Below are 230,686 nucleotides of genomic sequence, written 5' to 3'. Positions count from 1 at the left end.
CTACTGCAATTGTAAGAGGCTCTTTTGAATTCCAAGGCCAAAAATGTAGCGCAGCTTCTAGAGTATACCTTCCTAAATCTATCGCTAACGAAGTACTAGAAAACGTTAAGGCTGATTTAAAATCGATTAACAAACCTGGTTCTCCTGAAGACATGTCTAATTTTGTGACCGCTGTTATTCACGAAGGTTCATTTGATAAATTAGCGAAGTATATTGACCAAGCTAAGAAAGATGACAACGCAGAAGTTATTGCTGGTGGTAATTACGACAAGTCTAAAGGGTACTTCATTGAGCCTACTGTTATCGTAACTACAGATCCTAAATACACTACTATGGAAACGGAATTATTCGGACCTGTAGTAACCATATATGTATATGAGGATGAAAACTGGGCTGAAACATTAAAATTAGTAGACAGCACCTCTGAATATGCACTTACCGGAGCTGTATTAGCTACAGATCGTTATGTTATAGAAGAAGCAACCAAAGCATTACAAAATTGCGCAGGTAACTTTTATATTAATGACAAACCAACTGGTGCTGTTGTAGGACAACAACCATTTGGTGGTGCAAGAGCTTCTGGTACCAATGATAAAGCGGGATCTGCTCAAAATTTATTACGCTGGGTATCTCCTAGACTAATTAAAGAAACATTTGTTACTCCTGTAGATTACAGATATCCGTTTTTAGGATAATAATATAGTAAACAGTATTAAATCCCGAAGAAAGCATTCTTCGGGATTTTTTTTACACCAAACCTAACAGAACAAACAAACGCTGGGAGCGTCCAATAAGATTTTCAAAATAGTGGCTGTAAAAAACCTTATTTTTACAAATAATAAACTCGAAACCAACCCTTTAAACAAAAAACAGATGACACTTAAATTAGCAACACTACTCGGAGTATTTTTTATGACAACATTTTCTCACGCGCAGAAAGCATCCAAAATACAGAACCTTGAAAGTCCAATAGAAAATTTAACACAAACTACCATCCATGATGTGTTAATTGGAAATCAAAAACAAGTGATTCAATTGGCAGAAGCATTTTCAGAAGCACAATATGCTTGGAGACCTATGGATGGAGTGAATTCTGTTAGCGAAGCACTTTTACACGTCGCTGGCGGAAATTACTTTTTAGCCTCAAAAATGGGCTTTGCTCCACCAGAAGATGTAGATGTAATGGGCTTAACTAAAATTACAGGAAAAGAAAATATTATAGCTGCACTAAAAAAATCTAATGAATTTGTTCTTGCCTCTATTTTGATGGTTAAAAATGACAATCTAAAGGATGAAGTAGATTTTGGATTCGCAAAAATGAGCACCTTAGCAGGCCTTCTTGCCATCATGGAACACAATGGGGAACATAAAGGACAGTTGATTGCTTACGCTAGATCTAACAATGTTACACCACCTTGGAGCTTAAACTAAAACACTATACATTCAAAATACCTAGCCGCTAACACCAAATGTTAGCGGCTATTTTTATATAAATACATAGACTCAATTTGACAATGAACTATTAAAAAAGTGGTAAAAACCTGAAAATCAGCTAAAATAATTGACATTCCACATACTAACTATGTAAATTTAACGTTAATTAATTGTAAACAAACAGTGTAAATAGTACCTTTACACTTCTTAAAACGGCGGATTATGAAAGATAGAAGTTCAAAAAATCAAAAAAAATCAAAAACATTTACGTTTGAAAGTATTGCAGAATACGTGAAAAATTATGCTAAAACTTGCAGACAATCATATCTAAGTCTATTAAGTATTTAGCACTACTACACCAATGCTAAATAAAAAAGCTCGATTTATATGTATATAAATCGAGCTTTTTTTATCCTCTGTATTTTAAAGGAAGATAGACCACCTTTTTTGTTTCAAAGAATTCATAATCATAGAAATCAGACAAATCAAAGAGCTCTACTGTTTTATATCCCTGCAATTCTTCAGAAAGATCTCCTCCTTTTAAATATAAGATTCCGTTTTTGCGTTCATGCAAAGATTCTTTCTTTATTTTTCCTTTTGTCCAGTGCACAAAGGTAGGCATAGCGGCTACTGCCCTACTCACTATAAAGTCAAACTTTCCTTTAACGTTCTCTACACGGTCATTTATAGTAGTTACATTCTTGATACCTAATCCAGCAACAACCTCGTCTACTACTTTAATTTTTTTTCCTATAGCATCTACAAGCGTAAAATGCGTTTCTGGAAATAAAATAGCTAAAGGTACTCCAGGAAAACCGCCACCAGTACCCACATCAATTACTGATGATCCCGGTAGAAACTGATGTACTTTAGCAATACCCAAAGAATGTAAAACGTGTCTTAAATACAATTCATCAATATCTTTCCTAGAAACCACATTAATCTTCATATTCCAATCCTTATACAGGTCTGCTAGCAAAACAAACTGTCTTTTCTGATCCTCAGTTAAATCTGGAAAGTGATTAACTAATATATTAACATCCATAAAAAAGTAATTTTAATGCAAAAATAACACTTTAAAAATCATAATTATTTCATTTTTAAGAAGGTATTTTGAATTACCAAAAATGAATTAACTTATCTTTGTTAAAAACAATATCATGACTAAAGAAACCGTTCGATTTTCCAGAAAGGATTCTACCCAATTCTTTAAAACATTAAACAAGAGGGTAAACGACTACTTCAAAGAGAATAAAATAAAAAAAACAGGAGATTGGAGACTACACTTAAAAACAGCTGTAATGTTCGCTTTATTTTTAGCACCCTATTTTCTAATACTTACTTTAAACCTACCTAACTGGGCTAACTTATTACTTACCATTCTTATCGGAATAGGTATGGCAGGTGTTGGTATGAATGTAATGCATGATGGAAATCATGGTTCTTACTCTAACAAAAAATGGGTAAATAAATTAATGGGAGGTAGCATTTACATTCTTGCAGGTAACGTATTTAACTGGCAAGTACAACACAATGTATTGCACCATACGTATACCAATATTCATGAACACGATGAAGATTTAGAAGCCGGAAGAATTCTTAGATTCTCAAAGCATGCGGAATGGAGAAAACACCATAAATTTCAGCATTTCTATTCTGTATTTTTATACGGATTATTAACGTTTAACTGGGCCATTACTACAGATTTTCAACAAATGTACCGCTACACGAAACGTAAGCTGTCTTACGGTGAACTACCAAACCCTTTTGTAAATTGGAGCAAACTGGTTATCACAAAAATTATATACCTAACAATATGGATTGTTCTTCCGATGCTTATTTTAAGCATTGCTTGGTGGAAAATACTAATAGGCTTTTTTATCATGCACTATGTGGCTGGTGTAATCTTAAGTGTAACCTTTCAATTAGCGCATGTTGTTGAAGATGCTGACACTCCATTACCAGATGAAAATGGCAATATGAAAAACACGTGGGCGATTCACCAACTGTTCACTACTGTTAACTTTGGAACTAAAAACAGAATTGTGAACTGGTTCACAGGAGGACTAAACCACCAAGTTGAACATCATATTTTTCCTAATATTAGTCATGTTCATTACACAAAAATTGCTAAAATTGTTAAAGAGACTGCAAATGAGTTTAATTTGCCTTACAACGAATACAAGACGACGAGAAAAGCTATAATTTCGCACTTTAGTCATTTAAAAGAACTAGGCAAAAAGCCTTCGATTCAGTATTAGAAAATTATATAAAATGAGTAACCATTTATCTGAAAGAGTTAACAACTTAGCAATATCAGCCACTTTAGAAATGGCTGCAAAAGCAAGAGAACTTAAAGCCGCGGGAAAAGACATTATTGGTCTTAGTTTGGGAGAACCAGATTTTAACACCCCTGATTACATTAAGGATGCAGCTATACAAGCTGTAAACGATAATTACAATTCTTACTCTCCAGTAGATGGATATGTAGATTTGAAAGAGGCTGTTATTACGAAGTTTAAAAGAGATAACAACCTTACCTATACACTACCACAAATTGTAGTTTCTACAGGTGCTAAGCAATCTTTATATAATGTTGCTCAAGCTTGTTTAAACAAAGGTGATGAAGTAATATTACCTTGCCCTTACTGGGTGAGCTATAGTGATATCGTAAAATTAGCAGACGGTGTACCAGTAGAAGTTTCTACGTCTATAGACACAGACTTTAAAATGACGCCAGAGCAATTGGAAGCGGCAATTACACCAAAAACAAAAATGTTATGGTATAGTTCTCCTTGTAACCCAACAGGTTCTATATACAGTAAAGAAGAATTAAGAGCCTTGGCAGATGTGTTACAAAAACACCCTCAAATTGTTGTGGTAAGTGATGAAATTTACGAACACATCAACTACGGAGTTACTGCTCATGCTTCAATGGCCGAGTTTCCTGATATGTTTGACCGTACCGTGACTGTTAATGGTGTAGCTAAAGCTTTTGCCATGACAGGATGGAGAATTGGTTATATTGGCGCTCCTGCATATATCGCAAGAGCTTGTAACAAACTTCAAGGACAAGTTACTAGCGGCGCTAACTGTATTGCACAAAGAGCAGTCATTACCGCATTGCTTGAGCCTGTTAGCCGTATTCAATATATGGTAGACAAGTTTAAAGAACGTAGAAAATTAATCTTAAGCTTATTACAAGATATTCCTGGATTTAAATGCAACGAACCAGAAGGGGCATTTTATGTTTTCCCTGATGTAACTGCATATTTCGGAAAAACTTTGAACGGAGTAAAAATCAATAATTCATCTGACTTCTCTATGTACTTATTAGAAGCTGCAAATGTTGCTACGGTAGCAGGTGATGCTTTCGGAAACAATAATTGCATTCGTATCTCTTACGCCGCAAGTGAAGCACAAATTACAGAAGCACTAGCTAGAATTAAAAAAGCCGTGTCTTAATAAAACCCTTTATTTATTGTTAAAGCGCCTCAATGAAAATTGAGGCGCTTTTTTTATGATCTTTTATACCAAATTAATATAGACCGCAATAAGCAGTGGCATTACAGCTTGGTTCGCAAGTTAAACATCGAATGTATTGAAGTAGCCTTACTAGTAGCGCTTTATATTTTTTTCCAGAAATATGGCGTAAAGAGAATTAAAACAGTGAAGAGTTCTAGACGCCCTAATAGCATTAAAAATCCACACCACCATTTTCCTAAGTTAGGCAAATCATTAAAGTTACTTAACGGATTTAAGCTCCCTAAACCAGGACCTACATTTCCTAATGATGACGCAGCACCACCAACGGCAGATTCAAAATCTAAGCCTAGCGCTCCCAATACTAAAGAGCCAATGATAAACATTAGCATATACAGCACAAAGAATGCAATGATATTATATACAATATGCTCGCGTACCGTTTTATTATTATAACGCACAGGAATCACAGCATTACTATGTAGCGTACGTTTAAATTCTAAAAGTCCGTTTTTAATAATTAACAAATGGCGCATCACTTTTATACCTCCAGAGGTAGAACCTGCACATCCTCCAAGAAAGAATAAACCAAAATAAAAGATGGTTAAGAAGTGTGTCCAATTTGTAAAATCTGCTGTGACAAAACCAGTAGTAGTTATTACCGATAATACCTGAAATAAAGAATGCCTAAAAGCACTTTCTGCCTCCCCCCATATCATTGGATGATATTCTGAAAGAGAAACATTCGCTTTAAAGTACACCACTAAAGCAGAGATAATGGTAAAACCTACTACGAATATGGTATAAAATTTAAATTCTTCATCAAACAAAATCTTCTGTACTTTTCCTTTAAAAGCATAGTAACTTAATACAAAGTTACTCCCCGCAAGGAACATAAATAAAATAATGATATACTGAATCAAAGGCTGATCGTTCCAATACGCTGTACTCAAGTTCTTTGTAGAAAAACCACCTGTAGATAAGGTTGCTAAAGAATGATTAATCGCATCAAAAAATGACATCCCTGCTAGTTTCAATAAGATTGTTTCTGCCACGGTATACCCAAAATAGATTAACCATAACCTTTTTGCTGTATCTGTAATACGCGGATGCAATTTATCACTACTTGGCCCTGGAGCTTCCGCTGCAAACAATTGCATTCCACCAATTCCTAAAAGGGGTAAAATTGCAATAGCTAAAACGATAATCCCCATTCCCCCAATCCAATGAGTAAGACTCCTCCAAAAAAGAATACCTTCTGGCAAAGCTTCTATATCATCAAGAATGGAAGCTCCAGTAGTCGTATACCCTGAGATAGTTTCAAAAAAAGCATTCGTAAAATCAGGAATAGCACCAGAAAACAAATACGGCAATACTCCTGAGAGCGACATGACTAACCAACCACCCGTGACAATTATATACCCCTCTTTTTTCTTTACTTCTTTTTTATGACCACGGGTTAGAAACATAGACAACGTTCCAATGATCATGGTAACGATTGCCGCTAGAGTGATATCTAACGTAGCCCCATCATCATAAATACCGCTAAAAACTGCAGCAATAATCATAAACCCTCCATTACAAAGTAATAGAAGCCCCATTAGATGAAAAATAATCCTGTAGTTAAGTCCCATTAAAGAAACATTTTTTCAATTTTAGGAATAGAACTTGGCAAACAACATACCACTACCCTATCTCCTTGTTGAATTTTAAAATCTCCTAAAGCAATAATTCCTTCTCCATTTTTTATCACACCACCAATAGTAGCTTCTCTAGGGAAGTCTAATTCTTTAATAATTCTACCATTTACAAGAGATTCTGGTTTAACTATAAATTCTAAAATTTCTGCGTTTAGATTATTCAGACGGGTAAGCGCTACTACTTCTCCTTTTCTAATATGTCTAAATATATTATTAGCAGCAAGTAATTTTTTATTAATCAAAGTATCAATACCGATAGAATGAGATAATTGAAAATAATCCATATTTTCAACTAAAGCAATCGTCTTTTTTATGTTTTTTGATTTCGCCACCAAACAAGACATAATATTCGTTTCAGAGTTGCCCGTTACAGCAATAAAAGCATCCATAGACTCCAAACTTTCTTCTTCCAAAAGTTCCACATTACGTCCGTCTCCATTAATTATCAATGCATCTGGTAATTCATCTGCGAGATCAAAAGCTTTATCTTTATTTTTCTCGATAAGCTTTACATTAAACTTTTTACTACAAAGATCCCTTGCTGTTTTATAACCCACTTTACTACCACCAAGAATCATTACATTCTTTATGTCACGCTTAACCATTCCCGTAAGCTTATAAAGCTCATCTACACCATCTTTACAGGTAATAAAATAGACTTGATCGCCTTCTTTAAACACCGTATCACCACGAGGTATTAATGTGTACTGAGTACCTGTACGCTGTAAGGCGATCGGCATAAAATGGAGTTCTGGAAATATTTGAGCAGCCTCTTTTACAGACTTGCCTACAAATGGAGCTGCTTTTGGCAGCGAAACGCCTACCATAATTAAAGCGCCATTCTCAAACTCATAGGTGTCGTTGAATGCTGACTTATTTAATAATAACTGAATCTCTTGTGCTGCAAGTTCTTCAGGAGAGATTAATTCGTCTATTCCTAACTTCTTAAAATCGACAACATCTCTAAATTTTTTAAATTCTGTATTAGATATTCTAGCAATGGTTCTTTTACACCCCATTTGCTTGGCCATTAAACACAAGGTAATATTTGTGGTTTCCGAGGAAGTAACACCAATCACCAAATCCGATCTTCCTACTTGCGCATCTTGCAATACAGAAATAGAAGTAGCATCCCCTTTTAGCACACGGATATCTAGATGCGTATCTGCATAAGACAAACTTTCTTTTACAGAATCTATTAGAGTTATATCTTGAGATTCGTAGGATAATAATTTTGCTAAATGAAATCCTACTTCACCAGCCCCTGCAATAATAATTTTCATGAATTAAAAAAGTTATTTTCCATTAATTTGGCCCAAGTCCTGGCTACGGTTGGATTTATCTGTCTTGGAATATACTACAAAAGCAATATTACTCTTATAGCCCATGTTTTGAAAAGTTCGCAAAATTCGAAGTACAAAATTACATAATTTTATTTTGTTGGAATTAAAAATATCTAAGTAAAAAACTGAATAACACCTAGTTTATTGTACAATTTAGCTATGATAAAGCAAATTCGAAATTGTATCTTTGCAAGAAAATTGCAGCCATGAGTAAAAAAGTTACTCCTTATAAAGATTCTGATTTAGGTAAAAAAGAACAAGTCACCCAAATGTTCGATACGATCTCTACCAATTATGATGGTTTAAATAGAGTAATATCTTTTGGAATAGATATAAAATGGCGAAAAAGGGTTGTTGCCATTCTTAAAAAAAAGAATCCTTATTCTATCTTAGATATCGCTACAGGCACAGGAGATTTAGCCATTAACCTTGTAGAGACTGGCGCTACCAAAATAGTAGGTTTAGATATTTCCCCTGGCATGTTAGCAGTGGGAAAAAAGAAAGTCACACAAAAACATTTAGACAAAACAATTGAAATGATTGTTGGTGATAGTGAGAACTTACCTTTTGAAGCAAATACATTTGATGCCATCACTGTTGCTTTTGGTGTACGAAATTTTGAAAATTTAGAGGTGGGCCTTGCAGAAATATATCGTGTACTTAAAAAAGGGGGCACTTTGGCCATTTTAGAAACATCTGTACCAACAAAAACTCCGTTCAAACAAGGCTATAATTTCTATACAAAACAAATCATGCCTAAGATTGGAAAACTATTCTCAAAAGATAATTCTGCCTACGAATATTTATCGGAATCTGCCGCAGTTTTCCCTTATGGCAAAAAGTTCAACAATATTTTGCAGAAAATTGGGTTTATAGATATAGAGGACAAACCCCAAACACTTGGGGTAGCATCTATATATGTAGCTACAAAGTAAGGTATGAAAAATATTTTTTTTCTGTTTTTAGGTTTATTTATATGCCTAACAACGCAAGCTCAGTTTAATGAAAGACCTGTACTAAATCTTCAAAATGAGGATAAAGCACTCTTGAATTGGGGCTATTTTTTAGGATTCAACTCATTAGATTTTAAATTTGATTACATTGACGTTCCTGAAGATGGCGACAATCTAGTTTCTACAAGTACAGGATTTAACGTTGGTCTTATTAGTGAATTACGTTTAAATCAATTTTTTGACCTTAGATTTGAACCCGGATTATTTTATACCCAAAGAACTATTGGTTTTAGGGGTTTTACTACAGAAAATGAAGCCTTAAGAGATGTAAAATCTACCTATATAAGTTTTCCTATTTTACTTAAAGCAAGTACAAAACGAATAGGAAACTGGAAACCTTTTGTCATTGGCGGTGTTTCTTACTCTTTAAATTTAGGAAGTAATGAAGATAGCTTAGATGATAATAGTACCGGTACTTTTAGAATGACCAAAAACAATTACAATTGGGAAGTAGGTTTTGGAATAGATTTCTACACCGAATATTTTAAATTCTCTCCGTCTATTCGTGGTGTTTTTGCTATGAATAATGAATTAATTCCTGATAACGACCCAGATAGCCCATGGACTGGAAATCTTTCCGGGTTAAGAACAAGAGGAATTTTCGTGAATTTTACGTTTGAATAAAAAAAGCGTTACGCTCTCCTTATTTCATTTAATAAAATAGCAGTCGCCGTTGCTACATTTAAACTCTCTGCGGTTTGATCGCCAAATTGTGGTATGCTAATTTTTTTTGTAATAAAGGCTGCTATCTCAGATGAAATTCCATTTGCTTCATTCCCCATCACAAGTATCCCTTTTGAAGAAATAGCTGAATTGTATACCTTTTCACCCTCCATAAAGGCTCCATAAATAGGCAATTCTGAAGCTTGTAAAAACTCACTTAAATTCAAATACGTAATATTCACTCGCGTTATAGAACCCATAGTTGCCTGAATGACTTTTGGATTATAACAATCTACAGTGGTAGTAGTACATACTAAATTTTTAATTCCAAACCAATCACACAACCTTATGATGGTCCCTAAATTACCAGGGTCCTGAACCGTATCTACCGCAACTATCCAATCATTGAGATGAATAGTACCTACTTTTGCCATTTTAAAAACCCCTAGATATCCATTGGGGGTATTCAAGGAACTTATTTTCTTTAGGTCTGCCGACGAGATTAATTCTGAAACCTCCTCATGATCAGTAACAAAATCCTCATCTGTACTCAACACTTTATAGACTTCAAAAGAAGATTTCAAAAGCTCCTGAATCGTTTTTAAACCTTCTACGACAAACAATTGGTGCTGAATTCTATTTTTTTTAAGCTGAAGACTTTTTATAAGTTTTATTTGGCTTTTACCAACCATACAAATAACGTATTTTTGATTTTCTTAGAATCTGAATTAAGTTTGAAAAATAACAGTACAAAAATAGTCTTATTATTTTTAGGTTTAATCATCGTGTCTTGTAATGCGTTAAAAAGAGTAGAAGACGATGAGCTTTTACTGATAGATAACACGATTTTGGCAGATGGTGATAAAATTAAAGACGAGAATGTTAAAAGCCTTGTTATTCAAAAACCTAACAGTTCTTTGGCAGGTTATCCTTTGCGCTTAAACTTGTACAACTTAGCCAAACAAAATCCGGATTCTTCTTACCAAGCTTGGCTTCATAAAAAAGACAAGCGAGAAGAAAGATTGCGCAAACTTATTTCACAAAAACAATTAGATAGCCTTGGCGAATCTTTCATCGTTAAAGGATACAGCGAGTGGTTTAAAAAAATAGGAGAAGCTCCTGTTATTATAGACACTGCAAAGACTTCTAAATCTCTAAAAAGAATAAAAGCTTATTACGGGAATAGAGGTTATTTCAATGCCACTGGAAATTTCACTATAGACAGTACCAAAAGAAAGAAAAAAGCAGGCATAACTTATGATTTACAACTAGGTAAGCCCTTTATGATCGACTCTACATATAGCGTCATTGCATCACCAGCCATTGATTCTATCTACCAACTTAACACAACAACTACTGCTGTAAAAGACAAAGAACAATTTGACCTTTCTAACTTTACGGAAGAAAGAGAACGATTAACAGAATTGTTTAGAAACCAAGGTGTATACAATTTTCAAGAAAGTTCTATTAGCTATGACATCATTACAGATACCATAGCAGCTAAAGATGATCAAGAAATGATTGTTGCTTTGAATATTGATAATTTAAAGACAAGAGGAGATTCTACTAAAACAGCCTATAAGGTTTTTAAATTTAGCAAAGTGAACATTTTTGCCGACCACCTTTTTGCTAACAATCCGGAAGAATTAGACTCTGTAAATTTCAAAGGTTTCACCATCTACTATAAGGATAAGCTTAATTACAAACCAAAAGCCCTTACGGATGCTATTTTCATGGAAAAAGATAGCGTTTACAGAGATATAAATAGGTTACGTACCTACCGGCAAATTAACAACCTGAACAATTTTAAGTACCCTAATATTGAAATAATAGCCGATAGCGCCAACGCATCCTTAACTTCAAACATTTATTTAACAGCGCGTGATAAATATTCCTTGAGTTTTGACACGGATGTAAGTAGATCTAACATTCAGTTCTTTGGTCTATCATTTACTCCTGCTTTAAATATTAGAAACATATTTAAAGGTACTGAGAATCTAAGTATTTCCGCGACCGCAAATATTGGTGCATCTAGCGATCCAAATGTCTTAGACAAGTCCTTTTTTAACGTACAAGACTTTGGGGGTGATATTGCTTTAGATTTTCCACGAATCTGGTTCCCATTTATCGATACTAAAAAAATCATACCTTATTATATGCTCCCCAAAACCAGAATCTCTATAGGAACTAGTTTTCAGCAGAATATTGGTTTAGATAAGCAAACATTAAATAGCGTTTTAGGATATAGCTGGTCACCAAACACCCAACTTAAGCACAACATTGAACTCCTTAATATTCAATATGTAAAAAACGTAAATATTGACCGGTATTTTTATGTATACCAAAGCTCTTTTTCTAGATTAAATACTATTGCAGATCAAGACATCTACGAAACAGATGCAAATTTATCGCAGAACTATGAGCCTGTTGGAGAAGATGGAGATTTTAGACTGACAATCCCGCAAGGAACTACAGGTTTTACTAAAGCTATTTTAGACGGTGAAGTGAGCTCATCTAGTGATGATTTTGAAGAAGTACGTAGTATTGAAGAAAGACGCGAACGTTTAACACAAAACAACTTAATCTTTGCTACTAATTATACCTTTTCTAAAAATAATCAAACGAGTTTAACAGACAATAGCTTTCATCAATTTAAATTTAAAATAGAAGGCGCTGGTAATTTATTATCACTTGCCGCTACTGGTATTCCTTTTAACGAAGATGAAGATGGTAATAAACTTGTATTTAGCGTTCCTTACTCACAATATTTAAAAACAGAATTTGACTATATCAAGCACTGGGATTTATCCGAATCTAAAGTATTGGCTTTTAGAAGTTTTATGGGGATTGCTATTCCTTACGGCAACTCTAATAGCATTCCGTTTTCTCGTAGTTATTTTGCTGGAGGATCTTACGACAACAGAGCGTGGAGTCCATACTCTTTAGGTCCGGGAAGAACCGATAATTTAAATGATTTTAATGAAGCAAACCTTAAACTCGCTTTTAATCTAGAATATCGTTTCCCGATAGCTGGAAATATTAAAGGAGGACTTTTTGCCGATGCAGGAAATATCTGGAATGTTTTTGACAATGTAGAAAATACCGATGCTACCTTTAACGGCATTAGCTCTTTGCAAGACATCGCATTAGGAACCGGTTTTGGAATAAGATATGATTTCACCTACTTTGTTTTTAGAGTAGATTTAGGATTTAAAACCTATAGTCCTGCTGAAGAAATGTCTAAAAGATGGTTTAGAGACTATAATTTTGCCAACTCCGTGTTACAAATCGGTATTAATTATCCTTTTTAAAATACGTGTATAACAACTAAAACGTTATCGCTAACGAATAAGCGTATCGGTAAGTTGTTTGAAATTAAAAACACTACACTCTCTTAAATAATTTATTACTTTTGTTATTCAATATTTCAATTACTAATTCAAGAAAATAATAATTATGGCTCATAATATTAAACCAGGAGTTGCAACTGGAGACCAAGTACAAGAAATTTTCAACTACGCAAAAGAAAAAGGATTTGCTTTACCAGCAGTAAATGTTATTGGTTCGGATACTATTAATGCGGTTCTTGAAACAGCAGCAAGTTTAAACGCACCCGTAATCATTCAATTTTCAAATGGAGGTGCACAGTTTAATGCAGGAAAAGGTCTATCTAACGATGGTCAAAAGGCAGCTATACAAGGTGCAATTGCAGGAGCTAAACACATTCACCAATTAGCAGAAGCTTATGGTGCAAGTGTTATTTTACATACAGACCACTGTGCTAAGAAATTATTACCTTGGATTGATGGCCTTTTAGATGCTAGTGAGCAACATTATAAAGAAACAGGAAAATCTCTTTTTAGCTCTCATATGATCGATTTATCTGAAGAACCTCTTGAAGAGAATATTGCAATCTGTAAAGAATACCTTGCTAGAATGGCAAAAATGGATATGACTTTAGAGATTGAATTAGGGATTACAGGTGGTGAAGAAGATGGTGTAGATAACTCTGATGTAGATGATTCTAAATTATACACACAACCAGAAGAAGTTGCTTATGCTTATGAGGAACTATCTAAGGTAAGTCCAAGATTTACTATTGCAGCAGCCTTTGGTAATGTTCATGGTGTTTATAAGCCAGGAAACGTAAAGTTAACTCCGAAAATTTTGAAAAACTCTCAGGAGTTCATCACCAAAAAATACAATGTAGAAGAAAATCATATTGATTTTGTTTTCCATGGTGGATCTGGATCTACCGTAGAAGAAATTAGAGAAGGTATTAGTTACGGAGTTATCAAAATGAATATTGATACTGATTTACAATATGCTTTCCTAGAAGGTATTCGTGATTACATCCAAGACAAAAAAGAGTTCTTACAAGCACAAATAGGAAATCCTAATGGAGCTGACGAGCCTAACAAGAAATTTTACGATCCAAGAGTATGGTTACGTGAAGGCGAAAAAACATTTGTTGAGCGTTTGAAAAAAGCATTTGCTGATTTAAACAACGTAAATACACTGTAATTTCACAGCCTAACTAACTCAAAAAATATCCGTTTAACTAAATATTCAATGTATGTCGTCTTGGTTTAAAAGAAAAGAAAAAGGAATACAAACCGCAACGGAGCAAAAAAAAGACACCCCAAAAGGGTTGTGGTACAAATCACCTACAGGTAAAATAGTGGAAGCTGATGAATTAGCTAAAAACTTTTACGTAAGTCCTGAAGATGATTACCATGTAAGGATAGGAAGTAAAGAATATTTTGAAATTCTATTTGATGACAATAAATTCAAAGAATTAGATATTAAGCTAACTTCTAAAGATCCTTTAAAGTTTGAAGACACTAAAAAATATGCGGACCGTTTAAAAGCTGCTCAAGCTAAAACAGGTTTACATGATGCTGTACGAACTGCAATAGGTAAGTCTTACGGAAAAGACATGGTCGTTTCTTGTATGGATTTTGCTTTTATCGGAGGTTCTATGGGTAGTGTTGTTGGTGAAAAAATTGCTCGTGGTATTGATTATGCTATCAAAAAGAAAGTACCATTCGTAATGATTTCAAAATCTGGTGGTGCACGTATGATGGAAGCAGCCCTTTCTTTAATGCAATTGGCAAAAACATCTGCAAAATTAGCACAGTTAGCAGAAGCTGGTTTACCTTACATTTCGTTATGTACAGACCCAACTACTGGAGGAACTACTGCTTCTTATGCTATGCTTGGTGATATTAATATTTCTGAGCCAGGGGCTTTAATTGGTTTTGCAGGTCCTAGAGTTGTTAAAGAAGCTACAGGAAAAGAATTACCTGAAGGGTTCCAAACGGCAGAATTTGTAATGGAACATGGCTTTTTAGATTTTATCGTGCATAGAAAAAACTTAAAAAAGAAGATTAATTTATACATTGATTTAATAGAAAACAATCCTGTACGTGTAGAAGCAGCTAAATCTGCTTAAAAATTGTTTTTACATGATCTATATCTAGCAATAAATAGAAGCTTTAAATTTTCTGTTTTCTAGAATATGATTATCATAAAATAGTTATATATTTGCACGCTGATTGAAAATCAATCATATACATAAAAATCATTAAATAATATTGGAATGTATTTAACAAAAGAAGTAAAGGCTGACATTTTTAAAAAACACGGTGGTGAAGAAAAAAACACTGGTTCTGCTGAAGGGCAAATCGCATTGTTTACACACCGTATCAATCACTTAACTGAGCATTTGAAGAAAAATCGTAAAGATTTCAACACAGAGCGTTCATTAGTAAAATTGGTAGGTAAAAGAAGAAGCTTACTTGATTACTTAATTAAGAAAGATATTGTAAGATATCGTGAAATAATTAAAGAATTAGGTATTAGAAAATAATTTTCGAAAGGGGAAAGCTTAGCTCTCCCCTTTTTTTATACACTACATTACTTTTTAGTGTATTTTTACAAAAAGTCCTTAGATTTACGTTTGAGGCAGCAGACAAAAAGCTTGCATATAGTTTTTCATTGGTCCTATTAACTACAACAGCACAACAACTGTCCGTCTTGAATAAAGACAAAAAGATCAAAGTTTAACTAACTTGCATAGACAAGTTGCAAATCAATTTTATGATTCCAAAAGTATTTAGAGAGGTTATAGACCTTGGGGACGGTAGAGAAATTTCTATCGAAACCGGAAAATTAGCAAAACAGGCACATGGTTCTGTTGTTGTTCAATCAGGAAACTGTATGTTATTATGTACAGTAGTTTCCAATTACAAACAAAGCGATGTGGACTTTCTTCCACTTACTGTAGATTACAGAGAAAAATTTGCTGCTGCAGGTCGTTACCCAGGTGGTTTCTTTAAAAGAGAAGCAAGACCTAGTGATGGTGAGGTATTAACCATGCGTTTAGTAGACCGTGTTTTACGCCCATTATTCCCAAAAGATTATCATGCAGAAACTCAAGTTATGATTCAGTTAATGTCTCATGATGATGAAGTTATGCCTGAAGCTATGGCTGGTTTAGCTGCTTCTGCTGCTATCCAATTATCAGATTTCCCATTTGAATGCGCTATCTCTGAAGCAAGAGTTGGTCGTATTAATGGCGAATTCGTTATCAACCCTACAAGAGCACAATTAGAAGAATCTGACTTAGAGATGATGATTGGTGCTTCTGCAGATTCTGTAATGATGGTTGAAGGTGAGATGGATGAAATTTCTGAAGAAGAAATGGCTGACGCTATCAAATTTGCTCACGAAGCTATTAAAGTACAAATTGCTGCACAGTTGCGTTTAGCTGAAGCTTTTGGTAAAAAAGAAGTTCGTGAATACACAACTGCCGAAGTAAATGAAGATTTACAAAAAAGAATACACGATTTAGCTTACGACAAATGTTACGCTATTGCTAAAAAAGGAACTTCCAAAGCAGAACGTACTGCTGCATTTGCAGAAGTAAAAGAAGAGGTAAAAGCTTCTTTTACAGAAGAAGAGATGGAAGAATTTGGCCATCTTGTTAGCGGATACTACAGCAAAGCTGAAAAAGAAGCCGTTCGAGAATTAACATTAAGCGAAGGCTTACGTTTAGATGGTCGTAAGACTGATGAAATTAGACCAATCTGGTGTGAGGTAGATTACTTACCATCTACACACGGTTCTTCTATTTTTACGCGTGGAGAAACACAAGCATTAGCAACTGTAACTTTAGGTACTTCTAGAGATGCTAACAAAATAGATATGCCCTCTTATGAAGGCGAAGAAAATTTCTATTTACATTATAACTTCCCTCCTTTTTGTACAGGTGAAGCTAGACCACTAAGAGGAACTTCTAGAAGAGAAGTTGGTCATGGTAACTTAGCGCAACGTGGTTTAAAAGGAATGATTCCTGCAGATTGTCCTTATACAGTACGTGTAGTTTCTGAAGTATTAGAATCTAACGGTTCTTCTTCTATGGCAACTGTTTGTGCTGGTACAATGGCTTTAATGGATGCTGGTGTTAAAATGAAGCGTCCTGTTTCTGGTATTGCCATGGGATTAATTTCTGACGGTGACCGTTATGCTGTATTGTCTGATATATTAGGTGATGAAGATCACTTAGGAGATATGGACTTTAAAGTAACTGGTACTTCTGAAGGAATTACTGCTTGCCAAATGGATATTAAAATAAAAGGATTATCATACGAGATTTTAGTGAATGCACTAAAACAAGCACGTGAAGGTCGTTTACATATTTTAGGTAAAATTACAGATACTATTTCTGCTCCAGCTGAAGATGTTAAATCTCACGCTCCAAAAATGGTAACTAGACGTATTCCTAACGAATTCATTGGTGCTTTAATTGGTCCTGGTGGAAAAGTTATTCAAGAAATGCAAAAGGAAACTGGAACAACTATAGTTATCAACGAAGATCCTGTTACAGAAGAAGGTATTGTTGAGATCTTAGGTGTAGGACAAGAAGGTATTGATGCTGTTTTAGCTAAAATAGATGCTATCTTATTTAAGCCTGAACTTGGTAAATCTTACGAAGTAAAAGTAATTAAAATGTTAGATTTTGGCGCTGTTGTAGAATATGCTGCTGCTCCAGGAAATGAAGTTTTATTACATGTATCTGAACTAGCTTGGGAACGTACAGAAAATGTTTCTGATGTTGTTAATATGGGTGATGTTTTTGAAGTGAAGTACTTTGGTATAGATCCTAAAACTCGTAAAGAGAAAGTATCTCGTAAGGCTTTATTACCAAAACCTGAAGGTTATGTTGCTAGACCACCAAGAGATGACAAACGTTCTGGTGGACGTGATAACAGAGGTAGAGACAATCGTGGACGCGATGATAGAAAACCAAGAGAAGATAAAAAAGAAGATTAATTCTTTTTAACCTTTATAATTACAAAACCTCATAGCCTTAAAAGCTATGAGGTTTTTTTATAATCGCTATTTATTAAAGTTATTGAATAGACGACGCATTAATCCCATTACTAAAGTGTGCTCTTTCGCCTGTAGCCGTCCAAAAGTTATACGTACTTTCTGAGCTAGGACCTTGCTTAAAAAAGTCTTCTAGAGAGGTTACAATCGCCTCTTTTTTAGTATCCTCTATAGCATTTTCTGGACTGATAATTACCGTTAGTGCAGTAAATTCTTTTTGAGCAACTTCATAGGAAGGTATCCTCTTACCATTTGCCGCTATTAATTCTTGTGCTGTATATGTTTTAATCTCATCTGCTGTAAATTCTCCCGCACCATTTCCTGCAACCGGATTAATAGCTACTTGAATAGCCGCTAACTCACTTTCAGGAATTAATCCCATCACATATAATTCTACATTACTATAAGGAATACTATTACCACCATTAGCAAAAGTTCCAAAAGATGTTCTTCCTGCAACAGTTCCTTTATACGTATTGCTTCCTAAATCTTCAAGCGTATCAAAACCGCCTAACTGACCACCAGTACTCGCATAACCCCAATGACCACCAACCGTAGTCCCTATAAAACCTTTGTTGGCCCATAAATGAGCAATTTCATGCAAGAAAGGTCCAGATTGAACAAATTCTGTTCTAGGCATAAAAACAACCCCGTTTAACCTGCCATCAGACCCAAAACTAGACGTAGCATCAAATACACTGCCTCCTAGTCCTTGAATACTATTTTTAGCAGGAGTAGTAATACCATACGCGGTACCTTCTGGCTTTAGAGTTTCTACCGCTAGAATAACAATTAAATCATAATCATCATTAAAATGATTATAAATCTCTTTAGTAATATCCCGAACATCGCCTTCTTCATTAATATATTTCTGATAGTCTACCGCCGGAAGCGTATAATTTACAAATGCTTTGCTAGCATCAACAATAAGATTATCTGTTAAAAAAATAGCCTCAGTATCATCTACATCATCATCCTCAGTAGTGGTGTCACCACCATCTGCCTCTACTTCCTCTTGCACTATCGGTTCCTCCATTGTAGTGTTTTCATCACTACTGCATGAATAATTAAAAAACGTAACAAACAAAATAGCAAATAGCGATTTAAACGAAAAATTTAAGGATTTCATACGATATAAAATTTATGATTATTATAGGGCTAAATTTTAACAATCCTAGCACCATACCACAACGAAAAGTAAAGACCTTTATTTCTTTATAATAGAATTACCTTAGAAATAGTAGCATCTCCTAATTTGATTTCATAGGCTTTTTCTATATTGCACTAATTTCATAACCATACCAATGCACCACCACTCGTTTAAAATACTAATAAACAGTATACTGCGCCATCTATTTTTGTTCTTTATAGTAGGGCTCAACCTCCTTAAAGCACAGGCTCAAAAAGAAAGAGCTGAACACAAACAGGTAGAAATTTTATTAGAAAAATCTAAAAAATTAGCTCAAACAGCCTTAGACAGTTCTTTCTTTTATGCTGAAAAAGCAATTCAAACGTCTAAATTAATTAACAATGATACTTTACTAGCAAAAGCTAACATACAGAAAAGTAGCCTCCATATTTTCAAAAAAGAGTTCGATAAATCAGATGCTCTTTTACAAGAAAACTTAGAGAAAGAACTACCTAGACACCTAAAAGGCTTAACACTTCACAACCTTGGCACTATACAGTATTACAAACAAGATTTTAAAAAAGCGTTAACCCTTTATTTACAAGCTGCAAAAATTTTGGAGCAAACAGAAAACAACCAACAATTAGTAAGTACCTACTCTAATATTGGAGCGATAAATGCTTCTTTAAAAAATTACAAAAATGCCCAGCTCTATTTAGAAAGAGCATTAGCACTTAGCGATTTTAACGAGGTAATAAAGCTTCAAATCCTGGTGAACCTGTCCAACATTTATTTCAGTCAAAAACTTTTTGAAAAATATACCTCATCTATTTTTCTAGCAGAGGAAATTGCATTGAAGCAAGATTCTAAGAACACTCTTTCTACCATCTATACTAATTTAGCAATGTACTATACCGATGAAGGTTCTGATTTTGACCTTGCGGCTACGTATGGCAAAAAAGCTATCGCCTTAAGAAAAGAACTTAGTACTACGAATACACTTAACATTACTTATAATAATGTTGGACATGCATATCTTAAAAAAAAGGAATATCACAAAGCCATTAGCTATCTAGATAGCGCAAGCATTGGAGCACAAGGAATTGTAAAATCGTACATCTATAACAACCTTAAAGAATCTTACGTAGGTTTAGCGGATTATAAAACAGCATTGTATTATGCCGATTTAAAAGATGCCATCAAAGATTCTATCACCAACGAACAACAGAAGGAAAGCGTTGCTGAACTGACGGAAAAATATGAATCTGAAAAAAAAGAACAACGAATTAGTATACTAAACACTGAAAACAAATTACAAGCCCTTACTATTCAACAGCAGAATTATCTGCTTCTAGGTATAGCTATTTTTGCTTTACTTATTATTGTTTTAGGGTATTTTGGATTTAAGAATTATAAAATACAGCAACAATTAGATAAAGTATTACTACAGCAACGCTTAAGGAAAACACAATTAAATCCGCATTTCTTATTTAATGCGCTACAAAGCATACAAAACTTTATACATCAAAATAACAAAGAAAAATCTAGCGCATACCTTACAAGTTATGCTAAATTGATCCGATTCGTTTTAGAAAAATCTGATGAGGACTTTAGTTCGGTTGAAGATGACGCCACAGCTTTAGAATTTTACTTAAATTTACAGCTCTTAAACTATGATAACAAATTTGCATACACGATAAGCATTGATGATTCTGTCACCGAAGATTTTGATGTACTTCCTACATTAATTACCCAACCCTTTGTAGAGAACGCTATCCTACACGGATTGAAAGACAGTGTAAACGGGCGCATCAATGTAACCTATTTTAAAAAGAATGACACCTTATCGGTAACCATTACCGACAATGGAAAAGGTTTTGAAATAAAAAAGGAAGATGCCAAACGATTGCATAAATCTATGAGTATGGAAATTATTCAAGAGCAAATAAGAAGCCTAAATAAAACTTCTAAAAATTTTAAAGGAGTTGTAGCTATTGATAGTTCTTCTAAAGGAACAAAAGTTACTTTAAGCTTTACTACCACTTAAATACAGTATATTTGAACTCCTATGAGCGCTATCTCTTGTTTTATTGTAGAAGATGACCCACAAGCATTTGCCTATGCGTCATCTATTATGAAAAGCTACAAAAATATAGCGCTAATTGGCCATTCTGATAGTATCCAAGAAGCTTCTATTTTAATAAAAAAATTGAAACCTGATTTTATACTATTAGATGTATTTCTTACCGATGGTAATGCTTTTGAATTTCTTAGATTGTTTGATGCTATAAATTTCAAAATTATATTTACCACCTCCTTTGCTAAATATGCCATAGAAGCATTTAAATTTAGTGCTATAGACTACCTCTTAAAACCTTATGAAGAAAAAGATTTAATTTTAGCGGTAGATAAAGTAATTACAGACATCCGTAAAACTAATTACCAATCGCAACTAACTACCCTACTCCACAATTTTTCTCATAATGACCAATCAAAAAAATTAGTATTAAAAAATACAGATGCTATCCATGTTATCACCATAGAAGATATCTTGTTTGCTAAATCTGATAATAATTACACCTCCTTCCTTCTTAGAAACGGAAAAAGTATTCTAGTTTCTAGGCCTCTTAAATCATTTGACGAAAAACTTAGCCATTACAATTTTTTTCGAGTACATCAGAGCTTTTTAATTAACCTAACGTGCATAACCTCTTTTGACAAACGCAATGAAGAAGTTATTCTAGAGGAAAATCATGCTATTCCTGTAGCTCAAAGTAAAAAGAAGAGCTTGCTTAGTTATATTGATAAACTTTTTTAAAAGGTGTTTTCAGCAATACAATCTACCGCATCAAAACAAATTCTCACTGATTAAGGGGTATTACTAAATAACCGCCCTCAAATTCTCATTGTCTAAAATAGTTTTCGCTATTAGGTCTAATTTTAAATTTTAGAAATAGTGATTCCATTTTACACTTCAACGTACATCAGTATAAAAAATAAACATAACTAACGTAAACCTATTGAGAACTAGAGCTGTTAGTTATAAAAAAACACGAACATTAAACGCTAATCACAAACAAAATGAAAAAATCATTAAGAAGCTTAACGCTATTACTTTTTTGCGCACTCCTTAACTCTTGTTATGTAGTTAAAAAATCTGACGACTTTTTCGGCATTGAAACATCTACGCGCAACACCTTATACCTTATTGATGTTTCTGGTAGTATGGAAGGAATAGATGAAGGCTCTGTAAAAGATCAGGTTATGAGAGAAGTTGGTGACACGGCAGGCAGTCAAGTCTCTAGAGCTATTGGCGGAAAAATAGGAAGTATTTTAGGGTCTCAAGTTTCTAAAGAAGCTACCAAATTAGGCGCTGTGAAACGCAAATTGATACCTGCTATAAAGGGACTTCCTGATGGCAAAAAATTTGTCGTTTTTTCTTTTAACAATGGGGTAACCAAGCAAGCTACATCTTTTAGAATAGCAGACAACGCCACTAGAACCTCATCTAATATATTTGTAAAGAATTTAAAAGCCAATGGAGGTACAAATACGCTTGAAGGGCTTTTAGAAGCCTTATCAACTTACGAGGTAGAAGAAATTGTATTAATGAGTGATGGTTTGCCTAATAGTGGTCCAGAAGCCGTACTTGATGAAATACGTAAAGTAAATACTAATAACATTATCATTCACACCATTGCGTTTGGAGATGATGCCGATTTAGATTTTATGAGAACCTTAGCTCAAGAAAACAACGGAACATTCATTACCTCTAAAATATAATGTAGCCAACACTAGCACTGCATGAAATTGTAGAACCCTGATTCAAAAGCAACAGTCCATTACACCATGTATTGGACTGTTGCTTTTTAGAAGACTTCGCATGTTTAACCTTTAAACTGCCAATTAAGTATTGGTAAAGATCTTTTAGAATTTTTATTCCAAAGGCCTAATTGCAATCCTCTAAAATTAGTAGCAGAATTAAAAATACCAATCTGCAAGCCACTACCCTTCTCGGAAATAAAATTAGCCGCACTAATTTGTAATCCGTTAAATGTATTGGTTGAATTTCCAAAAAGTGTCCCTACCAAAATTCCATTACCATGGTAGACTTCATTACCCCCATACGCAATCATTAATCCATTTCCTCTTTCAATAGTATTCGTAATTCCAGCAAGTGCTATTCCATTATGCTTTCTACTGTAATGCATAAAAATGGTGGTAGAAATTCCGTTTACATCTATAGCTTCAAATGAACCCGTAGCTATATTAAGACCATTAATAAGCTGTGAAGCATTACCTTTTAAATTATCAAAATATGCCGCATTGGAGCTAGACAGAGGGCTTTTAGGAGACATAAAATAGATAAAGGATAATGGAAAAGCTTCTATCCTTACCCCATAGGTTCTAATCAATGAGGTATCAGATGTAAAATCTCTTGGAATAAACCCAATTGATGCTCCTACAATATCCACATTAGCATCATGCGTGGTCCACAAGGGAGCTCTAAACTTTCTGGGTTGCGCCAAACCCAAAAAAGAAACAAAAACTGCACAAATAAGCAATAGTACTTTCATACGTTCACTCCTTTTTTATAAACGCACTAATATATACCAATATTTGTCAACTTTGAGGTAAGGAATTACAATCCTTTACTACTAACTAAATGTATAATTTTAAAGAATTCAACCTAAAAAAACAGTGTTTTAACCAAAAAACGTAAAATAAGAGCTATTGTTTGTAACATTTTTTATTTTTCAACGTATAATCTAATGCAGCTAATGCATAACAATATAATATTAGAAAGGAATATTTAGATGAGACAGCTAAAGATTACAAAACAGGTAACCAACAGGGAGACCGCTTCGTTAGACAAATATTTACAAGAAATTGGTAAGGTAGATTTAATTACCGCCGATGAGGAAGTAGAATTGGCACAACGAATTAAAAAAGGTGATCAAGTAGCTTTGGAAAAATTAACCAAAGCAAACTTAAGGTTCGTGGTATCTGTTGCAAAACAATATCAAAACCAAGGGCTTACGCTTCCAGATTTAATTAACGAAGGAAATCTTGGTCTAATTAAAGCTGCACAACGTTTTGATGAAACACGTGGTTTCAAATTTATCTCTTACGCTGTATGGTGGATTCGTCAATCTATCTTACAAGCATTAGCAGAACAGTCTCGTATTGTTCGTTTACCTTTAAACAAGATTGGATCTATAAACAAGATTAATAAGACCTTTGCATTTTTAGAGCAAGCGCATGAGCGCCAACCTTCACCAGAAGAAATTGCAAAAGAATTAGATATGACTGTTGAGGATGTAAAGCAATCATTGAAAAACTCTGGTCGTCACGTCTCTATGGACGCCCCTTTAATTGATGGAGAAGATTCTAACCTTTACGATGTATTGCGTAGTGGGGAGTCTCCTAATCCTGATAGAGAATTATTGCATGAATCTTTACGTACGGAAATAGAAAGAGCCTTAGAAACCTTAACGCCAAGAGAAGCAGATGTTATTCGTTTGTATTTTGGACTTGCAGGTCAGCATTCTATGACACTTGAAGAAATTGGTGAAACTTTTGATCTTACCAGAGAACGTGTGCGTCAAATTAAAGAAAAAGCGATTCGTAGATTAAAGCATACGTCTAGAAGTAAAATATTAAAAACATATCTTGGATAATACTCCGAGCACAAATTGCCGTAAAACTTTTCCTAAATTGGAAATTTGGTACAAAAATTGTAATTTGTGAACTATAACAACAGTTATCATGACTGTTCGTTTTTTGATTGATGAATAAACTCCGGCTGATTACCGGAGTTTTTAATTTTAATACGTTTTCACTTAACTGATATTCAATTTTTTAATGCAACCAGAAAACAAGCAAGAACAACCCAACAATCCACTTCATGGTGTAAAGCTTAAAGATATACTTGAGTTTTTAGTAGAAAAATATGGCTGGAAAGAAATGTCTTTACAAATAAATATTAATTGTTTTAAAAGCAATCAAACCATAAAATCTAGTTTAAACTTCTTACGAAAAACACCTTGGGCTAGAGAAAAAGTAGAACACCTATATTTAAAATCAATTAAAAAATAATGCCATTACATATTGTTTTATTTGAACCAGAAATTCCTAATAACACAGGAAATATCGGCCGCCTTAGTTTAGCCTCTGGGAGTCATTTACACCTCGTAAAACCTTTTGGTTTTGAACTTAGTGATAAACGCGTAAAAAGAGCAGGATTAGATTATTGGCAGCACATTTCTTTGACTATTTACGAGAGCATTGAAGACTTTTATTCAAAGAATTCTGACAAAGAATTTGCCTATTTCTCCAGTCACGGAACCAAAACCCATTGGGACATCAACTTTAAAGACAATTTATTTCTAATTTTCGGAAAAGAATCTAAGGGCTTACCAGAACAAGTAACCGCACAGAATACCAATAGTTTATACAAAATACCTTTACACAGTGATCATATTAGAAGTCTTAATTTAGCAAATGCCGTAAGCATTGTTGTCTATGAAGGTCTTAGGCAACTTAGCCTGTAGATTGTTACAATTGCAAAACCTATTAACTCATATCGTTTATAAACAGGATTGACTTTATAGTTCCCCACCAAATTCACTATTTTTGTAGAAACAGAAAAGGACAGATTTCAAATGGGAAATATAATGATTGCACCCTCACTTTTGGCGGCAGATTTTGGAAACTTACAGCGCGATGTAGAAATGATAAACAATAGCAACGCAGATTGGCATCATATAGATGTTATGGATGGTGTTTTTGTTCCTAATATCTCTTACGGAATGCCTGTGGTAAAAGCTATTGCAAAATACGCAACAAAACCACTTGATGTGCATTTGATGATTGTAGACCCTGACCGTTATATTAAAACATTTGCAGCGCTAGGCGCCACCAACCTCTCTGTACACTATGAAGCTTGTACGCATTTGCACCGCACATTACAAGCTATTAAAGCAGAAGGCATGAAAGCCGGAGTAGCTTTAAACCCACACACCAATATTATGCTCCTTGAAGATACCATCAAAGATATTGATGTTGTCTGTATGATGAGCGTAAACCCTGGCTTTGGAGGACAATCTTTCATTGAGAACACCTATGACAAAATTAGAGCTTTGAAGGCTTTAATTGAGCGTAAAGGTGCCAGTACACTTATAGAAATTGATGGCGGTGTTACGGCAACAAATGCAAAAGCGTTGAAAGATGCCGGAGCAGATGTACTCGTTGCAGGGAGCTTTGTTTTTAATAGCGAAAACCCTGTTGAAACTATTCAAGAACTTAAAGATATTGCTGGATAATGAAAAAATTTGATGTTGTTATTGTTGGTGGAGGCCCTATAGGAATAGCCTGTGGATTAGAAGCTAAAAAAAGAGGTCTTAGCTATTTAATTATTGAGAAAGGCCCAATTGTAAACTCGCTCTTTCACTACCCTAGCAATATGCAATTTTTCTCTTCGTCAGAAAAATTAGAAATAGACGAAATTCCATTTATCAGTAAAGAACCAAAACCAAAAAGAGATGAAGCCTTAGAATATTACCGTAGAATTGTAACGAGCAATCACCTTAATATTCATCTTTTTGAAAAAGTCCAAAGTGTGATCAAATCTGATTCTACTTTTGAAATCACCACGAATAAAAAAAGCTACACTGCTACAAACGTTGTTATTGCCACAGGATTTTATGATTTACCGAATACCCTAAATATTCCTGGGGAAGATTTGGAAAAAGTAAAACACTATTATGACAATCCCCATTACTATGCACAACAAAAAGTTGCCGTAATTGGCGCTAGTAACTCCGCCATAGATGCAGCTTTAGAATGCTACCGAAAAGGGGCTGAAGTAACGTTAGTCATTAGAGGTTCTGAAGTTGGTCAGCGTGTAAAGTACTGGGTGCGTCCTGATATCATAAATAGAATTGAAGAAGGCAGTATAAAAGTATTCTACAACGCTACGCTAAAAGAAATAAAACATACGGAGTTAGTCATTGACACCCCTGAGGGAGCTACTACTATTGAAAACGATTTTGTTCTAGCACTTACCGGTTACAAGCCTAATTTTGAATTTCTTGAACAGCTTGGTGTTTCATTATCCAATGATGAAAAAAGGTTGCCAAATTATGATCAAGAAACTATGGAAACCAATGTTCCTAATTTATTCTTAGCTGGCGTAATTTGCGGTGGTATGGAAACCCATAAATGGTTCATAGAAAACTCTAGAATTCATGCAAAAATGATTATGGATACTATCTTAAAAAAACAAGAGCCCACTAACTAGTTGCGAATCACGGAATTCAGGGAGCAGCGTCTTAAAGAAAGGTAGTAATTTTATAGTCTATAAAAGTCGAAAATTTCATTTCGGTTTTTAATAGTAATTTTTAAATATGCATTTACAGAATTTCAGTTATACCCAAAAGACTTATCTATTATTTATCTATGTATACTTTTTATTTTCTGCGATAGGTTTATCTCAAGGAAAAGAGAAAGACAGCTCTAATATAGCTCCGATGGTATACTTCGGATGGTCACAAAGAACAACTCCTAAATCTCTTGAGCCTTACTACAAGGAATTAAAAACAGCCGAATATGGTGTACAACGGTTTTCTATTATAGACCAATTATTAGAATATCATATCCGAAAAACAAATACCGATTCTGTTGTACATTACGCTAACCTATATTTGAAGGAAGTAAACAACTGGAGCCAAACAGAAAAAATTAAAAAAAGATACTCTTCAAAAGCCAACTATTATTTAGGGAAAGGAAACCTAATGAATGGGCTATATGACAACGCAATAAAATGGTTTTTAGAAGGTCTTAAGGAGGCTGAAGAAACTAATTTTACAGAATTCAAATACAAACATAAACTTGGACTCTCTAAAAGTTACATCTCTCAAGGCAATACAGATAAAGCAATTGACATTTTAGAAAAATCGCTTTCAGAATTTGCTCCTGAACACCCTTCTCTAAAAACACAAAATTATATTTTACTAGGAAAAGCCTATCGTTTTAATGAAAATTATGAGCAAGCTAACATGTATTATAATGAAGCGGTAAAATTATCTAAATCCTTAGATGACGAAGAAGTATTACTTACGATTCGTTTAGAAATCGCAAAACTAAAAGAAGCTCAAGGCGATTTTGATGGGGCTTTTCCGGAATATGAGAAAACAAGAAATGAAGCCAAAGAAAAAGGTTTTGATGCTATTTACTTTGAAGGTTCTCTATTAGTAGCAAGACTGTATTACAAACAAGGCTTTTATGACATAGCAGTATTGGGTTTATCTACAGCATATATTAACGCTATAGATAGTGACAATCTACAATTTCAAAGAGAGTCTTTAATTCTACAATCACGCAGCTTTCAACAACAAGGAGATTTTGAAAATGCCTATGCTTCGATGACACAACTTTTTAGGGTGATCAACGAAATCAATACAAAACAACAACAAGCTATCATCAAGGAACTTGAGGTCCAATATGAAACCTTAGAAAAAGAAAAGGAAATAAATAGTCTAGAGGAAGACAAGCTTTTAAAAGAGGCGCAATTAAGCAGACAGAAAACTATTAAGAATGCTTTTCTAATTGGTTTCTTAATTATTTTAATTCCTATTATAGCCTTACTATTTGTATACTACCAGAAATTACAAACCCAAAGTGAGCTTTCCAAAAAACAAGAAGAAATAAATACTCAGAAGGTAAAATCCTTGATCCAGGAACAAGAATTAAATCTAATAAAAGCGTCTATTGAAGGGCAAGATGAAGAGCGCAAACGTATTGCGCAAGAACTACATGACAGTATCGGCGGCAACCTTGCTGGAATAAAGCTACAGCTCTCTAGTCTAGCTAAAGGTTCTGAAGCTTTAAAAACGATTAATAATCAAATAGATGAAACGTATCAATTAGTGCGAGACATATCTCACACACTAATTCCTAAAAAATTTCAACAAAACGCGTTTACAGATTTGGTCCAACAATTTGCAAATTCAATTTCTAAGACCAATGCTGTTCAAGTAGCTTTTTATCCTCATCCCAAAGAAACTATTAATAACATTGATGAAAAAATACAGGTAGAGTTATTTAAAATTCTTCAAGAATTAATGACCAACACCCTAAAGCATGCGAAAGCAAAAAATGTAGATATTCATTTAAATCTTATAGGAGACGAACTATCTTTACTCTTTGAGGATAATGGAATAGGATTTAATACGTTAGAAAAAGAAACTGGTATTGGTTTAAAGAACATTACAAGTAGAATTCAAAAACTAAAAGGAACCTTGCATATTGATTCTTCTGAAAATAGAGGAACTGTTATCGCCATAGAAATTCCTGATTTAAAAAAAACAGTACATGAACTATAATCTTATAATTGCCGACGATCATAAAATGTTCATTGATGGCCTTATCAGTATTCTTAATGATGCTCCAGAATTTTCTGTGATTCTTACTGCAAAAAACGGTGCACAAGTTGAAAAATATTTGAGTATAAACGGTGCTGATAATATTCATCTATTAATTACAGATTTAACGATGCCAGAAATGGATGGAATTGAGTTAAACAAGATCGTTAAAAGCAAATACCCTTCTTTAAAAACGCTTGTAGTAAGTATGCATATTGATGGGATGATGATAGACAAACTCATCAAAAATAATGTAGATGGCTATGTTCCTAAAAATGCAGAAAAAGAGGAATTACTAACTGCAATACGCAGTATTATTAAAGGCGATAAATATTTCTCTCCAGAAATAAAGAAAGCCTATACCGATGCGATGTTCGAAAATAAAAAAATGGAAGAAATTTCATTGACGGATCGTGAGAAAGAAGTACTGAAACTTATTGCCGAAGAAAATACTACTCAAGAAATTGCCGATAAATTATTTCTAAGCAAGCATACGATAGAAAGTTATCGAAAGAACTTAATCTCCAAATTAAACGTAAAAAACCTAGCTGGTTTAACCAAGCATGCTTTAAAAATGGGACTTTTAGATGCATAACATCTAATTAAATAACAGCAGCTCTTAAGCCAATAATCTAGCCATCCCTGAAAACAGGGGGTGCCAATTTCACTTTTTTAAGTGTAAAAAAGATTGTGCAATCGCTTGACCTTTGTATTGAACAAACAACAATACAATTATGAAGCATTCTATTATTTTAATCGCACTTACTACTTTATTTATCTCTTGCTCTAACGATAAGAAAACTACAGAAACGTCAAAGCAAGCGTCTATTATCAAATCAGATTTACTGTTAACTAACAGCGCCGTAAAACCATTCTCAGGTCAGAATAATACAGATACCCTTACCATTTTAATAAACGGAAAATCCCTTTTACAAAGTACCGCTACTATAAAAGTAACCAATGACAAAGGTGAAGAATTACTTTGCGATACACTTGCTACTACACGCTTATTAAATCCAGAATACAGAACAGCAAACTCCGCTTTAAAAGATGCTCAAATTAGAGAAACGGTTTCTAATCTATTTACCACAGATGAGTATCTAAAATATTTTAAGCAGAAAGAAATAGCTAGCAATCAAATTAAGTAAATAACTTCTTATTTATTCATCATGATAATTTACGGTACCCGCTCTGCCCATTTACATTCCGTTCAAAAGACAACGCCTATTTGTCCTAATTGCGAAGAAAAAGGATCTTTACTCATCAGTGTATATAGAAAGCACGCACACATTTTTTGGATTCCGATTTTCCCATTAGGAAAGTCTGGAGCTTCGCATTGCAAAAATTGCAAGCAGGCCTTACGTTCTAGTGAGATGCCAGAGCATTTAAAACACGAATATCAAAAAATAAAAAAGGAAGTAAAAGGTCCCATTTGGCAATTCTCTGGAATGTTTATAGCACTTTTCGTTCTAGTTTTTGCTGGCTTTGCTAGTCAGAATACTAAGAAATTAGAACAAGAATATCTAAACCAACCCATGGCAGGAGACATTTACGAATATAGAGTTGCTAACAAGCAATTTTCTACCATGAAGGTCATAGAAGTAGATACAGATAGCGTCTTTATTGCTTTAAACGATTTTGAAATCAGCAAAGCTTCACGCATTTATAAAATAGATAAACCTGAGAATTACCCAGATGTAGTCTATGGCTTTTCTAAACAAGAAATTACCGCCATGTATTCTAGCGGTAAAATCTTTGATATAAATAGAGAGTAACCACTTCTACTTTAAGATGTCTAATAATGTGGCTGGTATGCTGTCTAAAGCCGTTGAGTCTGTTTTTATGGCAGCCGGAACAATACCTTGTAAAGAATCTATAGGCACCGGAAGCTGTGATAATATTTTTAAGGAATCTTGAATTCTAAGATTCTGTAAGTACAAAGTATCTGCTTTTGCAAATTCAAAAGCCTCTTTAGCATTCATTTCTAAATATGGCGGACAAGGAAAATGATCAAAATCATACTTAAAATTAGTAAGTATAGGCCTTTTCCAAGTACTCAAATCTCTAAAGACAGAAGCTACCATTGGCAAAGCAGTATTGGAACCAGACCCCATTCTGGTTGTTGAAAATTGCACTCGCTTATCATAAGTACCAACCCAAGCACCTATAACAAGTTCTGGCGATGCACCTATAAACCAGCCATCACCATTATTTTGTGTAGTTCCCGTTTTTCCAATTAAGTTATACGGAATACCGTAGCCCGTTAAGCGCAAACCTGTACCGTGTTGCACTACCCCTTCCATCATTTTTTGAAGTTGTTTTACATGTGTATAGCCTGCTACGCGCTCTTGATACATTGGTTTAGCTTCATATATAACAACACCTTCTTCATTAATTATTCGTTCTATAGCATACGGTTTAATTCTGTTACCTCCGTTAGAAATACTTGCATAAGCAGTAACCATTTCTAAAAGACTAATGTCTGCGGTACCCAATACAATAGAAGGCACTTCTGGAAGTATCGTTTCAATACCCATCTTTTTAGCCTGCTCAATAACACGGTTAACCCCTGCTTTTAGCTGTATGTTTACAGAAACGGTATTTACAGAATTTGCCAATGCTCCATGCATACTATAACTACCTCCATAGCCTCCAGAAGCGTTTCTAGGCTGCCAATCTTCATATTCAGCGTAGGTTACCAAATTATTGTTATAGTAGCTACAAACATCCTGGCCTGACTCTAGAGCTGCTAAATAAGTAATAGGTTTAAACGTAGAACCAACTTGGCGCGGAGTACGGATATTATCCGTCTGACTAAAACCATAGTCAATACCACCAACATAGCCCATAATTCTACCTGAAGTACTACTCATAACGAATAAACTCGCATGCAATCTGTTGATACTTTTCGCTATAGAATCTTCTAGAGACATCATCTTCCCTTCGTAGCCTTTACCTACTTCCCAATAGTTTCGTTTTTTCTTTTTAGTGATAAAAGATGAGATTTCTTCTTCGCTCTTCCCTTCTGCTTTTAATCTTTTTACTTCTTTAGTTTCAGCTGTAATTTGTTGAAGTAAGGCTTCCTTACCTCCTTCTATAGTGGCAGCGTCCCAATATTGATCCATCAATTTTTGCAAGCTTTCAATTTGACGGTTCAATGCTTTTTCTGCATATTCCTGAATGCTTGTATTTAGAGTCGTATAAACACTTAAACCATCTGCCTCCAGATCATAAATATGGCCATCTTCTGCAGGATTTTCTGCGGCCCACGCAGCAAATTCTTCCGCTACGACATCTTTAAAATAAGAAGAGAAAGAAGATGTTTTTTTAGGCAATTGATAATCTAAAACCAAGGGCTTTTTAGCAGCTTCTTTTTCTGCCTCAGTGATATAGCCATATTTTGCCATTTGGCTTAACACAACATTTCTACGATTGGTTGCTCTTTCAGGGTTTATTCTAGGATTGTAGTAAGATGGTGCTTTTAATACCCCCACTAAAGTAGCACATTCCTCTAAACTAAGTTTCTCCGGAGGTTTATTAAAAAAACGATACGCCGCTTTTTCAATTCCATATATATTCTCTCCAAAAGAAACGGTATTAAAATACAGTAATAATATTTCATCTTTACTGTAAATGCTTTCCAAGCGTCTAGCAATAAATAGCTCTCTAATTTTATTAATAGGGGTAGAAAGAAAAAACTGCTTTTGTCTCCCGAATATATTTTTAGCTACCTGCTGCGTAACCGTACTCCCACCACCTGCATTCTGCCCAAGTACTATTGACTTTACAAACACACGACCATAACTTTTATAATCTATCCCGCCATGCGTGTAAAAACGACTATCTTCTGTTGCAACCAAAGCTTCTTTTAAATGCTTAGAAATTTGAGTGCTATCTGCGTTAGATCTATTTTGAAGAAAGTAGTATCCTATGGGTTCATTATTGGAAGCATAAATTGTAGACGTCACTGGATTTTCTAATTGCCTCAGATACTCCTTCGTTGGTAATTTGCCGAAGGCTCCAAAATATACTAAAAGCAAGAATACCAATCCGAATAGAAAGCCTAGTCCTATTAGATAAAAAAAACTTTTAAAAGGATGTTTACGCGCAAACTTGAATACTGTTTTAGCTTTAGTAACTATTGTGTTTTTCAAGGTTGTAATTTTTTCCATAAGCCTTATTAGCTGCCACACTAAAAAAATTGAGCGCGCAAAATTAACTATTTTTAGATACCAACAAACAAATAGTATAAAATACTATTATTCATATGCTTAGGGCATTTAAAATAATGATGGAATTTACAAAAATTGTCTTAACAAAAGTTCTTTACCTAAAAAAAACCATTGTTTAAGCAACAATGGTTTTAGTGAATAACAAATTAAAAAACGTACGCTGATTATAAGTAGAATTTACTCCACTTAAAACTACCATCAAGATAGAATACCTATCTAAGCTAATTCTTCAAACTTCCGCTGAAGAGTATTAAGGTTTTTATTAAAAAAATTATAGGCGTACTAAGAAGTTAGAAACAATAAACAGGTTAAGCAACTTGCTTCGCCTTTTCGTCTACTGTAAGGAACTCATTGATCAGTGATTTCCATTTCTCAATTCTTTTAACCTCAAAATCTTCTGAATAGTTAAGCGTTTCATCATAAAAATTAAGTTCAAAAGGCTGACCCGATTTCAACGTTATTTTCAAATCCAGTTTTTCTAAATGCGAATCTTTTTTATTTTTTACTTTAAAAAATTTTCTTTGCTCTAAGATCATACAATCTTTTATAGAAGAAATGGCTACAACACGCTCATAAATTTCATTTTCTGAGAATTTTAAGAACACTATTTTTTGTTCTTTTTCATCAATTCCAATATAGGAATTTCCCCAAAGTTCACTTTGAGAGATTGTTAATTTATTTTTTGTGCTTAATGCTTTTGCTGCTTCTTTAACTTTTTTAGAGGCAGACTTTCCTGACATGTTAAATAAAAAGAAGGGTATAAAAATTATGCCTACTAAAACGAGACATATGGTCATAAATGAAGTATCCATACTATTTTTTGTTTTTAAAATGATGATAGAAAAGAGCTCTTAAACCATTGTATATGTTCTTCAATACAGTTTAATTTAATGCCCTCATAAAATACCAGCAACAACTCTCGTGGTGCTAGTCCGTAAAAATCATTTAAAAACTAAGGAAAGGAATGAAAATGATAAGCAATCTGATGCGTATCAAAATTAAGATCTATAAAACCGCCAGAAGAAATATATAATAAAGCGATTTGATTTTTGCAAATACATAAATTCTCTAATGGATTTAAAGAAGAGCCAATATGTAAATTTACCGTGCTATCTGGATTGGAAGAAGTCGTATTTTCCCAAAGAACATTTAGTGCATCTACATTGATCGTAAACCTATCTTGCACGGCAGTTTGATCAAGAATAACAGCCACATCTAAATTGTCATGCTTCGCCTCGTTTTCAACAGCCGCATAAGACCCTTGAAAACTGCTACATAACAGTAGAAATAATAAACTTCTAAACCACAACATCTTGCTCATCTAAAAAGATAAATTTAATGTATTTACAAGAGTACAAAGGTACATTAATATTTCATCCACAATATTTTTTATAATTCCTTTAACGCAACAATTATTCATCTAATTTTACGCGATTTTTTAAAAAAGATATTATTTTAATTCCTATATTAAATGAATGAACTTATAGTGTGTTTAGGTTTTTTTATTGCAGCCTATTCTGTTATTGCTAATGATGTTATACAAACATTAGGCACTTTTATTTCATCAAATAGCAAAACCAAATGGTGGTACCTATGGGCTTTTGCCGGTACCATTTTAACACTAACCTTATTTTTTGGTTGGTATTTTAATAATGGTGATGTTTCCTATGGTCGTCTATCACAAATACCACTGCCTAATCCGCTACCATGGTGGTATCTTCTAGCTCCTTTAAGTTTATTAATTATTACACGCTTTGGAATTCCGGTAAGTACTACTTTCATGATTTTAAGTGTATTTTCCTCTGGACAACTCATAGAAAAAATGATTCTCAAATCTATTTTCGGATATGTCTTAGCTTTTGTAGCGGCATTGGTACTCTACCTAATTATTGCTAAGAAATTTGAATCTAAAGCTGCTATCCGGTTGATGGATAAAAAGAAGCAGAAACCTTATTGGCTAGTTGCGCAATGGTTTTCTACCGGTTTCTTATGGTCACAATGGTTAATTCAAGACTTTGCAAATATTTTTGTCTTCTTACCTCGCCAATTGACTATTTCCGAATTAGGGATAGCCCTTATTGTTATTTTAAGCATCATGGCCTACATCTTTAATGTAAAAGGAGGAAACATACAAAAGATTGTAAATCAGAAATCAAACACGCAGCACATCCGTTCTGCAACAATTATTGATGCTTGCTACGGTGTATTACTTTACCTATTTACTATTTTAAATGATGTTCCTATGAGTACCACTTGGACTTTCGTAGGTATTTTGGCAGGTAGAGAAATTGCGATAAAATATCTTTTAGAGAAAAAACAACTTAAAACAACGTATACCCTTATTATTAAAGATTTAGCAAAAGTAAATATAGGGCTTATGATAAGTATTTTAATTGCGTATTTAATTCAGTTTTTAAAAGCATAATTTAGGTCTTTTCAAGAATTCTAATCGAGTGTGTTTCCGTGAAATGGACAATAGCTCCAGTTCCCTTTCATTGCAGCATTATCAACAGGACAGTTTTTTGGAGGCAGTAAAGTAGTTAGCGGTAGCGCATACTCAAATTCTTTATTAGAGTGATAAATCATAAACTCACCTTCTTTGTATTCATCTACCAACAGCTTACCGTTTTCATCTTTATTTTCAAAAAAGTAAAAACGCATACCCGCTCCAAATTGTCCCATCATGTTTTCAAACATTGGCTTCATAGTTTCTGAAATTGAGCGCACCGAGATATCCAATTGATTTTCTGGGATTGGTTGTTGTGGTTCACCTTCGTTTATTTTTACAGTTATTGAATTTCTTATCGTTTCTTCTGAAGCAAAGGTTAGAGAGCCATCAAGATGTATATCTACATCTAATGCACAAACAAAAATATAATCATCGAGTGTCTCTAAAATAAGATGTACCATATCCTCAGGTATTGCTGGATTATCTGCCAAAGCAATTCTCCAATAACTTCTAGGAAGCCAAAAAGATAAGGTCATGTTTTCACCATCCTTTTTCCAAATTTGAATTTCCCGAATGTATTCCGTAAGCGGCACTTTATGCTCTTCTTGTCCTATTGCAGGCGCTGAGAACACTAAAATTAAGAGTAAGATTGCATATTGAATTTTCATCATTATTAACTATTATTTTATTGGTATTTACCGTTTTTAAACTTCAATACTTGATCCTGATTTGTAATCTTTTCGTCTTCTACGCAATCACCGTTTGAAGCTTCTTTTCTAGTTGTTGTTTTCACAATGCTTTTAACTAATATATCAAAATAGCCATTTGTTTTTGTCTCCTTAAGGATTAACACTTTTTCAACGCCACTTAGGTCTGCTTCGCATTCTGAATCCACTTCCCCACCATAGTACATCATTTCAAAATTTTTCAAAACCTGTTTTAGGGTATTATTTTCATCAAAATATAACGAAATTGTTTCATGACTATACGGATTTGGGTGTGAGTTATTGTAATAATAAACGCGAATACCGAATGCCCTAGTGTTTTCTGAAAGAAGATAAGGAGCCGTATCAATCTTTAATTCCGCCAATTTTACCGCGTCAGAATACCACTCGTTCGTTAATGAGCTTTCAAAAAACCTAGATTTTATTTTCCCTGTATCTGTTTCTATAATTAAAATGTGACTATTGAGCTCAAAATAATCTTCCTTTTCTTGGACAATTTCTGGAATAACAACAATAGTTTCCTCCGGATTATCAGGCTTTACCTTAGCTACAATTAGAGCTGTTTTACATTCAGACAAGCCTAAATCTAGCTGACTTAATATCGTCTTTAAATGTGGTATTTCTTGAGAAGTAAGCATTACAGAATAAGATAAAGTGATCAGTATAATTAGCCGTTTTAAAAAACTTTTAAAAAAATACACCCCTTTATTCATATACTATTTTGTGTTTTCATTTTAAAAAAATTCAAGATACAGATATTTATCTTATCATAAAAAAATGGACTAGGGATGAACTGCGTTGATCCCTTAAAGCTCCGCTTTGAAAATAAAAAGTCTCACAAAATATACGCAAGCAAGCATTAAAACCATATTCAACATTTTCACGAATAAGAGATGAACTGCGTTGATCCCTTAAAGCTCCGCTTTGAAAATAAAAAGTCTCACAAAATATACGGAAGCAAGCGTTAAAACCATATTCAACGTTTTCACGAATACCGGATGAACTGCATTGACCCCTCAAAGCTCCGCTTTATAAATAAAAAGTCTCACAAAATATACACAAGTAAGCATTAAAACCATATTCAACATTTTCACGAATACCGGATGAACTGCGTTGATCCCTTAAAGCTCCGCTTTGAAAATAAAAAGTCTCACAAAATATACGCAAGTAAGCATTAAAACCATATTCAACATTTTCACGAACTGCGTTGATCCCTCAAAGCTCCGCTTTGAAAATAAAAAGTCTCACAAAATATACGCAAGCAAGCATTAAAACCATATTCAACATTTTCACGAATACCGGATGAACTGCGTTGATCCCTCAAAGCTCCGCTTTGAAAATAAAAAGTCTCACAAAATATACGCAAGCAAGCATTAAAACCATATTCAACATTTTCACGAATAAGGGATGAACTGCGTTGATCCCTTAAAGCTCCGCTTTGAAAATAAAAAGTCTCACAAAATATACGCAAGCAAGCATTAAAACTATATTCAACATTTTCACGAATAAGGGATGAACTGCGTTGATCCCTCAAAGCTCCGCTTTGAAAATAAAAAGTCTCACAAAATATACGCAAGCAAGCTTGTATATTTTGTGAGACTTTTTATTTATTCGTGACCGCGAAGGGATTCGAACCCCCAACCCTCAGAGCCGAAATCTGATATTCTATCCAGTTGAACTACGCAGCCATTATTATTTTCTTTAAAAATTCTCTACCACTTCCGGTTTTGAAATACCTTTCTCTTTGTATAGCCTCTTCCCTTGTTTCAACTACCTCAAAATAAACTAGTCTCCAAGGAATAAATCCTTTGGTTGATTTAGTTTTTCCTGAATTATGTTCTTTAATTCGCTTATCTAAATCTACAGTATGCCCCTTATACCATCTTTGATCTTTCTCACTTTCTAAAACATAAACATAGTACTTCACACCTATACTTGATATTCCCTGCCTACCGGCAGGCAGGTATCCAGTTGAACTACGCAGCCATTATTTTCTTAGGCTAATTTCTTTTTTACAATCATAGAAATAGTTTTGCCGTCTGCTTGACCTGCAAGCTCTTTAGAAACCATTCCCATAACTTTACCCATATCTTTCATACCTGCTGCTCCAGTAGCTTCAATAGTCTGTACAACAACTTTCTCTATCTCTTCTTCTGATAACTGCTCTGGCAAAAATTTTTCTATTATAGCTACTTGCTCTAATTCTGGAGCTGCCAAGTCTTCTCTACCTTGCTCTATAAAAATAGCGGCGCTATCTTTACGTTGCTTTACAAGCTTCTGAACTAGCTGAATTTCTGCATCTTCTGAAATAGCTTCTCCTGAACCATTTTCTGTTTGCATTAGTAACAACGCCGATTTTATTGCTCTTAACGATTCCAAAGCTACTTTATCTTTAGCTTTCATCGCTGTTTTCATCTCGGTCATTACCTGGTCTTGTAAGCTCATAATATTCTATTTTAGCGGGACGAAGATAAAAAAATAAACCCAAAAATAGCTCGTATTTTTGGGTTTATAATCAGGTTAAAACATTCTTTAATCTACATTGTCATGTAAGAAAGAATTGTTTGTTCTTATTTGAATATCATCATTGCTATCCTCACTTAATGATGTTCTAGAAATCTTGTTCTCTCTATTTACTTCATTTAAATGAACGCCTTGACGTTTGTATGCGGGATGCTTTTCTATTTCATCAATATGCTTCGCATTGTTGTTCTGAAACTTGTAGTTAAAATCTTTTAGCTTACGTTTTCTTTCTTCAGATCTGCTTCTTAAAAGCTCCTCTAAAGGCATATCCATAGGATCTACGTCTGCGACTTCTTCTACTTGCTTTGTTTCTTTCTCCACCGTCTTTTGCTCAAAACGCAATTCTTCTTCCAGAACCTTTGGAGCTACTTTTTCTGCTTTAGACTTAGCGTCATTAAGCTTCCCTTCTAACTCCATATAATCATCAAGACTATAGCGTTTTTCACCTTGCTTATTGTACTCTACTACAGGAATAACTTCGATAGGATCTTTTACTTCCATATCTTTTACTTCGTCATCCAAAGAAAATAATACTACATTTTCTTTTTTGTCTTCTTTAATTTTTTCTGCCTCAGGGCCATCAAAACTAAAAATAAACTGATCATCTTCTATTTTTGCTGAAGAAACAGTAATAGGATCAATAACTTCAAAATTATCAATCTTAGCCTTAGAATCTACGATAATAAAATCATCACCTACATTATCAGCAATCACTTCATCATAAAAGACATTAAAGTTTTTAATATAGCTAGATGTCGGAATCAAATCCATCTCTGGCTTATCTTCTTCTAAAACATGCTTTACAATTTTAGGCTCTTCTTTTACTACCTTTTTTTCTTCCTCTTCTTCGACCAACTGAAAGACTACATTCTCTGAACCCATTAATACTTGCTCTGCCTTTTGGCTATCCTCAAGGGTATGGATTATTTTTTTAGATTCTGTATTTACAATAGTATCCTGCTGGTCAATATTAAAACCCGTAGCGATCACGGTTACAGCAATTGCTTCCCCCAGTGTTTCGTCTTCACCAACACCCATAATGATGTTTGCACTATGACCCGCTTCTGTTTGGATATGATCGTTGATCTCTCCTATTTCATCAATTGTAATTTCTTTAGTTCCAGAAACAATTAACAACAATACATTCTTTGCTCCAGATATTTTATTATCATTCAACAATGGAGAATCTAAAGCACTCATAATTGCTTCATTAGCTCTATTGGAACCTGATGAAGTTGAAGACCCCATGATTGCCGTACCACTATTTGAAAGTACTGTTTTAGCATCACGTAAATCAATATTCTGTGTGTAGTGGTGTGTTATAACCTCTGCAATACCTCTTGCTGCTGTAGCTAACACTTCATCGGCCTTAGAGAAACCAGCTTTGAAACCTAAATTTCCATAAACTTCTCTTAGTTTATTATTATTAATAACGATTAGAGAATCTACATTGTTACGTAACTTTTCAATCCCTGCTTGCGCTTGTTTGGTTCTCATCTGACCTTCAAACTGAAAAGGAATTGTAACAATACCAACCGTAAGGATATCCAGTTCCTTAGCTTGTTTTGCTATCATTGGTGCCGCACCTGTTCCAGTACCACCGCCCATTCCTGCAGTAATGAAAACCATTTTAGTGTTGGTACCCAACATATTCTTTATTTCTTCCATACTCTCAATAGCAGATTGCTCTCCCACTTCTGGGTTTGCACCAGCACCAAGACCTTCAGTTAAGGAAACCCCTAATTGAATTTTGTTGGGTACTGTACTATTATCAAGTGCTTGGGAATCTGTATTACAGATAATGAAATCAACACCATTAATTCCCGCCATATACATGTGGTTAATTGCGTTGCTCCCACCGCCACCTACCCCGATGACTTTTATTACATTACTCTGATTTTTGGGCAAATCAAAGGAAATACTTCCAAATTCGTTACTGTTACTCATACGTTCTGTATTACTGGTTATACTGTGTTCTTCGTGCTTTTTTATTCTGCGTTGTCCAAAAAGTCTTTTAACTTATCTGACCATTTGTCAAATATAGATTTCCGATCTCTTTGAATTTCCGGTTTTACTACTGCAGTTTCTGCTTCAGTAGTATCATCATTCATTTCATTTTCTGGCAATTGATTTTGCAGTTCTTCCTCCTCAGCCTCAATTGCTTCATTCTTAGCTTTTGTTTTCAATGCATTCATTAAAAGCCCTACTGCTGTTGCATATAACGGACTCGCAATTTCCTCATCAGAATCGCCAGCTAAGTGTTCGTTTGGATAACCAATTCTGGTATCCATACCTGTAATATATTCTACCAATTGCTTTAAGTGCTTTAACTGGCTGCCACCACCCGTTAATACAATACCTGCAATTAATTTTTTCTTTTGTTCGTCATGACCATAATTCTTGATCTCAACATACACTTGCTCTACAATTTCCACCACTCTTGCATGGATAATTTTAGACAAATTCTTAAGTGTTATTTCTTTAGGCTCTCTTCCTCGTAATCCTGGAATAGAGACAATTTCATTTTCTTTATTTTCCCCTGGCCATGCAGATCCAAACTTAATCTTAAGTAATTCTGCTTGCTTTTCAATGATGGAGCACCCTTCTTTGATATCTTCCGTGATAACATTACCACCAAATGGGATTACCGCTGTATGGCGGATAATACCATCTTTGAAAATAGCCAAATCTGTAGTACCACCTCCTATATCAATTAAAGCTACACCTGCTTCTTTTTCTTCTTGACTCAGTACGGCATTAGCAGACGCCAATGGCTCTAATGTGATGCTACCCAAATCTAAACCTGCACTCTTAATACAGCGCCCCACATTTTTAATAGAAGACACTTGCCCTACCACCACATGAAAATTAGCTTCTAAACGAGCACCATACATTCCCATAGGTTCTTTAATCTCTGCCTGGCCATCAATTTTATATTCTTGTGGTAAAACATGAATAATCTCCTCACCAGGAAGCATGATTAATTTATATACTTGATTACATAACTTATCTACATCATCCTCATTAATAACCTGTTCAGAATCATCTCTTGTAATGTAATCACTGTGTTGCAAACTACGAATGTGTTGCCCTGCGATACCTACTACTACAGAACCAATCTTTAATCCTGAATTAGATTCCGCTTGTTCTACAGCTTGTTGAATAGATTGTATGGTTTGTGTGATGTTATTTACAACACCTCTGTGTACTCCAAGACTTTTAGATTTTCCAATGCCTAAAATTTCAATCTTCCCATACTCATTTTCCTTACCGATTATGGCAACTATTTTGGTAGTCCCAATATCTAAACCAACTGAATATTTACCTTGTTCCATATCTTAAATTTTGGTACACACTACCTGATTATTATACTCTAAGCTTACCAAACTATAATTGGTAAGCGAATTATCTTTTTTACCCTTTTTATAAAAAGCTCTAAACTTGTTAAATTTTTGATCTAACGCCTCTGCTTTTCCAAGGTTTACTACAAAACTTTCTGTTCTAAATTTCAACTGATATTTTTGGTTTCTTAACACCTGAATACCAATTACATTTTTGCGCAAAAAATCATCTCCATTCACATAGTTCAGTATAAAATGTACTTCTGCTAAACTATCTTCAGTGATATTTCCTGTTATGACAGGAACCCTTGCGGAATGATTTCTAGACAGCGGCATACGCTTTCCTTCATCATCTAGATAATATATTGTACTACTTTCCACACGACCAATGGGGTTACGTTGAGCGATTTTCGTCGTCAACTTACCATTTACCGTGAGGTATACTTGTGCATTTTTAACCATTTCATTGGCCTCAATGGCCTTTTCCATGTTATTCAAAACTAAATTTTCTTTGGGTACCATATCAAACCCTTGGAAACTTTGTATTAACAATTTATTAACCATGCCCGTAGTCACGTATAAATTATTCTCATCAGTGAACATAACATCCAGTTCTGAAATAGGTTTTTTGTTATGTCTACTATTAGAAAACGCAAAGAGCCCCATCACTGTAAGTAACAATACCAACACTTTTACAATGTTCCAATTAACCTTCATTTACTATAGCTTTTTGAATTTTCACAACTTCCAAACCTATATCACCTGCACCCATCACTATTAAAACTTCTGGCGCTTGTTTTTGTATTTCCGAAATCAACTCTGATTTCTGAACTAATTTCTTATGTTGACTAGTTATTTTACGCAACAACCATTCCGATGTAATGCCCTCAATTGGCTTTTCTCTGGCCGGATAAATATCCAACAATAAAACGTTAGCAAATTTCGATAAACTTTCTGCAAAATCCTCAGCAAAATCCTTTGTTCTTGAAAATAAATGCGGTTGAAAAACAGCCAATACTTTTTTACCTGGATGCATTTCCGAAACCGCCTCAAAAACAGCGTTTATCTCTGTAGGATGATGCGCATAATCATCAATAAATACAAAGTCATCATTCTTAATTCGATATGAAAAACGACGTTGCACTCCCTTAAAACTTTCCAATGCAGGAAATAAATTCTCTGGCTTCACATTGGCTTCTAAAGCCATCCCTAATGCCACTACTGCATTTAATAAATTATGCCTTCCTGGTTTTTTAAAACGTATGCCTTTGTATAAAACTGTAGGCGTTTGTAACTCAAAAACATAAGCTCCATTAACTATTTCGACATTTTTCGCACAATAATCAGCAGCATCCTCTATGCCATAAGTAATACCTTCCATAGGTAAGCCGTTTCTAACGAACAATTTACCACCTACTTTAATTCGTGCAGCAAACTCTCTAAAAGACTTCTGTAATTCTTCACCTGTGCCATAGATATCTAAATGATCTGCATCCATTGATGTTATACAAGCAATGTTTGGTGATAAACGCAAAAAAGACCTATCAAACTCATCTGCCTCTACTACGGAATATTCTGAACCTTGAAAATAAAAATTACTTCCAAAATCTTCCGATATCCCTCCTAAAAAAGCCGTCATAGGAACATGAGCTTCTTTTAGTATGTGTGCCAATATGCTGGAAGTCGTTGTCTTGCCATGCGTACCTGCTACTGCAAAACAAAAAGTTTCATTTGTCACTAAACCCAAAACTTCTGAACGCTTCTTTACTGTAAATTTTTGATCAAAAAAATAATTCAACTCTGAATGCTCTTTAGGAACCGCCGGGGTATACACAATTAGACAAGTTTCCTTATCTAAAAAGTTAGGAGCAATCAACGCCACATCATCGTCATAATGAATAGCCATACCCGTCTCTTCTAACTCTAGCGTAAGCGGTGAAGGCGTTTTATCATACCCGCCCACATTCTTACCTAAATACACAAAATACCTAGCTAAGGCCGACATTCCTATGCCGCCAATACCTAAAAAATATACGCTATGTATCTGATTCATGTTCATAATCACTACCTAAGTCTCCCTAAGCCTTTATTTTTTTAATAATTTTTCTATTTCATCTACAATATCACTTGTAGCATTTGGCATTGCCATTTTCTTGCTATTAACACTCAATTCTTGTTGTTTCTCTTCGTCTTTAAAAAGCACTGAAAAAACACTTTCAAAATGTGATGCTAAATCGCTTTCTTTCACCATTAATGCCGCATCTTTTTGCACTAATGCCATGGCATTTTTGGTTTGATGATCTTCCGCAACGTTTGGCGAAGGAATGTAGATTACTGGTTTTCCAACAATACATAATTCTGACACCGAACCTGCCCCTGCTCTACTAATTACAAAATTAGCTGCCGCATACGCAAAATCCATTCTATTTAAAAAATCAAATACTTTAACACTATCTGATTGGTATTTTTTATACTCTTCGTAATATAGCTTCCCACATTGCCACACCACTTGAATGCCTAAAGTTTTGAAAAAGTCTAATTCTTTTTCAATAAGTTGGTTTATTCTACTTGCCCCTAAACTACCTCCTAAAACTACTAAGGTTGGTTTTGACGCATCTAACTCAAAAAATGCTAAGGCTTCTTGCTGCGTTGCCGCCATAGTCACCAAATCTTCACGTACAGGGTTTCCTGTTTTTACAATTTTATCTGCTGGAAAAAATTTCTCCATGCCATCATACGCTACACAAATTTTCTTAGATTTCTCTGCTAATAATTTATTCGTAATTCCTGCAAAAGAATTCTGTTCTTGTAGCACACATGGCACCCCTTTTCCTGAGGCTCTTTTTAAAAGCGGACCACTAGCAAAGCCACCGGTACCAATTACCACATCTGGATTAAACCTGTTTACAATTCCGCCAGCTTTCACCAAACTACTGATGAGCTTAAAAGGAAACATCAAATTTTTGAAAGTCAGTTTTCTCTGCAATCCTGAAATCCACAGTCCTTCTATCTTATACCCTGCATTGGGTACCTTCTCCATCTCCATTCTATCTTTTGCACCCACAAACAAAAACTCAGCAGTAGGATACCTACGCTTTAGTTCATTTGCGATTGCCACTGCCGGATAAATATGTCCGCCAGTACCACCTCCAGATAATATAAATTTATAATTGTCCACTTAACACTTCTAAAGGGTTTGTATCATCTATTTCTGCTCCACTAGACTCTTCACTTGTTTCTTTATTACTGGCACTCAATATAATACCAATTGCCAAGCAAGTCATCCAGGTAGAGGTTCCTCCACTACTAATAAGCGGCAATGTTTGTCCTGTTACAGGAAATAATTCTACAGCAACCGCCATATTTATAAATGCCTGAAAAACAATAGGTAAACCAACACCAACGACTAATAATTTCCCGAAAATGGTATTATTACCATTTGCAACCACAACAATTCTAAATAGTAACAACAGATAGAAGAAAACTAAAATTAGTCCACCTACTAAACCGTACTCCTCAACAATGATGGCGAAAATAAAATCTGAAGAACTTTGGGGCAGAAAATTCTTCTGAATACTTTTGCCTGCACCTTTCCCTATTACCCCGCCTGTAGCGATGGCAATTTTCGCTTTTTCAATTTGATAATCCGCATCACTATCTTCGTCATTGGCAAAATTTTCAATCCTATTTTGCCATGTATTTACACGATTAGGAAATAAATCTGGAGCTGCCTTTGCCACCAAGATAAAAAGGGTCAACACTAAAATACCACTACCTATAATTCCTAATAAATATTTAACAGGATATCCTCCCAGAAAGCAAAGTACCATAACCATGAAAAAGATAATGGCTGCTGTTGAGAAATTCGCGGGTAAAATTAGAATCAAGACCAAAAAAACAGGTATCCACAACGGCAAAATACTCTCCTTAAAAGTGATGGCTTTATCCTTTATTTTCGTTAAATAACGTGCTACATAAGCCATTAAAACTACGGCTGCTAAGTTTGAAGTTTGAAATGTAAACCCAACCAAAGGCAAGCGAATCCATCTACTTGCATTAGCCCCACCAATTGTGGTGCCCTGCGCCAACGTATATGCTAATAATAATAACACAATAGGCATTGCTATTAAAGATAGTCCCTTGAAAAAATGCGTCGGAATTTTATGTACGCCATAAATAATACCGAAACCTAAAGCCAACAACAACCCATGTTTAAACAAAAAGCTCAGCGTAGTTCCTGTCCCATTTCCAACAACGTATACCAGATTACTGCTTGCGCTGTAAACTGGTAAAAAAGAAAACAAGGCAAGTAAGGCCACTATAGCCCAAATTGCTTTATCTCCGCTTATTTTGTTGAAAAATTCCATTTTTATTATAAGTTTTTTACTGCTGCTTTAAATTGATTTCCGCGATCTTCATAATTATCAAAAAGATCAAAACTAGCACATGCTGGCGATAATAAAACAGTATCACCACGTTCTGCCATTTTATAAGCCACCTTTACAGTTTCTGCCATATCATATGTTTCTACCACAAGATCTACAACATTGCCAAAAGCCTCTATTATTTTTGTATTGTCTTTACCCAAACAGATAATTGCTTTTACTTTCTCACGCACCAAAGGCATTAACGATTTGTAATCATTTCCTTTATCTACACCACCAACAATCCAAACTGTTGGAGTCCTCATACTATCTAATGCATAATAGGTAGCATTTACATTAGTAGCTTTAGAATCATTCACGTATTCTACATGATGAATTTTTAACACCTTTTCTAAACGGTGTTCTGCACCTTGAAAATTGGCTACACTGTTACGAATAGTTTCTTTTCTAATACCAATAAGTTTTGACGCTGTAGAAGCTGCCATTGTGTTTTTAAGATTGTGTTTTCCTTCTAAGGATAAAGAATCTGCTTTCATTTTCAGTGTGTCGTTGTTAGTTGTAATCGTTATATCGTTCTTTGTACTAAATGCGCCTTCTTCTATCATGTTCTCTATTGAATAGGGCATTAATTTTGCTTTAACAGGGTGCTTTTCCAACCAATCTGTCAAGTCTTTATCATCTGCATCATAAATGAAATAATCATCTGCTGTCTGGTTTTCTGCAATTCTAAATTTTGATGCGATATAGTTTTCGTACTTATACTCATACCGATCTAAATGATCTGGCGAAATATTGGTTAGAATAGCTATATGCGGTTTAAAATCTACAATACCATCTAATTGAAAACTACTGATCTCTAATACATAATATTCAAAATCATTCTCTGCTACCATTTTAGCATAGCTATCTCCAATGTTCCCTGCCATACCTACATGAAAACCTTCATTCTTTAAAATATGATTGGTTAACATGGTCGTGGTGGTCTTTCCGTTACTACCTGTAATCCCTATAATTTTTGCATCGGTATACTTTGACGCAAATTCTATTTCTGAGATTACTGGAATTTCCTTTTCCTTCAATTTCTGAATCAAGGCTATTTTATCTGGAATACCAGGACTTTTCATGACCACATCTGCATTCAGAATTTTTTCTTCTGTATGCATTTGGTCTTCCCATTCAATATCAAAATGCTCAAGAACTTTTCTATACTTATCTTTAATTGCTCCTTTATCAGAAACAAAAACTTCATATCCTTTCTTCTTCCCCAAAATGGCGGTTCCCACACCACTTTCTCCTCCACCAAGAATTACCAATCGCTGCATCTTATCGCACTTTTAAAGTTACCACGGTGATTACAGCTAGTAAAATTCCAACAATCCAGAAGCGCGTCACAATTTTACTCTCGTGATAGCCTTTCTTTTGATAATGGTGGTGCAATGGAGCCATTAGAAAAACACGCTTTCCCTCTCCAAATTTCTTCTTGGTATATTTAAAATATCCCACTTGTAACATTACAGAAATAGATTCTGCAAAGAAAATCCCACATAAAACAGGAATCAATAATTCTTTACGGATGATGATCGCAATAACTGCAATTACTCCACCTATAGTTAAACTACCCGTATCTCCCATAAAAACCTGAGCAGGGAAAGCATTATACCATAAAAAACCTACTAAGGCTCCTACAAATGCCGCTACGAAAACCACAAGTTCTCCCGCCCTAGGGATAAACATAATATCCAGATAATTGGAGAATATAATATTCCCAGAAATCCAGGTAAAAATACCGAGGGTGAGGACAATTATTGCCGAGGATCCAGCCGCTAGACCATCGATGCCATCTGTTAGATTTGCTCCGTTAGATACGGCAGTAACAATAATGATAACCACCGGAATAAAGATCAACCACGCATACTCTTTTGCTCCGTCACCCATCCAACCAATGAATGAAGTGTAGTCTAATTCATTGTTTTTAAAGAAAGGCACTGTAGTTCTTACTGATTTTACTTCCGCACCAGCAACTTTCTCTAACGTATAAGAGGTGGTAATCACACTCTGACTGCGTTCTTTCATCGTTACTTCAGGATGAAAGTATAGCGTAGTCCCTACAATTAAGCCTAACACAACTTGTCCTAATATTTTAAACCTTCCTTTTAAACCTTCTTTATCCTTTTTAAATATTTTGATATAATCATCTACAAAACCAATGATTCCCATCCAAATGGTGGTCACAATCAAAAGTATTACGTAGATATTATCAAGCTTAGCAAATAACAATACAGGAATTAAAGTAGCTAAAATGATAATTAGACCACCCATTGTTGGTGTACCTGCTTTCTGTTTCTGTCCGTCAAGACCTAAATCACGAACAGTTTCTCCTATTTGCTTTTTCTGAAGAAAAAGAATTATTTTCTTACCATATACCGTAGCAATCAAAAGCGATGTTAATACCGCTAATGCTGCCCTAAAAGTGATAAACTGAAACAGTCCAGCACCTGGGATTTGATAATTATCTTCTAAAAATTCAAACAAATAGTATAACATACTTTACTTCGTGTCTTAATGGTTTTCAATTACTGTGATCGTAATTGTAGTTGTTTTATTTATTTAAGTCCTTTAATAAACTTTGAACGGTTTCGTAGTCATCAAAATGAGCTCTTACCCCATTAATCTCTTGATACGTTTCATGGCCTTTTCCTGCGATTAAAATAATATCGTTGGAATTCGCCAATTGACAAGCTGTTTTTATTGCCTGCGCTCTATTTTCAATAGTTAGTGTTTTTCTAACATTTTGAGCTTCAACTCCCGCTTCAATTTCTTTAAGTATTTCTTCCGGATTCTCTGTTCTAGGATTATCAGAAGTAAATATGACGGTGGTACTCATATCTGATGCGATATGCCCCATAACCGGACGCTTGGTTTTATCTCTATCGCCACCACATCCTACAACAGTGATGACATTTTCATTTCCTGTTCTCAATGAATTAATGGTATCCAGTACATTCTTAAGTGCATCTGGCGTATGTGCATAATCTACAATTGCCGTAATTCTTTCTTTAGAGATAAAATATTGAAATCTGCCATCCACATTTTCCAACTCACTTAAAAGTCTTAATATCTCTAATTTCTCCAAACCTAATAATTGTGCCGTACCATAGATTGCCAACATATTATAGGCATTAAAATCACCTATTAATTTTGACCACACCTCATTACCATCAATCTTTAAAAGTTGTCCATTAAATTGATTTTCTAGAATTTGAGCTTTATAATCTGCATACGTTTTTAAAGCATATGTATACTTTCTTGCCTTTGTGTTTTGCAACATTACTAAGCCATTCTTATCATCAATATTAGTCAGCACAAAAGCTTTCTTAGACAGCTTATCAAAAAGTGATTTCTTGGTATCCCTGTATTCTGCAAAGGTTTTATGATAATCTAAATGATCATGAGAGAGGTTTGTAAAAATCGCTCCTTCAAAAACTAAACCTTCTGTTCTTTTTTGATGTATACCATGAGAACTTACCTCCATAAAACAAAACTCCACTCCTACATCATTCATCAGTTTTAAATGATGATTTATCGTTAAAGCATCAGGTGTTGTATGACTAGTTTTATACATAGTATCATCTACCATGATTTTAATCGTAGAAATAAGTCCCACTTTAAAACCTGCTTTCTTAAATAATTGATACAGCAAACTACTAATGGTTGTTTTTCCATTTGTTCCCGTAACTCCTACAAGCTTTAAATTTTTAGATGGATTATCATAAAAATTAGAAGCCATGATAGCCAAAGCCTTATTGCCATTATCTACTGCCACGTAAGTAACACCTTCTTCAAGAACTTCAGGCATAAGCTCACAAACGATGGTTTTAGCTCCTAATGAAATAGCCTTATCAATATACTTATGACCATCTGTGATTGTACCTTTTATCGCGATAAAAACATCATCAGCGGATACTATGCGCGAATCAAAGCAAATAGAATTTACCATAACCGAGGTAGAACCGCTAACCGCAGTAATACTCACCCCAAATAATATGTCTTTAAGTGATTTCATGATAATTCTAATACAATTACTCCTGCAGCGCTAATATTCACACCTTTTGCAGATTGTTTTTTTACTTTACCGTATCCTGTAACCTTAACTTGTAAACCTAAATTTTCTAAAATTGCAATAGCATCCATACCACTCATCCCTTCTACATTAGGAACCTTACTATGTTTCTTCGATGCTTCTGCATAATATTGTTCGTATTTTTTCTCCAAACCAGGATCATTAATCTCCAAACCATCAAGCTCATCTACTAAAGGCGAGGTTGCATATATTTTTTGTGCGATAGATTTAAATACAGGCCCTGAAACGTCTGCCCCATAATATCCTACACTTTTGTCTGGTTCATGAATCACCACGATACACGAATACTTTGGTTCATCTGCTGGGAAATACCCAGAAAATGTTGAAATGTATTTTAACTTATTTGGATCTTTAGATACATAATCTTTCTGCGCTGTACCTGTCTTACCCGCCATAGAAAAGTTTGGCGAATACAAACTATGCCCTGTACCATACTTCTTTTCTACCACGTTTTTCAACATCTCCTTAACCTTATCTATCGTTTCTTGCGAACAGATAGATGGATTTATCACTTCTTTATCAAACTTAAAAATGGTTTTATCCCATTCTTTCACTTCTTTTAAAAGGCGTGGCTTAACCATTTCCCCATTATTAGCTATAGCATTATAAAAGGTAAGTGTCTGCAAAGGCGTAAGCGAAACTTCATACCCATGAGACATCCATGCTAAAGAAATACCAGACCAACCTTTATCACCTGGATACCGAATTACAGGAGCGCCTTCTCCTTTAATAGGAAGATCAAGTTTCCTATTCAATCCCATATTCATTAAACGGTTTACATACTTCTCTGGGTTATCTTTATAGTTGTTGTAAATAATTTTAGCAAATGCTGTATTTGACGAAATTTCAAAAGCTCTAGCAGCCGATATTTTTCCGTAGCCTCCCCATTTAGAATCTCTAACCGTTTTATTATATACTTTAAATAATCCTTTTTCAGTATCTATAATTGTGCTCGTATCTATCACCTTATCTTCTAAAGCTACCACCATTGACATTAACTTAAAAGTAGAACCTGGTTCATGAGATTCTCCAATGGCATAATTCAATCGCTCGTAATACTTATCACCTTCTGTTTTTCCAAGGTTTGAAATTGCTTTAATTTCACCAGTCTTGGTTTCCATTACAATAACACAGCCATGGTCTGCCTTGTACTTTTCTAATTGCGCCAACAGTGCATGATGTGCAATATCTTGTATATTAACATCTATAGTAGAATACACATCATAGCCGTCTTTAGGCTCCACGATGTTATCCATACCTATAGGTTTCCATTGGTTTTTTGCAATTTTTTGCTTTAAACGACTCCCTTTTATTCCGCTTAAGTATTCCGTAAAAGCACCTTCTAAACCTACACGAGTAGCATAACCATTTTCATCAAAACGTTCATACCCCACACTACGCTCCGCTATTTTTCCTAATGGATGTTCCCGAACCGTATTTTGCTCTACCACGATACCACCACGATTAGGACCTTTCTCAAATAATGGAAACTTCTTTACCTGAACGTAGTCTGAGTAGTCTAAATTTCTAACTACCAAGGCATACCTATTCTTATTTGCTTTGGCATTACGAAAAATCTGCTCATAATGCGATGCAGGTTTCCCTAACAATTTTGATAAGGATTGACATAAAGGTTTAAGATTTTCTTTAAAATCTTTATCTTTTACGGTCACCGCATCAAATCGAATATTAAAACGAGAAACAGAAGTAGCTAATAAACTACCATCTGCAGAATATAGATTACCACGGTTTGGGGTGATTGTAAAAACCTTTTCTGTACGATCTTCGGCTAATTGACGGTACTTATCCCCATCAACCAACTGAATACTAAAAAGCTTTACAACTACCGCAACAGCGAATAGCACCAGAAATACTGCTACTATATATAGTCTCGTTAATATTTTTTTTTCTGTAACCGCCATTATTCAGCCGATTTAACTCTTATTTTATGTGGTGGCGTTTCTGAAGGAAACAAACCATCATTACTTACTGTTTTTAATATTTCCGATTCGAGCTTTAATTTCTGAACATCGGTCTGCCCATCTATAAACTCACTTCGCAATTCTTTCACCTCTTCGTTCAACGCTGCAATCTGATGCACTTTACTATCCGCACCATGGGAACTTGCAATCATTACTGCCGCTAAAAAAGAAGTGAAAATGATAAAAATCCAATTTTTTGGAGCGTCGCCACTCACTAAAAATTTTCCTTTTAAGATATCTAACAAGCCTTTTCGCATGATTACTTTTTGCTTTTTGCTTTTTCGGCAATTCTTAATTTTGCACTACGCGCTCTATTATTACTTGCAATTTCTTTTTTAGAAGGAACCACCAATCCACCTACTTTTTTAAGCGGAAGAGTCATATTCCCATAAAAATCTTTATCTGGCTCTCCTTCAAATTTTCCTGATCTAAAAAAGTTCTTTACCAACCTATCTTCCAACGAGTGATAACTAATAACACTTAAGCGACCTTCCTCATTTAATAACTCTGGCACTTGCATTAAAAATTCTTTAATCACCTCAATCTCTTGATTCACTTCAATACGTATAGCTTGATAAATCTGAGCTAAAATTTTATGTTCTACCCGTGCAGGCAAAAATTGCTTTAAACCAGATTTTAATTGATCTGTGGTTTTAATTGGCTCCGCTTCTCTATTGGCAATAATTGCCGTAGCTATAGCATTAGCATTTCTTAAATCACCATATTGAAATAACACCCTACGCAATTCATCATAATCATAAGCATTCACTACATCATAAGCAGAAACTGTATTTCGCTTACTCATGCGCATATCTAAATCGGCATCAAAACGAGTAGAAAATCCGCGCTCCGCAACATCAAACTGATGAGATGAAACACCAAAATCACCCAAAATCCCATCCACCTTACGCACTCCGTAAAACTTTAAAAACTGACCAATGAATCTAAAATTCTCATGAATCAAAACAAAACGCTCATCATCAATAGCATTTTTAAGCGCATCTTCATCTTGATCAAAGGCGTATAATTTTCCTTTCGCCCCTAAGCGACTCAAAATTTCTTTTGAATGACCACCGCCACCAAAAGTAACATCCACATAAATGCCGTCACTTTTAATATTTAGTCCATCTATAGACTCCGTTAATAATACTGGATTATGATAATTCATCTTCGTCTCCTCCCATTACTTCTTCTGCCAATGCCGCAAAGTCTAGAGTAGTATCCTCCAACACTTTTTCGTAGCTATCTTTATCCCAAATTTCAATAATATTAATAGCCGAACTTAAGACTACTTCTTTAGCAATATTTGCAACATCAATTAAATTCTTAGGAATTAATAATCTTCCTGTTGCATCAATCTCTATTACCTTTACACCTGCAGAAAAACGACGGATAAAATCATTGTTCTTTTTGACAAAACGATTTTTCTTATTCATTTTCTCCATTAAGAGATTCCACTCTTTCATTGGATATAATTCTAAACAAGGTTGAAAGACTGATCGCTTGATAACAAAACCATCTGTTAACACTGGAGACATCTGATTTTTAAGCGCAACAGGCAGCATTACCCGACCTTTCGCGTCCGCTTTACAATCATATGTACCAATGAAATTGATCACTTTTTTATCCTTGTTTCAAATTATAACTCAAATATATTGATTTTATTACCACAATTTACCACTATTTACCACATTGTTAATAAATTCTGATATATTAGAGGTCTGAAAACTTCCAAAAAAGGCCAAAAACGGACTTTAGAATTTTCAAAAACAACAATTACAAGGCTCAAAATTGTCTTGACAAATGACATTAAAACAAGTATAGACGTATTATTAGGAAATGTCTATATTTGCCGTTACAGAATACAACCTACATTAATGAAAGAAGAGTTAATCACGGAAGGCAAATACAAGTACGTTGAAGTAGGCGAAGGCACTCCAATAATCGTTTTACATGGATTAATGGGGGGATTAAGTAATTTTGAGGGAGTCATGAATTATTTCCCCAATAAAGGATATAAGATTCTTGTTCCTGAATTACCTATTTATGACAAACCCCTTTTAAAAACTACCGTAAAAAGTTTTGCAAAATTTGTTGATGATTTTATAAAGCACAAAGACTTAAAAGACGTTATCCTTCTAGGTAATTCTTTAGGCGGTCATATAGGATTATTACATACTAAATTATTCCCTAAAAACGTAAAAGCACTAATAATTACCGGGAGCTCTGGATTGTACGAAAGTGCCATGGGAGACGGATATCCACGTAGAGGCGATTACGAATTTATAAAGAAAAAAGCGCAAGATGTTTTTTACGATCCTGCGGTTGCAACCCCTGAAATTGTCGATGAAGTTTTTGCTACAGTTAATGACCGTATAAAATTGGTTAAAACTTTGGCTATTGCAAAAAGTGCCATACGTCATAACATGGCTAAAGATTTACCTAAAATGAGTACACCAACATGTATTATTTGGGGTAAAAACGACAACGTTACTCCACCAGATGTTGCTGTAGATTTTCATAAATTATTACCAGATTCAGATTTATTTTGGATAGATAAATGTGGCCATGCAGCAATGATGGAACACCCTGATGAATTTAATACGATATTAGAAGCCTGGCTTAAAGCCCGTAAGCTCTAATACAAAAAAACAATCCATGAAAGTAAAGTCAGCCGAGTTTGTAATGAGCAATTCTAATGTAACGAATTGTCCTAAAGAGCCTATTCCAGAATATGCTTTTATAGGGAGATCTAACGTAGGAAAGTCCTCATTAATTAATATGCTAACCGATAAAAAGAGTTTAGCAAAAACCTCAGGAAGACCAGGAAAAACACAATTAATTAATCATTTCAAGATTAATGACAGTTGGTATTTGGTAGATTTACCCGGTTACGGCTACGCTAGAGTTTCTAAAAGAGACAAAAAAACCTTTCAAAGATATATCACTGATTACTTCTTAGAGAGAAAGCAATTGGTTTCTGCTTTTGTCCTTGTAGATATACGTCACGAACCACAAAAAGTAGATTTAGAATTTCTAGAGTGGATGGGCGAAAACCAAATTCCGTTTTCTATCATTTTCACCAAGGCCGATAAATTGAAGCCAAACGTAATTGAAAAAAATGTTCAAACGTACATTGATCATTTATTAGAAAGTTTGTGGGTAGAAGCACCTAAATACTTTATTACTTCTGCCTCAAAAAATATTGGGCAAGACGAAGTCCTAGACTACATTGATCTTATGAATGAAAATTTCGAAAAAGATAATTGGGCAGATTTTATCTAATTCGTATTAATTTAAAGTAGCTAAAACTTCACTCATTAAACTTTCAACGTTTTCTAGAGAATTCATTTTATCCGTTGTTATTACCACCTCAAAATCTTCATGGGTTTCTGCAAGTACAATTGGAAACGTATACTTAGCATCGAATTTAGAACTGTACATTTTCAAAAATTCATCCTTATGAAGAAATTCCATTGGAGTAGTTGATTGCGCTCTAAATTTCCTCCAAATCTTATTCTCTGTGAAAATACCAAAAGTGATATCACACAAACTACATTCATAGGTACTTGGACTAAAAATTTTATGCGCCGTATCTAATACAGCATTGTGTGTTCCTGAATTTGCATTATAAATAAAAATCAACTTTTCTACATTTACCTTTTCCATACCGCTACATCATCTTATCTTTAGCCTAGCTTAAACACTTTATCATGAAAAACACTAGACTAGTTATTCTATCGCTACTTCTACTCTTTATTACAGGCTGTAAGTCTCCAAAAAATACTGTTGCTTACAGCTCCGACACATTAAAATTAATTCCGCTATCCAATAATGCCTTTCAACATATTACCTACCTCAATACTAATGATTACGGAAAAGTTGCCTGCAACGGACTTGTTGTCATACACAATAATGAAGCCATAATTTTTGACACCCCAACTTCTAATGCTGTAAGTACCGAATTAATACGTTGGATTACTGAAATTAAAAAAAGTAGTATCAAGGCCGTAGTGGTAAATCATTTTCATGAAGATTGCCTAGGTGGCCTAACTGCCTTTCACGACATAGACATTCCTTCTTATGGGAACACGCAAACATTAGCCTTATCAAAAGAGAAAAACCTTGTAACTCCGAACTATGGTTTTGATTCCGAAATAACATTAAAAGTTGGGGAATTAGAAGTAATGAACCGCCATTTTGGCGAGGCACACACCGCTGATAATATCGTGAGCTACATACCTAGTGAAGCATTACTTTTTGGCGGTTGCATGGTTAAAAGTTTGAATGCAACTAAAGGATATACTGGCGATGCCAACCTGGAGGAATGGAGCAATACAATCCAAAAGATTAAAGAGGAGTATCCGGATTTAAAACTAGTAATTCCTGGTCACGGCGATGCCGGTGGCCAGGAATTATTAGATTATACTATTGAACTGTTTAAATAAACTTATTTTTTCAGCTCTAATTTTTCTGCAAAATAATCGCAAAAATCTTTCATGGTAGCCGTCATTTTTTCGTCTTGAGTAGCTTTCATAAAAGTATCGGATAAAGACACTAAAGTTTGATGAAAAAATGTTTTCATTTCATCTACAGGCATATCCTTGGTCCATAAATCTATTTTTAACGATTCTTGGTTTTTACTATCCCAAACAGATAACAACATTGCTTTTGCTTCTTCATTATCTATGCCGCCATCTTCAGCAGACCAATTAAGTTCTTCCGGCACTCTGTTTTCGTCTAAACCTACACGTAATGTTATTTCTGAGGTATGTAATTTTGCCATTATTTTCTAGGTTTGTAATTTGATTTATTAAAAATTTCTTCTGTAGGGATTGTCAACAACTGCTGCACAGTGACATCATTATTTTTCATGAAAGCCCGTACAATTTGCCAACCTACATATTGCCCAATTCTTCCAGGAGATTCATTATCTAGCTCTAATTGAAATTTAGAAAATGGAGCAGGATCTATAAATCTTGGCTGCAATTGCTTTTCGGTACTATACAAAAGTTCTCGCTCCACAAAATAGCGCCAGATCTGTTCTTCATTAGCTTCTGCCCATTCTAACTGTTCTTGCGTATACCCTATACGTTGCGCCTCTGATTTAAAAGGTATTAATTTATCTTTTAAATAAAGTTCTTTACCATAATAAACGAGCTGATCTAAAAAAGTTCTTCCTTTTTGACGAGGCATTACTGCAGCACTAAATTCTGAAGCTACATCACTTACAATGTATTGCTTATCTAATCCTGCAGAAATATAATTCTGAAATCCTTTATAAAATTTATGATCCTTGCCTAAATAATTATCCAACCCAATTAGCAATAAGGTATCTGCCAAAATAACGCGACTCCCATAACTAACATCGGATGTTAAAGTAACCACTCTTGGAGTTGGAAACTTTGGAAAGTAATATTTTATATGCTGAAACAAACGCGTTAACTCCTCTGTTTCCGTATCAAATTTAGGAAATACCTTCTCTACCTCTGTATTCAATTCTATTTGAATAGTATCCTGCAATTTTAACAACCAAACGCTGTCTGTGTATTGCTGTGGAAATAAATATGGGTACTTAGCCTTGGTTACATTTAAGTTTTCAATGGTTGTTTTTGCAAACTCCTGATCAAAGCGGTCTACTTGAACATCAACCTTTATTTTATCAATCTCTTGAGCTACCTTATCTTCTTCCTCACAATTGTAAAAAAAGAAAGACGAAAATAGTAAAAGAGCAAAAATTAACTTCTTCATATAAAGTAATTTCTATTAAGTTTTATTTATTAGTACTTAGGTTTTATTTTTACGAAGCAAAGTTAATTGTTTTCAACTTAAAAAAATAGCCCAATGCAAACGGAAAAAGTAATAAATCACATCGTAGACTGGTTAAAAGATTATGCAACAAAAGCTAATATGAAAGGATTTGTCATTGGCATATCTGGCGGAATAGATTCTGCTATCACTTCTACATTATGTGCAAGAACAGGATTAGATTTACTTTGCTTAGAAATGCCTATTCACCAAGCAGAAAACCAAGTAGGCCGAGCAGAAAGACATATCGCATGGCTACAAGAGAATTTTAGTAATGTAAAAAGACAAGAAGTAAACCTCACTCCTGTATTTGATAGTTTAGTAGCTGCAATGCCAAGAGTAGAAAACGAAGAAGAACGTTTTATGTCTTTAGCAAACACGCGCGCTAGATTGCGAATGACCAGCTTATATTATTTTGCAGCCCTTGAATCTTATTTGGTAGCTGGCACCGGAAATAAGGTGGAAGACTTCGGTGTAGGATTTTACACCAAGTATGGAGATGGCGGGGTAGACTTAAGTCCGATTGCCGATTTATTAAAAACTGAAGTTTGGGAAATTGCTAAAGCTTTAGGTGTTAATGAAGAAATTATCAATGCCGCTCCTACTGACGGACTCTGGGGAGATGACCGTACCGATGAAGACCAAATTGGAGCTTCATATCCTGAATTAGAATGGGCCATGGAAATGGTGGATAAGGGCAAAACAGTGGATGATTTTTCAGGACGACAAAAAGAGGTGTTTAGCATTTACAAAAGGTTTAATACTGCTAATAGACATAAAATGGTTCCTATCCCCGTTTGTGAGATTCCTAAGACACTAAAATAACCACTCACCTTAAAATCAAGTGAATAAAACGAAAAAATAAGGTGGTTTCATAAAAAAAAATGAAATTTACACTAGAAATCAGATAAATAAACTTTACATTGCATGTCAGAAATTATTGGCTTTTAGGTGTAATAAGTTGAAAATCAATAAAAAAAAAGGAACATGATTAAAGTATTAATTGCTGATAACCATCCAGTTGTAAGAGCAGGTATCAAGTTTGTTTTAGATACAGCATCAGATTTTGAGGTTATTGCAGATGTCGCAACGACAACCGAATTGTTTGAAAAATTAGAGACAATAAGCCCAGATGTAGTGATGCTAGAGATGGACATACCTGAGATTAACGGTATTGCTACTTTAAGAAAAGTTAAGGCTGAGTATCCTGATGTTAAAGTTCTTATCTACAGTGGCCAATCTGAAGATGTGTACGCATTAAGTACTATCAGAGCTGGTGCTTATGGTTATTTATCTAAGACCGCTGATTTAGACTATATTATTTCTGCTGTAAGAAAAGTAAGTAAAGGTGATATGTTCATTACTAATGAACTTGCACAAAGACTTGCCTTTGATGAAGGCACAAAAAAGCCAAGAAGATTTTTCAGAAAACTATCTACTAGAGAAGTTGAAGTTTTAAAAATGTTGGCTAGTGGTAAACGTAACAAAGACGTTGCTATTGGTTTAAACTTAAATGAAAAAACAGTAAGTACTTACAAAGCACGTTTAATGCGTAAGCTTAACGTTGATAACTTAGTAGACTTATTACAACAAGCAAAAGCCTTAGAATTATATTAATTCTAAGCCATTATATAGTAAAAAAGCCTAGCAATGCTAGGCTTTTTTATTTTAACCATTTTTCTTTTAAGACAACACTCTATTTAATTTCTTATTCAAGAGCGTATTCAAATGAATGTAATTCATAATCTCTTCAAGAATTTCTCTATGATCATTTTCAGCCTTTGTGGTTTCACTCTGCAAGGCATTAATTCTACGCTTAATTAAAAAGCAGCGCAAGGTTAGTATCGTTTCATTCGTTAATTGCGCTATAGATACTTCTTTTTCCTTTGGATAAATCTCTTTACGTGCCCAATCATGCAAGACATACTTTTCTTCTTCCATTAGAATAGAAGATATCTCAGACACCATTTCCTGATCTAGTGGTGCTATAAATGTATTGATACTAAATTTCTCATTCTCATTGAGCTCCTGAATTAACTTCCCGTAGATATTTTTGAACTTCTCATTACTCAACTCTATCTCATCATCCTGTAGGTCTAGAAATATTTTCTCGTAAACTTTTGCTTCAATTTTTTCTGGCTCAAGTTCTAAATCTCCTTTTTCATTTTCTTTTAAAATAAGATCTTCAAACTCTTGTGGAGAGTTTCCATACAACAACAATATTTCAATGATTTTTCGCTCTAATTCAAATTGGACATCCACCTTTTGCCCAACTTCTTCGTTTTTAACTACATTAAAAACTTGCTCTTTCTGCTCAACTTTCGCCTTCTTTTGCGTGTCAGAAACATCTTTTTTATCAATTTGAGCTAACGTATTAAAAAGTACCGCTTCAGAGATGTTCATAATCTGAGCACACTCTTGAATATATATTTCTTTTTGAATACGATCCGGAATTTTTGAGATGCTATGCACAATGTCACGTACTGTATCTGCTCTCTTCACAGGATCACTCTCTGCATCTTTCACTAACAAAGAAGCCTTGAATTGTATAAAGTCTTTGGAATTAGTATTTAGATACTCAAGAACCTCCTCTAGACTATTATTTTTCGCAAAACTGTCGGGATCCTCACCTTCTGGAAAAGAACAAACCTTTACATTCATTCCCTGCTCTAGAATTAAATCAATTCCTCGTAAGGAGGCTCGTAGCCCAGCTGCATCACCATCAAATAAAACAGTAATATTTTTAGTTAACCTATTAATTAATCGAATTTGCTCTGGAGTTAATGCGGTTCCACTAGACGCTACCACATTTTCTATTCCGCGTTGGTGAAACTGAATAACATCTGTATAGCCTTCTACCAAATAACAATTATCTTCTTTTGCGATAGCTTGTTTTGCGTGGTAAATACCATACAACACCTTGCTCTTATGGTAAATATCACTCTCTGGAGAGTTTAAGTATTTTGCTGCTTTCTTATCATTTGTTAAAATACGTCCGCCAAAACCTAATACACGACCACTTAAGGATTGAATAGGAAACATGACACGCGCTTTAAAACGGTCAAATTTTCGAGAATTAGCAGGATTAGCCGCATCTTCTTTTACTATGGTTAGCCCGGTGTCTGATAAATACTTTATTTGATACCCTTTTTCTAATGCTGCATTGGTAAAGGAGTCCCAATTATCTAAACAATACCCTAAGGCAAATTTCTTAATGGTCTCATCTGTAAAACCACGCTCTTTAAAATAAGAAAGACCTATCGCCTTTCCTAATTCTGTATTCCAAAGTATATCCGTAAAGTACTTCTGCGCGTATTCTGAAACCAGGTACATGCTCTCTCTTTCATTAGCCTGCTCCTTCTGCTCATTACTTTGCTCTGTTTCTTCTATCTCTATATTATACTTTTTAGCTAAGTGTTTAATCGCCTCCGGATAGGTAAAATGTTCATGCTCCATTAAAAAGGCAACGACATTACCTCCTTTACCGCTACTAAAATCTTTCCATATTTGTTTTACAGGACTTACCATAAAACTAGGAGACCTCTCATCTGTAAACGGACTCAACCCTTTAAAGTTAGACCCAGATTTTTTGAGCTGCACATAATCGCCAATAACCTCCTCTAAACGAGCAGTTTCATACACTTTATCGATCGTAGATTTTGATATCAAACTCTTCTATTTTGTTTAAATTAAGATTCCTTTAGAACCCTCAAATATAACTATAAATATGATCCTATCACGGTTTACAGGGGTGTCAATTTTACTACAAAAAGGGTTTTACACACTTCATAATTACCGCAATTTTGTATCAGAAATAATAACAAATAAATAATTAATCTTTTTAAAACTAAACATTATGATCTGGGGAATTACACTCGTATTATTAAGCATCATTGCAGTACCATCTTTAATCTTATCAAAAAAACCAAACGCCAAAGAGTTATTAGAAAAAATTGAACCTTACCAAGCATGGATCGGAATGGTATTTTGTTTCTGGGGAATTTGGGGAATTATAAGTGCTGTATTAAACATTGGATGGCTGACAGTAGCACCAATATGGTGGATTACGTTCTTGGCTGGAAATATAGTTTCTGCTGCACTAGGATTTATGTTAGGATTTGGATTGATCAACAAGTACGTCCTTTCTAAAAACGAAAATGCAAAAGAGAAAGCAGATGCTATACGTGCGAAAATTGCACCGAAACAAGGAAAATTAGGCGTACTAGGTCTTATCGTAGGTGCTTGGATGATTGTTGCCTCTTTTCTTTTCGCTGTCTAAAAACACCATAAATTGCTGTAAATAAAAGCACTATGAAAAAATATATTATTCAAACCTTTATTTTACTATTCACTATGACTGCAATGGCTCAAACTGCTCCACCAAGTATAAGTGTTAACGGAACCACGACACATACCATTAAGCCAACATTTAATGCTAAAATGATTCTTAGCTTAAATAACGTGTATTACGATGCCCCTGGGATGACTTTTCCAGAATTAAAAGAAAGCTACTTCGCTGCTTTAAAAAAGCAAGGTATTGACCTTAAAGCATTGAAAGAAGATAAGTTTGCTTATGAACTCTTACGCTACGAAAAAGAAGGTACATACTTTGAATTTGAAACCAATTCTATAGAAACGCTTGAAAAATTTATTTCTATAAAAGCATTTGGGGTATCACAATCTGATTCTAGCTTTGAGTACACCTTAACAGATGATGAAATTGCAACTTATGCAAAGGCAGCTTATGACAATGCGAAAGCAAAGGCAGAGGCTATTGCAAAGAAAATAGATCGTAAAGTGGGTAAAGCAATATATATCCACGATAGTTCTTCCAATAAAATGTCAGAATCACTTTATTATGGCTCTGATTTCTCAAAAAGAGACTACCAAATATCGGTTTCTTTTGAATTGCTATAAACCTTTAGTTGGTTGTTTGTAGAGAAGACCTTGCGTACTATTACCGGTATTGTTTTTAGGAAACTTGCGCAAGGTTCTTCTTATTTTAAATAAATAGAATGCTATTTTTTACCTTTGAGTTAAAACTAAAGCATGATTCTATTTTTTGGAACAAGAACAGGAAAAACAATTCAAAGAGAATTAAAAACAAGCTCTTGTACCTTCTGCCAACAGAGAAACACACTATACTTTTCTGAAAGCAGCACTTATTTTCATCTATTTTGGATAAAACTTTTTAAGATAGCAACCACAAAAACAATAGCTTGCTCGCACTGCAAAAAAGTGTATTACGAAAATGAATTCTCATCAGAAATGCAGCAAGAAATTAATTCAAATTAAAAAGCCAAGACTTAGTCTTGGCTTTTTTGTTTTAATCCAAATCAAACCGAAGTCCTAAAGAAATATTATGCTGATCTACCAGTGCATCTTTAAAAATAGGGTTTAAATCATACTTTACATATAACTGCGTATTTCCAAAACCTGCATACGCACTTAGTCCATAAATTAAATTACTGGTATTATAATCTCTTTTTAATTTATCTTTTACATTCTCCCCATCAACTTCATATTTCAATTTTTGGCGTGTCCCCAAATTAAAACCTCCATATCCTCCAATACCAAAACGGAATTTCTTGTACACATCATATCTAATCGTTTTATCCGTTTTTGTCAATTTAGACGGACCAAATTCAAAATGAATAGGGAATACCAAATTATCCATACGTAGTTTTGCCTTATCTAATTCGTATTGAAAATCTTCCAGTGTTGTTTGCCCATCATTAACCACAAAATATTGATTATTCTTAGCTTTTAACCCATTAAATTGGAAAGAAAATCCATAATTAAATCGCATAAAATTGCTATTCTTAAACACACGCGTTCTCCACTGCCAACCCATCTCAAAAAAACGACTACCGCCTATTTTATAAGGAGAATCTTCTAAAGATTGATCCTCAATAATAGCATTATTTAGACCTACAGCGATAACAAAATCTGAATAGGTACGTCTATCATATTTTAAATCTAACTTTTTCTTATCCGTATCTATGTTGATGCCGAACAACCGGTCTTCACCTTCATCTTTTGAACCCCAATTAATTTCCACCATAGAACCACTGGTTCCCAAGGAGTCTAAAGCTAATACTTGACCGCCATTACGTTCTAGTAATGCAATTTCATGGTCTATAATACTTAGTCTATTTTCAATATTTAAAGCACGTTTCTTTGCTGCTGCTTCTTTTAAGACTTGCGCCTCAACTTCTGTAATCTCTTTAGCATCTAGCTGCTTCATAATCGAAGCAATTTCTACCTTAAGAGCATGTTTTTCTTGTATTGGTATTTCAGATTTTAACTGATTTAAAGTAACAACTTTACTCTTGTAATCTTCTTGCCCCAATACGCTTTGTGCCAAAAGACCAAAGTATAATATTGCGATATATAGTATAGTGATTTTCATGTGATGATTATTTTTTGATTAGTAATTAATGAACAAACTCCGCCCTGCTCCTTTTCTAAATACAGCTGATATCAGAAAAGAAAAAATGGTATTCTAAATTAGTATTGATTTTAGTTATTCCGATCTGCGACTGCAGTTCTCACTTTAAAAAAGCCCTCTTTTAAGGTATCAAACAAATGATCTCTAAAGGATGTATCCAATTCATTTTCAGCCTCATCCAATAATACCATAGCATCTACCTTATTTGATGTTGACTTGAAAATTTTGTCTGCTAATATTTCACGTTCCGCTTTTCGCAACAGTGCCTCTATCTCTGCATCAGAAACCACTGTATTATTAGACTCTAGCGCATCTACCTGAGCTACTAGATCTTTTATTTTTGAATTGATGATTTCGTCTTTATTAAAAACATTTTGATGAACCGTAGCTATAACTTTATCTTCTCTCTGTACCATTTCTGTAATTTCAGGATTAGACGTAGCCACAGTGTTTTTTGAATTATACACTTCATTTTCCAATACCTTTGCTTCCTTTTTATCTTCTAAAACAATTGTATTTAATGAATTGTCTTTGCTTTTATTCGCTACAGGCGGTAAAACAAATTGCTCTATTGGAGCTTCCAATTCTTTACTTTTCTCATTATTTTCATTTGCAATAGTTGTTTCAGGAAGAACTATAGTATTTTCTGCTCCTATATAAAAGACAAAAGACGCAATTAACAACCCAATAAGGCACGCTGCAATAGCATACCATGCAAAACCTTTTGATTTTTTTACTGGAGAAGATACTATCTGTCCAGAAATTTTATCCCAAGCGTTTGCAGATGGCATAATCGTACGCTCATCTAGTTTTTCTTTTATATGTTCTTCAAATTTAATTGGTGCCATAACTTACTATTTTTTGTTCCTTCATTTGCTCTTGGAGCGTTCTTCTTGCTTTAAATAATTGCGATTTTGAGGTGCTTTCAGAAATATTCAGCATATCGGCAATTTCGCTGTGCTTATAACCTTCTACTGCATAAAGCATAAAAACCATTTTATATCCTTCAGGAAGCTTATCTATCAACAATTGTATTTGTTCTGCATCTACTTCTGAGGAGAAAGAAATTTGAGATGCTGAATTCCGTTCAAAAACATCATCATCAAACACTACAAATTGTTTTTTGCGTAAATAGGTTATTGATTCTCTAATCATGATTCTACGAATCCACCCCTCAAAACTACCTTCAAATTTAAAGGTGTCTAAATACTTAAACACTTTTACAAAACCTGTTACCATAACGTCTTCAGCAAAGGCCGTATCTTTTATATATTGCCGACAAACACTAAGCATTTTAGGCGCATTCTTTTCATAAATATGCTTCTGAGCTTGTGCATTACCTGCTACCGCTTTTTTGATCAGAAGTTTTTCGTTTGTATAAAAAGAAATAATCTTCAACGTATTATAGTTTTAGTTTCTATAAAGATAGACGAGACCACTTTTAAAAAGGTTGTCTACGATCTAAAAAAAAATGAAAAAAAATTACAACCTACTGATTTTTAGATAAATAAAAATATTATATTTTTCTATCTACTACATAATTCACCATGAGCTGCAGTGAATTTTTATAATCAGAATCTGGATAAGTCTCTAGTATTGCTAATGCTTGATCTTTAAACTCCAGCATTTTTGTTATCGCATAATCAAGTCCTCCGTTATCTTTTACAAAATTGATAACCTCTTTTACGCGTTTTTTATCTTTGTTGTGGTTTTTTATGGAATTGATAACCCACCTCTTCTCCTTTTTAGAGCAGTTATTGAGCACATATATTAAAGGAAGTGTCATCTTCTGCTCTTTAATATCAATACCCGTAGGTTTACCAATAGCGGCATCACCATAATCAAACAAATCATCTTTTATTTGAAACGCCATTCCGCAGTACTCCCCAAACTTTCTAAAAACTTCTACCTCTTCAGAATCGGGTTTTACAGAACAGGCCCCCAAACTACAACATGCTGCAATTAAGGTCGCAGTTTTTTGGCGGATAATTTCATAATACACTGCTTCGGTAATATCTAAACGCCTTGCTTTCTCTATTTGAAGTAATTCCCCTTCGCTCATTTCTCGAACCGCTACGGAGATAATTTTAAGCAAATCAAAATCGCCGTTATCTATAGACAGCAATAAGCCTTTTGACAAAAGATAATCACCAACCAAAACGGCTATCTTATTCTTCCAAAGTGCATTGATCGAGAAAAAGCCGCGACGTTTATTACTTTCATCTACTACATCATCATGCACTAAAGTAGCGGTATGGATTAGCTCAATAACTGAAGCTCCCCGATACGTCCGTTCATTTACTTCACCATTGTTAATTAGTTTAGAAGTAAGAAAAACGAACATGGGTCGCATTTGTTTTCCTTTTCTATTTACAATGTAGTGGGTAATTCTATTTAGAAGAGCAACCTTAGAGGTCATAGATTCATAGAACTTCTTTTCAAAAAGTTCCATTTCCGTAATGATGGGTTCTTTTATTTGGTCAACAACTTTCACAAATAGTACTCCTGTAGTTATGCTTACATTTAGTTCTTTGTAAAATTAGCTAAAAAATACAAGTAGGCTAATCCAGACAGGGTTAATTTAAATAGAAATTGGCAGAAAATAAAATTTACAGCAATACCCCTGATTTCAGGGGTGAGACTTTCACCATCACTAGGGGTCACCAAACTGCTACTATACGCTATATTTGCCCAAGGAAATAATAATTAAACATTTTAAAATGAAGAAAAAATTTATTGTATCGTTAGCTATTTTATTAGTTGGAGGTTTAAGTGCTACACAAGCTCAGAAATTAAAAAAATTCGGTAGCTCTGTTGAGAAAAAAGTGGGGCCAAAAACGATTAAAGTTCCTTATACCGATGTCATTTCGTATTTAGGATATGCTGAATCTGGCAATGAAGATGAAGTTAAAGACAACAAGAAGTTTTATTACATCTACGTATGGGTTCCTTTAGCAGCTCCAGAATTGGGAGTACGTATGGTTTCACCTACAGATGGAAAAACTAAAGGTGCTACAGCATCTAAAGAGTATACTGAGAATGCTAGCTCTAAAGATTTTTTTGATACCTATATCACCTTAGAGCGTTCTGATATTGTTTCAAGTGACGGACTTACGGATAGCAGTGCAAAAGCAGCTAACTGGGTTACTTTAGCTAGTAATGATGATAGTTCTGAGATGCCTAAGCAACCAAGCGGAAGCAGCTACAACTCTCTTTTAAGATATAAGAGTGAAATAAGCAACCCTACAAAGGCAATTACTGCTGGATTGTACAGAGTTGGATTTACAACCTACAAAACAGGTGAAGTAAAAGGTACGTTTATGGCTGAAGTTGCTGCTCCAATTAAATTACCAGGAGTAGTTATGGCTAAAACAATTGAAGAATTAAATGCTAAGATTGCAGCAGAATAATTTAAATAGTTTAGTGTTAAATAGTAAAAAGGGGTTGTTTTTAAACAACCCCTTTTTTTTTATGCTTTATTTGCTAATTGACCGCAAGCGGCATCAATATCTTTTCCGCGAGACCTACGCACCGTAACAGCTATATTATGCTGCTCTAAGGTATTCACATACATATCTATAGCGGCATTTGAGGCTTGCTGAAACTCCCCATCATCTATGGGATTATATTCTATTAAATTTACTTTAGACGGAGCGAACTTGCAAAAGTCTACTAAGGCATCGACATCTTTCTGACTGTCATTAATTCCTTTCCAAATTACATACTCATAAGTAATTCTACTTTTTGTTTTTGCATACCAATATTGCAAGGACTGTCTTAAATCTGTTAATGTAAAATTAGCATTAAAAGGCATAATAGAAGTTCTAATCTCATCTATAGCCGAATGCAAAGAGACTGCTAGTTTAAATTTAACCTCATCATCTGCCATTTTACGAATCATCTTAGGCACACCCGACGTAGAAACTACAATACGTTTTGGAGACATCCCCAATCCTTCCGGAGACGTAATCTTGTCTATGGCCTTTAAAACGTTGTTATAGTTCATTAGAGGCTCTCCCATACCCATAAAAACAATATTACTCAGTGGGCGGTTAAAGTACAACCTACTTTCATTGTCTATCGCTACAACCTGATCATAAATTTCATCAGGGTTCAGGTTTCGCATGCGTTTTAAGCGTGCCGTAGCACAGAACTTGCAATCTAAACTACAACCAACCTGGCTAGATACACAAGCGGTACTTCTAGTTTTTGTAGGAATTAATACAGATTCTACAATTAAATCATCATGCAAACGTACCGCATTTTTTATGGTACCGTCATTACTTCGCTGCATGACATCTACCTTAATGTGGTTGATTACAAAATTATTTTCTAGCATGTCTCTAGTTTCCTTAGAAACATTAGTCATTGCTTCAAAAGAGTGTGCCCCTTTTTGCCAAAGCCATTCATACACTTGATTTCCTCTAAAGGCTTTATCACCATTTGCAACAAAGAATTCTCGTAATTGTTCTTTGGTTAAGGCACGTATGTCTTTCTTTTTGATTGTATCCACGTATTAAAGATAGGTATTTTTAAAAATTGTATTTAAAAATAAATCCCGCCAAGACTAATAAGCTCAAGCGGGATTCATTTAACAAATAAAGGATCGTTATATGATTAACATTGCATCGCCATAAGAATAGAATTTGTATCCTTCTAAAATAGCTTCTTTATATGCTTTTTTCATTAAATCATGGCCCATGAAAGCAGATACCATCATCAATAAGGTAGATTTTGGTAAATGAAAATTAGTTACCATACAGTTTGCTATACTAAAATCATAAGGAGGGAAAATAAATTTATTGGTCCAACCTTCAAAAGTATTTAGCGTATGTTGCGAAGAAACTCCACTTTCCAAACCTCTCATTACCGTAGTACCTATGGCACAAATACGTTTTTTATTCTTCTTAGCGCTATTCACTATTTCCGTAGTTTTCTCGTCAATAATCAATTCTTCGCTATCCATTTTGTGCTTAGATAAATCTTCAACCTCCACTGGGTTAAAAGTACCTAAACCAACATGTAATGTTAATTCTGCAAAATCTACACCTTTAATCTCTAAACGCTTTAATAAATGTTTAGAAAAGTGTAAGCCCGCTGTTGGTGCTGCTACCGCTCCTTCATGCTTTGCATAAATAGTTTGGTAACGCTCCGCATCTTCTGCTTCTGTTTCTCTCTTTATATATTTTGGTAAAGGCGTATCTCCAAGCTCTTTAAGTTTTCTTCTAAAATCTGTGTAAGAACCGTCATATAAAAAACGAAGGGTTCTTCCTCTAGAGGTTGTATTATCAATAACTTCTGCTACTAACGTATCATCATCCCCAAAATACAATTTATTACCAATACGAATTTTACGTGCAGGATCTACTAAAACATCCCAAAGACGTTGTTCCTCGTTTAATTCTCTTAATAAAAACACTTCAATACGCGCACCCGTCTTTTCTTTGTTTCCGTATAGTCTCGCAGGAAAAACTTTGGTGTTATTTAATACCATGACATCACCTTCATCGAAGTAATCTATCATATCCTTGAACATTTTATGTTCAATTTTACCTGTTTCTCTATGAATTACCATCAACTTGGATTCGTCTCTATTTTCTGCAGGGTATTCTGCTAATAGCTCCTCTGGTAATTCAAAATTAAATCCGGATAATTTCATGTATCAATTTTTTGTTATTGTTAATGCGGCTGCAAAGATACAATCCTGAATAGGGCGTTGTCAAGTAAAACACCGTTTATATTTTGAAATATTGATTATTAAAGTCTATCTACTAGTGATTTAGTAGTAAATACATTAAAAACCTACGAACTAAGAACTCCAAAAAAGAATTATTGCTCCTGCACACCTATTCCCAAAGTGGCCATATCTCTCCAGAAATCAGGAAAAGATTTAGACACAACTTCTGCGTTATTAATAAAAATAGTTGTCTTTAACGCTAAAGGCGCGAAGGCCATAGCCATTCTATGATCATTATAGGTATCAATAGCAACATCTGCATGTATCGCTGTTGTTGCTTTTAACGTTAAGGTTTTATCGGTCACCGTTATAGCCGCTCCTAATTTAGAAAGCTCTACATCTAAGGCTTCTAACCTATCAGTTTCCTTAATCTTTAAGGTATGTAAGCCTGTTAAGTAACAAGACATCTGTAATCCAAAACACGTCACCGCTATCGTTTGTGCAATATCTGGCGCATTTGCCAAATCCCACTCTAAATTTTCAACGGTAGGTTTTGCTATTTTTTTAAGTATAATACTATTCTCTTGATAAACTGTCTCTACTCCAAAAGAGGTGTAGATTTCAGAAAGAACACTATCTCCTTGAAGGCTGTTTTCTTTATATGAAGACAAGGATATTTGTGACCCTATTTCTGAAAGTGCCACAATACTATAAAAGTATGATGCAGAGCTCCAATCCGATTCTACAACTAAGGTTTGCGTCTTTACCTCTTTCTTAGGAAACACTTTAATACTATTTCCTTCAAAAGAATTTTCTATCTTCAATTGTGTTAATAAAGCAAGTGTCATTTTTATATAAGGCACTGAAGTAATCTTACCAACCAACGCTAACTCCAAACCATTTTCTAATTTGGCTGCATTGAGCAACAAAGCTGAAATATACTGACTACTTATATCTGCGGGAAGCGATACTTTCTGATCAGAAAGTTTTTTTCCTTTTATCTTAAGTGGTGGATAGCCCACATTTTTTTCATATGTAATCTCGGCCCCTAAAGCATTCAATGCATCTACCAAAACGCCAATTGGACGTTCAGTCATTCGTTGCGAACCGGTCAAAACAACCTCTTTACCTTCTTGAGAAGCAAAATAAGCTGTTAAAAAACGCATTGCTGTTCCTGCATGATGAATATCTACTACTCCTGAAGCAATTTTTAAACCTTTTGCCATAACCTGTGCATCATCAGAGTTTGAGATATTGTCAATCTCTAAATTAGGATATAGTGCTTGCAATAGCAACATACGGTTAGACTCACTCTTTGAGCCTGTAACCTTTATGGCTTCTTTTATTAAATTACTTTGCGGAAGGGTAAGATGTAGTTTCAATATACAGTAGTATTTTTAGGATTTTCTACTCAAAAAATTAAGCCGTAAAGATACTACTATTCGAGCTTTTTATTGTTATGATGTCTGTCGTGATCACGTTTTGTTTTCAAATCTAACTTTTTATCAAAAGCTTGTTGCAAATCTATCCCAGTTTGGTTTGCTAAACATAACACAACGAAGACTACATCTGCTAATTCTTCTCCAAGATCTTTATTTTTATCAGATTCTTTTTCACTCTGTTCTCCATATCTACGAGCAATAATACGAGCAACCTCACCAACTTCTTCCGTTAATTGCGCCATATTGGTAAGTTCATTAAAATAACGAACTCCGTGTTCTTTAATCCAAGTATCTACCGCTTTTTGCGCATCTGAAATATTCATGATCTATTGTTTTATTCTTTATTTTTTGTATCTATAGAAATAGTAACCGGACCATCATTTACAAGTGCCACTTTCATGTCTGCCCCAAAAACACCTGTTCCTACTTTTTTCCCTAAATCTTCTTCTAATTTTTCAATAAATTGCTCGTAAAGCGGGATAGCAACTTCTGGTCTTGCTGCTTTTATATACGATGGCCGATTCCCCTTTTTAGTTGCAGCATGCAGTGTAAACTGACTCACAACAATAACATCACCTTTAGTGTCTAAAAGTGATTTATTCATAACCTCATCTTCATCATTAAAAATACGCAGATTGGTGATTTTTCTGGAAAGCCACTCTATATCTTCTAAACTATCTGCATCTTCTATCCCTAGCAGGATAAGCAAACCTGCATTAATCTCAGCAATTATTGCTCCCTCAACGGCAACACTCGCATTGGCTACTCTTTGCAAAACTACTCTCACTTTTTCTCTCCGTAAATATCTGTTCTATAATTCTCTTCTTCCCCATTTACCATCTGCACATAACTGCGATACCTACTCCATGCCACTTCATCATTATCTAACGCTTCTTTTATAGCACACTTAGGCTCTTCAATATGCAAACAATTATTAAATTTACAATGTTGTTTTAAAGCAAAAAACTCGGGGAAATAATTTCCTATTTCTTCCTTTTCCATATCTACAATTCCGAAACCTTTTATTCCCGGCGTATCTATAATTCTAGCATCAAAATCTAAATCATACATTTCTGCAAACGTAGTGGTATGTTGCCCTTGTGCATGTTGTACCGATATCTTTTTTGTTTTCAAGTCTAGTTTAGGTTCTAACGCATTTACCAATGTAGATTTCCCCACTCCAGAATGTCCTGAAAACATACTGGTTTTACCCACCATTAACTCTTTTACTTTGTCTATATTCTTTCCTGTAGTAGAAGAAATACCAATACACGTGTACCCTATACTTCTGTACAATGCCGCTAAGTATTTTATTTCATCGGTTTCCTCCTCATTATACGTATCTATTTTATTAAATAATAAGATAGTTGGAATATGATAGGCTTCTGCCGTTACCAAAAAACGATCCATAAAACTTGTAGATGTTGGCGGATTATTTAAGGTGATCATTAAGAATACTTGATCTAAATTGGCCGCAATAATATGGGTCTGTTTTGATAGATTTACAGACTTACGAATAATATAATTCCTACGATCTGCAATAGCATTTATAATACCGATGGTTTCATCACCAATAGTTTCTACCTCAAAAGTTACATGATCTCCAACAGAAACTGGATTGGTACTTTTAATGCCTTTAATTCTAAATTTTCCTTTAATTCTGCATTCGTAAAAGCTACCCTCTGCGGTTTTTACAGTGTACCAACTACCAGTAGATTTATATACGACTCCTTGCATTTACTTCTTTTTCGATTGCGATATACAAAATAACAACTTTTATGCGTAACTAAGTACAAGAAACGAAGTTGGTTTTCCTATTACACAAGAGTATCGATAAAATCACAAAAAATAACTTATTCAATAATTCTTACTCTACCACCTGCAAATGTATTTTTATTTACATATTCTGGGTTACCATAAACAGTTACATCTCCACCAGCTTTAATTTTAATATCTACTTTTTTTGAAGCATAAACATCTGCTTCTCCTGCTGCGGTAATTTTCACTGTTGCCGTCTCTGCCCTTAGCTCTTTACCTTCAAATATTCCTCCAGTATTCAAAACTATTTGCTGATTTTTTGCCATTCCAGATGCATCCACAATACCCCCCGTAACTGCCCGCACTATAAGGACATCTACATCTAAACCAACTTTTATTAATGCTCCTTCTTGCGTTTTAAGCTCAATGGTATTCTGTTCTATGGTAGCATTTGATGTAATTCTAGCACCTTCATTCCCATCTATCAAACTTAAATCTGTATAATATACCTCAACAAAAGTATCTTCCCCATGAAATTTTTTATCCAACTCCATTCTAATTTTAAGTACCCCATTATTGTTTACCAATTTTATATCATCAACATTTTTTCCTTTGATAAGCACTTTATTTTCTTCAGATTTAATCAAGTTTACCTCAATAAGATCAAAAACCTTAACCTCATGAAAATCGCCCATATCTCTATCTAAAGTTCGTTGTGATAAGGCACTAAGGGTTACTAAGAAGAATGCTGCAAGTATTAAATTTTTCATATCGTGATTATTTTAATTTTTATAAAGACACCTCGATTTTAAGAATGTTACACTTTTAAAAATAAAAAACCCGCTTTAAAAAAGCGGGTTTACTTATGAATATTATTTTACTCCTTAAGAGTTTATAACTTTCTCTTGGTGATTTATTGATTCTTGGTGAATTGCTTTAAACATTTTTAAAACAAACTCCTCACTTAATCCTTTAGATTCTCCTTCTAAGATCATTGCTCCCAAAATTTGATTCCATCTGTTTGATTGAAGAACTGCAACATTTTTTTGCTTTTTTAAGGCTCCAATACCATCAGAAATTTTCATTCTCTTTCCTAACATTTCAATAAGCTGTGTATCTACCACATCTATCTGAGCTCTTAAGTTACTCAAATCGCTATTGTATTCTGCTTCAGGATCAGACTCTTTTCTAATTTTCAAATCACGCATGATTTGCACTAGTTTCTCTGGCGTTACTTGTTGCGCAGCATCACTCCAAGCATTTTCAGGATCAAAATGCGTTTCAATCATTAGACCATCAAAGTTCAGATCTAATGCTGTTTGACATACATCAAAAATCATTTCTCTATTTCCAGTAATATGCGATGGATCGTTTATTAAAGGTAAATCTGGAAATCTATTTTGAAACTCAATAGCTAATTGCCATTCTGGAATGTTTCTGTATTTTGTTTTTTCGTAAGTAGAGAATCCTCTATGAATAGCGCCTAAGTTTTTAACACCAGCAGTCTTTAATCTTTCAATACCACCTAACCAAAGTGCTAAATCTGGGTTTACTGGGTTTTTAACCAATACAATCTTATCCGTTTCCCCTAAAGCATCGGCAATTTCTTGCATGATAAACGGGCTTACGGTAGAACGTGCACCAATCCATAATAAATCTACATCATGTTCTAAAGCTAATTTTACATGCGCTGCATTTGCAACTTCTGTACAGGTTTTCATTCCTGTTTCTGCTTTAACTTTTTGCAACCACTTTAAACCTAAAGCTCCTACACCCTCAAACATTCCTGGGCGAGTTCTAGGTTTCCAAATACCAGCGCGGTAGTAATTTACATCAGTATCTTTTAATTGATGTGCAATTTTAAGTACTTGCTCTTCCGTTTCCGCACTACATGGCCCTGCTATTACTAGAGGATGATCTAGTTTCATATCATCCAACCATGTTCTCATTTGTTTTGAATTCTCCATCTCTTTGTTATTCTATTTTTTATTAAGTGGTATTCCGTTTAAAATCTCTTTTATTCTATTGGTACTATTCATTTCATTATAGATACCTTCAAAATCATCATCTAAAAGCATTTGCTTAAACTCTTTTAGATTTTCTATATACTCTTCTAATGTCTCTACAACATTAGCTTTGTTATGCTTAAAAATTGGTGTCCACATGGCTGGTGAACTTTTTGCTAATCGCACCGTACTTTCAAATCCACTCCCTGCCATATCAAAAATATCGCGCTCATTCTTTTCTTTTGCTATGACAGTTTTACCCAACATAAAAGAACTGATGTGCGACAAATGCGACACATAGGCAATATGCTTATCATGTGCTTCCGGATTCATATACCGAATACGCATGCCCAATTGCTGAAAAATTGCCAATGCTTTTTCTTGCAATTTGAAAGCTGTTTTTTCTACCTCACAAATAATATTTGTTTTACCACGGTACAAATTATTAATTGCTGCTGCTGGACCTGAAAACTCTGTTCCGGCAATAGGATGACATGCTAAAAAATTTCTTCTTTTAGGATGTGAAACCACGGCATTACAAATTAACGATTTTGTAGAGCCTGCATCCAACACAACTGCATCATCATTTACGACATCCAACACTTTAGGAAGCTCCAAAACCATAACATCTACAGGTACTGAGACGATTACGATATCCGCTATTGACAAATCATTATAAGTGGCTTTTTTATCAATAAGTTCAATTGCTAAAGCTTCTTCTATATGTTTTTCATTGATATCAATACCATAAATCACCGCATCAGGATTAGTAGCTTTTATATCCTTAGCCATTGACCCTCCAATTAATCCGATACCTACAACAAATACGTTCATTTTATTTTGATCACTTTTTACGTTGTTCTCTTCTAAAAGCGACTAATCGCTTCTTTAATTTTATCTTCTTTTACACAAAGCGAAAACCGAATATATCCCGCTCCATTGCTTCCGAAAATAGTTCCTGGAGTAATAAATATATTTTTCTTATAAAGTATATCATCAATAAACTCTTCTGCGGAAACTGCACCTTCAGGCAATTTTGCCCAAATAAACATTCCCACAGCATTTTTATCATAGGTACAACCCAGCTTATCCGCTAATTGCAACATAAGCTCCTTACGTTTTTCGTAGACTTTATTTAAGCCATCAAACCACTCTTGGCTGCTTTTTAGGGCCGCGATAGCTCCTTTTTGTATGCCGTAAAACATGCCAGAATCCATATTGCTCTTTACTTTTAAAACCGCACTAATATGCGCCTCATTTCCTGAAACCATTCCTACGCGCCACCCGGCCATATTAAATGTTTTACTTAACGAGTTCAATTCTAAAGCCACCTCTTTTGCTCCTTCAATACTTAAAATACTATCAGGCGTATCATTTAGTACAAAACTGTAGGGATTATCATTCACTAAAAGAATATCGTTACGTTTTGCAAAAGCAACCAAGGCTTTAAACTGCTCCTTATTTGCCGATGCTCCTGTTGGCATATGAGGATAGGACACCCACATGAGCTTCACTTTAGATAAATCTTGCTGCTCTAGCGCTGCTATATTTGGAAACCAATTAGATGCTGCCGTTAAATCATAATATTTAGGCGCTGCACCTACCAATTTGGTAACTGAAGTATAGGTCGGATATCCAGGATTAGGAATTAAAGCCTCATCTCCAGGATTTAAAAAAGCCAAACTAATATGCATAATCCCTTCCTTAGAGCCCATTAAGGGCAATACCTCTGTTGATGGATTTAGGGCTACACTATAATATTTTTTATAAAAATTAACAATAGCGTCCCGAAACTCTGGAAGCCCTTGATAACTTTGATATTGATGTGCACCATCTTCTGTAACGGCAGCTTGAACTGCTTTTATTACTTCTTCTGAAGGTGCCAAATCTGGACTACCAATACCCATGTTGATAATTGGTTTTCCTTCGGCCATTAATCCACGAACTTCTCTAAGTTTTTTCGAGAAGTAGTATTCTTCTACGGTATTCAGCCGATCTGCGGTTGTGATCATACTCTAGCGTTTTTGTATTCTCCTAATATTTTAAATTCTTCCGTCATAATCTCTAAAAGCGATTTTGCTTTTGAGAAGTCTTGATAGGCATCAAAAGTAATATCCACAAAAAATGCATATTTCCAAGGTCGTTCTATTACGGGCAACGATTGAATTTTAGTTAAATTTAAATTGCAATCACTCATTACATTCAATAATGCGGCTAAACTACCACGTTTATGATCTGCAATAAAGCGTATAGAGGCTTTGTTAATTTCCTCTGGTGGCAATTCTTTATTTTCCTTATTGATAATTAAAAAACGAGTTGAATTATTGGTGATGGTCTGAATCTCATTTGCAATAATTTCTAAACCATACAATTCAGCCGCTGCTTTAGGAGCAATTGCCGCAATATTAATTAGTTGTTTCTCTTGAATCTGCTGTGCGGTCTCTGCGGTATCAACAGCTTCTACAAGCTTAATGTGCGGATATGATTTTAAAAAATCTTTACACTGCAACAAAGCCATTGGATGTGAATGCACTTCATTAATATCTTCAATTTTCTGACCTGGTAAGACCATTAAATTATGGTGAATATTTAAAAAATGCTCTCCAATAACATGTAAGTTATTATGATGAATTAATGCGTAATTTGGAATGATAGATCCTGCTATAGAATTTTCTATAGCCATTACCGCCTTATCTGCTCTTCCTGATAGTGTTTGACAAACCAGTTCATCAAAAGACATACATTCTACCAATTCAATATGCTCCCCAAAATAATCTTTAGCCACTTGATGGTGGTTAGATCCTTTTACTCCTTGTATGGCTATTTTTAACTTCATACCTAAACTCCTAATTATTTATACCTTACAATACGCATTGCCTGCTCAAAAAAAATCAAAAAAAAAGCCCCGTTATATACGGGACTTTTTTGAAAATATATTTTGAAATATACTACAACAGTCCCGCACCTCTCTTAAAAAAGAAGTAAAAAAAGAAACCGTTCCAGAAATATTGCTTTGTCATAATTGTAATAAACTTTGGCTAAAGTAATACTTATATTCAAAAATCAAAATATAGTCCGATCTTTTTTTTAATCTTTTATTTTTTAAAACAATAAGTACCGATACTGTGAGATTATGAACCTTTTGTTGTGAATAATTGATTCTTAGAAAAATATTAGAACAAAAAAAAGACTTCAATGAAGAAGTCTTTTTTGAAATATAAATGATCCGTTGTTTATTTTTTATTGAAGTGATATTCGTACTCCTCTATTCCATTTTCATCCTCAAACACCTCATTAATCACCAATTGACTTGAAGTTAGCTCTATGAAACCATTAAATATTAATTCACCATCTTCACTTTCATAAGTCTCTGTTTCGCCATCTTCATAAGTTGAAGTATAAACAAATTCTACTAAAGTAAGTTCGCTTTTTTCTTCATTGTAAGCCCAATTACCTTTTGATACATCAAAAGAAGAAAAATTCTCTTCAACATTACTACAAGAAGCTCTTGATGCTTCCCAATCTAAACCGCTTTCGATAGTATTCTGTCTTAAAACAAAAGTACCGTCATTTTTTAAGTTCATCGTAATATCATTAACTGTCCAACAATATGACAATTCTATTTCTGTATTTTCTCCATTATCACATGCTAGAGTTGTTGTACCCTCATCATAACACTTTGCTTCACCTGTTAAATACGTTTCTCCATTCTCAACCTGTTTCGTATAATCCCAGTCAGCAACAAGGTTTACATTACCTCCCCATGCTTCTACAGTAACACAAACATCTTCCGGCAAACTAATATTTCCTTGAGCATCATACAGACAAATTACGTAACAAAAAGTACCTGCAGCAACTGACGATTCAAAATCCACGTTTATCGTATTACCCTCCTCTTTACGAGTAGGTGTCATTTCTTTAGTAAAAATAGTTTTCCTTTTGTTCTGTGTAAGCTTATTATCATAGTTATTCATTGCACTTAATGGCACATCTAAATAAGTATCTGCCATTCCGTTTTCATCCTTTAGCTGAATATATGCTCCTGCAAACTCTGCAGACGCATCAAAAACAATATCAAAACCATTTTTTTGAAATGCCGTTTGCGTCGAAAAATCTAAACTAAACGCTAAATCGCCTGTTGGAGTAATACTCCCGGTTTTAGATGTTGCTCCTTCTACGATAAGTCCGCCTGAAGCTTCATTGATATCTATTTGAACTTCTTCTGTCGCATTTACTCCATCAGGATCTATTTCTGCTGATAGCTTTGCATCATCGTCTTTAGAACACGAAAATATTCCTGCGGCTAAAAAGCACATAACTAGTAAATTTGATTTTCTCATAATTTAAAATTGGTTAATTATTTGGTAGGTTTAGCGATTATTAATCACCTTATCAATTTTAAACGACCTGAATTTTAAATTATTGTAGAAAATATACTTACAGATTTCTGAACAACAATATCTTAACCTATTGGTGGTGGTGAAGATTCTAGAACTTCATGGATTACCTGATCTAAGGTTTCTTGCACATTAGGATTCGTGCAATTAATGAGCATTGCAATAACAACATTCTGCTCTGGATACACGAAAAAGTTAGAATATCCTCCAACGCCATTACCTATGTGACCATAATAAGATCTGCCCTTAGCATCCTGACTTACTTGCCACCCTAAACCATAATACGTTGGCGCATCATCAAGCAACTCACTGGTTATAAATTGCATCAGAGTAGTTTCATCCAACACCTTTTTATCTAAATAAGCTTGACCCAACTTGGCAATATCTGTCGCCGTTGCTAAATACCCACCGCCTGCTAACTTATAATAATTATTAACGGCTACTGCAGGTCTAAAACCTATAGCGCGCTTGGAATAAAAAGTGGTGAGCGCTAATTTATTAGCTTTTATATGATCTACTCCTGAACGATCTGCAGGAAAAACACTATTAAGCCCAAGAGGCTGCACTACCTTTTTAGACACATAATCTTCAAAAGGTATTCCACTAGCTTCTTGCATAGCCAATGAAATTAATACCCAGTCATAACTATTGTAGTGATATCCTGTTCCTGGCCTAAAAAGCAAATCTGCATCTTTAAACACCGCAATACTTTCTTTTATGCTATACGGCTTATTTAAGGCATATTCCTTACCTAAATACCCTCTAATACCCGCCGTATGGCTAGCGAGCTGGCGGATGGTAAAATCCCACTTCTTTTTGGGAAAATAAGGTACATACGTATAAAACGAAGTATCTAAATCTATAAGACCTTCTGCCACCATATGCGCAAGAGCTGTTGCCGCAATAGGTTTAGAAACACTGGCTATTCTAAAAACGGATGTTTCTGGATGTATTGGAGTCTGATTTTCAAGATCTGCGAATCCGTATCCTTTTTGAAAGTAAGGAGCTCCATTCTTTAAAACCGAAATGGCAATCCCCGGAATTTTATGAGCAGTAACTAAATGAGACAGCAGCGCATCTGCTTTAACCAAGCCTTGTAATTGAACATCATCGCCAATAACACGCTTAAAAGCGAAAAAATCTTTAAAATAAGATAAGAACGGCTTTTTCAATTTTAATCTTTATAAATGAGTTTTCCTTTATACGGCTGTTCAACCGCTACCGTTGATGGCTGACCATAACTGATAAGATCTCCTGTACCTAGCAAACTGCCTGTTAGTGATTCTTGCGGATTGACCAACATATCATTAGAACCTCTATGCGATACATTCACTTTATTAGCCATAAGATTTTCTGCATGCAATCTAGAATCTCCTGCTGCAAAAACTACATTTAGATTGGCGGTAAGCCCAGAAACTTTAAAAAATGCAATACCATTAGAAATAATATTAACGCTAGTATTATTTACTTCAATATCAAATTCACCATCTGTAGTATCTGCTTCAGGGTTTCCAAAACTTTCAGATAATAAGGATAGGGAAGGGTACTCCAACACGCCATCACTCTTAATTAAAAATCCTGTACTACTTCTTATCTCCTTGATGTTAGGCGAAAACACATAAACCGTGGTCAATCCAAAGTCACGTACCAGATTGCAGCCATTATCATTATAGGCTACCAATCTATCTTCAATGACCTCAACACGAATATCATTACGTAAATTTTCACCAGTCTCTAAAACAACCTTTTGTTCATCGGCCTGTTTGATTACTAATTTTACGCCTTCAAAAATGGTTATTTGAGAAAAGTCTTCTAAAAGCAATTCTTCTTGAATAAGATCACCAGATTTCTGAAAACAATCTGATGCATTTTCACTATTGCACCCTAATAAGAATGAGAATATCAAAAATAGTATACTGTACTTTTTCATTATTTTATTTTCTATAATCTAATACCTATACCAAATTCTACCGCTTCTGCCTTTGCTCCGTGAGATTTTAAACTTAACACGCCATATATATTATCTCCAAAATAGCGTTTTAATCCCATTCTATTATACATCCTGCCCTCAAAATCGAAAGGGTAATATACATAATAGCCTAACTGACTGATGACCGACATTTTATTGATAAACAGCTCGTGACCAATGAAAACACCTACACGCTTGTAATCATCATCAGCATTGACATTATTTTCAGGAAATGCAATAGACTGGTATTTAATAAGTTCTTTTAAAAATTTAGAAAAATAAACATCTCCCCCTACTTGAATAGCACTTAAATCTGAAACGCGCTTATCTGCATACCCTGAGAAAATATAAAATGGATATTGACCAGAATTAATAACATCACTCTCATTAATTCCCGTTCTAAAGGCTAAATTAAGTTTTACAGGCTCTACGATTCTTTGCTTTTCATGTGTTAAATAGTCGTTTTCTAACCCACCATCTAAATCATACGTTACACCGGCATTTAACGCAAATGTATTGGTAGACGTATTTGGTGCTTTTACATTTGCATTAGAATAATGCATTACAGAAATCCCTGCCTTAAAACCTACCCCTTTTACAATATTCTCTTTGTGAAAATTCAGCATCAGGTAAGTAGAACTCAATATTTGAGAGCCAAAGGCATTATTTCTAAAGTTAGTTTCTTTATCATAAGGATTGGTCATATAGGCTAAACCTTGCCCTATTCTCAATTGTAGATATCGATTCAGAAAATAGAAATTGTAGTGGGCATATGCCGCATAACTCTTTCCTAAAGTTTCATTATTATAATCTTGATAAATGAAAGAATACCCCAAATCTGGATAATTATAACGCTGTTGCCAGTATTCTTCCCCATAGGTTTTACGATTTAAACTTAAAATCACTCCACCGGGATGCGAGTCTATAAGATGCGTAATATCTGGATTATGGCGTAAAATTGTACCATAAAACTGACTAGCATCTAGCGTATATCTTTTATTCTCCTGAGCATCTTGAGCGTAACACGTTAAGGCTAAAAAAATAAAGTAAACAGAAAATTTTAATTTCATTGGTTGGTATAATGGGCTCAAATGTAAGAATTCACTTTAAACCCGTAGCTAACATACAGCGTATAATTAAAAAACTTCTTTTGCTATCGCTTTTATATTATTAGATTTCCCCATAGAATAATAATGCAAAACAGGAATTCCTGCTGCTTTTAATTCTTTAGATTGTTGAATAGCCCACTCTACTCCTACTTGCCTTACTGCGGCATTATTCTTACATGCTTCTACTGCTTCTACTAAATCATGAGGCAGGTCTAAACTAAATATTTGGGGCAATAATTGCAAATGACGTTTTACTGCTATAGGCTTGATCCCTGGAATAATAGGTACATTAATTCCAATTTCTCTAGCCGCTTCAACAAATTGAAAATATTTCTGATTATCAAAAAACATTTGTGTCACTACATAATCTGCACCAGCATCTACTTTTTGTTTTAATCTAATTAAATCAGATTTAAAGGATGGAGCCTCTAAATGTTTCTCTGGATATCCTGCCACACCAATACAAAAATCAGACTTATCTTCTCCTTGAACATCATCGTGAAGGTATCTTCCTTGATTTAAGTTCTGGATCTGAGTCACCAATTCTGAAGCAAAGCAATTTCCGTCTTCAGTAGGCTTAAAATACTTCTCTTCTTTCATCGCATCTCCACGTAAGGCCATCACATTATCAATCCCTAAGTAATGACAATCAATCAGCATATACTCCGTTTCTGCTTTTGTAAAACCACCACAAATTACATGAGGAATAGTATCTACATCAAACTTATGTTTTATAGACGCACAGATCCCAACAGTACCTGGTCGCATACGTGTAATTTTCTTATCGTAAAGTCCCGCTTTATCTACATAAACGTATTCTTCTCTTGAAGTGGTAACATCAATAAACGGAGGATTAAACTCCATCAATGGCTCAATATTAGCATACAACTCTTGAATACTGTTCCCTTTTACTGGTGGAACAATCTCGAACGAAAATAAGGTATTTCCGTTGGCATTTTTTATGTGGTCTGTTACTTTCATTTCCGTATTCTAATTACAATCCTATTCTTATTTTGGGCGTTTTAACAGGCTATCTGCTTTATCTTTTCTTGCATTTTCAAGCAAAAAAAGGATACCGCTTCTATCCTTAACGCAGCTTATCACAAGCTTAACAACTTTTCTTTTACTGCAGCATACTCTTCTTCATATTCCCAATAGATCCAACGGCCATCTACATAATCTGTCAAGATATATTTCTCGCTCAACGATTTTATTCTTTCTACAGCAACTAACTTTTTAGTAAAACCTTGAACTGAACAATGCTCTTCAATTTCTTTGTTATTTTCATCATATCCATGACTAATCATAAAACTACCCAAGCTAAGTTCTATAATTTTTTTCATACTAATCATCTGCAATATTTGTTGCCAACCAGCGTGTAGCTTCTTCTAAAGAAATTCCTTTTCTATTTGCAAAATCTGCTACCTGATCTTCTTTTATTTTCCCTAGTCCAAAATAGCGCGCCTCAGGGTTTGCAAAATAATATCCGCTAACGCTTGATGCTGGCCACATCGCCAAACTCTCCGTTAAGATCACTCCTATTTTCTCCTCTACACCTAACAATTCCCAAATGGTTAATTTCTCCAAATGATCAGGACAAGCAGGATACCCAGGTGCAGGACGTATTCCTTTATAGGTTTCGTTAATCAAATCTTCATTACTTAAATGCTCATCTGCCGAATACCCCCAGTGCTTTATTCGCACTTCTTTATGCAGGTATTCTGCATAAGCCTCTGCCAAACGATCTGCAAGTGCTTTTACTAAAATAGAATTATAATCATCTAAATTATCTTTATAAGCATCTGCCATTTCATCAGCACCAAAACCAGTACTGACACAAAAGCAACCTATATAATCTTGTTTCCCTGAAGTTTTAGGAGCTATAAAATCTGCTAAAGCATAGTCAGCCACTCCTTCACGCCTTTTTAATTGCTGACGAAGGGTTCTAAAAGTATACTTTTTACCTCCTGCTTCAAGCTCAATATCATCATCACTGATGGCATTTGCAGGAAATAAACCAAAAATACCTTTTGCAGTAAGCCTCTTTTCCGAGAATATCTTTTTCAACATCTTCTGAGCATCAGCATAAAGCTCTACGGCTTGCTCACCTACCACATCATCCGTTAAAATATCAGGAAATTTACCATGCAACTCCCACCCTCTAAAAAAGGGAGACCAATCTATAAATTCTTCTAACTTCTCTAGATCAACGTCCTCAAAAACCTGAATACCTAATTGATTTGGTTTTACTATTTTAGACTCTTCCCAGGCTATTTGAAATTTATTTTCACGTGCTTCCGCAATGGTTTTATATTCTTTCTTTTTTGTTCTACTTAAAAACTTGTCTCTAAAAGATTCATAATCAAGTTTAATATTTTTCTTATAATTTAAGGCAGTATCCTTTTGCAACAAATCGCCCACAACTGTTACCGCCCTAGAGGCATCATTTACGTGAACCACTGCTTGACTATACTGGGTATCTATTTTTACAGCAGTATGCGCTTTACTTGTTGTAGCCCCACCAATTAATAATGGCACTTTAAAGTTCTGGCGCTCCATCTCTTTTGCTAAAAACACCATCTCATCTAATGACGGTGTTATCAACCCACTTAAACCAATAATGTCTACATCATGTTCTATCGCGGCATTAATAATTTTTTCTGGCGGAACCATTACTCCAAGATCTACAATCTCATAATTATTACACGCTAGCACCACACTCACAATATTTTTTCCAATATCATGAACATCTCCTTTTACGGTTGCCATTAATATTTTCCCCGCCCCTTTATCGTCTCCTTCTTGCGGATTTAGCAACTTCTCTTCTTCAATATACGGCAACAAATACGCTACTGCTTTTTTCATTACTCGGGCAGATTTTACCACTTGTGGTAAAAACATTTTTCCGCTACCAAATAAATCTCCAACAACATTCATACCCGTCATTAGGTTACCCTCAATAACTTCAATAGGTTTATGCGCTGCTACACGAGCTTCTTCAATATCTTCAAGAATGTATTGATCAATACCTTTTACTAAGGCACGGGTGATTCTATTTTGCAAAGGCTCTTCTCTCCAAGATAAATCTATCTTACTTTCTTTAGCCGTACCTACTACTGTTTCTGCAAAATCTAAAAGCCGTTCTGTAGCATCCTCTCTTTTATTAAGAATAACATCTTCTACACGTTCTAATAAATCTTTAGGAATATCATCATAAACACCCAATAAACTAGGGTTTACAATTCCCATATTCATCCCAGCCTGAATGGCGTGGTATAAGAACACAGAGTGCATGGCTTCACGAACTGGGTCATTACCTCTAAAACTAAAAGACACATTACTCACCCCACCGCTTACGCTACAATGAGGCAGATTTTCTCGCACCCATTTTGTAGCCTTTATAAAATCAATAGCATTAAGCTTATGCTCATCCATTCCTGTAGCTACAGGAAATATATTTAAATCAAAAATGATATCTTCAGGCGCGAAATTTACTTCATTCACCAGAATATCATAAGAGCGTTTTGAAATTTCTAATCTTCGTTCATAATTATCTGCTTGGCCCGTTTCATCAAAAGCCATAACGATAACTGCAGCACCGTACCGCTTAATTAATTTTGCATGATGTTTAAACTGCTCTTCACCTTCCTTAAGGCTAATAGAGTTCACCACGCATTTACCTTGCACTACTTGCAAACCAGCCTCAATAATCTCCCATTTAGAACTATCAATCATGATAGGTACTCTAGAAATATCTGGTTCTGCAATCACTAAATTCAAAAACTTAACCATGGCCTCTTTACCATCGATAAGTCCATCATCCATATTAATATCAATGATCTGCGCCCCACCATCTACCTGATCACGAGCTACGCTTAAAGCCTCCTCAAATTTTTCTTCCTTTATTAAGCGAAGGAATTTTTTTGATCCTGCTACGTTTGTACGCTCACCAACATTTACAAAGTTTGTATTTTCCGAAAGCACTAAAGGCTCCAGACCTGAAAGTTTCAGATACCGCTTTGGTTGTCGGTTGTTAGTTGATGGTTGTTTGCTCTCTTCTATCATAATTACAACCCTTTGTACTATTTTATAAACCTGATTAGAAGCTTTTTACAGCTAAGAATCTGATTCATTATTATTTTAAAATTATCTTCTTCTATATATTCTTGATCCAGCGCTAAAACACCATAACCAATTATTGCCCAGCAACGATTCTAGGTTTTATATCTTTCACTACATTGGCTATAGCAGAAATATGTTCTGGCGTGGTACCACAACAACCACCTACTATATTTACTAAGTTCTTTTCTACGTACTCTTTTATTTGCGCAGCCATTTCGGCTGGTGTTTCATCATATTCTCCAAAAGCATTAGGCAAACCTGCATTGGGATGTGCAGATACTGCAAAACCTGTTTTAGCAGATAATACTTCTAAATGAGGTACAAGCTGACTTGCTCCTAAAGCACAGTTAAACCCTACGGATAAAATTGGAATATGCGATATGGAGATCAAAAAAGCCTCTGCTGTTTGTCCTGACAAAGTTCTTCCAGATGCATCTGTAATAGTGCCACTCACCATGATTGGAATATCAATACCGCGCTCATCTTTTACTTCTTCAATAGCAAACAATGCTGCTTTTGCATTTAGCGTATCAAAAATGGTTTCTACCATTAATAAATCAGAACCACCATCAATTAAGGCTTCTACCTGCTGTTTGTACGCAATTCTTAATTCATCAAATGACACCGCTCTATATCCGGGATCATTTACATCTGGAGACATGCTTGCCGTTTTATTCGTAGGTCCAATACTACCTACTACAAAGCGGGGTTTATGCGGCTCTTTTGCCGTAAATTCATCGGCTACCTGCTTTGCAATCTTGGCCGATTCATAATTTAGCTCATAGACCAAGTCTTCCATAAAATAATCTGCCATGGCTATTGTTGTACTGGAAAAGGTATTTGTTTCAACAATATCTGCTCCGGCAGCAAAATATTTACGGTGCACATCTGCGATTGCTTTTGGCTGTGTTAAGGACAACAAATCATTGTTACCCTGTAAGGGATGCTCCCAGTCCTTAAAACGTTCTCCTCTAAAATCTTCTTCGGTAAACTTATGGCGTTGAAGCATCGTTCCCATAGCACCATCCAGCACCAAAATACGCTCCTTAAGTATGTCTTTTATATTCTTCATTTTTCAAATCTCTATACTATAAAAAAATGCGTTCAAGCGATATAACTATACTGCACACACCAGCACCACTTTTTATTACCTGCTAAGGCTAAAAATAGGATATCGCCAAATCACTTGCTTTTTCTGCAAATGAAACGCTCTAATCATAAATTATCAAGTAAAGTAAAAACTAAGACGAAATGTTTCGCTTTTGTTATCTATTTCAAAACGAGTAGGGTCTTGAATAGAACTTAGCACCTTCTTTTTAGGTAAAACTACTTAAAAGGGTTGCCAAGGCTTCATCGGGTCTAGTCCCTCCACCTTTCTTGATAACTATTTTCAATGTTGCAATGAACTTCAAACAATGACTGCAAAGAAACGTTACCGCCAAATTAAAACCAAATTATATGGTAAAATAAAAGCCTTCTAACTAGAACAGTAAGAAGGCTTTTGTATTTTTAAATCGCTTAAATTTTTACGATATACTCTGTACGACTTCTTTCTTTGCAACTTTCTTAGATCCATCAAAACCTTCTACACCACCTACGGTAGTATATTTCATTACATAACGTTTTCCAGGGTTGATAATCTGGTATGCAAACTGACACATAACAGCGGCCTCATGAAAACCAGAAAGTATCAATTTCAATTTCCCCTCGTAGGTATTAACATCGCCAATAGCAAAAACTCCTGGTATATTGGTTTGGTAATCTTTTGCGTTATTTACTTTAATCGCATTTTTTTCTATCTCTAGACCCCAATCTCCGATTGGTCCTAATTTTGGAGACAAACCAAATAATGGAATAAAGTTATCTACAGGTAAAATTGTTTCTCCTTTTTCAGCATCATTATGCTTAATAGTTACCGCTTCTACGTTACCATCACCGGCAATACCAATAACCTCAGCCTCTGTAAATAATTTAATTTTACCAAGCTTGGCTAATTCAGATGCTTTCTCTACAGAATCTAAAGCTCCTCTAAATTCATTTCTTCTATGCACTAAAGAAACTTCTGATGCAACATCTGCTAAGAAAATTGCCCAATCTAAAGCAGAATCTCCACCTCCAGCAATAACTACTTTTTTGTCACGATACACTTCAGGATCTTTAATAAAGTAATTTACCCCTTTATCTTCAAAGTCGATAATATTTGGAATTAAAGGCTTTCTTGGCTCAAAAGAACCCAAACCACCTGCAATAACAACTACCGGTGCCTGGTGCTGTGTACCTTTATTTGTCGTAACAATAAAAGAACCATCTTCTTGCTTATCTAATGTTTCAGCACGTTCTCCTAACGTATAACCCGCTTCAAAAGGCTTAATTTGTTCCATCAAATTATCTACCAGGGTTCCTGCTAAAATTTCTGGAAAAGCAGGAATATCGTAAATAGGTTTCTTTGGGTATATTTCTGAACACTGACCACCTGTTTGTGGTAATGCATCAATTAAATGGCATTTTAACTTTAATAATCCTGCTTCAAAAACGGTAAACAATCCTGTAGGTCCTGCTCCAATAATTAAAATATCTGTTTTTATCATCTCTCTACTAATTCAAAAAATTCTTGTGTTGAAATACGCTTAAAATACTACTGCAAATTTACGACAGTAAAATAAATTAATGGTGCACTTCGCTTACTTGTTTATACGACTCTATTGCACTTGAAAGTGCTTTTCTATGATTAACAACCTCACCAATTATTATAATTGCTGGATTTGCTAATTGTTGCTTATCTACTTCTGATTGAATAGTCGAAATAGTTCCTATTCCTATCTTTTCATCTTCTCTTGTACCATTCTGGATGATAGCGATTGGCGTATCTGCTTTCCCTTCTTCCTCAAACAAAGCTACTATTGCTGGCAATTTTGACATTCCCATTAATATAACCACAGTAGCGTTTGATTTTGCTGCTAAAGCTACATCTGAAGAGAGCTTATGTTCTTTGGTAGTACCTGTAATGACCCAAAAACTTTCTGCAGCTCCTCTTTTAGTCACAGGTATATTTTGAGATGCAGGTACCGCTACAGATGAAGATATCCCCGGAACCATAGCCACATTTAACCCATGGGTTGCTGCATATTCCATTTCTTCTGCACCACGACCAAAAATAAAAGGATCACCACCTTTTAAGCGAACTACATGTTGCGATTGTCCACGCTGTACAATAAGTTCATTAATTTGTTCTTGCTGATAGGCATAACACCCCTTACGCTTACCTACAAAAATGAGCTCTGCATGTTCCGCATACCCTAATAATTCAGGATTTACCAAAGCATCATACAAAACAACATCTGCTGCCTGCAGTGCTTTTATAGCTTTTAGCGTAATTAAGTCTGGATCACCAGGACCCGCACCAATTACCGTAAGCAAACCTAAGTTGCTAGCATTCGTATGTTTTGTATTCTCACTCATGATTAGTTTGCTTTTGCTAATTCAGCATTTCTAAAGTCTTGAACTTTTCCTAAAAATACTTTCGTATCATTTAAGTAGTTCTTAGCAAATACTTCTGTAGGTTCGTTTTTATTAATTTGAAGAATAAATTCTTCAAAACCTTTATCTAAAGCAATTCTACCATTCGCAACGAATTTTTCATCAAAATCTTTAATGATGCCCGCATGTGTATTTGTTTTCTGATTTTCTGAGGTAAGAATAGCTTTTGCTGTATTTACCATAGAAGAATAGGAGTGATAAATACTAGCTGCCCACTTACCTTCATTAAAAGTAGTTTCTGCAGTTTGTATTTTCTCTTCACTCTCAAACAATAATGTAGCGATCAAATCAATCACAACACCAGCACACTCACCTACTCCAATAGCTTGAATATATTCTTCAGAGTTACCCCAATCTATAAAATCATCAGGTGTTAAATTCTCAACATCTGTTAAGTCTTTCAAAAAATCATAGAAGTACATTTGCTCTTTTTCTGCATAATACTCCGGAAATGATAATCCATTACCATTAGCATCAAAATCATTTAAGATTAAACGCAACGCTTCTGGACCTCTTTTACTTGGTATTTTCACTACCTTATCTGCAAATCTACCTTCCCCATTACCCATATTACCACCTCCTAAAAGCACTTGTAATGCTGGAGCTACTAATTTTGATTTGGTACGCACAGACATTCCTTGAAAACCAATATTTGCCATATTGTGTTGCCCACATGCATTCATACACCCACTAATTTTAATCACCACATCTGGGTTATTAATATAATCTGGGTATTCTTCTTTCATAATACGCTCTAACTCTTCTGCAATACCTGTACTACTTGCAATCCCTAAATTACAGGTATCTGTTCCAGGACAAGCGGTAATATCTATAGCTCTGTTATAACCCGCTTCTGTAAAGCCTAATTTTTTTAATTCGGAATAAAAGAAAGGTACTAGCTCTTCTTTTACGTAAGGAATTACAATATTTTGACGCAAGCTTAGACGAATTTCGTCTGCTGCATATTTTTCTACTAAATCTGCCAAGGCACGAGCTTCTTTAAGGTAAAAATCTCCTAATAAAACTTTTACACCTATAGCTACATAACCTTCTTGTTTTTGAGGAATTATGTTGGTTGATTTCCAAGCATCAAAAGTAGCCTGATCTTCTATAACCACATTAGGAACAGCAACTTGTGCTATTTGCGGCTTTGGATATGCCTCTGCATCAATAGGAAAAGATTTCATTGGAACTGCAATTTGCTCTTCCTCCAATAAGGCTTTAAAACCATCTAAGCCTAAATCTTTTAATAAGAATTTTAACCGTGCTTTTGCTCTACTCTTACGCTCTCCGTATCTATCAAAAACACGAACAACACCTTCCATTAAAGGAATAATTTTATCAGACGGTAAAAAATCATATAACAACTCTGCATGACGTGGTTGCGATCCTAAACCACCACCTAACATCACTTTAAACCCTTTTACACCAGCTTCAATTTTAGCAATAAAACCTAAATCGTGCATGTATGAAAGACCCGTATCTGCATCACTAGAAGAAAAAGACACTTTAAACTTACGTCCTAATTCCTGACTTATAGGATTTCTTAAAAAATACTGAAACAACGCATGTGCATAAGGAGAAACATCAAAAGGCTCTTCTACATCTATACCTGCTGTTTCACTTGCCGTTACATTACGTACAGTGTTACCACAAGCTTCACGCAATGTAATGTCTGATTTTTCAAGTTCTGCCCATAACTCTGGAGTTCTATTCAAATCTACATAGTGAATTTGAATATCTTGACGTGTAGTAATGTGCAAACGACCTCTAGAATACTCTTCAGAAACATCAGAAATTGTTCTTAGTTGCTCCGAAGAAACTTTACCGTAAGGCAATTTTATACGAATCATTTGTACGCCTTCTTGACGCTGACCGTAAACACCACGTGCTAAACGAAGACTACGAAATTTTTCTTCGTCTAGTTTACCATTGTGGAACATATCAATTTTGTTAGCCAAATCGATAATATCTTTTTCTACAACTGGATTTTCTATTTCTGTTCTAAAACTTTGCATATATCTTCCCCTCCTAACCTCCCCAAGGGGAAGGAATTCTTACTCGGTTAAAATAAGAATATTGTTATTAATTTGTTCTACCTACTTGCTTGCACCTAGTGGCTAATAAGATTTATTGAATAAACCCAGCCCCTACCGTACTATTTGTTTTTGTATCAATAATAATAAATGAACCATTTGTTCTATGATCTTTAAAAGCATCAAAGAAAATAGGCTTATTTAATTTAAACGTCACCTTAGCAATATCATTCATTCCTAAACCTTCTACATTCTCCTCTATTCCAGAGTAATCCGGGTTTATTTTATGGTGAATTTGATCAACCTTAGCCAATACTTTATTGACACCATGTTGAATCACATATTTACTACCTGTTTTTAATGGGTCTGAATCCATCCAAGAAATATTAGCGGTAAACTGTTTGTCAATTTGCGGTAAATCGCCCACCTTAACAATCATATCTCCACGACTTACATTTATCTCATCTTCTAAAGTGATGGTTACCGATGAACGTCTTGAAGCTGTCTGATACTTCTTATCGTAGAAATAAATTTCTTTTATTTTTGATGTTGTTTGAGATGGTAAAGCCACAACCTCATCACCTACACTCAATTCACCTCCGTATACTTTACCCGCAAATCCTCTAAAATCATGAAAATCTTCCGTTTTAGGGCGGATTACGTATTGTACTGGAAAACGCGGTGTTCCCGCATTGAAAATATCTTTTCTATCTAATTCTTCTAAGTGCTCTAATAATGTCTGACCTGTGTACCAAGGTGTATGTTCAGACTTATTTACTACGTTATCCCCTTTTAAAGCACTCACAGGAATAAAGGTAATTTTCTGGTCTTGGTAATCTCTCTTCGCCATTAATTCAGAAAAATCTGCCTTAATCTCATTGTATCTGTCCTCAGAGAAATCAACCAAATCCATCTTATTCACCGCTACAATAACATCTTTTACACGAAGTAAGTTATTGATGAAAAAATGGCGATTTGTTTGTTCAATAACTCCTTTACGCGCATCTATTAAAATAATAGCTGCTTGTGATGTAGAAGCTCCTGTAACCATGTTTCTAGTATACTCAACATGACCCGGAGTATCTGCTATAATGTAACTTTTCTTTGCTGTTGAAAAATAGATATGCGCAACATCAATGGTAATTCCTTGCTCACGCTCTGCTACCAATCCGTCTGTTGCTAAAGAAAAATCTAAATAATCATATCCTTTTTGCTTACTTGTTTTTTCGATAGCCTCTAACTTATCACTAGTAAGAGATTTTGTATCGTATAGTATTCTACCAATTAAGGTACTCTTACCATCATCTACACTACCTGCTGTTGCTATTTTTAGTACTTCCATCCTATTCTGACCTCCCCACTGAGAAGGACTTTTTTTAAAAAAATTTGTATATTCTATGATCTCTAACATTTCCCCTTAGGGGATTAAGGGGACTCTAGAAGTATCCTTGCTGTTTTCTTTTCTCCATTGCTGCTTCAGAACGCTTATCATCAATACGCGCTCCTCGCTCGGATATCGTAGAATCTCTAATCTCACTTACCACCTTATCAATGGTAACAGCATCTGAAAGAACTGCCGCTGTACAAGACATATCTCCAACCGTACGGAAACGCACTAAGCGCTCTTCTACGATTTCATCTTGATCACGGAAAACAATATCATCTTCTGCAGACCATATCATACCGTCTCTAACAAAAGTTTTACGTTTATGCGCAAAATATATAGACGGAATTTCTATTTCTTCTTTTTGGATGTAAGACCATACATCTAATTCTGTCCAATTAGAAATAGGAAAACAACGTACGTTTTGACCTAATTCAATTTGTCCATTTAACATATCAAACAATTCAGGGCGTTGGCTTTTTTCATCCCACTGACCAAAATCATCACGAACAGAAAAAATACGCTCTTTAGCTCTAGCTTTCTCTTCATCTCTACGTGCACCACCGATACAAGCATCAAATTTAAATTCTTCGATAGCATCTAATAAGGTGGTTGTTTGTAAAGAGTTTCTACTAGCATACCTACCCGATTCTTCCTTTACTTTACCTTCATCAATAGAATCTTGAACATTACGTACAATTAACTCTACCCCAAGCTCTTTAGCTAACCTATCTCTAAATTCTATGGTTTCCGGAAAGTTATGCCCCGTATCAATATGCATTAGTGGAAAAGGTATTTTTGCTGGCCAGAATGCTTTCTGCGCCAAACGAACTAAGGTTATAGAATCTTTACCTCCAGAGAATAATAATACTGGCTTTTCAAATTGAGCAGCCACCTCTCTAATGATGTAAATTGCTTCGTTTTCTAATGGATTTATATCTGATGTATCTTTCATGTTACTTTTTAAGTGTCAAGGTTATTTCTGAAATGCCAAACAACCCTATTTACTACTAATTTTATGATGCTTACTTAGGCCTTCTTTTAAGTATGCAAGCCACACTCACGGTTTTCTAACACCTTGGTTGGATCAAAATATTTATGCTCGTTTGGTAATTTATATTCTTCTAAATATGCGTCTAACTGCTCATCTGACCAATGGTAAAAAGGACTCACCTTTAAAACACCGTCTTTACTCACACTAAAAATATCTAAAGAATTACGCAAAGCTGTTTGTCCTTTTCTAAGGTTTGTAAACCAAACCTCTGGTTTGTGTTCTGCCATTGCTCTACCAAATGGCTCCAATTTAACCTGCTCTGTAAAGACTGCATGGTTCGGATCTTCAATACCTGGTATTCCCATAACTGCATCTCTATGTGATGATGTTTGTTTAGGAACATATAATTTTACATTTAGCTGTAATGATTTTATTAAATCTTCTGCATGCTTGTAGGTATTTGGAGTATTGTACCCCGTATCACACCAAATAACTTTAATAGTGTTATCTACAGCAGTGACTGCATGTAAAATATTAACCTCATAAGGTCTAAAATTGGTAGTCACTACGGCATTAGAATTCTGTTCCAATGCAAATGCTATAATTTCTGCTGGACTTGCCGATGCAAAATCGGTATTCCATTTTTGTATATCGTTTTCTGTAAAAGCCATTGTCTTTCTTTTTTATCTACCCCAATTAATGCTGTTCCAAATTCTCTCGTGAAAGAAATACAACAACATTTTAGTAAACAATTCAACTACACCTATAGATAAAGCTAATTTTAATTCCCCGGTTACTAACCAAGAAATAATCATAGTATCTATAGTACCAATTATTCTCCAGCTTATAGACTTAATAATACTGCGTAATGGTTTCTCAGATTTTTTATCTGTTGTGAAATCCTCTTTACTTGTTTTCTTATCTAAAATCAATTGATCTGCAATCATGTGATTAATGTTTCTATTACCCTATCGATTTAATAGAGTAAGCAAAAATAAAAATATTTTGCAAAGTAAGTCGCCAAAAGATTACTAAAATTACTATTACCCTATAGTTTTAGTGGATTTATAAAAAAAGAAGAAGTTTATTATCAATTTGACAACAAAAAAGCGGAAGCGTTAAAATTAAGCTATCAAATCTGCTAGACTGGTATTTCTATATATTTCGAGATTACTATCTCTCACCTGAAGCATTAATTTATGCACACCGCATGCAGCTTCATCAGGACAATCATCACATTTTTCATAGAAATTAAGACTTACACAAGGCACCATAGAGATTGGACCTTCCAATACCCGCATCACAGAAGCCATCTGAATTTCTGCAGGGTCTTTTATTAAATAATACCCACCACCTTTACCTTTTTTACTTCCTAAAAAGCCTGTTTTTCGTAAGGATAATAAAATGGTTTCTAAAAACTTTTGAGAGATGTTTTCAGCGTTTGCTATTTCAGAAATTTGCACTGGTTTCTTATCTTCCTGTTGTGCCAAGAAGGTAAGTGCTTTTAATCCGTATTTCGTCTTTTTTGATAGCATGGCTGCTAAGATAATTAAAATTTAGATATCGAAATATCTAGGTACATGCTTTACAAGTAAACCAATAGACAAATAGGCATATCTTAAATTTTATGGTTTCACTGAATTAAAACCGCCTTTCACTGATTGGCCTACTAAAAACCTAATTTAAGTCCTTACTTAGTAGTAAGAACCCAATGAAAACAAACACAATGAAACAGCAACAAAATTTTACACCGCTTTTAAAAGTAAGCTTATTAGCTCTATTGTTAGCTTTTACCGCTTGTAGTTCTGATGACATTAACACCTCTGAAGATACAAGTGAGGAAGAAACAACAGATGAAAGCACTATTGACACCAATTCTTATATCCTAGTGGCAGACACCAATAGTCAAGGTGCCTATATCATAAACCATGATGGAGATCAATTATTTAGCTGGAAATTTGACAGAGATCTAGGTAATGATGTGAACTTATTAGACGACGGTAGCTTAGTTGTTTGCCTTAAAGCAGACAATGCAGGTATAACGCTAGGTGGTTATGGTGGCATTATGAGAAAAATAAACGTTGATCAATCTATTGACTGGGAAGTTTCCTATAGTTCTGGTGATGATTACATGGCGCATCACGATGTGGAATACTTATCAAATGGAAATATTATTTTTCCAGTCTGGGAAAAAGTAACGGCTGATGAAGCTGCGGAACTAGGTTTTTCTGAGAATTATGATATTTTTCCCGAAGCCATTATAGAAATGAACCCACTAACCGAAGAGATTGTTTGGGAATGGCATGTTACAGATCATGTGATTCAAAACCACGATGCTTCAAAAGAAAATTTTGGCGTTGTAGTAGAACATCCAAATAAAGTAGATATCAATTACAACAGTTCTCAAACCAATGGAGACTTGATGCATTTTAATGGGTTAACTTTAGATGAAACGAATGATGTTCTTTACATAACCGTAAATAATTATAGTGAAGTGTGGGTGCTAGACCACAGCACAACTACGGAAGAAGCGAGTACAAGTACGGGTGGAAATTATAATCTAGGCGGAGATTTGGTATACCGGTACGGAAATCCGCTTGCCTATGACAATGTTGGCGAGGTTACCTTGAACAATGTACATTACCCAAATTTACTGATTACTGGAAATATGATTGTCTTTGCCAATGATATTTACGACAATCAGTCTGAAGTTGTTGAATACAAATTAAACCCACCATACGAACTTAATGCAGGAGAAGACAATGAACCAGAAGTAGTATGGAGTTTTACGGATCCTGAATTATACACTGCAGGCTTGGGTAGTGGAGTCCGGATGAGCAATGGAAACACCCTAATCGCCGAAGGCAGAGATGGTACCCTATGGGAAGTAAGTGCTAGTGGCGAGGTTCTATGGCAAAATACAGATTACAATACCACCTGGAGAGCATATGCTTTTACAGTCGATGCTCCGGCGATACTAGCCTTAGGTTTATAAGAAATACAGACTCTTATTTAACAAAAAAGCCTCCATAGTTTCTACTATTGAGGCTTTTTTACTTAGAACGTTCTGCTACGATTCTAAGGCTTGTTTTATATCGGAAATAATATCATCTATATGTTCCAAACCAACAGATACCCGAACGGTTCCATCCGTAATATTTACGGCTTCACGCTCTGTCGTTGTTAGCTTGCTGTGGGTTGTAGATGCAGGATGGGTCACAATACTTCTAGAATCTCCCAAGTTTGCAGAGAGCGATAATAATTTTATCGCATCAAAAAACTTTCGCCCAGCTTCTATTCCTCCATTCACTTCAAAAGCAACAATAGTACCCCCAGCTTTCATCTGCTTTTTAGCCACCTCATACATAGGGTGCGATTTTAAAAAGGGATATTTCACCCAATTTACTTTCGGGTGATCTTCGAGAAACGTTGCTAACTTTAAAGCATTCTCACAATGACGATCTACCCGAACCGCTAAAGTTTCTAAACTTTTAGAAATTACCCAAGCGTTAAAAGGAGAAAGCGCAGGACCCGTAATGCGCGAAAATCGATAGACCTTATCAATTAATTCTGCACTTCCTACGGTAATTCCTGCCAGAACACGTCCTTGACCATCCATTAATTTTGTCCCCGAATGAATTACCAAATCCGCACCAAATTTAATAGGCTGTTGTAAGTAAGGCGTTGCAAAGCAGTTATCGATAATTAATAGTACCTTATGTTTTTTTGCAATTTTGCCCAACTTTTCTAAGTCCAATACATCTACTCCCGGGTTGGTGGGAGATTCTGCATAGATAAATTTTGTTGTTGGTTTTATTAATTTATCAATACCCTCTAAATCATCAATTTCAAAATAATCTGAGCTAATATTCCATTTGGGTAAAAAGTTCATAAATAAACTATGCGTAGAACCAAAAATATTCCGTGCAGAAACCACATGATCTCCACTATCTAAAAGAGAGGCAAAAGTAGAAAACACTGCAGCCATACCAGATGCAAAAGCGAAGCCAGCTTCGGCTCCTTCCATTTTACAAACCTTTTCTATAAATTCATTAGTATTTGGGTTAGAATACCTAGAATAGATATTACGTTCTTTCTCTTCACTAAAAGAAGCGCGCATATCTTCAGCATCTTCAAATACAAAGCTTGAGGTTACATACATGGGCGTAGAATGTTCCAGAAATTGTGAGCGTTCTGTTTGCGTTCTTATCGCCTCTGTTTCGAATTTGTTTTTCATTTTTTATTTTTAAAAATCTTGTCAAAAAATTGCTTAAAAGTTAAATCATCTTCATCCATTTTATTCAGATCTATAAATCTAAAGTAAGAAGTATCCGAACTTTGAATAATAATTAGTGTATCGTTATTTCTTTTTTTTATAATTTGATATCCTTGTGTAATATCTCCAAGACAAAATGCTTTATCAAATTTAATTTTAGACGCATTTGAACTATCATTAAAAGGTTTAATATTCCCGGATACTATGATACTGTCATTTAATCTTACCATTCCCTTGTGAAGGGTAATTTTCTGAACAGTAATATTAAATTCATCTGAACTATTAACAAGATTTCCTCTTTCAGGTCTTGATACTTCAAAAAAAATAGCGCTAAAAAAAAGTGCAAATGTTAAAATTATAATAGTAACAACCCCCTTTTTTTTCACAATCTGGAATAATTATTTGATAACTAAATTATATTCATGTCAATTCTTTTCTATAATCCTTAATATATCACCAAAAACGCCACGAGCAGTAACTGCTGCTCCCGCTCCTGCTCCCTGAATCACTAACGGATTTTCACCATAAGACTCCGTATATATTTCTATAATAGAATCTGAGCCTTTTACTTGTCCTAATGCACTTTCTTTAGGTACCGAAACTAATTTTACTTCTAAATTCCCTTTCTCTTTTTGCAAATCTCCAGACAAATCACCTACATAGCGCAATACATGATTTGGCTTTTGTTCTTTTTTAATCTTTTCAAAAATAGCATCAAGCGTACTTAACTGATTTTTAAATTCGGCTACCGTTACAGTATGCAAAGAATCTGGAATTAAATTCTGAATACTAATATCTGCAAATTCATTACTCAGATCCAATTCTCTAGCTAGTATTAAAAGTTTTCTTCCCACATCATTCCCAGAAAGATCTTCACGAGCATCTGGCTCCGTAAATCCTTTTTCCATCGCTTCTTTTAAAATCGATGAAAATGGCCTATCTACCTCTGAAAAAGTATTGAAGATATAACTCAACGACCCTGAAAATACTCCTTTAATACGCGTAATATTCTCCCCCGACAAATGCAATAACTTAATAGTATCTATTAATGGAAGTCCCGCTCCCACATTAGTCTCATACAAATACTGCTTCTGACTTTTTACGAGTTCTGTTCTTAAATTTTGATAAAAATCAAAACTCAAGGTGTTGGCGATCTTATTAGAAGACACTAAATCAAACCCATTTTCTATCAATTCTAAGTATGATGTTACAAAGGTTTTACTTGCCGTATTATCTACCGCTATTAAATTCTCTAAATGATGTGCTTTTGCAAAATCGAAAATTGTAGTTAGATCAAATGGCTCACCATTTTTATCTAAATCAGCATTCCAGTTTTCCGAAATTCCGCTTTTATTTAACAACACTTTTTTAGAGTTCGCCACTGCAAAAACATTTAATTGAATCCCTTTACGTTCTTCTATGCTTTGAGCCGATTTTAAAATTTGATCTATCAGTGTTCCTCCAACATTTCCATGACCAAATATAGCAAGATTCACTTTTTTACTAATTCCGAAAACTTGACCGTGCATTACGTTCAACGCTTTGTAAAGGTCTTTACGCCGTACAACTAAACTGACATTTTTACCCGTTACTGTATTATTAAATAACAAGGGAACAATCTGGTTTTTTATCAGCTCATTAAAAGGCTTATGAAAAGAACTCAAATCCTGACCTACAATAGAAATCACAGAAACATCGGTAGTTACGGTAATCATGTTCACATCTTTGGTTTGAAAATCTGAGCTAAATTCATCAATTAAAACCTCTTTCGCTTTTTCTGCTTTATCAGCATCTACCACAAAACCAAGACCACGTTCTGATGACCCCTGCGATATGATATTCACACTAATATTATTTGCTCCTAATGTTTTAAAAACTCGTGCATCTACTCCGACTTTACCTAATAAACCACGCCCCTCAAAATTTACCAAGGCCACATTTTCAATTACTGAAAGCGATTTTATCCCCTCTTTACTTGTCTTTGCACTAATTAGCGTTCCTTCATTATCTCCATTAAATGTATTTAATATCCGCAATGGAATATTTTTTTCTATTAAAGGGATAATCGTTTTTGCATGTAAGATGGTCGCCCCAAAATTTGCCAATTCATTTGCTTCCCCGTAAGACAACTCCGCAATACGTTTTGCATCTGCTACATAATCAGGGTTAGCCGTATAAATCCCATCTACATGCGTATAATTCTGCAATTCTGCCGCATCTAAGAAATTAGCAATTAGCGCTGCCGAATAATTACTTCCGTTTCGTCCTAAGGTTGTGGTCTCCCCTGCTTTGTTTGATGCTATAAAACCAGTCATTACTGGAACCACACTAGTATCTAATTTAGAGATAACCTCTAAAACATGCTCTTTAGACAATGCCTCATATACCTGAGCATCACCAAAATTGCTATCTGTTTTTATTAGTTCTCGGGAATCTATGAATTTAGCTTTTACGCCATTCGCATTTAATAATTGCGTAGTCACTTTCCCAGAAATCAATTCTCCAAAAGACAATACTTGATCTTTGATTTTTGCACTATAATCGCCTAATAAAGAAACCCCTTCAAAAAGCTTTTCTAAATCTGTAAATTCTGAAGACAAATTAACGTTAAAATCTGATTGTTGATACGCTTTAAAAGCATCAAAATCTTTAGCATACTCTTTGCCTTTACTTGCCTTTTTAAGAATAGTTTCTAGCTGATCTGTGGCTTTACCGCGTGCAGACAATACTACTCCAATATTTTCTCCCTGTTTTACTTTCGTAGTTACAATTTCTAAAACCCGATGTAAACCATCACCATTAGCCAACGATTTCCCTCCGAATTTTAATATTTTGATACGCTTACTCTTTCCATTCTGATCAAAAATGCCTTTTAATAACTGTTCCATTTGCTGAAATTCAATTAAAAAAGCATCGTGGCCATGCAGCGACCTTATCTCCCCGTAGGTAACATTGCTATTAACTTGCGCCAATTGCTTAAAGGTATCTTTATTCTCTTGGGCCGTAAAAAACAGATCAGAATCAACCCCTATAATATGAATATGGGTTGCGCTTTTTTCTATAGTTGAAAAAGCATCTTTAGCATCTCTTGTAATATCAATTGTTTTTAATAACTGATTCATCAGCTTATAGGCTGACAATTGGAAACGCTCTTGCAATTTTGCGCCATGATGTGTTAACCAACTCTCTACATTAAAGACATGTAATTCTTCATTTGTGCTACGTTTAAAACGCTCTTTAAATGATTCTGGAGTTCTATAGCACAACATCGCATGCATACGCGCATCATGTACAGGTTGACTAGAATTCAACAAAAACTGCTCTTGAATCTGACAATTCGCAATTAACCAGTCTGTAGATTTCCAATCGGACGCTACAGGGATTAAATTTTCGGTCAAATTAGGTTCCAAAGCAACCATTTCCCAAGCAATACCACCTCCCATTGAGCCACCTATAAGTGCAAAAAGCTTGTTTACTTGCAGTTCTTTTAATCCTATTAAAAATATTTTTGCGATGTCTTGCGCCACAAAATCTTTGTAATTCTCTACCACAAAACCGTCATGCCCATTACCGGGTACATTAAAAGCTAAAATGGTATATTTTTGAGTATCAATACATTTTCCATCTCCAATCAATGCAGACCACCAACCCTGCTCTCCAGCAACATCTGAACTGCCTGTTAAGGCATGATTTACCACTATAATTGGTGCTGTGTGCAACGCAGGCCCAAAAACTTGATAAGACAATTTAATATCCTGAGTTGATCCGCCGTGATTAGTATACTTGGGTATTGTTAAATGCTGTAGCATAATTTATTTTTATTTCAATCTTTTTGCTTTACCAAAGGTTAAGCTTACTTACAATGAGGCAAAAGCCTGAATTAAATCTGCCTTTAAATCCTCTATATCTTCCAATCCCACAGACAGGCGTATCAAATCTTGTGGCACCCCAGCAGCTTCTTGTTGTTCTGCTGTTAATTGTTGATGGGTAGTACTCGCTGGATGAATAATTAATGATTTTGTATCACCAATATTTGCTAATAGCGAGAAGATTTTAGTAGCATCGGTTACTTTTTGAGCCGCTTCAAATCCACCTTTTATACCGAAGGTCACTAAACCGCTTTGCCCTTTTGGCAAATACTCTTTAGCCAAATCATAATAGGCACTACTCTTTAATCCAGGATAGTTTACCCAAGCAACCTCATCTCTACCCTCCAACCATGTTGCTAGCTCTAATGCATTTGCACTGTGTTGCTTGATCCGCACAGGTAAGGTCTCTAATCCTTGAATAATCTGAAATGCATTAAACGGACTCAAAGCACTACCAAAATCACGTAAACCTTCTAAAATTAGCTTAAACGTAAATGCTGCTGCTCCCAAAGCTTCGCTATACACCAATCCATGATACCCCGCAGAAGGCTCCGTGAATTCAGGAAATTTCCCATTGGTCCAATCAAAAGTACCGGCATCTATAATAGCACCTCCTAATGATGTTCCTTGACCGCCAATGTACTTTGTTAGCGAATGAATAACAAGGTTTGCTCCATGTTCAATTGGGTTTAACAATACAGGTGAAGCCACGGTATTATCTACAATAAATGGCACTTGTGCTGCATTTGCATAGGTCGCAATTGCTTTTAAATCCAAAACATCTAATTTAGGATTCCCTAAAGATTCTACGAAAATAGCTCTGGTATTATCTTGAACAGCCTTCTCAAAGTTTTCTGGATGAGCAGCATCAACAAAAGTGGTGGTAATGCCTAATCTAGGTAAGGTTACATTCAATAAATTAAACGTACCTCCATATAAACTACTAGAAGCAACAATATGATCTCCTGCTTTTAATAAAGTTAACAAACCTGTAGCAATTGCTGCAGTACCAGAAGCGAAAACAACAGCACCTACACCACCTTCAACAGCCGCCAAACGATCTTGTAAAATTTGATTTGTTGGGTTATTTAAACGGGTGTAAATAAACCCTAATTCTCCTAATGAGAATAATTTTGCAGCATGGTCCGTATCTCTAAAAACATATGATGATGTTTGATAGATGGGCACTGCTCTTGTTCCTCCTGTTTGCGTAGTGTCATGCCCTGCATGTAAAGCGTTTGTTGCTAATTTTTGAGTACTCATGATTTTTTTGTTTTTTAAATTAATACTAAAATAAAAAGCCAAACTCTAACATCAGACCTATAGGGTCGCGTTAGATAAAAATCAAAAAGTTATTAAGAAGAAATATTCAATTGCTAGAGATAGCAATTAATTTTTTCGTTATCTGCCGCCAATGCATGATGCAATTTTTGGTAGAATTTAGCACCTTCATTGCTCTTAAAAAGAACAAAGGGTTGCTAAGGTTTCAAAGGGTCTATTCCCTCCACCTTTCTTGATAACTATTCAATACGTGTTTGAACTTGTGCGGTGCAAATATAACATCGGAAGTTTTTAAAATCCTAATTATTCACCAATAATTATAAAAAGATACTTTTTTGTTAAGATTTTGGCGGTCTACTCTAATTATTTAAACCAGACCGCTAAAACCATTAAATATTTATATACCGAATGCAGTTTTCACTTGCTCTTGAGCATCTAACTTCTCCCAAGTAAACAATTCTACTTCTTTCTCTACTTTACCATTGTAAGGAGATTCAAAAGTTTTTGTTACTGTTATTGGTTCTTTACCCATATGACCGTAAGCTGCTGTTTCCAAATAAATAGGATTACGCAATTTTAAACGCTCTTCTATGGCAAACGGACGCATATCAAATAACTCAGCTACTTTTCTTGCAATCTGCCCATCGTTTAAATTTACCTTAGCAGTACCATACGTATCTACATAGATAGAGGTTGGCTCTACTACTCCAATAGCATAACTCACTTGTACTAAAATCTCGTCTGCAACTCCTGCTGCCACCAAATTTTTAGCGGCATGTCGCGCAGCATAGGCTGCACTTCTATCTACTTTACTAGGATCTTTACCACTAAATGCACCCCCACCGTGAGCACCTTTACCCCCGTACGTATCTACAATAATCTTACGACCTGTTAACCCCGTATCTCCATGAGGACCACCGATAACAAATTTCCCTGTTGGGTTAATATGGTAGGTAATAGCATCATCAAATAATGTCTGAATATGAATTGGTAATTGCTCCTTTACCTTCGGAATTAAGATAGAAATGATATCCGATTTAATTTTCGCCAACATTTTCTCATCATCAGCATCAAAAGCATCATGCTGAGTAGAAACTACAATAGTATCTATACGTTGAGGTACATTTTCATCACTATACTCTATAGTTACTTGCGCCTTAGCATCTGGTCTTAAATAAGAAATTTCTTTACCTTCTCTTCTTAAATCTGCTAAGATCTGTAATATTTTATGCGAAATATCTAAAGCCAAAGGCATGTAGTTTTCCGTTTCTTTAGTAGCGTAGCCAAACATCATTCCTTGATCTCCTGCACCTTGCTCTTCTTTAGAACCGCGATCTACCCCTTGACTAATATCTTTAGACTGCTCATGTATTAAAGAAATAACACCACACGAATCTCCGCTAAACTGATATTCTCCTTTAGTATATCCAATTTTATTAATAACATCTCTTGCTATTTGTTGAACATCTAAATAGGTATCACTCTTAACTTCACCTGCCAATACTACTTGACCTGTAGTTACTAATGTCTCACAAGCTACTTTGCTTTCTGGATCAAAAGCCAAAAAATTATCTAAAAGCGCATCACTTATTTGGTCTGCTACTTTATCTGGGTGTCCTTCACTAACAGATTCTGATGTGAATAAATAAGCCATAAATGGTTTTATTTTCTAGAATAGACTTGACAGAAAGGTTAAAAGAAGTTTATGAACCGAAAAAGGAATTTCGGTCATAACTGCTTTAGCATTTTTCTTGTGCTAAATATAATTTAGCAGCTGAGGTTGCAATCAGTCAAATCCGTCCTCAATTAATAATGGCACAAAAGTAAAATAAAAGATGGAGTCTGAAAAATGGTTTAACAACAATTTGCAGATTTATAAATCATATTTAATTTTAAACATTACATATCGTGGTTGCACCACATACGATGAGGTTCTATAAAAAAGCTCATTAAAACTATCTTGATTGAGTTCTGTATTGTTCAACAAATTAGTCACTTCTACACTATACTCCCACTTACTATCTTCTTTTTGATAAGATAAACTGGTATCTAAATTACCATACTCATTATCAATAGTATTTGCTTTATCTCTATAATGGTAGTAATCTAAATCTGCTAGAAAAATAAAACTTTTTAGAAAAGCCGCATCAACTTTAAGAAATGGAGTGTCTGTATAATACGTAGAAGAATTTCCTCCATTATCGTAATTATTAAGGGCATAGTTATAACCCACCTCTACATTTGGGGCATCTCTAAAGCTTGTGGCTAAGGATGCTCTATAGCTTTGTGTTAAAGACTCTGACGTACTAGGGCTACCGTTAACAATATTATTTAAATTAGAATAAGAAAGCGATCCTCTGGAACTCACTTTTATCTTACCAAATGTTCTTTGAAAATTAGCAGATCCGGACAACACTTCATCTTCTAAATTAGAATTGATGGTTGAACTTACTTGATTAATGCCAACGATAGCACTATTATTTTTAAAAGCATCTACACGTTTACTATAATTAACAGTAGCGAAAATGTTTTGCATGTTAAACATGCTAAAGCTGAAAAAATTAAGTGATAAATTATGAAACAAAGCACTTTCTAAATCACGATTTCCTTGATACATGGAATTGTAATTACTAAAAATATAGGCTCTAGAAAATTTATCAATATCTGAAAACTGTCTGTTAACCGTATAATTAAACCGAATACTCTCTGACTGCTTTAATTGAAGGTTTACAAAAAGATCTGGAACAACGTTGAATAAATCATCTGTAACCGATGTAGCTAATTGTGTGTTTTTCGCCGTATAATCATGAACTTTAAATCCTGGATTAAATGTAAATTTCCCGACGATTAATTTATAATGAAATCCTACAAAAATATCAGAAAACTTATATTCCACATCATTAACCAAATCGTCCTCTGTAAACGCTAAGGTTGACTCGTTATCCAAAATTTGAAAAATATTTGAATTGAATTTCTGACTACTTTGCGTGGTTCCTAACGTAAAGTTAATATTACTTTTTGCCCCTGTAATAAAATAGTAATCGGTTTTAAAATCAAACTTATTCGTTTTTATTTTTCGATCTTGATTGATGTTATAATTCGCTTGGTCTTCGTTCAAAGGAAGAATACTTTCAAAAGGTTGTATTTCTCTGATTGCATTATAAAACGGATCCTCATTTTGGATTAAATACTGAGCTTCAACAGCCAATATATTTTTTTCATCTATCGTGTAATACACATTAGCGTTTTGATTAAGGCTAGAAGGAGTTTGCTGTTTGTTTTCAAAAATTTGATCTGTAACATCTGCTACAGACAATATTCCTACATCTTCATTCTCATCAGAAAATTTTGCAAGAACATCATATTCCACCTGTACATTTGTATTTGGCTTGTAAGCGGCACTTAGCTTTAATAACCCTAAATTAGATGTTTGTTCTGTACCTGTTGTAGTTACTTCTTGCTGATTGCTACTAATATATGTTCGCGTAGCCACCGTCTGTAAGTCTGTATTCGCATAAGAATAAATGGCGAATCCGCTTAAATCTAGTTTTTCTGTTGGAGCATAACTAAAATTAACCGCTCCAAATCTTGTTTCTATTTCTTTAGCACGGTTGTTTTGAAGCTGAGACAATCCCAAACCACCATCACCAACGTTAAAACTAGTGCCTGTATTTCCTGTTCTACTTCTAAAACCACCTGTGAAATTTCTGTAGTCTCTAGAGGTAAATGGCAATTGCCCAATATTATTAAGATCTGTTAAGATATTGATACTGTATTTAGGACTGTAAAAAAATAGTTTAGGATGCGCCAGATACCTACTATCTAACCCTAAACCAGCCGTAATTTCTCCAAACCAAAACTTTTCTTTTCCTGATTTCAATTTAATATTTAAAGCTACATTGTCCTGATTATTTGTTACGCCTTTTAATTGCGACACCTCACTATAATTTCTAAGCACTTCTATTTTATCCAAAGCATTTGCAGGAATGTTTTTTGCTGCTAGTTTAGAATCTCCATCAAAGAAATCTTTTCCATCGACCATCACTTTAGTAACGGTCTTTCCTTCTACTTCTATTTCGCCATCGTCATTTATTTCTACTCCCGGCAGCTTACTTAGTACATCTTCTAATTTCTTTTCCGTTCCCGTTACAAAAGAGTCTGTATTATACACAATGGTATCTCCTTTCACTACCACAGGCATCTCATAAACTACTTCAACCTCATCTAAGCTCTGTGCCTGTTCTGCCAATATTATATCGCGTTGTAGGTCTTCTTCTAGGGTTTTAATCAATAGTTCTTTAGGTTGAAAACCGATATAGCTGAATTTTAAGCTATAAGTACTGTTTTGGTTCACGCTAACCTTATATTTTCCATTAGGATCTGTAATTCCGAAACCATCTAAACTTTTTGTCTCTTGATTTACAGCCACTACATTTGCCATATCTAAGGGGCTTCCTAGTGAATCTTTTAAGACTCCCGTAATGGTGATTTTCTGAGCACTAGCAACATTCACCAAAGCAATTAAGCCAATAAGCACCAGTACCTGCTTTTTTATAAATAGATTTCTCATTAGTTTCTTCCTCGATTTGAGTTACCACCTGGACCTCTATTACCACCCCTAAAGCGTTCTGACATTTCTTCCATCTTAGCCAAAAGTGTTTCATTATATTCTTGTTGCGATATAACCTTTCCTTTTGTAGGTGCTTTTATCTCTACCTTTTCATCTGCATTTAAAACAATCTTAGTACAAAGCAATACGGTATTCCCTGCATTAACTTCTAATATTAAACCCGGTAAGCCCCAGTATTCTCCTGGTCCTTGACTTACAGGAATTTCAGGAGTAAACCAAGCTGTAATTTCAATTTCTTTTACCGCTTCTGTCTCTTTAAAAATACGCGTCTTATTTTGTGTAGTATCCTTTTTGGTGGCATTCTCTTTTCTTCTTTCCTGATCTCTTTTTCTTCTTAAAGTTTCGAAATCTGTAGAATCAATCGCTTGTATAGCCGTTGCCTTATAGCACATATAATTGCCAATTTTTTTTGTTTCAGAACCCATCGTCCAATTTAATTGCTTCAGGTCATCTTTGATTAAGAATACTTTACCAAACATTTCTGATTCTTTAGCATAATCTTGGTCTTTAATATTCTTATATAATTTACCTCCAGAAAAATCTCCAAATCTAAATCTACCTCTTCCTCCATTATCTCTTCCTGGAGTTTCTAGCTTTTCTTCTTCCTCATAAATTGCAGCAGTTTTATCAAACGTCAGTATAAATGTTTTTTCAGACTGTTCTTTCATGCGCGCCATGAATCTTTTCTTTTGTTCTTCAGAAATTTCACGCCCCCCAAAATTAAAGTCGGCCACAGATGTTTTAGAATGATAGATTGCCTTTCCTTGAAAGTCTTGAGCCTGTGTACTAGAAAAATGAAGAAGACAGGTAACGATAAATAGTAGAATTTTTTTCATGATCGTATTAGGTTATTGTCCTTCTGTGACTAAAAAAAATAGAAAAGGTTTAAAACTAAGGTGATAAATAAATTTTATTGTATTATTTCTAATAGATCATAGCCTCAAAAAACATTCATGCATTTCAGCAACTATTTTTTCTACTACCCAAGAATCGTTGTATATTGTGTGCCCCTTTGGGAAAGTACAAAGTGAGGTATTAAAGCTATTTTAAAATCAAAAGTGCCACGAGCATGCACTAGAATTTTAAATAGTAAGGATCCAACGCTTATAAATAAAACCATTAAGAAGACGAATTATGCATGTTGCAATTGCAGGAAATATTGGCGCAGGAAAAACAACCTTAACCAAATTACTTTCAAAACATTTTAACTGGGAACCACATTTTGAAGATGTTGTAGACAACCCCTATCTGGATGATTTTTACAATCAAATGGAGCGTTGGAGTTTTAATCTTCAAATTTATTTTTTAAATAGTAGGTTTCGCCAGATTTTAGAAATAAGAGAAACGGGGAAAAACATCATTCAAGATCGTACCATATACGAAGATGCTTATATTTTTGCACCAAACCTTCATGCGATGGGTTTGATGACGAACAGAGATTTTAGCAATTACTCTAGCCTATTTGAGCTAATGGAAAAATTAGTTCAACCGCCAGATTTATTAATCTACTTACGTAGTTCTATTCCCAATTTAGTAAGTCAGATTCACAAACGTGGACGCGATTATGAAAATACGATTTCCATAGACTATTTAAGCAGACTTAATGAACGTTATGAAGCATGGAGTCAGAGCTATGAAAAAGGAAAACTCTTAATTATTGATGTTGACCATTTAGACTTTGTAGATAATCCTGAGGATTTAGGCACTATCATAAATAGAATTGATGCAGAGATAAATGGCTTGTTTTAAGCGTCTATCTAACATTTACAAATGGGGTTCGTATCTTATATGAATCCCATTTTTTTTGCGTGCGCCACTGCTTGGTCGCTATTTTCTACAAATAAAACAGGTGTTGTTTTATAATTATCAAATAGGCTTTTTACCCGTATCATTCTCTTTTTATGATTTACACTTCTTAGGTAGATGGCCAAAATTCTGTCTGGAAATTGTTCTGCTATTTCCTTATAAATATCTGCATCACGCTCGCCACTATCTCCAATTAAAATTATGGGCAACGCTGGGTACGTTTTTAAAATACCAAGAATCTCTATTTGCTTTTGTGGTTTGTGCCCGTCTCTTTTCCTTTTAAAGAAAGAATTGAAACTACGAAGTAAAATAGGTCCTTTAGGGAAATCATTCTGCTTTAGAAACAGTTCTAAATAACGGTATAAATTCCAAGGACTATGACTCACATAAAATATTGGATTAGAATTCTCTCCTGATGTTCCCCGATGTAATTGGTTATAAAAATCTGGAGCACCAGTAAGCGGTAAACGATTTTTTACAGTTTTAAAAACAGTATTAAACAATACGCGCCATTTTAATGTAGAGACTACGCCCGTATGCAAAATAGTATCATCAATATCTGTAATCACCCCAAAAACAGCCTTCTTAGATGGGATTAGAATTTTACCAGGAAATCTATTTTCATGGGTAATCTTTCGTTTAATATTTGGATTTGAGTAAGAGACTTCAAAGTTCACCCAGTCTTCTTCGTTGGCTAATTTCTGCAAATCATGAACAGCCGTTTCCATTTTAAAATATCCATGATTATCGGTTGATGTTTGCAAAACTTGGCCGTTTGGCAAAGTAATATCTATGTTGGTATGCTTTACTTCATCTGTTTCTAACCGTTTCCAGGTATTCAACATCAAATTAAACCAGCCTTTATCATCTAAGTTAATGGACTCATCTTCAAGCGCTCTCCCCCTTAAATAGAAATGAGAATTGGTGCCGTAAGCATCAAATGTAATTATTTGTAAAGGATCTTTCTTAAATAACATCACACTAAAATAATACAAAAAAACCTGCTAATATTAGTTATTAGCAGGTTTAAAAATAAAAAAAATAAATCTATTTTCTAAGGGTCACTTTTTCTATCTCAACTTCTATTTGAGAATCATCAGATTTAACGCTAGTCTCCTTAAAAGCTTCTACCTGCACTCCTACTTCTTCTGGCGTTCCACTAAATATCTTTTCATCTGTTTTAGACACTCCATTTACTATAGTGGTGTAAGTAACATTCGCTTCTGCCACGTCTGTATTATTTGTATTTACCTCTATATTTATTTCTTCTTGAACTCTAGAAATGCCTTCTTCTGCATGGCCACCTAATATTGGAGCTATCACTAAACCTATCAAACAAGTAAGTTTAATTAGGATATTCATAGAAGGACCAGAAGTATCTTTAAATGGATCACCAACAGTATCTCCAGTAACAGCCGCCTTATGCGCCTCACTACCTTTAAATGTCATTTCTCCGTTAATCTCTACACCTGCTTCAAAAGATTTTTTAGCATTATCCCAAGCACCACCGGCATTATTCTGGAAAATTGCCCATAGCACACCAGAAACAGTAACACCTGCCATATAGCCTCCAAGCATTTCTGCTATCGCTAAATTATTCATCCCAAAGATCATTGGAATAAAAGCTATTGCTAATGGAAAACCAATAGTTAACAACCCTGGCAGCATCATTTCTTTTAAAGATGCTTTTGTAGAAATAGCTACACATTTATCATATTCCGGCTTTCCTGTGCCCTCCATAATTCCAGGTATATCTCTAAACTGCCTACGTACTTCTTGTACCATTTCCATGGCCGCTTTACCTACCGCATTCATCGCTAAGGCAGAAAAAACTACAGGCACCATACCTCCAACAAATAACATGGCTAAAACTGGTGCTTTAAAAATATTAATACCGTCTATACCCGTAAACGTAACATAGGCCGCAAAAAGTGCTAATGATGTTAAAGCCGCAGAAGCAATTGCAAATCCTTTACCGGTTGCTGCTGTTGTATTCCCTACGGAATCTAAAATATCTGTGCGCTCTCTTACGATTGGTTCTTGCTCACTCATCTCTGCAATACCTCCTGCATTATCAGCTATTGGACCAAAGGCATCAATAGCTAATTGCATTGCTGTAGTTGCCATCATCGCAGAAGCTGCTAAGGATACCCCGTAAAAACCAGCAAAAGCATAAGATGCCCAAATAGCCCCTGCGAATAATAATACGGAAGGAAATGTAGAAATCATACCCGTAGCTAAACCCGCAATAATATTTGTACCTGCTCCTGTACTTGACTGCTGTACAATTTTTAATATTGGTTTTTTACCTAGACCTGTATAATATTCTGTAACCGAAGAAATCACAGCGCCTACCACCAAGCCAACTAACGTAGCATAAAACACACGCATGGATGAAATGTCCTGCAAGCCCTCACCAAAAAATTCCATTTTCATGGTTTCTGGTAACATCCAAGTAACCAAGCCAAAACAAGAAACTGCCACCAAAACTATAGATGTCCAGTTTCCAATATTTAAAGCCCCCATAACTTGAGACTCTTTAGCATCATCATTTTTAATCTTCACTAACATGGTACCTATAATCGAAATGATAATACCTACACCTGCAATTGCCATCGGTAATAAAATGGGACCGATACCTCCAAAGCCATCTTGAATAGCTCCGCCCATATCTTTAATCACATAGTTACCCAAAACCATTGCAGCTAATACGGTAGCTACATAAGAACCAAACAAATCTGCTCCCATACCTGCAACATCACCTACATTATCTCCAACGTTATCTGCTATAGTTGCAGGATTACGAGGATCATCTTCTGGGATACCTGCTTCTACTTTACCTACTAAATCTGCTCCTACATCTGCCGCTTTCGTATAAATACCACCACCTACACGTGCAAAGAGTGCAATAGATTCTGCACCCAATGAAAAACCTGCTAAGGTTTCTAAAACGATAGTCATATCCATCGTATTGGTCCAAACACCTCCCATAAAATAGTGGAAAAAGAAAATAAAGAATGCGGTTAAACCTAATACAGCTAAGCCAGCAACCCCAAGCCCCATTACAGTACCACCTCCAAAAGAGATTTTCAAAGCATTAGGCAAACTAGTTCTTGCGGCTTGCGTTGTTCTTACATTTGTTTTAGTCGCTATTTTCATTCCTATATTCCCTGCAAAAGCAGAAAAAATAGCACCAAAAATAAACGCAATAACAATTAACCAATGTGTGGTTGGCACTATAAAAGAGACAATAGCCAGCAACACACTAACGACTACTACGAAAATTGCTAAAAGCTTATATTCCGCATTTAGAAATGCAAGTGCACCTTCATAGATGTGATCTGAAATTTCTTTCATTTTTCCATCTCCCGCATCTTGCTTTAGTACCCATGATTTCTTAATAACCATGTAAAGTAAACCTAAAAGTGCCATCACTATAGGCATATAGATAATCATTGATTTCATAAATTAGTCCGTTAATTATTAATTATTTCTCAAAAAAACGCATAAAATTTAAACATAACAAAAAAAGTCATGCTTTTTAATAGCATGACTTTTTTTTATTCTGACAATTTCAAAATTATATGGTGAAAGTGCGTTTCTTTTTATGGTCACTTTCTTCGTAACGCTGTACACATTGCTCGTAAATTTCAAGAGCTTCCTTAGCATCTCCCCATCCACCAACATCTACTTTTTTCTTTTCTAAATCTTTATAAACTCTGAAGAAATGTTCTATCTCTTTTAATCTATGTGGATTAAGATCACTGATATCATGATTACTACTCCATATAGGATCTGAAACAGGAACACAGATAATTTTTTCATCTGGCCCTTTTTCATCTGTCATATGGAAAACACCAATAGGTCTAACTTCCATAACCACCATTGGATAAGTTGGCTGATGTCCTAAAACTAATACATCTAATGGATCACTATCTAAAGCAAGTGTTTCTGGAATAAATCCATAATCACCAGGATACATCATCGATGAAAAAAGCATTCTATCAAATCTAATTTTGTGTAATGTAAAGTCGTACTCGTATTTATTTCTACTTCCTTTTGGAATTTCGATTAGAACATCGAAAGTTATTTCTAATTTTTCGCTCATAATAATACTGTAATTTGTACACAAAGATACTTGAATAATTTATTTTACCTCTGTAAATGGTTTAAATATCTAAGGATTTAACAAGCAATTTCAAGTATAATCTTACGAAAACGGTGTAGTAAATTTAACAGTTTCCTATTAAAAATTAAATCCAAATGACCCCGTAACACTAAATGGTCTTGCTTCGGGACTCTCTAAATAATTTCCTCTAAAATTAAAATCAATTCTTAAAATCTTAAATATATTCCCTACTCCAAACGAATATTCCCAGTAAATAGTATCATTTGGTGCTTGCAAAGGAATATTTGTAGGACTATTTAATAAGATGTTCTCATTAGAAAGATCTCCCCAGACACCTCTTAACCCAACAATCTCCCTAAGATTCCATTTTTTTAATATGGGAATTCTAGAAAATAAGCGGCCATTAAAGTTCTGTTCTAAATGAACAGAGGCATACGTATCTGTGACAAACTCATAAAAATCTAAATTAGGAAACGTACCATAGATAGAAAATAAGGTTTGGTTTCCAGGAATGACATTTAATAAGCCCAGAGGCACATCACCAAAAGTTTTACCTAACTCTACTGTACTTAACAATCTACCAAACCCTCCAATTTGCCAAGGCTGCGTATATGAAAATTGAATTTTCTCGTAATCAAAATCGCTTTCTAAAAAGTCTTTTACCCCTTTGGTATACGTTAAAAATAAGGTACTATAATTGTCATTGATATTTCTGCGCTCTACGCCGTACCCAATGGTTCTTTTACCTGGCGTATATATTAAGGTCGTATTAAAGTCAAATTGTTTTAACTCCGAAGAAATTCCTGCAGGAGCCTCTGGATCCAAATAATCTAAGCTAAATGCATCTGGTAATGCCGAGCTTAACGTACGCAAGGAGCCACCCACTCTAAATATAAAATTATGCAAGGGTTCTGCCTCTACCTGAAACGTAGATAAGTTAATATTGGTCAAACGGTCATTAGAGCCCACAGAAAACAAGGACGATGACGCCGCACTTCTACCCAAAACGTCTGTGGTGGCCGTAAGACTTAAGCCCAACTGCTCAATATCTCTCCGGTTACCTCCTGATATTATTAAACGTGATTTTTTATCTAATAAAAACTTCCCAGAAATACCATGTTTAAATTTATGATCATCAAAACCATATGCAGTATATGCCTCTATTCGCCAAGGATCATTTTGCCCAAAATATGTCCTTGCACCTGCCCTCACACGAATACCTTCCGCATCATTAAATCCGAATGTACTGTAGACATCACCGATATCTAAATTCCATTTATCAATCTCCACATATCCAGAACCTAAGATACTGGCTATATTGTAAAAACTCTTAAATTTCGGAACCGTCTTAAGGGTATCTAACAACTTATAAACACCCGCTTCATCTTTATTGAGCGCTTCTAACCTATTATTTTGCCAAAAGGTCGTATCTCGCTCTACAATTCCAGAATTAAATTGATTGGATAAATTTTTATAAAACTTAGGGTCTTTGTATTGATCAAAAACGTAATTATTATAGACGGTAGTACGCTTGCCGTAGACCCCTTTGGACTCCTCTTTTTTACTCAAGCTAAAATCACTCAGCATGTAATCTCTTTTCAAAAGAAAAACAGAATCATTCACCACTTCAAAATCTTGTTCTATATAAATCTCTTTGACCCAGTTTATATTTGCACTTTTAGTAACCTCAAGATTTATTTTTTTGATGGCGTAGGTAGAATCATTCACCCAGAAGTTACCTTTAAAAGTAAGCTCGTTTTTTCGTCTTGGGTAATAAATAATATTATAGCACCATTTATTATCAATAAAACTACTATCTGCTAAAACGTAATTGTAGACATCTACCCCGGTCTTAGAGAGCGGACTCGTAAAACTCTTGTCAAAAAATTTCAAGTAATTATTATAAATATCGTAATCGGAATACAGATCCTCTACAAAAGCCGTCAATGCCTGATTGTTACTGAAACCTGAGTTTTTTGTTCCTAGCAATTCTTCTTTCTCTTCTCCTTTTAAATTATCACCATACACCTTAGAAAAGGTTTCGTTCAAAAAGATAGGTAAATAAGTTTTCCCGGTAATTCTTGAGGTGTCAAGATCTTGAAAAACAAATTCTAAGCCTTTAAAAATTTTACTTTTAATAAGAGCACTATCAATTGTATTTAAATCAAACTCTACTTTTTCGTACTTATCGTAATTGTATTGCTTGTAATGCTTTACTCCATTACTACGTTTACGTTCCCAAATTTTACGTAGTATATCTATAGCTGGATTGTTCTTTTTAGATTGTTTTCCAAAATAAACCACCACTTCTTTTAATTGCTCACCACCTTCAGCCAATACCACTTTCATTTGGTAAGTAACTTTACTATCTAAAGTGATATCTTTGGTTTCATATCCTACAAAAGACACCTGAAGAGTCTCATAGGTATTATCAGATTCCATATAAAAAACACCGTCATCATTGGTGATGGTACCCTCTGAAGATCCTTTGAAAATTATATTTGCAAAAGCTACAGGGATCCCTGCCTCATCTATAACCACACCACTAACTTTTGTTTGTGATAGTAGTGAAAATGAATATAGCGTGAATAAGAATAAAAGTATTTTTTTCATTGAAAGATGGGGTTCTACAATTACACTAGCTTTTATTTTAAAAAACCAAAAAAGCTTTACCGACCAGGTTAGTCAGTAAAGCTACTTTAATCTTACAAAAGGTATTTTATTTATATAATACTTTCTTAACTGAATTTATTACATCTTTATAATCAGGCAACCATTCCGCCAATAAAACAGGAGAATAAGGTGCTGGCGTATCCGCCGTATTTATTTTTTCAATTGGAGCATCTAAAAAGTCAAATGCATTAGATTGAATATGGTAGATAATTTCTGATGCAACATTACCATAAGGCCATGCTTCTTCAAGAATTACCACTCTATTTGTTTTCTTTACAGATTTAAGAATTGCTTCATAATCTAAAGGCTTAACCGTACGTAAGTCAATAATCTCACAACTAATACCTTCTTTTTGTAGCTCGTCTGCAGCTTTGTAAGCTTCTTTGATAATTTTACCAAAAGAGATAATAGTAACATCTGTACCTTCTCTTTTAATATCTGCAACACCTAAAGGAATTAAATATTCTCCTTCTGGCACTTCAGCCTTATCACCATACATTTGTTCAGATTCCATAAAAATAACGGGATCGTTATCGCGTATAGCAGCTTTTAATAATCCTTTAGCATCAGCTGGGTTCGAAGGAACCACCACTTTTAAACCAGGACAATTTGCAAACCAGCTTTCAAAAGCTTGAGAGTGCGTTGCTCCTAATTGACCCGCAGAACCTGTAGGACCTCTAAAAACGATAGGACAATTAAACTGCCCACCAGACATTTGACGAATTTTTGCAGCATTGTTTATGATCTGATCAATCCCTACCAAAGCAAAGTTGAACGTCATGAACTCTATAATAGGTCTATTCCCATTCATAGCAGAACCAACTCCAATTCCTGCAAAACCAAGCTCAGATATAGGTGTATCAATTACACGGTCTGCACCAAATTCATCAAGCATTCCTTTTGAGGCTTTGTAAGCTCCGTTATATTCAGCGACTTCCTCACCCATTAAATAGATAGATTCATCTCTTCTCATTTCTTCGGACATTGCCTCACAAATAGCTTCTCTAAATTGTATTGTTTTCATTAAAACGGCGTTTCTTTATAATTGTATTCCCAAAAGGATAGCAAAAATAGGAAAATATATGTCATAATAAACGTTGTATTTCGCAAAAAAAGTTATAAAATTTACTATGCATGCATAGTAAATTTGAAAAATATTGGCTATCTTAGCAGTCTTTAGAAACATAAAATTCCATAAATAATGAAAATATTAGTTTGTATAAGTAATGTTCCAGACACTACGTCTAAAATAAACTTTACGGATAATGATACAAAGTTTGACACTGCTGGTGTTCAATTTGTTATTAACCCTAATGATGAATTTGGCCTAACTAGAGCCATGTGGTTTAAAGAAAAACAAAGTGCAACAGTACATATCGCTACCGTAGGTGAAGCAAGTGTAGAACCAACCATGCGTAAAGCTCTTGCTATTGGCGCAGATGAAGCTATCCGTGTAAATGCGATACCTACAGACGGTTTTTTTGTAGCACAACAACTAGCGAATATTGCTAAAGAAGGTGCTTATGATTTAATAATTGCGGGAAGAGAATCTATTGATTATAATGGAGGTATGGTTCCTGGAATCATGGCCAGCCTTTTAGATATCAACTTTGTGAACACGTGCATTAGTTTAGATGTTGATGGAACAAGTGCTACGGCATTACGTGAAATTGACGGAGGAAAAGAAAAAATAGCAACAAGTTTACCTTTAATTATTGGAGGTCAAAAAGGTCTTGTAGAAGAGAGCGATTTAAGAATTCCTAATATGAGAGGAATCATGATGGCGCGTCAGAAAAAATTAACAGTAGTAGAACCTATTGATGCATTAAACGCCACTCAAGACACAAAATTCACGAAGCCTGCTGCTAAAGGAGCTGTAAAGTTAGCTTCTTCTGTAGATGAATTGGTTACCTTATTGCATAACGAAGCAAAAGTAATCTAACCCATAATTCTCTTTTAAGTCTAAACTAGTCTCCCTTTTCTAGGGAATAAAAAAATAATATTATTATGTCAGTATTAGTATATACAGAATCTGAAAACGGAAAGTTTAAGAAAAATGCTTTTGAAGTTGCCTCTTATGCTGCCGAAGTTGCAAAACAAATGGGAACTACTGCTACAGCAGTTTCCTTCAACGCTACTGAAAATGAAAGCTTAGGTACCTATGGTATCTCAAAAGTATTAAACATTAGCAATGACACTCTAAAAACATTCAACGCAAAAGCATATGCAAGCAGCATTCACCAGGCCGTTGAAAAAGAAGGCGCTAAAGTTATTATTTTAAGCTCAAGCACAGATACTAAATATTTAGCTCCTTTATTAGCTGGATACTTAAAAGCAGGTTACGTTCCTAATGTCGTAGCTGCTCCAGAAAGCACTTCGCCATTTACCGTAAAAAGAACGGCTTTTAGTAACAAGGGATTCGCTTTTTCTGAAATAAGCACCGACGTTAAAATTATAGGCGTTTCTAACAACTCTTTTGGTATCCATGAAAATGGTACTACAGCAGCTGTAGAAGCTTTTGATGCTGCTGTTAGTGATGCTGATTTTGCTACAAAATCTGTAGAAATTGATAAAGTTGTTGGTAAAGCAACAATAGCAGACGCAGACATCGTAGTTTCTGCAGGTAGAGGAATGAAAGGTCCAGAAAACTGGGGAATGATAGAAGAGTTAGCAGAGGTACTTGGTGCAGCTACCGCTTGTTCTAAACCTGTATCTGATTTAGGATGGAGACCTCATGGAGAGCATGTGGGTCAAACTGGTAAACCGGTAGCGAGTAATTTATACATTGCTATTGGTATTTCTGGAGCTATACAGCATTTAGCAGGGGTAAGCTCTTCTAAAGTAAAAGTGGTGATTAATTCTGATCCAGAAGCACCATTTTTCAAAGCAGCAGATTACGGTATTGTAGGTGATGCTTTTGAAGTTGTACCTCAGTTAATCGAAAAATTAAAAGAATTTAAAGCTCAAAACGCTTAATTTTTGTTAAATTGTGCCTCTTAAAAGGGCTGTTTAAATATATAGGTCTTGCCTTTTATTTAAACAGCCCTTAGCGTTTACTTAATATTTATGAGCTTAGTTAGATTAAAAATAAAGGGGATATCTTATAGTCAGACGCAAAATGGTGCGTATGCCCTAATATTGAATGAAGTTGAAGGCGACCGAAAGTTGCCTATTGTAATTGGTGCTTTTGAAGCTCAATCCATAGCTATTGCCTTAGAAAAAGAAATAAAACCTCCTAGACCCTTAACACACGATCTTTTCAAAAACTTTGCAGATCGGTTTGATATAGTGGTAAAACAAGTGATCATACATAAACTTGTAGACGGTGTATTCTATTCTAGTATTATCTGTGAGCGCGACAAAATTGAAGAAATAATTGATGCTAGAACTAGTGATGCCATTGCACTGGCCCTACGTTTCAATGCTCCAATTTTTACTTATAAAACCATTTTAGACAAAGCAGGTATCTTTTTAAAATTCTCAAGTAAGGATAAAGAAGACGAAACCGCTGATGACAGTATCATGGTCAATGAAATTTTACAAGAAGGCGAAACTGTAGAGATTACAGGATCTGCCTCTGATGGCTATTCTGAGCTTTCTATTGAAGAGCTCTACAAAGAATTAGAAAATGCAGTCACCAGTGAAAACTATGAAAAAGCTGCCAAATTAAGGGATGAAATTTCCAAACGCCAATAATTACTTTATTTTAATTTTATTTTGATGAAAAAAAGCCTTTGGTTAACGCTAATTATATTACTATTAGCCCTCCCTATATTTGCCCAAGAAATTACCCCATTAGATACTATAACATCATCTATAGACACGAGCACTATAAATGATATTACTCCTACCGTATTAAACAACCCTAGCATACGCCCAAATGAAGGGTTTACCCTGAATAGCCTTTTTAGAGGTCTATTAGGGATGGTCTCTTTAATCTTAGTTTCTTTCCTATTCAGTGCAAACAGAAAAGCAATTAATTGGAAAACAGTTGGGATTGGTTTAGGCCTGCAGGTAATCATCGCTATTGGTGTTTTAAAAGTGCCATTTATTCAATACATTTTTGATAAGATTGGTAAACTTTTTGTAAAAGTTTTAGAATTTACCACGGCTGGTAGTAAATTTTTATTCGAAGGCCTTGTTGTTGATATGGATACCTTCGGATTCATATTTGCTTTTCAAGTACTACCTACCATTATCTTCTTTTCTGCTTTAACATCTGTGCTATTTTATTTGGGCATCATCCAGAAAGTAGTAAAGGTTTTAGCTTGGATGTTAACCAAAACCTTAGGTATTTCAGGAGCAGAAAGTTTAAGTGTTGCCGGAAACATATTTTTAGGACAAACAGAAGCTCCCTTATTGATTAAGGCCTATTTAGAGAAAATGAATAAGTCCGAAATCTTATTAGTTATGATTGGTGGTATGGCAACCGTTGCCGGCGCTGTTTTAGCGGCATATATAGGATTCTTAGGTGGAGATGATGAAATACTTCGCTTACAATTTGCAAAGCACCTTTTAGCAGCCTCTGTAATGGCAGCTCCTGGAGCAATTGTAATTTCTAAAATACTATATCCACAAACCGAAGCTGTAAATACCGATGTACATGTATCTACTGAAAAGATTGGATCCAACTTTTTAGATGCTATTGCTAATGGAACTACAGAAGGTTTAAAGCTTGCTGTTAACGTAGGAGCGATGCTTCTGGTTTTCGTTGCTTTTATTGCCATGATAAATTGGGTATTTGGAGAGCTTGGAGATTTCACTCATTTAAATGGTTGGATTGCAGCAAACTCTTCATACGAAAAGCTATCGCTTGAATCTATCTTAGGGACCATTTTCGCCCCATTAATGTGGCTTATTGGGATTGCTAAAGAAGATGTTATGCTCATGGGGCAACTGCTAGGAATAAAATTAGCCGCAAGTGAATTTATTGGATACATACAACTTGCCGATTTGAAAGATGCTACAAATGGCATTCATTTCACCTATAACAAATCTGTAATTATGGCTACTTATATGCTTTGTGGATTTGCCAATTTTGCATCTATTGGAATTCAAATTGGCGGTATTGGGTCTTTAGCTCCAGGACAACGTAAAACACTTTCTGAGTTTGGACTTAAAGCAGTTCTAGGAGGATCTTTAGCTTCTTTACTTTCTGCAACTATTGCAGGGATGATTCTAGGATAATTCATTATCAAAACCGATAAATCCTAAAAAAACACACGAAGCCATGAATTCTATTTATTTTTAAAATAGAATCACATTCCGTTTGATTTCTTATTTTTGATTTCAGATAAGCTTTCACAGCAATAACATAAGTTACCGTACTATTATGAAACAATATCACGATTTATTAAACCATGTATTAGAAACAGGAAATCAAAAAGGCGACCGTACAGGTACGGGAACTAAGAGTGTTTTTGGATATCAAATGCGTTTTGATCTAAGTGAAGGTTTTCCTATGGTAACCACCAAAAAACTACATTTAAAATCAATAATCTATGAATTGCTTTGGTTCTTAAAAGGGGATACCAATATTGATTATTTAAAAGAAAATGGCGTACGTATTTGGAATGAATGGGCTGATGAAAAAGGCGATTTAGGTCCTGTTTATGGACACCAATGGCGTAATTGGAATAGCGAAGAAATTGATCAAATAAAGGAGGTAGTTGAAACACTAAAAAACAATCCAAACAGTAGAAGAATGCTTATCTCTGCATGGAACCCAAGTGTATTACCAGATACTACCAAATCCTTCTCTGAAAATGTTGCCAACGGAAAAGCCGCTTTACCACCATGCCATGCGTTCTTCCAGTTTTATGTTGCTGATGGTAAATTATCATGTCAATTATACCAACGTAGTGCAGATATATTTTTAGGCGTTCCTTTCAATATCGCCTCTTATGCTTTATTTACCATGATGATGGCACAAGCCTGCGGTTATGAGGCAGGAGATTTCATACACACTTTTGGTGATGCTCATATCTATAATAACCATATGGATCAGGTTGCGCTGCAATTAAGTAGGGATCCGAAACCATTACCAAAAATGGTTCTAAATCCAGCAGTGAAGAATATCTTTGATTTTAAATTTGAAGACTTTACCTTAGTAGATTATAATCCGCACCCACACATCAAAGGCGTGGTTGCTATATAACTACACCATGAAAAAAATCTATGCATTCCTTCTATTATTCCTATCTCTTCAATACGCAGCAATAGCACAACAAGAAATAAGTATCGAAGAAGTTAAAGAGGACGGCGCAATTCAGGAAATTCCCTTTATCGTTTTAGATCAAGCCCCCATCTACCCAGGTTGCGAAAGTGAAGACATTGCAGATAAAACAGCTTGTTTTCAGCAAAAATTATACGATCATATTAGCGCAAACTTCAGGTATCCCGAGGAAGCTAAAAAAGAAAACATTCAAGGGCGTGTTTTTTGTAGATTCTTAATCGATGAAACAGGAAAAATAACGAACATAACTGTTAGAGGATCTCACGAGTTATTGGAAAAGGAGGCTAGAAGAATAACGGATTTAATCCCTAATATGCTAGCACCTGCTCAACATGGAGGCAAAATTGTTAGAACTCCATACTCTCTTCCATTAACCTTTAAACTCTAATATGAAGACCAATTTCTTACGCGTAGCCATAGCACTTATCTCTTTCAATGCTCTATCACAAACTACAGATTATAACCCTTTTTTAGAAAACAACTTTGCAAACTTTAAGAATTGCAATGCGCCAACAAGTAGTGCTGCGGAAGAATGTTTTAGAAAAGTTTTGATGACAAACTTTGACGCTTCATTTAGCTACCAAGAAGAAAAGACAGAAACTAATACTAACGGAAGATCTGTTTATTTTAATTTTAAAGTAGATTCCATTGGCGAAATACATAAGGTTGATTTCTATGACTCTGATGATGAAAAAATCCGAGAGCCTTTAGAAAGCTCCATAGCGCAATTACCAAGAATGTTACCCCCTACAGAAGATGGCATTGAAGGCAACACCACCTTTATTTTAGAATTAAAAATTATTCCTGAGGAAAGAGCACTATTTAAAGTTGTAGATATTAAAACTAGATTTGAAAAGCCAAAAACCAAGGAAAAAGAAAACGCAGAAACCTTTGAATTTAACGTCATAGATAAAGTACCTGTATTTCCTGGTTGCGAAATAGAAATTGAGCAACAGCGAAAACAATGCTTTCAGCAAAGAATGATGAAACACATCATGCGAAATTTTAGGTATCCAGAATTTGCACAAGAAAAAGGAATACAAGGAAGAGTATCCGTTTTATTTGTTATAGACAAAGAAGGCAATATAACAGGTATAAAAACCAGAGGTTCCCATCCTATAATGGAGTTAGAAGCAAGGAGAATTATCTCTAAACTACCTCAAATGGAGCCCGGAGAACAAGGTGGAAAACCTGTTAAGGTTCCCTTCTCTCTCCCTATTACATTTAGACTCGAATAGCATACAAAAAAGGCCGAAACAAATTTGTTTCGGCCTTTTTGTATAAAATAAAATAAGATAATTACAATTCTAAAACAGCATTCTCTGCTCCAGCAAAATCATTCCATTGGTACCGGTCTGCATCTGCGTCATTTACATAAGTATCATCAATAAGGTACCTAAATTCATAAGATGCTTCCTTCGGTAAATCCATAGTACCTTTAAAAGTACCATTCTTTAATTTTCTTAAAGTTCCTTTTTTTGGATTCCAATTATTGAAATCTCCTACTACATAAACCTTAGAAGCCTCTTCTGCTGGCACTGTAAAAGTTACTTTACATACCGGCTTACTTTTTAAATACTGTTTTGTGATAGCCATAGCGTTTTCATTTAAGTTCTATACAAAGCAAATCAATATATAATTGATAAACAATAAGTTAACGACGATTTATCAAATTGGTAAATTTACATTTACAAAAAATTAGAATTCTCAATTAAATGTAGGAATTTTTTGTATTTACAAAGTCTTTACATCTGTTTTTTTATGACATTTATAACTTTAGAAACATTTTTCAGGGTATTATAAAAATGAAAACTAAGTCGTATACCCTCTCCACGTTGTGAACAGATAATATCATTATTAAGTAATGCATCAAATAATTTCTGATTGCCTTTAATATTAAAGATAGTGCTATGATTTCCTCTAGACACTACAATATCCTCTAATAGATTTAATTTAGTAAACTCTTGGAATGCAAATTCACTCAGCGCTTTATTTGTTTCCTCAATCGTTTTCATACCTACCCTAGACAAAAAATCAAGTGAACATTTTAAACTTCCAAAACTTAAAGTGTCCAAATGCCCTGGTTCAAAATGCTTAATAAAATCAATATGTTCAAATCCATCTACATCTCCATCAGCCGAATTAAATCCTGCACTTTTTAATTTAAAAATACTTTTCACATGGTCTTTGAAAAGCATAAATCCGTTTCCACTACCAGCTAACAACCATTTATAAGCGCTTGCTCCCAATACATCAATAGCGGAATTATCAAAATCAAAATCTTCCGTACCACAGAATTGAGTTCCATCGGCAATAATTAATAATTCTGGAAATTCTACTTTAAGTTTAGCAAGAAAATCCAAATCGATCTTAATCCCGTTTACCCATTGCACAATACTAATTGCTAAAACGGTAATATTCTCTGATTTAATTTTTTCTACAATTTTTTCTTCTAAATTTTCTTGAAGTATAGCTACGTAGTGCACATCAAAACCACGGCTCATAAACGGCCATTTAAGAGACGGGTAATCATCATCCAATAACAATACCTTATTTGAAGTATCTAAGCCTTCTAAAAGCATATTCATTCCTAATGAGAAATTCTGAACCAAAGCTACATTCTCATTTTTACAGTTGAAAAAAGTCCCCACAGTGGCTCTAACCTGTGCTATTAACTTTGCAGCTTTAAGTTTAAAATTACTACCTCCAATTAAATAGTCTAAATCATGTTCTTGCCGCCAATCTAAAAGGCCGTCATACATAATTCCGTATGCAGCAGTATTCACATAAATAGATTGGTCTAAAATTGGAAACTCTTTAATTATCTTTTGCATGATGATCTCTTGAAATAGGATTATATTATCTTTGTTAGTAAAGATACTAATTGAGATGTTTTCAAAAGCTAAAAAAGATTCGGAAATAAATTTGGAACAGCATGAACTACTAGAACATGCACAAGTACGTATTAAGCAAAAGAAGCGCCTTTACGCGCATTTTATTATCTTTTTAGTAGGAAGTGTTTTTTTGGTATTAATCAATAAAATTCTAAAATACGGCGATACCTATAACTGGTTTATTTGGGCTATTACCTTTTGGGCCTTTCTATTTATAATGCATCTTATCAATGTATTTGTCACCCAAAAATTTATGGGTGTAGATTGGGAGCGCAGTCAACGAGAAAAATTAGTAAAAAAACAAAAACTTAGGATTTCAGAATTACAGAAAGAAATAGAAACAGATTTCCCTATTTCTCAAATTAATAAAAAAAAAGAAGATTGAAAACAGTTACACTCATAGCTGCTGCAGCTGAAAATAATGCCTTAGGAAAAGATAACGACTTACTATGGCATCTTCCTGATGATTTTAAAAGATTTAAAGCGCTTACTACTGGTCATCCTATAGTAATGGGAAGAAAAACATTTGAGAGCTTCCCTAAACCACTACCCCATAGAACTCACATTATCATCACCAGAGATAAAAATTACACTACTACATTTGAAAACTGCCAGATTGTACACTCGTTAGATGCTGCTTTAACTGTTGCTAGTGAAATTGATGAAAATATTTTTATTATAGGAGGAGGAGAAATATATGCTTTAGGACTTGAGAAAGCAACACATATAGAACTTACTAGAGTTCACGCCACTTTTGAAGCCGATGCATTTTTTCCGGATTTTGATAAGAATAACTGGGAATTGACCAAGGAAGTGCATCATGCTAAAGATGATAAGCACAAGTATAATTTTACCTACTTGACCTACCAATCAAAAATCTAAATACGCCACAGAAACTTCATATGCTGTTAAGAAATAATTTAACTCTTCAGCACTTTTGTTACTATAAAACTGATGACTTGATTTCTGCTTGTTGGCAGCCATCTTATGCTGCTCTAGAATACTCTTAGTCTGTTTTGCAACCGCCTCACCAGAATCTATAATAGCTACTTTATCTGTTACAATTTCTTTAATTAATGGAATTAAATAAGGATAATGCGTACATCCTAAAACTAAATAATCTATTCCTTTTGCCATCATAGGATTTAAGTATTGTTCCAAAAGATTTTTAACCTCAGAACTTTCTATTTTACCTGCTTCAATTAAAGGTACCAAACCTTCCCCTTCTTGTTCTATAATGGTTATGCCTTCAGAATATTTTTTTGAGGTGGTATTAAACAGTGCACTTGTTAGTGTACCCTTTGTTGCTAACACGCCAATGGTCTTAGAAATGCTATTTAAAGCTGCTGGTTTAATCGCTGGCTCTATTCCTATAAAAGGAACATCATAAGTCTCTCTAAGGTAGGCTATAGCATTTGTGGTGGCTGTATTACACGCTACAACAATTAGTTTACACCCCTGACCTAGAAGAAATTCTGTATTCTTAATACTCAGCTGTAAAATATCATCAGCAGACTTCTCCCCATAAGGGGCGTTAGCACTATCTGCTAAATATATCGTATGCTCATTTGGCAATAATTTGTGTATTTCCTTCCATATAGAAGTACCACCAACTCCAGAATCAAAAATACCTATAGGCTGTAAACTCATAAGACAAATAAAGAATAGAGATTAAAGTTACATTAAAAACCTATTTAAAGAAAACTAGATACCTTCTAAAAATAAAAAAGCCCACATAAAGTGGGCTTTTTGAGTATGTTAAATTCCTGTATTAGAAACCTAATTCCTTTTTTACTAATGCTAATAAATCTGTTCCTTTAGCAACGATAACACCGCTACCTTGAGAAGAATCTAAAACATAGTTTACACCTTGTGCAGCGGCAACTTTTTCAATAGCTGCTTTAGCTTTATCTGAAATAGGACCTAATAAAGCAACTTGCTTATTTTGTAATTCCTGACTAGCTTTTTGTTGTGCACTCTGGATATTTTTTTGAGCTTCTTGTAACTCTAATGTTCTTTTCTGATTTTCTTCATCTGACTTACTTGGAGCCTCACTTTCGTACTGCTTAAATTTACTTTGAAGTGAAGTCATTGAACTTTGAATATCAGCACCGTAAGTTTGCTCTAATTTCTTTAGCTCAGCTTCAGCAGCTTTCATCTCTGGCATTGCAGACATTAACTCTGTTACGTTAATATGAGCCATTTTATTTTGTGCGTTTACAAAACTTGTAGCTGTTACAAATAAGACTACTGCTACTACTATTCCTTTTAAATGTTTCATGATTTTCAAATTACTTATTTTGAGTGTTAAATTAATGGTTTATTCCCGTACGGGCACTTTTTGAGTTTAAAATTATTTAATTATTTTCTTTTTCTTCTGCTTCCTGAGCTGCCTTTTTCTTTGCCTCGCGCTCTTCTAACAATTTCTTACGTCTTGCTTCATACGCTTTCTTGCGTTCTTCACGTAATTTTAACTGCTCTTCTCTTTTATCTGACGCTAACTTTTCTCTGGTCTCTTGCGCATCCAACGCTTGCTCTTTTCGCTCTTTTAAGGCATCGCTCATTTCTCGCTCTACAGGCTCTTCATCACGCTTGTTCATTTTCTCACGAGCAGCACTTACTTTACGTGTTCTAGAAATTGCTTTTAATACTAAATCACTGATATCTAATCGCTTCTCCGCATACAACATAACAACATCAGCAGATTTATCAAAAATCATATCATAATTCTTACTCTGACCAATTTTCTGTACTTCCGTAAATACTTGATCTTGTATTGGCTGTATTAAACGTTGTTTGGATAAAAACAAATCTCCTCCTGGCCCAAATCGATCTTGTTGGTAATCGAACATTTCTTTTTCTAGAAGACTAATCTCTTCTTCTCGCTCCTCAATAAGTTCTGCTGTTAACAACACCTTTTCTGCCATCAAATCTTTCTTCATTTGATCTACAGCGCTTTTCTCTTGTTCTATTTCTAGCTTCCATTTCTGAACCTTTGTATCGAGCTGATCGTTTGCCTCTCTATACTCCTCAACGTTTTCTAAAATATACTCCATATCTATATATGCTATTCTCACTCCACGGGTTTGAGAGAAGCCATTGATAGCTAATAGAATTGTACTGATAACTAAAAGAACCTTTGTTTTCATTTCGTTTACATTTACTATAATAGAAAATATCGTGCCAAAATAATTAAATTATTTAAGAATGTTATTAGATTCTACCATTTAACTGCAAAAAACAGTCTTTATCTCACCAATAACAAAAAAAACACGTACTACTATCAAAATTAATACTATTATTAATTAGGTTGATGGTAATACGTGTTTTTAATTATACAATTTTTTAAAACTGCTGACCAATAATAAAGTGAGTCTGCCAACCACTAGGCCCTACAGAACCAGGATTTAAATCGGTATCAAAACCGTATCCAAAGTCAATACCTAACAAACCAAAAGCAGGCATAAATATACGTAAACCAGCACCTACTGATCTTTTAATTTCAAAAGGATTAAATTCTTTAAAGCTCGTAAAAGCATTACCTCCTTCTGCGAACACAAGGCCATATATAGAAGCAGATGGCTTAAGCGTTAAAGGATACCTTAATTCCATAGAGAACTTGTTATAGATAAGCCCCCCAGCTTGATCTGTTTGACCTGTAAATTCATTGGTTACATAAGGCGTTATTGATTGGTTCTCATACCCCCTAAGCTGAACATTTTCACGACCATCTAGGGTAAAGTTCCCCATACCGTCTCCCCCTACAAAGAAACGTTCGAAAGGCACATCGCCCACTTTACTGTTGTAGTTTCCTAGGAAACCAAACTCAGCGTTTGTTCTTAATACTAAAGATTTATTACTTACATTACCAATTAAGGTAGTATACCAATCTCCTTTGAAATTTACTTTATAAAACTCTAACCACTTGAAACGTTCACGTTCAATACGCTCTATCTCCTCTGTCCTAGTAGCATCAGATTCAGTACTTGCATAAACCGCAGCTTCATCTTCATTTAATTGATTATAATCTTTCCCGTTTAATAAAGACCATGGCGGTGTGAACTTTGCTTTAATTTCAAAGTTAGATCCTGATGTTGGGAAAATTGGGTTTGTTCCCGCTGATCTCCTAGAAATTCCTAAGGTATACGCTAAAGAATTAACTTTACCATCGCCAAAATTGAAAAGTCCTAAATTATAATCTTGGAAATTATACAATTGATATCCTACCGAATGTGATATGGTAAAGAAATCATCTGGCCATTGCACACGTTTTGCAATCCCTAAAGTAATACCCGTAATAGAGAATTGTTGATCTTTGTCTACATCAAAACTTCCACTATTATTATAAGACGCTCTAAACTGTTGTGTTCTTGATAAAGACATGTTAAAACCAACTGGCTTTCTACCTCCTAGCCAAGGCTCAGAAAAGTTTAAGCTGTATACTCTATACGTCTGACTTGCTTGCAAACGTAAGGCAAATGTTTGACCATCTCCCATAGGCACCGGCTTGTAAGACTCTCCGTTAAACAAGTTTTTTATAGAGAAGTTACTAAAAGACAATCCTAAAGTACCGATGAAACCACCACCACCATAACCACCTTGCAACTCTATCTGACTTGAACCAGATTCTACCAAACTATAATTTAAATCTACCGTACCTGAGTTAGGATCTGGGTTTAAAACATCTGGTTTTACATTTTCTGCATCAAAATATCCTAATGCACCAAGCTCACGGATACTTCTAATAATATCTGCTTTATTATATTTCTGACCTGGTCTTGTACGTAATTCACGATACACTACATGATCATTTGTTTTATCGTTACCATCTATAGTAACATGGTTAAGGAATGTTTCCTTACCTTCTATAATTCTAATTTCAAAATTAATAGTATCATTTGCTGCAGACATCTCTACAGGATTAATACTAGAAAACATATAGCCATTGTTTTGATATAAGCTTGTAATATCATTTGGATCTGGCTTGGTATTATCAGCAATTCTTTCCTTAAGTAATACCCCATTATAGGTATCTCCTTTTTTAATCCCTAAAACAGAGCTCAACTGTCTATCTGTATATACTGTATTTCCAACGAAATCTATTTCCCCAAAATAATACTTATCTCCTTCTTCTACCTTAATAGTAATATCAATAAGATCATCTCCATTTTTAGAAACAGAATCAGAGATAATACGGGCATCTCTATACCCTTTCTCCGCGTACGTCTCTACCAACTTTACCAAATCTGCATCGTATTCCTCAGGAATATACTTAGACCTTTTTAGGGTTAAAATATTTTTTAATGATTTTTCTTTGGTCTTCTTTAGCGCCTTCTTAAGTCTTTTATCAGATAATTTTTCGTTGCCTTCAAAATTAATATTGCTGATTTTTACTTTTGTTCCCTTCTTTATATTGATCACCATGCTCTGCGCATTAGCCTCAGAAGTATCTACTGCAGTAGCAATAGCCACTTTAGTATTTAAAAACCCTTTTTTCTTGTATTTGTTCTGAAGGTAGTTTTTAGTGTTTGAGATTAGGTTCTCTGTAATTTTCTTACCTTTTTTAAGGTCGGTATCTTTTAAGATGTCATCTATTTTTCCTTTTTTAACACCATAAATAGTAACATTAGATAGTGTAGGTCTTTCTAGAATACTTAATTCTAGAAAAATACTTTCTCCTTCTATTCTTGTAATGTAAAAACTTATATCACTAAAAAGTTCTAAGTTCCATAACTTGTTAATGATAGCACTAATTTCTTCTCCAGGAACGGTGATAGGCTGACCATCTCTTAAACCCGTATAGGTTTTTACCGTTTGCTCATTATAACTCTGGAGCCCCGTTACTTCTAAACCTCCTAAAATGTACTTTTTACCTTCCTCGTAAGTAGATGCTTCTTGGGCGGTAGAAATTAGTGCGGTTAGAAATAAAATAAAAGTAAATGCTAATTGGGGAGAGGTGATCTTTTTTACACCTCTAGATAAGTTGTTCGCTAGTTTTTCCAAATCTTCGTTCTCTATTTTGGTAATTTAAAATTGCTTCAACCAAATGTTGCTCTGTAAAATCGGGCCATAAAACATTCGTAAAATATAGTTCGGCATATGCAATTTGCCAAAGTAAAAAATTACTGATCCTATGTTCTCCACTTGTACGTATTAGCAGGTCTACATCTGGTAAATCATGCGTGTAAAGATGGTTATTAATAATGGTTTCGTCAATGTTTTCTGAGGAAATTATATTATTTTTAACTTTGCTACTTATCTCTTGTATAGCGTTTTTGAGTTCTTCTCTAGCACCATAACTTAATGCTAAAGTTAAAGTCATACCTGTATTATTGCCAGTTTTTTTAATTACTTCTAACAATTCTTTATGTGCTCTTTTAGGTAAAGAAGCTATATTTCCTATGGTATTAAGCTTAATACCATTATCCATAAAGGTAGGCAGTTCTTTTCGTAGTGATGACACTAAGAGCCTCATTAAAGTATCAATTTCAAATTTTGGCCTTTTCCAATTTTCGGTTGAAAATGTATAAAGTGTTAGGTAAGGAATTTTCATTTTAACACAAGACTCCACAACATTACGTACTGTTTTTACGCCATTTTCATGCCCAAAAACTCTCATTTTGCCATGTTGTTTCGCCCATCTTCCATTACCATCCATAATAATGGCTAGATGATTAGGTACTTTTGTTTTATCAATATTCTCTAGTGTGTTCATATCTATCAATCAAAACAATCAGAGCAAGGTTTTCTTTTAAAGGTATATGTTAAGGTCAACCCAGAGAAAACATACCAATCGTTACTAAAAATATTTCCAAATTCTACATCTAACGAATCTAGATTATCATCTTCAGGATTACTAAAATCTAAGTTATCCGTAAACGTGTATCTCGCACCAATTTCTCCTCCTAAGATAAGCACTTGGCTAATTCTATATTTAAATCCTATGGTCATTGGTATAGCAAAAGCACCATCCCTTTGATCATCATAATTTATAACCTGGTTAGCATCTATATAATTATAATCATACCTAAAGTAGGTAATCCCTGTATATAAATACGGTGTAAATGCAGGTCCTAACCGGTGTAAATTGTACTCCACAAAATTAAGCTCTAATCCCGCAGAAAATTCCAATATACTATTATCAACTACATACCCTCTTTGTTGCCTAGAGGTCATACTTGATTTAGTATCGTCTGCCGTAAACTCTCCATACAAGACACTTGCACGCCATGCATATCGTTTACTCTTATTCCATTTAAAAATACCTCCAAAAGCCGGACCAGATGGTAATATATAATTTGTACGTCCTACATCTCCTATATTATTCAATCCACCAGCCATTACTCCAACCTCGAACGTTTGTCCTTTCATTTCAAAAAAAGAAAAGACAACAATTAGCACCAAAAATGTCCTCATGTATTTTAAAAGTTTGCAAATATAACAATTCCAACAGTTTATAAAACTGAAATTATTAGATTGATGTTCTCTAAATGATAAACAACAATTCGCACTATTTATTGTTTTAAAACCAATCAATTACGCTTATCCTCACCCCATAATAATTTATTACGTAGGGTTTTCAAAAAGCTTTCAGAAGTATATTCTATCATTTTAATTGTGATCGCTGATTTTTTGATTCTAATTTCTCTGCCATTTTCTACCGTAGCAATCCTAGAATCTAAAGACACCAAATGATTTTCTTCTCTTCCCGAAACCTTTAATCTAATTTCCGTATCATCAGAAATTACCAATGGCCTAGCATTTAAATTATGAGGTGCAATAGGTGTTAATATTAATGATTTTGCAGTAGGAGCTATCACCGGACCTCCACAACTCAAGGAATACCCAGTAGACCCTGTAGGTGTAGCTACAATAAGCCCATCTGCCCAATAAGATGTCAAATATTCCCCATTTAAATGCGTCTCTACCGTAATCATAGATGTGGTATCTTTTCTACTTACCGTCACCTCATTTAATGCAAAATTTAAATTTTCAAATTCTGGTAACTGAGGTTCCGTATGCACTTCTACCAAGCTTCTTTCTACGATAGTATAGTCTCCAGAAACAAATTCTTTCACCACTTTACGTACATCCTCTTTCTTAAAAGTGGACAAAAACCCTAAACGCCCCGTATTAACCCCCACTATAGGAATATTCAAATCTCGGACATAGGTTATTGCGCGCAGTATAGTACCATCTCCTCCAAAACTTACGAACATATCAAAAGAATTATCCAAACCACTTTCCGCAGTAAACACCTCAAATTCTTTTACTGTTCTAGATTTTTCTAATAACTGATAGAATTCCTTTTCAAAATAAATTTCGGCAGGAATGGTGCTCAATTCATCCAATAACTCAACTACATAATCAAGTGCATTATCTGAATAAGTTTGTCCGTAAATGGCAACTTTCATAAAAATTATACGTTTAAATATTTAGTCAAATAATCAGATCGTTCTTTTAAATCTTCTAAGAATTGATCATCATTGTTACCATATAATATGCTGTAATTATACCTTCTAAAGGTCTGTATAATATCGTTTAAATTAGAACTTCCAATCTTAATAGTCACCTGAATAACATCATTCTTAGAATCGGTTATAAAGCCTCCAATTAACTTTGCATTATTACTTTCTACGATCTGGGCAATCTCACTAAAAGAATAATCTTTAATGCCTTTAGCTACCACCAAAATACCACCAGGTTCCGTAAAAAATGGTGTATCTATGAAAACACTAACAATATCCGTTAGCAAATAATACCCAATTACTTGAGAGTTCTCATCCAAAACAGGAAGAATATTAGCTTCATTTCTAGCAAAAGATTCCAGAACATCTAACCAAGAAGTTTCTTTCGTCACAAAAACAGATTCTAGGCTATACTTGTAATCTTCTATTTTAGTAGAAATATTAAAAAGCTCCATATCATTCTCTGCCAAAACTCCTAAGAATTTTTTTTGAGCAACAATAGCCACATGAGAATGCGTTGTGTCTTTGAAAAATTTCACGACATCTTTCATGGATCCTTCCAATGCAAATATGGGAAGTGTTGTTATTATATGTGATTGTATATTCATATTCCTTATAATTACTGCAAATTACTAATTAAATATGGCAAAAAGCATGCCTTATTTGTATTTTTGTTTTCAAGAAATTGGAACCAATGACAAAATTAAGTGTTAATATAAATAAAATTGCAACGTTAAGAAATGCAAGAGGTGGCAATGTGCCAAATTTACTCACTGTTGCCAAAGACATTGAAGAATTCGGGGCTCAGGGAATTACTATTCATCCAAGACCAGACGAAAGGCATATTAGATATGCCGATGCTCGTGATTTAAAAAATATTGTGACTACAGAATACAATATTGAAGGCAATCCTAATCAGAAATTTATAGAGTTAGTTTTAGCAATAAAACCCACACAAGTAACACTGGTTCCTGATGCTGAAGATGCGATCACCTCTAATGCCGGATGGGACACTATAAAGCACCAAGACTTTTTAAAAGAGGTGATCCAAACGTTCAAAAGTAACAATATTAGAACCTCCATATTTGTTGACCCTATAAGTACCATTATAGAACATGCAGCAAAAACAGGTACAGACCGTATTGAATTATACACCGAAAGCTATGCACATAATTACAGCCTAGCAACAACTGCTGAAGAAAAGGAAGCAGCCATTGCCCCCTTTACAAAAGCCGCACTCACCGCGAACACTTTAGGCCTTGGCATAAATGCAGGTCATGATTTAAGCTTGGACAATATACGTTACTTTAAAGAAAACGTTCCTAACTTATTAGAAGTATCTATTGGTCATGCCTTAATTTGCGAAGCTTTATATCTTGGACTAGATAATGTGATTAACATGTATTTACACAAATTAAAATAATGCAGATATTACACTCTCAAATACTAGGCAGCGGCAAGCCCTTAATTATCCTTCATGGATTTTTAGGCATGTCTGACAATTGGAAAACTCTAGGCAACCAGTATTCAGAAAATGGTTTTGAAGTACACCTTGTTGATCAAAGAAATCATGGAAAAAGCTTTCAATCGGACAGGTTTAATTATGATGTATTAGCGGAAGATTTACTGCATTATATGGCACATCATATGATTGACACAACAATCTTACTAGGCCATTCCATGGGTGGCAAAACAGCCATGCTTTTTGCTTGCACCTATCCTGAGAAAGTAGAAAAATTACTTATTGCAGATATAGCTCCAAAATATTATCCACCACATCACCAAGAAATTATCAACGCGTTAAATGCAATAGACTTAGAAACCTTAAGCTCTAGAACTGACGCAGACACTGCATTAAAAAAACACATCAGAGATTTTGGGACACGACAATTTCTATTAAAGAATTTGTATTGGAGAGAAAAAGGAAAATTAGATTTCAGGTTTAACCTGAAGGTATTAAGTGAGCGCATGGAAGAAGTAGGTGAAAACATTAACAACACCGATAGCTACGCTGGTCCTTCCCTATTTTTACGAGGAGACAGATCTGAATACATTGCCCTTGAAGATTATCCCGAAATAAAAAGGCATTTTCCTGAAGCACAAGTAGCAGAAATAAAAAACGCAGGGCACTGGCTACATGCCGAAAACCCAAAGCAGTTTTATGAACTTTCATTCGCTTTTATGAAAAATTAAAAACAGGTACACTTTTAATTATTTTAAATAATAACTTAAAACAATATCATTTTATATTCCTAACTTTAATATACTTAGTACCAAGTACATTTTTAAATTCAAAATCTAACTCTTATGAAATTTATACTCCGAATATTATTAAGCGCACTGGCGGTAGTTATTTTATCTTATGTATTACCGCATGTAAATGTTGACAGCTTTTTTACGGCAATTATAGTAGCTGTTGTTTTAAGCTTATTAAATTTCATCGTGAAACCAATTTTAGTCATCCTTACCTTACCGGTCACCATCATTACACTAGGCTTATTCCTCTTGATTATCAATGCAATCATAATCTTATTAGCAAGCAATTTAATTAGTGGTTTTACAGTAGATGGCGTTTTATGGGCGATACTATTTAGTTTATGCTTATCATTTTTACAATCTATATTATTCTCCTTATTAAATGATGACAAGCAATAAGAAGTTATACTTTTGAAATTCAGCAACTTAAAAAGTTGGCAGAATTGACAAAATGTAGTACTTTTGCACACCATTTTATTGAAGTAAAATTAGATATAGAGTATGAATATCACTAAAGAACAGATTGACGAATTAAATGCTGTTGTAAAGGTTGCCGTTACAAAAGATGATTACCAAGACAAGGTAGAAAGTATTCTTAAAGACTACAGGAAACAAGCAAATATTCCTGGATTCAGAAAAGGACAAGTACCTATGGGTCTTATCAAGAAACAATACGGAAAAGCCGTATTAGTTGATGAAGTAAACAAATTATTACAAGACAACCTTAATAAGTATCTTACTGAGGAAAAGTTAGATGTTCTTGGTAATCCATTACCAAAACAACGTGATAATTTCAATTGGGATGCTGAAGATTTTGAATTCGAATTCGAATTAGGTTTAGCACCTAGTTTTGAAGTAGATTTAAAATCTAAGAAAGCAATCACAGAATACAAAATAGTTGCGGATGATAAAATGATCAACGAACAAGTTGAGCGTATTCAGAAGCAATATGGCACACTTACTAGCAAAGCTGAAGTAAGTAAAAAAGACGAAGTTGTTGGTGTTTTCAAAAATGAAGAAGAAGAAGAAGAAATTGAAAACAAAGCTACCTTAGAAATAAGTACGCTTAAAAGCAAAAAAGCAACAGACGCTTTAGTAGGAAGCAAAGTTGGTGATGTTATCACAATCAACACTAAAGGTTTGTTTAGTGAAGATCAAGAATTAGCTTCTGCTTTAGGAATCCAAGCAGAGAAAGCAGAAAAACTTGCTATCGATGTAACATTCACTATTGAAGAAATTAACGAAAGAGAACCTGCAAAATTAGATCAAGATTTATTTGACAAACTTTTTGGCAAAGATGTTGTTTCTTCAGAAGAAGAGCTTAAAGCAAAAATCAAAGAAGATTCTGAGCAGCAGTTTGCACAACAAGCAGATCAAAAATTACTGAATGATATCACTGAAAATTTCATTGATACTACAAAGTTTGACTTGCCTACAGATTTCTTGAAAAAATGGATCAAATTAACGGGTGAAAAAGTTTTAACAGATGAAGAAGCTACTGAAGAGTTTGAAAAATCTGAAAAAGGCTTGCGCTACCAATTAATTGAAGGTAAGATCATTACAGAAAATAAACTTCAAGTTCAGTTTGATGAATTAAAAGAATTCTCTAAAGGTTTTATTAAATCTCAAATGGCACAATTTGGCCAAATGAATCCTGCTGAAGAAGAATTAGAAAACATCGCAGGTAGAGTTTTATCTAACCAAGATGAAGTGAAGCGTTTGTCTGAGCAGTTAATGAGTCAAAAATTATTAACGCTTTACAAAGAAAAAGCAAATCTAAAAACTAAAGAGGTTACTTACGAAAACTTTGTCAAGGAAGTTTACGGGTAGTTTTTGAAAGATAAAATAAGTATCTTTACGGTGTTGGAAACTTGTTTTCAACACCTTTTTTTTATTTAAAAACACATCTAGATATCTATGGATTACGGAAAAGAATTCAAGAACTATGCTATAAAAGACCAAGGTATTAGTAGCATGTATTACGATAAAATCATGAGTAGCATGTACCCTACAAACATGACTCCTAACATTATAGAAGAACGTCAACTAAATGCAATTGCTATGGACGTATTTTCAAGATTAATGATGGACAGGATCATATTTTTAGGTACTGGAATAAATGATCAAGTAGCAAACATTGTTCAAGCACAATTATTATTCTTAGAAAGTGCTGATGCATCAAAAGACATTCAGATTTATATTAACTCTCCAGGAGGTAGCGTATATGCTGGTTTAGGTATTTACGATACAATGCAATATATAAAGCCTGATGTAGCTACAATTTGCACAGGAATGGCAGCATCAATGGGTGCAGTACTTCTATGTGCTGGTGAAAAAGGAAAACGTAGTGGATTAACCCACTCTCGTGTAATGATTCACCAACCAATGGGTGGCGCTCAAGGACAAGCTAGCGATATTGAAATTACTGCTAGAGAAATTTTAAAGCTTAAAGATGAATTATACGAAATCATCGCTAAGCACTCTAATCACGATTTAGAAAAAGTTCGTGATGATAGTGATCGTGACTATTGGATGAAAGCTGATGAAGCTAAAACCTATGGAATGATTGATGAGATTCTTGTAAGAGAAACAAAGTAATTTCGACAAAATATAAACTACTAAAAACAGTAGTAACATAAAAAAGTAAACTAAAACGACCTTTTTAAACGTTTTAGTTTACTAATGGTATTAAAATTATGGCAAAAGAAAGTTTAGAATGCTCTTTTTGTGGAAGAAAAAAACCAGAGACGAATTTATTAATCGCTGGTTTAGACGCCCACATATGTGACAGATGTATTGAGCAAGCTCATGGCATTGTTGCAGAAGAGTCCAAACAAACTAAAAATGAAGATTTATCTTCAGAATTAGTATTAAAAAAGCCTCTTGAAATAAAAGACTTTTTAGACACATTTATTATTGGACAGGAACGCACCAAGAAAGTTATGTCCGTTGCTGTTTACAATCACTATAAACGACTTTTACAACCTTCTTCAAAAGAAGATGATGTAGAAATCCAGAAGAGTAACATTATCATGGTGGGCCAGACAGGAACTGGTAAAACATTAATGGCTAAGACAATTGCCAAAATGCTTAATGTTCCTTTGGCTATTGTGGATGCAACCGTCCTTACAGAAGCTGGTTATGTTGGTGAAGATGTTGAAAGTATCTTAACGAGACTTTTACAAGCTGCTGATTATAACTTAGAAAAAGCAGAGCGCGGTATTGTATTTATAGATGAAATTGATAAAATTGCTCGTAAAAGCGACAACCCATCTATCACAAGAGATGTTTCTGGCGAAGGAGTACAACAAGGCTTGCTAAAATTATTGGAAGGAACTGTTGTTAACGTCCCACCAAAAGGAGGCCGTAAGCATCCAGATCAAAAATTTATAGAGGTCAACACTGAAAACATTCTTTTCATTGCTGGTGGTGCTTTTGATGGTATTGAGCGCGCAATTAACAAGCGTTTAAACATGCAATCTATTGGCTATAGTGCTTCTAAAAATGAAGACAGACCAGATGAAAACAATATTTTACAATATATTATCCCTAGAGATTTAAAAGAGTTTGGTTTAATCCCTGAAATCATTGGTAGACTTCCGGTATTAACCCACATGAATCCTCTTGACACAAAAACTTTAAGAGCTATCTTAACAGAACCTAAGAACGCCATTATAAAACAATATGAAAAGTTGTTTAAAATGGATGACGTTACACTTACGGTTACTGATGATGCCTTAAACTATATTGTAGAGAAAGCCATTGAATACAAACTTGGCGCACGTGGCTTGCGTTCTTTATGCGAAGCTATTTTTACAGATGCAATGTTTGAATTACCTAGTAGTGATGAAAAACAACTAAAAGTGTCTAAATCGTACGCAGAGAAAAAACTATCGTTTGATACGATCAAAAAATTAAAAGCAGTTTCTTAATCTTGAAACTGCTTTTTTATAACTTTATCAAGCAACTCTAAACAGACTTGCTTGATAATTTTTTCGTCTGAATACAGTTCATGTCCAAAACCTGAAGCTTCAATAACGGAAATATCTAAATTATCTCCCCATTCTTTTTCTGGCCTATATTGATCATTGGCTCCAAATACTAATTTGAACGGAAAATTAGGTTTCATTTTTTCAAAACGCACTCTTGTTGGAGAAATAGCATGTAAGGATTTTACAGGCAACCCTTGTAACCCCGCCTTATATACAATTGTACCACCGGTACTAAAAGCCAAATAATGACTTGGAATTGTTTCTCTTTTTAACAAATGAGCTACAGCTGTTTCTATACCACCATTTACAAACTCATGATGTAAAGATTCTTGATTTTCAACCACCAAATTTATATTTGCCAGTTCTTGACAATCATAGAAGACAATATCAAAATGCTGCTGCAGGTATCCTAAATAAGACGTAATCCACTGTCCTTTCTTGGTGCCCCACATATCAGAGACTATTACTAATCTTTCTGCCATAATTATAGTTAATTTTTATTGATTGGTTAGTTATTACAATAAATGTTACCCTAAAACGGAAGAAAAACTATTTTATTGGTTCATACCTAATAATTCCTCAACATAATCTCTTTTATTAGACAACCTAGGAATCTTGTGCTGCCCTCCCAATTTATCTTTCAATTTTAACCAATCATAAAACAAATTTTCCCGAGCCACATGTACCTTAGGCATTTTCAAGGTAATATTATTATAGCGCTTTGCTTCATAATCTGAGTTAAGAGACTTTAAAGCATTATCTAAGATTTCTGTAAAATAAGCGACCTCTTTTGGCGGTTTTCTAAATTCTATAATCCACTCATGCCCCCCTTTCTCTGTACCTGCCATAAAAATAGGCCCAGCAGTATAATCCTTTATTTCCGAATCTGTCTTCATACACGTATTACGCAGCGCTTCCTCCGCATTTTCTATAATTAACTCCTCACCAAACACATTAATATGGTGTTTTGTTCTCCCTGTAACTTTAATGCGGTACGGACTAATGGACGTGAACTTTATAGTATCTCCTATTTTGTAACGCCACAAACCAGCATTGGTGGTTATAATTATAGCGTAATTCTTGTTCTTTTGCACTTCCCAAAGCGGTACAATTTTTTGCTCCTCATCGTAATACGTATCCATGGCAATAAACTCATAAAAGATACCATAGTCTAACATTAATAAGAGCTCATCAGAATTGTTTCGATCTTGTATTGCAAAGAACCCTTCAGAAGCATTATATATTTCGTAATAATTGAAACTTTTGCGAGGTAATAGTTTTTTATATTGCTCCTTGTATGGATTAAAACTAACTCCGCCATGAAAGTAGACTTCTAAATTCTCCCAAACTTGAAAAAGGTGATCCTTACCCGTATCTTCTATCACATTATTAAGCAATACAAGCATCCATGAAGGCACTCCCGCAAGAGAGGTAACATTCTCTTGCGTACTTTCTTTGATAATAGCCTTTAACTTAGACTCCCATTCACTCATTAAAGAAACCTTATTACTAGGTGTACTACTGAGTTCTGCCCAGAAAGGCATATTATCTATTAATATGGCAGACAAGTCTCCAAAGAACGTCCCATTATCCTCGTAAAGCTCTTTACTACCTCCTAAGCGCAAACTTTTACCCGTAAACAATTGAGAATTTTCATTATTATTCAAATACAGACAAAGCAAATCTTTACCCGATTTATAATGGCAATCTTCTAAAGCTTCTGTACTTACCGGAATAAATTTACTTTTAGCATTGGTAGTACCACTGCTCTTTGCAAACCATTTAATTCCTGTAGGCCAAAAAATATTCTGCTCCCCTCTGCGTGTACGCTCAATATCAGGTTCCATTTCCTCATAAGAAGTTACAGGCACTCTGCTTGCAAAAGTCCTATAACTTAATATAGAACCAAATTCATGCTTCCTCCCTATTTCCGTATCTTTTGCAAAAGATAACAGCTGCATCAACACTTCTTGCTGCACTTCTTCCGGGTATTTTAAAAAAAGTTCTATCTGATGATAGCGCTTTTTCAATAGCCAAGAAGCAATAGAATTAAATAATGGTATTGACATTTTAGGTATCTTTAAGCCTTAATTAGTTTCATTAATTTGAGTTTAACAATTTAAGAAATCGTTTTAAACTTTAAGGTTTTCGATTAAAAATTTACAGAGAAATATTTTATGCAGTACCAAGGTGTTTTACAAAAAATGCAAACAGAAATAGGACAGCCTATTCAATATTATATGCTATTTGAGAATGATTTTCTAAATGTCAATCAAATCTTAAACAAAGAAATTACGATCAGCTTTATAAAATACCAGTGTTTAAACTGCAAACTTGACAAGCCCATTTATCGTCAAGGGTTTTGCAAGAGTTGTTTTTTTGATATTCCTTCTGCGGGAGATTGGATTATGCGTCCAGAATTAAGTACAGCACATTTAGACCAAGAAGACAGAGATCTTGCCTACGAAAAGAAAGTACAATTACAACCTCATATTGTCTATTTAGCCAACTCTAGCAACGTTAAAGTAGGTGTAACAAGAAAATCTCAAGTTCCTACGCGTTGGATTGACCAAGGCGCTCATGAAGCCATTGAAATTGTAGAAGTACCCAACCGCTATTTAGCCGGAATAACCGAGGTTGCTTTAAAAAATTATGTTGGCGATAAAACCAACTGGAGAACCATGCTTAAGAATGAAATAGCAGATGAGGATCTTATTGAATGGCGGAACAAGCTCAAGCAATACATCCCAGAGGAGGCCTTACCGTATTTTATAACATCTAACACAGAAACTCATTTAAATTTCCCGGTTTCTCAATATCCTAAAAAAGTAAAAAGCCTTAACCTCAGCAAAACTCCAACCTTCACTGGAACTTTGATTGGGATTAAAGGCCAATACTTAATATTTTCAGACGACACTGTTTTTAATGTCCGCAGTAACGAAGGACTTTATGTCTCACTAACGATTAATTAGTAGTATCCTTTTTCTTTTTATTTAAAAATCCACCCAAAACTGATTTTGCAGCATCTTTAACTGCCGTATTTTTTGTAGCCGCTGCTGTAGAATCAGTTTTGGTTGTTGTAGTCGTAGTTGTTTCCTTTTTATTAGATAAGATTCCGCCTAAAACATCTTTCACTTGCGTTTTTGTATCTACTGCTGTAGCTGACGAATCTTTCTTAGCTTGGTTTCCAGACAACAGACCACCAATTAAATCTGTAGCCTTATCTTTTCCTTTTGCTATAAGCTTTTGCTTCTCTATCTCGATTAACTTAGACGTTAAATCTTTCACTCCCGAAGTCAAATCGGTTGTTACCGTAGGGCTTGTGTAATTACCTCCAATAGAAGCCGTAACAGGCACCGTTAAATTATCCAAAGATTTGTCATCAATCTTAGCAATTAAACTTGTTATATCTTTTCCTAAATATTTTGACGGCACATTAAGCACAGCCGCATAATTCATTTTTTGATCAAATGTATGGCTTCCATTAACCGTCACGGCAATGTCCTGATAATTTACTGTAAAAGGTTTCACTGTTACCGTTCCATTATCAAAAGACAACGCAGTTTTTAATCCTTTTAAATCTAATTTATCTAAAGATAAAAAGCTAAGCTTGCTATTTAAAGCTGACAATACTTTGGTTTGATTTGGATCTACTTCAGTACCAAATATCTCCGCTAAAAGATTTCCCGAAATCGTTGCTAAATTTGGCGTAAAGTCATTGTTCAACATTCCAGATATAGAGATATCGGAATTTAATTTACCCTGGATAGCATTCGCTACTGGCGCAAGTACTTTAAACAATTCTAATGCTTTAAAAGTTTCGCTAATATTAAAACTATCCATTCCTAGTTTCATAGCAAACGTTGGTGTTTCATTCTTAGTAGAAACCTCACCATTGAAGGCTAATTTTCCATTAAAAATTGAAGACGTCATATTTTGCAGAGTTGCTTTTTCATCTTTAATTATCATAGTACCTGATACATCCTTTAAGGTAAGATTATCATACAATACTGTTCCTGCTGAAGCATTAATAGTAGCATCTAAAAAAGATGGTATTTTTATTTGCTCTGTACCCGCAGTAGTTGTTGTGGTAGTTTTAGCTACTTCTTCAGCCTCCGCGACCGATTCTTCTACCATAAAATCATCTACCGCAAAGGTGTTTGATTTTAAATTAAAATTACCCTCTACATTTTCATCATTAAACATGAAACCCAAAAGGTTATTTATAGTACCTGTAGCACTAAAATCTGTCTTACCTGTAACACCACTTAACTCATTTAAAGAAACCGTTTTAGGGTTGAAAGTTACTGCCGTAGAGGTGATTTTTACAGGATTTTTAAGCTCTTCTGAATTGTATACGAAATTTTTTAAACTAAGATTCCCATTGATATTCGTATTCTCATACTTTTCATTTTCAATAGATGCCATATCAAAAGCTGCATTTACATCTGCCGCTAATAAGCCTTCTAATTTTAAATCTACAGGCACCGGGTACGCCTTAGCGATATTCGCTAAATTCATTTTACCATCTATATGAGACTTTACCTTGGTATTCCCCATTAAGTCTTTAATATTAGCCACCATATTAAACTTATCCTCATCAATCATAAAAGATAGTTTTCTAATATCTACATACGTATCATCAACAATTCCAGTCTCGTTCGTAATTTCCGTATCTATAAAAACATTACGCACCGCTTTAGGTAAGTCTGGATATTTAAATGAAGCGTTATCAGAATTAATATCAATCTTAAATTTTGGAATATGAGTATCATCAACAATACCATTAAATCTTCCTGCGATACTAAAGTTTCCGGTAGTTTTTACATTTTCTATGTTCTTAGAATACTCTTCAGGAATAACTGCTAAAAAGTTTTTAAAGTCAGACGAAGGTGTTTTAAAGCTAATATCAATCTCTTGACTATCATCATTCAACTTTATAAAACCATCAAAAACTAATGCAAGTTGGTTTATTAAAGCTTCATTCTTTAAAAAACTATACGTGCTTGTCGCTAAATCTACCCCAATAAGCGCATCTAATTTTATAGGATTTTTATTCAAGTAATTTGTACTATCCATTTCAAAAGACACCAACCCACTTGTTTTAGTATCTAATTCTGATTTCTCTAAAGACAAATCTCCAGTTCCAGAATGATTCATATCTACAAGTTCAAATCGCATTCCTGTCGCTTTGTCTAGATATTTTATCCTAGCATTATTAATTGCGTAAGAATCCATGGAAAAAGTAAAATTGCTAGAAGCTTCAGATTCCTCTGCTGCCGGAGCATTAGCATCTTCTACTGCAATATCATAATTGGCAACACCTTCTTCATTTACTAAGATATTTACCAAAGCACCATCTATAGTTAAACTAGAAATTGCAATGGCCTCATCGGCTCCTTTAAACAATTCTTTAATAGACATATTCAAAGCCACTTCTTTTGAAGAGAATAAGGTATCACCAACAAAAGGGGCCTTATTGACCAAGGAAATATTGTTCATGGTAAGCTTAGCATTCGGAAAGGAAGTAAATAGCGTTAAATCTGCATCCTCAAAATCAAAGGTAGCCGTGATGCTATTATTTACTTTATTTTTTATGATTTCAGCTATTTTACCTTTTAGAAAAAAGGGCGCTGCGATTAGTATTATTACAAATAGCAATAAAACAATACCTACAATTTTTAATATTTTCTTTTTCATCTACTAAGCCTCTTATAAGATTTGTATTCGTTTAAATTTTCACGTTTTAAACCGAAGGTTAAAATTAGCAGTAAATCACCACCTTAATTAATTGAATTACTAATTGTTATAACTCAATCCGCCACGTATTATTTTAATAATCGAAAACTATTTCTTCACCAACCTTTAGCTTGAATCGTTTTCTACATAGATATACGCAAAAATACAGGAAAGGAGTATCTAGAAATGCTATAATTATCTTAAAAATAAAGCCACTAATTACAAGCCCTTTAAAGAGGCTCCATGGCAAAACTTTGAAAATACATAACAAACCTACGACCACAAAGGTGTCTATAAATTGAGATAAGAATGTTGAAAAATTATTACGGAGCCACAAATGCTTTCCTTTAGTTACGTTTTTCCAGAAATGATAAATAGCTACATCTATATATTGCGCCAGCAGATAGGCTATCATGGAAGCTAAAACCGCAATGGGCGACAAAGCAAACACATGATTAAAAGTATCATCCTGCACAGGAGAACCTTCAATAGCAGGAACGTAATTGGCCAATAAAACAATTCCCATAGAAAAGAACGAAGCAAAAATACCTGCAGTAACTACTTGGTTCGCTTTTTTCCTTCCATACATTTCTGAGATAAGATCTGTAATTAAAAAAGTAATAGGGTACGGCAAAATACCTACAGAAACCTCAAATAAACTTGCGCCAAAAATTGTTACATCTCCAAAAGGTTTCCAATAGAAAAACTTTTGAAAGATAAGATTAGACACCACCAGAGAGGTAATAAACAATGCTGCTAAAAATAAATATAGTTTAAAAGCGAACCTTTTATCTGCTGTAGTCATTTAAATAATCTACTCTTATTTTATACTTAACACAAAAGGCACCCTAGCTTGCACCCCTTCTTGACCCATTGCCGCTTTCACTTCTTTTAAGATCGAATACGCTTCTAAACCAAGTTCTTCACGAATAAAATCTTGCTTAATTTTAGAGCTAGCCCCACCATAATCTTCCATGAAACGCTCAAAGCCAGACTTATATTTTGGAAATATTTTTATGCCATAGCTAGCAACATCAGCCAATTCTGCTGCGCCTTTAATAGCGTCATCTAAACTTCCTAATTCATCTACCAAACCAAGATTCTTGGCATCAACGCCACTCCAAACTCTACCTTGCGCCATACTATCTGCTTCTGCCACGGTAATTTTTCTTCCTTCCGCCACACGTTCTAAGAACGTACTATAAGTGCCTTCTACACTTTCTTGCATCATATTTCTAAATCTATCTGTCATAGGCTCAAACAAAGAGTAATCTACTGAGTTTTTATTAGTCCCTACTTGTTCTGCATTTATCCCTATATTTTCAGCTAATTCTGTCGCATTAGGAATGGTACCAAAGACCCCAATTGACCCTGTTATAGTCGTAGGCTCTGCAAAAATCTTATCTGCACCTACCGCAATATAATATCCTCCTGAAGCCGCTACATCTCCCATAGAAACTACCACAGGCTTAATTGCTTTAGTAAGTTCTATTTCTCTCCAAATAATATCGGAAGTTAAGGCACTACCTCCTGGAGAGTTTACCCGAAGTACAATTGCTTTAACAGCATCGTCTTCTCTTGCTTTTTTAAGTGATGAATTAATGATTCCTTGACCTATGATATCTGGCCCACCTTCTCCGTACAAAATCTCACCTTGCGCATAAATTACAGCAATTTTATCATCACCTTTATACAACTTGGTTTTATTTGCCGTATCAATATAATCTTCAAGAGAAACATAATTAATATCTTCTTCTATCGCTATTCTTGCCGCATTTTTAAGCTTATGCTCATATTGATCAAAAAACAATACGTCATCTATTAAACCAGATTCTTTTGCCAATTGTGGCATTCTACCTCCTAAAGTATCCGCGATAACATTTAAATTCTCCGAAGACATATTTCTGCTTACTGCAATTTCATCTACCATGGAACCCCAAAGAGAATTAAGCAATTCTTTTATTTGAGTTCTGTTGGCTTCACTCATTTCATTAGTCAAATAAGGCTCTACAGCACTCTTATATTTTCCATGCCGAATAACCTCCATTTTAATTCCTGTTTTCTCTTGCAAGTCTTTATAAAAAAGAACTTCTGAAGAAAGCCCCTTAAAATCTAATGATCCTACTTCATTTAAAAACAAACTATCTGCGACAGATGCTAAATAAAAATCTTTCTGCACATATATATCGGCATAGGCGTATATAAATTTACCCGAAGTTTTAAAATCTTCTAAAGCGTAACGAATGGCTTGTGTTTGCGACAATCCTGCAATTATAAAGTTATTATTAATACTAATCCCTTTAATTTTACTATCATTTTTAGCAACTTTAATCGCATGTATGATTTCATTTAAACCCTGCGCTTGCTGAAACAAACCTGCAAAAGGATCTGATTCATCACGACCTACATAATCTTGCACTGGATTTTGTATTTGAATTTCTAAAACGGAGTTACTTTTAATAGTTTTTTCACCATCTTCGCTACCTAGAAGTGCTGCAAAAATTAAAAACATTCCAAATAAAACACCAAACGCAATTAAGCACCCTATAATGGCTGCTAAAAGATTTCTTAAAAATTTCATTAAAATTTCGTTATAAATTCCCCACAAAGATAACTAATGTTAAATTGTTTTATTTATTTTGTTCCGCTATTATGAACAACCCCAAAATAATATATTTATCGTTAGGTAGTAATCTTGGCAACAAGCTCTACAACCTGCAAAGCGCAATTTTCAAGATTTCTGAAGATATTAGCGCGGTTGCTGCTATTTCCAATGTGTACGAGAGTCCGTCTTGGGGCTTTGAGTCCGAAGATTTCTATAATTGTTGCATTGCCTTACAATCCAACATGCTACCAGAGCTTATGCTCCAGAAAATACATGCGATTGAAAAAAGCTTAGGTCGCGTTAGAAACACCACAGAAGGTTATGCTGCACGAAGTATTGATATAGACATACTTTATTATGACTATGACATCATCAACTCTAACACCCTAACATTACCACACCCAGCATTACAGGATAGAAAGTTTGTTTTAAAACCGTTAAGTGATATTGCTCCGCAATTTTACCATCCTATATTTAATAAAGATACGCGCAACATGATACAGATGTGCCGTGATAAAAGTACGGTTACGAAAACTAATTTAAAGCTATATAAAACGCGTGAATTACTTTTCTCTAAACTAAACTTTATTGCCATTGAAGGTAACATTGGAGCTGGAAAGACAACATTAGCAAGTAAAATATCGGACGATTTTAATGCCAAGTTAATTTTAGAACGCTTTGCTGACAACCCTTTTCTTCCTAAGTTTTATGAAGATCAAGCGCGTTATGCCTTCCCGTTAGAAATGTCTTTTCTAGCAGAGCGATACCAACAGTTTACAGATGACACTTCACAATTTGATCTTTTTAAGAGTTTTATGGTGAGTGATTATGATATCTTTAAATCGTTGATTTTTGCCAAAGTAACCCTACAGGAAGAAGAGTTTAAACTGTACCGAAAAGTTTTTAATTTCATGCATAAAGAAGTTAAAAAACCAGGGTTATACGTTTACTTATATCAAAATACAGAACGCCTTTTAGAAAACATCAAGAAAAGAGATCGCGATTACGAACAAAATATCCCTTCTGATTATTTAGAAAAAATTAATCGTGGGTACTTAGATTTCATTAAAAGTGCTCCCGATCACAATACTTTAATTATTGATATTAGCGAATTGGATTTCGTTCAGAAAGAAAAGGATTACAATTTTATTGTAGACCAAATAATTGAATACAGCGTAGGAGTAAATAATTAAGACAATATTCACATTTTATTTGCATAGTTAGAATGGTTTTAGTTAATTGCATCTATTAAAACTGCAATTAAGCACCGTTTAATTGCTGGTTTTAGAACTAACTAACTCAAACTATACAAAAAACCCTAACTGAAAAGTTAGGGTTTTTTATATCTCTAATTTGGAAAGCTAATTACACTTTTAACTTCGCCCATAAATCCCAAATTACCACACCTACACTTACGGAAATATTTAAAGAATGTTTTGTACCATATTGGGGAATTTCAATAACTGCATCGCTACTAGAAACCACTTCTTGGGAAACCCCTTTTACTTCATTCCCAAAAATTAAGGCATATTTTTGGTCTTTAGACACTTGAAAATCATTTAAAAAAACAGCATTCTCTGCCTGTTCAATAGCTAAAGTGGTTACTTTATCTTTCTTTAAAGACTTAATCACCTCCATGGTATTTTCTGCGTACTCCCAAACCACACTATCTGTTGCTCCCAAGGCTGTTTTATGAATATCTTTATGAGGCGGCCGGGCTGTGATACCACATAGGTATATCTTTTCTATTAAAAATGCATCGGCCGTTCTGAAAACAGAACCTATATTATTTAAACTTCTAATATTATCTAGAACAATAATCAATGGAGTTTTCTCGGCTTCTTTAAATCCATCTACATCTAAACGCTCTAGTTCACTATTCTTTAATTTTCGCATGTTTCTTAAATCAAAAACTTATTTCAAAATATCAACAATAATGTATATTCCCTAAAGAAAATAGTACATTCGTTTTTCATTATTTTGATGCAAAAATAGGTTAATTATATAGCTTTTGGCAAAGACAGAAAAAAAGAAGGTAACTCCTTTAATGAATCAATACAACACCATCAAGAAGAAATATCCTGATGCCTTGTTATTGTTTCGTGTAGGTGATTTTTATGAAACGTTTGGAGATGACGCTATCAAAGCTTCACAAATATTAGGGATAACACTTACCCATAGAAATAATGGCGGTGAAAAAACAGAATTGGCAGGGTTCCCGCATCATTCTGTAAATACCTATTTACCTAAATTAGTAAAAGCAGGACATCGCGTGGCAATCTGCGATCAACTTGAAGACCCTAAACAAACAAAAACCATTGTCAAGCGTGGCGTTACAGAATTAGTAACTCCCGGAGTAGCTTTTAATGATGATATTTTAAATGCAAAAAGCAATAATTTTCTTGCGGCCATACATTTTGGAAGAAAAGGCATAGGCGTTGCATTTTTAGACATCTCTACTGGAGAATTTTTAACTTCTGAAGGTACAGAAGACCAAGTAGATAAACTATTGCAAAACTTTGCCCCCAATGAAATTCTAGTCTCCAAGTCTCATAAAAAAGAATTTATAGACACGTTTGGAAAGCAATTTCATACTTTTTTTATGGAAGATTGGGTTTTTCAAGATGACTATGCTTTGGAAACACTCACCAATCATTTTAAGACAAAAAGCTTAAAAGGTTTTGGCGTTGACCATTTAAATCTTGGTATTACGGCTGCAGGAGTAGCCCTGCATTACCTTACAGAAACTCAGCATAGGCAATTGCAACACATTAGTAAATTAGAGCGTATTGCAGAAGAAGAGTACATTTGGATGGACCGCTTTACCATTCGTAACCTAGAATTATACCACGCCAACAATAGTAATGCGATTACGCTACTTGATATCATAGATAAAACAATTTCTCCTATGGGAGGGAGAATGCTAAAACGTTGGCTAGCCCTACCGCTAAAAAATATTGAAAAAATTAAAAGAAGACATGAAGTTGTTTCTTATTTAAAAAGCAATGAAACCATACACACCAAACTTCAAAACCATATAAAGCAAATTGGAGATTTAGAGCGGTTAATTTCTAAAGTCGCTACCGGTAAAATTAATCCTAAAGAAGTCATCCAATTAAAAAATTCTCTTGAAGCAATTGTACCCATCAAGCAACTGTGCGTGCAGAGTAAAAATGAGGCCGTAAAATTTATTGGAGACCAATTGCATGCTTGCGATTTGTTGCGTTCTAAAATTAAGGAGATGATTCATGAAGAAGCTCCTGTAAATATGCTCAAAGGCATTACCATAGCCAAAGGTTATTCTGAAGAATTAGACGAATTAAGAGGCTTGGCCTTTTCCGGCAAAGATTACCTCAACAAAATGCTGGAGCGAGAAACAGAACGTACTGGTATTAGTTCTTTAAAAATAGCCTCAAATAATGTATTTGGATATTATATTGAAGTACGTAATACACATAAAGATAAGGTTCCTGAAGAGTGGATTAGAAAACAAACACTCGTAAATGCAGAGCGGTATATTACAGAAGAATTAAAAGAATATGAGGGCAAAATTTTAGGCGCCGAAGAACGAATTCTGACTTTAGAACAAGAACTATTCGCGCAACTTATTATGTGGATGCAAGAATATATTTCTCCAGTACAGAATAATGCTTTTCAAATAGCGCAATTAGATTGTCTTTGTGGCTTCACCCAATTAGCCAAAGAAAACAACTATACCTTACCAATTATAAATGATACGACAGAAATTGAAATTATCAATGGCAGGCACCCTGTTATTGAAAAGCAACTTCCGTTAGGCGAAATTTATATTGCCAATGACGTTATTTTAAATAGGGACGAGCAACAGATTATTATGATTACTGGTCCTAACATGAGTGGTAAATCTGCCATTTTAAGGCAAACAGCACTTATTGTACTTCTAGCTCAAATGGGAAGCTTTGTTCCTGCAGAACAAGCCAAAATTGGCTTTGTAGATAAAATATTTACACGCGTTGGTGCTAGCGACAACATCTCTATGGGAGAATCTACTTTTATGGTAGAAATGAACGAAACCGCCTCTATCCTAAACAACCTCTCTGAACGTAGTTTAGTACTTTTGGATGAAATTGGTAGAGGTACGAGTACCTATGATGGTATTTCTATCGCTTGGGCAATCTCTGAATACTTACACGAACACCCTGCGCGAGCAAAAACTCTATTCGCTACCCATTACCATGAAATTAATGAAATGGCCACCACCTTTGAGCGTATTAAGAATTACAATGTTTCTGTAAAGGAACTTAAAGACAATGTTCTTTTTCTACGCAAACTTACACCAGGTGGCAGTGAACATAGTTTTGGAATACATGTAGCAAAGATGGCCGGAATGCCACAACAGGTAATTACTAAAGCCAATAAGATTCTAAAAAAACTAGAAAAATCGCATTCTAGTGAAGAACTCACCGGAAAATTAAAAGATGCCCAAGAAGAAATGCAATTAAGTTTCTTCAATTTAGATGATCCATTGCTTCAACAAGTCAAAGAAGAAATTACTCATTTAGACATAAATACGCTTACTCCAGTAGAAGCTTTGATGAAATTGAATGAAATTAAACGTCTTTTAACCAAAAAAGAAAATGCTTAAGCTAAAATTAAAAAAAGCTAAATAGCTGTATTTTAATGCATAGCAAACGAACAAAAGCAGTTAATTATTTTTTTTAATTCTTTTCTGCTTTTTTTCTTTGGTTTTTATAGAATTATATTAAATTTGCATCCGCATTTGGAACGAATGTGAAGTTCTTTAAAATAAAACATCAACTGCGAAAGTAGCTCAGGGGTAGAGCATCACCTTGCCAAGGTGGAGGTCGAGGGTTCGAATCCCTTTTTTCGCTCTGTATTAAACAGTATATTTGTATACGTTTAAACAATGATCCTAGCCGTAGTGGCAAATAGGCTCGAGTGGTGGAATTGGTAGACACGTTGGACTTAAAATCCAATGGACATTAGTCCGTGCGGGTTCAAGTCCCGCCTCGAGTACAAGAACCCTTGTTAATCTTTATGATTTTCAAGGGTTTTTTATTTCACACCAACTTTAATTGACAAAGTGTGTAGCCATAAAGAGCAGGTAGTTGAGCACACTTAACAATTTTATCTGTCTGCTACGACTAAAAAATCCCTAAGTATAACCCATAACCTTTATTTTTGTAATTTATAGCTGTACAATACACCCATTAAATTCTATGCAAAATCATAAAATAACTCAGAAGGTAAAAATACTCCCTATCGTAATTTTCTTCCTTATTGGCTTACGCCATCTACAAGGACAACAATCTTTAGAAGCACAGCCTTTTTCTGATTCTACAGAAACTACATGGCAGTCTTTCAAATATGATTTAGGCAGTGTTTTTGGAGGCGTAGGCTATTCTTACACCAGACCCTTACATTGGCAAGGCAAACAATGGGCTACTCTTGGAGCTATCACTGCAGGAACAGGAATACTTTATATTTTTGATGAAGAAACTTCTAATTTTTCGATACGCCAAAAAGAAGGAATTCCTGAATTTATAAGAGACTACGGAAGCGAATTTGGGAGTCCACAATACAACTACATGTTTACCGGAGGAGTCTACTTAACAGGCTTAGTCACCAAAAACGAAAAATTAAGACGTACTGGAGTTCTCTTGATCGCGTCCGCTACTTCCGCCGGACTACTGCAGCAATTAACCAAATCTCTTGTAGGTAGAGCACGTCCTGTAAGCGGAAAAACAAAAGATACTTTTGATCCTTTTAATCCTAGTAGAAATTTTCATTCTTTTCCTTCCGGTCATACCATGTTAGCTTTTACCAACGCCTACGCTATTGCAAAGCAATTTAAAAATCCGTGGACAAAAGCAGGTATTTATACCGTAGGACTCATCCCTGGTGTTTCTAGAATGTGGGACGGCCAGCATTGGTTAACTGATGTAGCACTAGGAGTAGCCATCAGTATCTTCACTGTAGAATCTATAGATAGATATCTTGATGGACGATACGATGAAAAGTATAATAACCAGTCTAAGAAAGTAAGTTGGAATTTAGACTTAGGACCCGGTAAAATTGGAATTGTTGGTCGGTTTTAATCCCATAAATTATATTACCCTAAAAATTACTAGTTATCCTATTTTATGCTAGAAGAGCTTGTTAAAATTGATCAAGACATTTTTTTATATTTAAACGGACTTGGCAAACCTACCTGGGACGGATTATGGATATACCTATCTAGAACATTAAGCTTTGTTACTATTCCTATTTACCTATTCATGCTATATTACACCTATAGAAGCTTTGGACTCATAAAAACCATCTATATTGTAATTACAGTAGTAGCACTACTGTTAAGCACAGAACAACTATCCATTATCGTAAAAAACAGCGTAACCAGATTAAGACCTTGTCATGACGAAGACATTAGTCTTCTCATGCGAAATGTAAGAAATCATTGTGGCGGTAAATTTGGGTATTTTTCTGCCCATGCAGCTAACTCTTCAGCCTTAGCGGGATTCTTTAGTTTACTTTTTTACAAAAAAAATAAATTGATACTTTTAGGATTAACATCTTGGGCACTCCTTGTCAGTTATAGTCGCATTTATCTAGGAGTACACTACCCTTTAGATATCATTACTGGATTAACTGTTGGCACAACATTGAGTTTCCTATACATTTTTCTACTCAAAAAACTACCTATTTTCAAGAGCTCATTTTTTATTTAAGACATTATTACCTTGCAATAAAGTAAAGAATGCGATGCAGGTTGGTGTAATAGTTTACGTGAATTTTACATTTGACAAATACTTCTAAAAAAACTACTGAGAATTTTATTTTAAGTTTATTTTGGCTACCTTATCTGAATAACTATTTCTTACTAGTATAAATTACCATTCAATAGCTTCTATAACCTTCATAAACACTAATTATTGAGCACCAACATCAGTTAAAAAAGAAAAAGCAACAGATACTTTTCCGTATTCATTTGCTTCCCTTACCACCTATTGAAACACCTAATCACTTTAAATAATAAATAGTTGAAAAAGGATTCTATTCTGCAAATCCTAAACTCCATACTTAACAAATTAAACATGAAAATTGTAATCCTATCCGCAAATCAAAATCTGTATTCTACGAAAAGACTCATTGAAGCAGGTGAAAAAAAGGGACATGAAATGGTTGTCGTTAACCATACTAAATGCGACTTAGTCATTGAAAAAAAAAGACCTTGTATTGTTTACAAAGGAGAAGAAATTACTGATGTAGATGGCGTAATTCCTAGAATTGGAGCTTCTGTAACTTTTTATGGTACAGCTGTTGTTAGGCAATTTGAAATGATGAAAGTCTTTACCGCTACGGAATCTCAGGCATTGGTACGATCTAGAGATAAATTAAGAAGCTTACAAATTTTATCTAGAGCAGGATTGGGCTTACCCAAAACCGTTTTTAGTAATTACTCTAAAGACGTTAGCGGTGTAATTGATAAAGTAGGTGGCGCACCCCTGGTAATAAAACTATTAGAAGGTACTCAAGGTTTAGGTGTTGTTCTAGCAGATAATCGAAATTCTGCTGAATCTATTTTAGAAGCCTTTAATGGGCTACAAGCACGAGTTATCGTTCAAGAGTTCATCAAAGAAGCAAAAGGCGCAGATATTAGAGCTTTTGTTGTTGACGGGGTTGTTGTGGGCGCTATGAAAAGACAAGGTAAAGAAGGTGAATTTAGATCTAACTTACACCGTGGAGGTACAGCCAATATTATAGAATTAACAGATGAAGAAGAAAATGCAGCTCTTAAAGCCGCTAAATGTTTAGGCTTAGGTATTGCAGGTGTAGATATGCTACAGTCTTCTCGTGGCCCATTAATATTAGAAGTAAATTCTTCTCCCGGATTAGAAGGTATTGAAATTGCTACTGGAAAGAATATTGCAGGACATATTATAAAATACGTTGAAAGAAATGCCGAATAAAAAAATTAGAGTTCTAGGCCAACTTATCTTACCTGGTGAAACACATCAATTATCGCTAAATATAGCAAAACTACATACAGGCTCTACTATAGAAGTACCTGTTATAGTTTCAAGAGCTAAAGAAAGTGGCCCAACACTATTACTAACCGGCGGTATTCACGGTAATGAAATCAACGGTGTTGAAATTGTTCGAAAAATTATATCAGAAAAATATCATATTCCCACAGCTGGCATGACTATTTGCATCCCTGTGGTGAATGTTTTTGGATTTCTAAGCCAAACCAGAGAATTTCCTGATGGTAGAGATTTGAATCGTGTTTTCCCTGGAAGTTTACGTGGATCACTTGCCAGCAGGTTTGCGTACCATATCGTAAAGGAGATTGTTCCACATATTGATTACTGTATCGATTTTCATACGGGAGGCGATAGTCGTTTTAACGCACCGCAAATCAGAATTGGAAAAAATGATGCAGAAAGCCTAGAGCTAGCTAAAATATTTGGCACTAGATTTATCATTACCTCAGCCAAAAGAGAAAAATCTTTTAGAGAGACCTTAAATAAGTTGAACAAAAAAGTACTCTTATTTGAAGGAGGAAAATCTTTAAACATCAATAACGAAGTTTCAAAGATTGGCCTAACAGGCACCCTTAAAGTCATGCAGCAACTAGGTATTCGCAATTTTCAAAAAGAAATAGCCACTCTAAAACCGCTGAAAGAAACTACCTATTTGGTGAGCGACTCTGCATGGATAAGAGCAAAATTCTCCGGCCTTTTTCACCCAACAATACAACTAGGGCAGTTTGTAAATGTTGGAGATAATTTAGGAAGCCTGTCTGATCCGTTTGGTTATTTTGAGAAAAAACAAAAAGCAACTTTTGCGGGTCACATCATTTGTGTTAATCAATCACCTATCGTTAACCAAGGAGATGCTATTGTACATATTACCAAAAATGAAGCCCCTATAACTTAACTTTTGCAAAACTTAGGTAAATACAAAAAAGGCTCAAGAAAATTATTCTTGAGCCTTTTGTATTTACAATTCTAAAGCTTCTTAAACAACAAGCTTTCCGTTAAGACGCTTATCTATCTTACGCTTAATTACCGTTAAACGCTTCATAACGTCCATTAACTCTGTATCTTTACTTTCCTTGTATATTTCGTTAAGTGCCAATATCAAGGTTTTTGCTTCTCTTGAAGCCTCTACTCTATCGCTAGTTGTCATACCTGACATTTTTCGCCCTTCAAATTCTAATGCTTTTTCTAATACATCCATAGCTACATTTTTTAAATCTACCTTGTCTATAAATTCATTTTGTTCAAATACAACGATAATTTAAGACCCTTTATTATAAAATTCAAACATATTTTAGTTCCACAATTAATGCAAATAAATAAGTTCAAAAGTATAAAATCTTATAAACAAATCTACAAAATACCTAATTATACCAAACCATGAAATTTGCAATTAGTAATATTTTAACCCTATTTGAATATAAGAAGATCTTATCAATCTAATATAAGTTAATTAAATATAACTAAAAAAACTATTGCTTGAGATTTTTTATTACCCATTCTAGCTCTGGATCTTCATTCTTAGCTCTATTTTCTTTATTGGGAACAATACGCACGTCTGGCTTTATACCATACCCTATTTCTTGATTTTCAAAGGGAGATTGTATGTGTAACATTCCAAAACTTACCGTTACTTTTGAATTTGGCAATTGAATAAACTTACTAATTCCCGCAACTGTTCCGTTATAATGCCCGCCTGTCTCTTCGCCCACAAATGTAGCCCTACCCGAACCTTTTAAGGCCGTTGAAAGAATTGAAGATGCAGAAAAGGAATTTCCATTAATTAAAACATATAATGCTCCATCAAAATGGAGCTCTTTTGGCTTTTTATTCTCTTTAGATGTTTTAAACTTATAATATAATACACCATTTTTCTTATGCGTTCTTGTATATTCTAACGGTATGGTAACCGGTGCCACAATAACACCAAGCACATTTAACAAAAAGGGACTTCTACGGGATATAAGTCCTTTATGAAAAGGAATTCTGGTTTTACTTTCTCCCTTACGTATAAATTGATGCTCTTTATCTGTTAAGTACGCATACAAAAGAGCTATCTCATCTAATCTACCTCCTGTGTTATCTCGGAGATCTAATACAAGTGTATTAGCTTTAGCCGATGCTATCTTTTGAAAAGATTCTTCATAAAAATTAGAGTACGGACCATTTGAGAATCCTCTGATTTTCATATACGCTATCGTACTGTCTTGCTCTAGAAACCTAAAATTACGCGTGCACTGGTTTTTACTTTTGTCAAAACCATATTTAGAATTATCCTTTCTCCTAATTTTATCTAAACGCTTTTTATCCTTCTTTTCTTGCTTTGTTAGCACAAGCTCTTTTACGGTAGAGTCTTTTGGCATTTTCTTTACATTTGAAGAATCTTTCGGAATAGTCCTCAGCATTTTTGTGAAAATAGAATCTTTATGCCTAAGTTTTAACTCCAAGCTATCTAACCGTCCCTTATCTCGTAAATAGAAACCCGAAAAACGCAAGGCAACAAACCTATCTTTGAACGTAGTATTATACCCATCTGAAGAAAATACATGCTGGTAATTAGACACCAAATCATCTATAGGCTCCTTATTTACCGCTAATACTTCTGCTCCTACAAGCGTACTATCTAAACCATAATTATCTCTTATTAGAAAGGCATCATCCACCTTTTCAAAAGCAACATCATAAAATTCAAATTTATCTTTTCTACGAAGTTTACGTTCTTTTTTTGTAAATCTTGGAAATGGCGGACTTATAGAAATATGACCTTGTCTCACCTCTGAAACTACAGGCGCCAACTTCTTATAAAAATCAGTACTAGCCATTGGCGCGTCTATGGTTCCTTTTAAGCTGTCAAATTTACGATCTAAATCTTCCTCTGTTATAAATTGGTACAATCTGGGATGTAGCTTTTTTAATTTGGCATAGACATGATCTACATCTTGGTGCAGCTCCTCTACTGTATGCAATTTTGTAATTTGACGGTTATAGCTCTTTATACTCACACATGATGTGATCACCAAAAACAATAAAAAAATTAAACATTTATATCTCATAAATACACTTCTAAGTGTCACCCTATGCTACAGAATGATTTGTAAAACTATAAACCTTGAAATTACTATTTTACTTGAAAAAGACTAACAGAATAAGGTTTTAATTATCTTTATTCCTAAGTTTATAAAATATGCTTAAAAGAATTCTAAAAGTAATTGCCGTATGTATCGTGTTATTTTTTGCGATACTACTTAGTTGTAATTACATTATTGATGTGTCTACAGAAGGAGAAACATACACATCAGTAGAAAAAATACCAGCCAATAGAGTTGGCCTAATTTTAGGAACCGCGAAGAAGCTTGTATCCGGTCAACCCAACCCCTACTACACGCATAGAATTACAGCTACCATAGCCTTATATAAGGCCAATAAAATAAAATTCGTACTAGTAAGTGGAGATAACGGAAGTATTTATTACAATGAGCCTAAAGCCATTAAAAAGGATCTGGTAAAAGGCGGAATTCCTGAAGACAAAATATTTTTAGACTATGCCGGATTCAGAACGCTAGATTCCATGATGCGCGCAAAACATATTTTTGGACTAACTAGCGTTACAGTAATTTCTCAAGAATTTCACAATGACCGAGCCATTTACCTAGCGCATAAAAAAGGCTTAAAGGCCATAGGGTTCAATGCCAAAGACATCACCGGAAAAAACGGCTTCAAAGTACAAATACGAGAATATTTTGCACGTGTAAAAGTATTTTTGGATCTACTAACAAATAAGCAACCTAAGTTTTACGGCGAAAAAATTGAGATAAAATAAGCTATCAATTATCTCAATAAGACAGGCCAAATTCCAATGACCGCTACAAATCTATTAGTTCAACTCATCATAGTTTAGCACGGTAATTAAAGTTCTATCATTCTGGTTATGCAAGAACTCTAAGCAATAAACACCATTTTTACATTGGTTTATCAATAGGTTTTCTCCATATCCAATGTATTCTGCTACATTATCAGTCGCCACACCTTTACTAAGTAGGTAATTTTTAACGGCTGTAGCTCTGTCTTGTGACAATGCTAAGTTTCTAGCATCGCTTCCACGGCTATTGGTGTGTGATTCTACCTTAAGTCTAATATTAGGAAAATTCACAACGACAGCAGCCACCTTATCTAATTCTGAAGCAATTGCAGGTGTAATGGTACTTGAACCCTTAGCGAAATAGAATTTCTGTAATTTGATGACTGTTTTATTTTCTTTTTCTTCTACAACATCTTGAATAAAAGGCAAACCAATTTTTACATTTTGCGTAACAGCTTTTACTTCTTCCTCCTGAAGGAACTTTTCATAAAAACGTCCGTGCCCTTTCTTATACGCTTTTACAGCATAGCCTTTTCTAAACGGAATTTCGAATTCATAATTACCTTCAGCATCACTAACCGCTTGCTTAAGAATATTTTCATCCTCATCTAACAAGGTGATACTAGCTTCTTCTATAGCACGGTTATTAGCTGGGTTTACAACTACGCCTTTAATAACGATAGTTTTTAAACCTGGTTTTTCCGTTACTTTAAAACCATAAATATCATCCTTACCCTTACCTCCTTCTCTATTAGAAGAAAAATATCCTACATATAGATTATCTGCTTCGTTCTTTTTAATGATAAATCCGAAATCATCATAGGTACTATTAATTCCTTTACCAAGGTTCACAGGAGTGCTAAAACCATCTGCAGTTATATTTGAAGTATACATATCCATACCTCCTAGACCGTAAAAAATATCAGACGAGAAAAACAAACTACCTTCAAAGATAAAAGGTGCAATTTCATTCCCAGAAGAATTTATTTTTGGTCCTAAATTAATAGGAGCAGACATAATTTGCCCATTATTTGTATGTACGTAGTAAATATCTGTACCTCCAAAACCGCCTTCAAAATTTGCTGCAAAATAAAGCTTGCTTGATGCTGCTTCATAGTATGGGTAATAAAAAGAAGTACTTAAATCTCTTAGTAAATATTCAAACTTTCCTTTTTCACTCACCAATCCAATGGCCAGCGTATTTTTACCTTTATTATCAAAGAGTAAATTATCACCATCTGCATTTGACAACATATAGATGATACCTTTTAATGCTTCAGAATAAAAAGGGGTTGCCTTATGGTACTTAGAATTTGCTACCCTTTTAAATACTGTAGGCACCGTCACATCTCCATCTGCTTGTACTTTTCCAGAGTAAATATCTAAATACGATTCTCCTGAAGGCTCATAGATTTTTCCTTTAGCTTTAGTACGACCGCTAGTAAACAGCAATTCATCTTTATAAAATGCAGGAGAAAAATCTGCTTGCGGACTATTTAAATAACAATTAAAAAGAAGAAAATCTTGTTCTTTATTGGTATTATCCTCTAAAATTTCAAAGTTAAAGTCGGCGTTATCTTTTAATTCTTTAGAAAAGAAATTAGAAAAATTCTCCGTATAACTTGTAAATTCTTGCCTGCTTTTAGTTTTGCTAATAGACAATAACAGTTTATTAATATAAGGAGTAGCTAGCGTAGTATCTTTCTGATATTGCTTCTCGTATAACTGAGCAGCTTCCGTATAGTTCCCGACTTTCAAATAAGAATCTGCAAGGTTTAAATATTGCTGATTAGAGAGGCTATTTTTAGACAACTCTTTTGTATACTCCTTAATAGCATCTTTATAGGCATACTCAAAAAAGAAATAGTCGCCTTTAGATTTCTTCTGTGCATTGGTAAATGCACTAAACATCAGTAAAAATAATAGGATGGCTTTTAGTTTCATTTTCATGCTTTAGTATTAAAAGAATCTTGGTGTATCTATCTGTTTTGGTTTGCCTTTGGTATTCCCATTATTTTTATTCTTTGCATCACCACCTCTTCCAAAGAAGAATTTAAGAACTACTTCATGTGACCCGTCATTATAGTTAGAAAAACCATTTACAGAGTAATCATAAGAATACCCTACATACATACTATTGGACAGCTGCACTCCAGCTAAACCACTCACTGCATTATCAAACCTGTAGGCAGCTCCTAAGGTTACAACATCACTAATTAAGAAATTAGTAGAAATATTCGCATTTAACGGCAAACCTTCTAAATAGTTTAATAGTACAGCAGGCTTGAACTTAAGTTCGTCTGACAACTCAAAAACATACCCTCCAATAAAATTGAATTGAGGCTTATCTTCAATAAACACAGAAACCTCATCATTGTAAACAATATCGGTCAAGAAATTCGGAACAGAAACACCCGTATACCAGTTATCACCATATAAAAATAGTCCAGCCCCTATTGTTGGATAAAACTTGTTAAAGGAGGTTTCTGAGTTAAGAAGCGGTTCTCCCATAACTTCAAAACTACCTTTATTATAATCCACATTCAACAAAGAACCACCCGCATCTACTCCAAAAGAGAGTTTTGCATTATCGGAAACTTTTATTTGGAATGAATACGCTACATCAAAATATGTTTGTGTAGATGGCCCTAATTCATCATTGATAATATTAAATCCTAGTCCGTTTTTTTCATTAGAAAAAGGCAAATTAACCCCTAAACGCATACTAGTGGGCGCCCCATCTACAGAGATCCATTGTGCTCTATAAGAGCCTGTTATTTCTGTATTTTCTACGGTACCTACATATGCTGGATTAAAACTCCCAATATTATACATGTATTGTGTGTACTGAGGCTCACGTTGGCCATAGGAAAAGTTTAGCGCTCCTAGCAATAGCACAAGTACACTACCTATTTTTATATTCAAATTTTTCATTTTAAAAGTGCTTTGCATATTATCTAATAATTTGAATCCACCCTTTGGTTATTGGTGACGAATCACCTAAATTCAATACGTAATAATATGTTCCTTTTGGAAGGTCTCCGTTTTTACTCGTCCCACTCCAGTTATTTTGATAGCGTTCTGCTTTAAATACTTGATTTCCGTAGCGGTCAAATATTTCTATGCTATTGTTTGGGTAGCTTTCTATACAACTGATCGTTAAGGAATCATTTATTCCATCGCTATTTGGCGAAAACTGATTAAATAGCACACCACATTCACGATCACATGCTCCTGCAGAAGTGTTAGGAATACAAGGATTAAAATTTCCAGGATCTAACTGATCTACAATACCATCCGAATCACTATCAAGTGTATTAGAATCTAAAGCATCTATAATGCCGTCATTATCTTCATCTAGCGGATTTTCCAAATCGTCACCTACTTCAATAGCATCTAAAATACCATCGTCATCAGAATCTACATTATTTGGATTGGTCCCTAGTTCATTTTCCTGACTATCTGTTAGTCCATCTTCATCAGTATCTAAAATACATTCTACTACGGTTACGGTAATCGTAACAGAAGCATCTGAACAAGGAGCAACGGCAGTATCTGTTGTAAATGTAAAGGTGTAATTACCTTCCGGAGCATTTATAAAATCTACAGTATCTGTTCCAGAAATTGTTAATCCATTGGTAGGGTCAGACGTGATTACCCATGTTCCTGAAACATTTTGAGTAAGTCCTGTATTTAAATCTATTACATTCGGAAGATCTGCACCGGCAACATTACATACATTTAGCAGTGTTGTTGATGCCTGAACTACAGGTTCATTACTAATGGTTGCGATAACCGGAATACGATCTGATGGACAACTCCCCAATACTGCTTCTGCATAATAAGTAGTTGTCTGTGTTAAGTTTGGCGTTGTAAAACTACCCGTATTTTCCTCTAATGGCGTTGTACTATCCATAGTAGCATACCAATTGATAACACTACCTGCCGTTGCTGTTGCTTCTAAAGTCATAATCCCTTCAGAACATAAAGCATTTTCTGTTGCTGCTATTTCTGGCTTTTCATTGACTACAAGTGAAACAGATAGTACTGGACTTGCACAATCATCATCACTATCATCTGGAGTTCCTTCATCATTTAAAAAGAAAGCATAAAAGGTACCCTCTTGCGAAACTACCGTAGATGTTAAGTACACATCCATTCTGGTATAATCATTACTTCTACTCCAAACCAATCGCGTACCAGCTGGCGCTGTGCTATCTGTATATGCTGCTAAATCTTGACTTATCGTTTCCCCATCAACCACACAAAATTCTGTTGGCACATCCGTATTTAACTGAGGAGGTGTGTTTCCTGCATCACAAGGAGTACATTCTGTTACAAAAATAGTAACCTCTATACTCTCTACAGGACAAGAAGGTGCACCTGCATAACTTGGTGTATACGTATATATATAGGAGCCAGATGGCTGCCCGAAATAATTTACTCTATTTAACCTATTGATGGAAGTACTCTGACCCGAAGGGGCTTCTATTAAATTCCATACCCCACCGGTGGTTTCTCCCGTAAGGGCCGAGTCCAAATCTAAAGTTGTACCAAAAAAGCCTTGATTACACGCCTGATTATTACTACTTAAAGTCCCTAAAGAAGGAGCGGTATCAAAACTAATGGTTGGTAAGCTTACAACTGGAGAGATACAAGCGTTTCCATTTTCTGTGCCATAATAGAATCCGTAAAAATTTCCTCCTGAAGTAATGATTGAAGCATCTAGAAATGAAGCTTCATCGTCTGGATCAGGAGTAGCATCTGTACTCCAACGTAAGGTGGTTCCGGACGGAGCTGCTCTTGTTACAAAGCTAGATAAATCTACCTCAACCCCTGAACAATATCGTGTAGGGATATTATTTATAACTGGCGGAGCTGTTGCTCCAGCGCTACATCCATCATTGTCTACTAAGGTAATTAAAGCATCACTACTAGAATTCCCTGCTACTGTAAATTCTGTATTATCTGTACTTGTTAATCTAATTTGCACACTTTCATTCCCTTCAAATAAGGCATCATCCGTAGGGATTAAAGTTAATTGAGCAGTTCTAACACCATTTGGAATACTGACATTGGATCCAAGGTCTGTATAATCTGTACCTGAAGTTGCGGTACCGCTGAAAACAAAATTAACCACCACATTTCCTCCTGTAGTATTTACAGAGCCTAAATCTATTTCAAAAACACCTATATCATCTGCTGGTGTTCCTTCTGTTGCTATAGCATCTGTTGCAGCTACAACTACGGTAGACTGTGCAGACATGAAGAGTGGTAAAAATATAAATCCGATGACAAGTACTACGCGCGTAAAATAGTTGGCGCAACTAGTCCTATCAATTGGTTGGTATAGGGTATTCATGGTTATAGTGTTTTATTTCTTAGAAAAACAAAAATCTCTCTAATTTTTGCTTCATTTAAAATAGACCCCAATATTACTCAAAATATTGATTATTAAGTCGATAAAAGAGGTGAAATACCTCTTTTATCGGTATAAAAAATAACTCAAAAGAGTTTAAACAATTTCAGCAGATTTAGCTTCAGCACTTGAATCTATTTTCTTCACTAAACCTTGCAAAACTTTTCCTGGTCCTACTTCAATAAACTGAGTAGCACCACCTTTAATCATATTCTGAACACTTTGCGTCCATTTTACAGGAGCCGTTAATTGAGAAATAAGATTTTGCTTAATTTCTTCTGGATCCATAATTGCGGTTGTGCTTACATTCTGGTAAATAGGGCAGGAAGGTGTATTGAAAACAGTATTTTCAATTGCCGCTGCCAACTCTTCTCTAGCAGGTTCCATTAAGGGAGAATGAAAAGCACCACCTACCGGTAACATAAGCGCTCTACGAGCACCAGCTTCTTTCATCTTCTCACAAGCAATAGTAACCGCTTCTACTTCTCCAGAAATAACCAATTGCCCTGGGCAGTTATAGTTTGCAGCCACAACAACACCAGGTACTTCTGCGCATATTTTTTCTACGACGTCATCTGCCAATGCTAAAACTGCAGCCATAGTACTCGGCTGTAATTCGCAAGCTTTTTGCATAGCTAAAGCTCTTTGAGAAACCAATTTAAGTCCGTCTTCAAAATTTAACGTTCCATTTGCTACCAAAGCAGAAAACTCTCCTAATGAATGCCCAGCAACCATATCTGGTTTAAAAGCATCCCCCATCACCTTACTCAATATAACAGAATGAAGAAAAATAGCTGGTTGCGTTACTTTTGTTTCCTTTAAGGCTTCTGGAGTACCTTCAAACATAATATCTGTAATACTAAAGCCTAAAATTTCATTTGCTTTTTCAAAAAGTTCCTGAGCAACAGGATAATTTTCATAAAGGTCTAAACCCATTCCTACAAATTGTGCTCCTTGCCCCGGAAAAATATATGCATTCATCGTTTTAATTCTTTTAATTATGCCGCAAAAATAGTGATAATATTTATTTTGAATCGAAACAGGCTACTCTTTAAACCAACCGGAGTACATCACATAACTTTCTGCTATCCGATCTATTTCGCCAGAACTTAGTTCTGGACTTATATCTTTTATTTTTTTTGCCGGCATTCCCGCAAATATAGTACCACTAGGTACATGAGTTCCTTTAGTTACTACTGCTCCCGCTGCAATAATACTATTACTCTCAACGATACAATCGTCCATAACAATACTCCCCATACCTACCAGTACATTATCATGTATAGTACACCCGTGAACAATAGCATTATGCCCGATAGATACATTATTCCCAATAGTGGTTGGTGACTTTTTATAGGTAGCATGTATTACGGCACCATCTTGAATATTTACTTTGTTGCCCATTTTTATATAATGCACATCTCCTCTAAGTACGGCACTATACCATACACTACATTGATTCCCCATAGAAACTTCTCCTACAATAACTGCATTCTCTGCTATAAAGCAGTCTTCGCCTATTTTAGGGGTATTTCCGTTTATTGTTTTTATAATCATCCTATTTATCTTTTATCCATTTTAATATAAATGCCTATTCAAAATAAGCCAGCAAATCTTTCTTCTTAGAAGCCGAAACCAAAAGTTCTTTGCCATTGGATAGAATAACGCTCCCCCCTTTTCCTTTTACATATTTAACCACCTCATTCACATTTACTACATATGATTTATGAACTCTTGCAAAAGAAAAGTCTGCTAAGGCATCTTCAAAATACTTGAGCGTTTTACTAACCACTATCCGCTTGTCATTAATATAAATCTCGGTATAGTTATCATCTGCTTTACAGTACATAATATCTGCCACATTTAATACCTGAAAACCATCTTGTTGGGGAATAGTTATTTTACCTTCTACCGTACTTAATTTAGGCTTTAAAATTCTGTCTTCCAAAGCATTTTCCTTCTGCCTAATTTCTTTCACATAATCTACGGCCTTAATTAATTCATCTATACTAATAGGTTTCATTAAATAGTAAGCCGCATGATTGTTTAAAGCATCCATGGCGTAATTATTATAAGCCGTAACAAAAACAGTCTCAAAGGTTCTTTCGGGCACTTGTTCTAATAAATCAAAAGCATTCCCAAAGGGCATTTCTACATCCAAAAAAACCAAATCTAATTCATTATCATGAATTAAAGCTAAGCCTTCTTTAATTGTAGCAGCCTCACCAACAAGTGTAACATCTGGACAATATTTAGCTAAATAGTTCCGCAAAATCTCTCTACTATTCGCTTCATCTTCTACGAGAATTGCTTTCAATTTCATATGAATTATTTTATAAGATTGATTTTATTACTGGTCTTTCTTTAATAAAAAAGAGACCTTTGTTCCTGTGCCATCCTCCTTATAATCAGTGATAAACACATCTACTTTATCCTTGTACATATCATTAAGAATATCAATTCTTTTTTTGATATTCCCCATGCCTTTAGATTTTTGCTTTTTCTGATTACTTGTTTTTAATTCGGCTGACCTTTTTCTTCCTATTCCATTGTCTGAAATAGTTATCTCAATACTATTTTTGGTTTTATTCTTAACATCAACCATTAAAAAACCCTTTTCGTCTTTATACCTAAGTCCATGCCAAATAGCATTTTCAATATAAGGCTGCAATAGCATAGGAGGAATCTGATAGGAAGCTACATCTATATCCTTATCTATTTTTATTTCATAATCAAACTTATCGGAGAAGCGAGAATGCTCTAATTTGGTATAGAGTTCTAAGAGTTCTATTTCTTTAGTTAATGGGATAAAATCTTCTTCTGAATTTTCTAAAACAGCACGCATTAACGTAGAAAACTCGCTTAGATAGCGATTTGCACTTCTTTCATCGCTCTTAGCAATGTAATTATTTACGGAATTTAGCGCATTGAAGATAAAATGAGGATTCATCTGTGAACGCAATGATTTTAAGGCTAGTAAATTATTAGCCAATTTCTGTTGTTTGTTGCTTCTATAAAAGAAGTACGTAGTTAGCCCCAATAGTAACATCCCAAAAACTAAAGAATATATCAGCCACTTTTGTCGCTCCACCAATTGCTCACTCGTCAATACCAAATCATACTTACTTTGGTACAATTCTCTTTCTTTTTCTAACCCTGAAATTCTATTCTGCTTTGTAGCTATCTCTCTATTTAATCGCGTAGCTCTAGAAATTTCTTGTTCCTTTCTAACATAGAGAGTATCTACAATACTTACATATTCTTGATAGGTTTCTAATGCCTTATCAAAGTCTCCTTGATATTTATAGACCTCTGACAGCTTTCTTGTCGCATCTTTTTGCACGACCAAATCATCATCTACACCCGCTTCAACAATACTTTCTTGCAGGTAAGGTATTGCCTGGTCATACTTCTGTTGCGATAATAAAGCGTTTCCAATTTTATATTTAATACGTTGTGAAGAAATAGAGTCGGACCCTGTGTTAACTCCTGAGGTTTTTGCTACTCGTTTTTGCGGAGCACTGATATCTTTTAAATCTTCTAAACTTTTTTTACGAAGACTAACCTCTTTATCATATTCGTTTCTTTTATTATAAAAGTCGGCCACTTTTTCCTTTTCCTGTACGGCTCTTTGTGGCGCTTCATTTTTAGACAGCTCTAAGGAATTATCATAATACTCCTCTGCTTCTTCTAATTGATTATCTGCGGCATAAGCATCGGCTATTTTAGAATTTAAATCTGTTATCTTAGGAGTAATTGATTTAGTTTTAGCCAAATTAAGTCCTAATGTATAATTTTCAATAGCTTTATCGGTAGCCCCTAACCCTTTATTTACATCACCCAAACCTTCATAAACTTGCGCTTTTTGAAAACTAGATAAGGTGCCTTTATTTGCTAAGGCTGAAAATAAGGATTGTGCATTTTTATACTCTTTATTAGCTAGATAACTTTGAGCCAACAAAAGCTCTGTTTTAATAGACTCGTGAGCTAAAATCGACTCTTTAAAGCTATTAATAGCTAAATCATACTGCTTGTGGTATTGGTAAATTTCACCTAAGGTTGTATACGATTTTGAAAGCAAGGTCTTATCTCCATTTTTTCCTATTTGCACGATAGCTTTAGTTACAAAATCGATACTTTTTTCAATATCTGTTTTCTTATACGAATTTGCACTGTCTAATAATTGCTGAATAGAGGTTGTATTTCTACTTTTTGAAGCGGCGGAAGATGTTTTGCTCTCTGGAATGTAATCTCTAACACGGACGTCTACATCTTCTGAACTCTTAACTACATGTGTAACGGTTTCAAAAGAAGCGCTTTCAAACATTAACTCATCTCCGATAATAGCTTTGATTTTAAATTCTCCTAAACCATTTGTTACCGTATAGCTACCGCTACTGGTGGTTACGGTTACCCCTGATATAGGTTCCCTATTATCCTCTCCTTTTACAGAACCTTTTATTTCAAAACTAGAACCCCTGTTTTGCGCTTGTAAAAAAGCGGCAAAGCAGCAGAAGAAAATTAAAAAAAATAGATTTTGCCTTTTATACATCATTACTTAACTAGAGGATAAACTTAGTTGTTTTTCATGGCATTAAAAAATGCTGAAATTATTGATTCCTATAAAATAAGCATGGAATAGCAGGCTTTACAAAGTGAAGCAACAACTTCCCTCACCCAAATAGCTACTTCCCTCAGTATTCATTTTATTTAAAAAAGTTTGCCGCTAGTTTTACACTAAGACAGAAACAATTTAAACATACAATAACATGAAAAATATTACAAGAATTATTGGATTAAGTTTTATGGCTCTTGCCGCCACAACGGTATATGGCTGCGAACTAAAAGTAAAAAAAGATCCCACAACACCGGTTATTGCACAAGCGCATACTACAGTAGCACACAAGCACATTAATAATACCGTTAAAATTGCATTATTATTAGACACTAGTAATAGTATGGACGGATTAATCGATCAGGCGAAATCACAGCTTTGGGATATCGTTAATAAATTTGCCTATGTAAAAGCACGCTGCGGAAATGATACAAATCATGATTATATACGGCCTAATTTAGAAATTGCCTTGTACCAATATGGCAATGACAATTTATCTTCGAGCGAAGGATACATCCAACAAGTACTAGGATTCAGTGGTGATCTTGATGAAATATCAGAAAAACTATTCTCTCTGAATACCAATGGTGGTGAAGAATATTGCGGACAAGTAATTCAAACATCCTTAAACCAATTGGATTGGGGTAAAAATGCAGATAATTTAAAAATGATTTTCATTGCTGGGAATGAGCCTTTTACCCAAGGAAAATTAAACTACAAAGATGCGGTTACTAATGCTACCGAAAAAGATGTGGTTATCAATACTATTTTTTGTGGCAACTACCAACAAGGAGTTTCTAGCCAATGGAAAAATGGCGCTACCCTAACAGGTGGTGATTACATGGCTATAGATCATAACAAACATATTGTACATATTGACACCCCTTATGATGCTAAAATTGTAAGCTTAAATACAAAATTAAATGCTACGTATATTGCTTACGGTAGTTTGGGGCAAGCTAAATTAGAAAAGCAGTACACCCAAGATAGCAATGCCATGGAAGTTGAAGAAGCTGTTGCGGTAAAAAGAGCGGTTAGCAAAAGTTCTAGACTGTATAACAACGCAACTTGGGATTTAGTGGATGCTGCAGACGATAAAGAATTTGATGCTTCAAAATTAAAGAAAGAGCAACTACCTGCTGCTTTAAAAAATAAATCTGATAAAGAAATCGTGAAATACATCAGTATAAAAAAGGAAGAACGGACTGCTATTCAATCTGAAATTAGAGAACTGAATAAAAAACGTGAGCAGTTTATCACAAAAAATCAAACTGACGGAAATCAAGGAGAATTAGAAAATGCGATGCTATCTGCTATAAAAAAGCAGGCTGAAAGAAAGAATTACAAATGGGATGAGTAATTCATAACCGTACAAAATGCAAAAAAACCTGTGGCTTTCGCTACAGGTTTTTTTATATGTTTTTTATTTTATTAGTAATTAGCGGCTGGACATTTACAATCATATCTTTTCTCTGATTGCAAGAAATCATATCCTAGAGTAATTTGATGAAAACCACCATTATCAAAACGGATATCTCCCATTTGATATGAATAATTATAAGATACCATGAAATTTTTATAATTAACCCCAACTATTGGCGTAATTAACTGCAAACGTTGTTCTCCAAAATCGGTTCCCGTAGTATACTGCGCTCCATCAAAACTTCTGCGGTAAGAAATACCACCCCAAACTTTTCCAAAGTCTACATCCTTATACACTTTCGCATTAAAATCCATTGATTTTTCTTGCGTAAAATCTGTCATTTGAAACATTAACGAAGGCTCTAACTGCCACTCTCCACGGCCAAAAACATACCCAACAGAAAATAAGTATCTTCTTAAATTATCAATTTCTGGCACCGCAGGGTTATCATCTCTATCTTTATAATATAGATTACGCTTGCTACTTAATACATTTAAAATAGAGGCATGTGCATAAAACTCTAGGTAATTGTAAGACATTCCTAAATCTGTATTAAAATAGGTTGCACTTATCCTAGAACCAACCACTGCCGGATCTGGTATTACTGATCTAAACTCTGTTTCATCTAAACTACTTTGTAAAACTGTACCACTTAAGCCAAAAGAAAGCTGGTTTAAATTACGTGCATCGCCACCAAATCTTAAATGGTGCGCATAGGTAAATTTTACACCTGTTTGTGAATGATATCCATTAGCATCATTAAAAATTATAGCACCAACACCGCTTTTCTCACTTACTCTAAAATGAGCATTCAAGGTTTGTAAATTTGGTGCATCGTCTACATCAAACCACTGCTTTCTAGCGGTAAGTCTAATTTTACCACCTTCACCAATACCTGCCATAGCAGGATGAACTAAGTAATAGTTATCAGATAAGTAATCAAAATAAACTGGGATACCTTCTTGTGCTTTGGTCGGAGCTACAAACAATACTAAGAGTAGCGCTATTAAGTAAAACTTTTTCATTTATAGGTTTAAAGAGTAGTGTGTTCTAATTTTCCAAATATAAAGTATAACGTCTTAAATACAACATTATTATATATAGCTATAGTGCCAATAACTTTGTATTTTTGCTGTAAAAATAAAATCAAGATGAAAGAGTTTACGATAACTATTGTAGAAACTAATAATCCAGCCATACTTAAGTTCGATACGAACCACTTTATTACTAAAAGCAACAATTACGAATATAAAGATATTGATGAGGCTAAAAATTCTCCTTTAGCACAACAATTATTTTATTTACCCTTTGTGAAAACCGTATATATCTCTGCAAATTTCATTGCTTTAGAACGTTTCAGCATTGTAGAATGGAGTGATGTTCAAGACGAAGTTGCACAACAACTAGTAGAGTACTTAAACAGTGGAGAGCCTATAGTTTTTGAAGATAAAAACCCTAAAAAAGTACCCGCTACAGTTTACGCTGAAAGCACACCCAATCCTGCGGTAATGAAATTTGTTTCTAACAAAACTATTGTACCGACAGCTTTTGAGTTTAAAAATATTGACGAGGCAAAAGACTCTGATTTAGCGAAAAAACTATTTCACCTTCCCTTTGTAAAAGAAGTTTTCTTTGATGAAAATTATGTATCTGTTACTAAATATGAAGTGGCAGATTGGAATGAGGTTACTTTTGACATCAGAGAATTAATCAGAAATTTCATAGGAGACGGTCTTGAAGTAGTCTCTGCAGAAAGTGTGGTTAAGAAAAAGGCTGAAGCTCCAAAAACTCAGCTCCAAGATGCTAATGTTGACGATACTTCAAAAAAAATAATTGACATTTTAGAAGAGTATGTAAAGCCGGCTGTTGCTAGTGATGGTGGTAATATTATGTTTAAGTCCTACGATAAAGAGAGTAAGACGGTAAATGTAATTTTACAAGGTGCTTGTAGCGGTTGTCCTTCTTCTACTTTTACCCTTAAAAATGGAATTGAAAACATGCTAAAGGAAATGATGACAGATCACGTGGAGCACGTTGTTGCTATAAATGGCTAAGATTTTCTTTTACAGTAAATAATTTTCCTACAAAATTACCATAATCGATTTGAAATTTCTTACTTTTAAGGAAACACAAAAAACAAATAATCATTATGGCAATTTTAAAAGTAATTGAAGTTTTAGCAAATTCTGAGAAAAGTTGGGAAGATGCAACTAAAAAAGCAGTAGCTCAGGCATCAAAAAGTGTGAAAAATATTCGTTCTGTATATGTTAACGAGCAAAGTGCTTCTGTTGAAGACGGGGAAGTAAAAGATTTTAGAGTGAATGTAAAAATTACCTTTGAAATAAAATAGTTCCATTTCAAAAAAAGTATGAAAAGCGCATTTTATGCGCTTTTTTTATGCCCTAAAATTACAATAACCGTATAAATGACGCTAATAAGACAACTTTTGCCGTAATCCGACGGTTTGATAGGATTTTAATTTCTTATGAAGTTACTTTGCCCTGAAAGAGAAAGTACAACATACTAAAACAATAACATGGAAAAACTTACAGATTATCAAGAACATATAGATAATGCCATTAATTGGATTTGGGCAGCACTACCCAATCTAATTCTTGCCATCTTAATCTTTATAATCGGATTATGGCTCATTAAAGTGATTAATAAGATGGTCCGCAAATTCTTTGTTAAGCATGACTATGATCCTTCTTTAGAAAGCTTCTTACAAAGTCTTATTAGTATAGGATTAAAAATAACCTTATTCGTACTTGTTATTACACAGCTAGGCGTGCAATCTTCTTCGCTGGTTGCCATAATTGGTGCTGCAGGTCTTGCTATTGGCTTAGCTTTGCAGGGTTCTCTAGCAAACTTTGCAGGTGGCGTATTAATCCTAATATTTAAACCCTTTAAGGTTGGTGATTTTATTGCTGCTCAAGGGGTAGATGGTACCGTTAAAGAAATTTCTATATTCACTACAAAATTAAGCACCTTTGGAAATCAAATTGTAATTGTTCCTAATGGGCAACTCTCAAATAATAACATTACTAATTATAACGCACAAGATACGCGTAGGGATAAAATATCTATCGGTATTGGATATAGCTCTGATTTAAAAAAGGCTAAAGATGTACTTTTAAAAATTTGTGCTGATAATGAAACTATTTTTAAAGACCCAGCGCCTGTAGTTTATGTAGATGAATTGGCAGATAGTTCTGTAAATCTTACGCTGCGTTTTTGGGCTAATAATGCTGATTTCTGGGAAGCACATTTCTTTGTGATGGAACAAACCAAACTTAGATTTGACGAGGAAGGTATTGAAATTCCTTTCCCACAAGTGGTACAATACAACAAGTAAATCTAGGCTTTCTTTTTAAGAAGAATAAAGTCTTTTAAATAATAAGGTTCAAAGTAAGCAACATTTTCAAGGTTGTTTTCTTTGAACTTTTTATAGGATAGCATAGCCATTTCTTTTGCTGATGGTACCACTGTAGTATCAAAACTAAAATTAGGGTGGGTCAATGTCTCCTTACATTTCTGAGCACCGTTCCCTAATATGAGCACTTTACCTTTTGCTGCATACTCCTGAAATGAATTTTCATCAATAATTTCAGCTTTCGTTTCTCTAATCTCCTCCATATCTTGATTAAAAACACTGGAGTAGACTTCCATGCGGCGCGCATCTAAAACTGGAATAACAAAATTTACTTCAGCATCGTTAGCTTGGCTAGCCATACTTTCTAAAGTTGGAATAGCTATTAATGGAATGTCTAATGCAAAACACAAGCCTTTAGCAGCAGAAACACCAATACGAAGACCTGTATACGATCCTGGACCTTTACTGACTGCCACAGCATCTATATCAGCCATTTGTAAAGAAGCCATTTGCAATGTTTCTTCTATAAATACATGCAATTGCTCTGCATGAGAATATGCCGCGCTATCAAATTCTTTAATTGCCAACAAATTTCCATTTTCAGCTATGCTTACAGAACAGTTTGTAGTCGCTGTTTCTAAATTTAAAAGTAGTGCCATAATAGCTGCAAAGATACACGCATGAATGAAATTTAAAAACAAAAAAAAGACCCATAATTTAATATGGATCTTTTATATCATTTTGAATTGAGAATTAATCTAAGGTAATAGGCATCCCAAAATAAAATTCTAATACTTTAAGTCTAAAAATGTAATCATATTTTGTACGTATCAATTGCGCTTCTGCATCATCTACTCTAGATTGTGCTTGACTATAATCAAACGAGTTCATTAAACCAACATCAAAACGTTCCTTAGAATATTCAAAGGCCAAGCGTCTTGCTTCCACCGTTTTTTCTGCAGCTTCATAGGCTTTAGCAAAACTTTTAACATCTACGTACGCTTGATTAATTGTGGTTTCTAGCGCTAATTTATCTTGCTCTAACTGATTCTTTGCTCTATCAATGCTAATTTTTGATCGTTTGATATTATTCTTTACTGTAAAGCCATTAAAAATTGGAATGCTTAATTGCGCTCCATAAGAAATACCATCATTGATCCATAACTGGTCTCTAAAACTATCTCTGAAAAACTGACCCGTACCGGCATCAAACTGCTGTTGGCTAGAATATCTAGTATTGTAATTAAAGAAAGCACCCAAAGTAGGCAACAAAGCTCCTTTACTTATTTTTAAATCTTTTTCTGCTATATCTACATTCATCTCTGATAATTTAATATCATTTCTGAAGGTCAGCGCCTTGTCATATATGGTCTTTGGAGAATTAGTCAATACTTCTGATGGCGGAATTTCAAAAGATTCATCGACAATATCAAAATTCTCATATGCTGTAATTTGCAGCAACTGTGCTAAATTAATTTTAGAGATTATGATTGAATTTTCTGCATTTACTATTTGTTGCTCTTGTGTAGCTGCTGTGGCTTCAACCTCTAATAAATCTCCACGCGCCACCACGCCAGCATCTACCAACTCCTTCGTACGCTTTAAATCTTGCTGCGTCACGGCATACTGCGCATTAAATACACGTAAAGATTCTTTGTTAGACAATACTTGTAAATAAGCATTGGCAACATTTAAACGAATATCATCTTTTAGATTATCTAAGCGGTATTGGCTCGAAATAGCATTCAACTTAGCTCTATTATAGCGGTGCAAATTTCTGAGTCCGTCAAACAAGGTTACGTTAGAAGAGAAACCTCCAGTAGCTGTAAAAATAGTCGTGGTTACCGCTTGGTTTGTTGTAGGGTCAAAAGAAAGACCTGTATTCCCTGAAACAGAACTTGATGCATTTAAGTTAGGTAAAAAATCACCTAGTGCATCCGATTTTTCAAGTTGCACATTTTGTAAGTCCAACTCAAACTGTTCAATAGTTAAGTTATTCTCTACAGCATATTCCACGCATTCTTGAAGTGTCCATTTCTTAGATTGCGCACTGGCTATTCCTACGGAACATAAGAACACTGTTAGTATTATTTTGAATTTCATGTGATTGTGTTTTTTGATTGCTTAATTAGATTGATGAAGCATTAGTCTTCTTTTTCGTCTTTAACCGTTTTATTCCAAACTTTGATTTTATCCTCTTTTGTAATTCCTGATAATATCTCTACAAAAATTCCGTCAGACACGCCAATCTCCACATCTCTCTTTTCAAATTCATCTTCTCCTTTTAGCACCTCTACATAGGGCTTTTCCGTTTTTGTATCGAACTGTAGCAATGCTTCTTTAACCGCCAAAACACTATCTTTTTGTTCTAAAACAATTGCCGCATTTGCGCTATATCCTGCGCGAATAAGAAAATCGTCTTTCATATCAATATCACCTTCAATTTTAAATTGTACAGCTCCTTGATCTTCGGTTCCTTTTGGAGCTATAAATTTTAATTTAGCTTTTAGTTCTTGATCTTGAACTGCACCCATCGTAATATTTAAAGGCATTCCTATTTTTAACTTTCCTACTTCAGCTTCGTCCACCTTTCCTTCAAAAATCATTTTACTCAAATCTGCAATAGTGGCAATCGTTGTACCATCATTAAAGTTGTTACTCTGAATTACTTGATCTCCTTCTTTCACAGGAATCTCTAAAATAGTTCCTGAAACTGTAGCTCTAATATTTGTATTGGCCGTTGAAGAACCCCCAGCAGAACCTTTTCTTATAATTTGATAATCTGCTTGCGCATTTCCTAATTCCTGCTTTGCTTGATTATACTGCAGTTGTAAGCTATTGAAGTCTTGACTAGAAATTACTCCCTTATCAAAAAGAATTTTGTTACGGTCATACTCAATCTTAGTATTGTTTAAAGCTAGTTGTGCATTTTTTACTCTACCCCCTGCTTGGTTCATAGACTGCTCATTAGGCACTACTTTAATTTTAGCAATTAAATCTCCTGCCTTAACTTTCACCCCTTCCTCCAAATAAATTTCTTCTATAATTCCTGAGATTTGAGGCTTTATTTCAATCTCATCTTCGGGAATAACCTTACCGGTAGCCACGACCTTATTAATGATATTCTCTTTTGTAGCCGTCTCTGTTTTATAAAGTTCTAAAGGCTTACTATTAGATTTCATAACCCAAGTAACAGCAGCCAGAAGTGCCAACACAAAAATTGCGATCAGGGTGTATTTTAAAAATTTATTCATGTTTCTTAGTTATTTAGTTGTTTGTTAGTCTTCTCTTAATGCTTCAATTGGTTTAATTCTTACTGCCCTTCTCGCTGGAATAAGCCCTATGAGTATACTCAACAAGGTCATTAATGTAAAGGATACTAATATCTGTGTCAGACTTACGGTTGGATTCACAAAAGGAACATCTGTATTAGATGCTGTTTGCACATTCAGAATGTATAAAAACCCTACCGCAATAATAAAACCTACAGCTCCAGCGACGACCGTTAATACTATAGATTCTAATATTATCTGACGTTTAATTACTTTAGGAGTTGCTCCTAGAGCCCTTCTAACTCCTATTTCTTTTGTACGTTCTTTTACTGTAATCAATAAAATGTTAGATACCGCGATAACTCCTGCTAACATGGTAAAAATACCCACAAAAAAAGCAAAGCCTTGTAAGACCATAGTAAAAGCAGATATTGCTGTAAATATTTGAGAAAAATCAAAAGAACCTATCGCTCTATTATCATCCGGATGTATATCATACTTTACCTTTAGCAGTTCTTTTATTTTAGCTTCTGCTTGTGCCACAGGATATTCTGGCTTAATCAATATTGCCATCCAACCTACTCTCTCTCCAGAATTAAAAGAACGTTGAAAGGTAGTAAACGGAATGATTACCGAATTTTCGCCGTCAAAATCAAAATCGCCGCTCTTCTCATACACCCCAATTACCGTAAAGTATATATTATTAATACTAATATCTTTCCCAATAGCGCTGATGCCTTTATCAAAAAGTAATTCATAAGTTTCTAGGCCAATGACACATACTTTCTTTCCATTATTAACATCATTTAAATTAATAAACCTGCCCTCTACAATTTTCTTCTTATTAACCAAATCTATAGTTGAAAAATCTCCAAAAACTCTAGATCCGCTTGTTCTTCCTTCTCGCTTTACCACTACAGCTTGCTGAAACCCACCCAATTCTATTCTCGGAGAAATAACATCTACTTCCTCTACTCTTTTAGAAAGCATGGTTATGTCATCCATTTCATATTCTACAGGCCTGCCTCTTTCAAAACCTTTATATGGCATAGAAGTTTCTTGTCCCCATACAAAAAGACTGTTAGATGCTTTTCCTGCAAATATCCGATCAAAACCATTAATCATCCCTGTAGCAGATCCTAAAAGTAAGATCAAAATAATTATAGCGAATATCACACCCAAGGTTGTTAGTACCGTGCGCAACATATTTTTAGTTAGTGTACTAAAAACTTCACTCCATAAATCTCTATCAAACAACCACATATTAATCAGAATTTAGTGCTACAATAGGTCTTACCTTAGAAGCTTTTCGCGCAGGAACCCAACCCGCAACTACTCCTGAAATTATTAATACTAATGTTGCTATTACCACGGTAGAAACATCTACAGACGGATTAGAAAATGCTGGAGTATCTATAAGCGGTGCTACTATTGCTAATATTCCCATAGCAAATAATAACCCTACAAATCCAGATATGGTGGTGATGACAATAGACTCATACAATACTAAACTTAAAATCTGATTAGGTCTAGCCCCAAGTGCTTTACGAATTCCTATTTCTTTAGTACGCTCTTTGATAATAAAGACGAGTATATTTCCAATCCCAACTATCCCAGCTATTAAGATTAAAAATCCTACGCCAATACTCATCATAGACAAAAGACCTGTAAAACTATTTACATCTGAAAAGCCTTGTGCACGATTACGTACTCCAATGGCCGATTGATCATCTGGACTAACCTTATACTTCCGTTTAAAAAGTACTTCCAGTTGGTCTGAAAATGTTAATGCCTGCGCTAAACTAAATTGAGGATTATATGTAAGTGCAATAGAACTAATATCGTCCGTATTGCCATAAATACGCTGTAAAGTAGTATAAGGTGCATATATGTTTCTTTCAGACCTATCATCATCATCATCCGAAAAAACACCTACCACATTATAGGTAATACCATTTATTTCTAAAAACTGACCGATAGGGTTTTCTTCATCAAAAAGATCTTTTGCAACAAGCCTGCCCACCACCATTACTTTAGACTTACTTCTTACATCTGCTGTATTTAATTGTCTTCCTTTATCAATATCTACAATTTCTATATGCTGATATTCTTCATTGACGCCTATAACACTATAAGAACCTGTTTCTCTTTTATAGCGTGCGGTAACTTGTTTATTAAATATCGGAGAAATATGCTCATATGAATCAGCGAAATTCCCTCTAATATAAGCGATATCGTTGTTGGTGAATTGAATTCTTCTGCCCGCTTCAAAACCTCCATAAGGTTCGGTTGTAGCCCTGGCATACATATTAATTGAATTTGCCGCATCATTACCAAACTGACCTGTGAATCCGTTTTTCATTCCATTCACAGATGCTAGTAATAATACTAAAATAAAAATACCCCAAGCCACAGAGAAACCCGTTAAGAAGGTTCTTAACTTGTTGTTTTTGATGCTATGAAATATTTCTTGCCAATTGTCTCTATTAAACATATTGCGATGCTCTTACTTGCTCAATTTTTTTATCCTCTACAATAACTCCATCTTTTAAATGCACGATACGCTTACACATATCTGCAATGTCTGGTTCATGAGTTACAATAAGAATGGTATTTCCTGCATCATTAATTTTCTGAATCAAATCCATGACCTCATAAGAGGTTTTACTATCTAATGCTCCCGTAGGCTCATCTGCTAATAATACTTTTGGTTCTGCCGCCATGGCTCTCGCAATTGCCACACGTTGTTTTTGACCCCCAGAAAGCTCACTAGGTAAATGCGTAGCCCATTCTTTTAAGCCTACACGCTCTAAATATTTCAACGCTTTTTCATGACGTTCTTTTCTCCCTACTTTTTGATAGTACAAAGGCAAAGCCACATTCTCTGCTGCAGTCTTGTAATTAATAAGATTAAAAGATTGAAATATAAACCCTAGAAACTTATTACGGTATTGTGCCGCTTTCGTTTCGTTTAAGTTTTTAATAGGAACACCATCTAACGTATAAGAACCTTCATCTAGCTCATCTAACATTCCTAAAATATTTAATAAGGTAGATTTTCCAGAACCTGAAGAACCCATAATTGCAACGAGCTCTCCTTCTTCTACTGAAAAATTTATTCCTTTTAATACATGCAAGGAATTGCTTCCCATCTTATATGATTTGTGAAGATTTTTAATTTCAATCATGCTCGTTTTGTTAGTTGTTTGGTGTTTACTCCGCTAGTTAGACTTCGTCTGTTTCCTATTGTTACAATTTGAACTCTAAAAATTATGTTAAAATAAATTCAGCTTTTTTAAATATTTCTTTCCATACTAATTATCCCCAATTAGTTGTCTTCTTCCTCTTTCTCTATCTGATTCCATACTTTTATCTTATCAGATAAACTAAGACCAGATTTAACTTCTACGTTAATACCATCACTAATACCCAACTCAATATCTTTACGATTAAAGACTTGATCTCCAGAACTAATTTCTACGAAAGGTTTTTTAGTTTTAGCATCATATTGCACCAAAGCTTCTTTAATAGAAAGCACGCTATCTACTTTTGCCAAGATAATAGAAGCATTAGCACTTAGACCCGCACGTATGAATACTGAATCTTGTTTTTTTAAGGTTCCTTTAATTTCAAATTGAATGGCTCCGTTTTCTGCTTTTCCTTTGGGTGCAATATAATCTAGCACGGCAGGGAAAATAGTATTCTCTATAGCTCCTACTGTAATCTCTAGTGGCAAATTCTCTTTTACTTTACCCACTTCAGATTCATCTATTTTACCTTCAAAAATCATTTTATCTACATCTGCAATAGCTGCGATAGTAGTTCCTTCATTAAAGTTATTACTTTCTATTACTTGATTTCCAACTTCTACGGGAACCTCTAACACCATACCACTAACTGTTGCTCTAATAAGCGTATTGGCAGCACTACCAAAACCTTTAGTCGTACCCGTTTTTGCAATATCATATCTTTTATTTGCTGCACCATAAGATTGTCTTGCTTGATCAAAAGAAACCTGGGCGCGTTCTAAATCTACTTTAGAAATAACTCCTTTTTCAAATAGTGTTTTTTGGCGTTCTAAATTTCTTTTTTGATCATCTAATCCTATTCTAGCGCCATCTATGGAGTTACGTGCATCATTTAATGCATTTAAGTTAGGTACAATTTTAATTTTGGCTAACAAATCTCCAGATTTTACATAGTCTCCGCCTTCTACATAAATCTCTTCAATCACCCCCGAAATATTTGGTTTTATAAGCACTTCCTCCAAAGGTAAAATACTCCCTGTAGCTACCGTTTTTTTTATGATAGTTTGTGTAGTCGGAGTTTCTGTTTCATAGGTTACAGGATTTTCTGCATTTTTTTGATATAAATAATACATAGCGCCCCCGAAGCAAATGACTATTAAAACTAAAATAATAATGGTTACTCGTTTTTTCATGTGTTCGTTTTTTGATTGATGATTTAAGTATTCTATTCGGCTCTAAGAGCATCTATTGGTTTTACTTTAATAGCACTTTGAGCAGGAATAAAACCTGCTAATAATCCTGAAATAATTAATATGATTAATGCGATGAGTACCACTCCTAAACTTACACTAGGATTTACAAACATATCTACGGGCCCTACCGCATCTAGCAATGAATTAATTCCGAAAATAAATAAGGCTCCAAAAATAATTCCTGCCATACCTGAAATGATAGTTAAGAAAATTGATTCTAAGAGAATTTGAACTTTTATAGACCAAGGGTCCTCACCTAGTGCACGGCGAATTCCTATTTCTTTGGTACGTTCTTTCACTACAATGAGCATAATATTACTCACTCCAATAATTCCAGAAATCAGTACCAAAATCCCCACAAAATAAGCGATTAAACGCATGGCAACAAACAAGCTCTCGACCCTATTGTATTGTTCATACAAATCAAAATTCCCAATAGCTCTGTTATCTTCTGGATGTATTTTCCTATTTACTTTCATTAAGGTGATAATCCGTTCTTTTAAACTTGTAATTGAAGAACCATCTTTTGCCGTGATCGCCATCCACCCAACATCATTGCCTTTATTGAATGCCTGAGAGAATGAGGTAAACGGAACAAATATTTCTTTTTGCCCTTCTTCGCCATCCCCTTCATTACTCTTTTTCTTATAAGTACCTACTACCATAAAATTAACCCCCTGAACCTTAATAAAAGAACCAAGTACTGATTCTCCCTTATCAAATAAAGAAGATTTTACGCCCTGCCCAATGATCGCAATTTTACGCTTCTCAACAATATCAGAATGGTTTATAAATCTACCCGAAGTGATGGTCATGGGATCTTGCTTAATTATTTCAGGGTAATCACCATATACATTAAAGGCTCCCACTTTAATACCACGAGTTACATTGTTTTCTCCTTGATAGCCATCCAATCTATTTCTTGCCGAAACAAATCTGAGCTCTTTAATATTTTCCTTCAATGAAGTTACATCTGACACTTTAAAATCGAAACGCCTTCCTTTTGGCAAGCCCTCATACTCTTTTGAAGTTGCCTGAGACCACATGAACATGGTATTGGTCGCAATGTCTCCAAAATCGCTCTTGATTCCGTTTTCTAAGCCTTTTCCGGCCGCCAAAAGAATAATCAAAATAAGAATACCCCAAAAAACACCAAACGCCGTAAGGATAGTCCTGAACATATTACTTGTCAGTACCTCTATAATTTCTTTCCAACGATCTTTATTAAACATATAGTTTTTATTTATTCGTCCCGTAAGGCATCAATCGTATGAATACTTGCTGCTCTCCATGCCGGGAAAAACCCTGCGATAGCACCTGCAACCACTAATAAAAAAACCGTAGACATAGCTACATTAAAATCTACTGAAGGATTCACAATATAATCGACTTCTATATTAGGTCCAATAAGCTCCAAGAGACCCATACTAAAAATGAGACCCGTAAAACCAGATATTGCTGTGACAAAAACAGACTCATGTAAAATCATCCCAATAATAGACCAAGGTTTTGCTCCTAGTGCTTTTCGGATGCCTATTTCTTTGGTACGCTCTTTCACCACGATTAGCATAATATTGCTTACTCCAACTACTCCTGCAATTATAGTACAGAGGCCTACAAACCAAAAGAATAATTTTATGTTACCAGTTAGTGCATAAAATCTTTTTGCATTCTCCATTTGGTTATTAATACCAATACCTCCCTCATCATCTGGAGCAATGCTATGTGCTTGCCTTAAATAAGTGTCAATTTTAGTCTTTAGTGTTATGGATTGTTGTACTGCTTCGTCAAAATTAGCTGCCGGTGGTGAGGAGAAGACTAGATTGTCTAATTTATCTGCACCATTAAATACCTTCTGCGCCGTTGTGATAGGAATAAAAATACGATTCTCCTCGCGCTCTCCTGCCTTATCCTTATACACGCCAATAATTTTAAAAGGTATGTTAGATATTTTAATATACTCCCCTACCGGATTATCAACATCTGTAAAAGCTTCTCTTTGAATCTTATCGCTAATAACAGCGACTTTTTCTACTTGAGACTCGTCTTTAATAGTTATAAAACGCCCCTCCAACATATCTTGGTTCTCTAAGAATTGAGCTCCATTTGTGGTACCCATGACGCGATAAATTAAAGCATCATCTTTGTAGGTCGTCGTAATATTTTGTGGAAGGTAGAAGGCAGATTTTTGATCTAATGTAAGATCCATCTTATCTACAATAGTGGTGTAATCTTCGTCTCTGAATTGAATTTGACGGCCTGGATTAAGGCCTTTATGTGCCTTTTGTGTTGTTTCTGTCCAAATCCAAATACTCGTAGCAGAATCACTTTCAAATTCTTTAGCAATTCCGTTTTGCATTCCTTGACCAAAACCCAATAAAATAACAAGAATAAAAATACCAGAGGCTACAGAAAGACCTGTGAGAAATGTACGCAACTTGTTTTTACGAATAGTGTCAAATATCTCTTGCCATCTTTCTAGATCAAACATGTAGTTGTTTTGGTTGGTATGAGACTGCTTTAAAAAACAAGTTCTCAATACAATAGACTACTACAAAGCCACATTTGTTACAGGATAAATACTAAAAAAATGTTAAAATTAAGATTTTGATGATTTCATCTTTCGATAAACAAAGTAAAATAAGACGCCTACTAAAATATATGGGATTGCCATAAGATACACAATACCATCATTTATACCTTTAGCTGTGGTCATCCCTTCCTCACTTTCTAAGACCGCGCGACACATAGCACATTGTGCATCGGCCAGATTAGGCAACAACAATAAAAACAATAATACGAATACAAGCTTTTTATAGTTCATAAGTACTAGGTATTAATAGGCATAGTAAGGAGCTATCATTAAGTATACCACCACTCCCGTAATAGCTACATAGAGCCAAATAGGAAATGTAATTTTAGCAAACTTTCTATGAGCTTCAAATTGTTGTAAATACGCTTTTGAAAACGTGATGAGTACTAAAGGTATAATTACCACCGAAAGAATAATATGGGTAATTAGTATAAATAAGTACACATATTTAATAAGACCTTCTCCTCCAAAACTAGTAGAATCTGAAGTCATATGATAGGCCACGTACATTACTAAAAAGGCCAATGACAAACCAATACAAGTGACCATAATTTGCTGATGCAGTTTTTTATTTCCATTTTTAATAGCCACTACGGCTACTATTAACAAAATTGCTGTTAGCCCATTAACCGATGCATAAATTGGAGGTAAGAAACTTAATGGCGCTACATTAGGTAATTTAACACCAAACAAAATAACGACTACCAAAGGAATAACAATAGATACAATCGTTATCAACCTATTAAACTTCTTTTCTTTTTGCTCAAGCTCGTTCATCATTTCTCCTCTAGTAATTTTTGTATATCTTCTTTTAGAATCCCAATTTGCTCTTCCTCCCCATGATCATTTACACCAGCCTCTTCAGAGATAGCTCCCCTATAATAGATAATAGGATTTCCAAATTCATCTGCTCTAGATCTCAAATAGCCATTTTTATCTACTAAAGCAAACAAGCCTGCATGTTCAAAACCACCTGGAGCATTTGGCACTTCGGATGCAAAAATATTAAATCCCGAATTTGCAAGGTCATAAATACCTTCCGGATCACCAGTCATCAAGTTCCAGTTTAAATTAGTAATCCCGTATTTTTCGGCATACTCTTTTAAGACGGTAGGTGTATCATAAGTTGGATTTATAGTAAATGATGCTACCCCAAAATCTTCAAAATCTTTAAATTTGTCCTGTATTTGAACCAAGTTTTGATTCATGATAGGACAAATTGAAGGGCAAGTAGTAAAGAAAAACTCTACCAGGTACACTTTACCTTTGTAATCATTATTAGTAATTAAAAGGCTATCTTGATTTATAAAAGCAAATTCTGGAACTTTTCTTTTCTCCTTATTTACAATAATGTATGCTAAATCCCCATTATTGGTATCAATGCTCATTCGGTCACTTTCTACAACCGTACCTTTATTTATTCTTTCTATAATTCTAGGAATAAAAATAATTCCAAAAATTAATATGATGAAAGAAACCCAAACGTATGTATATTTATTTTTATCCATCAGATTTCTCAATTTTATTGTTCTTCTTAAGCGCTCTTCTATACTCTGCTAATAAAATACGGACATCATCTATCATCTTGTTAGTTAACTCTGCCACAGAGGTTGCATCAAAGCCGTATATAGTTTCATGCTCTTCATCTTGGTTACGACCACGAAGCGCAGAATCTTTATCTATAATAAACACATAAGGAGTACTATAATTTTTATCTAGCTTTAAATCTGTTTTAAGACTACTGAATATGGATTGTATTTGATTAGGATCTCCAAATACAAATTTCCATTTATCAATTTCTACTAATTCTGATAATTCCTTTTTCAGAGTTTCTACGTTTGTCTCAGTCCCCTTTGGCATCATCATTACAAACTGAAAATCATCGAACTTATGAAAATCCTTATATATTTTCTGATTTAAGTTTAATGCATTTCCTTTTTTGAAATCTACATTATTTCCTAAAAAGCCCAGAATAGTGATCTTATCTTTAAAGGTGACAGCAGGATCTACAGCACTTACATCTGAGATGTTTTCTGTGATAATTGGGAGCTGACCAAAGTTATGAATACCAGATGCAAAAAAGAGATAAGCAACTATAGGAAGTACAAAAAGAACGATAAGTACAAAGGCTTTTTTCATAACGTAGAATATTGTGCAAAAATAAAAAAAGACGGTCGTTAAACCGTCTTTTTGTGTGTTAAATAGTATTAAGAATTAGAAGTTCCATTTAATGAATCCTTCTTTGTATACTTCATGAATATAATCTGCTTCAAACAATAAAATAAAGATTAAGTAACTCACCAAAAATATAGGTGTCCAAACGATTACTCTTCTCAATGCTGTTTTCTCATCACGTAAGTGCATAAAATCCCAAGCAATATAATAAGCCTTAACTAAGGTAAGTATAATAAAAACCCAGTTTAGTAAATGCATTCCTAAAAAAGAAGTCTCCACTAAAAATGCAGGTCTAATAATACCTAAAACAACTTCTATCGTAGTAATTATAGATAAGAATATAAGTACTCCCCAGATTTTGCTGATATTAGACTTAAACTTAACCAAGCCTCTGAATATTTCTAATTTATGATCGTGTGCCATTTTGTATTTTTTTATTCTTTATAACCCTTTGCGTAATGAAAAATCTAATTTGAAATTAAACCAAGTAGAAAAATGTGAATACGAATACCCAAACTAAATCTACAAAGTGCCAGTACAAACCAACCTTTTCAACCATTTCATAGCTACGTCTTTTTTCATACGTACCCAATACTACGTTAAAGAAAATGATAATATTAATTACTATTCCCGAGAATACGTGAAACCCGTGAAAACCAGTAATAAAGAAGAAGAAATCTGCAAACAATCTACTTCCATATTCATTATGAATTAAATTAGCCCCTTCTACTACTTGCGAAGCATTTAATAATTTCTTCAATGATTCATCTCTAGACAATACTGTTTTATGACCCTCTTCATTTTTTAATTCTGTACGAACTAATAAATTAGAATTTGCCTTAAAACCTTCTACTACTTCTGTAACAGAATAAGACGGCAATGACCCTTCACTTGTAAACCAGATACCACTTCTATTTTCATGCTGCGTACGTTCGCTTGCAATCTCTTTAGCGAAATCTGCAATACCAACACGCTCACCAGATTTAGCATCTACAAACTGTAGTATTCTGCCCCCTTTTGTTTCAATTGCTCCATGATCTCCTTTGATAAAGGTAGCCCATTCCCAACCTTGAGATCCTACGAAAATAATACCTCCAATAATAGTTAAGAACATATACCAGATTACTCTATTTTTTTGCATTTTATGACCCGCATCAACAGCCAATACCATTGTTACAGAAGACATAATTAATACAAACGTCATAAAAGCAACGTAAATCATCGGGAAGTTTCCGTGAAAAAACGGAACGTGTGTAAAAACTTCATCAGCAATTGGCCAAGTTTCTATAAATTTAAATCTTGAGAAGCCATATGCTGCAAGAAAACCAGAGAAGGTTAAAGCATCAGAAACGATGAAAAACCACATCATCATTTTCCCATAACTCGCACCTAGTGGCTTATTACCACCACCCCATACATTTTGTTCCTCACCCGTTGTTACCGTAGTATCCATAAATATATTATCGCGTTAATAAAATTTTCACAAATTTACATTTTTTTTAACCAAACAAAATTTTTGGTTTTAAAAAATTCAAAAAATATACAATTCTTTATCATCTTTTGGCTAATTGCCAAATACTAAACCAATTATAGCTGTATTTATTACTTATAAAAGTAGAAAAACAGTATTAAATACACCCAAAGTAAATCTAAAAAGTGCCAAAACGTAGCCCCTAACTCAATTCCTAAAAGATTTTCAGGAGAATATTTACCTCTAAGTTGATTAACGATTACCACAATTAAAGCTATTAAACCCGCTACAACGTGCACAATATGCACCATGGCAATAAGGTAAATGTATGATGTAGTTACACTACTAGACTCTCCTGTAAAATAAAAACCACGAGCTACAATTTGAGAAAAACCACTAAACTGCAAAATGATAAAAGTTATTCCTAATGCCAATGTTGCCATTAGAAATCCTGTACACAAAGAAGATTTATTTCCTTGCATTGCTTTCTTGGCTAGAATAAACGTTAAACTACTTAAGATTAATACTCCTGTACTAATAAAAAAAGTAGTCGGCAATTGAAAATCTGTCAACCAATCTTCTCTTGTACTACTAACAATATAAGCACTTGTCCAACCTGCAAAGGTCATTAGCAAACTTACAATTCCAAACCAGAGCATCATTTTCTTAGCTCTGCCCGTTTTTTCTATTATTGAACCTTCTGTTAAATCCATTTATTTTTTTATAAAAATTTATCTACTACATATACCACCTGCATGAACGTAATGTACGTTACACTTGCCAACATTAATTTTTTCGCCGAAGCATTATCTTGCTTTTCATATAATTTAAAAGCGTATACCAACATGACCATTCCTAACATGAAAATAATTAGTGCTGCAGGAATAGAAAGCGTTAATGCTCCTGTTATTCCAAAAACTGGAATGATTGATATGACAATCATCCAAATGGTATACATGATAATCTGCAATACCGTACTTCTATCTTTTTTGCCTGTAGGCAGCATTTTAAAGCCTCCTCTTTTGTAATCTTCATCCAACATCCAGCCTAGAGCCCAAAAATGCGGAAACTGCCAAAAGAATTGAATCATAAATAAGGTTCCCGGCTCAATACCAAACTCATCTGTTGCTGCTACCCAACCTAACATAAAAGGAATTGCTCCCGGTATTGCTCCCACAAAAACAGCTAATGGTGTTTTAGTCTTCAAAGGAGTATATGCACTTGTGTACAAGAAAATAGAAATAGCTCCAAACATTGCTGTTTTAGGATTCAAAATATACAAAGTAGCAATACCAACAATTGTTAATATAACAGCTATTATTAAAGCGGTACGAACTGATAATCTTCCTGCTGCAATAGGCCTATCTTTAGTCCTATTCATCAACGCATCCAGATCTTTCTCTATAATTTGATTGAAGGTATTTGAAGCACCGACCATGCAATACCCTCCAAAAGCAAGCAACAAAATAGGATACCATTGAAGTTCTGGAGCACCTAAAAAGTAACCCGCGATAGCAGAAAAAACAACGCTTATAGAAAGCCTTGCTTTAGTAATTTCTTTAAAATCAGCAAAAATATGAGACTGAGTCCCTTCTTTTACCGAGCTTACTGCCGTTTTCATGCGGAATTTTTATTGGAGTGCAAAGATAAGTCCAGAATGCTATTTGTGCAACGAAAATGATATGTTTATGTAATATTTGTAAATGATAGACGACTAATTCACAAATATTTAAATTAAAAATAACCACACATGCAATCTCTTAAATTTTTCTCACTAAAAATTCTAGTACTCGCTTCCTTTTTCTCCCTAAAAGCACAAGAAAAACCAGTTAAAATTATCTCAGAAAAACTTACCGAAGATGTGTACATGCTTACAGGTCAAGGGGGCAATATTGGAATTTATATTGGTCCAGATAACATTTTTATGATAGACGATCAGTTTAGTCATTTAAGTGATCAAATCAAAGAAACCATAAAAACACTAAGTCCTAAACCAATCTCTGTTCTATTTAACACCCATATGCACGGGGACCATACTGGCGGAAATGCAAACTTTAACACCGATGAAATTACCCTTATTTCCCAAGATAACGCCAGAAAAAGAGTCCAAGAAAACAATCTAAAAAAATTGAACTCACAGGAAATAGACAGCATTTATTACAACAAGATGCTACCTGAAATTACTTTTTCTAATGATTTAACCTTACACAAAGGAGAAGAAACTATACTGGCTTTTCATGTACACAAGGCCCATACCGATGGTGATGCCATGGTATACTTTGCCCAAAATAATGTTTTACATATGGGAGATACCTATTTCTCAGAAGGCTATCCTTTTATAGATTTAAAAAGTGGAGGCAGTGTAAACGGTTATATTGACGCCCACAAAAAAGCCTTAGTATTAATTGATAATGAAACTAAGATAATCCCAGGACACGGTAAATCTTCTACTAAAAAAGAGCTTGAAACTTATATGCTAATGTTAGAAGATATAAAAGAAAACGTCTTAAAAGCAATTAGAAGCGGCGCTACACTTGAAGAAGTTGAAACAGATACTACCATTTCAAAAAAATATGATACCAACTATGGGGGCGGATTTATAAGCCCAGAACGCTTGAGAGCTACATTTTACACCAGTTTAAAATAAAAAAAGTGCCTGCGATACATTAAAGTAGCGCAGGCATTTTTATTGAACTTAATACCGCTTATTGCAAGCGAAAGTTTATAGGAATGCTAAAAGAAACTTTAACAGGCTCCAAACGCTGCATTCCTGGCTTCATTTGCGGAAGCTTTCCAATAATACGCGCCGCTTCTTGCTCCAAGACTTTAGCAGGCCCTTTAAGCCTCACATCTTCTATAGCACCATCTTTACCAATAGTGAACATTACATACACTTTACCCTGGGTATGGGTCTCTATAGCAACTTCTGGATATCTAAAATTCTTTAAGATGTGCTTTTGCATGCTTTCTTCAAAACACACTTTTCTTTCCGACTTACTAACCGACTCACAACCTGGAAAAATTGGAGCATTTTCTAAAACAGCAAAAGGTATCGTTTCATCAATGCCATCATTTGGATCTACATAATCTAACTTCTTTGTATCCAGATTAGGAGTGCTAGACGTTACAGGTTCACTTTTAAATTCCTTGGTTTCTGGAACTTTAAAATCGTCAGGCACCACCTTTAGTTCTTCAGGCGCCACCACCTTAACTACAGGTTTTGATTCTGCCACTGGCTTTTCAACCACAAAATCTTCCAATTCCGGATACATTTCAAAGGTCTCTTCGACAGGATCTGAACTCGCCACTGCCTTGGGCTGAAATTTATCAAAAGCCATCTCTAATCCAAAATAAACGAGAAACATTGCCGCTATTAATCCAATTTGGAAATAGATAAAACTGTTTTTTCGTAGATTTGCATCTTGCTTGCTCCCTTTGGAGCTTGCTGATTTGTACGCTACACTGCTATTCTCATTGCCGTGAGAATCTGCAGCACTTGTGTTACTGTTTTTCATAATAGTATATATTTATGTTGTTACTATTTTGTTAAAACACAAGAAACGTACCAAAAAAAAATCCAGAACCTAGGTTCTGGATTTTTACTTAAAATAAGTATATTTTTTATTGTAATTTGAATGTAATTGGAATACTAAAAGGTACTCTTACTGCTCTACCTCTTTGCTTACCTGGCGTCATTTTTGGTAACTTCCCGATAATTCTTGCTGCTTCAGCCTCTAAGTTCTTATCCGGTCCACGCATTCTAACACTACCAATACTACCATCTTTCTGGATAACGAACATTACATTCACTTTTCCCTGAACACCCATTTCTTGAGAAATCTCTGGATATCTAAAGTTTTTATTGATATGCTTAAACATCATTTTCTGGAAACAATCTCTTAAAGCGTTTGCTCCTTTACTTTTTTCACTTTCACATCCCGGAAAAACAGGAACATCCTCAATAACAGAGAAAGGAATATCTAAATCTTCTTCAACTTCTGCAACTTCAATTTCTTCAACTTCTGCAACTTCCGTATCTTCATTGGCTTCCGTATCCTTAATTACAGTTTCTGGAACATCTGCTTCATCTTCTACAACTTCAATAATTTCTGGTGCAGCTGGTGGTGGTGGAGGTGGTGGAGTTTTTATTTGCTCCGTCATCGGCACCTCTTCATCTAATAAATCATCAACATTTTGAGAAATATCATAATTTGCAACATCATCGTACTTTTTGTACTCTAAGGCTTGCCATGTAATAAGCATAACCAAAGCAAGACCTGCTACGAAATATAGACCACTATTTCTACCAATATCCGCCTTTGGATTCTTTTTTAATTCCATAATTCAAAAATTTATCGTGAGCTAATTTAATTATTTATTTATAAAAATGGTAATATTTTTTTCATTTTTGAGCAACTCTCCTAAAATAATAGGTTTTAACAGCAATAAAGCCGAAAAATGCCCCAAAAGAGTTGGCTAAAAAGTCATAAACATCTCCACTTCGAGTTGTCGTTGCAACATATTGTAAGACCTCAATAATCATACCATACCCTATTGCAATAAAACAAAACAGCATTGCTGCCTTTTTAAAGTCCTTCTTAACATCCTTGTATTCCGCGTAAGATAAACTTCCTAAAACAACAAAAACGAAATAAAAGGTAAAATGGACGAACTTATCTAAATGTGGAATATCAAGACCATCTGTAGACACATCTTTAAATGAAAATAAGCTGAGGAATGTAACACACATCACCCAGCTTATAAAAAGTATTGTAAATATATAATTTTTAAGCACCAATTAACTCCTTATAATCTGCATCACTTAACAATGCATCTACCTGAGAGGCGTCACTTATTTTAATTTTTATCATCCATCCTTTTCCATAAGGATCACTATTAACGTCTTCTGGAGCATCTTCTAAAGCTTCATTGAACTCAATAATTTCTCCTGTTAATGGTAAAAATAAATCAGATACCGTTTTAACAGCTTCTACTGTACCGAAAACTTCATCTTTATCAAGGGTCTCATCTAAAGTCTCTACCTCAACATACACAATATCACCTAACTCACCCTGAGCAAAATCGGTAATACCAACTGTTGCAACATCACCTTCTATTTTAACCCACTCGTGATCTTTAGTGTACTTTAATTCTGACGGTATATTCATAACATTTATTTATAAAATTCTAAGAAACAAATGTAAAATATTAATATAAGGTATTCAAGAAAAAGATGACTGTGTTTAGTTTCCGAAATTATAACGAATCGTAAACCCTGTATTAATTGTTGTTTGTGGGAATGCTGTAGACACAGCAAACTTTGTAAATGAATGATCATAGAAAAATAAAGCATTCAAATTTTTACTCAAAGCATAATCTACACCTAGCTTAATTGAAAACAAGTTCTGACCAGAGGTAATTTGATTATTATCAATATCTAAATTACGTATATAAGTAATATTATCACGCATGGTTGCGTCTAGCTTAATATTTAAATCTCCTTTTAATCTTGTTTTCTGACCACCAATATTGGTAACCATCTGCACATCTTTAAAACGATATCCTAAACCAACAGTATAATCTTTACCATTAATCTCTGTAAGCAAACTGTTATCAAAACTAAGCGATAAAACTCGGCTTGTTCTAATTTCAGCAAGGACACTCATAGAATTTTTCATTTCAAAATCTACCTTAACCAAAGGATTGAATTCATCGGTCAACACCACATTACTGATAATGTCATCTGGTAAAATATCAAAAGTCTCCGCATTAATTGCTGGCAAACCTTCGTTCTGCAATTGTACTTTTTCTAAGTTGGTCTGAAAAGAGTTAATACTATAAGATGCTCTATACCCATGGCTCACAGAAAAACGTTTAAATTTTTTCTTAAACCATTTACTGTTCATCAATCCTGTATATTTCAAGTTCCAATTTGGAATTGGAATATCTCTAAAGGCATCTAAGTTCACACGATCTACTCCTTGACCTGTATAAGCTGCAAAGAATGCAGGAAGCAATACTTCCTGATTAGATTTCCCATATTGCTCTGGAAAACCATCTTCATCTAAAGGTCCTGGCGTCTGCCCTCTATCTGCAACAAGCCTATTTGCTATAGTAAGTCTGTTTTCTTTGAAAGTCTCAAAAGCTTCGGAAGTAAACTCATCACTACTACCAAAAATAGTCCCTATCATCACCGTAGAGATGCTGAAATTACCATAATCATTACCTAATAAATCTTCATAAGCATATTGATCATCACCAAGACTGCTTACCGTAAAGTTTTCTTCATATCTATTTTGATATTGCCTATCGGCAGAAAGATCAATAGTCAGATCTCTTATAGGCTGTGCCGTAGCCGTAATGTTCAATCGTTTATTTACATTCTGAACAAATTGATCATTAAAATCATCAAAGGTTGTTAGCCAACCATTTCTTGCCGCTTCATACCTTATATCTGATTGCTGACTACCAAAAATATAGCCCAAAGATGGCCTAGTAGTTCCTATAAAGCCTATTGATTGAGTATACCCTGGTAAAACTGTACCACTATTTTGAGTATAGTTCACATTCAAACGCTTCACCATAGTTACGACATCTACAAACGTATTAAACAAAGGACTCGTTTTATTTGAATCTTCTTCCTTACCTGTTTTTACATTTCTACCGCTAGCAGCTTTAGCTCTAGCACTACCGGTTACTTTTTTAAGCCCTATTAAATCATACAGCTTTTGCATATTCATATTTGCAGATAACGAATGTGTTCCTGAATTTTGTACCGTATTGATATTCTGTCCTGCAACTTCATTAAGGGCATCTCCTCCTCGTTGCCAATCAAAGTTACTGGTGTACGTATACTGGGAAGAAATAAAATCTAAAGCCGGAATTAATTTAAATGGCAACTCATAATTTAGTGTCATTTGTTGCGCATGCCTGTTAGGCTCGCCAATATCCCAGAAACCATCCCACAACTCTAAATCTTGATTTATTTGTGATGCAGAATTTTCGTCTTGATTAAAGTAATTACGAACAATATTATTATTAGAAGCCTGCAAGTTTATTCGCAAAGATTTGGTAAGCGTATAATTCAAAGCATACTGCCAATTGAATAAATAGTTACGTTGTTGCAACAATGGCAACTCCAAAGCTTCTACTCCTGGCTCCAATACATCTCTAAAACGTTGCTGGTTAAACGCTCTATTAATATTAGAGTTTATAGAAACCGATGTTGGCAATAAATTTAAATTCAATTCTTTTAACCATTTCCAATATGCTCCATTAAATATAGAATCTTTCTTAGCTAATGGTGCAACGGTTAAAGGTTTAAAATTATGATTGTATACAAAACCGGTATTTACCGTTTGCTCTCTTAGACTGGCAATTTCGAAATCTCTATGATCTGTTTCATTATATGAATAGTTAAACGTAAAGTTTTCAATATCATAAAAATTCTCTTCAGCCTCTTCGCCTCTATTCTTGCGAACACCAATAAAGTTAATACTTGTTCTTTTTGTGTATTCTTCTGCCTGCTCTAATATAGCCTCCTTATCTTCCGCGGTTGTTGCTGCATTAATACGATCATCTAATTTTAAATCATCATACACAGGGTCATATTCTGGAGTCACTATTTCTTCAGAAATTCCGTAATTGAATGGCAATTGCACCCCCCATTTTGTTGGAAGCAATTGACCTAGATTTACATTGGTAACTACATCATAAGAAACCACATCTTCTAAAGATCGCTCCGTTGTACTTTGATCAATAGATCCAAAACCAGAAGTACTCTTACTTCCCGTACCAGATACATTTGCGAAATCGGCCATGTTTAAATCTACCGCTCCTACGGCAGCCCAACCACCTTCACTATTGATACCCGCTAAACGCAATTCATTAAACCATACCTCTCCTCTTGCCGGTTGATTGTCTTGGTTTTTTACCCCAACCATCATACTACGCAAACTACCTAAAGACGGGTTACCTTTAATTCCTATACGCGTAACCCCCGGAGTTCTTGCCGCAAATTCATCCACACGAAAAACAGTACCATCAATAACCTCATAGTAATTAACATCTGCTAGGGTTTGATTGGCTATTCCAAAAGATTTCACTTTTCCTAAATCACTTAAAGTAATACTAAGCTCATTATTTTCTGGCCAAATTTCACTTTCTGATGTTGCATTATGTGGTGTAAATTCTAATGGAATTTCTATCTGATAAAAATTCTGTGTAAAATCCGTTCCAAATCTCAAGAAACCTACTAAAGGAGTTTCTCCATCTAAATAATCTGCCTCAAACAATTCTTCGGCATGCATGAACATTTTTAATTTTTCATACTGACGGATATCTATATTGATATTTTTATACACCCCTCTAGAATCTTCCGATTCTAAGTTTTCTATATAAAAAGAAAGTGATTGCTCATTCTGATTGATGATTGTATTGTTATTATTTAACTGCTCACGAATTACACCAGGAGGTAATACATAAGGAATTGGAGCTCTATTTTCGTTTTCCTGTATATTTACCGTATTTACATCTACAATCGTATTGTCATCTGTTGGATCATCATCTACATCTGGTTGTAAAGACTTGGTATATGAACGCCAATCGCCACGTACTAAATCTAGAGTTGCAAAACGCAAAGACACATCACTAGAGAATCCTGTTAAATACATTCTCATAAAACTCATAGATCTAAAATCCGTGATACCACCTATAGCATCCGTAAAATCTGATAATGGAATTTTATATTGAATCCAACGGCTATTCACGGTAGTTCCATCAGGAATCTCAGTACCTGTAAGTTCATTTTCACGTATATCAGTTACATATTTATCATCAACCGTAGTATTTGGCTTTATCTGAATACGGTATTCATAATAACTATTAATCGTGTTCATTGTTAAATCACGATCTATATCTTCTACATCTGGTAAGGTCGTAGACCCACGGTTTGTATCGGTAACCTGAACAGGTGAATTTCCTTCTGGGTTATTGTAATCAAAATAACGCTCTAATACATCACCATCTCTATTCAAATAATATTGATAGTTATCTAAGGCAGGGTCATTTCCTGTATTGTTACTAAATATAGAAGTTTCTTCCGTATCTGATAAACCGTCAAAACCAACATCCTGTAACCCCCTATTGGCCTCACTAACATCAAAAGCATATACCAAAGATTGCGTTGATGGCACTTTACCCCAAGAAGTTTCTGCAACTAAATCATTGCTATCTACGCCTGGTAATCCATTTTCGTATTGCTTTCTACCATCCTTTAAAATATCTTCCGAAATATTACCAAGGTTAATGACTAATTCTCCAGAAGTAGTAGCATCACCATCTACATAAGGATCTAACACCCAAAACTGAACGTATTCTACATTCGCCTGTTCAAAGTTAGTACTACTTAAAGGACGCATAATACCACCCCACTTATCTGTAGGCTGGTCTGATGTAAAATTTGGATTGTTGTTATATGGCCCTTTTGCATTTGGATAATACGCAAGATCTAGAGTAGTCTGTACTCTAGTTTGCCCTTGTGCTTGATCTGTTTCTGGAAATACTTCATCTATAAAAACACGACGTGTGGAGTTCTTAGATACATCACTATCTGAAACATCTGACGGTCTTTGATTGGTATAAAATATTGGATCAATAGAATACCAAGCCACTTTAGCTCTTCCATATCCATTTTCCAAATTTAAAGGATCATCTGGTGAACTTCCTGATAATTGACCACCCGTGGCAAATTCTAAAGGTGTACTCGCTAAAGACCAGCCTAAAGAAGATCTTATATCTATAGAAGATTGCGCTCCTTCAAAATCATCAATATATGTTGTAGATTCTCCATCAAAATCATCATTCTTAGGTGTACTCGGTTTAAGCATTGCCACCTCTGCTCGAACCGATAAATTAGAAGGAACATCCGTATCTATATTCGGTAATTTATTTACCAAACGCGTTAAAAACGGAACTTCCGTTGAGAAATTAGTATTTAATCCAAAAATGGTATTGTTTACAGATTCTGATCCGTAATTAGCTTTCTGAGTTTGCGGACGTTCATTTAGATTAAGTAAGGTTCCTCCAATAAGAAAGTTTCTGTTTACTTGATGCTCTATGTTAACTCCTGTAAATCTTCTAGATTGTTGGCCAAATACAGCCGTATTTTCTACGGATATATTGATGGGTGTATTTGAAGCTTGTAGTGATGGATCTATAATTTGAACCGTACCCGCTTGATAGTTTACCGTATAATCTATTCCTTCTTGTAATTGACGCCCACCAGCTGTTACCGTAACAGATCCTTGAGGCACATTGAAGGCTCCAATAGAAATACCGTTACTACTTGTAGATTTATATTCCCCTTTTAATAGGAATTTATTTTTATCAGAATCTTCTAATGCAGCAGCTTTTGTTAATGCATACATATTTCTGTACACATACTTTTTCTGATTGTCATTATACCCTTGATCATTAGCTACATCATACACCCCACCACCAAGTGTCTCAAACATATATTCACCAAAAGGCTCTACTTTGGTAAATATTATACTTCCGTTTCTAGAGTTTATGGTGATTCCTTCATAGAAATCGAAAAAACCATCCCCGCCAGATTGCACATCATTATAAACATTTAGTCGGTCAAAGTTAAAAACATCCAAAAGAATTCGACCTTCCAAATTGGCTGGCCACCCTATATCATTAACCTTAGTAATATAATTACGTGAGGTTGGATCCGTATACAGGATATTCATTTTGAAATCATCTTGACTTAAACTGTATGCTCCCGTAGCATAAATGTTCTTCATCATTAAATCCCAAATTGGATCATTTACAGTGGTAATATTACTCTTTAAAAGTTTTAGTACTAAGGTATTATTATTCACCTCTGTGGTAACTCCTGTGGTGGTGGTCGTTGTTGCGTCACTACTCGTCGCAAACTCACCCACCTGGTAGACTTGTCCTTTATAGGTATACTGGAATGCAACTGCTAAGACCTCATCATTACTTAAACGTTGGTTTAATGAGATATACCCTAACTGTTGATCAAATTGATAGTCTGTGCTTTCGGTTAATTTTCTAGCATTCTCTAAAATTGCGTAATCAAAACCTTGATTTATCTGGTATGCTCCAGAAATATTAAACCCTGCCTCTACCGTGGCAATATCCCTAATAGATGTTGTCAAAGCCCCTCCGCTCCCTATCAGGGCCGGATCAAAATCATTGGCACCGTTTCTTGGTAAACTACCGGCGCTAGACGTATTAAAAAAGCCTGCCGGGGCTCCGCCCATACTGCCTATTCTAGTTTTCTCAGATTCTGCCTCCCCTAAATCCTGAATACCCACTACATTCCTAACATTAAGGGTTTGCTGACTTCTGTTGGTAACCCAAACTTCTAATCGTGTAATTTGAACGGAGGTATTTTTATAAGGATAATTCTCTAAAGACCTATCATAAGTATCTCTAAAGTATTGTGAAAGGAAAAAGTGCTTGTCTTCTTCATAATCTAATGCTGTAATAGAAAAATCATTAATAGCACCACCACCTTGCGCTACTACCGTATTATTTTGAGATTGTTGATCAGAAAAAACAGCGGTTACTGTTGTTTTTCCAAACTGCAACTGTGTTTTTACCCCAAACAAACTTTGAGCCCCTTGAATTAAGGAGCTATTAAGAGGCATGCTAACGTTACCTATTTCTATTTTTTGAATGATATCATCTTCTGTTGGCGTGTAGTCTAATTTTACAATATTCTGAAAATCAAAAGTTGCTTCGGTATCGTAATTTGCATTTACCTGCAAACGTTCTCCAATTTTACCCAGCATACTTAAACTAATACGCTGATCAAAATCAAAAGAAAGATTGGTTCTATTTCTAGGAGAAAGAGATGGATTATCATTTTTCTGCCAAATAACTCCTAAATCCATCGCAACAGAACCTTGAGGAATTACCTCTATAGTATTCCCGCCAAAAACAGATTGAAAAAAACTATTATTCACATAGAAGTTAGGCAAAAGATTTTTTCTAGCCTCTTCACTACCTTCTTTCTTACCAACATAAGCATCCATCTTATCTTTGAAATAAGACTTCATCGTTTCTTTTCGAACAAGTTCTTGAAATTCTTCTGGTGTAAGAATAATTGGATAACTAATATCAAAATCGCCAACTGTTTCCGTGTAAATGTAACGGTCTAAGTTTGCGTCGTAGGTATATTTGGAAATAATGCTTTTAGGGTTCTCCATTTTAATACGCCCAAGTGCATAGCCTGTTTTCACAGAATCTACTTCTTGTTCGTTAGTATCTTGCGCGTTGGTTAGCTGCGATACTCCGAAGAAAATAATGAATACGATTAGTAGCTTAAATCTATATGATTTAAGAGTTGGTTTTGCCCTATTTTTCAAACTCTTTACAAATTTTTAAGCGAAAGCTTTATAATGTCTTCCACGCTAAGCGAAGCATCTTGAGCTAAAACTTTGTCAACAATCTTTTCGGACTGCTTACGTATAAAACCAAGAACTTCTAAAGCTGATAACGCTTCATCTTTATTTGTATTGTTTGAAATTGACGAAACTTCATCAATATCGTAGATTTTTAAGATTTTATCCTTTAAATCTAGAATAACACGTTGAGCTGTCTTAGCGCCAATTCCTTTTATAGATTGAATTGCCGATACATTACCAGTGGCAATAGCATCCCTAATTTGCTTGGGTGTCATTGAAGATAACATGGTACGCGCAATGCTTGCTCCTATTCCCGAAACGGATAATAATAAACGGAAAATTTCTCGTTCAGATTTTTCTGAAAAGCCAAATAAAGTATGGCTATCTTCTTTTACTTGAAGGTGTGTAAATAGCTGAATACTTTCAGCGTCTGTAATTTTTGAAAACGTATGGAGGGATATATTTACAAAATACCCCACTCCGCCACATTCTATAACCACATGAGTCGGATTTTTTTCTACTAGTTTTCCTTTCAAATGATGTATCATAATGGCTTTTATTTAATGGTATATGGTTTGTGTTATTTCGATATTAAAAAAGCTAAAGTCAAAGAATACTCTTTGACTTTAGCCCAACTTGTAATTTTATTATTTAGCTTTTTTACGTTTTTCACGTTGTTGTGCATCTATAACTGCGATAGCTGCCATATTCACCATTTCATCTACACTAGCCCCTAATTGAAGAATATGAACAGATTTTTTAAGACCCAACATAATTGGACCAATACTATCTGCCTTATTCAATTCTTTCAATAATTTGTAAGTGATGTTCGCCGATTCTAAATTTGGAAAAATTAGTGTATTCACTTTTTTCCCTGCTAATTTTGAAAATGGAAATTTCCCTTGATTCAGCTCTTTATTTAAAGCAAAATCCATTTGAATTTCACCATCTACTATCAATTCAGGATTAGATTCATGCAGTATTCTTGCCGCTTCTCTAACCTTAGTTGCATTAGGATGGTTGGATGAACCAAAGTTGGCGTACGATAACAATGCCATTACAGGCTCAAAACCAAAAGTAGTGGCTACATTGGCGGTCATTTTTGCAATCTCTGCAATCTCTCCAGCAGAAGGATCTATATTTATAGAGGTATCTGCTAAGAACAAAGGGCCACGATCTGTAATCATAATATTTACCGTAGCTACTTTTTTAACATTAGCCGCACGACCAATTACTTCAAAGATTGGTTTCACCACTGTAGGATATGCTCTTGAATAACCAGAAATCATACCATCTGCATCACCTTCTAAAACCATCATGGCTCCAAAATAATTACGCTCGCGCATCTTAGATTTTGCACCATAAAGTGTTACGCCACTTCTTTTTCTAGTTTCAAAATAACGCGCTGCATAATGATCTCTTTTCTCACTAGATTCTTTATCCTTAGGATCTAGAATAAGCACATCTGCATCAAACTCAATTTCTTTTTTAAGCTCTAGAATAACCTCTCTATTTCCTAATAATATCGGAGTTGCTATCCCCTCCTCTAAGGCAATTTGAGCCGCTTTTAGTACATCTAAATGTTCTGCTTCTGCAAAAACAATTTTCTTACTATCTATTTTTGCTCTGTTATGTAATAATCTAACCACCTTGTTATCATTACCTAAGCGCTGTAATAATTCTTCTTTATACTTATCCCAATCTTCTATTGGATTTTTAGCTACACCACTTTCCATAGCTGCTTTAGCAACCGCCGGTGGTATTTCACCAATTAAACGAGGATCAAAAGGTTTTGGAATAATATACTCTCTACCAAACGTAAGTTTTGTTTCACCATAAGCAATATTTACTTGCTCTGGTACTGGTTCTTTTGCTAAATCTGCTATAGCTTTAACGGCCGCCATTTTCATGGCTTCGTTAATTTTAGTTGCTCTAACATCTAGCGCACCTCTAAAGATAAATGGGAAACCAAGTACATTATTCACTTGGTTAGGATGGTCAGAACGACCCGTTGCCATGATAATATCTTTTCTCGTTTTAATCGCTAAATCGTACTCAATCTCAGGATCAGGATTCGCCATAGCAAACACGATAGGATCATTAGCCATAGAAAGCAACATTTCAGGAGTTACCACATTTGCAATAGACAGCCCAACAAAAACATTGGCATCTTGCATGGCATCAACTAACGTATCTATTTTTCTATCGGTCGCAAACTCTAACTTTTCAACAGATAAGTTTTCACGATCTTTTCTTATCACCCCTTTACTATCTAACATGACGATATTCTCATCTTTAGCACCAAAGGCTTTATAAAGTCTTGTACATGAAACGGCAGCTGCACCCGCACCACTAATCACGATACGAACTTCATCTATTTTTTTTCCAGTTATTTCTAATGCATTCAACAAGGCTGCGGCCGAAATAATCGCAGTTCCATGTTGATCATCATGCATTACAGGAATATCTAGCTCCTCTTTTAACCTGCGCTCTATTTCAAACGCTTCGGGTGCTTTTATATCTTCTAAATTAATTCCTCCAAAAGTAGGAGCAATCATTTTTACTGTTTCTATAAACTTCTCTACGTCTTCAGTATCTACTTCGATATCCATACCATCGATATCAGCAAATATTTTGAACAACAATCCTTTCCCTTCCATTACTGGTTTAGAGGCTTCAGGACCAATATTACCTAAACCTAATACCGCTGTACCATTAGAAATGATCGCTACCAAATTACCTTTTGAAGTATACTTATAGGCATTCTCCTTATCTTTTGCAATCTCTAAACACGGTTCTGCTACGCCTGGAGAATATGCTAATGCCAAATCTCTCTGGGTCGCATATGGTTTTGTCGGGACAATTTTTATTTTTCCGGGTTGAGGTTTCGCATGATATACTAATGCTTCTCTACGTTTAGATTCTGTGCTCATATTCTAATTAATTGAATAACAAATTTACACGTATTCTTTTTAAGTGCCCACCTATTTACAATAAAAAAAGGCATTAACAATTGTTAAAGCCTTTCTTATATATGATCGTTTTATAATTTTATGATTAGGAGTCCATTGCTGTTTTTGGAACTTTCAATCGGAAAGCAAAAACACCTGCCAAAATAAAGAATACCCCTCCAAAGAGGATTGCATTTACAGCACTACCCCCTAAAAGATTTTTAAAAATAGGGCCAAAAGTCACGGTTTGAATTCCCATTGGAATTACGATCATCATATTTAGAATCCCCATGTAGACCCCTCGTCGGTCTTGCGGTACAATCTTCGAAACCATGGTGTAAGGTATTCCCATCATTGCCGCCCAACCAATACCAAATAAAACCATTGGGATTAAAACTAAAATAGGATCAGAAATATAAGGTATCGCAAACAAGGCTATACCCGTACCAAACAAACTTAAGGCGTATACTTTCTTGCCTCCAAATTTCAAGGTTAATGGTACCAAAACTAATGCCACAACGGCGGTTACAATATTATACGTTAAACTCATTTTTGCAGATTGAGATGCTGCTGTAGAAATATCATAGCCCATGGTAGTTCTAAATAATGGGGTAATAAACTGCCAATAAACAAACAACGCATACCACTGAAATAAATATACAATAGAAAGCATCCACATAAACCAAGGCATTTCTTTAATTGCTTTACTAATTTCTATGAATGGCATTTTAACCCGCTCTAAAAAAGACAAGGCTTTATGCGCATTTATGTCTTTCATTTCTTCTTCAGAAGGCGGAATTTCTGGTGTTTTTAATACTGACCATAAAATAGTTGTAATGGATAAAACAGCACCAATAAAAAAGGAATAATACAACCATTGCGGAATAGCACCTTTTACCTCTACATCACCACCAAACCATTGCTGAAATAAGACAATAGATAAGGTGGCCAATAAAATACCTCCCCCCACAAATAAACTCTGCATTTGGTACCCCAGACTCAATTGTTTCTCTGGTAATTTATCTCCAACAAAGGCACGATACGGCTCCATTGCCATATTATTACCTACATCCAAAATCCAAAGTAAGCCAACTGCAAACCATAATGTAGGACTTAAAGGAAAAGCAAAAAGACAAAGACTTCCTAAAATTGCCCCAAGCAAAAAGAAGGGTTTTCTACGCCCCCATTTTGCAGACCAGGTTTTATCGGAAACTGCTCCAATAATTGGCTGAACTATTAACCCTGTTACTGGACCTGCAATATTTAATATCGGAAGCATTTCTTCTGGTGCACCTAAATATAAAAATATTGGATTTATAGCTGTTTGCTGTAATCCAAAACTATATTGAATTCCTAAGAACCCAACATTCATATTAAAGATTTGCCAAAAGGTTAAGTTTGGTTTTTTTATTTTCATGACGCGTAGTTAAGCAACAAATGAAATTATGTTATTCTAACAATACTCTTAGAATTTTACACAATCCTTATTATTTGCGACTGAAGATAATACTTTAATAAAATATCTAAAGTTTTGTTATCAAAAAATACAGAAATTTAAAAACGAAATCGTTATAGTTTTTACGAAACTATTTTAGAAAATCGATATTTCGTTTCAATCCGGAGAATTTTGTTCTTTTTACAGCAGATTTTTGAAACACTTTTCTAAACACATCTTCTGTTATTTCTTCCCAATCTTTTTTTGTTAATGACAATAAATCAGGATGCGGATTAAACAAAGGCTCCTGATGTGGTTTGGAAAACCTATTCCACGGACACACATCTTGGCACACATCGCAGCCAAATGCCCAATCATCAAATTTACCTTGAAATTCTTGGGGAATTTCGTTTTTTAATTCGATTGTAAAATAAGAAATACATTTACTACCATCTACCACATAAGGCTGCACAATAGCTTGCGTAGGACAGGCATCAATGCAAGCCGTGCAGGTACCACAATGATCGGTTACAGGATGGTCATAAGTTAAATCTAAATCGACAATCAACTCGGCAATAAAATAAAAAGAACCCGTTTTTTGGGTTAATAAATTACTGTGTTTACCAATCCAACCCAAACCACTTTTTGCTGCCCAAGCTTTGTCCAATACAGGCGCAGAATCTACAAAAGCCCTGCCTCCTACTTCCCCTATCTCTTCCGAGATAAATTCTTGTAGCTGCTTAAGTTTTCCTTTTATAACATGATGGTAATCCTGACCGTATGCATATTTAGAAATTTTAAAAGTATCTGATGTTTGTTGTTCCTCTGGATAATAATTTAGCGTAAGAGAAATAACAGATTTTGCATCATCCACCAACAAACGGGGATCTAATCGCTTATCGAAATGATTCTCCATGTATTGCATCTCACCATTCCCATTATTTTTTAACCATTTTTCTAAACGAGGTGCTTCCTCTGCAAGAAAATCTGCTTTAGAAATTCCACAGGATAGAAACCCGAGGCGCAATGCTTCCGCCTTGATTAGATCGCTATGTTTTTCCTTAATACTCATTTAATAATAGGATAGTAACTTATAAATTAAAGTGCTGCTTTTTACGCCTTTTTTCTAAAAAGAAAATTATTATTGTAACAAATAATCTTTTTAGATACTAACTAAGCGTACCAAATTAAACAACTAAGATGATACATATTGAAAATCTGACCAAATCTTTTGTCGCTACTACAAAAAAAGGGTTTAAAAAAGAATCTACTACAGTACATGCAGTAAACGCTATTTCTTTTGATTGTAAGCCCGGAAGAATCTTCTCGCTACTAGGACCTAATGGTGCTGGAAAGACCACTACACTCCGTATGATTGCCGGAATTATTAACCCTAGTTCGGGTACTGCCATTGTTGATGGCGTTGATATTTCAAAAGGAAATGATGAAGTAAAAAAGAGAATTGGTTTTTTAACGGGCTCTACAGGTTTGTATGAGCGTTTAAATCCAGATGAAACTATTGAATTTTTTGGAAAACTTTACAAAATACCAGAAGCACAACTTTCTGAACGTAAAGAATATTTATTTGAAAAATTGGGAATCAATGATTTCAGAAAAAAAAGAATCGGACAAATGAGTACGGGTATGAAGCAAAAAGTATCTATTGCACGTACTTTAATTCATGATCCTGAAGTTTTAATTTTTGATGAACCAACCTCTGGTCTTGATGTAATTACTGCGGAAAGTATTATTGATTTAATTCGTGAATCAAAAGAAAACAACAAAACAGTAATTTTTTCTTCCCACATTATGAGTGAAGTAGATTTATTGTGCGATGATCTTGCTATTATTAATAAAGGAGCTATAATCTACAATGACACTTTTGAGAATTTCAAAGGCGAGATGAAAGCTGCAAATTTGACTCAAGAATTTATTAATCGCGTAAAACAAGCTTAAGATGAACGACTTATTTATAATTATAAAGAAGGAGCTTACGGAGCTTCTAAGAGATAAAAAAACCATAATAAACTCTATTGTTTTACCTACAGTATTAGTTCCTATTCTAATTTTTGGAGCTATGAAAGTAACCGAAATGATTGAGAAACAACAACAGGAAAAAACGGTTAAAATAGGCCTTGTAAATGCTCCTGCAGAATTTTCAGCTTTAGTTGCTACAGATACGCTAAACAAAGTTACTACCTATGAAAAAGTAGAAGACTTCAAAACTCTGATAGCCGATGAGACCATACAAAGTGCCATTGTTTTTCCTGCAGATTGGAACTCCCAAATGGAACAATTAAGTACTGGTGAAGTTCAAATTTTTAGAAACGGATCAAAAGAAAATGTCAATAAAAGAGTTACCAAATTAATTGAAACGTACAACACGACCTTAAAAGAAGAACGTATTGCCATTCTAAATATTCCTACACAAAAGATGACTCCTTTTACAGAGAATTATGTTGAGGTAGGAGAACAGAAGGAAGTTATAGGAAAAAGAATTGGAGGCTTTATCCCTTACCTTTTTATCCTAACCATGTGGGGCGGTTGTTTACTTGCGGCTGTAGATTTAGTAACAGGAGAAAAAGAACGAAAAACTATTGAAACCACCTTATCCCTACCTATTTCAAAATTCAAGGTACTCTTAGGAAAAGCTATTGTAGCCTCTCTGCTTGGTTTTATCCCTGCACTTTTAAACTTAATAGGACTTATTGTTGGACTGAAACTTTTTGACGGGATTCCAGATTCTTTTAAATCGGTAATTAGTGAAATGCTAAACTTTCAGTCTATCACGTTAATATTATTATTACTAATTCCTTTTGCTTTGTTTTTATCAGGATTTATTATCGCATTAGTTGCTGGCGCTACCTCATTTAAAGAAGCACAAAGCAAAGCATCACCAATTATCATGTTGATAATTATTCCGTTGGTTATGGCTATGATGCCAGGTATAGAATTAAATTGGACTACCGTATTAATTCCAGTATTAAATATTGGTTTAGGTGTTAAAGAAATCATGGCTGGAACTATTGACATGGTACAATATTCCGTGATATTAATTTCACTTATTGCTTTTGCAATAGGAGCTGTTTATTTCAGCTATAAAAAATTCTCTGACGAGAATGCAATTCTAAAATAACTTAGAATTTAGATTAGATGAAGAGCCACAGAAATCTGTGGCTTTTTTTAGTTTCTAGCTGTAAAACTAATTAAGACATTTTCCGGCTTTAAAGAAATTAACGGATTTATTGTTACCTCTGGTAGAGCAGTAGTCATTTCATATTTCTGCAGAAGCTCTGTAGCCGCAATGATCATTTCATACATAGCAAAATTATTCCCCACGCACATTCTAGGACCTGCTCCGAAAGGGTAATAATACTCCTGATATTCTTTCTTCTTTGAGGCATCAAAACGTTCTGGGTTAAATTCGTTCGGTGCTTCCCAAAAATTTTCATTTCTATGAAGCTCATAAATACTCATTAAAACCAAGGAGTCTTTTGGAATATTTATGCCTTCAAATTCATCATCTTCTATAGCCACCCGATCTATGATATAGGCTGGCGGATACAAGCGCATCGCCTCTTCAATACATTGCTGCACATATTTCAATTCTAGAAGTTGTATTAAAACATCATCACCTTCTAAAGTAATATTTTTCACCTCTTGATATGCTTTCTCCTGAATTTCTGGATGCTTGGCTAGTAAGAACACTAAAAAACTTAAAGCATTGGCTGTTGTTTCGTGTCCTGCCGTAAATAAAATTAAAACTTCATCTATCAACTGTTCTTTTGCCATTGCCGTACCATCCTCATACCTGGCTTGCAATAACATATCTAATAGGTCATCTTTTTCTACTGCCGAGTTTCTACGACCTTCGATTAGTTGATGCAAAATAGCTTGCCCATCTTTCGCTAAATTTAGATGCTTTCTTATTTGCCCACTGAGTTGAAACCACCAATTTAAATAAGGTTGCCGCATTTCTTTAATCAGCATCCTTTGATTGGTTTCTGTGATATACTGAAGCTGCGACATTTCTTCTTGAATATCATCCCTACTAAACAGTGATTTGGCCACTACTTGAAACGCCAAATTACTCATGATAGGGTATACATCTATAGGATGAGTTACGGGTATATCTTTTATTTCCAATAAGATTGCTTCCCGAATGGTAGCCATCAAATTTCGCAATTTCTTTTTGTGAAATGCAGGCTGCACCATTCTCCGGTGCGTACGCCAATGCTCACCGTTTGACGTTAGTATCCCATGACCAATATACTTCGCCAAATCTTTGGTCTGTAAAGAAGACTTATGATATTTTTTGTGCTGTTTTTGAAGAATGTGCTTTATAAGCTGTGGACTTCGTGTAAAAGCCAACTCCTCTTTGACTCCAATTTTAACTCTAAATACATCTCCATATTTTTCAAAATTTTCGCGATGAAAAGGCAACGGATTTTTTAAAATTCTTTTGCTATTCTTGAAGACCTCGAACTGTGAAACTATGGGTGTTTTCTGCATTAAAATAATCCTCCTTGTATATTTCCTTTTATACGTCCTAAATGTTTATACGCTAATTCTGTCACTTCCCGACCTCTTGGCGTACGCATAATAAAACCTTCTTGTATTAAAAAGGGCTCATACACTTCCTCAATTGTTTCTGCACTTTCAGAAACGGCGGTAGCTAGCGTGGTAATCCCAACCGGTCCTCCTTTAAACTTATCTATTAAGGTTATAAGGATCTTGTTATCCATTTCATCTAAGCCATGTGCATCAACATTTAAGGCTTTTAAAGCAAAACGAGAAATCTCTAGATCAATTTTACCATTTCCTTTTATCTGTGCAAAATCGCGTACTCTACGCAATAGCGCATTACAGATACGAGGTGTTCCCCTACTTCTTCCTGCAATTTCTGCGGCAGCATCTGCAGTTATAGGCATTTTTAAAATCTCTGAACTTCGCGTAACAATAGTCGCTAAGAGTTCTGAAGAATAGTACTGTAATCTACTTTGTATTCCAAAACGTGCACGCATTGGTGATGTTAACAAGCCAGAGCGTGTTGTTGCTCCAATCAAAGTAAACGGATTTAAATTTATCTGAACAGAACGCGCATTCGGCCCTGTCTCAATCATAATATCTATTTTGTAATCCTCCATAGCAGAATACAAATATTCTTCTACAATAGGGCTTAATCTGTGAATTTCATCAATAAAAAGGACATCGCGCTCATCTAAGTTGGTTAATAAACCAGCTAGATCCCCTGGCTTATCTAAAACTGGTCCTGAGGTTATTTTTATCCCTACACCCAGTTCATTAGCAAGTATATGTGCTAAAGTTGTTTTACCAAGTCCTGGAGGACCATGAAAAAGCGTGTGATCTAGCGCCTCACCACGTAAGTTTGCCGCCTCTACAAAAACCTTTAGATTTTCTAAAATCTGATCTTGACCTGTAAAGTCAGAAAAACTTATGGGCCTAAGTGCTTTGTCTATATCTACTTCTTCAGGAGTAAAGTTTTCATTTGTAGGGTCTAAATGCTCATTCATGATAACAAAGATAGCGCAAAATTAAGATACTTCTAAAGCAACTATTTCTTATTATTTATGGATAGAATATTGTATTTTCATCTTATGAAAAAGAACCATTACACTTTAGGCGTTTTACAATATATTCCATTTTTCTATGTGATTTGGTCAGATGACCTGCTCTCTGCTTCAGAAATAAACATAGTTACTACAGCATTTAAAGACGATGAAACCTTAACCACTGAGGATCAAAAAACACTAAAAGGGTGGTTGAATAAAAACAAAAAACCTTCTTCTCAAGTATTGAAGTCCTGGAGACTCACCATAAGTAATGCTCAAATTAAATTGATAGAGCATGATGCTTACCCCTTAGCTAATTTAGCTAAACGATTGGTAGATCGTTATTTTTCCGAGACTCCAATAAATAAACAATTACAACATATTGAACTAAATCTGGGCATCCAACCCAATCATTACCACCATTTATTTGATGTTGAAGTACAGCAAGAAGCTACCTCTGCATTTTACAATGCTAACGAATTAGATGCTATACTTAAAGGGGAATTTGCCGCTAGTGTCACTGCATTTCATGAGGTTTTAAAAAATCCAATATTCAATTGGGAGATTCAACGAAATAAGGAGAAATTTAGAGCTACCGTTTTACAACAAGTAAAAAAATTAGCAAAGAATAACTATGGCGCTATGGCGTATCCTAGAGCCTATGGCGGCACAGAAGACATGCCTGGATACGCTTTTATTTTTGAGAACATCATGTATGTTGACGGGAGCTTAGCTATAAAATTTGGGGTACAGTTTGGACTCTTTGGCGGAAGCATACAAAAATTAGGTACTAAATACCATCATGATTTGTATTTGGACACCACAGGAAAAGCTGAACTATTAGGTTGTTTTGCTATGACAGAAACAGGTCATGGCTCAAATGTACGAGGTATAAAAACTACTGCAACTTATGAAAAGGAGACAGATAGCATTATCATTCATACTCCTGGAAAAAATGACAATAAAGAATATATAGGTAATGCCTTAGATTCTACAATGGCTTCTGTTTTTGCCCAGCTTATTGTAAATGGCAAAAATGAAGGTGTGCATGCTATTTTAGTTCCTGTGCGTAATGAGCATCATGAACTACTTCCTGGAGTAAAAATTGAAGACAACGGATATAAACTTGGCTTAAATGGTGTGGATAATGGAAAAATATGGTTTAACCAAGTACGTGTTCCTAGAAAAAATCTATTAAATAAATATGGAGATATTACTGCAGAAGGCACCTATCATTCAGAAATAGAAAATCCAAATAAACGTTTCTTTACCATGCTTGGTACTTTAGTTGGCGGAAGAATATGTGTAGCAAGAGCAGGCTTAGGAGGTGCTAAAAAAGCCCTAACTATTGCGGTAAAACATGCGTTAAAAAGAAGACAGTTTAACGATAATAAAAAAATACAAGAAGATTTATTGATGGACTACCCTAGCCATCAATTACGATTAACGCCACCTATTGCCAAAGCATATGTCTATGATGTAACCCTTCAGCACATCATGAAAATATATAGTGATGATAGCAAAACGGATAAACGTGAGATTGAAACGCAAGTGGCCGGTTTAAAATCTATTATTACTTGGTATGCAAATGATACCATCCAAGAATGCAGAGAAGCCTGTGGCGGAAAAGGGTATCTGATAGAGAATCGTATTGCCGATTTAAAAGGCGATGTAGACATCTTTACCACATTTGAAGGAGATAATAATGTTTTACTTCAATTAGCCGCAAAAGGAGTACTATCTGACTTTAAGGCTGAGTTTAATAGTGCTGGCTTTGCATCGGTATTAAAACTACTCACATCACAACTAAACGATAAGCTAACTACCATAAATCCTATCTACACAAATAAGACAGATCCTGATCATTTATACAATCCAAAATTTCATCAGCATGCTTTTGAATACAGAACAAGAAGATTAACCTATACTTTAGCGATGCGTATTCGCGATTACATCAAAGATGGTGTACCTTCATACCAAGCATTTTTAAAAGTACAAACACACTTATTAGCCTTAGGAAAGGCTTATAGTTGCCAGATATCTTACGAAATCTTTACAAAGTTTACAGAGACTATTGCAGATGAGAAAAATAAAGCACTTTTTGAAAAACTAGGTACGTTACACGCCTTACATGAAATAAGACATGATGCTACTTGGTACCTGGAACAGGGATATATTGGTGGCACAAAATCAAAAGCCATCCGCCAACGTGTAGAACGTATTTGCACAGAATTACGCCCTCATATAAATACGCTGGTAGACGGCTTTGGAATTCCGGAATATTTAATAACTGCCCCTATCGCAAAATAGGCTATCGCTTATTAAGTTGTGAGGTATTTAAAAAATCGACTATCGTGATTGCTGCGGGTCCGTATAGATAGGTCTTTGCAGAATCCTTAGAACTTAATGAAAAGTTATTAAACGCTTTAATATAAGCACTAGAAGATGCTTCTAGTGCCAAAGTTACATCACCTGCATCTAGGTCGCTGGCTTTTAAACTTGCGTTCTCAAATAAATGGACATTCATACCCTCAGTATTTCCATTGATTTTTAATTGGGCATTCTTATACATATCAAAGTTCTGAACTTTTGTTGTTGCAAATATTTCGGCATCCACTCTATCCTTAAAAGACATATTTAAAGTATCTGCAACGATGTTTAATTCTGCAAAACTATTATCTAACATCATCACCTCTACCATTTGAGCATCTACATTTAATTGAAGTTTAGAGGAACCATACGTACTAATTGCTAAAGCATCTGTATTAATATGATCTTTCATTTCTATCTTACCATCAACCATAGTAAGAGCATTTAGCGTATTATAATACACAATAATCTCCATCTTCTTTTTAGCCACTATATTATAGAACGAGCTAATTTTTAAAGTTTCGTCTTCTACCCTGAATTTTAATATATCTACCAAGTTATCATCTATCACTAAGCTATATCCACAATCTGATGCTTTCCTTAAAACAATGTCGAGATCATCATTTAATTCTATAGCCGTAAAAGGGTCTAATTCCTGAGTAGTTTCAATCACTAATCTACTTCCTCTTATTTTAGGCTTACGCTGACCGTAAGTAAGGCTTATAAAAAATAAAAAAATGGCAAGTGTAATTAATCTAAATTTCATCTATGGTTATGTTTTGTTAGGATTCAAGTAACAATCAAATTAAATAAGCTTTAAAACAAATGGACAATAAACCCTTAGCGTTAAAACTTATATCTAGCAAAAATGAATCCAAATTATAGTTGAGTTAAAATTATAAAAAAAGCCCTTTGTAACATGTACAAAGGGCTTTTTTTATTCAATAAGATTTTATTAGTGATTCATCTCCTCTTCATTGTCCTGTAAAGGAACTGTTTGAGGTACGAAATCTTGACCAGGAATTACATATTCCCCATCTTCTCTAGTTTTACTATAGTCATATGCCCAACGGTGAACTTCAGGAATCTCACCTGGCCAGTTACCATGAACATGCTCAATAGGCGTAGTCCATTCCAAAGTATTTGATTTCCATGGATTCTGTGGACCTTTCTTTCCGTAAAAAATACTGCTTACGAAGTTGTAAACGAATACCAATTGAGCGAATGCAGCAATAATTGCAAACATTGTAATTAATATTTGAACATCTGTCAATTCATCAAACATTGGGAATGCTGTGTTCTGATAGTATCTTCTTGGAACCCCTGCCATACCCACAAAATGCATTGGAAAGAACACACCGTATGCACAAACCGCAGTAATCCAGAAGTGAATATATCCTAAATTTTTATTCATCATTCTACCTTGGAACATTTTAGGGAACCAATGGTACACCCCTGCAAAAAGTCCGTAAAGAGCAGATATACCCATTACTAAGTGGAAGTGAGCAATAACGAAATACGTATCATGAACGTTAATATCTAGAGTACTATCTCCTAAAATAATCCCAGTTAGACCACCACTAATAAAAGTAGATACCAAACCTATTGAAAATAGCATGGCTGGATTCAACTGAAGGTTACCTTTCCATAACGTAGTGATATAGTTAAAAGCTTTTACTGCTGAAGGAATTGCAATTAATAAGGTGGTGAATGTAAATACAGAACCTAAGAAAGGATTCATTCCTGAAATAAACATATGGTGACCCCATACAATTGTAGATAAAAATGCGATAGCAATAATAGAAGCAATCATCGCACGGTAACCAAAAATAGGTTTACGTGCATTAGTTGACATTACTTCTGAGGTAATTCCTAATGCTGGTAATAAAACGATATATACTTCAGGGTGACCTAAGAACCAGAATAAGTGTTCATATAATACTGGTGATCCACCTTGATAATGTAATACTTCTCCTTGAATAAAAATATCTGATAAGAAAAATGACGTACCAAAACTTCTATCCATGATTAACAATAAGGCAGCAGATAATAATACTGGGAAAGAGATAACCCCAATCACAGCTGTTACAAAAAATGCCCAAATAGTTAATGGAAGCCTAGTCATAGACATTCCTTTGGTTCTTAAGTTAATTACAGTTACAATATAGTTCAAAGAACCTAACAATGAAGATGCAATGAATATAGCCATAGAAACCAACCATAAAGTCATACCCATACCAGAACCAGGTTGTGCCATAGGTAATGCACTTAATGGAGGATAAACCGTCCATCCAGCTGCTGCAGGACCCGCTTCAATAAACAAAGAACAAATCATAATCAAAGCTGATAAAAAGAACAACCAGTATGATACCATGTTTAAGAAACCAGAGGCCATATCACGAGCTCCAATTTGCAATGGAATAAGTAGGTTACTAAATGTACCACTCAAACCTGCTGTCAATACAAAGAATACCATGATAGTACCGTGTATTGTAACCAATGCTAAATATATATCAGCATCCATAACTCCACCTGGAGCCCATTTGCCTAATAAAGCTTCAAACACAGGAAAAGCTTCTCCTGGCCAAGCCAATTGCATTCTAAACAAAATAGACATTGCAATACCGATAGCCCCCATGATCAAACCAGTAATTAAGTACTGCTTTGCAATCATTTTATGATCTTGGCTAAAGATATATTTAGTTACAAATGTCTCTTTATGATGATGTCCATGATCGTCATGTGCGTGATCATCTTCGTGTGCATGTGCTGTTGCTGACATAATCGTATTCTTGATTTTTTTATATTAATTTTCTTAACTAGCCTAATTTATTCTGCCGAAGCCATCATGGTTTTACCGAACGTTTGTTGTTCTGCTAACCATTTGTTATAATCCTCTTCAGACTCTACTATAATTTTCATTTGCATGTTGTAGTGAGATTTACCACAAATTTTGTTACAAAGTAAGATATAGTCAAACTCCCATGGATCAGAATTGTCTTCACCTTTAGCAGCTCTTTTTGCTCTAATGGCGTTTGTTCTTTTCACCTTATCAACAACATCAGGATTCTGACGCATTTCTTCTGTGGTATAAATTGGAGTATAAGAAAACTCAGTTATCATTCCAGGCACACAGTTCATTTGCGCTCTAAAGTGTGGCATGTAAGCAGAGTGCAGTACATCCTGAGAACGCATTTTAAAGTTTACTTTTCTACCTACTGGGAGGTGTAATTCTTTAACGATAATATCATCTGCTGCGTTTGGATCTGCTTCATCTAAACCTAATACATTAGCACGATCAATATCGATCATACGCACATTGGCATCCCCTAGAACATTATCACCACCAGCATATCTAGCTGTCCAATTAAATTGTTGTGCATATAACTCAACAACTACAGGATCATCATCATCGTTGATATCCATTATAGTGGTCCAAGTATATAATCCCCATAGGATTAAACCTGCCAAAACAATCACAGGAATAATAGTCCAGATGAACTCTAAACGATCATTATCTGCATAGAATAAAGCTTTTTTACCCTTCTCTCCTCTGTACTTAAAACCGAAGTAATGTAATAAGGCTTGCGTTAATGTTTGTACAATAAAGATGATAACAAAAGACCATAGCATTAAACTATCGTATTCTGCACCATGCTCTGAAGCCGCTTCAGGCAACAAAACTTTTGTGTACTTCCAGAAACTGAAAATAGTAATTCCGTAAATAAATATAAGGAAAGCGAATAATAGATATCCGTTATACTTATTGTCTTTATCGTTAGCAATTTGTGAATTGTCAGCCTTGATTTGTGACAGTTCAAAAATTTTGGTCATTTGCCAAATAGCAATTGCCACTAATACTAAAACAGCTATAATTAAAAATGCAGTCATTGTATGATTTAATGTTATTTTTTATACTAGTAATGAAAATGCTTACTCTCTTCTATAAATGGATTACGTGTTGGCTGTAAAGGTGCTTTTGAAAGCGCTCTGAATACCCAAAAGATAAATAATCCAGCAAAAAACAATACTGCTCCAATTTCTGGGATACCAATATACCACTGGTCACCAACTGTTGAAGGCATTATTGCATTGAAAATATCTAAATAGTGTCCTGCTAAAATAACGATACCCGCCATAACAACAAACCAATTTACACGTTTGAAATCACTATTCATTAACAATAACAATGGAAACAAAAAGTTCATTGCGATCATACCGAAGAATGGAAGTTTAAAATCTTCAATTCTAGTGATGTAATATGTCACCTCTTCTGGAATGTTAGAATACCAAATTAACATGAATTGCGAGAACCATAGGTATGTCCAAAAGATACTAATACCAAACATGAATTTTGCTAAATCATGAATATGGCTATTATTAACGTCTTGTAAATGACCTTTAGATTTAAGGTAAATTGTAATCAATGCGATTACCGTAATACCAGAAACAAACATACTAGCAAAGATATACCAACCGAACAATGTAGAGAACCAGTGCGGATCTACACTCATGATCCAATCCCAAGACATCATAGATTCTGTTACTAGATAGAATACTAAGAATGCCGCAGACAATCTAAAGTTTTTAACAAAGTTTGTATCATCTGTAGCCGCATCTTGCGCTAAAGATAATTTACGAGAATACTCTCGATAGAAAATCCAACCCGCTAAAAATATTGCCGCTCTAATTAAAAAGAATGGCCCATTTAAGAATCCAGATTTCCCCTGTAATAATTTATCATTCGCAACTACTTCCGCATCCATCCACACAAATAAGTGATTCATATGTGCTACTGATAATGCTAAGATTACAAATACGATAATACCTCCTGGTACTAAATAAGAAGTAATTCCTTCCATTACTCTAAAAAGTAAGGGAGACCAACCTGCCTGTGCTGCTCTTTGAATTGCATTAAATGCTAACACACCCAATGAAATCATAAAGAAAAAGAACGCCGCAACATACAAAGCCGCCCAAGGTCTATTCTGTAATTGATGTAATAAATGCTCATCATGTGAAGCATCATGAGATTCACCGTGTGCTTCTGGAGCAGCACCATGATCATTTACTTCTTCATGGTGTTCTGCAGCCACTGCATGACCACCTCCGTGCCCATCATCATGACTAGCCACCATAGCCTTAGCCTCTTGAACCGTTCCTGGACTTGACATAAAGCCAATACCGATTCCTATGGCACCAAGAACCATTAATACAATTGAAGCAATTTTTAATCTATTTGAAATAGTGTACATATCTAAAATCTATGTATTATTTTGTTAAATCTTGTTTTAATTTCATTACGTACTCTGCAACTTCCCAACGTTCCCTTTCGTTCAATTGGTTAGCATAAGAACCCATAGAGTTCAATCCGTAATAAATAGTGTGGTACGTACTACCTACCGTAACATTTCTTCCAACGTCTGAGTAATTAGGAACTCCCAATATCTTCTCACGACTCACAAGAGTACCTTTACCATCTCCTTTAACACCATGGCAAATTGCACAATAAATGGCATACAATTCTGAACCTGCTGCTAAATTTTCAACAGTCTTTAAAGAATCTAAAGGACTTGCTTCTAATCTAGCTAGCTCTTTACCCTCAAGACCATTGGCAAACTTGTAAGGCATTTTTCCACGTGGTATAGTGTTTTCTACAGGCTGACCCGCTTCAGAACTATTAGGTAGAAATTCTACTTTCTGATATGTCTCGTAGCCGATGGACTCGTACATGTTAGGCATGTATTGGTAATTTCTACTATTCTTGTTTGAACAAGAGGCGAAAGAAACCAAAATTAAACCGATTGCTATAATTTTTATAAAACTCTTCATATCTCTTAGACTACTTTTCTGAAATATTAATCTCAACTGCTCCCGTTTCAGCTAACAATTGCCATAATTCATCTTCATTATTATGGATTTCAATTTCCATTAAAAAATGATCATCAGTGGTTCTTTTATCTGGATTTTCAGCTTCTTTGAAAGGCCATAATTTACTTCTCATATAAAAAGTAATTACCATTAAATGCGCCGCAAAAAACACTGTAAGTTCAAACATAATAGGAACAAAAGCTGGCATATTTTCTAAATAGCTAAAACTTGGCTTACCACCAATGTCTTGTGGCCAATCTTCAATCATGATGAAATTCATCATCGTGGTTGCTACTGCAAGACCAATACACCCATAGATAAACGCTGTAATAGCTATTCTAGTTGGCGCAAGACCCATTGCTTTGTCTAGCCCGTGAACTGGGAAAGGACAATAAACCTCTTCAATATGATGCTTAGCTTCTTTTACTTTCTTTACAGCGTGCATTAACACGTCATCATCTGTATAAAGTGCATGTATAACTTTAGATGCCATATCTACTTATTGTTATTTAAAATCTTAGCTTGACCTGCCCAATCATCTCTCTGTGCTCTTCCTGGGAAAGAACCTGTAATTGAATCTAACAAATCATATTCTTTTTCTGTCATCTTACTCACCTGAGAAAACTTAAATATACCAATCTGGTTTAACGTTTTTTCCATTTGAGGTCCAATACCTTTTACTTCTTTTAAATCATCCGGAGTTTCCGTTGCCGGATCAAATACCCCCAAAGAACTCAACAATGAAGAAACTTGCTCTTTATCTGCCGCTATAGGCAAAGACTTATCTTCTACTACTGGTCTTTTAGATGGAACTATTTGCTTTACTTCATATAAAGGCTTCCCAGCATCACGAAGTAATTTATACTTCTCACCGGAAGCTTTCATAATAGACTTCACCTCCGCTTGTGCAATTACAGGGAATGTTCTTGCATATAATAAGAATAACACAAAGAAAAACCCGATAGTACCAATAAAAATACCTATATCTACAAACGTAGGAGAGAACATTGTCCAAGAAGATGGCAAGTAATCACGGTGTAATGAAGTTACGATAATTACGAAACGCTCAAACCACATTCCTATGTTTACTACAATAGAGATAAAGAAAGAGAACAAGATACTCGTACGTAATTTTTTAGACCACATGAATTGTGGAGAAAACACATTACAAGTCATCATTGACCAATAAGCCCAAGCGTAAGGTCCTGTTGCTCTATTCAAGAAAGCATATTGTTCGTATTCCACTCCAGAATACCACGCCATAAATAACTCTGTAATATAAGCACAACCTACGATAGAACCCGTTAACATAATAACGATATTCATTAACTCAATATGCTGTAATGTAATATAGTCTTCCATATTACACACTTTTCTCATAATAATAAGAAGGGTGTTTACCATTGCAAATCCAGAGAAAATAGCTCCTGCAACGAAATATGGAGGGAAGATTGTTGTATGCCATCCTGGAATTACCGAAGTAGCAAAATCAAAAGATACAATCGTGTGTACAGAAAGTACTAATGGAGTAGCTAATCCAGCCAATACCAAGGAAACTTCCTCAAAACGTTGCCAATCTTTTGCTCTACCTGTCCAACCGAAACTTAACAAGCTATATATTTTAACTTGGAAAGGCTTTACAGCTCTATCACGTATCATCGCAAAATCTGGCAATAAACCTGTCCACCAGAATACAAGTGACACAGATAAATACGTAGAAATTGCAAATACATCCCAAAGTAGTGGTGAGTTAAAGTTTACCCATAAGGAACCAAATTGGTTTGGAATTGGCAAAACCCAATATGCTAACCATGGACGACCCATGTGAATAATTGGAAATAAACCCGCCTGAACTACAGAGAAGATGGTCATAGCTTCCGCAGAACGGTTAATTGCCATTCTCCATTTTTGACGGAATAAGAGTAGTACTGCAGAAATTAATGTTCCTGCATGACCAATACCAACCCACCAAACGAAGTTAGTAATATCCCATGCCCATCCAACTGTTTTGTTTAATCCCCAGGTACCAATACCTGTAGATACGGTGTAAAGAATACAACCAATACCCCAAAGGAAAGCTACTAATGCAATAGAAAATACAATCCACCATTGCTTATTGGCTCTACCTTCGACAGGAGCTGCGATATCCACAGAAATGTCATGGTAGCTTTTATCTCCAAGTACAAGTGGTTTTCTAATAGGTGCTTCGTAATGCGACGCCATATTTTATATTATAGTTACGTTGATCTTATATTTACTTTTATGCTTCTTCTGTATTCCTAACCTTAACATGATAGAAAACATTAGGTTTAGTACCTATATGCTCTAACAAGTGATACATACGATTGCTTTCCTTCAACTCAGCAATCTCACTTCCCTTGTCATTAATATCACCAAAGACCATTGCACCACTACTACATGCAGCAGAACAAGCTGTTTGGAACTCACCATCCTTAACCACTCTACCATCTCTTTTAGCATCAAGAATAGTCTTTTGTGTTTTTTGCATACACATAGAACATTTCTCCATAACACCTCTGGAACGTACAGTAACATCTGGATTAATAACCATTTTACCTAAATCATTATTCATGTGATAATCAAACTCGTCATTATTGTTATATAAGAACCAGTTAAATCTACGCACTTTATAAGGACAGTTGTTTGCACAATATCTTGTACCTACACAACGGTTATAAGCCATATGGTTTTGACCCTGACGACCATGCGATGTTGCAGCAACAGGACAAACAGTCTCACAAGGAGCATGATTACAATGTTGACACATTACAGGTTGAAAAGCAACTTGCGGATTAGAAGAAGGATCTTCTAACTCCCCAAAACCTCCTAATGAACCCTTATCACCAGTTAAGCCATCAAATTCATCTTTCTTTACATTATCACCTTCAAAAGTATCTTCAGAAGAATAATACCTATCAATACGCAACCAGTGCATATCTCTCGATAGACGAACTTCATTCTTTCCTACCACAGGCACGTTATTTTCTGCGTGACATGCAATTACACATGATCCACAACCCGTACATGCATTTAAATCAATAGATAAGTTAAAATGATGACCGATTGAACGATCAAAACTATCCCATAAATCTACAGATGTTGCAGCAACCTCTTGATGATCTAAAGAAACAACTGGCTGAACATTCCACTCAGCAGCATCTTTAGTATTAAATATCTCTAAGGTAGTTTCCTTAATAATATCCCCTCTACCCATTAGTGTTTTATGCAACTGCACACAAGCAAACTCATGATTACCAGCTACCTTTTCTATACTAATAGATTGGATATTAGAAAAACCTTTATACAATGCATAGGCATTTACACCTGTTTGCATCTCCTCTTTTAAACCTTCTTTTTTACCGTAACCAAAAGACAAACCGACAGAACCAAGTGCCTGACCTGGCTGAATAATTACTGGCACGTTACTAACAGCAACACCGTCTACCGTAATTTTAGCATAACTACCGTCTAGACCACCATTTGCAACATTCTCATTTACAAATCCTAATTTTTCCGCATCAGCTTTAGAAACAGTTACATAGTTATCCCAAGATACACGTGTAATTGGATCTGGAAACTCTTGCAGCCATGGGTTGTTCGCCATTTGACCATCACCCATACCCGTCTTAGGATATAACACCATTTCCATTCCCGAAGTATCAGCAGAAGCTAAGCTTCTTAAGGCTGACGCCAAAGGAACAGTCTCTACCTGTACAACTTCCTCTTCCGCTACAGGAGCCTCCATTGCAAGAACAGGAGCAGCAACGCTCTCTACCAATTCTTCAATTACAGAAGACTTAGCTCCTACATAAAAACCATCGTGTAATGCTTGATTCCAATCACTAGAACCTAATACAGACGAAGTCCACGTTTCTTTAATATAATCATAATACGCTTGATCACTACCCATCCAAGTTAATAGAGAAGATTGAAATTGGCGCGTATCAAATAATTCTTTTATTGCAGGTTGAACCAAACCATAATGTCCTTTTTTCATTTGAACATCACCCCAAGATTCTAAATAATGAGGAGCAGCAGCAACATAATTTACGTTTGCTGTTGTTTCATTATTTGTAACTGAAAAACTTAACGATAAATCTACCTTCTTAAGTCCATCTACAAAATCAGATGAATTTGGCAATGAATACACAGGATTCACACCATCCATGATCAAAGCACCTACTCTACCTGCTTTCATTTCTGAAATAAGAGCATTTACAGCCGTAACATTACCTTGACGAATATACTTAGGAGCAACCGCATCAAAAGCAACACTACCTAGCATTTCATTTATAGCTAAAACAACAGCTTGGGCATTTTCATCATCCAAACCAGTTACCACAACTGCTTTAGATCTTGATTTATTAATTTGAGCTACCGCTAAATCCAAGGCCTTATTTACACTATCACTAACCTCTCCACCAACAGATGAATTATTTAGTTTAGCATATAATTTAGCCAAAGCTATTTTTTGCTGACTAGGCTTTAACGCTATTCTATTATCTGCATTTGCTCCAGCAAGAGACATATTAGACTCAAACTGAATATGCTTAGACATTTTACCTTTTTGAGGAACTCTTCCTTTTGAATAGCCACTATCATAGCCACCACCTTGCCAATCTCCTAAGATATCAGCACCGAAAGAAACAATCACTTCCGCTTTAGAAAAATCATAATCCGCCAAAGCTCTTTCACCATACTTTGCCTGAAAAGCATTTAAAGCAGCCTCTTCAGAAATTGCATCATAGGTTACATGATTTACATTTCCGTAAGCCTCTTTAAACTCACCAACTAGTTTTGAGGTAGACGGACTTGCATACGTCTGCGTCAATAAAGCAATTTGCTTTCCTGAATTCTTTAATGAATTCAATTTACTTTTTACAGCAGCATCTAAATCTCCCCAACTAACAGCTTCACCATTAGCTAAAGGACCCTGAAGACGCGTACTATCATACAAGTTTAAAACCGATGCATTAACACGCGCATTTGCACTACCGTTAACAGCCGCATCTGAATTATTATGTATTGAAATAGGACGACCCTCTCTTGTTCTTACTAAAACACTAGCAAAATCAAAACCATTAGCAATAGTTGTTGCATAATGATTAGCTACACCAGGAATAATACTTTCCGGTTGCACTACATAAGGAATAGACTTAACAACTGGTCCCTCACAGGCTGCTAATGTAGCAGCTGCGGTACTAAAACCAACATATTTCAAGAAATCCCTTCTGTTTGTTGATGAAGAAGCTAAATTATCTTTATCTCCTAAAAACTCATCAACAGGAATATCCTGAACAAACTCATTATGTCTTAGCGTCTCAACAATGGAATCGTTAGGATTTAACTCCGCTTCGCTTTTCCAATATTTTTTGTTTGATGCCATACGTATATCTCTGAAATTATCTCTTCTTGTTAAAACCTATTAATAGTGACATTTACCACATTCCAATCCACCCATTTGAGCAGCTGTAAGTGACTCTACACCATATTTTTTCGAAAGCTCCGCATGAATCTTATCATAATATTCATTTCCTTCAACTTTCACGTTTGTCTCTCTGTGACAATTAATACACCAACCCATTGTTAATGGAGAGAATTGTTGCATAATTTCCATTTCCTCTACTGGTCCGTGACATGTTTGACATTCTATACCAGCAACAGAAACGTGTTGAGAGTGATTGAAGTAAGCAAAATCAGGTAAATTGTGAATTCTTACCCATTCCACAGGCTTACTATCTCCAGTATATTTTTGATTTTCTTCATCCCAACCAACAGCTTTATACAACTTCTTAATCTCACCAGTGTAAAACTCATTCGTATACCCATTAGCCAAATCTTCCTGAGAAGGACCTTCTGGATTCCCTGTATATTCTGAAATAGATTTATGACAATTCATACACACATTCAAAGAAGGAATCCCTGAATGCTTAGATACTCTAGCAGAAGAATGACAATATTTACACTCTATCTTATTATCACCCGCATGCACCTTGTGCGAATAATGTATAGGCTGAACAGGAGCATACCCTTGATCAACACCAACTTGCATCATCCAACCATAAGCGAAGTAAGCCCCGCCTAACAGCAACATAATAACAGACACCAGTACTAAAAATTGATTCTGAGCAAATGCCTTCCAAATCGGCGTATTCTTTTTAGAACTATCTTGCTCCAAAACAACCCCGTTAGCTTCCGCAATTCTTCGCAACGTCTTGTTCACCATGAACAACATCATTACCAATAAACCAAAAACAAGAACAAGAGCCCCAAGAATTATCTCATTAGACAAACCACCCGACTGATTAGATTCTCCACCAGCAGCTACAGCAGCTGTTTGCACAGGAGCAGCAGGAGGCGGTGCAGCAGTATACGCTAATATATTATCAATATCCGCATTAGACAATGTAGGGAAAGCTGTCATAGCCGCCTTGTTATACTCATTGTAAAGCTTATTTGCATAAGCATCACCCGAAGCTATAACACCAGAGCTATTTTTAATCCAAGCATAAATCCAATCTTTACCCAAACCTTCTTCAGACAAACGCTCTTCAACATTTGCTAATGCTGGCCCCGTCATCTTCTTATTTAAGGCATGACATGCAGCACAGTTTTGATTAAATAAAGATTTACCCTTAGCAGCATCACCAGCAGACGCAGTTTCGTCTTGCGAAAACAGGCTCGTTGAAAACAAAAGCCCAATTAATAAACTGACACCTAAAACTTTAGAAAATTGATTGCGGTACGTAACCTTTTTCATATTAAAATTATTTCTTTCAAGATTTTGGCATGATTATTACAACAACCATTTACTGTAACAAATATACACCTCAAAATCGAATGCAAAAATACGACATAGACTTTATTTGCGAAATGTTAAGTTATTTATAATTTACAATTTATACTAATTCTAAATAAAAAGACAGCGCCTAGACTACGCATTAAAAAATTACTTTTGCAACACAACAACAAAACATTTAAAATAGAAGAATGAAAAACATATATTACAGCGCAATATTCCTTCTATGCGCATCCTATACACAAGCCCAAGAAGGCAGTATAAACATTAATCAGGATGGCAACATTCAAAAACTATTAGATATCTACAAAAGCACCGAAGAAGATTCTGATGATTTTCAGATTCAAATCTACAATGGAAGCTTATCTGGAGCCAACAGTAAAAAATCTAATTTGGATGCTGACTTTCCAGATTGGAAAACTAAAATTGACCATGTAGATACTGATTACAGAGTACGCATAAAAGACATCAAAACAGCCTTAGAAGCAGAACGCAAATATCTTGAGGTAAGAAAAAAATATCCAGCAGCAATTATTATAACACCAAAATAACCATCCATTAATTACTTCTGAACACAAACAAAAAAAGACCCAAATGGGTCTTTTTTTTATTTACTATAGTAGAAACTTTTATTTAAGTTTTTTCTTCACAGCTACTTCTTGGAATCCTTCCACGATATCTAGCTCTCTAATATCATTGTAGTTCTTAATCTGCAGACCACAATCATATCCTTTTGAAACTTCCTTCACATCATCCTTGAATCGTTTCAGAGAAGTTAACTCTCCTGTGAATACAACAACACCATCACGGATTAAGCGTATTCCAGCACTTCTAAGAATCTTACCACTAGTTACCATACAACCTGCAATAGTACCTACCTTAGAAATCTTGAATGTTTCTCTAATTTCTGCAGTACCCGTAATTTCTTCCTTCATTTCTGGAGAAAGCATACCTTCCATTGCATCTTTCAAGTCATTAATAGCATCGTAGATAATAGAATACATTCTGATATCTATTTCTTCGTTATCTGCTATTGTACGTGCATTACCCATTGGCCTAACATTAAACCCGATAATAACCGCATCAGAAGCCGAAGCTAACAATACATCAGACTCTGTAATAGGACCCACAGCTTTATGTATAATATTAACCTGAATCTCGGCCGTAGATAATTTCTGGAATGAATCTGTTAATGCCTCTACAGAACCATCAACATCACCCTTAAGAATTATATTCAATTCTTTAAAGTCTCCAAGCGCAATACGTCTACCGATTTCATCCAATGTAATATGACGTTGCGTTCTAACAGACTGCTCACGTAATAACTGACCACGCTTAGCTGCAATTTGCTTTGCTTCACGCTCATCTTCCAATACATTAAATTTATCACCTGCTTGAGGAGCACCGTCTAAACCTAAAATTGATATAGGAGTAGAAGGACCAGCATTTTTAATGCTATTTCCACGCTCATCATGCATTGCTTTAATCTTACCACTACAAGTACCCGCAAGAACGTAATCTCCAATTTTTAAAGATCCAGCCTGAACTAGAACTGTAGAAACATACCCTCTACCTTTAT

General features: G+C 34.8%; 204 protein-coding genes, 3 tRNA genes and 2 riboswitches (2 of these 209 cut by a window edge). Of the genes, 69 read left to right on the top strand and 138 right to left on the bottom strand.

The window, feature by feature from the left end; all coding sequences use genetic code 11:
- A protein-coding gene (gene pruA / locus M666_RS08620) for an L-glutamate gamma-semialdehyde dehydrogenase (RefSeq protein WP_024481671.1) crosses the window boundary here: on the top strand, positions 1-695 show its 3' end. Its footprint begins 934 nt before the window's first position; 695 of the gene's 1,629 nt are visible here — the last part of the coding sequence; its start codon lies beyond the left edge, outside the window; the stop codon is at positions 693-695.
- A gap of 178 nt (positions 696-873) precedes the next feature.
- Positions 874-1,431 carry a DinB family protein gene (locus M666_RS08615; RefSeq protein WP_039326320.1) on the top strand — a complete coding sequence of 186 codons (558 nt, stop codon included), beginning with the start codon at positions 874-876 and terminating at the stop codon, positions 1,429-1,431.
- A gap of 412 nt (positions 1,432-1,843) precedes the next feature.
- Here the strand turns inward: M666_RS08615 and rsmG are convergent, their stop codons facing one another.
- Positions 1,844-2,479: a 16S rRNA (guanine(527)-N(7))-methyltransferase RsmG gene (rsmG, locus tag M666_RS08610; protein ID WP_024481673.1), complete on the bottom strand. Its 636-nt coding sequence runs from the start codon at positions 2,477-2,479 to the stop codon at positions 1,844-1,846.
- 115 nt (positions 2,480-2,594) lie between these two features.
- On the opposite strand from rsmG, the gene M666_RS08605 reads away from it, so the two are divergent.
- A complete protein-coding gene (locus M666_RS08605) occupies positions 2,595-3,695 on the top strand; it encodes a fatty acid desaturase family protein (RefSeq protein ID WP_024481674.1) in 1,101 nt (366 codons plus the stop codon).
- Positions 3,696-3,708: 13 nt separating this feature from the next.
- Positions 3,709-4,899 carry a pyridoxal phosphate-dependent aminotransferase gene (locus tag M666_RS08600; RefSeq protein ID WP_029447030.1) on the top strand — a complete coding sequence of 397 codons (1,191 nt, stop codon included), beginning with the start codon at positions 3,709-3,711 and terminating at the stop codon, positions 4,897-4,899.
- 161 nt (positions 4,900-5,060) lie between these two features.
- On the opposite strand, the gene M666_RS08595 is transcribed toward M666_RS08600, so the two are convergent.
- Both M666_RS08595 and trkA read right to left on the bottom strand, forming a co-directional pair.
- Positions 5,061-6,551 (bottom strand): TrkH family potassium uptake protein, encoded by a 1,491-nt coding sequence (locus tag M666_RS08595; RefSeq protein ID WP_024481676.1) that lies wholly within the window; start codon positions 6,549-6,551, stop codon positions 5,061-5,063.
- On the bottom strand, positions 6,551-7,900 hold the full coding sequence (trkA, locus tag M666_RS08590; RefSeq protein WP_024481677.1) for a Trk system potassium transporter TrkA: 1,350 nt from the start codon (positions 7,898-7,900) through the stop codon (positions 6,551-6,553). Before trkA ends, M666_RS08595 begins: the two co-directional genes overlap by 1 nt.
- A gap of 266 nt (positions 7,901-8,166) precedes the next feature.
- Between trkA and ubiE the strand changes: the two genes are divergently transcribed.
- Positions 8,167-8,895: a bifunctional demethylmenaquinone methyltransferase/2-methoxy-6-polyprenyl-1,4-benzoquinol methylase UbiE gene (gene ubiE, locus M666_RS08585; RefSeq protein ID WP_029447031.1), complete on the top strand. Its 729-nt coding sequence runs from the start codon at positions 8,167-8,169 to the stop codon at positions 8,893-8,895.
- A gap of 3 nt (positions 8,896-8,898) precedes the next feature.
- Positions 8,899-9,597 carry a type IX secretion/gliding motility protein PorT/SprT gene (gene porT / locus M666_RS08580; RefSeq protein ID WP_025615823.1) on the top strand — a complete coding sequence of 233 codons (699 nt, stop codon included), beginning with the start codon at positions 8,899-8,901 and terminating at the stop codon, positions 9,595-9,597.
- 8 nt (positions 9,598-9,605) lie between these two features.
- Here porT and M666_RS08575 read toward each other — a convergent pair whose 3' ends face one another.
- Positions 9,606-10,328, bottom strand: coding sequence for a TrmH family RNA methyltransferase (locus M666_RS08575; RefSeq protein WP_029447032.1), 723 nt, complete (start codon positions 10,326-10,328; stop codon positions 9,606-9,608).
- 42 nt (positions 10,329-10,370) lie between these two features.
- Here M666_RS08575 and tamL point away from each other — a divergent pair, with 42 nt between their 5' ends.
- The 5 genes from tamL (at position 10,371) to M666_RS08550 (ending at position 17,973) form a co-directional block, all read left to right on the top strand.
- Positions 10,371-12,947 carry a translocation and assembly module lipoprotein TamL gene (gene tamL / locus M666_RS08570; protein WP_029447033.1) on the top strand — a complete coding sequence of 859 codons (2,577 nt, stop codon included), beginning with the start codon at positions 10,371-10,373 and terminating at the stop codon, positions 12,945-12,947.
- Between the two features lie 145 nt (positions 12,948-13,092).
- Positions 13,093-14,160 carry a class II fructose-bisphosphate aldolase gene (gene fbaA / locus M666_RS08565; protein WP_024481682.1) on the top strand — a complete coding sequence of 356 codons (1,068 nt, stop codon included), beginning with the start codon at positions 13,093-13,095 and terminating at the stop codon, positions 14,158-14,160.
- A 52-nt stretch (positions 14,161-14,212) separates the two neighbouring features.
- A complete protein-coding gene (accD, locus tag M666_RS08560) occupies positions 14,213-15,091 on the top strand; it encodes an acetyl-CoA carboxylase, carboxyltransferase subunit beta (protein ID WP_024481683.1) in 879 nt (292 codons plus the stop codon).
- A gap of 147 nt (positions 15,092-15,238) precedes the next feature.
- Positions 15,239-15,508, top strand: coding sequence for a 30S ribosomal protein S15 (gene rpsO / locus M666_RS08555; protein WP_024481684.1), 270 nt, complete (start codon positions 15,239-15,241; stop codon positions 15,506-15,508).
- Positions 15,509-15,738: 230 nt separating this feature from the next.
- On the top strand, positions 15,739-17,973 hold the full coding sequence (locus M666_RS08550) for a polyribonucleotide nucleotidyltransferase (protein WP_029447034.1): 2,235 nt from the start codon (positions 15,739-15,741) through the stop codon (positions 17,971-17,973).
- A gap of 79 nt (positions 17,974-18,052) precedes the next feature.
- Here the strand turns inward: M666_RS08550 and M666_RS08545 are convergent, their stop codons facing one another.
- Positions 18,053-19,066: a hypothetical protein gene (locus M666_RS08545; protein WP_039325474.1), complete on the bottom strand. Its 1,014-nt coding sequence runs from the start codon at positions 19,064-19,066 to the stop codon at positions 18,053-18,055.
- A gap of 322 nt (positions 19,067-19,388) precedes the next feature.
- Between M666_RS08545 and M666_RS08540 the strand changes: the two genes are divergently transcribed.
- From M666_RS08540 to M666_RS08530, 3 genes are all read left to right on the top strand, one after another.
- Positions 19,389-21,206 carry a tetratricopeptide repeat protein gene (locus M666_RS08540; RefSeq protein WP_029447036.1) on the top strand — a complete coding sequence of 606 codons (1,818 nt, stop codon included), beginning with the start codon at positions 19,389-19,391 and terminating at the stop codon, positions 21,204-21,206.
- 21 nt (positions 21,207-21,227) lie between these two features.
- Positions 21,228-21,977 carry a LytR/AlgR family response regulator transcription factor gene (locus tag M666_RS08535; protein WP_029447037.1) on the top strand — a complete coding sequence of 250 codons (750 nt, stop codon included), beginning with the start codon at positions 21,228-21,230 and terminating at the stop codon, positions 21,975-21,977.
- A 263-nt stretch (positions 21,978-22,240) separates the two neighbouring features.
- Positions 22,241-22,942: a vWA domain-containing protein gene (locus M666_RS08530; RefSeq protein ID WP_029447038.1), complete on the top strand. Its 702-nt coding sequence runs from the start codon at positions 22,241-22,243 to the stop codon at positions 22,940-22,942.
- A 104-nt stretch (positions 22,943-23,046) separates the two neighbouring features.
- On the opposite strand, the gene M666_RS08525 is transcribed toward M666_RS08530, so the two are convergent.
- Positions 23,047-23,736: an LA_2272 family surface repeat-containing protein gene (locus M666_RS08525; RefSeq protein ID WP_029447039.1), complete on the bottom strand. Its 690-nt coding sequence runs from the start codon at positions 23,734-23,736 to the stop codon at positions 23,047-23,049.
- A gap of 240 nt (positions 23,737-23,976) precedes the next feature.
- On the opposite strand from M666_RS08525, the gene M666_RS08520 reads away from it, so the two are divergent.
- The 9 genes from M666_RS08520 to M666_RS08480 all read left to right on the top strand — a co-directional run bounded on the left by M666_RS08520 (position 23,977) and on the right by M666_RS08480 (position 31,358).
- Positions 23,977-24,840 (top strand): sigma-70 family RNA polymerase sigma factor, encoded by an 864-nt coding sequence (locus M666_RS08520; protein WP_024481691.1) that lies wholly within the window; start codon positions 23,977-23,979, stop codon positions 24,838-24,840.
- Positions 24,841-25,024: 184 nt separating this feature from the next.
- Complete coding sequence (locus M666_RS08515) at positions 25,025-25,258, top strand: VF530 family protein (protein ID WP_029447040.1); 234 nt, start codon at positions 25,025-25,027, stop codon at positions 25,256-25,258.
- The gene (locus M666_RS08510; protein WP_029447041.1) at positions 25,258-25,713 is read left to right on the top strand and encodes a tRNA (cytidine(34)-2'-O)-methyltransferase; all 456 of its coding nucleotides are present in this window, start codon (positions 25,258-25,260) and stop codon (positions 25,711-25,713) included. Before M666_RS08515 ends, M666_RS08510 begins: the two co-directional genes overlap by 1 nt.
- A 111-nt stretch (positions 25,714-25,824) precedes the next feature.
- Positions 25,825-26,484, top strand: a complete 660-nt coding sequence (rpe, locus tag M666_RS08505) for a ribulose-phosphate 3-epimerase (protein WP_029447042.1) — start codon at positions 25,825-25,827, stop codon at positions 26,482-26,484.
- A complete protein-coding gene (locus M666_RS08500) occupies positions 26,484-27,461 on the top strand; it encodes a YpdA family putative bacillithiol disulfide reductase (RefSeq protein WP_029447043.1) in 978 nt (325 codons plus the stop codon). Before rpe ends, M666_RS08500 begins: the two co-directional genes overlap by 1 nt.
- Positions 27,462-27,567: 106 nt before the next feature.
- Positions 27,568-29,544: a tetratricopeptide repeat-containing sensor histidine kinase gene (locus M666_RS08495; RefSeq protein WP_029447044.1), complete on the top strand. Its 1,977-nt coding sequence runs from the start codon at positions 27,568-27,570 to the stop codon at positions 29,542-29,544.
- On the top strand, positions 29,534-30,178 hold the full coding sequence (locus M666_RS08490; RefSeq protein WP_024481697.1) for a response regulator: 645 nt from the start codon (positions 29,534-29,536) through the stop codon (positions 30,176-30,178). The genes M666_RS08495 and M666_RS08490 overlap by 11 nt, the downstream gene beginning before the upstream one ends.
- A 139-nt stretch (positions 30,179-30,317) precedes the next feature.
- Positions 30,318-30,731: a hypothetical protein gene (locus tag M666_RS08485; protein WP_024481698.1), complete on the top strand. Its 414-nt coding sequence runs from the start codon at positions 30,318-30,320 to the stop codon at positions 30,729-30,731.
- Between the two features lie 21 nt (positions 30,732-30,752).
- Positions 30,753-31,358, top strand: a complete 606-nt coding sequence (locus tag M666_RS08480; protein ID WP_029447045.1) for a zinc ribbon domain-containing protein — start codon at positions 30,753-30,755, stop codon at positions 31,356-31,358.
- A gap of 6 nt (positions 31,359-31,364) precedes the next feature.
- Here the strand turns inward: M666_RS08480 and M666_RS08475 are convergent, their stop codons facing one another.
- The 3 genes from M666_RS08475 to M666_RS08465 all read right to left on the bottom strand — a co-directional run bounded on the left by M666_RS08475 (position 31,365) and on the right by M666_RS08465 (position 35,136).
- Complete coding sequence (locus M666_RS08475; RefSeq protein WP_029447046.1) at positions 31,365-33,755, bottom strand: transglycosylase domain-containing protein; 2,391 nt, start codon at positions 33,753-33,755, stop codon at positions 31,365-31,367.
- A 368-nt stretch (positions 33,756-34,123) separates the two neighbouring features.
- A complete protein-coding gene (locus M666_RS08470) occupies positions 34,124-34,627 on the bottom strand; it encodes a hypothetical protein (protein WP_139150181.1) in 504 nt (167 codons plus the stop codon).
- A gap of 140 nt (positions 34,628-34,767) precedes the next feature.
- A complete protein-coding gene (locus M666_RS08465) occupies positions 34,768-35,136 on the bottom strand; it encodes a hypothetical protein (RefSeq protein ID WP_029447047.1) in 369 nt (122 codons plus the stop codon).
- A gap of 150 nt (positions 35,137-35,286) precedes the next feature.
- Here M666_RS08465 and M666_RS08460 point away from each other — a divergent pair, with 150 nt between their 5' ends.
- Complete coding sequence (locus M666_RS08460; protein WP_024481703.1) at positions 35,287-36,240, top strand: hypothetical protein; 954 nt, start codon at positions 35,287-35,289, stop codon at positions 36,238-36,240.
- 20 nt (positions 36,241-36,260) lie between these two features.
- On the opposite strand, the gene M666_RS08455 is transcribed toward M666_RS08460, so the two are convergent.
- From M666_RS08455 to mraZ, 18 genes are all read right to left on the bottom strand, one after another.
- The gene (locus tag M666_RS08455) at positions 36,261-36,935 is read right to left on the bottom strand and encodes a hypothetical protein (RefSeq protein ID WP_029447048.1); all 675 of its coding nucleotides are present in this window, start codon (positions 36,933-36,935) and stop codon (positions 36,261-36,263) included.
- Between the two features lie 14 nt (positions 36,936-36,949).
- The gene (locus tag M666_RS08450; RefSeq protein ID WP_151198039.1) at positions 36,950-37,627 is read right to left on the bottom strand and encodes a PA3715 family protein; all 678 of its coding nucleotides are present in this window, start codon (positions 37,625-37,627) and stop codon (positions 36,950-36,952) included.
- A gap of 976 nt (positions 37,628-38,603) precedes the next feature.
- A tRNA-Arg gene (locus M666_RS08445) sits at positions 38,604-38,677 on the bottom strand.
- Entirely contained in the window at positions 38,668-38,916 is a 249-nt protein-coding gene (locus tag M666_RS20225) for a GIY-YIG nuclease family protein (protein ID WP_029447050.1), read from the bottom strand. Before M666_RS20225 ends, M666_RS08445 begins: the two co-directional genes overlap by 10 nt.
- Before the next feature lie 68 nt (positions 38,917-38,984).
- Positions 38,985-39,434 carry a GatB/YqeY domain-containing protein gene (locus M666_RS08440; protein ID WP_025615842.1) on the bottom strand — a complete coding sequence of 150 codons (450 nt, stop codon included), beginning with the start codon at positions 39,432-39,434 and terminating at the stop codon, positions 38,985-38,987.
- Between the two features lie 87 nt (positions 39,435-39,521).
- Positions 39,522-41,459, bottom strand: coding sequence for a cell division protein FtsZ (gene ftsZ, locus M666_RS08435; protein ID WP_024481708.1), 1,938 nt, complete (start codon positions 41,457-41,459; stop codon positions 39,522-39,524).
- A 41-nt stretch (positions 41,460-41,500) separates the two neighbouring features.
- Complete coding sequence (ftsA, locus tag M666_RS08430) at positions 41,501-42,847, bottom strand: cell division protein FtsA (RefSeq protein ID WP_024481709.1); 1,347 nt, start codon at positions 42,845-42,847, stop codon at positions 41,501-41,503.
- A 3-nt stretch (positions 42,848-42,850) separates the two neighbouring features.
- A complete protein-coding gene (locus M666_RS08425; RefSeq protein ID WP_024481710.1) occupies positions 42,851-43,570 on the bottom strand; it encodes a cell division protein FtsQ/DivIB in 720 nt (239 codons plus the stop codon).
- A complete protein-coding gene (gene murC, locus M666_RS08420) occupies positions 43,560-44,912 on the bottom strand; it encodes a UDP-N-acetylmuramate--L-alanine ligase (RefSeq protein WP_024481711.1) in 1,353 nt (450 codons plus the stop codon). Before murC ends, M666_RS08425 begins: the two co-directional genes overlap by 11 nt.
- A gap of 27 nt (positions 44,913-44,939) precedes the next feature.
- Positions 44,940-46,031, bottom strand: coding sequence for an undecaprenyldiphospho-muramoylpentapeptide beta-N-acetylglucosaminyltransferase (gene murG, locus M666_RS08415; RefSeq protein WP_029447051.1), 1,092 nt, complete (start codon positions 46,029-46,031; stop codon positions 44,940-44,942).
- Entirely contained in the window at positions 46,018-47,220 is a 1,203-nt protein-coding gene (locus M666_RS08410) for an FtsW/RodA/SpoVE family cell cycle protein (protein WP_024481713.1), read from the bottom strand. Before M666_RS08410 ends, murG begins: the two co-directional genes overlap by 14 nt.
- Positions 47,221-47,225: 5 nt before the next feature.
- Positions 47,226-48,560: a UDP-N-acetylmuramoyl-L-alanine--D-glutamate ligase gene (gene murD, locus M666_RS08405; protein WP_029447052.1), complete on the bottom strand. Its 1,335-nt coding sequence runs from the start codon at positions 48,558-48,560 to the stop codon at positions 47,226-47,228.
- Position 48,561: 1 nt separating this feature from the next.
- A complete protein-coding gene (mraY, locus tag M666_RS08400; protein ID WP_029447053.1) occupies positions 48,562-49,782 on the bottom strand; it encodes a phospho-N-acetylmuramoyl-pentapeptide-transferase in 1,221 nt (406 codons plus the stop codon).
- 55 nt (positions 49,783-49,837) lie between these two features.
- Positions 49,838-51,301, bottom strand: coding sequence for a UDP-N-acetylmuramoyl-L-alanyl-D-glutamate--2,6-diaminopimelate ligase (locus M666_RS08395; RefSeq protein ID WP_029447054.1), 1,464 nt, complete (start codon positions 51,299-51,301; stop codon positions 49,838-49,840).
- The gene (locus M666_RS08390) at positions 51,298-53,301 is read right to left on the bottom strand and encodes a PASTA domain-containing penicillin-binding protein (protein WP_029447055.1); all 2,004 of its coding nucleotides are present in this window, start codon (positions 53,299-53,301) and stop codon (positions 51,298-51,300) included. Before M666_RS08390 ends, M666_RS08395 begins: the two co-directional genes overlap by 4 nt.
- Complete coding sequence (locus M666_RS08385) at positions 53,301-53,618, bottom strand: FtsL-like putative cell division protein (RefSeq protein WP_024481718.1); 318 nt, start codon at positions 53,616-53,618, stop codon at positions 53,301-53,303. The genes M666_RS08390 and M666_RS08385 overlap by 1 nt, the downstream gene beginning before the upstream one ends.
- 2 nt (positions 53,619-53,620) lie before the next feature.
- Complete coding sequence (rsmH, locus tag M666_RS08380; RefSeq protein ID WP_029447056.1) at positions 53,621-54,529, bottom strand: 16S rRNA (cytosine(1402)-N(4))-methyltransferase RsmH; 909 nt, start codon at positions 54,527-54,529, stop codon at positions 53,621-53,623.
- Entirely contained in the window at positions 54,516-54,980 is a 465-nt protein-coding gene (gene mraZ, locus M666_RS08375; RefSeq protein WP_024481720.1) for a division/cell wall cluster transcriptional repressor MraZ, read from the bottom strand. The genes rsmH and mraZ overlap by 14 nt, the downstream gene beginning before the upstream one ends.
- Before the next feature lie 258 nt (positions 54,981-55,238).
- Between mraZ and M666_RS08370 the strand changes: the two genes are divergently transcribed.
- Both M666_RS08370 and yihA read left to right on the top strand, forming a co-directional pair.
- Complete coding sequence (locus tag M666_RS08370; protein ID WP_024481721.1) at positions 55,239-56,003, top strand: alpha/beta fold hydrolase; 765 nt, start codon at positions 55,239-55,241, stop codon at positions 56,001-56,003.
- 16 nt (positions 56,004-56,019) lie between these two features.
- Complete coding sequence (gene yihA / locus M666_RS08365) at positions 56,020-56,646, top strand: ribosome biogenesis GTP-binding protein YihA/YsxC (RefSeq protein ID WP_024481722.1); 627 nt, start codon at positions 56,020-56,022, stop codon at positions 56,644-56,646.
- A 6-nt stretch (positions 56,647-56,652) separates the two neighbouring features.
- Here the strand turns inward: yihA and M666_RS08360 are convergent, their stop codons facing one another.
- Positions 56,653-57,030, bottom strand: coding sequence for a hypothetical protein (locus tag M666_RS08360; RefSeq protein ID WP_025615849.1), 378 nt, complete (start codon positions 57,028-57,030; stop codon positions 56,653-56,655).
- Between the two features lie 44 nt (positions 57,031-57,074).
- Here M666_RS08360 and bla point away from each other — a divergent pair, with 44 nt between their 5' ends.
- Positions 57,075-57,809: a subclass B1 metallo-beta-lactamase gene (bla, locus tag M666_RS08355; protein ID WP_029447057.1), complete on the top strand. Its 735-nt coding sequence runs from the start codon at positions 57,075-57,077 to the stop codon at positions 57,807-57,809.
- Between the two features lie 2 nt (positions 57,810-57,811).
- Here the strand turns inward: bla and gldC are convergent, their stop codons facing one another.
- Positions 57,812-58,147: a gliding motility protein GldC gene (gene gldC / locus M666_RS08350; RefSeq protein ID WP_024481725.1), complete on the bottom strand. Its 336-nt coding sequence runs from the start codon at positions 58,145-58,147 to the stop codon at positions 57,812-57,814.
- The gene (gene gldB / locus M666_RS08345) at positions 58,147-59,112 is read right to left on the bottom strand and encodes a gliding motility lipoprotein GldB (protein WP_029447058.1); all 966 of its coding nucleotides are present in this window, start codon (positions 59,110-59,112) and stop codon (positions 58,147-58,149) included. Before gldB ends, gldC begins: the two co-directional genes overlap by 1 nt.
- Before the next feature lie 93 nt (positions 59,113-59,205).
- On the opposite strand from gldB, the gene nadE reads away from it, so the two are divergent.
- Complete coding sequence (gene nadE / locus M666_RS08340) at positions 59,206-59,994, top strand: NAD(+) synthase (RefSeq protein WP_024481727.1); 789 nt, start codon at positions 59,206-59,208, stop codon at positions 59,992-59,994.
- 162 nt (positions 59,995-60,156) lie between these two features.
- The gene (locus M666_RS08335; RefSeq protein ID WP_024481728.1) at positions 60,157-60,786 is read left to right on the top strand and encodes a response regulator; all 630 of its coding nucleotides are present in this window, start codon (positions 60,157-60,159) and stop codon (positions 60,784-60,786) included.
- 66 nt (positions 60,787-60,852) lie between these two features.
- On the opposite strand, the gene dnaG is transcribed toward M666_RS08335, so the two are convergent.
- Positions 60,853-62,838, bottom strand: a complete 1,986-nt coding sequence (gene dnaG / locus M666_RS08330; protein WP_025615852.1) for a DNA primase — start codon at positions 62,836-62,838, stop codon at positions 60,853-60,855.
- Positions 62,839-63,025: 187 nt separating this feature from the next.
- Here dnaG and M666_RS08325 point away from each other — a divergent pair, with 187 nt between their 5' ends.
- From M666_RS08325 to M666_RS20220, 3 genes are all read left to right on the top strand, one after another.
- Positions 63,026-63,448, top strand: coding sequence for a hypothetical protein (locus tag M666_RS08325; protein WP_024481730.1), 423 nt, complete (start codon positions 63,026-63,028; stop codon positions 63,446-63,448).
- Between the two features lie 32 nt (positions 63,449-63,480).
- A complete protein-coding gene (locus M666_RS08320; RefSeq protein ID WP_029447059.1) occupies positions 63,481-64,086 on the top strand; it encodes an SIMPL domain-containing protein in 606 nt (201 codons plus the stop codon).
- Positions 64,087-64,218: 132 nt separating this feature from the next.
- Entirely contained in the window at positions 64,219-64,464 is a 246-nt protein-coding gene (locus M666_RS20220) for a zinc-ribbon domain-containing protein (protein WP_029447060.1), read from the top strand.
- A gap of 31 nt (positions 64,465-64,495) precedes the next feature.
- Here the strand turns inward: M666_RS20220 and M666_RS08315 are convergent, their stop codons facing one another.
- The 4 genes from M666_RS08315 to M666_RS08300 all read right to left on the bottom strand — a co-directional run bounded on the left by M666_RS08315 (position 64,496) and on the right by M666_RS08300 (position 68,114).
- Entirely contained in the window at positions 64,496-65,581 is a 1,086-nt protein-coding gene (locus M666_RS08315; RefSeq protein ID WP_029447061.1) for a porin family protein, read from the bottom strand.
- A gap of 110 nt (positions 65,582-65,691) precedes the next feature.
- On the bottom strand, positions 65,692-66,468 hold the full coding sequence (locus tag M666_RS08310; RefSeq protein ID WP_029447062.1) for a hypothetical protein: 777 nt from the start codon (positions 66,466-66,468) through the stop codon (positions 65,692-65,694).
- Complete coding sequence (locus M666_RS08305; protein ID WP_024481734.1) at positions 66,455-67,018, bottom strand: RNA polymerase sigma factor; 564 nt, start codon at positions 67,016-67,018, stop codon at positions 66,455-66,457. The genes M666_RS08310 and M666_RS08305 overlap by 14 nt, the downstream gene beginning before the upstream one ends.
- Before the next feature lie 118 nt (positions 67,019-67,136).
- On the bottom strand, positions 67,137-68,114 hold the full coding sequence (locus M666_RS08300; RefSeq protein WP_029447063.1) for a polyprenyl synthetase family protein: 978 nt from the start codon (positions 68,112-68,114) through the stop codon (positions 67,137-67,139).
- Between the two features lie 226 nt (positions 68,115-68,340).
- On the opposite strand from M666_RS08300, the gene M666_RS08295 reads away from it, so the two are divergent.
- A complete protein-coding gene (locus M666_RS08295; protein ID WP_024481736.1) occupies positions 68,341-69,030 on the top strand; it encodes a Lipl32 family lipoprotein in 690 nt (229 codons plus the stop codon).
- Positions 69,031-69,089: 59 nt separating this feature from the next.
- Here M666_RS08295 and rlmN read toward each other — a convergent pair whose 3' ends face one another.
- The 27 genes from rlmN to M666_RS08160 form a co-directional block, all read right to left on the bottom strand.
- Positions 69,090-70,133 (bottom strand): dual-specificity RNA methyltransferase RlmN, encoded by a 1,044-nt coding sequence (rlmN, locus tag M666_RS08290; RefSeq protein ID WP_025615858.1) that lies wholly within the window; start codon positions 70,131-70,133, stop codon positions 69,090-69,092.
- A gap of 96 nt (positions 70,134-70,229) precedes the next feature.
- Positions 70,230-71,279 carry a tRNA preQ1(34) S-adenosylmethionine ribosyltransferase-isomerase QueA gene (queA, locus tag M666_RS08285; RefSeq protein WP_024481738.1) on the bottom strand — a complete coding sequence of 350 codons (1,050 nt, stop codon included), beginning with the start codon at positions 71,277-71,279 and terminating at the stop codon, positions 70,230-70,232.
- Positions 71,280-71,449: 170 nt separating this feature from the next.
- Positions 71,450-72,679 carry a 3-phosphoshikimate 1-carboxyvinyltransferase gene (locus tag M666_RS08280; RefSeq protein WP_025615859.1) on the bottom strand — a complete coding sequence of 410 codons (1,230 nt, stop codon included), beginning with the start codon at positions 72,677-72,679 and terminating at the stop codon, positions 71,450-71,452.
- 56 nt (positions 72,680-72,735) lie between these two features.
- Positions 72,736-73,062 carry a nucleotide pyrophosphohydrolase gene (locus M666_RS08275; protein WP_029447064.1) on the bottom strand — a complete coding sequence of 109 codons (327 nt, stop codon included), beginning with the start codon at positions 73,060-73,062 and terminating at the stop codon, positions 72,736-72,738.
- Positions 73,063-73,073: 11 nt separating this feature from the next.
- The gene (gene dtd / locus M666_RS08270) at positions 73,074-73,526 is read right to left on the bottom strand and encodes a D-aminoacyl-tRNA deacylase (protein WP_029447065.1); all 453 of its coding nucleotides are present in this window, start codon (positions 73,524-73,526) and stop codon (positions 73,074-73,076) included.
- Positions 73,523-74,476 (bottom strand): ribosome small subunit-dependent GTPase A, encoded by a 954-nt coding sequence (gene rsgA / locus M666_RS08265; RefSeq protein WP_025615861.1) that lies wholly within the window; start codon positions 74,474-74,476, stop codon positions 73,523-73,525. The genes dtd and rsgA overlap by 4 nt, the downstream gene beginning before the upstream one ends.
- A gap of 116 nt (positions 74,477-74,592) precedes the next feature.
- Positions 74,593-75,267, bottom strand: a complete 675-nt coding sequence (locus tag M666_RS08260) for a head GIN domain-containing protein (protein WP_029447066.1) — start codon at positions 75,265-75,267, stop codon at positions 74,593-74,595.
- A 114-nt stretch (positions 75,268-75,381) separates the two neighbouring features.
- Complete coding sequence (locus tag M666_RS08255) at positions 75,382-76,464, bottom strand: bifunctional 3-deoxy-7-phosphoheptulonate synthase/chorismate mutase type II (protein WP_024481744.1); 1,083 nt, start codon at positions 76,462-76,464, stop codon at positions 75,382-75,384.
- A 12-nt stretch (positions 76,465-76,476) separates the two neighbouring features.
- On the bottom strand, positions 76,477-77,337 hold the full coding sequence (locus tag M666_RS08250; RefSeq protein WP_029447067.1) for a prephenate dehydrogenase: 861 nt from the start codon (positions 77,335-77,337) through the stop codon (positions 76,477-76,479).
- 32 nt (positions 77,338-77,369) lie between these two features.
- Complete coding sequence (locus M666_RS08245; RefSeq protein ID WP_029447068.1) at positions 77,370-78,515, bottom strand: pyridoxal phosphate-dependent aminotransferase; 1,146 nt, start codon at positions 78,513-78,515, stop codon at positions 77,370-77,372.
- Positions 78,512-79,339, bottom strand: coding sequence for a prephenate dehydratase (locus M666_RS08240; protein ID WP_025615865.1), 828 nt, complete (start codon positions 79,337-79,339; stop codon positions 78,512-78,514). Before M666_RS08240 ends, M666_RS08245 begins: the two co-directional genes overlap by 4 nt.
- A 397-nt stretch (positions 79,340-79,736) precedes the next feature.
- Complete coding sequence (locus tag M666_RS08235) at positions 79,737-80,843, bottom strand: hypothetical protein (protein WP_039325447.1); 1,107 nt, start codon at positions 80,841-80,843, stop codon at positions 79,737-79,739.
- A 122-nt stretch (positions 80,844-80,965) separates the two neighbouring features.
- Positions 80,966-82,072: a serine hydrolase domain-containing protein gene (locus M666_RS08230; protein WP_029447070.1), complete on the bottom strand. Its 1,107-nt coding sequence runs from the start codon at positions 82,070-82,072 to the stop codon at positions 80,966-80,968.
- 2 nt (positions 82,073-82,074) lie between these two features.
- Complete coding sequence (locus M666_RS08225; RefSeq protein WP_029447071.1) at positions 82,075-82,830, bottom strand: head GIN domain-containing protein; 756 nt, start codon at positions 82,828-82,830, stop codon at positions 82,075-82,077.
- An 11-nt stretch (positions 82,831-82,841) separates the two neighbouring features.
- Complete coding sequence (locus M666_RS08220) at positions 82,842-83,939, bottom strand: acyloxyacyl hydrolase (protein ID WP_029447072.1); 1,098 nt, start codon at positions 83,937-83,939, stop codon at positions 82,842-82,844.
- 66 nt (positions 83,940-84,005) lie between these two features.
- Positions 84,006-84,959 (bottom strand): methylenetetrahydrofolate reductase [NAD(P)H], encoded by a 954-nt coding sequence (metF, locus tag M666_RS08215; RefSeq protein WP_024481752.1) that lies wholly within the window; start codon positions 84,957-84,959, stop codon positions 84,006-84,008.
- A gap of 119 nt (positions 84,960-85,078) precedes the next feature.
- On the bottom strand, positions 85,079-85,330 hold the full coding sequence (locus M666_RS08210; RefSeq protein WP_226989964.1) for a hypothetical protein: 252 nt from the start codon (positions 85,328-85,330) through the stop codon (positions 85,079-85,081).
- Positions 85,323-88,043 carry a methionine synthase gene (metH, locus tag M666_RS08205; protein ID WP_029447074.1) on the bottom strand — a complete coding sequence of 907 codons (2,721 nt, stop codon included), beginning with the start codon at positions 88,041-88,043 and terminating at the stop codon, positions 85,323-85,325. Before metH ends, M666_RS08210 begins: the two co-directional genes overlap by 8 nt.
- A gap of 130 nt (positions 88,044-88,173) precedes the next feature.
- On the bottom strand, positions 88,174-89,172 hold the full coding sequence (locus M666_RS08200; RefSeq protein ID WP_029447075.1) for a homocysteine S-methyltransferase family protein: 999 nt from the start codon (positions 89,170-89,172) through the stop codon (positions 88,174-88,176).
- 190 nt (positions 89,173-89,362) lie between these two features.
- A riboswitch (SAM riboswitch) is annotated at positions 89,363-89,487 on the bottom strand.
- Positions 89,488-89,626: 139 nt separating this feature from the next.
- Positions 89,627-90,688 (bottom strand): NAD(P)/FAD-dependent oxidoreductase, encoded by a 1,062-nt coding sequence (locus M666_RS08195; RefSeq protein ID WP_024481756.1) that lies wholly within the window; start codon positions 90,686-90,688, stop codon positions 89,627-89,629.
- 76 nt (positions 90,689-90,764) lie between these two features.
- On the bottom strand, positions 90,765-91,559 hold the full coding sequence (gene cobA / locus M666_RS08190; protein WP_029447076.1) for a uroporphyrinogen-III C-methyltransferase: 795 nt from the start codon (positions 91,557-91,559) through the stop codon (positions 90,765-90,767).
- 2 nt (positions 91,560-91,561) lie between these two features.
- On the bottom strand, positions 91,562-93,655 hold the full coding sequence (locus M666_RS08185; RefSeq protein ID WP_029447077.1) for a ferredoxin-like domain-containing protein: 2,094 nt from the start codon (positions 93,653-93,655) through the stop codon (positions 91,562-91,564).
- A gap of 112 nt (positions 93,656-93,767) precedes the next feature.
- Positions 93,768-95,015, bottom strand: a complete 1,248-nt coding sequence (locus tag M666_RS08180) for a sulfate adenylyltransferase subunit CysN (RefSeq protein ID WP_025615874.1) — start codon at positions 95,013-95,015, stop codon at positions 93,768-93,770.
- Positions 95,016-95,109: 94 nt separating this feature from the next.
- Complete coding sequence (gene cysD, locus M666_RS08175) at positions 95,110-96,012, bottom strand: sulfate adenylyltransferase subunit CysD (protein ID WP_024481760.1); 903 nt, start codon at positions 96,010-96,012, stop codon at positions 95,110-95,112.
- Between the two features lie 86 nt (positions 96,013-96,098).
- Complete coding sequence (locus M666_RS08170; RefSeq protein WP_029447078.1) at positions 96,099-96,722, bottom strand: phosphoadenosine phosphosulfate reductase domain-containing protein; 624 nt, start codon at positions 96,720-96,722, stop codon at positions 96,099-96,101.
- A 12-nt stretch (positions 96,723-96,734) separates the two neighbouring features.
- Positions 96,735-96,998: a DUF2061 domain-containing protein gene (locus M666_RS08165; RefSeq protein WP_024481762.1), complete on the bottom strand. Its 264-nt coding sequence runs from the start codon at positions 96,996-96,998 to the stop codon at positions 96,735-96,737.
- 177 nt (positions 96,999-97,175) lie between these two features.
- Positions 97,176-97,586 carry an RrF2 family transcriptional regulator gene (locus M666_RS08160; protein WP_025615875.1) on the bottom strand — a complete coding sequence of 137 codons (411 nt, stop codon included), beginning with the start codon at positions 97,584-97,586 and terminating at the stop codon, positions 97,176-97,178.
- A 191-nt stretch (positions 97,587-97,777) separates the two neighbouring features.
- Here M666_RS08160 and M666_RS08155 point away from each other — a divergent pair, with 191 nt between their 5' ends.
- On the top strand, positions 97,778-99,046 hold the full coding sequence (locus M666_RS08155) for an arylsulfotransferase family protein (RefSeq protein ID WP_039326315.1): 1,269 nt from the start codon (positions 97,778-97,780) through the stop codon (positions 99,044-99,046).
- 75 nt (positions 99,047-99,121) lie between these two features.
- On the opposite strand, the gene M666_RS08150 is transcribed toward M666_RS08155, so the two are convergent.
- From M666_RS08150 to M666_RS08120, 7 genes are all read right to left on the bottom strand, one after another.
- Complete coding sequence (locus tag M666_RS08150) at positions 99,122-100,288, bottom strand: trans-sulfuration enzyme family protein (RefSeq protein WP_029447080.1); 1,167 nt, start codon at positions 100,286-100,288, stop codon at positions 99,122-99,124.
- Positions 100,285-100,713, bottom strand: a complete 429-nt coding sequence (locus tag M666_RS08145; RefSeq protein ID WP_029447081.1) for a hypothetical protein — start codon at positions 100,711-100,713, stop codon at positions 100,285-100,287. The genes M666_RS08150 and M666_RS08145 overlap by 4 nt, the downstream gene beginning before the upstream one ends.
- 39 nt (positions 100,714-100,752) lie before the next feature.
- Positions 100,753-104,136, bottom strand: a complete 3,384-nt coding sequence (thrA, locus tag M666_RS08140; protein ID WP_029447082.1) for a bifunctional aspartate kinase/homoserine dehydrogenase I — start codon at positions 104,134-104,136, stop codon at positions 100,753-100,755.
- A 48-nt stretch (positions 104,137-104,184) separates the two neighbouring features.
- On the bottom strand, positions 104,185-105,459 hold the full coding sequence (locus M666_RS08135; protein ID WP_029447083.1) for an O-acetylhomoserine aminocarboxypropyltransferase/cysteine synthase family protein: 1,275 nt from the start codon (positions 105,457-105,459) through the stop codon (positions 104,185-104,187).
- A gap of 135 nt (positions 105,460-105,594) precedes the next feature.
- A riboswitch (SAM riboswitch) is annotated at positions 105,595-105,719 on the bottom strand.
- A 155-nt stretch (positions 105,720-105,874) separates the two neighbouring features.
- Positions 105,875-107,131: a methionine adenosyltransferase gene (gene metK, locus M666_RS08130; RefSeq protein ID WP_029447084.1), complete on the bottom strand. Its 1,257-nt coding sequence runs from the start codon at positions 107,129-107,131 to the stop codon at positions 105,875-105,877.
- A gap of 219 nt (positions 107,132-107,350) precedes the next feature.
- Positions 107,351-110,047 (bottom strand): carboxypeptidase-like regulatory domain-containing protein, encoded by a 2,697-nt coding sequence (locus M666_RS08125; protein WP_029447085.1) that lies wholly within the window; start codon positions 110,045-110,047, stop codon positions 107,351-107,353.
- Entirely contained in the window at positions 110,047-110,943 is an 897-nt protein-coding gene (locus M666_RS08120) for a GLPGLI family protein (RefSeq protein WP_029447086.1), read from the bottom strand. The genes M666_RS08125 and M666_RS08120 overlap by 1 nt, the downstream gene beginning before the upstream one ends.
- A gap of 298 nt (positions 110,944-111,241) precedes the next feature.
- Between M666_RS08120 and M666_RS08115 the strand changes: the two genes are divergently transcribed.
- Entirely contained in the window at positions 111,242-111,856 is a 615-nt protein-coding gene (locus M666_RS08115) for a deoxynucleoside kinase (protein WP_024481774.1), read from the top strand.
- A 35-nt stretch (positions 111,857-111,891) separates the two neighbouring features.
- Here the strand turns inward: M666_RS08115 and M666_RS08110 are convergent, their stop codons facing one another.
- The 5 genes from M666_RS08110 to M666_RS08090 all read right to left on the bottom strand — a co-directional run bounded on the left by M666_RS08110 (position 111,892) and on the right by M666_RS08090 (position 119,739).
- A complete protein-coding gene (locus M666_RS08110; protein ID WP_029665096.1) occupies positions 111,892-112,890 on the bottom strand; it encodes an App1 family protein phosphatidate phosphatase in 999 nt (332 codons plus the stop codon).
- 70 nt (positions 112,891-112,960) lie between these two features.
- Positions 112,961-115,378: a sodium-translocating pyrophosphatase gene (locus M666_RS08105; RefSeq protein WP_029447087.1), complete on the bottom strand. Its 2,418-nt coding sequence runs from the start codon at positions 115,376-115,378 to the stop codon at positions 112,961-112,963.
- A gap of 115 nt (positions 115,379-115,493) precedes the next feature.
- On the bottom strand, positions 115,494-116,021 hold the full coding sequence (locus tag M666_RS08100; RefSeq protein WP_024481777.1) for an inorganic diphosphatase: 528 nt from the start codon (positions 116,019-116,021) through the stop codon (positions 115,494-115,496).
- 138 nt (positions 116,022-116,159) lie between these two features.
- The gene (locus M666_RS08095; protein WP_029447088.1) at positions 116,160-118,655 is read right to left on the bottom strand and encodes a DUF5686 family protein; all 2,496 of its coding nucleotides are present in this window, start codon (positions 118,653-118,655) and stop codon (positions 116,160-116,162) included.
- A gap of 106 nt (positions 118,656-118,761) precedes the next feature.
- A complete protein-coding gene (locus M666_RS08090) occupies positions 118,762-119,739 on the bottom strand; it encodes a pyruvate dehydrogenase complex E1 component subunit beta (protein WP_024481779.1) in 978 nt (325 codons plus the stop codon).
- Between the two features lie 177 nt (positions 119,740-119,916).
- Here M666_RS08090 and M666_RS08085 point away from each other — a divergent pair, with 177 nt between their 5' ends.
- The 7 genes from M666_RS08085 (at position 119,917) to M666_RS19960 (ending at position 126,188) form a co-directional block, all read left to right on the top strand.
- Positions 119,917-120,657, top strand: coding sequence for an electron transfer flavoprotein subunit beta/FixA family protein (locus tag M666_RS08085; protein WP_029447089.1), 741 nt, complete (start codon positions 119,917-119,919; stop codon positions 120,655-120,657).
- Between the two features lie 65 nt (positions 120,658-120,722).
- Positions 120,723-121,691 carry an electron transfer flavoprotein subunit alpha/FixB family protein gene (locus tag M666_RS08080; protein ID WP_029447090.1) on the top strand — a complete coding sequence of 323 codons (969 nt, stop codon included), beginning with the start codon at positions 120,723-120,725 and terminating at the stop codon, positions 121,689-121,691.
- Between the two features lie 90 nt (positions 121,692-121,781).
- Positions 121,782-122,411 (top strand): bifunctional nuclease family protein, encoded by a 630-nt coding sequence (locus M666_RS08075; RefSeq protein WP_024481782.1) that lies wholly within the window; start codon positions 121,782-121,784, stop codon positions 122,409-122,411.
- Positions 122,412-122,435: 24 nt separating this feature from the next.
- Positions 122,436-123,902 (top strand): NupC/NupG family nucleoside CNT transporter, encoded by a 1,467-nt coding sequence (locus M666_RS08070; RefSeq protein ID WP_029447091.1) that lies wholly within the window; start codon positions 122,436-122,438, stop codon positions 123,900-123,902.
- Between the two features lie 145 nt (positions 123,903-124,047).
- Positions 124,048-124,872: a thymidylate synthase gene (locus M666_RS08065; protein ID WP_029447092.1), complete on the top strand. Its 825-nt coding sequence runs from the start codon at positions 124,048-124,050 to the stop codon at positions 124,870-124,872.
- A 7-nt stretch (positions 124,873-124,879) separates the two neighbouring features.
- Positions 124,880-125,338, top strand: a complete 459-nt coding sequence (locus M666_RS08060) for an energy transducer TonB (protein WP_029447093.1) — start codon at positions 124,880-124,882, stop codon at positions 125,336-125,338.
- A gap of 1 nt (position 125,339) precedes the next feature.
- Complete coding sequence (locus tag M666_RS19960) at positions 125,340-126,188, top strand: energy transducer TonB (RefSeq protein ID WP_029447094.1); 849 nt, start codon at positions 125,340-125,342, stop codon at positions 126,186-126,188.
- Positions 126,189-126,249: 61 nt separating this feature from the next.
- Here M666_RS19960 and M666_RS08050 read toward each other — a convergent pair whose 3' ends face one another.
- Both M666_RS08050 and M666_RS08045 read right to left on the bottom strand, forming a co-directional pair.
- Positions 126,250-126,546 carry an isoamylase early set domain-containing protein gene (locus M666_RS08050; protein ID WP_024481787.1) on the bottom strand — a complete coding sequence of 99 codons (297 nt, stop codon included), beginning with the start codon at positions 126,544-126,546 and terminating at the stop codon, positions 126,250-126,252.
- Positions 126,547-126,695: 149 nt separating this feature from the next.
- Positions 126,696-127,784 (bottom strand): aminotransferase class V-fold PLP-dependent enzyme, encoded by a 1,089-nt coding sequence (locus M666_RS08045; RefSeq protein ID WP_029447095.1) that lies wholly within the window; start codon positions 127,782-127,784, stop codon positions 126,696-126,698.
- Between the two features lie 55 nt (positions 127,785-127,839).
- Between M666_RS08045 and M666_RS08040 the strand changes: the two genes are divergently transcribed.
- Positions 127,840-128,229 (top strand): 2TM domain-containing protein, encoded by a 390-nt coding sequence (locus tag M666_RS08040; protein ID WP_025615894.1) that lies wholly within the window; start codon positions 127,840-127,842, stop codon positions 128,227-128,229.
- Positions 128,226-128,726, top strand: coding sequence for a dihydrofolate reductase (locus M666_RS08035; RefSeq protein WP_029447096.1), 501 nt, complete (start codon positions 128,226-128,228; stop codon positions 128,724-128,726). The genes M666_RS08040 and M666_RS08035 overlap by 4 nt, the downstream gene beginning before the upstream one ends.
- Here the strand turns inward: M666_RS08035 and murI are convergent.
- From murI to M666_RS07995, 8 genes are all read right to left on the bottom strand, one after another.
- On the bottom strand, positions 128,715-129,494 hold the full coding sequence (murI, locus tag M666_RS08030; protein WP_029447097.1) for a glutamate racemase: 780 nt from the start codon (positions 129,492-129,494) through the stop codon (positions 128,715-128,717). The genes M666_RS08035 and murI overlap by 12 nt on opposite strands.
- A 121-nt stretch (positions 129,495-129,615) precedes the next feature.
- Positions 129,616-130,125, bottom strand: a complete 510-nt coding sequence (locus M666_RS08025) for an OmpH/Skp family outer membrane protein (RefSeq protein ID WP_024481792.1) — start codon at positions 130,123-130,125, stop codon at positions 129,616-129,618.
- A gap of 76 nt (positions 130,126-130,201) precedes the next feature.
- Complete coding sequence (locus M666_RS08020; RefSeq protein WP_024481793.1) at positions 130,202-130,993, bottom strand: OmpH/Skp family outer membrane protein; 792 nt, start codon at positions 130,991-130,993, stop codon at positions 130,202-130,204.
- Positions 130,994-131,189: 196 nt separating this feature from the next.
- The gene (locus M666_RS08015) at positions 131,190-133,847 is read right to left on the bottom strand and encodes a BamA/OMP85 family outer membrane protein (protein ID WP_029447098.1); all 2,658 of its coding nucleotides are present in this window, start codon (positions 133,845-133,847) and stop codon (positions 131,190-131,192) included.
- Positions 133,819-134,559: an undecaprenyl pyrophosphate synthase gene (locus tag M666_RS08010; RefSeq protein ID WP_029447099.1), complete on the bottom strand. Its 741-nt coding sequence runs from the start codon at positions 134,557-134,559 to the stop codon at positions 133,819-133,821. The genes M666_RS08015 and M666_RS08010 overlap by 29 nt, the downstream gene beginning before the upstream one ends.
- Before the next feature lie 5 nt (positions 134,560-134,564).
- Positions 134,565-135,260, bottom strand: coding sequence for a type IX secretion system protein PorG (porG, locus tag M666_RS08005; protein WP_029447100.1), 696 nt, complete (start codon positions 135,258-135,260; stop codon positions 134,565-134,567).
- A 116-nt stretch (positions 135,261-135,376) separates the two neighbouring features.
- Complete coding sequence (locus tag M666_RS08000) at positions 135,377-136,258, bottom strand: NAD kinase (protein ID WP_024481797.1); 882 nt, start codon at positions 136,256-136,258, stop codon at positions 135,377-135,379.
- 5 nt (positions 136,259-136,263) lie between these two features.
- Complete coding sequence (locus tag M666_RS07995) at positions 136,264-136,920, bottom strand: CBS domain-containing protein (RefSeq protein ID WP_029447101.1); 657 nt, start codon at positions 136,918-136,920, stop codon at positions 136,264-136,266.
- 86 nt (positions 136,921-137,006) lie between these two features.
- Here M666_RS07995 and M666_RS07990 point away from each other — a divergent pair, with 86 nt between their 5' ends.
- The 6 genes from M666_RS07990 (at position 137,007) to clpX (ending at position 142,500) form a co-directional block, all read left to right on the top strand.
- Positions 137,007-137,735, top strand: coding sequence for a pyridoxine 5'-phosphate synthase (locus tag M666_RS07990; RefSeq protein WP_029447102.1), 729 nt, complete (start codon positions 137,007-137,009; stop codon positions 137,733-137,735).
- Positions 137,735-138,505 (top strand): alpha/beta fold hydrolase, encoded by a 771-nt coding sequence (locus M666_RS07985; protein WP_029447103.1) that lies wholly within the window; start codon positions 137,735-137,737, stop codon positions 138,503-138,505. The genes M666_RS07990 and M666_RS07985 overlap by 1 nt, the downstream gene beginning before the upstream one ends.
- Positions 138,506-138,619: 114 nt before the next feature.
- The gene (locus M666_RS20215; RefSeq protein ID WP_081688280.1) at positions 138,620-138,967 is read left to right on the top strand and encodes a phage holin family protein; all 348 of its coding nucleotides are present in this window, start codon (positions 138,620-138,622) and stop codon (positions 138,965-138,967) included.
- Between the two features lie 102 nt (positions 138,968-139,069).
- Positions 139,070-140,398: a trigger factor gene (tig, locus tag M666_RS07975; RefSeq protein ID WP_029447105.1), complete on the top strand. Its 1,329-nt coding sequence runs from the start codon at positions 139,070-139,072 to the stop codon at positions 140,396-140,398.
- Positions 140,399-140,485: 87 nt separating this feature from the next.
- Positions 140,486-141,166, top strand: a complete 681-nt coding sequence (gene clpP / locus M666_RS07970; RefSeq protein ID WP_024481803.1) for an ATP-dependent Clp endopeptidase proteolytic subunit ClpP — start codon at positions 140,486-140,488, stop codon at positions 141,164-141,166.
- Positions 141,167-141,264: 98 nt separating this feature from the next.
- The gene (clpX, locus tag M666_RS07965; protein WP_024481804.1) at positions 141,265-142,500 is read left to right on the top strand and encodes an ATP-dependent Clp protease ATP-binding subunit ClpX; all 1,236 of its coding nucleotides are present in this window, start codon (positions 141,265-141,267) and stop codon (positions 142,498-142,500) included.
- Here clpX and M666_RS07960 read toward each other — a convergent pair.
- Together M666_RS07960 and M666_RS07955 are read right to left on the bottom strand one after the other, a co-directional pair.
- Positions 142,497-143,042, bottom strand: a complete 546-nt coding sequence (locus M666_RS07960; protein ID WP_029447106.1) for a hypothetical protein — start codon at positions 143,040-143,042, stop codon at positions 142,497-142,499. The two genes, clpX and M666_RS07960, sit on opposite strands and share 4 nt — an antisense overlap.
- A gap of 72 nt (positions 143,043-143,114) precedes the next feature.
- Positions 143,115-144,629: a GH3 auxin-responsive promoter family protein gene (locus tag M666_RS07955; RefSeq protein WP_029447107.1), complete on the bottom strand. Its 1,515-nt coding sequence runs from the start codon at positions 144,627-144,629 to the stop codon at positions 143,115-143,117.
- Between the two features lie 108 nt (positions 144,630-144,737).
- Between M666_RS07955 and M666_RS07950 the strand changes: the two genes are divergently transcribed.
- Positions 144,738-145,532, top strand: coding sequence for a DUF2797 domain-containing protein (locus M666_RS07950; RefSeq protein WP_029447108.1), 795 nt, complete (start codon positions 144,738-144,740; stop codon positions 145,530-145,532).
- Here M666_RS07950 and M666_RS07945 read toward each other — a convergent pair.
- The 3 genes from M666_RS07945 to sppA all read right to left on the bottom strand — a co-directional run bounded on the left by M666_RS07945 (position 145,525) and on the right by sppA (position 150,880).
- Entirely contained in the window at positions 145,525-148,260 is a 2,736-nt protein-coding gene (locus tag M666_RS07945) for an AsmA family protein (RefSeq protein ID WP_029447109.1), read from the bottom strand. The two genes, M666_RS07950 and M666_RS07945, sit on opposite strands and share 8 nt — an antisense overlap.
- Positions 148,261-148,393: 133 nt before the next feature.
- Positions 148,394-149,104 (bottom strand): queuosine precursor transporter, encoded by a 711-nt coding sequence (locus M666_RS07940; RefSeq protein ID WP_024481809.1) that lies wholly within the window; start codon positions 149,102-149,104, stop codon positions 148,394-148,396.
- Positions 149,105-149,119: 15 nt separating this feature from the next.
- Positions 149,120-150,880, bottom strand: a complete 1,761-nt coding sequence (gene sppA, locus M666_RS07935) for a signal peptide peptidase SppA (protein ID WP_029447110.1) — start codon at positions 150,878-150,880, stop codon at positions 149,120-149,122.
- Positions 150,881-150,951: 71 nt separating this feature from the next.
- On the opposite strand from sppA, the gene folK reads away from it, so the two are divergent.
- Complete coding sequence (folK, locus tag M666_RS07930; protein WP_029447111.1) at positions 150,952-152,097, top strand: 2-amino-4-hydroxy-6-hydroxymethyldihydropteridine diphosphokinase; 1,146 nt, start codon at positions 150,952-150,954, stop codon at positions 152,095-152,097.
- A gap of 172 nt (positions 152,098-152,269) precedes the next feature.
- Here folK and M666_RS07925 read toward each other — a convergent pair whose 3' ends face one another.
- Positions 152,270-152,800 carry an RNA methyltransferase gene (locus tag M666_RS07925; protein WP_029447112.1) on the bottom strand — a complete coding sequence of 177 codons (531 nt, stop codon included), beginning with the start codon at positions 152,798-152,800 and terminating at the stop codon, positions 152,270-152,272.
- Positions 152,801-152,951: 151 nt separating this feature from the next.
- Here M666_RS07925 and mutS point away from each other — a divergent pair, with 151 nt between their 5' ends.
- From mutS to M666_RS07890, 7 genes are all read left to right on the top strand, one after another.
- Positions 152,952-155,528 carry a DNA mismatch repair protein MutS gene (gene mutS / locus M666_RS07920; RefSeq protein ID WP_151198099.1) on the top strand — a complete coding sequence of 859 codons (2,577 nt, stop codon included), beginning with the start codon at positions 152,952-152,954 and terminating at the stop codon, positions 155,526-155,528.
- A 175-nt stretch (positions 155,529-155,703) separates the two neighbouring features.
- Positions 155,704-155,775: transfer RNA gene (locus tag M666_RS07915), tRNA-Gly, on the top strand.
- Positions 155,776-155,836: 61 nt separating this feature from the next.
- Positions 155,837-155,920: transfer RNA gene (locus tag M666_RS07910), tRNA-Leu, on the top strand.
- A 203-nt stretch (positions 155,921-156,123) separates the two neighbouring features.
- Positions 156,124-157,002, top strand: a complete 879-nt coding sequence (locus M666_RS07905; protein WP_029447114.1) for a phosphatase PAP2 family protein — start codon at positions 156,124-156,126, stop codon at positions 157,000-157,002.
- A 45-nt stretch (positions 157,003-157,047) separates the two neighbouring features.
- Positions 157,048-157,632, top strand: coding sequence for a phosphatase PAP2 family protein (locus tag M666_RS07900; RefSeq protein ID WP_029447115.1), 585 nt, complete (start codon positions 157,048-157,050; stop codon positions 157,630-157,632).
- A 366-nt stretch (positions 157,633-157,998) separates the two neighbouring features.
- Positions 157,999-158,874 (top strand): 30S ribosomal protein S6--L-glutamate ligase, encoded by an 876-nt coding sequence (rimK, locus tag M666_RS07895; protein WP_025615914.1) that lies wholly within the window; start codon positions 157,999-158,001, stop codon positions 158,872-158,874.
- On the top strand, positions 158,864-159,844 hold the full coding sequence (locus M666_RS07890) for a succinylglutamate desuccinylase/aspartoacylase family protein (protein WP_029447116.1): 981 nt from the start codon (positions 158,864-158,866) through the stop codon (positions 159,842-159,844). Before rimK ends, M666_RS07890 begins: the two co-directional genes overlap by 11 nt.
- Positions 159,845-159,925: 81 nt before the next feature.
- Here the strand turns inward: M666_RS07890 and M666_RS07885 are convergent, their stop codons facing one another.
- Together M666_RS07885 and M666_RS07880 are read right to left on the bottom strand one after the other, a co-directional pair.
- Complete coding sequence (locus tag M666_RS07885) at positions 159,926-160,147, bottom strand: hypothetical protein (RefSeq protein WP_024481817.1); 222 nt, start codon at positions 160,145-160,147, stop codon at positions 159,926-159,928.
- 271 nt (positions 160,148-160,418) lie between these two features.
- The gene (locus M666_RS07880) at positions 160,419-161,912 is read right to left on the bottom strand and encodes a S41 family peptidase (protein ID WP_158400222.1); all 1,494 of its coding nucleotides are present in this window, start codon (positions 161,910-161,912) and stop codon (positions 160,419-160,421) included.
- Positions 161,913-162,130: 218 nt separating this feature from the next.
- Between M666_RS07880 and M666_RS07875 the strand changes: the two genes are divergently transcribed.
- A complete protein-coding gene (locus M666_RS07875; protein ID WP_029447118.1) occupies positions 162,131-162,766 on the top strand; it encodes a SanA/YdcF family protein in 636 nt (211 codons plus the stop codon).
- 54 nt (positions 162,767-162,820) lie between these two features.
- Here the strand turns inward: M666_RS07875 and M666_RS07870 are convergent, their stop codons facing one another.
- The 7 genes from M666_RS07870 to M666_RS07840 form a co-directional block, all read right to left on the bottom strand.
- Complete coding sequence (locus M666_RS07870; protein WP_226989963.1) at positions 162,821-164,755, bottom strand: OmpA family protein; 1,935 nt, start codon at positions 164,753-164,755, stop codon at positions 162,821-162,823.
- 9 nt (positions 164,756-164,764) lie between these two features.
- Positions 164,765-165,739 (bottom strand): PorP/SprF family type IX secretion system membrane protein, encoded by a 975-nt coding sequence (locus M666_RS07865; RefSeq protein ID WP_226989962.1) that lies wholly within the window; start codon positions 165,737-165,739, stop codon positions 164,765-164,767.
- 19 nt (positions 165,740-165,758) lie between these two features.
- Positions 165,759-168,167 carry a T9SS type B sorting domain-containing protein gene (locus M666_RS07860; protein WP_081688281.1) on the bottom strand — a complete coding sequence of 803 codons (2,409 nt, stop codon included), beginning with the start codon at positions 168,165-168,167 and terminating at the stop codon, positions 165,759-165,761.
- Positions 168,168-168,320: 153 nt separating this feature from the next.
- On the bottom strand, positions 168,321-169,205 hold the full coding sequence (gene fabD, locus M666_RS07855; RefSeq protein WP_029447122.1) for an ACP S-malonyltransferase: 885 nt from the start codon (positions 169,203-169,205) through the stop codon (positions 168,321-168,323).
- 63 nt (positions 169,206-169,268) lie between these two features.
- Positions 169,269-169,781, bottom strand: a complete 513-nt coding sequence (locus M666_RS07850) for a gamma carbonic anhydrase family protein (protein WP_024481824.1) — start codon at positions 169,779-169,781, stop codon at positions 169,269-169,271.
- A 34-nt stretch (positions 169,782-169,815) separates the two neighbouring features.
- The gene (locus tag M666_RS07845; protein WP_024481825.1) at positions 169,816-170,547 is read right to left on the bottom strand and encodes a LytR/AlgR family response regulator transcription factor; all 732 of its coding nucleotides are present in this window, start codon (positions 170,545-170,547) and stop codon (positions 169,816-169,818) included.
- A 27-nt stretch (positions 170,548-170,574) separates the two neighbouring features.
- Entirely contained in the window at positions 170,575-172,776 is a 2,202-nt protein-coding gene (locus M666_RS07840; RefSeq protein WP_029447123.1) for a histidine kinase, read from the bottom strand.
- A 217-nt stretch (positions 172,777-172,993) separates the two neighbouring features.
- On the opposite strand from M666_RS07840, the gene M666_RS07835 reads away from it, so the two are divergent.
- Positions 172,994-174,199 carry a VWA domain-containing protein gene (locus tag M666_RS07835; RefSeq protein WP_029447124.1) on the top strand — a complete coding sequence of 402 codons (1,206 nt, stop codon included), beginning with the start codon at positions 172,994-172,996 and terminating at the stop codon, positions 174,197-174,199.
- A gap of 71 nt (positions 174,200-174,270) precedes the next feature.
- On the opposite strand, the gene M666_RS07830 is transcribed toward M666_RS07835, so the two are convergent.
- Positions 174,271-175,287 (bottom strand): PorP/SprF family type IX secretion system membrane protein, encoded by a 1,017-nt coding sequence (locus M666_RS07830; RefSeq protein WP_029447125.1) that lies wholly within the window; start codon positions 175,285-175,287, stop codon positions 174,271-174,273.
- A gap of 126 nt (positions 175,288-175,413) precedes the next feature.
- Here M666_RS07830 and M666_RS07825 point away from each other — a divergent pair, with 126 nt between their 5' ends.
- The 3 genes from M666_RS07825 (at position 175,414) to M666_RS07815 (ending at position 177,617) form a co-directional block, all read left to right on the top strand.
- Positions 175,414-176,316 (top strand): NifU family protein, encoded by a 903-nt coding sequence (locus tag M666_RS07825; protein ID WP_029447126.1) that lies wholly within the window; start codon positions 175,414-175,416, stop codon positions 176,314-176,316.
- 95 nt (positions 176,317-176,411) lie between these two features.
- Positions 176,412-176,612, top strand: a complete 201-nt coding sequence (locus M666_RS07820; protein ID WP_024481830.1) for a dodecin family protein — start codon at positions 176,412-176,414, stop codon at positions 176,610-176,612.
- Positions 176,613-176,798: 186 nt separating this feature from the next.
- Positions 176,799-177,617 carry a mechanosensitive ion channel family protein gene (locus tag M666_RS07815; RefSeq protein WP_024481831.1) on the top strand — a complete coding sequence of 273 codons (819 nt, stop codon included), beginning with the start codon at positions 176,799-176,801 and terminating at the stop codon, positions 177,615-177,617.
- Positions 177,618-177,619: 2 nt separating this feature from the next.
- On the opposite strand, the gene tsaB is transcribed toward M666_RS07815, so the two are convergent.
- The 17 genes from tsaB to cyoE form a co-directional block, all read right to left on the bottom strand.
- Positions 177,620-178,294, bottom strand: coding sequence for a tRNA (adenosine(37)-N6)-threonylcarbamoyltransferase complex dimerization subunit type 1 TsaB (gene tsaB, locus M666_RS07810; RefSeq protein ID WP_029447127.1), 675 nt, complete (start codon positions 178,292-178,294; stop codon positions 177,620-177,622).
- A 94-nt stretch (positions 178,295-178,388) separates the two neighbouring features.
- Positions 178,389-179,738, bottom strand: coding sequence for a TolC family protein (locus M666_RS07805; RefSeq protein WP_024481833.1), 1,350 nt, complete (start codon positions 179,736-179,738; stop codon positions 178,389-178,391).
- Between the two features lie 41 nt (positions 179,739-179,779).
- Entirely contained in the window at positions 179,780-180,889 is a 1,110-nt protein-coding gene (locus tag M666_RS07800; protein WP_024481834.1) for an efflux RND transporter periplasmic adaptor subunit, read from the bottom strand.
- Positions 180,890-180,913: 24 nt separating this feature from the next.
- On the bottom strand, positions 180,914-182,170 hold the full coding sequence (locus tag M666_RS07795) for an ABC transporter permease (protein ID WP_029447128.1): 1,257 nt from the start codon (positions 182,168-182,170) through the stop codon (positions 180,914-180,916).
- Position 182,171: 1 nt separating this feature from the next.
- Positions 182,172-183,401, bottom strand: a complete 1,230-nt coding sequence (locus tag M666_RS07790; protein WP_025615924.1) for an ABC transporter permease — start codon at positions 183,399-183,401, stop codon at positions 182,172-182,174.
- Positions 183,394-184,095: an ABC transporter ATP-binding protein gene (locus tag M666_RS07785; RefSeq protein ID WP_013550863.1), complete on the bottom strand. Its 702-nt coding sequence runs from the start codon at positions 184,093-184,095 to the stop codon at positions 183,394-183,396. The genes M666_RS07790 and M666_RS07785 overlap by 8 nt, the downstream gene beginning before the upstream one ends.
- A gap of 140 nt (positions 184,096-184,235) precedes the next feature.
- Entirely contained in the window at positions 184,236-185,348 is a 1,113-nt protein-coding gene (locus M666_RS07780; protein ID WP_029447129.1) for an efflux RND transporter periplasmic adaptor subunit, read from the bottom strand.
- Between the two features lie 32 nt (positions 185,349-185,380).
- Complete coding sequence (locus M666_RS07775; RefSeq protein WP_029447130.1) at positions 185,381-186,640, bottom strand: ABC transporter permease; 1,260 nt, start codon at positions 186,638-186,640, stop codon at positions 185,381-185,383.
- An 11-nt stretch (positions 186,641-186,651) separates the two neighbouring features.
- Entirely contained in the window at positions 186,652-187,899 is a 1,248-nt protein-coding gene (locus M666_RS07770) for an ABC transporter permease (protein WP_024481838.1), read from the bottom strand.
- 108 nt (positions 187,900-188,007) lie between these two features.
- Positions 188,008-188,232: a CAMCR motif-containing small membrane protein gene (locus M666_RS07765; protein ID WP_024481839.1), complete on the bottom strand. Its 225-nt coding sequence runs from the start codon at positions 188,230-188,232 to the stop codon at positions 188,008-188,010.
- A 12-nt stretch (positions 188,233-188,244) separates the two neighbouring features.
- Entirely contained in the window at positions 188,245-188,781 is a 537-nt protein-coding gene (locus M666_RS07760) for a DUF420 domain-containing protein (protein WP_081688282.1), read from the bottom strand.
- Positions 188,778-189,509, bottom strand: a complete 732-nt coding sequence (locus tag M666_RS07755; RefSeq protein WP_029447131.1) for an SCO family protein — start codon at positions 189,507-189,509, stop codon at positions 188,778-188,780. Before M666_RS07755 ends, M666_RS07760 begins: the two co-directional genes overlap by 4 nt.
- The gene (locus M666_RS07750; protein ID WP_024481842.1) at positions 189,502-190,140 is read right to left on the bottom strand and encodes a hypothetical protein; all 639 of its coding nucleotides are present in this window, start codon (positions 190,138-190,140) and stop codon (positions 189,502-189,504) included. Before M666_RS07750 ends, M666_RS07755 begins: the two co-directional genes overlap by 8 nt.
- A 75-nt stretch (positions 190,141-190,215) precedes the next feature.
- Positions 190,216-190,599 (bottom strand): cytochrome C oxidase subunit IV family protein, encoded by a 384-nt coding sequence (locus M666_RS07745; RefSeq protein ID WP_024481843.1) that lies wholly within the window; start codon positions 190,597-190,599, stop codon positions 190,216-190,218.
- Between the two features lie 55 nt (positions 190,600-190,654).
- Entirely contained in the window at positions 190,655-191,629 is a 975-nt protein-coding gene (locus tag M666_RS07740) for a cytochrome c oxidase subunit 3 (protein ID WP_024481844.1), read from the bottom strand.
- A 149-nt stretch (positions 191,630-191,778) separates the two neighbouring features.
- Positions 191,779-192,360 carry a cytochrome c oxidase subunit 3 gene (locus tag M666_RS07735; RefSeq protein ID WP_024481845.1) on the bottom strand — a complete coding sequence of 194 codons (582 nt, stop codon included), beginning with the start codon at positions 192,358-192,360 and terminating at the stop codon, positions 191,779-191,781.
- A gap of 8 nt (positions 192,361-192,368) precedes the next feature.
- The gene (gene cyoE / locus M666_RS07730; RefSeq protein ID WP_029447132.1) at positions 192,369-193,268 is read right to left on the bottom strand and encodes a heme o synthase; all 900 of its coding nucleotides are present in this window, start codon (positions 193,266-193,268) and stop codon (positions 192,369-192,371) included.
- 129 nt (positions 193,269-193,397) lie between these two features.
- Here cyoE and M666_RS07725 point away from each other — a divergent pair, with 129 nt between their 5' ends.
- The gene (locus tag M666_RS07725) at positions 193,398-194,294 is read left to right on the top strand and encodes an MBL fold metallo-hydrolase (RefSeq protein WP_029447133.1); all 897 of its coding nucleotides are present in this window, start codon (positions 193,398-193,400) and stop codon (positions 194,292-194,294) included.
- Between the two features lie 58 nt (positions 194,295-194,352).
- Here M666_RS07725 and M666_RS07720 read toward each other — a convergent pair whose 3' ends face one another.
- The 9 genes from M666_RS07720 to queG all read right to left on the bottom strand — a co-directional run bounded on the left by M666_RS07720 (position 194,353) and on the right by queG (position 209,545).
- Positions 194,353-195,162 carry an energy transducer TonB gene (locus tag M666_RS07720; RefSeq protein ID WP_029447134.1) on the bottom strand — a complete coding sequence of 270 codons (810 nt, stop codon included), beginning with the start codon at positions 195,160-195,162 and terminating at the stop codon, positions 194,353-194,355.
- Positions 195,163-195,268: 106 nt separating this feature from the next.
- The gene (locus M666_RS07715; protein ID WP_029447135.1) at positions 195,269-195,988 is read right to left on the bottom strand and encodes an energy transducer TonB; all 720 of its coding nucleotides are present in this window, start codon (positions 195,986-195,988) and stop codon (positions 195,269-195,271) included.
- A gap of 61 nt (positions 195,989-196,049) precedes the next feature.
- The gene (locus M666_RS07710; RefSeq protein WP_029447136.1) at positions 196,050-196,397 is read right to left on the bottom strand and encodes a VanZ family protein; all 348 of its coding nucleotides are present in this window, start codon (positions 196,395-196,397) and stop codon (positions 196,050-196,052) included.
- A 37-nt stretch (positions 196,398-196,434) separates the two neighbouring features.
- Positions 196,435-196,815: a glycine cleavage system protein GcvH gene (gene gcvH / locus M666_RS07705; RefSeq protein ID WP_024481851.1), complete on the bottom strand. Its 381-nt coding sequence runs from the start codon at positions 196,813-196,815 to the stop codon at positions 196,435-196,437.
- Positions 196,816-196,890: 75 nt separating this feature from the next.
- Positions 196,891-204,048, bottom strand: coding sequence for a T9SS outer membrane translocon Sov/SprA (sov, locus tag M666_RS07700; RefSeq protein WP_029447137.1), 7,158 nt, complete (start codon positions 204,046-204,048; stop codon positions 196,891-196,893).
- Positions 204,049-204,053: 5 nt separating this feature from the next.
- A complete protein-coding gene (ruvA, locus tag M666_RS07695; RefSeq protein WP_024481853.1) occupies positions 204,054-204,635 on the bottom strand; it encodes a Holliday junction branch migration protein RuvA in 582 nt (193 codons plus the stop codon).
- Positions 204,636-204,734: 99 nt separating this feature from the next.
- Complete coding sequence (locus tag M666_RS07690; RefSeq protein ID WP_024481854.1) at positions 204,735-207,020, bottom strand: NADP-dependent malic enzyme; 2,286 nt, start codon at positions 207,018-207,020, stop codon at positions 204,735-204,737.
- 124 nt (positions 207,021-207,144) lie between these two features.
- Positions 207,145-208,455: an MFS transporter gene (locus M666_RS07685; protein WP_029447138.1), complete on the bottom strand. Its 1,311-nt coding sequence runs from the start codon at positions 208,453-208,455 to the stop codon at positions 207,145-207,147.
- Positions 208,456-208,624: 169 nt separating this feature from the next.
- Positions 208,625-209,545 carry a tRNA epoxyqueuosine(34) reductase QueG gene (queG, locus tag M666_RS07680; protein ID WP_025615935.1) on the bottom strand — a complete coding sequence of 307 codons (921 nt, stop codon included), beginning with the start codon at positions 209,543-209,545 and terminating at the stop codon, positions 208,625-208,627.
- Positions 209,546-209,673: 128 nt separating this feature from the next.
- Here queG and M666_RS07675 point away from each other — a divergent pair, with 128 nt between their 5' ends.
- A complete protein-coding gene (locus M666_RS07675) occupies positions 209,674-210,429 on the top strand; it encodes an ABC transporter ATP-binding protein (RefSeq protein WP_024481857.1) in 756 nt (251 codons plus the stop codon).
- A 1-nt stretch (position 210,430) separates the two neighbouring features.
- Complete coding sequence (locus M666_RS07670) at positions 210,431-211,609, top strand: ABC transporter permease (RefSeq protein WP_029447139.1); 1,179 nt, start codon at positions 210,431-210,433, stop codon at positions 211,607-211,609.
- A gap of 47 nt (positions 211,610-211,656) precedes the next feature.
- Here the strand turns inward: M666_RS07670 and M666_RS07665 are convergent, their stop codons facing one another.
- Together M666_RS07665 and ruvB are read right to left on the bottom strand one after the other, a co-directional pair.
- A complete protein-coding gene (locus M666_RS07665; RefSeq protein WP_029447140.1) occupies positions 211,657-212,985 on the bottom strand; it encodes a cytochrome P450 in 1,329 nt (442 codons plus the stop codon).
- A complete protein-coding gene (gene ruvB / locus M666_RS07660; RefSeq protein ID WP_024481860.1) occupies positions 212,985-214,007 on the bottom strand; it encodes a Holliday junction branch migration DNA helicase RuvB in 1,023 nt (340 codons plus the stop codon). Before ruvB ends, M666_RS07665 begins: the two co-directional genes overlap by 1 nt.
- An 84-nt stretch (positions 214,008-214,091) precedes the next feature.
- On the opposite strand from ruvB, the gene M666_RS07655 reads away from it, so the two are divergent.
- The gene (locus M666_RS07655; RefSeq protein WP_029447141.1) at positions 214,092-216,356 is read left to right on the top strand and encodes an acyl-CoA dehydrogenase family protein; all 2,265 of its coding nucleotides are present in this window, start codon (positions 214,092-214,094) and stop codon (positions 216,354-216,356) included.
- Position 216,357: 1 nt separating this feature from the next.
- Here M666_RS07655 and M666_RS07650 read toward each other — a convergent pair whose 3' ends face one another.
- From M666_RS07650 to M666_RS07610, 9 genes are all read right to left on the bottom strand, one after another.
- On the bottom strand, positions 216,358-217,182 hold the full coding sequence (locus M666_RS07650; protein ID WP_029447142.1) for a GIN domain-containing protein: 825 nt from the start codon (positions 217,180-217,182) through the stop codon (positions 216,358-216,360).
- A 189-nt stretch (positions 217,183-217,371) separates the two neighbouring features.
- The gene (locus M666_RS07645) at positions 217,372-219,198 is read right to left on the bottom strand and encodes a cytochrome c oxidase subunit I (protein WP_029447143.1); all 1,827 of its coding nucleotides are present in this window, start codon (positions 219,196-219,198) and stop codon (positions 217,372-217,374) included.
- Positions 219,199-219,245: 47 nt separating this feature from the next.
- The gene (locus tag M666_RS07640; protein WP_024481864.1) at positions 219,246-220,307 is read right to left on the bottom strand and encodes a cytochrome c oxidase subunit II; all 1,062 of its coding nucleotides are present in this window, start codon (positions 220,305-220,307) and stop codon (positions 219,246-219,248) included.
- 26 nt (positions 220,308-220,333) lie between these two features.
- The gene (locus tag M666_RS07635; protein ID WP_029447144.1) at positions 220,334-221,671 is read right to left on the bottom strand and encodes a hypothetical protein; all 1,338 of its coding nucleotides are present in this window, start codon (positions 221,669-221,671) and stop codon (positions 220,334-220,336) included.
- A 16-nt stretch (positions 221,672-221,687) separates the two neighbouring features.
- On the bottom strand, positions 221,688-222,248 hold the full coding sequence (locus tag M666_RS07630; RefSeq protein WP_029447145.1) for a c-type cytochrome: 561 nt from the start codon (positions 222,246-222,248) through the stop codon (positions 221,688-221,690).
- 10 nt (positions 222,249-222,258) lie between these two features.
- Positions 222,259-222,780 carry a DUF3341 domain-containing protein gene (locus M666_RS07625; RefSeq protein WP_024481867.1) on the bottom strand — a complete coding sequence of 174 codons (522 nt, stop codon included), beginning with the start codon at positions 222,778-222,780 and terminating at the stop codon, positions 222,259-222,261.
- A gap of 2 nt (positions 222,781-222,782) precedes the next feature.
- A complete protein-coding gene (gene nrfD, locus M666_RS07620; RefSeq protein WP_024481868.1) occupies positions 222,783-224,510 on the bottom strand; it encodes a helix-hairpin-helix domain-containing protein in 1,728 nt (575 codons plus the stop codon).
- 37 nt (positions 224,511-224,547) lie between these two features.
- The gene (locus M666_RS07615) at positions 224,548-227,694 is read right to left on the bottom strand and encodes a TAT-variant-translocated molybdopterin oxidoreductase (protein ID WP_029447146.1); all 3,147 of its coding nucleotides are present in this window, start codon (positions 227,692-227,694) and stop codon (positions 224,548-224,550) included.
- A gap of 39 nt (positions 227,695-227,733) precedes the next feature.
- Complete coding sequence (locus M666_RS07610; protein WP_024481870.1) at positions 227,734-229,068, bottom strand: c-type cytochrome; 1,335 nt, start codon at positions 229,066-229,068, stop codon at positions 227,734-227,736.
- Positions 229,069-229,298: 230 nt separating this feature from the next.
- Between M666_RS07610 and M666_RS07605 the strand changes: the two genes are divergently transcribed.
- Complete coding sequence (locus M666_RS07605) at positions 229,299-229,658, top strand: hypothetical protein (protein ID WP_024481871.1); 360 nt, start codon at positions 229,299-229,301, stop codon at positions 229,656-229,658.
- Between the two features lie 78 nt (positions 229,659-229,736).
- Here M666_RS07605 and infB read toward each other — a convergent pair whose 3' ends face one another.
- A protein-coding gene (gene infB / locus M666_RS07600; protein ID WP_029447147.1) for a translation initiation factor IF-2 crosses the window boundary here: on the bottom strand, positions 229,737-230,686 show its final stretch. Its footprint extends 1,903 nt past the window's final position; only the last 950 of its 2,853 coding nucleotides appear in the window; its start codon lies off the right edge, out of view; its stop codon occupies positions 229,737-229,739.

The sequence above is a fragment of the Cellulophaga baltica 18 genome (assembly GCF_000468615.2).
In the GTDB taxonomy this organism is placed as follows: domain Bacteria; phylum Bacteroidota; class Bacteroidia; order Flavobacteriales; family Flavobacteriaceae; genus Cellulophaga; species Cellulophaga baltica.
The sequence above is the reverse complement of the archived record's forward strand: the minus strand, read 5'-3'. Positions and strand labels throughout refer to the sequence as shown.

What these genes read in the sequence shown, in the direction of transcription:
- M666_RS19960 (WP_029447094.1), top strand. Translation starts at nt 125,340, where the DNA reads ATGAAGACCAATTTCTTACGCGTAGCCATAGCACTTATCTCTTTCAAT.
- M666_RS08260 (WP_029447066.1), bottom strand. Translation starts at nt 75,267, where the DNA reads ATGAAAAATTTAATACTTGCAGCATTCTTCTTAGTAACCCTTAGTGCC.
- M666_RS08120 (WP_029447086.1), bottom strand. Translation starts at nt 110,943, where the DNA reads ATGAAAAAAATTCTACTATTTATCGTTACCTGTCTTCTTCATTTTTCT.
- M666_RS08245 (WP_029447068.1), bottom strand. Translation starts at nt 78,515, where the DNA reads ATGATCACAACCGCAGATCGGCTGAATACCGTAGAAGAATACTACTTC.
- tsaB (WP_029447127.1), bottom strand. Translation starts at nt 178,294, where the DNA reads ATGGCACTACTTTTAAATTTAGAAACAGCGACTACAAACTGTTCTGTA.
- M666_RS08070 (WP_029447091.1), top strand. Translation starts at nt 122,436, where the DNA reads ATGAAAAAAAGCCTTTGGTTAACGCTAATTATATTACTATTAGCCCTC.
- M666_RS08615 (WP_039326320.1), top strand. Translation starts at nt 874, where the DNA reads ATGACACTTAAATTAGCAACACTACTCGGAGTATTTTTTATGACAACA.
- M666_RS08455 (WP_029447048.1), bottom strand. Translation starts at nt 36,935, where the DNA reads ATGATGAAAATTCAATATGCAATCTTACTCTTAATTTTAGTGTTCTCA.
- M666_RS08180 (WP_025615874.1), bottom strand. Translation starts at nt 95,015, where the DNA reads ATGGAAGTACTAAAAATAGCAACAGCAGGTAGTGTAGATGATGGTAAG.
- M666_RS07655 (WP_029447141.1), top strand. Translation starts at nt 214,092, where the DNA reads ATGAAAAAGAACCATTACACTTTAGGCGTTTTACAATATATTCCATTT.
- M666_RS07860 (WP_081688281.1), bottom strand. Translation starts at nt 168,167, where the DNA reads ATGAATACCCTATACCAACCAATTGATAGGACTAGTTGCGCCAACTAT.
- M666_RS07755 (WP_029447131.1), bottom strand. Translation starts at nt 189,509, where the DNA reads ATGGATAAAAATAAATATACATACGTTTGGGTTTCTTTCATCATATTA.
- M666_RS08465 (WP_029447047.1), bottom strand. Translation starts at nt 35,136, where the DNA reads ATGAGCAAGATGTTGTGGTTTAGAAGTTTATTATTTCTACTGTTATGT.
- murC (WP_024481711.1), bottom strand. Translation starts at nt 44,912, where the DNA reads ATGAACATGAATCAGATACATAGCGTATATTTTTTAGGTATTGGCGGC.
- M666_RS20215 (WP_081688280.1), top strand. Translation starts at nt 138,620, where the DNA reads ATGAAATTTATACTCCGAATATTATTAAGCGCACTGGCGGTAGTTATT.
- rsmG (WP_024481673.1), bottom strand. Translation starts at nt 2,479, where the DNA reads ATGGATGTTAATATATTAGTTAATCACTTTCCAGATTTAACTGAGGAT.
- M666_RS07790 (WP_025615924.1), bottom strand. Translation starts at nt 183,401, where the DNA reads ATGTTTAATAGAGACAATTGGCAAGAAATATTTCATAGCATCAAAAAC.
- M666_RS07995 (WP_029447101.1), bottom strand. Translation starts at nt 136,920, where the DNA reads ATGAATATACAATCACATATAATAACAACACTTCCCATATTTGCATTG.
- M666_RS07690 (WP_024481854.1), bottom strand. Translation starts at nt 207,020, where the DNA reads ATGAGCACAGAATCTAAACGTAGAGAAGCATTAGTATATCATGCGAAA.
- M666_RS08065 (WP_029447092.1), top strand. Translation starts at nt 124,048, where the DNA reads ATGAAACAATATCACGATTTATTAAACCATGTATTAGAAACAGGAAAT.
- M666_RS07640 (WP_024481864.1), bottom strand. Translation starts at nt 220,307, where the DNA reads ATGACTGCATTTTTAATTATAGCTGTTTTAGTATTAGTGGCAATTGCT.
- murI (WP_029447097.1), bottom strand. Translation starts at nt 129,494, where the DNA reads ATGAGTTTACAGCCTATAGGTATTTTTGATTCTGGAGTTGGTGGTACT.
- M666_RS08600 (WP_029447030.1), top strand. Translation starts at nt 3,709, where the DNA reads ATGAGTAACCATTTATCTGAAAGAGTTAACAACTTAGCAATATCAGCC.
- M666_RS07830 (WP_029447125.1), bottom strand. Translation starts at nt 175,287, where the DNA reads ATGAAAAAGTTTTACTTAATAGCGCTACTCTTAGTATTGTTTGTAGCT.
- M666_RS08050 (WP_024481787.1), bottom strand. Translation starts at nt 126,546, where the DNA reads ATGGCTATCACAAAACAGTATTTAAAAAGTAAGCCGGTATGTAAAGTA.
- M666_RS08525 (WP_029447039.1), bottom strand. Translation starts at nt 23,736, where the DNA reads ATGAAAGTACTATTGCTTATTTGTGCAGTTTTTGTTTCTTTTTTGGGT.
- fbaA (WP_024481682.1), top strand. Translation starts at nt 13,093, where the DNA reads ATGGCTCATAATATTAAACCAGGAGTTGCAACTGGAGACCAAGTACAA.
- M666_RS07610 (WP_024481870.1), bottom strand. Translation starts at nt 229,068, where the DNA reads ATGAAAAAGGTTACGTACCGCAATCAATTTTCTAAAGTTTTAGGTGTC.
- M666_RS08165 (WP_024481762.1), bottom strand. Translation starts at nt 96,998, where the DNA reads ATGATTGCAGATCAATTGATTTTAGATAAGAAAACAAGTAAAGAGGAT.
- porG (WP_029447100.1), bottom strand. Translation starts at nt 135,260, where the DNA reads ATGAGGACATTTTTGGTGCTAATTGTTGTCTTTTCTTTTTTTGAAATG.
- M666_RS07725 (WP_029447133.1), top strand. Translation starts at nt 193,398, where the DNA reads ATGCAATCTCTTAAATTTTTCTCACTAAAAATTCTAGTACTCGCTTCC.
- M666_RS07740 (WP_024481844.1), bottom strand. Translation starts at nt 191,629, where the DNA reads ATGGATACTACGGTAACAACGGGTGAGGAACAAAATGTATGGGGTGGT.
- fabD (WP_029447122.1), bottom strand. Translation starts at nt 169,205, where the DNA reads ATGAATGCATATATTTTTCCGGGGCAAGGAGCACAATTTGTAGGAATG.
- M666_RS08440 (WP_025615842.1), bottom strand. Translation starts at nt 39,434, where the DNA reads ATGAGCTTACAAGACCAGGTAATGACCGAGATGAAAACAGCGATGAAA.
- M666_RS07630 (WP_029447145.1), bottom strand. Translation starts at nt 222,248, where the DNA reads ATGAAGAGTTTTATAAAAATTATAGCAATCGGTTTAATTTTGGTTTCT.
- M666_RS08195 (WP_024481756.1), bottom strand. Translation starts at nt 90,688, where the DNA reads ATGATAAAAACAGATATTTTAATTATTGGAGCAGGACCTACAGGATTG.
- M666_RS08110 (WP_029665096.1), bottom strand. Translation starts at nt 112,890, where the DNA reads ATGTTATTTAAGAAAGATCCTTTACAAATAATTACATTTGATGCTTAC.
- M666_RS20220 (WP_029447060.1), top strand. Translation starts at nt 64,219, where the DNA reads ATGATTCTATTTTTTGGAACAAGAACAGGAAAAACAATTCAAAGAGAA.
- queG (WP_025615935.1), bottom strand. Translation starts at nt 209,545, where the DNA reads ATGAGTATTAAGGAAAAACATAGCGATCTAATCAAGGCGGAAGCATTG.
- M666_RS08395 (WP_029447054.1), bottom strand. Translation starts at nt 51,301, where the DNA reads ATGAAATCACTTAAAGACATATTATTTGGGGTGAGTATTACTGCGGTT.
- M666_RS07675 (WP_024481857.1), top strand. Translation starts at nt 209,674, where the DNA reads ATGATACATATTGAAAATCTGACCAAATCTTTTGTCGCTACTACAAAA.
- M666_RS08115 (WP_024481774.1), top strand. Translation starts at nt 111,242, where the DNA reads ATGCATGTTGCAATTGCAGGAAATATTGGCGCAGGAAAAACAACCTTA.
- M666_RS08010 (WP_029447099.1), bottom strand. Translation starts at nt 134,559, where the DNA reads ATGAACACACTAGAGAATATTGATAAAACAAAAGTACCTAATCATCTA.
- M666_RS07710 (WP_029447136.1), bottom strand. Translation starts at nt 196,397, where the DNA reads ATGTGTGTTACATTCCTCAGCTTATTTTCATTTAAAGATGTGTCTACA.
- M666_RS07765 (WP_024481839.1), bottom strand. Translation starts at nt 188,232, where the DNA reads ATGAACTATAAAAAGCTTGTATTCGTATTATTGTTTTTATTGTTGTTG.
- gcvH (WP_024481851.1), bottom strand. Translation starts at nt 196,815, where the DNA reads ATGAATATACCGTCAGAATTAAAGTACACTAAAGATCACGAGTGGGTT.
- M666_RS08480 (WP_029447045.1), top strand. Translation starts at nt 30,753, where the DNA reads ATGATAATTTACGGTACCCGCTCTGCCCATTTACATTCCGTTCAAAAG.
- M666_RS08535 (WP_029447037.1), top strand. Translation starts at nt 21,228, where the DNA reads ATGAGCGCTATCTCTTGTTTTATTGTAGAAGATGACCCACAAGCATTT.
- M666_RS08105 (WP_029447087.1), bottom strand. Translation starts at nt 115,378, where the DNA reads ATGAAATCAATGATTATCTATATGCCTATAGTGATGGCACTTTTAGGT.
- gldB (WP_029447058.1), bottom strand. Translation starts at nt 59,112, where the DNA reads ATGAAGAAGTTAATTTTTGCTCTTTTACTATTTTCGTCTTTCTTTTTT.
- M666_RS08275 (WP_029447064.1), bottom strand. Translation starts at nt 73,062, where the DNA reads ATGAATATTTCAGATGCGCAAAAAGCGGTAGATACTTGGATTAAAGAA.
- M666_RS08500 (WP_029447043.1), top strand. Translation starts at nt 26,484, where the DNA reads ATGAAAAAATTTGATGTTGTTATTGTTGGTGGAGGCCCTATAGGAATA.
- M666_RS07735 (WP_024481845.1), bottom strand. Translation starts at nt 192,360, where the DNA reads ATGGATTTAACAGAAGGTTCAATAATAGAAAAAACGGGCAGAGCTAAG.
- M666_RS07890 (WP_029447116.1), top strand. Translation starts at nt 158,864, where the DNA reads ATGCCGAATAAAAAAATTAGAGTTCTAGGCCAACTTATCTTACCTGGT.
- sppA (WP_029447110.1), bottom strand. Translation starts at nt 150,880, where the DNA reads ATGAAATTTTTAAGAAATCTTTTAGCAGCCATTATAGGGTGCTTAATT.
- M666_RS08085 (WP_029447089.1), top strand. Translation starts at nt 119,917, where the DNA reads ATGAAAATATTAGTTTGTATAAGTAATGTTCCAGACACTACGTCTAAA.
- M666_RS08000 (WP_024481797.1), bottom strand. Translation starts at nt 136,258, where the DNA reads ATGAAAGTTGCCATTTACGGACAAACTTATTCAGATAATGCACTTGAT.
- metH (WP_029447074.1), bottom strand. Translation starts at nt 88,043, where the DNA reads ATGATAGAAGAGAGCAAACAACCATCAACTAACAACCGACAACCAAAG.
- M666_RS08225 (WP_029447071.1), bottom strand. Translation starts at nt 82,830, where the DNA reads ATGAAAAAGTACAGTATACTATTTTTGATATTCTCATTCTTATTAGGG.
- ruvB (WP_024481860.1), bottom strand. Translation starts at nt 214,007, where the DNA reads ATGAATGAGCATTTAGACCCTACAAATGAAAACTTTACTCCTGAAGAA.
- M666_RS08155 (WP_039326315.1), top strand. Translation starts at nt 97,778, where the DNA reads ATGAAACAGCAACAAAATTTTACACCGCTTTTAAAAGTAAGCTTATTA.
- M666_RS08550 (WP_029447034.1), top strand. Translation starts at nt 15,739, where the DNA reads ATGATTCCAAAAGTATTTAGAGAGGTTATAGACCTTGGGGACGGTAGA.
- M666_RS08450 (WP_151198039.1), bottom strand. Translation starts at nt 37,627, where the DNA reads ATGCTTACTTCTCAAGAAATACCACATTTAAAGACGATATTAAGTCAG.
- M666_RS08470 (WP_139150181.1), bottom strand. Translation starts at nt 34,627, where the DNA reads ATGGATACTTCATTTATGACCATATGTCTCGTTTTAGTAGGCATAATT.
- M666_RS07670 (WP_029447139.1), top strand. Translation starts at nt 210,431, where the DNA reads ATGAACGACTTATTTATAATTATAAAGAAGGAGCTTACGGAGCTTCTA.
- M666_RS08250 (WP_029447067.1), bottom strand. Translation starts at nt 77,337, where the DNA reads ATGAACGTATTTGTTGTAGGTATCGGATTAATTGGAGGGTCAATGGCT.
- M666_RS07990 (WP_029447102.1), top strand. Translation starts at nt 137,007, where the DNA reads ATGACAAAATTAAGTGTTAATATAAATAAAATTGCAACGTTAAGAAAT.
- M666_RS07720 (WP_029447134.1), bottom strand. Translation starts at nt 195,162, where the DNA reads ATGAAAAACAGTAACACAAGTGCTGCAGATTCTCACGGCAATGAGAAT.
- M666_RS08100 (WP_024481777.1), bottom strand. Translation starts at nt 116,021, where the DNA reads ATGAGCGAAAAATTAGAAATAACTTTCGATGTTCTAATCGAAATTCCA.
- M666_RS08325 (WP_024481730.1), top strand. Translation starts at nt 63,026, where the DNA reads ATGATCTGGGGAATTACACTCGTATTATTAAGCATCATTGCAGTACCA.
- nrfD (WP_024481868.1), bottom strand. Translation starts at nt 224,510, where the DNA reads ATGGCGTCGCATTACGAAGCACCTATTAGAAAACCACTTGTACTTGGA.
- M666_RS08025 (WP_024481792.1), bottom strand. Translation starts at nt 130,125, where the DNA reads ATGAAACATTTAAAAGGAATAGTAGTAGCAGTAGTCTTATTTGTAACA.
- M666_RS07845 (WP_024481825.1), bottom strand. Translation starts at nt 170,547, where the DNA reads ATGAAATTGAAAGCAATTCTCGTAGAAGATGAAGCGAATAGTAGAGAG.
- M666_RS07825 (WP_029447126.1), top strand. Translation starts at nt 175,414, where the DNA reads ATGAAAGAGTTTACGATAACTATTGTAGAAACTAATAATCCAGCCATA.
- yihA (WP_024481722.1), top strand. Translation starts at nt 56,020, where the DNA reads ATGAAAGTAAAGTCAGCCGAGTTTGTAATGAGCAATTCTAATGTAACG.
- M666_RS08075 (WP_024481782.1), top strand. Translation starts at nt 121,782, where the DNA reads ATGAGCTTAGTTAGATTAAAAATAAAGGGGATATCTTATAGTCAGACG.
- M666_RS08135 (WP_029447083.1), bottom strand. Translation starts at nt 105,459, where the DNA reads ATGAGTACTCAAAAATTAGCAACAAACGCTTTACATGCAGGGCATGAC.
- ftsA (WP_024481709.1), bottom strand. Translation starts at nt 42,847, where the DNA reads ATGGAACAAGGTAAATATTCAGTTGGTTTAGATATTGGGACTACCAAA.
- M666_RS08090 (WP_024481779.1), bottom strand. Translation starts at nt 119,739, where the DNA reads ATGAAAACAATACAATTTAGAGAAGCTATTTGTGAGGCAATGTCCGAA.
- cobA (WP_029447076.1), bottom strand. Translation starts at nt 91,559, where the DNA reads ATGAGTGAGAATACAAAACATACGAATGCTAGCAACTTAGGTTTGCTT.
- M666_RS07850 (WP_024481824.1), bottom strand. Translation starts at nt 169,781, where the DNA reads ATGATTATAAAAACAATAAACGGAAATACCCCTAAAATAGGCGAAGAC.
- M666_RS08460 (WP_024481703.1), top strand. Translation starts at nt 35,287, where the DNA reads ATGAATGAACTTATAGTGTGTTTAGGTTTTTTTATTGCAGCCTATTCT.
- M666_RS07940 (WP_024481809.1), bottom strand. Translation starts at nt 149,104, where the DNA reads ATGACTACAGCAGATAAAAGGTTCGCTTTTAAACTATATTTATTTTTA.
- accD (WP_024481683.1), top strand. Translation starts at nt 14,213, where the DNA reads ATGTCGTCTTGGTTTAAAAGAAAAGAAAAAGGAATACAAACCGCAACG.
- M666_RS07780 (WP_029447129.1), bottom strand. Translation starts at nt 185,348, where the DNA reads ATGAAAAAACGAGTAACCATTATTATTTTAGTTTTAATAGTCATTTGC.
- M666_RS07865 (WP_226989962.1), bottom strand. Translation starts at nt 165,739, where the DNA reads ATGAAAAATTTGAATATAAAAATAGGTAGTGTACTTGTGCTATTGCTA.
- M666_RS08490 (WP_024481697.1), top strand. Translation starts at nt 29,534, where the DNA reads ATGAACTATAATCTTATAATTGCCGACGATCATAAAATGTTCATTGAT.
- M666_RS07815 (WP_024481831.1), top strand. Translation starts at nt 176,799, where the DNA reads ATGGAAAAACTTACAGATTATCAAGAACATATAGATAATGCCATTAAT.
- gldC (WP_024481725.1), bottom strand. Translation starts at nt 58,147, where the DNA reads ATGGCAAAATTACATACCTCAGAAATAACATTACGTGTAGGTTTAGAC.
- M666_RS08520 (WP_024481691.1), top strand. Translation starts at nt 23,977, where the DNA reads ATGAGACAGCTAAAGATTACAAAACAGGTAACCAACAGGGAGACCGCT.
- M666_RS08185 (WP_029447077.1), bottom strand. Translation starts at nt 93,655, where the DNA reads ATGCAAAGTTTTAGAACAGAAATAGAAAATCCAGTTGTAGAAAAAGAT.
- M666_RS07840 (WP_029447123.1), bottom strand. Translation starts at nt 172,776, where the DNA reads ATGTATAAAAGGCAAAATCTATTTTTTTTAATTTTCTTCTGCTGCTTT.
- M666_RS07625 (WP_024481867.1), bottom strand. Translation starts at nt 222,780, where the DNA reads ATGGCATCTAAAGTTATACATGCACTTTATACAGATGATGACGTGTTA.
- M666_RS07870 (WP_226989963.1), bottom strand. Translation starts at nt 164,755, where the DNA reads ATGAAAATGAAACTAAAAGCCATCCTATTATTTTTACTGATGTTTAGT.
- clpX (WP_024481804.1), top strand. Translation starts at nt 141,265, where the DNA reads ATGGCAAAAGAAAGTTTAGAATGCTCTTTTTGTGGAAGAAAAAAACCA.
- metF (WP_024481752.1), bottom strand. Translation starts at nt 84,959, where the DNA reads ATGAAAGTAACAGACCACATAAAAAATGCCAACGGAAATACCTTATTT.
- M666_RS08045 (WP_029447095.1), bottom strand. Translation starts at nt 127,784, where the DNA reads ATGCAAAAGATAATTAAAGAGTTTCCAATTTTAGACCAATCTATTTAT.
- cyoE (WP_029447132.1), bottom strand. Translation starts at nt 193,268, where the DNA reads ATGAAAACGGCAGTAAGCTCGGTAAAAGAAGGGACTCAGTCTCATATT.
- M666_RS07945 (WP_029447109.1), bottom strand. Translation starts at nt 148,260, where the DNA reads ATGAAAAAGAAAATATTAAAAATTGTAGGTATTGTTTTATTGCTATTT.
- M666_RS08255 (WP_024481744.1), bottom strand. Translation starts at nt 76,464, where the DNA reads ATGGAGAATTCAAAACAAATGAGAACATGGTTGGATGATATGAAACTA.
- rpsO (WP_024481684.1), top strand. Translation starts at nt 15,239, where the DNA reads ATGTATTTAACAAAAGAAGTAAAGGCTGACATTTTTAAAAAACACGGT.
- M666_RS08080 (WP_029447090.1), top strand. Translation starts at nt 120,723, where the DNA reads ATGTCAGTATTAGTATATACAGAATCTGAAAACGGAAAGTTTAAGAAA.
- M666_RS07900 (WP_029447115.1), top strand. Translation starts at nt 157,048, where the DNA reads ATGCTAGAAGAGCTTGTTAAAATTGATCAAGACATTTTTTTATATTTA.
- M666_RS08235 (WP_039325447.1), bottom strand. Translation starts at nt 80,843, where the DNA reads ATGAGAAAATCAAATTTACTAGTTATGTGCTTTTTAGCCGCAGGAATA.
- rpe (WP_029447042.1), top strand. Translation starts at nt 25,825, where the DNA reads ATGGGAAATATAATGATTGCACCCTCACTTTTGGCGGCAGATTTTGGA.
- folK (WP_029447111.1), top strand. Translation starts at nt 150,952, where the DNA reads ATGAACAACCCCAAAATAATATATTTATCGTTAGGTAGTAATCTTGGC.
- tig (WP_029447105.1), top strand. Translation starts at nt 139,070, where the DNA reads ATGAATATCACTAAAGAACAGATTGACGAATTAAATGCTGTTGTAAAG.
- M666_RS07775 (WP_029447130.1), bottom strand. Translation starts at nt 186,640, where the DNA reads ATGTTTAATAAAGATCGTTGGAAAGAAATTATAGAGGTACTGACAAGT.
- M666_RS08575 (WP_029447032.1), bottom strand. Translation starts at nt 10,328, where the DNA reads ATGGTTGGTAAAAGCCAAATAAAACTTATAAAAAGTCTTCAGCTTAAA.
- M666_RS08545 (WP_039325474.1), bottom strand. Translation starts at nt 19,066, where the DNA reads ATGGAGGAACCGATAGTGCAAGAGGAAGTAGAGGCAGATGGTGGTGAC.
- M666_RS08240 (WP_025615865.1), bottom strand. Translation starts at nt 79,339, where the DNA reads ATGAAGTTAAAAATAGCCATACAAGGAGTAAAAGGATCTAACCACCAT.
- M666_RS08595 (WP_024481676.1), bottom strand. Translation starts at nt 6,551, where the DNA reads ATGGGACTTAACTACAGGATTATTTTTCATCTAATGGGGCTTCTATTA.
- M666_RS08315 (WP_029447061.1), bottom strand. Translation starts at nt 65,581, where the DNA reads ATGAAAATCACTATACTATATATCGCAATATTATACTTTGGTCTTTTG.
- murD (WP_029447052.1), bottom strand. Translation starts at nt 48,560, where the DNA reads ATGCAGCGATTGGTAATTCTTGGTGGAGGAGAAAGTGGTGTGGGAACC.
- M666_RS08530 (WP_029447038.1), top strand. Translation starts at nt 22,241, where the DNA reads ATGAAAAAATCATTAAGAAGCTTAACGCTATTACTTTTTTGCGCACTC.
- M666_RS07605 (WP_024481871.1), top strand. Translation starts at nt 229,299, where the DNA reads ATGAAAAACATATATTACAGCGCAATATTCCTTCTATGCGCATCCTAT.
- metK (WP_029447084.1), bottom strand. Translation starts at nt 107,131, where the DNA reads ATGGCTTATTTATTCACATCAGAATCTGTTAGTGAAGGACACCCAGAT.
- mraY (WP_029447053.1), bottom strand. Translation starts at nt 49,782, where the DNA reads ATGTTATACTATTTGTTTGAATTTTTAGAAGATAATTATCAAATCCCA.
- cysD (WP_024481760.1), bottom strand. Translation starts at nt 96,012, where the DNA reads ATGAAAGATACATCAGATATAAATCCATTAGAAAACGAAGCAATTTAC.
- M666_RS07950 (WP_029447108.1), top strand. Translation starts at nt 144,738, where the DNA reads ATGCAGTACCAAGGTGTTTTACAAAAAATGCAAACAGAAATAGGACAG.
- M666_RS08410 (WP_024481713.1), bottom strand. Translation starts at nt 47,220, where the DNA reads ATGGAATTTTTCAACAAAATAAGCGGAGATAAAGCAATTTGGGCTATA.
- M666_RS08220 (WP_029447072.1), bottom strand. Translation starts at nt 83,939, where the DNA reads ATGAAATTAAAATTTTCTGTTTACTTTATTTTTTTAGCCTTAACGTGT.
- M666_RS08020 (WP_024481793.1), bottom strand. Translation starts at nt 130,993, where the DNA reads ATGAAAACAAAGGTTCTTTTAGTTATCAGTACAATTCTATTAGCTATC.
- M666_RS08150 (WP_029447080.1), bottom strand. Translation starts at nt 100,288, where the DNA reads ATGAAAAACAAATTCGAAACAGAGGCGATAAGAACGCAAACAGAACGC.
- porT (WP_025615823.1), top strand. Translation starts at nt 8,899, where the DNA reads ATGAAAAATATTTTTTTTCTGTTTTTAGGTTTATTTATATGCCTAACA.
- M666_RS08515 (WP_029447040.1), top strand. Translation starts at nt 25,025, where the DNA reads ATGCAACCAGAAAACAAGCAAGAACAACCCAACAATCCACTTCATGGT.
- ftsZ (WP_024481708.1), bottom strand. Translation starts at nt 41,459, where the DNA reads ATGAGTAACAGTAACGAATTTGGAAGTATTTCCTTTGATTTGCCCAAA.
- rsmH (WP_029447056.1), bottom strand. Translation starts at nt 54,529, where the DNA reads ATGAATTATCATAATCCAGTATTATTAACGGAGTCTATAGATGGACTA.
- M666_RS07955 (WP_029447107.1), bottom strand. Translation starts at nt 144,629, where the DNA reads ATGTCAATACCATTATTTAATTCTATTGCTTCTTGGCTATTGAAAAAG.
- M666_RS08475 (WP_029447046.1), bottom strand. Translation starts at nt 33,755, where the DNA reads ATGGAAAAAATTACAACCTTGAAAAACACAATAGTTACTAAAGCTAAA.
- M666_RS08060 (WP_029447093.1), top strand. Translation starts at nt 124,880, where the DNA reads ATGAAAAAAATCTATGCATTCCTTCTATTATTCCTATCTCTTCAATAC.
- M666_RS08495 (WP_029447044.1), top strand. Translation starts at nt 27,568, where the DNA reads ATGCATTTACAGAATTTCAGTTATACCCAAAAGACTTATCTATTATTT.
- trkA (WP_024481677.1), bottom strand. Translation starts at nt 7,900, where the DNA reads ATGAAAATTATTATTGCAGGGGCTGGTGAAGTAGGATTTCATTTAGCA.
- M666_RS07760 (WP_081688282.1), bottom strand. Translation starts at nt 188,781, where the DNA reads ATGATGAACGAGCTTGAGCAAAAAGAAAAGAAGTTTAATAGGTTGATA.
- M666_RS07715 (WP_029447135.1), bottom strand. Translation starts at nt 195,988, where the DNA reads ATGGAATTAAAAAAGAATCCAAAGGCGGATATTGGTAGAAATAGTGGT.
- M666_RS08310 (WP_029447062.1), bottom strand. Translation starts at nt 66,468, where the DNA reads ATGGCACCAATTAAATTTGAAGAACATATAAAAGAAAAACTAGATGAG.
- M666_RS08335 (WP_024481728.1), top strand. Translation starts at nt 60,157, where the DNA reads ATGATTAAAGTATTAATTGCTGATAACCATCCAGTTGTAAGAGCAGGT.
- M666_RS07645 (WP_029447143.1), bottom strand. Translation starts at nt 219,198, where the DNA reads ATGTCAGCAACAGCACATGCACACGAAGATGATCACGCACATGACGAT.
- M666_RS07885 (WP_024481817.1), bottom strand. Translation starts at nt 160,147, where the DNA reads ATGGATGTATTAGAAAAAGCATTAGAATTTGAAGGGCGAAAAATGTCA.
- M666_RS08040 (WP_025615894.1), top strand. Translation starts at nt 127,840, where the DNA reads ATGTTTTCAAAAGCTAAAAAAGATTCGGAAATAAATTTGGAACAGCAT.
- M666_RS07875 (WP_029447118.1), top strand. Translation starts at nt 162,131, where the DNA reads ATGCTTAAAAGAATTCTAAAAGTAATTGCCGTATGTATCGTGTTATTT.
- M666_RS07650 (WP_029447142.1), bottom strand. Translation starts at nt 217,182, where the DNA reads ATGAAATTTAGATTAATTACACTTGCCATTTTTTTATTTTTTATAAGC.
- M666_RS07770 (WP_024481838.1), bottom strand. Translation starts at nt 187,899, where the DNA reads ATGTTTGATCTAGAAAGATGGCAAGAGATATTTGACACTATTCGTAAA.
- M666_RS08390 (WP_029447055.1), bottom strand. Translation starts at nt 53,301, where the DNA reads ATGGCGGTTACAGAAAAAAAAATATTAACGAGACTATATATAGTAGCA.
- M666_RS08605 (WP_024481674.1), top strand. Translation starts at nt 2,595, where the DNA reads ATGACTAAAGAAACCGTTCGATTTTCCAGAAAGGATTCTACCCAATTC.
- rsgA (WP_025615861.1), bottom strand. Translation starts at nt 74,476, where the DNA reads ATGCAAGGAGTCGTATATAAATCTACTGGTAGTTGGTACACTGTAAAA.
- M666_RS08425 (WP_024481710.1), bottom strand. Translation starts at nt 43,570, where the DNA reads ATGAAGGTTAATTGGAACATTGTAAAAGTGTTGGTATTGTTACTTACA.
- M666_RS08295 (WP_024481736.1), top strand. Translation starts at nt 68,341, where the DNA reads ATGAAGAAAAAATTTATTGTATCGTTAGCTATTTTATTAGTTGGAGGT.
- M666_RS07960 (WP_029447106.1), bottom strand. Translation starts at nt 143,042, where the DNA reads ATGGCAGAAAGATTAGTAATAGTCTCTGATATGTGGGGCACCAAGAAA.
- M666_RS08210 (WP_226989964.1), bottom strand. Translation starts at nt 85,330, where the DNA reads ATGATTAGTATGAAAAAAATTATAGAACTTAGCTTGGGTAGTTTTATG.
- M666_RS07665 (WP_029447140.1), bottom strand. Translation starts at nt 212,985, where the DNA reads ATGCAGAAAACACCCATAGTTTCACAGTTCGAGGTCTTCAAGAATAGC.
- M666_RS07745 (WP_024481843.1), bottom strand. Translation starts at nt 190,599, where the DNA reads ATGGCACACGATCATAAATTAGAAATATTCAGAGGCTTGGTTAAGTTT.
- M666_RS08200 (WP_029447075.1), bottom strand. Translation starts at nt 89,172, where the DNA reads ATGAAGAATATAAAAGACATACTTAAGGAGCGTATTTTGGTGCTGGAT.
- M666_RS08370 (WP_024481721.1), top strand. Translation starts at nt 55,239, where the DNA reads ATGAAAGAAGAGTTAATCACGGAAGGCAAATACAAGTACGTTGAAGTA.
- ubiE (WP_029447031.1), top strand. Translation starts at nt 8,167, where the DNA reads ATGAGTAAAAAAGTTACTCCTTATAAAGATTCTGATTTAGGTAAAAAA.
- M666_RS08485 (WP_024481698.1), top strand. Translation starts at nt 30,318, where the DNA reads ATGAAGCATTCTATTATTTTAATCGCACTTACTACTTTATTTATCTCT.
- queA (WP_024481738.1), bottom strand. Translation starts at nt 71,279, where the DNA reads ATGAAATTATCCGGATTTAATTTTGAATTACCAGAGGAGCTATTAGCA.
- M666_RS07805 (WP_024481833.1), bottom strand. Translation starts at nt 179,738, where the DNA reads ATGAAATTCAAAATAATACTAACAGTGTTCTTATGTTCCGTAGGAATA.
- mutS (WP_151198099.1), top strand. Translation starts at nt 152,952, where the DNA reads ATGAATCAATACAACACCATCAAGAAGAAATATCCTGATGCCTTGTTA.
- M666_RS07835 (WP_029447124.1), top strand. Translation starts at nt 172,994, where the DNA reads ATGAAAAATATTACAAGAATTATTGGATTAAGTTTTATGGCTCTTGCC.
- M666_RS07785 (WP_013550863.1), bottom strand. Translation starts at nt 184,095, where the DNA reads ATGATTGAAATTAAAAATCTTCACAAATCATATAAGATGGGAAGCAAT.
- M666_RS08510 (WP_029447041.1), top strand. Translation starts at nt 25,258, where the DNA reads ATGCCATTACATATTGTTTTATTTGAACCAGAAATTCCTAATAACACA.
- M666_RS07905 (WP_029447114.1), top strand. Translation starts at nt 156,124, where the DNA reads ATGCAAAATCATAAAATAACTCAGAAGGTAAAAATACTCCCTATCGTA.
- thrA (WP_029447082.1), bottom strand. Translation starts at nt 104,136, where the DNA reads ATGCTACAGCATTTAACAATACCCAAGTATACTAATCACGGCGGATCA.
- M666_RS07925 (WP_029447112.1), bottom strand. Translation starts at nt 152,800, where the DNA reads ATGCGAAAATTAAAGAATAGTGAACTAGAGCGTTTAGATGTAGATGGA.
- bla (WP_029447057.1), top strand. Translation starts at nt 57,075, where the DNA reads ATGAAAAACACTAGACTAGTTATTCTATCGCTACTTCTACTCTTTATT.
- M666_RS07750 (WP_024481842.1), bottom strand. Translation starts at nt 190,140, where the DNA reads ATGAAAAAAGCCTTTGTACTTATCGTTCTTTTTGTACTTCCTATAGTT.
- M666_RS07800 (WP_024481834.1), bottom strand. Translation starts at nt 180,889, where the DNA reads ATGAATAAATTTTTAAAATACACCCTGATCGCAATTTTTGTGTTGGCA.
- ruvA (WP_024481853.1), bottom strand. Translation starts at nt 204,635, where the DNA reads ATGATACATCATTTGAAAGGAAAACTAGTAGAAAAAAATCCGACTCAT.
- rimK (WP_025615914.1), top strand. Translation starts at nt 157,999, where the DNA reads ATGAAAATTGTAATCCTATCCGCAAATCAAAATCTGTATTCTACGAAA.
- M666_RS08095 (WP_029447088.1), bottom strand. Translation starts at nt 118,655, where the DNA reads ATGAAAAAAATACTTTTATTCTTATTCACGCTATATTCATTTTCACTA.
- M666_RS07820 (WP_024481830.1), top strand. Translation starts at nt 176,412, where the DNA reads ATGGCAATTTTAAAAGTAATTGAAGTTTTAGCAAATTCTGAGAAAAGT.
- M666_RS07685 (WP_029447138.1), bottom strand. Translation starts at nt 208,455, where the DNA reads ATGAAAATAAAAAAACCAAACTTAACCTTTTGGCAAATCTTTAATATG.
- nadE (WP_024481727.1), top strand. Translation starts at nt 59,206, where the DNA reads ATGCAAACGGAAAAAGTAATAAATCACATCGTAGACTGGTTAAAAGAT.
- M666_RS08160 (WP_025615875.1), bottom strand. Translation starts at nt 97,586, where the DNA reads ATGCTATCAAAAAAGACGAAATACGGATTAAAAGCACTTACCTTCTTG.
- M666_RS07615 (WP_029447146.1), bottom strand. Translation starts at nt 227,694, where the DNA reads ATGGCATCAAACAAAAAATATTGGAAAAGCGAAGCGGAGTTAAATCCT.
- M666_RS08360 (WP_025615849.1), bottom strand. Translation starts at nt 57,030, where the DNA reads ATGGAAAAGGTAAATGTAGAAAAGTTGATTTTTATTTATAATGCAAAT.
- M666_RS08385 (WP_024481718.1), bottom strand. Translation starts at nt 53,618, where the DNA reads ATGCGAAAAGGCTTGTTAGATATCTTAAAAGGAAAATTTTTAGTGAGT.
- clpP (WP_024481803.1), top strand. Translation starts at nt 140,486, where the DNA reads ATGGATTACGGAAAAGAATTCAAGAACTATGCTATAAAAGACCAAGGT.
- M666_RS08125 (WP_029447085.1), bottom strand. Translation starts at nt 110,047, where the DNA reads ATGAGAAATCTATTTATAAAAAAGCAGGTACTGGTGCTTATTGGCTTA.
- M666_RS07635 (WP_029447144.1), bottom strand. Translation starts at nt 221,671, where the DNA reads ATGTACACTATTTCAAATAGATTAAAAATTGCTTCAATTGTATTAATG.
- M666_RS07795 (WP_029447128.1), bottom strand. Translation starts at nt 182,170, where the DNA reads ATGTGGTTGTTTGATAGAGATTTATGGAGTGAAGTTTTTAGTACACTA.
- M666_RS08320 (WP_029447059.1), top strand. Translation starts at nt 63,481, where the DNA reads ATGAAAAAATATATTATTCAAACCTTTATTTTACTATTCACTATGACT.
- M666_RS07985 (WP_029447103.1), top strand. Translation starts at nt 137,735, where the DNA reads ATGCAGATATTACACTCTCAAATACTAGGCAGCGGCAAGCCCTTAATT.
- M666_RS08170 (WP_029447078.1), bottom strand. Translation starts at nt 96,722, where the DNA reads ATGGCTTTTACAGAAAACGATATACAAAAATGGAATACCGATTTTGCA.